Annotated in this window: 203 protein-coding genes, 2 tRNA genes and 1 pseudogene (2 of these 206 only partly in view); 103 read left to right on the top strand and 103 right to left on the bottom strand. The window is 63.4% G+C overall.

Annotation, left to right across the window (positions count from 1 at the left end):
- The 3 genes in view from KVF90_RS01840 to KVF90_RS01830 are tightly spaced (each overlapping or abutting the next) and all read right to left on the bottom strand, a layout consistent with a single transcriptional unit that may run on beyond the window.
- Positions 1 to 60 carry the 5' end (the start) of an HK97 family phage prohead protease gene (locus KVF90_RS01840; RefSeq protein ID WP_264393152.1) on the bottom strand. 351 nt of this gene lie to the left of the window's left edge, so 60 of the gene's 411 nt are visible here — the first part of the coding sequence; the start codon lies at positions 58 to 60; the stop codon falls past the left edge of the window.
- Positions 57 to 362 (bottom strand): DUF6127 family protein, encoded by a 306-nt coding sequence (locus tag KVF90_RS01835; RefSeq protein WP_264393151.1) that lies wholly within the window; start codon positions 360 to 362, stop codon positions 57 to 59. The genes KVF90_RS01840 and KVF90_RS01835 overlap by 4 nt, the downstream gene beginning before the upstream one ends.
- Positions 359 to 1,516: a phage portal protein gene (locus tag KVF90_RS01830; protein ID WP_264393150.1), complete on the bottom strand. Its 1,158-nt coding sequence runs from the start codon at positions 1,514 to 1,516 to the stop codon at positions 359 to 361. Before KVF90_RS01830 ends, KVF90_RS01835 begins: the two co-directional genes overlap by 4 nt.
- 73 nt (positions 1,517 to 1,589) lie before the next feature.
- Between KVF90_RS01830 and KVF90_RS01825 the strand changes: the two genes are divergently transcribed.
- Entirely contained in the window at positions 1,590 to 2,111 is a 522-nt protein-coding gene (locus tag KVF90_RS01825; protein WP_264393149.1) for a DUF3617 family protein, read from the top strand.
- A gap of 12 nt (positions 2,112 to 2,123) precedes the next feature.
- On the opposite strand, the gene KVF90_RS01820 is transcribed toward KVF90_RS01825, so the two are convergent.
- The 6 genes from KVF90_RS01820 to KVF90_RS01795 all read right to left on the bottom strand — a co-directional run bounded on the left by KVF90_RS01820 (position 2,124) and on the right by KVF90_RS01795 (position 7,603).
- Positions 2,124 to 3,464 (bottom strand): DNA-packaging protein, encoded by a 1,341-nt coding sequence (locus KVF90_RS01820; protein WP_264393148.1) that lies wholly within the window; start codon positions 3,462 to 3,464, stop codon positions 2,124 to 2,126.
- Positions 3,461 to 3,916 carry a hypothetical protein gene (locus tag KVF90_RS01815; protein ID WP_264393147.1) on the bottom strand — a complete coding sequence of 152 codons (456 nt, stop codon included), beginning with the start codon at positions 3,914 to 3,916 and terminating at the stop codon, positions 3,461 to 3,463. Before KVF90_RS01815 ends, KVF90_RS01820 begins: the two co-directional genes overlap by 4 nt.
- A gap of 185 nt (positions 3,917 to 4,101) precedes the next feature.
- Positions 4,102 to 5,565: a hypothetical protein gene (locus KVF90_RS01810; RefSeq protein WP_264393146.1), complete on the bottom strand. Its 1,464-nt coding sequence runs from the start codon at positions 5,563 to 5,565 to the stop codon at positions 4,102 to 4,104.
- Positions 5,566 to 5,643: 78 nt separating this feature from the next.
- Positions 5,644 to 6,870, bottom strand: a complete 1,227-nt coding sequence (gene spt, locus KVF90_RS01805; RefSeq protein ID WP_264393145.1) for a serine palmitoyltransferase — start codon at positions 6,868 to 6,870, stop codon at positions 5,644 to 5,646.
- 14 nt (positions 6,871 to 6,884) lie between these two features.
- Entirely contained in the window at positions 6,885 to 7,127 is a 243-nt protein-coding gene (locus KVF90_RS01800) for an acyl carrier protein (protein ID WP_264393144.1), read from the bottom strand.
- Between the two features lie 113 nt (positions 7,128 to 7,240).
- Complete coding sequence (locus KVF90_RS01795) at positions 7,241 to 7,603, bottom strand: response regulator (RefSeq protein ID WP_264393143.1); 363 nt, start codon at positions 7,601 to 7,603, stop codon at positions 7,241 to 7,243.
- Between the two features lie 54 nt (positions 7,604 to 7,657).
- Here KVF90_RS01795 and KVF90_RS01790 point away from each other — a divergent pair, with 54 nt between their 5' ends.
- From KVF90_RS01790 to KVF90_RS01770, 5 genes are read left to right on the top strand one after another with little or no spacing between them, the layout of a single operon-like run.
- The gene (locus KVF90_RS01790; protein ID WP_264394615.1) at positions 7,658 to 7,933 is read left to right on the top strand and encodes a DUF3572 domain-containing protein; all 276 of its coding nucleotides are present in this window, start codon (positions 7,658 to 7,660) and stop codon (positions 7,931 to 7,933) included.
- Entirely contained in the window at positions 7,930 to 8,550 is a 621-nt protein-coding gene (locus tag KVF90_RS01785) for an HAD family hydrolase (protein WP_264393142.1), read from the top strand. Before KVF90_RS01790 ends, KVF90_RS01785 begins: the two co-directional genes overlap by 4 nt.
- 2 nt (positions 8,551 to 8,552) lie before the next feature.
- The gene (locus KVF90_RS01780) at positions 8,553 to 9,008 is read left to right on the top strand and encodes a RidA family protein (protein WP_264393141.1); all 456 of its coding nucleotides are present in this window, start codon (positions 8,553 to 8,555) and stop codon (positions 9,006 to 9,008) included.
- A complete protein-coding gene (locus tag KVF90_RS01775) occupies positions 9,005 to 9,733 on the top strand; it encodes a glycerophosphodiester phosphodiesterase family protein (RefSeq protein ID WP_264393140.1) in 729 nt (242 codons plus the stop codon). The genes KVF90_RS01780 and KVF90_RS01775 overlap by 4 nt, the downstream gene beginning before the upstream one ends.
- Positions 9,730 to 10,881 (top strand): GNAT family N-acetyltransferase, encoded by a 1,152-nt coding sequence (locus tag KVF90_RS01770; RefSeq protein WP_413676999.1) that lies wholly within the window; start codon positions 9,730 to 9,732, stop codon positions 10,879 to 10,881. Before KVF90_RS01775 ends, KVF90_RS01770 begins: the two co-directional genes overlap by 4 nt.
- Here the strand turns inward: KVF90_RS01770 and KVF90_RS01765 are convergent.
- Positions 10,878 to 11,198 (bottom strand): hypothetical protein, encoded by a 321-nt coding sequence (locus tag KVF90_RS01765; protein WP_264393139.1) that lies wholly within the window; start codon positions 11,196 to 11,198, stop codon positions 10,878 to 10,880. The genes KVF90_RS01770 and KVF90_RS01765 overlap by 4 nt on opposite strands.
- A 275-nt stretch (positions 11,199 to 11,473) precedes the next feature.
- On the opposite strand from KVF90_RS01765, the gene dksA reads away from it, so the two are divergent.
- The 6 genes from dksA to kynU all read left to right on the top strand — a co-directional run bounded on the left by dksA (position 11,474) and on the right by kynU (position 16,514).
- Positions 11,474 to 11,932, top strand: coding sequence for an RNA polymerase-binding protein DksA (gene dksA, locus KVF90_RS01760; RefSeq protein ID WP_264393138.1), 459 nt, complete (start codon positions 11,474 to 11,476; stop codon positions 11,930 to 11,932).
- 186 nt (positions 11,933 to 12,118) lie between these two features.
- Positions 12,119 to 12,496: a PilZ domain-containing protein gene (locus KVF90_RS01755; RefSeq protein WP_264393137.1), complete on the top strand. Its 378-nt coding sequence runs from the start codon at positions 12,119 to 12,121 to the stop codon at positions 12,494 to 12,496.
- A gap of 79 nt (positions 12,497 to 12,575) precedes the next feature.
- Positions 12,576 to 14,039: an ABC transporter substrate-binding protein gene (locus KVF90_RS01750; protein WP_264393136.1), complete on the top strand. Its 1,464-nt coding sequence runs from the start codon at positions 12,576 to 12,578 to the stop codon at positions 14,037 to 14,039.
- Positions 14,040 to 14,056: 17 nt separating this feature from the next.
- The gene (locus KVF90_RS01745) at positions 14,057 to 14,467 is read left to right on the top strand and encodes a DUF4112 domain-containing protein (protein WP_264393135.1); all 411 of its coding nucleotides are present in this window, start codon (positions 14,057 to 14,059) and stop codon (positions 14,465 to 14,467) included.
- A gap of 35 nt (positions 14,468 to 14,502) precedes the next feature.
- A complete protein-coding gene (locus tag KVF90_RS01740; protein WP_264393134.1) occupies positions 14,503 to 15,294 on the top strand; it encodes a tryptophan 2,3-dioxygenase in 792 nt (263 codons plus the stop codon).
- On the top strand, positions 15,291 to 16,514 hold the full coding sequence (gene kynU / locus KVF90_RS01735) for a kynureninase (RefSeq protein ID WP_264393133.1): 1,224 nt from the start codon (positions 15,291 to 15,293) through the stop codon (positions 16,512 to 16,514). The genes KVF90_RS01740 and kynU overlap by 4 nt, the downstream gene beginning before the upstream one ends.
- A gap of 7 nt (positions 16,515 to 16,521) precedes the next feature.
- Here kynU and KVF90_RS01730 read toward each other — a convergent pair whose 3' ends face one another.
- The 12 genes from KVF90_RS01730 to KVF90_RS01675 all read right to left on the bottom strand — a co-directional run bounded on the left by KVF90_RS01730 (position 16,522) and on the right by KVF90_RS01675 (position 28,576).
- A complete protein-coding gene (locus tag KVF90_RS01730; RefSeq protein ID WP_264393132.1) occupies positions 16,522 to 17,424 on the bottom strand; it encodes an SDR family oxidoreductase in 903 nt (300 codons plus the stop codon).
- Positions 17,425 to 17,437: 13 nt separating this feature from the next.
- Complete coding sequence (locus KVF90_RS01725; protein ID WP_264393131.1) at positions 17,438 to 18,646, bottom strand: acyl-CoA dehydrogenase family protein; 1,209 nt, start codon at positions 18,644 to 18,646, stop codon at positions 17,438 to 17,440.
- Positions 18,647 to 18,672: 26 nt separating this feature from the next.
- Positions 18,673 to 19,428: a ThuA domain-containing protein gene (locus KVF90_RS01720; protein WP_264393130.1), complete on the bottom strand. Its 756-nt coding sequence runs from the start codon at positions 19,426 to 19,428 to the stop codon at positions 18,673 to 18,675.
- A 1-nt stretch (position 19,429) separates the two neighbouring features.
- Positions 19,430 to 20,200, bottom strand: coding sequence for an SDR family NAD(P)-dependent oxidoreductase (locus KVF90_RS01715; RefSeq protein ID WP_264393129.1), 771 nt, complete (start codon positions 20,198 to 20,200; stop codon positions 19,430 to 19,432).
- Positions 20,197 to 21,363 (bottom strand): thiolase family protein, encoded by a 1,167-nt coding sequence (locus tag KVF90_RS01710; RefSeq protein WP_264393128.1) that lies wholly within the window; start codon positions 21,361 to 21,363, stop codon positions 20,197 to 20,199. Before KVF90_RS01710 ends, KVF90_RS01715 begins: the two co-directional genes overlap by 4 nt.
- The gene (locus tag KVF90_RS01705; RefSeq protein ID WP_264393127.1) at positions 21,360 to 21,785 is read right to left on the bottom strand and encodes an OB-fold domain-containing protein; all 426 of its coding nucleotides are present in this window, start codon (positions 21,783 to 21,785) and stop codon (positions 21,360 to 21,362) included. Before KVF90_RS01705 ends, KVF90_RS01710 begins: the two co-directional genes overlap by 4 nt.
- Positions 21,786 to 21,824: 39 nt before the next feature.
- On the bottom strand, positions 21,825 to 22,907 hold the full coding sequence (locus tag KVF90_RS01700; RefSeq protein WP_264393126.1) for an acyl-CoA dehydrogenase family protein: 1,083 nt from the start codon (positions 22,905 to 22,907) through the stop codon (positions 21,825 to 21,827).
- A gap of 6 nt (positions 22,908 to 22,913) precedes the next feature.
- On the bottom strand, positions 22,914 to 24,155 hold the full coding sequence (locus KVF90_RS01695; protein ID WP_264393125.1) for a cytochrome P450: 1,242 nt from the start codon (positions 24,153 to 24,155) through the stop codon (positions 22,914 to 22,916).
- A gap of 99 nt (positions 24,156 to 24,254) precedes the next feature.
- Positions 24,255 to 24,632 carry a limonene-1,2-epoxide hydrolase family protein gene (locus KVF90_RS01690; RefSeq protein WP_264393124.1) on the bottom strand — a complete coding sequence of 126 codons (378 nt, stop codon included), beginning with the start codon at positions 24,630 to 24,632 and terminating at the stop codon, positions 24,255 to 24,257.
- Complete coding sequence (locus KVF90_RS01685) at positions 24,629 to 25,396, bottom strand: ThuA domain-containing protein (protein WP_264393123.1); 768 nt, start codon at positions 25,394 to 25,396, stop codon at positions 24,629 to 24,631. The genes KVF90_RS01690 and KVF90_RS01685 overlap by 4 nt, the downstream gene beginning before the upstream one ends.
- Positions 25,397 to 25,400: 4 nt before the next feature.
- The gene (locus KVF90_RS01680) at positions 25,401 to 26,411 is read right to left on the bottom strand and encodes an NADP-dependent oxidoreductase (protein WP_264393122.1); all 1,011 of its coding nucleotides are present in this window, start codon (positions 26,409 to 26,411) and stop codon (positions 25,401 to 25,403) included.
- 26 nt (positions 26,412 to 26,437) lie between these two features.
- Positions 26,438 to 28,576 (bottom strand): molybdopterin-dependent oxidoreductase, encoded by a 2,139-nt coding sequence (locus KVF90_RS01675; protein WP_264393121.1) that lies wholly within the window; start codon positions 28,574 to 28,576, stop codon positions 26,438 to 26,440.
- A 120-nt stretch (positions 28,577 to 28,696) separates the two neighbouring features.
- Between KVF90_RS01675 and KVF90_RS01670 the strand changes: the two genes are divergently transcribed.
- Positions 28,697 to 29,701, top strand: coding sequence for an NADP-dependent oxidoreductase (locus tag KVF90_RS01670; protein ID WP_264393120.1), 1,005 nt, complete (start codon positions 28,697 to 28,699; stop codon positions 29,699 to 29,701).
- 4 nt (positions 29,702 to 29,705) lie between these two features.
- On the opposite strand, the gene KVF90_RS01665 is transcribed toward KVF90_RS01670, so the two are convergent.
- Genes KVF90_RS01665 through KVF90_RS01655 form a run of 3 tightly spaced genes read right to left on the bottom strand, consistent with a single transcriptional unit; the run spans position 29,706 to position 30,974 of the window.
- Entirely contained in the window at positions 29,706 to 30,224 is a 519-nt protein-coding gene (locus KVF90_RS01665) for a molybdenum cofactor guanylyltransferase (protein WP_264393119.1), read from the bottom strand.
- Positions 30,217 to 30,558 carry a putative quinol monooxygenase gene (locus tag KVF90_RS01660; RefSeq protein WP_264393118.1) on the bottom strand — a complete coding sequence of 114 codons (342 nt, stop codon included), beginning with the start codon at positions 30,556 to 30,558 and terminating at the stop codon, positions 30,217 to 30,219. The genes KVF90_RS01665 and KVF90_RS01660 overlap by 8 nt, the downstream gene beginning before the upstream one ends.
- A 5-nt stretch (positions 30,559 to 30,563) precedes the next feature.
- On the bottom strand, positions 30,564 to 30,974 hold the full coding sequence (locus KVF90_RS01655; RefSeq protein ID WP_264393117.1) for a nuclear transport factor 2 family protein: 411 nt from the start codon (positions 30,972 to 30,974) through the stop codon (positions 30,564 to 30,566).
- Positions 30,975 to 31,095: 121 nt separating this feature from the next.
- On the opposite strand from KVF90_RS01655, the gene KVF90_RS01650 reads away from it, so the two are divergent.
- Positions 31,096 to 31,908, top strand: a complete 813-nt coding sequence (locus KVF90_RS01650; protein ID WP_264393116.1) for an SDR family NAD(P)-dependent oxidoreductase — start codon at positions 31,096 to 31,098, stop codon at positions 31,906 to 31,908.
- Positions 31,909 to 32,033: 125 nt separating this feature from the next.
- Here KVF90_RS01650 and KVF90_RS01645 read toward each other — a convergent pair whose 3' ends face one another.
- Positions 32,034 to 32,810, bottom strand: a complete 777-nt coding sequence (locus tag KVF90_RS01645) for an SDR family NAD(P)-dependent oxidoreductase (RefSeq protein WP_264393115.1) — start codon at positions 32,808 to 32,810, stop codon at positions 32,034 to 32,036.
- Between the two features lie 221 nt (positions 32,811 to 33,031).
- Between KVF90_RS01645 and KVF90_RS01640 the strand changes: the two genes are divergently transcribed.
- Entirely contained in the window at positions 33,032 to 34,651 is a 1,620-nt protein-coding gene (locus KVF90_RS01640) for an FAD-dependent oxidoreductase (RefSeq protein WP_264393114.1), read from the top strand.
- A gap of 132 nt (positions 34,652 to 34,783) precedes the next feature.
- Here KVF90_RS01640 and KVF90_RS01635 read toward each other — a convergent pair whose 3' ends face one another.
- Genes KVF90_RS01635 through KVF90_RS01625 form a run of 3 tightly spaced genes read right to left on the bottom strand, consistent with a single transcriptional unit; the run spans position 34,784 to position 37,969 of the window.
- Entirely contained in the window at positions 34,784 to 36,115 is a 1,332-nt protein-coding gene (locus KVF90_RS01635; protein ID WP_264393113.1) for an aromatic ring-hydroxylating oxygenase subunit alpha, read from the bottom strand.
- A gap of 1 nt (position 36,116) precedes the next feature.
- Positions 36,117 to 37,382 carry a cytochrome P450 gene (locus tag KVF90_RS01630; protein WP_264393112.1) on the bottom strand — a complete coding sequence of 422 codons (1,266 nt, stop codon included), beginning with the start codon at positions 37,380 to 37,382 and terminating at the stop codon, positions 36,117 to 36,119.
- The gene (locus tag KVF90_RS01625) at positions 37,382 to 37,969 is read right to left on the bottom strand and encodes a carboxymuconolactone decarboxylase family protein (RefSeq protein ID WP_264393111.1); all 588 of its coding nucleotides are present in this window, start codon (positions 37,967 to 37,969) and stop codon (positions 37,382 to 37,384) included. The genes KVF90_RS01630 and KVF90_RS01625 overlap by 1 nt, the downstream gene beginning before the upstream one ends.
- Before the next feature lie 137 nt (positions 37,970 to 38,106).
- On the opposite strand from KVF90_RS01625, the gene KVF90_RS01620 reads away from it, so the two are divergent.
- From KVF90_RS01620 to KVF90_RS01610, 3 genes are read left to right on the top strand one after another with little or no spacing between them, the layout of a single operon-like run.
- Positions 38,107 to 39,408, top strand: a complete 1,302-nt coding sequence (locus KVF90_RS01620) for a cytochrome P450 (protein WP_264393110.1) — start codon at positions 38,107 to 38,109, stop codon at positions 39,406 to 39,408.
- 14 nt (positions 39,409 to 39,422) lie between these two features.
- The gene (locus KVF90_RS01615) at positions 39,423 to 39,824 is read left to right on the top strand and encodes a putative quinol monooxygenase (RefSeq protein WP_264393109.1); all 402 of its coding nucleotides are present in this window, start codon (positions 39,423 to 39,425) and stop codon (positions 39,822 to 39,824) included.
- Positions 39,821 to 40,339, top strand: a complete 519-nt coding sequence (locus KVF90_RS01610) for a nuclear transport factor 2 family protein (RefSeq protein ID WP_264393108.1) — start codon at positions 39,821 to 39,823, stop codon at positions 40,337 to 40,339. The genes KVF90_RS01615 and KVF90_RS01610 overlap by 4 nt, the downstream gene beginning before the upstream one ends.
- A 123-nt stretch (positions 40,340 to 40,462) precedes the next feature.
- Here the strand turns inward: KVF90_RS01610 and KVF90_RS01605 are convergent, their stop codons facing one another.
- Positions 40,463 to 40,813, bottom strand: a complete 351-nt coding sequence (locus KVF90_RS01605) for a nuclear transport factor 2 family protein (RefSeq protein ID WP_264393107.1) — start codon at positions 40,811 to 40,813, stop codon at positions 40,463 to 40,465.
- A 120-nt stretch (positions 40,814 to 40,933) separates the two neighbouring features.
- Here KVF90_RS01605 and KVF90_RS01600 point away from each other — a divergent pair, with 120 nt between their 5' ends.
- Together KVF90_RS01600 and KVF90_RS01595 are read left to right on the top strand one after the other, a co-directional pair.
- Positions 40,934 to 41,467 carry a carboxymuconolactone decarboxylase family protein gene (locus KVF90_RS01600; RefSeq protein ID WP_264393106.1) on the top strand — a complete coding sequence of 178 codons (534 nt, stop codon included), beginning with the start codon at positions 40,934 to 40,936 and terminating at the stop codon, positions 41,465 to 41,467.
- A complete protein-coding gene (locus KVF90_RS01595; protein WP_264393105.1) occupies positions 41,464 to 41,832 on the top strand; it encodes a hypothetical protein in 369 nt (122 codons plus the stop codon). The genes KVF90_RS01600 and KVF90_RS01595 overlap by 4 nt, the downstream gene beginning before the upstream one ends.
- Here the strand turns inward: KVF90_RS01595 and KVF90_RS01590 are convergent.
- Positions 41,829 to 42,353, bottom strand: coding sequence for a VOC family protein (locus KVF90_RS01590; RefSeq protein WP_264393104.1), 525 nt, complete (start codon positions 42,351 to 42,353; stop codon positions 41,829 to 41,831). The two genes, KVF90_RS01595 and KVF90_RS01590, sit on opposite strands and share 4 nt — an antisense overlap.
- The gene (locus tag KVF90_RS01585) at positions 42,350 to 43,942 is read right to left on the bottom strand and encodes a fatty acid--CoA ligase (RefSeq protein WP_264393103.1); all 1,593 of its coding nucleotides are present in this window, start codon (positions 43,940 to 43,942) and stop codon (positions 42,350 to 42,352) included. The genes KVF90_RS01590 and KVF90_RS01585 overlap by 4 nt, the downstream gene beginning before the upstream one ends.
- Before the next feature lie 84 nt (positions 43,943 to 44,026).
- On the opposite strand from KVF90_RS01585, the gene KVF90_RS01580 reads away from it, so the two are divergent.
- Positions 44,027 to 44,431: a PaaI family thioesterase gene (locus tag KVF90_RS01580; RefSeq protein ID WP_264393102.1), complete on the top strand. Its 405-nt coding sequence runs from the start codon at positions 44,027 to 44,029 to the stop codon at positions 44,429 to 44,431.
- Between the two features lie 123 nt (positions 44,432 to 44,554).
- Here KVF90_RS01580 and KVF90_RS01575 read toward each other — a convergent pair whose 3' ends face one another.
- Together KVF90_RS01575 and KVF90_RS01570 are read right to left on the bottom strand one after the other, a co-directional pair.
- Complete coding sequence (locus KVF90_RS01575) at positions 44,555 to 45,106, bottom strand: nuclear transport factor 2 family protein (protein WP_264393101.1); 552 nt, start codon at positions 45,104 to 45,106, stop codon at positions 44,555 to 44,557.
- A complete protein-coding gene (locus KVF90_RS01570; protein ID WP_264393100.1) occupies positions 45,103 to 46,104 on the bottom strand; it encodes an NADP-dependent oxidoreductase in 1,002 nt (333 codons plus the stop codon). Before KVF90_RS01570 ends, KVF90_RS01575 begins: the two co-directional genes overlap by 4 nt.
- Before the next feature lie 145 nt (positions 46,105 to 46,249).
- Here KVF90_RS01570 and KVF90_RS01565 point away from each other — a divergent pair, with 145 nt between their 5' ends.
- Positions 46,250 to 47,197: an SDR family oxidoreductase gene (locus tag KVF90_RS01565; protein WP_264393099.1), complete on the top strand. Its 948-nt coding sequence runs from the start codon at positions 46,250 to 46,252 to the stop codon at positions 47,195 to 47,197.
- A gap of 4 nt (positions 47,198 to 47,201) precedes the next feature.
- Positions 47,202 to 47,666 carry a nuclear transport factor 2 family protein gene (locus KVF90_RS01560; protein ID WP_264393098.1) on the top strand — a complete coding sequence of 155 codons (465 nt, stop codon included), beginning with the start codon at positions 47,202 to 47,204 and terminating at the stop codon, positions 47,664 to 47,666.
- 123 nt (positions 47,667 to 47,789) lie between these two features.
- Here KVF90_RS01560 and KVF90_RS01555 read toward each other — a convergent pair whose 3' ends face one another.
- The 3 genes from KVF90_RS01555 to KVF90_RS01545 form a co-directional block, all read right to left on the bottom strand.
- The gene (locus KVF90_RS01555) at positions 47,790 to 49,019 is read right to left on the bottom strand and encodes an aromatic ring-hydroxylating oxygenase subunit alpha (protein ID WP_264393097.1); all 1,230 of its coding nucleotides are present in this window, start codon (positions 49,017 to 49,019) and stop codon (positions 47,790 to 47,792) included.
- A 164-nt stretch (positions 49,020 to 49,183) separates the two neighbouring features.
- Positions 49,184 to 51,721, bottom strand: coding sequence for a TonB-dependent receptor (locus tag KVF90_RS01550; protein ID WP_264393096.1), 2,538 nt, complete (start codon positions 51,719 to 51,721; stop codon positions 49,184 to 49,186).
- Between the two features lie 212 nt (positions 51,722 to 51,933).
- Positions 51,934 to 53,247: an aromatic ring-hydroxylating oxygenase subunit alpha gene (locus KVF90_RS01545; protein ID WP_264393095.1), complete on the bottom strand. Its 1,314-nt coding sequence runs from the start codon at positions 53,245 to 53,247 to the stop codon at positions 51,934 to 51,936.
- Positions 53,248 to 53,393: 146 nt separating this feature from the next.
- Between KVF90_RS01545 and KVF90_RS01540 the strand changes: the two genes are divergently transcribed.
- Positions 53,394 to 54,173 carry an SDR family NAD(P)-dependent oxidoreductase gene (locus KVF90_RS01540; RefSeq protein ID WP_264393094.1) on the top strand — a complete coding sequence of 260 codons (780 nt, stop codon included), beginning with the start codon at positions 53,394 to 53,396 and terminating at the stop codon, positions 54,171 to 54,173.
- Positions 54,145 to 55,455 carry an MFS transporter gene (locus KVF90_RS01535; RefSeq protein ID WP_264393093.1) on the top strand — a complete coding sequence of 437 codons (1,311 nt, stop codon included), beginning with the start codon at positions 54,145 to 54,147 and terminating at the stop codon, positions 55,453 to 55,455. The genes KVF90_RS01540 and KVF90_RS01535 overlap by 29 nt, the downstream gene beginning before the upstream one ends.
- A 9-nt stretch (positions 55,456 to 55,464) precedes the next feature.
- Here the strand turns inward: KVF90_RS01535 and KVF90_RS01530 are convergent, their stop codons facing one another.
- Together KVF90_RS01530 and KVF90_RS01525 are read right to left on the bottom strand one after the other, a co-directional pair.
- The gene (locus KVF90_RS01530; protein WP_264393092.1) at positions 55,465 to 56,244 is read right to left on the bottom strand and encodes an SDR family NAD(P)-dependent oxidoreductase; all 780 of its coding nucleotides are present in this window, start codon (positions 56,242 to 56,244) and stop codon (positions 55,465 to 55,467) included.
- On the bottom strand, positions 56,244 to 56,891 hold the full coding sequence (locus tag KVF90_RS01525; protein WP_264393091.1) for a glutathione S-transferase family protein: 648 nt from the start codon (positions 56,889 to 56,891) through the stop codon (positions 56,244 to 56,246). The genes KVF90_RS01530 and KVF90_RS01525 overlap by 1 nt, the downstream gene beginning before the upstream one ends.
- A 129-nt stretch (positions 56,892 to 57,020) precedes the next feature.
- Between KVF90_RS01525 and KVF90_RS01520 the strand changes: the two genes are divergently transcribed.
- Both KVF90_RS01520 and KVF90_RS01515 read left to right on the top strand, forming a co-directional pair.
- The gene (locus tag KVF90_RS01520; RefSeq protein ID WP_264393090.1) at positions 57,021 to 57,554 is read left to right on the top strand and encodes a PH domain-containing protein; all 534 of its coding nucleotides are present in this window, start codon (positions 57,021 to 57,023) and stop codon (positions 57,552 to 57,554) included.
- Positions 57,551 to 59,119 (top strand): PH domain-containing protein, encoded by a 1,569-nt coding sequence (locus tag KVF90_RS01515; protein WP_264393089.1) that lies wholly within the window; start codon positions 57,551 to 57,553, stop codon positions 59,117 to 59,119. The genes KVF90_RS01520 and KVF90_RS01515 overlap by 4 nt, the downstream gene beginning before the upstream one ends.
- Here KVF90_RS01515 and KVF90_RS01510 read toward each other — a convergent pair.
- On the bottom strand, positions 59,065 to 59,382 hold the full coding sequence (locus KVF90_RS01510) for a GNAT family N-acetyltransferase (RefSeq protein ID WP_264393088.1): 318 nt from the start codon (positions 59,380 to 59,382) through the stop codon (positions 59,065 to 59,067). The two genes, KVF90_RS01515 and KVF90_RS01510, sit on opposite strands and share 55 nt — an antisense overlap.
- 53 nt (positions 59,383 to 59,435) lie before the next feature.
- Between KVF90_RS01510 and KVF90_RS01505 the strand changes: the two genes are divergently transcribed.
- Together KVF90_RS01505 and KVF90_RS01500 are read left to right on the top strand one after the other, a co-directional pair.
- Complete coding sequence (locus tag KVF90_RS01505; RefSeq protein ID WP_264393087.1) at positions 59,436 to 60,455, top strand: threonine aldolase family protein; 1,020 nt, start codon at positions 59,436 to 59,438, stop codon at positions 60,453 to 60,455.
- Positions 60,452 to 61,363, top strand: coding sequence for a DMT family transporter (locus tag KVF90_RS01500; RefSeq protein WP_264393086.1), 912 nt, complete (start codon positions 60,452 to 60,454; stop codon positions 61,361 to 61,363). Before KVF90_RS01505 ends, KVF90_RS01500 begins: the two co-directional genes overlap by 4 nt.
- On the opposite strand, the gene KVF90_RS01495 is transcribed toward KVF90_RS01500, so the two are convergent.
- Positions 61,346 to 62,140, bottom strand: a complete 795-nt coding sequence (locus tag KVF90_RS01495) for an SDR family NAD(P)-dependent oxidoreductase (protein ID WP_264393085.1) — start codon at positions 62,138 to 62,140, stop codon at positions 61,346 to 61,348. The genes KVF90_RS01500 and KVF90_RS01495 overlap by 18 nt on opposite strands.
- A 152-nt stretch (positions 62,141 to 62,292) precedes the next feature.
- Between KVF90_RS01495 and pepN the strand changes: the two genes are divergently transcribed.
- The 12 genes from pepN (at position 62,293) to KVF90_RS01435 (ending at position 75,548) form a co-directional block, all read left to right on the top strand.
- Positions 62,293 to 64,953: an aminopeptidase N gene (pepN, locus tag KVF90_RS01490; RefSeq protein WP_264393084.1), complete on the top strand. Its 2,661-nt coding sequence runs from the start codon at positions 62,293 to 62,295 to the stop codon at positions 64,951 to 64,953.
- A 2-nt stretch (positions 64,954 to 64,955) separates the two neighbouring features.
- Positions 64,956 to 65,708: a peptidoglycan editing factor PgeF gene (gene pgeF, locus KVF90_RS01485; protein WP_264393083.1), complete on the top strand. Its 753-nt coding sequence runs from the start codon at positions 64,956 to 64,958 to the stop codon at positions 65,706 to 65,708.
- Positions 65,709 to 65,937: 229 nt separating this feature from the next.
- On the top strand, positions 65,938 to 66,501 hold the full coding sequence (gene petA, locus KVF90_RS01480; RefSeq protein ID WP_264393082.1) for a ubiquinol-cytochrome c reductase iron-sulfur subunit: 564 nt from the start codon (positions 65,938 to 65,940) through the stop codon (positions 66,499 to 66,501).
- Positions 66,502 to 66,567: 66 nt separating this feature from the next.
- Positions 66,568 to 67,944, top strand: coding sequence for a cytochrome b (locus tag KVF90_RS01475; RefSeq protein ID WP_264393081.1), 1,377 nt, complete (start codon positions 66,568 to 66,570; stop codon positions 67,942 to 67,944).
- A gap of 55 nt (positions 67,945 to 67,999) precedes the next feature.
- Complete coding sequence (locus tag KVF90_RS01470; protein WP_264393080.1) at positions 68,000 to 68,857, top strand: cytochrome c1; 858 nt, start codon at positions 68,000 to 68,002, stop codon at positions 68,855 to 68,857.
- Positions 68,858 to 68,950: 93 nt separating this feature from the next.
- Positions 68,951 to 69,502: an adenine phosphoribosyltransferase gene (locus KVF90_RS01465; protein ID WP_264393079.1), complete on the top strand. Its 552-nt coding sequence runs from the start codon at positions 68,951 to 68,953 to the stop codon at positions 69,500 to 69,502.
- Positions 69,503 to 69,643: 141 nt separating this feature from the next.
- Positions 69,644 to 72,478, top strand: coding sequence for a monovalent cation/H+ antiporter subunit A (locus tag KVF90_RS01460; RefSeq protein WP_264393078.1), 2,835 nt, complete (start codon positions 69,644 to 69,646; stop codon positions 72,476 to 72,478).
- Complete coding sequence (locus KVF90_RS01455; protein ID WP_264394611.1) at positions 72,478 to 72,867, top strand: Na+/H+ antiporter subunit C; 390 nt, start codon at positions 72,478 to 72,480, stop codon at positions 72,865 to 72,867. Before KVF90_RS01460 ends, KVF90_RS01455 begins: the two co-directional genes overlap by 1 nt.
- On the top strand, positions 72,864 to 74,381 hold the full coding sequence (locus KVF90_RS01450; RefSeq protein WP_264393077.1) for a monovalent cation/H+ antiporter subunit D: 1,518 nt from the start codon (positions 72,864 to 72,866) through the stop codon (positions 74,379 to 74,381). The genes KVF90_RS01455 and KVF90_RS01450 overlap by 4 nt, the downstream gene beginning before the upstream one ends.
- Complete coding sequence (locus KVF90_RS01445) at positions 74,378 to 74,863, top strand: Na+/H+ antiporter subunit E (RefSeq protein ID WP_264393076.1); 486 nt, start codon at positions 74,378 to 74,380, stop codon at positions 74,861 to 74,863. Before KVF90_RS01450 ends, KVF90_RS01445 begins: the two co-directional genes overlap by 4 nt.
- Positions 74,860 to 75,129: a K+/H+ antiporter subunit F gene (locus tag KVF90_RS01440; RefSeq protein ID WP_264393075.1), complete on the top strand. Its 270-nt coding sequence runs from the start codon at positions 74,860 to 74,862 to the stop codon at positions 75,127 to 75,129. Before KVF90_RS01445 ends, KVF90_RS01440 begins: the two co-directional genes overlap by 4 nt.
- Positions 75,126 to 75,548 (top strand): Na+/H+ antiporter subunit G, encoded by a 423-nt coding sequence (locus tag KVF90_RS01435; protein WP_264393074.1) that lies wholly within the window; start codon positions 75,126 to 75,128, stop codon positions 75,546 to 75,548. Before KVF90_RS01440 ends, KVF90_RS01435 begins: the two co-directional genes overlap by 4 nt.
- Before the next feature lie 24 nt (positions 75,549 to 75,572).
- Here the strand turns inward: KVF90_RS01435 and KVF90_RS01430 are convergent, their stop codons facing one another.
- The 8 genes from KVF90_RS01430 to KVF90_RS01395 form a co-directional block, all read right to left on the bottom strand.
- Positions 75,573 to 76,601, bottom strand: a complete 1,029-nt coding sequence (locus tag KVF90_RS01430; protein ID WP_264393073.1) for a fatty acid desaturase — start codon at positions 76,599 to 76,601, stop codon at positions 75,573 to 75,575.
- A gap of 268 nt (positions 76,602 to 76,869) precedes the next feature.
- Complete coding sequence (locus KVF90_RS01425) at positions 76,870 to 77,925, bottom strand: BLUF domain-containing protein (protein WP_264393072.1); 1,056 nt, start codon at positions 77,923 to 77,925, stop codon at positions 76,870 to 76,872.
- 273 nt (positions 77,926 to 78,198) lie between these two features.
- On the bottom strand, positions 78,199 to 79,980 hold the full coding sequence (gene glgX, locus KVF90_RS01420; RefSeq protein WP_264393071.1) for a glycogen debranching protein GlgX: 1,782 nt from the start codon (positions 79,978 to 79,980) through the stop codon (positions 78,199 to 78,201).
- On the bottom strand, positions 79,977 to 81,608 hold the full coding sequence (locus KVF90_RS01415; protein WP_264393070.1) for an alpha-D-glucose phosphate-specific phosphoglucomutase: 1,632 nt from the start codon (positions 81,606 to 81,608) through the stop codon (positions 79,977 to 79,979). The genes glgX and KVF90_RS01415 overlap by 4 nt, the downstream gene beginning before the upstream one ends.
- A complete protein-coding gene (gene glgA, locus KVF90_RS01410) occupies positions 81,605 to 83,062 on the bottom strand; it encodes a glycogen synthase GlgA (protein ID WP_264393069.1) in 1,458 nt (485 codons plus the stop codon). The genes KVF90_RS01415 and glgA overlap by 4 nt, the downstream gene beginning before the upstream one ends.
- Positions 83,059 to 84,324, bottom strand: coding sequence for a glucose-1-phosphate adenylyltransferase (gene glgC / locus KVF90_RS01405; protein ID WP_264393068.1), 1,266 nt, complete (start codon positions 84,322 to 84,324; stop codon positions 83,059 to 83,061). The genes glgA and glgC overlap by 4 nt, the downstream gene beginning before the upstream one ends.
- A 37-nt stretch (positions 84,325 to 84,361) precedes the next feature.
- Entirely contained in the window at positions 84,362 to 86,524 is a 2,163-nt protein-coding gene (gene glgB / locus KVF90_RS01400) for a 1,4-alpha-glucan branching protein GlgB (RefSeq protein WP_264393067.1), read from the bottom strand.
- Positions 86,521 to 88,935 (bottom strand): glycogen/starch/alpha-glucan phosphorylase, encoded by a 2,415-nt coding sequence (locus KVF90_RS01395; RefSeq protein ID WP_264393066.1) that lies wholly within the window; start codon positions 88,933 to 88,935, stop codon positions 86,521 to 86,523. The genes glgB and KVF90_RS01395 overlap by 4 nt, the downstream gene beginning before the upstream one ends.
- A 229-nt stretch (positions 88,936 to 89,164) precedes the next feature.
- On the opposite strand from KVF90_RS01395, the gene malQ reads away from it, so the two are divergent.
- The 18 genes from malQ to KVF90_RS01300 all read left to right on the top strand — a co-directional run bounded on the left by malQ (position 89,165) and on the right by KVF90_RS01300 (position 117,931).
- Complete coding sequence (malQ, locus tag KVF90_RS01390) at positions 89,165 to 91,159, top strand: 4-alpha-glucanotransferase (protein ID WP_264393065.1); 1,995 nt, start codon at positions 89,165 to 89,167, stop codon at positions 91,157 to 91,159.
- Positions 91,160 to 91,492: 333 nt separating this feature from the next.
- Entirely contained in the window at positions 91,493 to 91,795 is a 303-nt protein-coding gene (locus KVF90_RS01385) for an STAS domain-containing protein (protein WP_264393064.1), read from the top strand.
- Positions 91,792 to 92,157 (top strand): response regulator, encoded by a 366-nt coding sequence (locus KVF90_RS01380; RefSeq protein ID WP_264393063.1) that lies wholly within the window; start codon positions 91,792 to 91,794, stop codon positions 92,155 to 92,157. The genes KVF90_RS01385 and KVF90_RS01380 overlap by 4 nt, the downstream gene beginning before the upstream one ends.
- Positions 92,154 to 94,190, top strand: coding sequence for a chemotaxis protein CheA (locus tag KVF90_RS01375; protein ID WP_264393062.1), 2,037 nt, complete (start codon positions 92,154 to 92,156; stop codon positions 94,188 to 94,190). The genes KVF90_RS01380 and KVF90_RS01375 overlap by 4 nt, the downstream gene beginning before the upstream one ends.
- Positions 94,191 to 94,194: 4 nt before the next feature.
- On the top strand, positions 94,195 to 94,722 hold the full coding sequence (locus KVF90_RS01370) for a chemotaxis protein CheW (protein ID WP_264393061.1): 528 nt from the start codon (positions 94,195 to 94,197) through the stop codon (positions 94,720 to 94,722).
- 44 nt (positions 94,723 to 94,766) lie between these two features.
- Positions 94,767 to 97,088 carry a methyl-accepting chemotaxis protein gene (locus tag KVF90_RS01360; protein ID WP_413676998.1) on the top strand — a complete coding sequence of 774 codons (2,322 nt, stop codon included), beginning with the start codon at positions 94,767 to 94,769 and terminating at the stop codon, positions 97,086 to 97,088.
- Entirely contained in the window at positions 97,085 to 97,573 is a 489-nt protein-coding gene (locus KVF90_RS01355; RefSeq protein ID WP_264393060.1) for a chemotaxis protein CheW, read from the top strand. Before KVF90_RS01360 ends, KVF90_RS01355 begins: the two co-directional genes overlap by 4 nt.
- Positions 97,574 to 97,636: 63 nt before the next feature.
- A complete protein-coding gene (locus KVF90_RS01350; RefSeq protein WP_264393059.1) occupies positions 97,637 to 99,595 on the top strand; it encodes a methyl-accepting chemotaxis protein in 1,959 nt (652 codons plus the stop codon).
- A gap of 5 nt (positions 99,596 to 99,600) precedes the next feature.
- Positions 99,601 to 100,455 carry a CheR family methyltransferase gene (locus tag KVF90_RS01345; RefSeq protein ID WP_413677037.1) on the top strand — a complete coding sequence of 285 codons (855 nt, stop codon included), beginning with the start codon at positions 99,601 to 99,603 and terminating at the stop codon, positions 100,453 to 100,455.
- A 12-nt stretch (positions 100,456 to 100,467) separates the two neighbouring features.
- Positions 100,468 to 101,541 (top strand): protein-glutamate methylesterase/protein-glutamine glutaminase, encoded by a 1,074-nt coding sequence (locus KVF90_RS01340; protein ID WP_264394607.1) that lies wholly within the window; start codon positions 100,468 to 100,470, stop codon positions 101,539 to 101,541.
- A gap of 3 nt (positions 101,542 to 101,544) precedes the next feature.
- A complete protein-coding gene (locus KVF90_RS01335) occupies positions 101,545 to 103,275 on the top strand; it encodes a hypothetical protein (protein WP_264393057.1) in 1,731 nt (576 codons plus the stop codon).
- A gap of 305 nt (positions 103,276 to 103,580) precedes the next feature.
- Positions 103,581 to 104,660 carry an AraC family transcriptional regulator gene (locus tag KVF90_RS01330; protein WP_264393056.1) on the top strand — a complete coding sequence of 360 codons (1,080 nt, stop codon included), beginning with the start codon at positions 103,581 to 103,583 and terminating at the stop codon, positions 104,658 to 104,660.
- A 132-nt stretch (positions 104,661 to 104,792) separates the two neighbouring features.
- Positions 104,793 to 113,477 carry an autotransporter-associated beta strand repeat-containing protein gene (locus tag KVF90_RS01325; protein ID WP_264393055.1) on the top strand — a complete coding sequence of 2,895 codons (8,685 nt, stop codon included), beginning with the start codon at positions 104,793 to 104,795 and terminating at the stop codon, positions 113,475 to 113,477.
- A gap of 418 nt (positions 113,478 to 113,895) precedes the next feature.
- Positions 113,896 to 115,053, top strand: a complete 1,158-nt coding sequence (locus tag KVF90_RS01320; protein ID WP_264393054.1) for a hypothetical protein — start codon at positions 113,896 to 113,898, stop codon at positions 115,051 to 115,053.
- Between the two features lie 113 nt (positions 115,054 to 115,166).
- Positions 115,167 to 115,736 carry a hypothetical protein gene (locus tag KVF90_RS01315; protein ID WP_264393053.1) on the top strand — a complete coding sequence of 190 codons (570 nt, stop codon included), beginning with the start codon at positions 115,167 to 115,169 and terminating at the stop codon, positions 115,734 to 115,736.
- A complete protein-coding gene (locus tag KVF90_RS01310; protein WP_264393052.1) occupies positions 115,736 to 116,443 on the top strand; it encodes a hypothetical protein in 708 nt (235 codons plus the stop codon). Before KVF90_RS01315 ends, KVF90_RS01310 begins: the two co-directional genes overlap by 1 nt.
- A 13-nt stretch (positions 116,444 to 116,456) precedes the next feature.
- The gene (locus tag KVF90_RS01305) at positions 116,457 to 116,969 is read left to right on the top strand and encodes a tetratricopeptide repeat protein (RefSeq protein WP_264393051.1); all 513 of its coding nucleotides are present in this window, start codon (positions 116,457 to 116,459) and stop codon (positions 116,967 to 116,969) included.
- Complete coding sequence (locus KVF90_RS01300; RefSeq protein ID WP_264393050.1) at positions 116,966 to 117,931, top strand: FecR family protein; 966 nt, start codon at positions 116,966 to 116,968, stop codon at positions 117,929 to 117,931. The genes KVF90_RS01305 and KVF90_RS01300 overlap by 4 nt, the downstream gene beginning before the upstream one ends.
- Positions 117,932 to 117,934: 3 nt before the next feature.
- Here the strand turns inward: KVF90_RS01300 and KVF90_RS01295 are convergent, their stop codons facing one another.
- Positions 117,935 to 120,124 carry a CHASE2 domain-containing protein gene (locus tag KVF90_RS01295; protein ID WP_264393049.1) on the bottom strand — a complete coding sequence of 730 codons (2,190 nt, stop codon included), beginning with the start codon at positions 120,122 to 120,124 and terminating at the stop codon, positions 117,935 to 117,937.
- A 182-nt stretch (positions 120,125 to 120,306) separates the two neighbouring features.
- Positions 120,307 to 120,429, bottom strand: a complete 123-nt coding sequence (locus KVF90_RS01290) for a hypothetical protein (RefSeq protein WP_264393048.1) — start codon at positions 120,427 to 120,429, stop codon at positions 120,307 to 120,309.
- A 521-nt stretch (positions 120,430 to 120,950) separates the two neighbouring features.
- Between KVF90_RS01290 and KVF90_RS01285 the strand changes: the two genes are divergently transcribed.
- Together KVF90_RS01285 and KVF90_RS01280 are read left to right on the top strand one after the other, a co-directional pair.
- Complete coding sequence (locus tag KVF90_RS01285) at positions 120,951 to 122,096, top strand: DNA cytosine methyltransferase (RefSeq protein WP_264393047.1); 1,146 nt, start codon at positions 120,951 to 120,953, stop codon at positions 122,094 to 122,096.
- Positions 122,097 to 122,119: 23 nt separating this feature from the next.
- Complete coding sequence (locus KVF90_RS01280; RefSeq protein ID WP_264393046.1) at positions 122,120 to 124,177, top strand: ATP-binding protein; 2,058 nt, start codon at positions 122,120 to 122,122, stop codon at positions 124,175 to 124,177.
- 111 nt (positions 124,178 to 124,288) lie between these two features.
- Here the strand turns inward: KVF90_RS01280 and KVF90_RS01275 are convergent, their stop codons facing one another.
- Together KVF90_RS01275 and KVF90_RS01270 are read right to left on the bottom strand one after the other, a co-directional pair.
- A complete protein-coding gene (locus tag KVF90_RS01275; protein WP_319641043.1) occupies positions 124,289 to 124,552 on the bottom strand; it encodes a helix-turn-helix domain-containing protein in 264 nt (87 codons plus the stop codon).
- Positions 124,553 to 125,104: 552 nt separating this feature from the next.
- Entirely contained in the window at positions 125,105 to 125,983 is an 879-nt protein-coding gene (locus KVF90_RS01270; RefSeq protein WP_264393045.1) for a hypothetical protein, read from the bottom strand.
- 51 nt (positions 125,984 to 126,034) lie between these two features.
- Between KVF90_RS01270 and KVF90_RS01265 the strand changes: the two genes are divergently transcribed.
- Entirely contained in the window at positions 126,035 to 126,574 is a 540-nt protein-coding gene (locus KVF90_RS01265; protein WP_264393044.1) for a hypothetical protein, read from the top strand.
- Between the two features lie 35 nt (positions 126,575 to 126,609).
- Here the strand turns inward: KVF90_RS01265 and KVF90_RS01260 are convergent, their stop codons facing one another.
- From KVF90_RS01260 to panC, 4 genes are all read right to left on the bottom strand, one after another.
- Positions 126,610 to 127,551, bottom strand: coding sequence for a HEPN domain-containing protein (locus tag KVF90_RS01260; protein WP_264394602.1), 942 nt, complete (start codon positions 127,549 to 127,551; stop codon positions 126,610 to 126,612).
- Positions 127,552 to 127,663: 112 nt separating this feature from the next.
- Entirely contained in the window at positions 127,664 to 128,899 is a 1,236-nt protein-coding gene (locus tag KVF90_RS01255; protein WP_264393043.1) for a tyrosine-type recombinase/integrase, read from the bottom strand.
- A gap of 200 nt (positions 128,900 to 129,099) precedes the next feature.
- Positions 129,100 to 129,173: transfer RNA gene (locus KVF90_RS01250), tRNA-Gly, on the bottom strand.
- A gap of 79 nt (positions 129,174 to 129,252) precedes the next feature.
- A complete protein-coding gene (panC, locus tag KVF90_RS01245) occupies positions 129,253 to 130,119 on the bottom strand; it encodes a pantoate--beta-alanine ligase (RefSeq protein ID WP_264393042.1) in 867 nt (288 codons plus the stop codon).
- Between the two features lie 85 nt (positions 130,120 to 130,204).
- Here panC and KVF90_RS01240 point away from each other — a divergent pair, with 85 nt between their 5' ends.
- From KVF90_RS01240 to KVF90_RS01210, 7 genes are all read left to right on the top strand, one after another.
- Positions 130,205 to 131,065 carry a division plane positioning ATPase MipZ gene (locus KVF90_RS01240; protein WP_264393041.1) on the top strand — a complete coding sequence of 287 codons (861 nt, stop codon included), beginning with the start codon at positions 130,205 to 130,207 and terminating at the stop codon, positions 131,063 to 131,065.
- Positions 131,062 to 131,364: a J domain-containing protein gene (locus KVF90_RS01235; protein WP_264393040.1), complete on the top strand. Its 303-nt coding sequence runs from the start codon at positions 131,062 to 131,064 to the stop codon at positions 131,362 to 131,364. The genes KVF90_RS01240 and KVF90_RS01235 overlap by 4 nt, the downstream gene beginning before the upstream one ends.
- A 165-nt stretch (positions 131,365 to 131,529) precedes the next feature.
- Positions 131,530 to 132,945, top strand: a complete 1,416-nt coding sequence (pgmG, locus tag KVF90_RS01230; protein ID WP_264393039.1) for a phosphoglucomutase/phosphomannomutase PgmG — start codon at positions 131,530 to 131,532, stop codon at positions 132,943 to 132,945.
- 47 nt (positions 132,946 to 132,992) lie between these two features.
- The gene (locus tag KVF90_RS01225; RefSeq protein ID WP_319641042.1) at positions 132,993 to 134,708 is read left to right on the top strand and encodes an Hsp70 family protein; all 1,716 of its coding nucleotides are present in this window, start codon (positions 132,993 to 132,995) and stop codon (positions 134,706 to 134,708) included.
- Positions 134,705 to 136,336 (top strand): hypothetical protein, encoded by a 1,632-nt coding sequence (locus KVF90_RS01220; RefSeq protein ID WP_264393038.1) that lies wholly within the window; start codon positions 134,705 to 134,707, stop codon positions 136,334 to 136,336. The genes KVF90_RS01225 and KVF90_RS01220 overlap by 4 nt, the downstream gene beginning before the upstream one ends.
- An 83-nt stretch (positions 136,337 to 136,419) precedes the next feature.
- Entirely contained in the window at positions 136,420 to 137,244 is an 825-nt protein-coding gene (locus tag KVF90_RS01215) for a DUF2059 domain-containing protein (RefSeq protein WP_264393037.1), read from the top strand.
- 38 nt (positions 137,245 to 137,282) lie between these two features.
- Positions 137,283 to 139,760 (top strand): ligase-associated DNA damage response DEXH box helicase, encoded by a 2,478-nt coding sequence (locus KVF90_RS01210; protein ID WP_264393036.1) that lies wholly within the window; start codon positions 137,283 to 137,285, stop codon positions 139,758 to 139,760.
- 25 nt (positions 139,761 to 139,785) lie between these two features.
- Here the strand turns inward: KVF90_RS01210 and KVF90_RS01205 are convergent, their stop codons facing one another.
- The 5 genes from KVF90_RS01205 to KVF90_RS01185 form a co-directional block, all read right to left on the bottom strand.
- On the bottom strand, positions 139,786 to 140,211 hold the full coding sequence (locus KVF90_RS01205; RefSeq protein WP_264393035.1) for an ExbD/TolR family protein: 426 nt from the start codon (positions 140,209 to 140,211) through the stop codon (positions 139,786 to 139,788).
- 283 nt (positions 140,212 to 140,494) lie between these two features.
- Positions 140,495 to 140,926, bottom strand: a complete 432-nt coding sequence (locus KVF90_RS01200; protein ID WP_264393034.1) for an ExbD/TolR family protein — start codon at positions 140,924 to 140,926, stop codon at positions 140,495 to 140,497.
- Positions 140,927 to 140,956: 30 nt separating this feature from the next.
- The gene (locus tag KVF90_RS01195; RefSeq protein WP_264393033.1) at positions 140,957 to 141,487 is read right to left on the bottom strand and encodes an ExbD/TolR family protein; all 531 of its coding nucleotides are present in this window, start codon (positions 141,485 to 141,487) and stop codon (positions 140,957 to 140,959) included.
- Positions 141,488 to 141,615: 128 nt separating this feature from the next.
- On the bottom strand, positions 141,616 to 142,395 hold the full coding sequence (locus KVF90_RS01190; RefSeq protein WP_264393032.1) for a MotA/TolQ/ExbB proton channel family protein: 780 nt from the start codon (positions 142,393 to 142,395) through the stop codon (positions 141,616 to 141,618).
- A gap of 78 nt (positions 142,396 to 142,473) precedes the next feature.
- Positions 142,474 to 143,157, bottom strand: a complete 684-nt coding sequence (locus KVF90_RS01185; RefSeq protein ID WP_264393031.1) for an energy transducer TonB — start codon at positions 143,155 to 143,157, stop codon at positions 142,474 to 142,476.
- A gap of 885 nt (positions 143,158 to 144,042) precedes the next feature.
- On the opposite strand from KVF90_RS01185, the gene KVF90_RS01180 reads away from it, so the two are divergent.
- Positions 144,043 to 144,417: a hypothetical protein gene (locus KVF90_RS01180; protein ID WP_264393030.1), complete on the top strand. Its 375-nt coding sequence runs from the start codon at positions 144,043 to 144,045 to the stop codon at positions 144,415 to 144,417.
- A gap of 72 nt (positions 144,418 to 144,489) precedes the next feature.
- The gene (locus KVF90_RS01175) at positions 144,490 to 145,827 is read left to right on the top strand and encodes a homoserine dehydrogenase (RefSeq protein ID WP_264393029.1); all 1,338 of its coding nucleotides are present in this window, start codon (positions 144,490 to 144,492) and stop codon (positions 145,825 to 145,827) included.
- A 3-nt stretch (positions 145,828 to 145,830) separates the two neighbouring features.
- Here the strand turns inward: KVF90_RS01175 and KVF90_RS01170 are convergent, their stop codons facing one another.
- Together KVF90_RS01170 and KVF90_RS01165 are read right to left on the bottom strand one after the other, a co-directional pair.
- On the bottom strand, positions 145,831 to 146,475 hold the full coding sequence (locus KVF90_RS01170; RefSeq protein WP_264393028.1) for a hypothetical protein: 645 nt from the start codon (positions 146,473 to 146,475) through the stop codon (positions 145,831 to 145,833).
- Positions 146,476 to 146,486: 11 nt separating this feature from the next.
- Complete coding sequence (locus tag KVF90_RS01165) at positions 146,487 to 147,167, bottom strand: hypothetical protein (protein ID WP_264393027.1); 681 nt, start codon at positions 147,165 to 147,167, stop codon at positions 146,487 to 146,489.
- A gap of 56 nt (positions 147,168 to 147,223) precedes the next feature.
- On the opposite strand from KVF90_RS01165, the gene glpX reads away from it, so the two are divergent.
- The 3 genes from glpX (at position 147,224) to KVF90_RS01150 (ending at position 150,452) form a co-directional block, all read left to right on the top strand.
- Positions 147,224 to 148,240, top strand: coding sequence for a class II fructose-bisphosphatase (glpX, locus tag KVF90_RS01160; protein WP_264393026.1), 1,017 nt, complete (start codon positions 147,224 to 147,226; stop codon positions 148,238 to 148,240).
- 268 nt (positions 148,241 to 148,508) lie between these two features.
- Positions 148,509 to 149,588: a DUF5694 domain-containing protein gene (locus KVF90_RS01155; RefSeq protein ID WP_264394598.1), complete on the top strand. Its 1,080-nt coding sequence runs from the start codon at positions 148,509 to 148,511 to the stop codon at positions 149,586 to 149,588.
- A gap of 282 nt (positions 149,589 to 149,870) precedes the next feature.
- Positions 149,871 to 150,452, top strand: coding sequence for a DUF4189 domain-containing protein (locus KVF90_RS01150; protein ID WP_264393025.1), 582 nt, complete (start codon positions 149,871 to 149,873; stop codon positions 150,450 to 150,452).
- A gap of 307 nt (positions 150,453 to 150,759) precedes the next feature.
- Here the strand turns inward: KVF90_RS01150 and groL are convergent, their stop codons facing one another.
- Entirely contained in the window at positions 150,760 to 152,391 is a 1,632-nt protein-coding gene (gene groL, locus KVF90_RS01145) for a chaperonin GroEL (protein WP_264393024.1), read from the bottom strand.
- Between the two features lie 56 nt (positions 152,392 to 152,447).
- Entirely contained in the window at positions 152,448 to 152,735 is a 288-nt protein-coding gene (gene groES / locus KVF90_RS01140) for a co-chaperone GroES (RefSeq protein WP_264393023.1), read from the bottom strand.
- 207 nt (positions 152,736 to 152,942) lie between these two features.
- Here groES and KVF90_RS01135 point away from each other — a divergent pair, with 207 nt between their 5' ends.
- On the top strand, positions 152,943 to 153,797 hold the full coding sequence (locus KVF90_RS01135) for a mechanosensitive ion channel family protein (protein WP_264393022.1): 855 nt from the start codon (positions 152,943 to 152,945) through the stop codon (positions 153,795 to 153,797).
- Here the strand turns inward: KVF90_RS01135 and KVF90_RS01130 are convergent.
- Positions 153,794 to 155,191 carry an MATE family efflux transporter gene (locus tag KVF90_RS01130; RefSeq protein ID WP_264393021.1) on the bottom strand — a complete coding sequence of 466 codons (1,398 nt, stop codon included), beginning with the start codon at positions 155,189 to 155,191 and terminating at the stop codon, positions 153,794 to 153,796. The two genes, KVF90_RS01135 and KVF90_RS01130, sit on opposite strands and share 4 nt — an antisense overlap.
- A gap of 238 nt (positions 155,192 to 155,429) precedes the next feature.
- On the opposite strand from KVF90_RS01130, the gene KVF90_RS01125 reads away from it, so the two are divergent.
- Positions 155,430 to 156,830 (top strand): hypothetical protein, encoded by a 1,401-nt coding sequence (locus KVF90_RS01125; RefSeq protein WP_264393020.1) that lies wholly within the window; start codon positions 155,430 to 155,432, stop codon positions 156,828 to 156,830.
- 3 nt (positions 156,831 to 156,833) lie between these two features.
- Here KVF90_RS01125 and csgH read toward each other — a convergent pair whose 3' ends face one another.
- The 10 genes from csgH to rplJ all read right to left on the bottom strand — a co-directional run bounded on the left by csgH (position 156,834) and on the right by rplJ (position 166,121).
- Positions 156,834 to 157,193, bottom strand: a complete 360-nt coding sequence (gene csgH / locus KVF90_RS01120) for a curli-like amyloid fiber formation chaperone CsgH (protein WP_264393019.1) — start codon at positions 157,191 to 157,193, stop codon at positions 156,834 to 156,836.
- Positions 157,190 to 157,963, bottom strand: coding sequence for a hypothetical protein (locus tag KVF90_RS01115; protein ID WP_264393018.1), 774 nt, complete (start codon positions 157,961 to 157,963; stop codon positions 157,190 to 157,192). The genes csgH and KVF90_RS01115 overlap by 4 nt, the downstream gene beginning before the upstream one ends.
- 7 nt (positions 157,964 to 157,970) lie before the next feature.
- Complete coding sequence (locus KVF90_RS01110) at positions 157,971 to 158,621, bottom strand: hypothetical protein (RefSeq protein ID WP_264393016.1); 651 nt, start codon at positions 158,619 to 158,621, stop codon at positions 157,971 to 157,973.
- Between the two features lie 73 nt (positions 158,622 to 158,694).
- A complete protein-coding gene (locus tag KVF90_RS01105) occupies positions 158,695 to 160,227 on the bottom strand; it encodes a beta strand repeat-containing protein (RefSeq protein WP_264393015.1) in 1,533 nt (510 codons plus the stop codon).
- Between the two features lie 83 nt (positions 160,228 to 160,310).
- Positions 160,311 to 162,332 carry a beta strand repeat-containing protein gene (locus tag KVF90_RS01100; protein ID WP_264393013.1) on the bottom strand — a complete coding sequence of 674 codons (2,022 nt, stop codon included), beginning with the start codon at positions 162,330 to 162,332 and terminating at the stop codon, positions 160,311 to 160,313.
- A gap of 413 nt (positions 162,333 to 162,745) precedes the next feature.
- A complete protein-coding gene (locus tag KVF90_RS01095; protein ID WP_264393012.1) occupies positions 162,746 to 163,720 on the bottom strand; it encodes a CsgG/HfaB family protein in 975 nt (324 codons plus the stop codon).
- 8 nt (positions 163,721 to 163,728) lie between these two features.
- Positions 163,729 to 164,148, bottom strand: a complete 420-nt coding sequence (locus KVF90_RS01090; RefSeq protein WP_264393011.1) for a curli assembly protein CsgF — start codon at positions 164,146 to 164,148, stop codon at positions 163,729 to 163,731.
- A 347-nt stretch (positions 164,149 to 164,495) separates the two neighbouring features.
- On the bottom strand, positions 164,496 to 165,011 hold the full coding sequence (locus KVF90_RS01085; protein ID WP_264393010.1) for a hypothetical protein: 516 nt from the start codon (positions 165,009 to 165,011) through the stop codon (positions 164,496 to 164,498).
- Positions 165,012 to 165,168: 157 nt separating this feature from the next.
- Positions 165,169 to 165,540: a 50S ribosomal protein L7/L12 gene (gene rplL, locus KVF90_RS01080; protein WP_264393009.1), complete on the bottom strand. Its 372-nt coding sequence runs from the start codon at positions 165,538 to 165,540 to the stop codon at positions 165,169 to 165,171.
- Between the two features lie 68 nt (positions 165,541 to 165,608).
- Complete coding sequence (gene rplJ / locus KVF90_RS01075; protein ID WP_264393008.1) at positions 165,609 to 166,121, bottom strand: 50S ribosomal protein L10; 513 nt, start codon at positions 166,119 to 166,121, stop codon at positions 165,609 to 165,611.
- 409 nt (positions 166,122 to 166,530) lie between these two features.
- On the opposite strand from rplJ, the gene KVF90_RS01070 reads away from it, so the two are divergent.
- Positions 166,531 to 166,938, top strand: a complete 408-nt coding sequence (locus tag KVF90_RS01070; RefSeq protein WP_264393007.1) for a phosphate-starvation-inducible protein PsiE — start codon at positions 166,531 to 166,533, stop codon at positions 166,936 to 166,938.
- A 43-nt stretch (positions 166,939 to 166,981) separates the two neighbouring features.
- Here KVF90_RS01070 and KVF90_RS01065 read toward each other — a convergent pair whose 3' ends face one another.
- From KVF90_RS01065 to KVF90_RS01055, 3 genes are read right to left on the bottom strand one after another with little or no spacing between them, the layout of a single operon-like run.
- Complete coding sequence (locus KVF90_RS01065) at positions 166,982 to 167,218, bottom strand: helix-turn-helix domain-containing protein (RefSeq protein ID WP_264393006.1); 237 nt, start codon at positions 167,216 to 167,218, stop codon at positions 166,982 to 166,984.
- The gene (locus KVF90_RS01060) at positions 167,218 to 167,754 is read right to left on the bottom strand and encodes a DUF2975 domain-containing protein (protein ID WP_264393005.1); all 537 of its coding nucleotides are present in this window, start codon (positions 167,752 to 167,754) and stop codon (positions 167,218 to 167,220) included. Before KVF90_RS01060 ends, KVF90_RS01065 begins: the two co-directional genes overlap by 1 nt.
- Positions 167,755 to 167,777: 23 nt before the next feature.
- On the bottom strand, positions 167,778 to 167,915 hold the full coding sequence (locus KVF90_RS01055) for a hypothetical protein (RefSeq protein ID WP_264393004.1): 138 nt from the start codon (positions 167,913 to 167,915) through the stop codon (positions 167,778 to 167,780).
- Between the two features lie 421 nt (positions 167,916 to 168,336).
- On the opposite strand from KVF90_RS01055, the gene rpoB reads away from it, so the two are divergent.
- The 4 genes from rpoB (at position 168,337) to gltX (ending at position 178,993) form a co-directional block, all read left to right on the top strand.
- A complete protein-coding gene (rpoB, locus tag KVF90_RS01050) occupies positions 168,337 to 172,533 on the top strand; it encodes a DNA-directed RNA polymerase subunit beta (protein ID WP_264393003.1) in 4,197 nt (1,398 codons plus the stop codon).
- Positions 172,534 to 172,680: 147 nt separating this feature from the next.
- Complete coding sequence (gene rpoC, locus KVF90_RS01045) at positions 172,681 to 176,982, top strand: DNA-directed RNA polymerase subunit beta' (RefSeq protein ID WP_264393002.1); 4,302 nt, start codon at positions 172,681 to 172,683, stop codon at positions 176,980 to 176,982.
- 172 nt (positions 176,983 to 177,154) lie between these two features.
- Positions 177,155 to 177,595, top strand: coding sequence for a DNA-directed RNA polymerase subunit beta' (locus KVF90_RS01040; protein WP_264393001.1), 441 nt, complete (start codon positions 177,155 to 177,157; stop codon positions 177,593 to 177,595).
- 39 nt (positions 177,596 to 177,634) lie between these two features.
- Positions 177,635 to 178,993, top strand: a complete 1,359-nt coding sequence (gltX, locus tag KVF90_RS01035) for a glutamate--tRNA ligase (protein WP_264393000.1) — start codon at positions 177,635 to 177,637, stop codon at positions 178,991 to 178,993.
- An 81-nt stretch (positions 178,994 to 179,074) separates the two neighbouring features.
- Here the strand turns inward: gltX and KVF90_RS01030 are convergent, their stop codons facing one another.
- On the bottom strand, positions 179,075 to 180,706 hold the full coding sequence (locus KVF90_RS01030; RefSeq protein ID WP_264392999.1) for an NAD(P)/FAD-dependent oxidoreductase: 1,632 nt from the start codon (positions 180,704 to 180,706) through the stop codon (positions 179,075 to 179,077).
- A 9-nt stretch (positions 180,707 to 180,715) separates the two neighbouring features.
- Complete coding sequence (locus KVF90_RS01025) at positions 180,716 to 180,952, bottom strand: hypothetical protein (protein ID WP_264392998.1); 237 nt, start codon at positions 180,950 to 180,952, stop codon at positions 180,716 to 180,718.
- A 75-nt stretch (positions 180,953 to 181,027) separates the two neighbouring features.
- On the opposite strand from KVF90_RS01025, the gene KVF90_RS01020 reads away from it, so the two are divergent.
- Both KVF90_RS01020 and KVF90_RS01015 read left to right on the top strand, forming a co-directional pair.
- Positions 181,028 to 181,114 (top strand) — tRNA-Leu (locus KVF90_RS01020).
- 218 nt (positions 181,115 to 181,332) lie between these two features.
- On the top strand, positions 181,333 to 182,556 hold the full coding sequence (locus KVF90_RS01015; RefSeq protein ID WP_264392996.1) for a tyrosine-type recombinase/integrase: 1,224 nt from the start codon (positions 181,333 to 181,335) through the stop codon (positions 182,554 to 182,556).
- Here the strand turns inward: KVF90_RS01015 and KVF90_RS01010 are convergent.
- On the bottom strand, positions 182,553 to 182,798 hold the full coding sequence (locus KVF90_RS01010) for a helix-turn-helix transcriptional regulator (protein WP_264392995.1): 246 nt from the start codon (positions 182,796 to 182,798) through the stop codon (positions 182,553 to 182,555). The genes KVF90_RS01015 and KVF90_RS01010 overlap by 4 nt on opposite strands.
- A gap of 438 nt (positions 182,799 to 183,236) precedes the next feature.
- Between KVF90_RS01010 and KVF90_RS01005 the strand changes: the two genes are divergently transcribed.
- Together KVF90_RS01005 and KVF90_RS01000 are read left to right on the top strand one after the other, a co-directional pair.
- On the top strand, positions 183,237 to 184,121 hold the full coding sequence (locus KVF90_RS01005) for an ArdC family protein (protein WP_264392994.1): 885 nt from the start codon (positions 183,237 to 183,239) through the stop codon (positions 184,119 to 184,121).
- Between the two features lie 119 nt (positions 184,122 to 184,240).
- Positions 184,241 to 186,343, top strand: coding sequence for a DUF262 domain-containing protein (locus KVF90_RS01000; protein WP_264392993.1), 2,103 nt, complete (start codon positions 184,241 to 184,243; stop codon positions 186,341 to 186,343).
- Positions 186,344 to 186,488: 145 nt separating this feature from the next.
- On the opposite strand, the gene KVF90_RS00995 is transcribed toward KVF90_RS01000, so the two are convergent.
- From KVF90_RS00995 to hsdR, 4 genes are read right to left on the bottom strand one after another with little or no spacing between them, the layout of a single operon-like run.
- Complete coding sequence (locus tag KVF90_RS00995; RefSeq protein ID WP_264392992.1) at positions 186,489 to 188,336, bottom strand: AAA family ATPase; 1,848 nt, start codon at positions 188,334 to 188,336, stop codon at positions 186,489 to 186,491.
- Complete coding sequence (locus tag KVF90_RS00990; protein WP_264392991.1) at positions 188,336 to 189,988, bottom strand: restriction endonuclease subunit S; 1,653 nt, start codon at positions 189,986 to 189,988, stop codon at positions 188,336 to 188,338. Before KVF90_RS00990 ends, KVF90_RS00995 begins: the two co-directional genes overlap by 1 nt.
- Positions 189,985 to 191,457, bottom strand: coding sequence for a type I restriction-modification system subunit M (locus KVF90_RS00985; protein WP_264392990.1), 1,473 nt, complete (start codon positions 191,455 to 191,457; stop codon positions 189,985 to 189,987). The genes KVF90_RS00990 and KVF90_RS00985 overlap by 4 nt, the downstream gene beginning before the upstream one ends.
- 10 nt (positions 191,458 to 191,467) lie before the next feature.
- Complete coding sequence (hsdR, locus tag KVF90_RS00980) at positions 191,468 to 193,831, bottom strand: EcoAI/FtnUII family type I restriction enzme subunit R (protein ID WP_264392989.1); 2,364 nt, start codon at positions 193,829 to 193,831, stop codon at positions 191,468 to 191,470.
- A gap of 610 nt (positions 193,832 to 194,441) precedes the next feature.
- On the opposite strand from hsdR, the gene KVF90_RS00975 reads away from it, so the two are divergent.
- Genes KVF90_RS00975 through KVF90_RS00965 form a run of 3 tightly spaced genes read left to right on the top strand, consistent with a single transcriptional unit; the run spans position 194,442 to position 195,419 of the window.
- Positions 194,442 to 194,630, top strand: coding sequence for a hypothetical protein (locus KVF90_RS00975; RefSeq protein ID WP_264392988.1), 189 nt, complete (start codon positions 194,442 to 194,444; stop codon positions 194,628 to 194,630).
- A complete protein-coding gene (locus tag KVF90_RS00970) occupies positions 194,627 to 195,010 on the top strand; it encodes a DUF3768 domain-containing protein (RefSeq protein ID WP_264392987.1) in 384 nt (127 codons plus the stop codon). Before KVF90_RS00975 ends, KVF90_RS00970 begins: the two co-directional genes overlap by 4 nt.
- 1 nt (position 195,011) lies before the next feature.
- Positions 195,012 to 195,419 (top strand): hypothetical protein, encoded by a 408-nt coding sequence (locus tag KVF90_RS00965; protein ID WP_264392986.1) that lies wholly within the window; start codon positions 195,012 to 195,014, stop codon positions 195,417 to 195,419.
- 48 nt (positions 195,420 to 195,467) lie between these two features.
- Here the strand turns inward: KVF90_RS00965 and KVF90_RS00960 are convergent, their stop codons facing one another.
- Positions 195,468 to 196,298, bottom strand: coding sequence for an HNH endonuclease (locus KVF90_RS00960; RefSeq protein WP_264392985.1), 831 nt, complete (start codon positions 196,296 to 196,298; stop codon positions 195,468 to 195,470).
- 237 nt (positions 196,299 to 196,535) lie between these two features.
- Between KVF90_RS00960 and KVF90_RS00955 the strand changes: the two genes are divergently transcribed.
- Both KVF90_RS00955 and KVF90_RS00950 read left to right on the top strand, forming a co-directional pair.
- Complete coding sequence (locus KVF90_RS00955) at positions 196,536 to 196,778, top strand: hypothetical protein (protein WP_264392984.1); 243 nt, start codon at positions 196,536 to 196,538, stop codon at positions 196,776 to 196,778.
- A 314-nt stretch (positions 196,779 to 197,092) separates the two neighbouring features.
- Positions 197,093 to 197,659, top strand: coding sequence for a thermonuclease family protein (locus KVF90_RS00950; RefSeq protein ID WP_264392983.1), 567 nt, complete (start codon positions 197,093 to 197,095; stop codon positions 197,657 to 197,659).
- 460 nt (positions 197,660 to 198,119) lie between these two features.
- Here the strand turns inward: KVF90_RS00950 and KVF90_RS00945 are convergent, their stop codons facing one another.
- On the bottom strand, positions 198,120 to 198,764 hold the full coding sequence (locus KVF90_RS00945; protein WP_264392982.1) for a TetR/AcrR family transcriptional regulator: 645 nt from the start codon (positions 198,762 to 198,764) through the stop codon (positions 198,120 to 198,122).
- 324 nt (positions 198,765 to 199,088) lie between these two features.
- Between KVF90_RS00945 and KVF90_RS00935 the strand changes: the two genes are divergently transcribed.
- Together KVF90_RS00935 and KVF90_RS00930 are read left to right on the top strand one after the other, a co-directional pair.
- Complete coding sequence (locus tag KVF90_RS00935) at positions 199,089 to 208,577, top strand: autotransporter-associated beta strand repeat-containing protein (protein WP_319641041.1); 9,489 nt, start codon at positions 199,089 to 199,091, stop codon at positions 208,575 to 208,577.
- Between the two features lie 854 nt (positions 208,578 to 209,431).
- Positions 209,432 to 210,721, top strand: coding sequence for an Hsp70 family protein (locus tag KVF90_RS00930; protein WP_264394595.1), 1,290 nt, complete (start codon positions 209,432 to 209,434; stop codon positions 210,719 to 210,721).
- Positions 210,722 to 210,855: 134 nt separating this feature from the next.
- Here the strand turns inward: KVF90_RS00930 and KVF90_RS00925 are convergent, their stop codons facing one another.
- Positions 210,856 to 211,194, bottom strand: a complete 339-nt coding sequence (locus KVF90_RS00925; protein ID WP_264392981.1) for a hypothetical protein — start codon at positions 211,192 to 211,194, stop codon at positions 210,856 to 210,858.
- Between the two features lie 118 nt (positions 211,195 to 211,312).
- Here KVF90_RS00925 and KVF90_RS00920 point away from each other — a divergent pair.
- Positions 211,313 to 211,489: pseudogene (locus KVF90_RS00920) on the top strand (recombinase family protein); the annotation flags it as partial.
- A 350-nt stretch (positions 211,490 to 211,839) separates the two neighbouring features.
- Here KVF90_RS00920 and KVF90_RS00915 read toward each other — a convergent pair.
- Together KVF90_RS00915 and KVF90_RS00910 are read right to left on the bottom strand one after the other, a co-directional pair.
- Entirely contained in the window at positions 211,840 to 213,111 is a 1,272-nt protein-coding gene (locus tag KVF90_RS00915; protein ID WP_264392980.1) for a type II toxin-antitoxin system HipA family toxin, read from the bottom strand.
- Complete coding sequence (locus KVF90_RS00910) at positions 213,108 to 213,365, bottom strand: helix-turn-helix transcriptional regulator (RefSeq protein WP_264392979.1); 258 nt, start codon at positions 213,363 to 213,365, stop codon at positions 213,108 to 213,110. The genes KVF90_RS00915 and KVF90_RS00910 overlap by 4 nt, the downstream gene beginning before the upstream one ends.
- A 263-nt stretch (positions 213,366 to 213,628) precedes the next feature.
- On the opposite strand from KVF90_RS00910, the gene KVF90_RS00905 reads away from it, so the two are divergent.
- On the top strand, positions 213,629 to 214,420 hold the full coding sequence (locus KVF90_RS00905) for a thermonuclease family protein (RefSeq protein ID WP_264392978.1): 792 nt from the start codon (positions 213,629 to 213,631) through the stop codon (positions 214,418 to 214,420).
- 42 nt (positions 214,421 to 214,462) lie between these two features.
- Here KVF90_RS00905 and KVF90_RS00900 read toward each other — a convergent pair whose 3' ends face one another.
- From KVF90_RS00900 to KVF90_RS00890, 3 genes are read right to left on the bottom strand one after another with little or no spacing between them, the layout of a single operon-like run.
- Positions 214,463 to 215,404 (bottom strand): HEPN domain-containing protein, encoded by a 942-nt coding sequence (locus tag KVF90_RS00900; RefSeq protein ID WP_264392977.1) that lies wholly within the window; start codon positions 215,402 to 215,404, stop codon positions 214,463 to 214,465.
- A gap of 46 nt (positions 215,405 to 215,450) precedes the next feature.
- Positions 215,451 to 215,672: a conjugal transfer protein TraD gene (locus KVF90_RS00895; protein WP_264392976.1), complete on the bottom strand. Its 222-nt coding sequence runs from the start codon at positions 215,670 to 215,672 to the stop codon at positions 215,451 to 215,453.
- A 22-nt stretch (positions 215,673 to 215,694) separates the two neighbouring features.
- Positions 215,695 to 216,000 (bottom strand): conjugal transfer protein TraD, encoded by a 306-nt coding sequence (locus KVF90_RS00890; RefSeq protein WP_264394593.1) that lies wholly within the window; start codon positions 215,998 to 216,000, stop codon positions 215,695 to 215,697.
- Positions 216,001 to 216,172: 172 nt separating this feature from the next.
- Here KVF90_RS00890 and traA point away from each other — a divergent pair, with 172 nt between their 5' ends.
- From traA to KVF90_RS00870, 4 genes are all read left to right on the top strand, one after another.
- Positions 216,173 to 219,067 carry a Ti-type conjugative transfer relaxase TraA gene (traA, locus tag KVF90_RS00885; RefSeq protein ID WP_264392975.1) on the top strand — a complete coding sequence of 965 codons (2,895 nt, stop codon included), beginning with the start codon at positions 216,173 to 216,175 and terminating at the stop codon, positions 219,065 to 219,067.
- 10 nt (positions 219,068 to 219,077) lie between these two features.
- Positions 219,078 to 219,821, top strand: a complete 744-nt coding sequence (locus KVF90_RS00880) for a DUF6118 family protein (protein WP_264392974.1) — start codon at positions 219,078 to 219,080, stop codon at positions 219,819 to 219,821.
- Between the two features lie 154 nt (positions 219,822 to 219,975).
- A complete protein-coding gene (locus KVF90_RS00875) occupies positions 219,976 to 220,257 on the top strand; it encodes a type II toxin-antitoxin system RelE/ParE family toxin (RefSeq protein WP_264392973.1) in 282 nt (93 codons plus the stop codon).
- Positions 220,257 to 220,562, top strand: a complete 306-nt coding sequence (locus KVF90_RS00870) for a HigA family addiction module antitoxin (protein WP_264392972.1) — start codon at positions 220,257 to 220,259, stop codon at positions 220,560 to 220,562. The genes KVF90_RS00875 and KVF90_RS00870 overlap by 1 nt, the downstream gene beginning before the upstream one ends.
- Before the next feature lie 143 nt (positions 220,563 to 220,705).
- On the opposite strand, the gene KVF90_RS00865 is transcribed toward KVF90_RS00870, so the two are convergent.
- From KVF90_RS00865 to KVF90_RS00855, 3 genes are read right to left on the bottom strand one after another with little or no spacing between them, the layout of a single operon-like run.
- A complete protein-coding gene (locus tag KVF90_RS00865) occupies positions 220,706 to 222,088 on the bottom strand; it encodes an exonuclease domain-containing protein (protein WP_264392971.1) in 1,383 nt (460 codons plus the stop codon).
- Between the two features lie 15 nt (positions 222,089 to 222,103).
- Positions 222,104 to 222,628 (bottom strand): ImmA/IrrE family metallo-endopeptidase, encoded by a 525-nt coding sequence (locus KVF90_RS00860; RefSeq protein WP_264392970.1) that lies wholly within the window; start codon positions 222,626 to 222,628, stop codon positions 222,104 to 222,106.
- Positions 222,625 to 222,978 carry a helix-turn-helix transcriptional regulator gene (locus tag KVF90_RS00855; RefSeq protein ID WP_264392969.1) on the bottom strand — a complete coding sequence of 118 codons (354 nt, stop codon included), beginning with the start codon at positions 222,976 to 222,978 and terminating at the stop codon, positions 222,625 to 222,627. The genes KVF90_RS00860 and KVF90_RS00855 overlap by 4 nt, the downstream gene beginning before the upstream one ends.
- A 160-nt stretch (positions 222,979 to 223,138) precedes the next feature.
- Between KVF90_RS00855 and KVF90_RS00850 the strand changes: the two genes are divergently transcribed.
- From KVF90_RS00850 to KVF90_RS00840, 3 genes are read left to right on the top strand one after another with little or no spacing between them, the layout of a single operon-like run.
- Positions 223,139 to 223,399: a hypothetical protein gene (locus tag KVF90_RS00850; protein ID WP_264392968.1), complete on the top strand. Its 261-nt coding sequence runs from the start codon at positions 223,139 to 223,141 to the stop codon at positions 223,397 to 223,399.
- 16 nt (positions 223,400 to 223,415) lie between these two features.
- Complete coding sequence (locus KVF90_RS00845; protein WP_264392967.1) at positions 223,416 to 223,604, top strand: hypothetical protein; 189 nt, start codon at positions 223,416 to 223,418, stop codon at positions 223,602 to 223,604.
- A gap of 23 nt (positions 223,605 to 223,627) precedes the next feature.
- Complete coding sequence (locus tag KVF90_RS00840; RefSeq protein WP_264392966.1) at positions 223,628 to 223,897, top strand: DUF3892 domain-containing protein; 270 nt, start codon at positions 223,628 to 223,630, stop codon at positions 223,895 to 223,897.
- A 65-nt stretch (positions 223,898 to 223,962) separates the two neighbouring features.
- On the opposite strand, the gene KVF90_RS17405 is transcribed toward KVF90_RS00840, so the two are convergent.
- Entirely contained in the window at positions 223,963 to 224,358 is a 396-nt protein-coding gene (locus tag KVF90_RS17405; RefSeq protein WP_413676997.1) for a PIN domain-containing protein, read from the bottom strand.
- A 510-nt stretch (positions 224,359 to 224,868) separates the two neighbouring features.
- On the opposite strand from KVF90_RS17405, the gene KVF90_RS00835 reads away from it, so the two are divergent.
- Positions 224,869 to 225,618: a phosphodiester glycosidase family protein gene (locus KVF90_RS00835; RefSeq protein ID WP_264392965.1), complete on the top strand. Its 750-nt coding sequence runs from the start codon at positions 224,869 to 224,871 to the stop codon at positions 225,616 to 225,618.
- The gene (locus KVF90_RS00830) at positions 225,611 to 226,195 is read left to right on the top strand and encodes a hypothetical protein (RefSeq protein WP_264392964.1); all 585 of its coding nucleotides are present in this window, start codon (positions 225,611 to 225,613) and stop codon (positions 226,193 to 226,195) included. Before KVF90_RS00835 ends, KVF90_RS00830 begins: the two co-directional genes overlap by 8 nt.
- A gap of 108 nt (positions 226,196 to 226,303) precedes the next feature.
- Here the strand turns inward: KVF90_RS00830 and KVF90_RS00825 are convergent, their stop codons facing one another.
- From KVF90_RS00825 to KVF90_RS00810, 4 genes are all read right to left on the bottom strand, one after another.
- A complete protein-coding gene (locus tag KVF90_RS00825; protein WP_264392962.1) occupies positions 226,304 to 227,779 on the bottom strand; it encodes a hypothetical protein in 1,476 nt (491 codons plus the stop codon).
- An 825-nt stretch (positions 227,780 to 228,604) separates the two neighbouring features.
- Positions 228,605 to 228,763 (bottom strand): hypothetical protein, encoded by a 159-nt coding sequence (locus KVF90_RS00820; protein ID WP_264392961.1) that lies wholly within the window; start codon positions 228,761 to 228,763, stop codon positions 228,605 to 228,607.
- Positions 228,764 to 228,916: 153 nt separating this feature from the next.
- Entirely contained in the window at positions 228,917 to 230,077 is a 1,161-nt protein-coding gene (locus tag KVF90_RS00815) for a VWA domain-containing protein (protein ID WP_264392960.1), read from the bottom strand.
- Positions 230,074 to 230,686: the 3' end of a DUF5682 family protein gene (locus KVF90_RS00810; RefSeq protein WP_264392959.1), read on the bottom strand. The gene runs 1,679 nt beyond the window's last position; the window shows 613 of its 2,292 coding nt (coding positions 1,680-2,292); its start codon lies off the right edge, out of view; it ends in the stop codon at positions 230,074 to 230,076. The genes KVF90_RS00815 and KVF90_RS00810 overlap by 4 nt, the downstream gene beginning before the upstream one ends.

The following is a 230,686-nucleotide window of genomic DNA, read 5'->3' as shown; positions in this document are numbered from 1 at the left end:
GGCAATGTCGAACAGCGCGGCATAGCCGGCAAAGCGGGTGGCTGAGGCGGAACGCGTCACAGCCGGTCCCACGCGCCGAACCGCACCGCGATGCCGATGAGCAGCAGCGCCAGCGCGCCGCGGATCAGCCATTCGATGAAGGCCTTCCACGCGCTCGTCTTCGCGTCACGCCACGCCCGCAGCAGTTCGCGCAGTTCGACCAGATCGCTCTCAGCCCCTGAATCGCCAAGCCCGAGCCTTTCGAGCACGCGATCGGCGGCCAGCGCGCTCGCCTCCTCGACAATCGCGCGCAAGGACACCAGTTCGGCCCCCTCGTCGCGCGCTTGGGCCATCAGGCTGGCGAGAATGTCTTCGCGGCTCATGGGGCAGTCTCCTCGGGGCTCAGGCCCAGCATCTGGCGCTTTTCAGCGCGGCTCAGGAAATCGGCGTCGGAGACCTGCGACCACAGCCGCTCGCGGTCTTCGGACAGGGCGGGCACGCGGTCGAGATCGATCCCCAACGTCGTGTCAGGGAACCACGGGGCGAGCCCTTCGCGGAGCGCTGCGAACAATTTCTCGGCAAGCGGCAGAAGGGTGAGCCGCCACAATGCGCGGCTCGCCTCGCGGTAATTGGCGTAGGTATTGTCGCCCGGCAGGCCGAGCAGCATTGGCGGGACGCCAAACGCCATCGCGATGTCCCGCGCCGCCGCGCTCTTGAGTGTCGCGAAGTCCATGTCGGCAGGGGTGAGCGCCATGCTCTGCCACTTCAGACCCCCGTCGAGCAGCATCGGACGCCCCGCATTGGCCGCGCCGGAGAAAGCGATGTCGAGCTCGCGCTTCAGCCGTTCGAACTGCTCATGCGCCAGCGTTGCCCCGTCGCCGGTTTCGTAAACCAGCGCGCCCGAGGGCCGCGCCGCATTCTCGAGCAGCGCGCGGTTCCAGTGGGTGGCGGCATTGTGGATCAGCACCGCCTGCCACGCCGCTTCGAGCGCGCCCGCCCCGCGATGGTCGTCGAGCGGATGCATCGCACGGATCGCGATCACTTCCGGCCAGCCGTTCTCGTCCTCGACCGGCAGCCGCGTGACGTTTCCGGCGACGCCATAATCATAGCCGCAGGGCCAGCCATTGCCGTCGAGCACCACCCGCACCCTGTCAGGCCGCAGCGCGAACAGCTCGACCGGCGTGCCGCTCGCATCCTTGAGGATCTGCACATAGCCATTGCCGTGCAGCAGCAGGTTGGCGGCGAGGGTCTCGATCAGCGATTGCCCCGCGCTGGTCGCCGTCACCAGCGCCGCAAGCCGCGGATCGGAGCAAGTGAGCGGAGCCTGGCCGATCCCCTCGGCCAGCAATCGCACCGATCGCTGGGCGATGGGATTGGCGAGGAAGCCTTCGGTGATGCCGCGGGTGTAGGTGTAGTGGGACGTGGCAGGGCCGGTCTCGAAAGCCGGCAGCCACCCCTGCATGGCGCCATGCGCAAGCGGCACACGGGTGCGCTCCCCGCCCTTGAAGGCGGAGAGGAAATTGTCGAGGAAGGCCATTGGATTTCCTTTGTTTGTCTGGACGGGCCGAGCGGGTGCGCTTATTTCTGCGGCAACCTGCGCGGGAGGCTCCATGCATCGCGGATTCGTTTGTCTGGCGCTGATCGCCGGTGTTGCCGCCCCGGCCCTTGCCGAGGGTTACGACAAGCTCGACCTGTTCCGGGCGATTGGCCTTGCTGAGGGCGAGTGGGCTACGGTTCTCACAGTCGAGAATATGGTCGTCACCCCAACCCCCGACATGGCGGACGATGCCGACATGGCCGAGGCCATCGCAGGGGCCAAAGCCGTGCAGGGCAGTGTGTTCAACACCACCGACTGCCTCGGCAACGGCCTCTCGGCCAACGGCGATCTTGTCCTGCCGGGTGTGAGCATTGCGGCCGAATGCACGATCACCGAACGCACCGTTTCGGGCGACAATTTCGCGATCACGGCGAAGTGCGGCAAAGCGTCCGATTTCACTGTGACGTTCAAAGGATCGAAGACCGGCACCGGTATCGACGGCACAGCCGATATGCACATGGCCAGCGCCAGAATGACCACGGCGATCACCACCCGCATCAAAAGCACGTGGGTCAAGGCCTGCACCGTCCGCTAGGCATCGGCACCATCACAGCGCCGTGATGCTTGGCCGCATCTGCCTGCCCAGCATCAACTCGCTCAACGCCCAAACCAGCGCATCCGCGCGGTCGGGGCTCCGTCCCGGCCCGGCGTAGCTGCCGCCCACCAGCAGCCCGCACAGCTGGTCCTCCAGCCGTGCGAACACCCCGACATGACGCACCCGGCCAGCGGCGTAGAGCGCGGCGACCGGCTCGGCGCGGGCGATCTTGCCGCGGCTGGCGTGCACCAGCTTGATCGGTAGCGCCTGATCGGCGGCGCGCAGCACGCTGGCGACCATGTCTCCGCCCTGGTTGGCTTCGGCGACCACGCGGTCGGCGTTCCATTCGCGGGCAGCGTCGGCCACGCGCCGTGCCCATGCGCCGGGCGATGCGCCAGAGGTCGAGCAATCCGCCAGCACTCTCGCGATCCCGTCCTGCCCCAGCGCGGCGACGATGATCCCGCATTCGTCACCATTGGCGCTGGCAGGCGGATCGACCGCCACCACCACCCGCGCTGCATCCGGCGCTGTGCCACTTTCTCGCGCCTGCTCGAGCAGCGAGCGGGTCCAGAGCGCGCCCTCGATATCCTCGAGCAGCTCGCCATCAATCTCCTGCCGCGCCAATTGCGTGCCGCCGAACTCGCTGGCGATCGCCTCGATGAAGCCTATCGCGAGGTGTTCCGTGTTGTCGCCTGTCCTGCCGCGACTGATGACGACTTCCCCCGTGGTAGCGGCCTGCTTCACCAGCCGCTGCACCAGCGGCATGGCGCGCGGGGTGGTGGTGACGGCGATGCGCGTATCACTGCCTAACCGGAGGCCAAGCAACAGATTGTCCCAGCAGCGCATGGCGCGATCATGTGATAGTGGCCACTTGCCGATCTCGTCACACCAGGCGTGGCTGTGTTGGGGGCCGCGCAGGCCTTCCGGCTCGGCAGCGGAGAAAAGCTGTGCCTGCGCACCGCTGCGGAAGCGGACGCGGTGCAGCGAAGGCTCGAAGACCGGTCTGTGTTCCGGCTGGCAGATCGCCATCAGCCCGCTTTCGCCCTCGACCATCACCGCGCGGGCTTCTGCCAGCGAGGACGACACCAGCGCGATACGCGCATCGGGGTTGGTGTCGGCGATCATATGCACCCATTCCGCACCCGACCGGGTCTTGCCGAACCCGCGTCCGGCCATGATCATCCATACCCGCCAGTTGCCCGGCGGAGGCAGTTGTTCAGGGCGGGCGCGGTATGCCCACAGGTAATTGAAGCCGTTCCTTTCGGTCTGGTTGAGCTTGTTGCTGAGTTCGCGTTGGACCTTGGGGCCGTCCTCGTTCTTTTCGTCGATCATCCACCTGAAGGGCTCGCTCATCCTGGGGAGCCTTTGCGGGCCTTTTCCCGTTCCAGGCGCCGCCGGATTTCCTCGATTTTGCGGTCGATCGAGGCACGCACTTCGGCGGCGCTGACGTCGCGGGTCTGGCTTTGGCCGCGCGCGGCGCTGTCCCGGTGGGCGGAGAGGAGGCGGATGGCATTGGCGAAGTCGAACTTGTCGCCGTCAGCAGTCTTGAAATCGCCTTCCCGCAGCCGGCGGATGACCTCCATTTCGAGGTGGAGATAGCCGTCGGTGAGCGCTGCCTGCCAGGCCCGGGCGAAATCGGGCTCGGCGCGGCGGGTGCGATAGGCGCGGGCAAGGTTGATCCCCGCGGCTTCGGCAGCACGCGTGACATTGGAGCTGGTCGCCAGCGTATCGAGGAAGCGCGTGCGCCAATGCCGGCCGGGTGCGGCAGTGTCACGACGGGATCGGGCAGGCGTGGCTCTGGCCATAGGCACCACTCTGTTGGCGAACGACAAACGGGCGGCACTCCGATGGGGAGGGCCGCCCGCTGGCGAATCGCTATTTTTCGACTATGCCTATCTCTAACCAGAAAGCGTCACGATGTCAAGAAAAATAACCAGAATGGTTATCAGGTGACCGCGCGGTGCGCCCACCGCCGGCCGCCGCCATCCGGTCAGGTGGGGCGCTGCGACACCCGGAAGATCTCGCCGTCGCGGTCGAGGATGAAGAAGTGATCGGTGCCGTTGCCGAGCGCGAACCCAACCGGCCCGTCTATCCGCCCGGCATCCGGCACAAAGTCTTCGGTCTTGGTCTCGAACACATTGGTCGTGTGACGGAAGCCGTCATTCAGGCGAAGCTGGTGAACGGAGAAGATCGTGCCGTTGATATCGGCGAAGATATAGGTGTCGCCCAATGCGGGCAGGAAGCGGTAATCGTTGAGCACGCCTGCGACGATCCCTTCGCCCTGCCGGTTCCCGGTGCCGAAGGGATAGACCAGAGTCGGCCCGTTGACCGCCGCAGGCGGATTGGCGCGGGTTTCCTGCGAGCCTTCGTAGAACGGCCAGCCGAAATCGAGTGGGCGCCAGTTGGGCTGGAAAATCGTCATCTCGTGCTCGCGACTTCCGCCGCGGTCCGAGAGGAAAATGCTGGCATTGCCGTAGGAAAAGCCGCCCGGGCGGCGGATGCCATCGCCGACGGTCTGCGGTCGGAAGTTGATGCGATCCGACGGCGGGACGCTCGCTCCGGCGAAGGGGTCGATGAAGGGAAGCTCGATCAGCTTGCCGTAGGGTTTCGATGCGTCCTGCGCATCACTCTCAGCCGGAGAGCCGACTGCGATAAAAATGCTGCCGGTACGGATCATCGACACGGTGGTCGGCGCGCTCCAGGCTCCACCCAGCGTGACAAAGCCGGTAACGCTCCGCTTGGGGTTGAAAGCCTGCACCGTCAGACCATCGGCGGCGCTGTGCGTGACCAGATAGATCCCCTCCTGGTAAACGCTTCCTTCAAAACCGTAGCTGACCGCCAGCACTTCACCGGGACGCCGGTTGTCGCGCACGAAAGTGTCTTCGCTGAGAGCGCCAGTGGCGCCGTTATAGCGCAGCACGCGCCCGCCTTTTTCAGCGATCAGCAGCGTGTCTTCGCCCGACACTCTGGCAATGCTGACCGGATCGACCATCCCGGTTGCCACGCGGGTAACCTGCACGCCTTCGACATCGTTGGTGACGCGGACGCGCAGCGCGAGGTCGGTGGTCTCGCCCCCCGCGGTGGCACGCAAGGTCACTTCGTAGACATTGTCGAGATTGGCGTCGATTGGCAGGTCGTAATTGGGCGCCTGATTGAACCGCAGCCCGCCGTTGCTGTCGAGCACCAGTTTGTCGGCGTCGGGTCCGCTGGACAGCGAGAAGGTGATCGGGTCACCCTGCGGATCGGTGGCTGTCGCCGTGTAGAAGACGGTCGCGATGTTCTCGACAATGCTTGGCGCGGCGGATGAGGTGAAGCTGGGACGCGTCGGCGCGCCCGCCGATGGTGGGCCCGACCCGCCACTGCTGCCCCCTCCGCCGCACCCCGACAGAGCCAGCACGGCAAGGCTAGCGGACGCGGTCAGAGCAATCCGTTTCGCGGATGAAAAGAATACCATCGGATGCGACCCCTTGAAAAAACAGGGGCATGCTATCGGCAGGACAGCAAAAGGCAATCGCCTTTCGCGTCGCCTTGCTCAGATAATCCCGATTGCCTTACCCGCCCGCTCGAACATGCCGAGGATGGTCTGCACCTGCTCCGCGGTATGCTCTGCACAAAGCGAGCAGCGCAGCAGGGTCATGCCCGCAGGCGTCGCCGGAGGCCGCGCGAGGTTGACGTAGAGGCCTTCCTTCAACAGCGCCTCCCACATCATCGCACCCTTTTCGAGATCGGGCATGATCACCGCGATGATCGCGCTCTGCGGGGTTTCGGTGCCGAGCTTGAAGCCCAGATCGCGCAGGCCCTTGTGGAGGGTCCGGCTGTTCTCCCACAGATGCGCGCGCTTGTTGCCGCCATGCATCAGCTTGCGGATCGAGGTGGCCGAGCTAGCCATCACCGCAGGCGGCAGCGCGGCGGTGAAGACATAAGGGCGGCACACCAGCCGCAGCACTTCGAACTTCGGGTGGTTCGACACGCAGAAGCCGCCGACGGTGCCGACGCTCTTGGAGAAGGTGCCGATGATGAAATCGACCTGATCCAGCACGCCCTGTTCTTCGGCGACGCCGCGGCCGTGTTCGCCGATGAAGCCCATCGAATGCGCCTCGTCGACCAGCACCATCGCGCCGTTTTCCTTGGAGACGCGCACCATTTCCTTGAGCGGGGCGACGTCGCCCATCATCGAATAGACGCCTTCGAGCACCACAAGCTTGCCCGCGCCTTCGGGAATACGCTTGAGGCGCTTCTCCAGGGCTTCGACGTCGTTGTGCCTGAACGGCACGATCTCGGCGTTGCCCATCGCGCAGCCATCATAGATCGAGGCGTGGCTGTCGATGTCGAGGATGACGTAATCACCCTTGCCCGCCAGCGTCGAGATGATCCCGAGATTGGCCTGATACCCGGTCGAGAAGACCATCGCGTGGTCCATATCGTAGAATTCGCGCAGCGCGGTTTCGACGTCGCGGTGATCGCGGAAGGTGCCGTTGAGCACGCGGCTGCCGGTGGTGCCGGCGCCGAAGTCTTCCATCGCCTGCTTGCCCGCCGCGATCACGTCCGGATCGAAGGTCATGCCCATGTAATTATAGGTGCCGAGCAGGATCGTGTCGCGCCCGTTGCAAATCGCGCGGGTGGGCGAGAGCACTTCCTCCATCACGAGGTTGAACGGGTCCTCCACGCCAGCAGCGAGCAGCGCTTCGCGGGTCTGGATAATCGGATCGAACTTGGCGAGCAGGTCAACCGGCTCGGAGGCGGTAAGGGTCTCGGTCATGGAAGTCGCCATTATCAGCTATCCTGCAGCTTGTGGACTGCCGCGACGAGCTGGCCCCAGTTTTCGATCTCTGCCTGCTGGTTCATCGAGATGATCACATCGAATTCGTCTTCGATCTCGGCGACGAAATCCATCACGGTCAGGCTGTCGAATTCGAGATCGCCGGCAAAGGTGGTCGAATCCTCGATCGCGACGCCCTTCTTGTTGAAGGGTTCGATGAGGGTGCGGATGGAGGCGTCAACGTCTGCGGGGGTCATGGCGCGGAGTGCTTTCGTCTGGTCGGGCGGGCTGTCGCCCTGAGTTACGCCTGCAAAGCGGCGGATGATGCAGCTTGTCAAGTTTTCGGCGCGCCGCAAGGGGGCGCGGCGGCCTAGACGAGCGCGTTGACCGCCGACATGAAAGGCCCGATCGAGACGGGCTTCGACAGATAGCCTTCTGCCCCTGCCGCCCTGATGCGTTCCTCGTCACCCTTGGCGGCGAAAGCAGTTACCGCCAGCACGGGGATGCCCGCGAGCCTGCGATCGCGCTTGGCGGCTTCGATCAGGTCGACGCCGGAAATCCCGCCCAGCTGGATATCCATGATGATGAGATCGGGCGACACCAGCCGCGCCGTATCAAGCACCTTGTCGCCATCGGCCACCGGCTCGACATCGAAACCATTGGCCCTAAGCACATCGCAGAACAATTTCCTGTTGAGGTCATTGTCCTCGACAACCATGATCCGCTTTGTCACTGCTTGCCCCGCATTCGCCCTGCTTACGACTAACCTCGCCCGAAGGACAGGACAATCCCGCTTCGCCCACCTTCCGAACCCGCAAACCCGCAAACGCTCGCGCTGGCGGCGCTCGGCTGGGTGCTGGAATGCGAAGATCGCGCCGCGCGCTACCTTGAATTGACCGGTCTCGATCCCGATTCTCTGCGTGCCGGACTGGGCGATCCCATGATCCTTGCCTCGGCGCTCGAATTCCTCGCCAATCACGAAACAGACCTGATCCGCGCGGCAGAAGCACTTGCCGTCACCCCGGAGGAACTGGTCGCCGCCAAGGACGCTTTGCTTTCATGACCCGCCCCCTGATCATCTCCGATTGCGACGAAGTGCTGCTGCACATGGTCGCGCCCTTCAAGGACTGGCTGGAAGCTAGCCAGGGCGTGAGCTTCCATCTGGAAGGCCATAACTTCGCCGAAGCCCTGCGCTGGCAGGAAAGCGGGGACCTGCTCGCACCTGCCGATATCTGGAAGATGCTGGGCCGCTTCTTCGATAACGAGATGGACAGCCAGAAGCCCATCGCGGGCGCGGTGGAGGGGATCAACACCCTCGCGGAAAAGGCCGATGTGGTGATCCTCACCAACCTCGTCGATGGCCACCGCGACGCGCGTGCCGAGCAGCTTGCCAAGGTCGGCATCAATGCCCGCGTCTTCACCAATCAGGGTCCGAAAGGCCCGGCGCTGAAGGCGATCATCGACGAATATGCCCCGACCCGCGCGCTGTTCATCGATGATCTCGCCCAGCACCACGCCTCGGTCGCCGAAATCACCCCGCACGTCACGCGGCTACACCTGTGCGGCGAGCCAATGATCGCCCACGCCATTGATTGCGCCCATAAATCAGGCCACGCCGAAGCCCGGATCGACCGCTGGGATGAAGCCCTGCCGTGGCTGCTGGAACGACTGGAGAATTGAGAATGACCTACACCGCAAAACTCGCCGAACTCGGCATCACTCTGCCCAAGGCCGCGGCCCCGGTCGCCAGCTATGTCCCGGTGGTGGTGCATGGCGGCATGGCCTATGTTTCGGGCCAGCTCCCGTTCGTCGATGGCGTTGTGGTGACAGGCCGGCTCGGCGATGATGTCGACGTTGAAGCCGGGAAGGCCGCCGCGCGTGCCTGCGGGCTGATGATCGTGGCCCAGCTTCAGGCCGCAGGCCTGCTCGATTCTGTCGAGCGGGTGGTGAAGCTTGGCGCGTTCATCAACTGCACGGCGGAATTCACGCAGCAGCCCGAAGTTGCCAATGGTGCGTCGGACCTGATGGAGCAGATCTTCGGCGGCGCAGGGCAACACGCCCGCGCTGCGGTCGGTGTGCCTGCGCTTCCGCGCGGTGCCGCGGTCGAGGTTGATGCGGTTGTCGCGCTGAAGGCATGACTCCACGCCGGGCTCCCGACTGGTTGACGCAGTGGGAGTATGCCCACCGCGGATTGCACCACGATGGCGTGCCTGAAAACTCGCTGGCAGCAGCCGAAGGCGCCATTGCGGCAGGCATGGGGATCGAATGCGATATCCAGATGAGCGCCGATGGCGTGCCGATGGTGTTTCACGACTGGGATCTGCCCCGCCTGACCGGCACGGCAGGTCTGGCCGCGATGGTCAGTGCCGACGCGTTTGAAGCGCTGAACCTGCTCGGCACGGATCAACATCCGGTGCGGCTGGGCCGTTTCCTTGAGGCAATCGCGGGCCGCGTGCCGCTGCTGATCGAGATCAAGTCGATGCCGGGGTATGATGTGGCGCGCTCGTGCCGTCAGGTCTCGCTTTTGCTGGCGGATTACGCGGGCCACTTTGCCGTAATGAGTTTCGATCCGCGTGTTGCGGCATGGTTTGCCGCCGAAGCGCCGCACATGACGCGCGGGCTGGTGGGCACTGACAGTTTGCAGAACGGCTTTGAAGGCGTCTGGCGCGACCCGTCAGTGCTCGCTGAAGCACAGCCCGAGTTCCTCGCCGTCGACGTGCGCGATCTGACGCGGCCCGAGGCGGGGGCGTGGCGCGCCGGTGGCAAGCCGCTGCTGACCTGGACCGTCCGCTCGCCCGAGACCCGCGCCACCGGCCTTGCCCATGCCGATGCGCTGATTGCCGAAGGGGCAGGGCTGGCGTGAGCGATCGCCCCGAAAATTCCGGCGAGCTGACCGTTCGCATTGCCTCTTCGGTCGGCGCTTTCGACCGCGAGGAATGGAACGCGCTGGGCGGGTGCGATAACCCCTTCGTATCGCACGAGTTCCTGACCGCAATGGAGGACTCTGGCAGCGTTGGCCCCGGCACCGGCTGGGAACCGGCACCGATCGCCATCACCGACGAGGCGGGCACGCTGCTCGCCGCAATGCCGTCCTACGCCAAGGGGCACAGCCAAGGCGAATATGTCTTCGATCACGCCTGGGCCGATGCATGGCACCGCGCGGGCGGGCGATATTACCCCAAGCTCCAGATTGCGGCGCCTTTCACTCCCGCAACCGGCCCGCGCCTGCTGCTCAGCGATCCGGCGCTTGCCCCGCACCTGCTGAAGGGCGCGGAAGCGGTGTGCCTTCAGAACAAAATGTCCTCGGCCCACGCGACCTTTATCGATCCCGAGCAATTGCCGGTGTTCGAAGAAGGCGGATGGATGCCGCGCGCCGATATCCAGTTCCACTGGTTCAACCGCGGCTATGCGAGCTTCGACGATTTCCTTGGCCAGCTGTCATCGCGCAAGCGCAAGGATCTGCGCAAGGAACGCAGCAGCGCGGTGGAAGGCCTCACCATCCGGCACTTCACCGGCGGCGAGATTACCGAGGCGCATTGGGACGCCTTCTGGATTTTCTATCAGGACACCGGCGCGCGAAAATGGGGGCAGCCCTATCTGACGCGCGAGGCCTTCAGCCTGCTCGGGCAAAGGATGGGGGATCGGATCGTGCTGATCCTCGCCTATGACGGAGATGTGCCGATTGCCGGAGCGTTGAACTTCGTTGGCAGCGACGCGCTCTACGGGCGCTACTGGGGCTGCACGCGCGAGGTGCGCTTCCTGCATTTCGAGCTGTGCTACTATCAGGCCATCGACATCGCGATCGCGCGCGGGCTTTCGCGTGTCGAGGCGGGCGCGCAAGGCGGGCACAAGCTGGCCCGCGGTTACGAACCGGTGCAGACATGGTCAGCGCACTGGATCGCCGATCCCGGGTTTCGCGCAGCCGTCGCCGACTTTCTCGAACGCGAGCGCGAAGGGGTGGCGAGCGACCAGATGTATCTCGGCAGCCGCACGCCGTTCAAGAAGGCTTAGGCCGCGCGCAGGCGACCTTCGGCCAGCCACTGGCGCGCGCGGCGCTGGGCTTCGGCGATTTCACGGGCGGTCATTTCTTCCGAAATGTCGGCGCGGCAATAGGCGGCTTCCTCATGGCCGCGGGCGGCGGCGAGGTTGAACCACTTGTGCGCTTCAATGAGATCGCAGGTCGCGCCGTTGCTACCCGTCGAGAAAGCGACGCCCAGATCGAAGCAGGCCCCCGCTTGACCCCGTCCAGCCGCCGCCAGCCATCCCCCAAGCAGGCCTTCGCCCGATGTTTCCCGTGAAACATTCGCTCCGATTGCGATGATTGCCATGTTGAACTTCCTCAGTCACCTGGCCACCCCCCAAGGCGACCTTCCGTAATGAGAGAAGTGCGGCGTTTATGGTCAAAAATTGGTTAACGCCGTTTGGACTTTATGCGCCGGCCTCTTTTGCCCCGCCTCCTTACCAAAGCCGCTTGTGCGCCTACGGGGCCTTGCCTATAGGGCCCGCATTGCTTCAGCTTGCTGGGACCAAGTGAGCCAATGAAAAAATTCAAGGCGTCAGGACGCGATGGTCTTCCCAGCAGCTCACGGGATGAGAGAGCTTGATGCCAACCACCGCGTCTGACGATATCGATATCCTCGAAAAGGCCAAACGCCTGCTCGCTCCGGACTATGTGCCGAGCGAGGACGAGGAGTACATGAACGAACGCCAGCAGGCCTATTTCCGGATGCTGCTGATCGAATGGAAGCGCTCGATCCATTCCGCCGCGGGGCAGACGCTGCAATCATTGCAGGATGGCCCGATCCGTGAGGCAGATCTGACCGATCGTGCCTCAAGCGAAACCGACTGGGGCATCGAACTGCGCACCCGCGACCGCCAGCGCAAGCTCGTTTCCAAGATCGATTCTGCGCTGCGCCGGATCGATTCAGGAGAATATGGCTATTGCGAGGTCACCGGCGATCCGATCGGCCTGCGCCGCCTGATCGCGCGGCCGGTCGCGACCATGACGGTCGAAGCGCAAGAAGCGCACGAGCGGCGCGAAAAGGTCTCTCGCGACGATTAAGCGTAAACGGGCGGCCCGCGTGCTGTGCCGCCTTGGGACGCCAGAGAACAAGACCCACGCCCTCGGGCGTCATTTTACCTCGCGTTAACTGCAAATGCTTCAATAGCGGTATTGCGAGAGGGGCCTGTCACGCATCATCAGGGCAGCCGGCTCGATCAAAGTTCCGCTGAGGAGGCGTTCTGCACGATGACAGGAGTAGAGACACGCAGCGTTGCGCGCGACAGCCTGTTTTTGCTGGCTGACATTCGTGTCGAACAAAGCGCCGAACTGCACAGCGTGCGGGTGCGCAACCTTTCCGATGGCGGAATGATGGGCGAAGGCCACATGCGCATCCAACGCGGGCACCGCGTTTCGGTTGAACTGCGCAACATCGGTGCCGTCGGCGGAACAGTCGCCTGGGTGCAGGACAACCGCTTCGGCGTTGCTTTCGACGAAGAGGTCGATTCCCAGAAAGCGCGCAGACCCTTGCAAACTGCCGAAGATCCGGCGGCTGCGATCGTCAAGCCTTCCTGGGCGCACCGCGCACCTCCCCCGCCTGAACCGAGCCAGCTTCGCAAGATCTGACCCGATTATCCGGGCACTGTCCCCACGCTACATTTCCTGCAAGCTGACCGGCGCATCGCAACCTGCTAGGCAGGGCGCAATGCGATTCTGGTTGCCTCTGTTTGCTGCCCTCGTGCTCTCGTCCTGCGGCCCTTCGGGCGGCGGCGGCCCGGTCGAGGTCGCGATCATCGGAGCGCCTGACAGCCTCTACCAGCAAGGCGTGCGCCTTGCGCTGCCTGCGCAGCACGTCCGCGGCGCGACCTTTGAAGGTCTGGTCACGCTCGATCAGGCGGGGCAGGTGGTGCCCGCCATCGCCGAGCGCTGGATCGTCACCGAAGATGGCCTGAGCTACATCTTCCGCTTGCGCGACAGCACCTGGCCGGGTGGTGAGGAGATCACGGCGACAGAAGTCCGCGATCAGTTGCGCGGGGCGATTGCCCGGGTGCGCGGCACATCGCTCGGGCTTGATCTGGGCAAGGTGCGCGATATCCGGGCGATGACGGGGCGGGTGATCGAGGTCCGTCTGACCTCCCCGATGTCGGATTTTCTTCGCCTGCTCGCCCAGCCCGAACTCGGCTTCTCCAGGAACGGCAGCGGTGCCGGTCCAATGGTGATGTCGCGCAGCGAGGCGGATGCAAGCGCACGGCTGTCGGCTTTGCCACCAGAATCGCGCGGCCTGCCTGCGCGTGAGGACTGGGAGGATGTTGCCCGGCCGGTCGCCGTCAGGGCGCTCTCTGCCAAGAATGCCGTCGCAGCGTTCTCGCGCGGGGATGTCGATCTGGTGCTGGGCGGCAGCATCGTCGATTTTCCGCAGGCCGAGGCCGGGCCACTTTCGCGCGGGACGATCCAGGTTGATCCGGCGCTCGGCCTGTTGGGGCTGACCGTAAAGCGCGAAACGGGCCTGTTGGCCGATCCGGCCCGCCGTGAAGCGCTTTCGATGGCGATAGATCGCGCCGCGCTGATCCAGAGCTTCGGACTGAGCGGCTGGCGCGAAAGCAGCTGGATCGTGCCGCCCGATATGTTCGCTGCTGCGCCCCACGAAGAAGACCGCTGGAACGGTGCCTCGATCGAGGACCGGCGCAGGGTCGCAGCCGGAAGAGTGCGTGCCTGGGCCGGGCCGGGCAGGGATCCGGTGGTGCGAGTGGCCCTGCCGCGCGGAACGGGCAGCGACCTTCTTTTCAAGCAGCTGGTGCAGGCGTGGGGCGCTATCGGGGTATCGGTCAAACGCGCAGCGCCGGGGGAGGCCGCCGATATCGAGTTGCGGGACACACTGGCGCGCTACACGTCGCCGCGCTGGTACCTGAACCAGTTCAATTGCAGCCTCGGAGCCGGACTGTGCGCGCCCCGCGCCGATGCGCTGGTGCGCGAGACATTGGGCGAGCGTGATCCGGCGCGCCGCGAGCAGCTGCTCGTCGAAGCCCATGCTGCGCTGGTCGAACGCGAGGTCTATATTCCGCTGGGCGCGCCGGTGCGCTGGTCGCTGGTGCGTGGTTCGCTGCGCAACTATCTGCCCAATGCCTGGGGGATGCACCCCTTGTTCCCGCTTTCGCAGCCCACCACATAGGTCGCATGGAGACGCCCATGCCCCGCCGCCCTGAAACCATGACCTTTGCTCTGCCGACCGGAACCGACGCCGCTTCGGTGCGCGCTCGTGTGACGGCGATAGAAAAGGTGCTGGAGCGCAGTTTCACGATCCCCGGTATCAATATGCCCGTCGGTCTTGATGCCATCGTCGGCCTCGTGCCGGTGCTGGGTGAAATCGTGACCACGGCGATGGGCGCTTATGTCATCTGGGAAGCCCGCAATCTTGGCATGCCCAAGTGGAAGTTGGCGCGAATGGGTGCCAATGTCTTGTTCGACACCGCGATCGGCGCCATTCCGGTGGTGGGTGACGCGGCTGACCTAGTGTTCCGCTCGAACAGCAAGAATCTCAGGATCATCCTGAAGCACATCGACAAGCACCATCCCGAAGCGCGGGTGATCGAGGGCTAGTTTCCTTGTGGCAGCCCCCGCGCTAAAGCGCTGCCATGAGCGCTGATGTTACCTACGCGAGCTATCTCGATCTTGACCGCATCCTTGCCGCGCAGCACCCGGCATCGCAGGCGCATGACGAGCTGTTGTTCATCATTGTCCATCAGGCGAGCGAGCTATGGCTCAAGCTGTGCCTGCATGAACTGACGGCGGCCCGCGAATGCATCGAGGCCGACGATTTGCGCCCGGCCTTCAAGATGCTCGCCCGGGTGGCGCGGGCGCAGCAACAACTGATCCAGAGCTGGGACGTGCTTTCCACGATGACCCCGCATGATTACTCGGCCATCCGGCCGCATCTGGGCGCGTCGAGCGGTTTCCAGTCAGCCCAGTACCGCATGATGGAGTTCATGCTCGGCGGCCGCGACGGAAAGCATGTGCGGCTTCACAAATCCAACGCCGACTGGGCCGGGCGGCTGGAAGCGGAATGCGCGCGGGCAAGCCTGTATGATGCGGCGATCCGGCTGCTGGCACGCCGCGGCCTAGCGATCGATGCAGCTGCGCTGGAGCGTGATCCGGCGAGCGCTTACGCCGCCAACGCCAGTGTCGAGGAAGCATGGGCAGCGATCTACCGCGACCCGCAGAGCCACTGGGATCTGTATGAACTCGCCGAAAAGCTGGTCGATCTTGAATACCACTTCCAGCGCTGGCGGTTCGGTCACCTCAAGACGGTGGAGCGGATCATCGGGTTCAAGCGCGGCACTGGCGGCACCCCCGGCGTGCCCTATCTCGAAGGGGTGCTGAAGCAGGCTTTCTTCCCCGAACTGTTGAGCGTGAGAACAGCAATATGACTCCCGAAAGCCGTGCTGCCGAATTCGATGCAGCCGATCCGCTGGCGGGGTATCGCGACCGGTTCACGCTGCCCGAGGGTGTGATCTACCTCGACGGCAATTCACTGGGCGCGCTGCCCAAGGCGACTCCTGCGGCGATGGCACAGGTGGTGGAGCAGGAGTGGGGCGAGGGGCTGATCCGTTCGTGGAACAGCGCCGGTTGGTTCGAGGCGGCAGGAAGGGTCGGCGCGAAGATCGCACCGCTTGTCGGGGCCGCGCCGCACGAGGTCATCGCCTGCGATTCGACCAGCGTAAACCTTTTCAAGCTGATCGCCGCCGCGCTTGCGATGCGGCCGGGCCGGAAGGTGGTGCTGTCCGAGCCGGGCAATTTCCCCACTGATATCTATATGATTGCCGGGCTCGAAGCGCAGGGCCTCGCCGAGCGACGGTTGGCACAGCGGGATAGGCTCGCGGCGGCGCTGGACGGGGATGTGGCGCTGCTGATGCTCACCCATGTCCATTACAAAGCCGGGGCGCTGCACGACATGGCGGCGCTCACTCGCGCTGCGCATGAAGCGGGCGCATTGGTCCTGTGGGACCTGTCGCATTCGACCGGAGCGCTCCCCGTTGAACTGAACGCGGTGGGCGCGGATTTCGCGGTGGGCTGCGGGTACAAGTATCTGTGTGGCGGACCGGGGGCTCCTGCCTTTGCCTTCGTTGCAGAGCGGCACCATGCTGACCTTGCCCAGCCATTGACCGGCTGGTTCGGACACGCTGCGCCTTTCGCTTTCTCCGATGATTACACCGGTGCTCACGGTATCGACCGGCTCCAGTGTGGCACCCCGCCGGTGCTCGGGCTGGCGGCGCTGGAGGTGGGGGTCGATCTGATTGCGGAGATCGGTGTTGACCGGCTTTACGCCAAGTCGCAGGCGCTTTCGGAATTCTTCCTCGAATGTCTGATGGCGCATGGCGTCGATCTGGAACTGGTCAGCCCGCCCAAAAGCACCGAGCGAGGCAGCCAGCTCTCGTTCCGTCACCCTGAAGCCTATGCCATCTGCCAGGCGCTGATCGCGCGCGGGGTGATCGGCGATTTCCGTGCGCCAGATGTGCTGCGGCTGGGCTTTGCGCCCGCTTACCTGAGCTTTGCCGACATCGCTGACGCTGCGCGCCATCTCGCCGATGTGCTGGCGAGTGGAGAGTGGGAGCGGGAAGAATTTCAGGAACGTGCGGCGGTGACCTGAAGGCTTCTCAGCCCACGGTTCTTTCTGATTTATCCTTTTCGTTCGTGCCCTTGATCATCGCGCGCATCTGATCCCATTCGGCATCGCCGAGCGCGCTGAGCATCGGGTAGAACGTCCCGCCATTGGCCTGGAAGCCCGCGCCGTCGATCGCGATGGTCTGGCCGTTCACGTACTCCGCCCCCGGCCCCATCAGGAACACCGCGAGGTTGGCCAGCTCGTGCATCTCGCCCGCGCGGCCCATAGGGTTCAGCGAATTGCCCGAATTGCCGCCCGCGCCACCCGGATGCAGCCGCGCGCTCATGCCCTTGGTGGGGAAGAGGCCGGGAGCGATGGCGTTGAAGCGCAGGCCATAGCGGCCCCATTCGGTGGCAAGGCTCTGGGTCATGGCGTTGATCGCAGTCTTGCTCATGGCAGACGGCACAACGAAGGCGCTGCCAGACCACACCCAGGTGGTCAGGATCGACAGGAAGCTGGCCTTCTTCTTCTCGGCGATCAACCGCTTGCCGATGTCGAGCGTTACGTAGAAGGTGCCGCGCATCACGATGTCGGCGATGGCGTTGAAGCCGTTGACCGAAAGATCCTCGGTGCGGCTGACGAAGTTGCCGGCGGCGTTGTTGACCACGCCCGTCAGCGCGCCGCCGTCAGCCCAGATCGCATCGACCATAGCGTGGATCGCGTCCGCATCGCGGATGTCGCAGGCCATGCCGACGATTTTGCCGCCATGGAGCGCGGTGAGCTCCGCGGCCGTTTCATCCAGCTTGTTCTGCCGCCGACCGCAGATGTAGACGGTGGCGCCGAGCTTCAGGAAGGCCTCGGCCATCTCGCGCCCGAGCCCCGTGCCGCCACCGGTGACAAGGATCCGCTCGCCCGTCATCAGGCCTTCGCGGAACATCAGCTTCGAAACGTCCATTCTTGCAGTCCTCTCAGAGACCGAGAACGGTCTTGGCGATGATGTTCTTCTGCACCTCGTCCGATCCGCCGAAGATCGTCGCGGCGCGATTGTTGAGGTAGCGGCCCATCGCGGTCTGGGCATATTCGCTTCCCACCGGCTCAGGCGCTTCGTTGCCATAAAGCGGGCGTTCGAGCGGCAATTGCAACGCATCCGGTCCGAGCAGTTCGAGCCGCAGCACATCAACTTGCTGACCGAGGTTCGATCCCAGAAGCTTCACCAGCGAGGTCTGCGGGCCAGGTGCGCGGCCCTTGGCGAGTTCGGCAAGGATGCGCAGTTCGGTCACCTCCAGCGCTTCGGCCTCCAGCCGCACGCGGGCGAGCTTGTCGCGGAAGCGCGCGTCATGCGCGATCGCGCCGTTGACGCCCGAAGGCTGGGTCTGGGCAAGGGCTTCGAGCCGTCCGATCGATTGCAGCAGGCGCGGGGCGTAGCACGATCCGCCGCGCTCGTTCTCGAGCAAGAACTTGGCGATGGTCCAGCCCTGGCCTTCTTCGCCGATGCGGTTTTCCGCGGGCGTGCGGGCGTCGGTGAAGAACACCGCGTTGACCTCGTGATCGCCCGACATCGAATAGATCGGCGTCACTTCCACGCCCGGTTGACCCATCGGGACCAGCAGGAAGCTGATCCCGGCCTGCTTCTTTACGGTCGCATCGGTGCGCACTAGCGCGAAGATCCAGTCGGCGTGGTGGGCGTGAGTGGTCCAGATCTTGGAGCCGTTGATGACGTATTCGTCGCCGTCCAGGCGGGCGCTGGTCTTGAGGCTGGCAAGGTCGGAGCCCGAACCCGGCTCCGAATAGCCCTGGCACCAATAATCGTCGCCCGACAGGATGCGCGGCAGGAAGCGCGCCTTCTGTCCGGGCGTGCCGAATGCGCAGATCACAGGCCCGACGAGGCGCAAGCCGAGGATCGCGAGCGCGGGCGCACCGGCCAGCGCGCATTCCTTTTCGAAGATGAACTTCTGCGTCGGTGACCAGCCGGTCCCGCCGTCAGCCTCGGGCCAGTGCGGTGCGACCCAGCCTTGCCGGTAGAGAATGCGGTGCCATTCCATGCCGATATCGGGCTCGACGAACACGCCGGGCGTTCGGCGCGCGCCATCACGCAGGCGTTCGGGCAGGTTGTCCTTGAGGAAAGCGCGCACTTCTTCGCGGAAGGCGATGTCCTCGGGGGAGAAGTCCATATCCATTGCAGTCGATCCCGTACGTAATTCAGTCAGGCCCCGTCTCGCATGGCCCAGCGGATCGTGCGCCGCAGGAGGTCATAATAGACGTCGTAATTCCAGGCGCACATTTCCTTGTGCGGGTAGAAATCGGCCATGCCCGGAAGGTCGTAGTGCCCGCGACAATGGCCCAATGCATTGTATACGATCTGACCCGCGCCGATATCCCTCGTATAAACGATAGGTACGGTGGTCTTGCCCCACTGGCTTTGGGTGAAGCCGGTTGCCTCGCCTTCGAAGGTGGTCTGCATCAGCGTGTCGATAGGTGCGGTGGTTTTCGACAGGTAAAGCTCGTCCACCACCTCGAAATCCTCGATGCCTTTCGTAAGCTCGTGGTCCTTGTTGACGACCTCGACCGGGAACTTGCCGATCGGCGGGTGGGCAACGAATTGCGTACCGAGCATCTCCATCACGTCGGGGCGATCATCGGGCGCATCGACGAGGCCGTCGGCGGTGAAGACGAGGATCGAGTTGGTGCCGTGGAGTGCCATCCACTTGCCGCCCTTCTCCATCCACGCCTTCAACTGGGCGGCTTGCTCGGGCGTCGGCATCAGATCGCAGGTGTAGGTGATGAGGAAGCGGCACTGATCAAGCCGCTCAAGTCCCGAATAATCCGCTGCCACCGTGGTGCGGATGTGAGGATGCTCGGCCAGCAGCTTGAGAATTTCGAGCCGGGGGTAGTCGATATCGTGATACTTGCCCGCGGCAATGAAGTGCGCGTCGATGCGGGTGGCGGGTTGTTCTGGCATGTCAGCTCCTGATGCTGCCGCCGCCATCGACGGTCAAATCGCAGCCTGTGGTAAAGCTTGCGTCGTCGCTGGCGAGGAACACCACCGCGCGGGCGACTTCCTCGGGCTCGCCGATGCGGTTCATCGGGTGGGTGGCGGCGAAATTGGTCTCGATGTTCTCGGGCGTGTCGGCACCGGAGAACTTGTAGCGGTTGTACATCGGCGTGCGGATTGCGCCGGGGTGGACCATGTTGGCGCGGATCGGCAGTCCCCGCTCGGCAAGATCGAGCGCGACCGATTGCGTGAGGCCGCGAAGGCCGGTCTTTGAAGCGCTGTAGGCGGCGACGAAGGCCGCCGGGCGCAGCGCGATCATCGAGCCGATATTGACGATGGCGCAAGGCTCACCGCTCGCTTCCATCGCCGGGATCGCCGCCCGCATGCCGTAGAACGGGCCGTGCAGGTTGATGTCGATGGTGCGCTGCCACACGTCCAGCGCCCCATCGGGGACGTTGCCGGGCTCCGAGATGCCGGCGATGTTGCACAGCACGGTCAGCTTACCGAAGCGCGAAAGCGTCGCGGCAACGGCGGCCTCCCATTGCGAAAGCTGGCGCACATCGAGCAGCGTCGCGGCGGCCCGCTCGCCCAGTTCGGCGGCCAGTGCTTGCGCCTTGTCCAGCTGCACATCGCCGAGCATCACGCTGCCGCCTTCGGCCACGATCAGGCGTGCAACCGCAGCCCCGATCCCTTCAGCGCCGCCCGAGACGAGGGCGACCTTGCCCCGCATCCGGCTCATTCGCGTTCCAGAATCGCGACAGCCGAGAGGCCCGGTGCGCCGTAGACGTGGGAATAGCCGAAGCGGGGGCCCTTGCCGTTCTTCTCCGGCACCTGCCGTTCGCCGCCGCGCTGGCGCAGCTGCTGGACGTTTTCATAGACTTGCCGCAGACCCGAAGCCCCGATCGGTTCCCCGCAGGCAAGGCAGCCGCCATCGGTGTTGACCGGCAGCTTCCCGCCGCGGATCTCGGTCCAGCCATTGGCGAGCCATTCTTCCTGATCGCCATCCTTGCAGAATCCGTTTTCGGCCATGTGCATGATTTCCGCGCCGCTCTCGGTATCCTGAAGCTGAGCGACGCCGATATCCTCGGGGCCGACGCCTGCTTTCTCGAACGCACCCTTGCTGGCGAGCACCGTGGGCTTGCCGCCCTCCTCAATGCTGACGCCGGCCTGGAACACCTCGAAGGAGTTGGGCGGACGTGTTTTCACCGAGACCGCGCGGATCTTGACCCCGTCCGCGCCCAGCTGGCGCATCTTGCTTTCCGAGGCGAGGATCAACGCCACCGCGCCCTCGGCAGGCGAGCAGAACATGTATTTGGTCAGCGGGTCATTGATCATCGGCGCGTTGAGGATTGTTTCCAGATCAACCGGGCTGCGCCGCCAGGCGTGCGGGGTCAGGGTGCCGTTGCGAAACGCCTTCTCGGCCACCCGGCCCAGAGTCGTCCGGCTGATCCCGTGGAGCTGCATGTAACGCTGGATCTTCAAGGCGAAGAACTGCGTTGTCAGCATCATCCCGGTCTGGCCATACCATTCGGGCAGGCCATAATCGGAGGGCTTGGCATTGAACGCGCCCCTCGGGTGCTTGTCGAAGCCGACTGCCAGCGCAAGGTCGTACATCCCGCTCGCGATGGCCTGCTGCGAGGCGGCGAGCGCGCTGCCACCGGTGGCGCAGCCATTGGCGACATTGGTGAAGGGAAGGCTGGTCAGCCCCAGCTCGTTGACCATGATGTCGGCATTGCCTGCCGCAGCCGAGCCGCCATAGGCGCATTCGATGTCAGGCCAATCGAGCCCCGCGTCGGAAAGCGCCTCGCGCACGGCGTAGACGCCCTGTTCGCGGCCTGATCGGCTGTCGGTGCGGCCAAACGGGTGGATCCCGGCGCCGATGATATAGACATTCTCGCTCATGCGGCCTGACTTTCTGCTGCTGCGAGGGGACGGAAGGCGAAGGTGTCGTGCGTCATGTTGAAGGGCACGATGCAGAATTCGAGGTCCATGCCGAGGTGAAGGTCTTCCAGCCGCGCATCGACGATGCGGCTTTCGACGATCACTTCGCCGGGCAGCTCGACATAGCCGAGCAGGAACGGCTGGAAATCGGGCGGGCCTTCGCCGGGGCCACTTCCGGGGCCTTGATAAGGTTCCTTGGGCAGGAAACCTTGCGAGGTCCACGACCACAGCTTGCCACGACGCGACAGCTTGTATGGCTCCACGCCTTGCGCCGCATCGCCAACCGGCATGGGGAACACAATCTCGCCCGAAGGCAGCTTGCCGCCCATCAGATGCGGCTGCGCGCCGTCACTCCACAGATTCGGGTCGATCTTCTCGCCCATGTTCCAGTCCCCTCCTGTCCGCCTTTTCAAGCGGCCCAATCATGCCGCCAGGGCATATTCCGCCAGCACGGTATCGACGTCGCCGAACAGACGGGCGAGCACCAGCACGCGCTTCAAGGCGTGGCCGATGGCGAGTTCGTCGGTGATCCCCATGCCGCCATGCATTTGCACTGCTTCACGGGCGATGGCGTCGACATTCTCGCCGATGAAGGCCTTGGCCCCGGCGGCGGCGCGCTGCCATTTGGCGGCGTCCGCGCGGTCGGTCAGCGCGGCGCGATAAAGCATCGAACGCGCTTGCTCCTCCTTGGCGTAGCAATCGACGAGCCGGTGCTGCAGTGCCTGAAAGCTGCCGATCGCGACGCCGAACTGCTCGCGCTCCTTCACGTAGGTCAGCGTGTCGTCGAGCAGGCGCTGGCCGAGGCCGACCATCTCGGCGGCAGCATAAAGCCGCATGTCCGCAGCGACGGCGGCGAGGCCTGCCATGTCGAGGGACAGCTTCGCGCTCGCAGGTGCGCGGGTCAGCTTGATCTCGCCCGCAATGCTGCCGTCGGCAAGGCGATAGGCGCGCACTTCCAGACCGGGCGCGTCGCGCGGCACGAGGAAGCAGGCTGTCTCGCCGCCCAGATCGGCAGTGACGATGAACAGATCGGCCATCAGCGCGCCCATCACCATCGTCTTCTCGCCGGAGAGCACAAAGCCATCTCCGCCAGTCTCCGCCTTCATGCCCTTGGCCTTGAGGCTGTAGCGCTGGCCGCGCTCGGTCCATGCAAGGGTCGCGATGGTGGTGCCCGACAAAACGCCTTCCAGCGTCTCGGTGGCTCCGCCGCGCTCCAGAAGCAGCGCGGGCAGGATGCCATGTTCCAGCAATGGATCGGGCGCATTGGCCTTGCCAATCGCTTCAGCGACCAAGGACAGATCAACCGCAGAGCCGCCCATGCCGCCCGCCTCTTCGCCCGCCGCGAGCGCAATCAGGCCCATCTCGGCAAGGCTCTGCCAGCGTGCCCGGTCATAGCCGGTCGGCGAAAGCCGCAGCTTGCGGCGCGCCTCGACATCGACCGGCGCGGCAAAGCGCTCGACCGATGTGACGAACATCTGCTGTTCTTCGGAAAGGTCGAAATTCATGTCGGCTCAGGCTTTCCGCGTGAAGGTGATCGGCAGGTGCGTCACGCCGCGCAGCAGGATGTTGGGCATGATGCGGATCGCGCTCTCGTCAGGAACCGCGAAGTTATCGAGACGCTCCAGAAGCTCGTCGAAGGCGACGACCATCTCCTTGCGGGACAGCATGTTGCCCACACACATATGCGGGCCCTTGCCGAAGCTGAGATGCGTGCGGGCGTTGGTGCGATCGATGTCGAACTTGTCGGGATCAGGGAACTTCTTCGGATCGCGGTTGGCCGCGGCATAGCGCAGCTGCACGACTGCGCCCGCCGGGATCGCCATTCCGCCCAGTTCGGTGTCCGCCTTGACGATGCGCCACATCCCTGCCGTCGGCGTTTCGTAACGCAGCGCTTCTTCCACCAGATTGCCGAGCAGCTTGGGATCGCGCCCGCCAGCCGCAGCCTTGGCCTTGGCCATCTGATCGGGATTGCGGATGAGTTGAAGCAACCCGCCCGCCAGCGTCGAAGTGGTGGTCTCGTTGCCCGCGACCATGAACTGCTGCATCAGCGACATGATTTCGGGATCGATGAGCGGAGTCTCGCCCTCGACCCGCGCTTCGACGAGGTCGGTCAGAAGATCGTTCCCGCCATTGGCGCGGCGGTCGTCGATCAGGCCTTTGATGTAGTGCTGGAATTCGACAAGGCTACGCGCACATTCGAGCTTGCGCTCGTGATCGACCATCTGGCTGAAGCGGTCGACCGCCGCGTCAGACCAGCGCTTCACCCGCGCCGGATCGTCATCCAGCCCGATCTGCCCGGCGATCATCGCCACCGGCAGCGGCACGCCGAATTCCTCGACGAACTCGCACTCCCCGCGATCCGCAAACGCCTCGATCAACTCGATTGATTTGGTGCGCATGTCCGCTTCAATTGCGTTCACGCGCGGGGCCGAGAAGGCGAGGTTCACGAGCTTGCGGTTGCGGGTGTGAACCGGGTGGTCGGCGGTCAACAGCGTGGGCAGGTCAGGCCAGCCTTCGGAAAGGATCGCCTGGATATCCTCGTCCGCCTCGCGCCCCATGAGCGCGGTAAAGTCGTTGGAGAACACCTCCGGATTGGCCGCCGCTTCGCTGCACAGGTCGTAAGAATAGACGACCCAGGTGTTCATGCCTTCCAGATGCTCGATCGCGATCCCGGCATCGTGGATAGCGCGGTAGTAATCGAACGGATCGATCAGCGTTTCAGGCGCAAAGACATTGCCTTCGGGCTTGTTCATGTCAGGCGGCTCCAGACCCTGGGGAAATCATGGTGCAAGCCTAACCAAACCCGCGCCCCTGTTGCGATGCACGTTTGTGTTAGGGTTGCTGCGCCTGCATCATCCGCCCGCGAATTCGCGCTGGAATTCAAGCATATCGAAATAGTCACGCCATGCGATGATGCGACCGTCTGCGCCCAGTTCGAACGTGCCCATGACACGGATCGCAGCGCGGCGGCCATCCTTGAAGATGAAGCCATCGGTGCGTTCGGTCAGCACGGTGTCGCCGTTCACCGCGATGGCGTGGGTCTGCCAGTCGCACGACGCGATGTTGGCGAGGAAGCCTTCGACCATCGCGCGCATTTCCGTCGTGCCGCGAACCGGTTCCATGGGGATGTTGTGATAGACGATATCGTCGGCGCACAGGGCGAGCATCGCGTCGATGTCGCAGGCGTTCCAATGGCCGATGAAAGCCTCGACGGTTTGCTGGGGTGTCATGCGGTTCCTCCTGAGGTGTAGTCGAGCGCCTGCCGCAGCATCCGTCGCACGTGGGGGTTGGCGTAGGTCGCCGGGCCATCGCCGCATTGCAGATAGACGAGCGGGGCGGGGCATCTGTGGCTCTCCCACGCGATGCAGTTGCTGCCGGGCGGGTGGTTCCAGCCTTCGCGGCTGAACATCGCGCCCGCCACCGCGTTGGCAGCGGAATAGAAATTGTCAGCCGTGAAGGCGAAGCCCTCGGCGCGCATCAGGGGGGCAAAAGCGCTTTCGTCGACCGGGCAGAGGTAAAGCTCGTCGCTGACCGGGAAGCTGTCCGGCAACCCGCGGGTAACCGGATGATCGGCGACAATCCGCGCCTCATAAGCAACATCGTGGCGATAGCCGGAGTCGGGCCCATGCGCGCCGGGTTGGTAGTGGAACTGCCCGCCAAGCCATGCATGCCATTCCGGCCAATCGGCCCACCCGGCCAGTGCGTGGTGCATCGCTACCGCACCCCTGCCACTGGCAAACCGCGCTGCGATGGCCTCGCGGAAAGCGGGCGAAGGCGGGCGTGTTGTCACCGTGCCATCGGCGAAAGTGTAGCCCGCCATGTCGTAGAACAGCAGTGCGTCCGACGCCGCGATCGCTCCCGCCGCATCAGCCTCGCCGCCCTCGGGATGGACGAGATGCGTCAGCTCCCAATCGTCCAGTCCGGCCAGCAATTCGGCGAAGGGGGCTTCCTCGTAAGGATGCCCCCCGGACAGCACGAGCAGCGAACGTGTCACGGTGTCAGGCGATCTTGAGGATCATCTTGCCGTCATTGGTGCCGGCGAACAGCCGCATGAAGCTGTCGAAGGCGTGCTCCAGCCCTTCGTCGACATGCTCGTCGATGGTGAGTTTGCCTTGCGCGGCCCAGACGCCCATTTGCTGCGCGCCCTCGCCGAAGCGGGGGACGTAGTCGGCGACCAGCAGCCCGCGGATGTGGGCACGCTTGACGATCAGCTGCCACAGGTTGCGGATGCCGCGCGGCTCGGTGTTGTATTCGCTGATCAGGCCGCATAGCCCGACGCGGGAGTGCAGGTTGAGGTTCATCAAACCGGCATCGAGGATGATCCCGCCGACATTCTCGAAGATCACGTCGACCCCGTCAGGGCAGGCTTCGGCGATGGCAGCGGTGAGCGCGGCCTCATCCTTGCCGCGATAGTCGATGGCGGCGTCAAAGCCGTATTTCTCGATCAGGCGCGCGCATTTGGCCGGGCCGCCGGCAATGCCGACCGCGCGGCAGCCGTGGATCTTGGCGAGTTGGCCGACGAGGCTGCCGACGGCCCCGGCCGCACCGGTGACCAGCACGGTTTCGCCCGCCTTTGGCTCGCAAACCTCGAGGAACCCGAAATAGGCGGTCATCCCCACCGCACCGAAAATCGACAGGTAGTTGGTGACGCTTGGCACCAGTGACGGGTCAATCGGCTGGGTGAATCCGCCGACCGCACTAACCGAGTAATCCTCCAGCGCGTTCAGCCCCATCACCCATTGCCCGGGCGCAAAGCCTTCCGCGCGGCTTTCCTCGACCACGCCGATAATGCTGGCGCGCACCGGATCGCCGAGCGGGATCGGCGGCATGTAATTGCCCTCGGCATCCATCCACCCGCGCATCGCCGGATCGAGCGAGGCGTAGTGGTTGCGGATCAGGAACTGGCCCTCCTCCAGCGCAGGGGTGGGTTCGCTGACCAGTTCGAAATCGTCCTGAACAGGCGTCCCATCGGGGCGGCGTTGCAGCAGAAAGCGGCGGTTGGTGGGCATAATATTCCTTGGATTGAGAGGGGGGATCAGGCCGGTTCCAGCTTCACCGGAATGGCGCTTTGCAGGGATTGGCCGGTGATCGGGTCGTAATCGACCACCTCGCTGACCAGCCGGTTGGTCGAGGATCCGCGTTCCCGCACATCCTCCTTGGTCGCGTCGGCATCCCCGTAAGCATGCGCCATCGACACGATCCCGCGCCGCACCTTGTCGCTCGCTTTCACGACGCCGTGGATGGTGGCGTGGGGTGAAGTGATCGCGACCAACCCGCCTTCCTCAAGGCCGAGCGCGGCGATATCATCGGGGTGGATATAGGCGGGGTTGGTGGTGGTCTTGGCCTGCAACTTCTTGAGCGGGTGGCCGATCGAATTGAACCGCGTCTTCGAGCGCCGCGAAATGAGGCGGAAGTCGAAGCCCTCGCGCGCTGTCCGGTTCTCGGCGTATTTCAGGATTTCGGATGGCATGGCCCCGACTGCCAGATCGAAGCGGTGGAACTCGTTCTCGTCGACCGGTCCCACGGTCGGGTGCTGTTCGGGATAGAACACCGCCGCACCGCCATTGGCGCGGCAATCCTCGCGCACCTGGCTGGGCGTAACGAGGCAGCCGGTCACTGCCAGATCGAGGAACTCCTGCTTGGTCGGCTTGCGGTCCATCGGCAGCGGGCCGCCATTGAGCATCATCTGGATGCCAAGGTGGTGCGCGAGCGTCCAGAACATCTCGTACTCGTCGATCACGTCGCCCGGCGCCTCGACCACCGCTTCGGTGTAGCGCGCGTAAGGCTCCTCGTGCCACCATTCCGAAAGGCTGGTGATGTCCTCCCGCTCAAGGCATTGCGAAGGCGCGAGCACCACGTCGGCGCGGCGCGCGCTGGCGCTCATCCACGGATCAATCTGCACGAACAGTTCAAGATCGTCGAGCGCGCGGGCCATCTTGACCTGATCGGGGAAGCCGACAACCGGGTTGCCGCCGACCGATATCAGCGCACGAACCTGGCCTTCGCCGGGGGTAAGGATTTCGTCCGCCAGCACGTTGCAAGGCATCTCCCACCCAAGGTGGCCGAGCCCGCGGAAGCGCGATTTCGGCATTCCTTCCGCGCCGAACATCGGCACCGGCGGGCCGACCTGTGCGCGGCGGGCGGTCTGGTAGGGGCTGAACACGCCGGGGATCGCGGCCTTCTCGCCTTCCTGCTTGAAGCGCGCACAGATCGTGTTGAGGCATACCACAAGATATTCGGTCAGCGTCCCGTTGCCCGCCATTTCGGGGCCGGTGCCGGTGACGGCGCAGCCCTTCGAGCCGGTCGCGAACATCCGCGCGGCGGCGACAAGCTGGTCCTTGTCGAGGCCCGCGCGTTCCGCCGCCACCTCGGGCGTGAAGGCTTTCACTGCCTCGGCCAGCTCGTCGAACCCGTCGACATGGGCGGCGACGAAATTGCGATCATACAACCCCTCGGCGATGATCACGTTGAGCATGCCCGCCAGCATAGCCGGATCTTCGCCGGGCTTTACCGGCAGATAGATGTCGGCCAGCCGCGCCACATCGCTCTCGCGCGGGTCTGCCACGATCAGCTTCAGCCCTTGCGCCTTCTGGTCGCGGATGCGGCGCGAGGGGCTGAAGGGCGGAACTCCGCCAACCGGCGAATAGTGTGAGACGATCGGGTTGTTGCCGATGAACATGGCAACGTCGCTTTCGCTGAACGTGTTCGGCCCCGCCAACCACTTGCCGTAGCGGGCGGTGGTGAACACCTTCGCCGGCTGATCAAGCGTCACCGAGGTGTAGAAATTGCGGCTGCCGACAGCCTGCGCAAAGCTCACCGAGGCAGACATGGCAGCGCTGTTCTGGAAGCCCCCCGAACCCATGAACACCGCGACCGAGTGCGGGCCATGCTGGTCGATAATCCGGCGCAATTCGCTTGCGACATGGGCCAAAGCCTCGGGCATCGGGGTTTCGACAAATTCGCCCGCTTCATTGCGGACTAGGCTATGATGCAGGCGGTTTGCCGAATTGTGCGAATCCGGCAGTTCGCGTCCCTTCATGCAGGTATAACCGCCATAGGCCGGATCGTCGGGATCGCCGCGGACCTCGATCACTTTCCCGTCCTCGACATCGACTTCCATCGCGCAATTGGCGTGGCAGAAGCGGCAGAAGGTCTTGTGAGTCTGAATGCCCATCGTGGCTCTCCCTTTGCGTAGCAAACTACCACAGGGGCCGAACCACTCGACTGACACTTTTGTCCGTGGAGGGCTGCGCGCCGCAGCCGCAATAGGGCAGGCAAATAAAGGAGAGACCCGATGCCCACCACCACCCGCCAATGGCTCCTGAATGGACACCCGCGGGGTCGCGGGATCGAGATCGACAGCGACTTCAAGCTTGCCACAACCGAACTGGCCGACCCCGGCCCCGGCGAGATGCTGCTCAAGACGCACTATCTCGGCTTCGATCCGGCGCAGAAGGGCTGGATGGAGAACATCGCCGACTATGTCGCCCCGATGGCGATCGGTGATGTCATGCGCGGCAGCGGGATTGCAGAAGTCGTGGCCTCTAACGGTGGGCGTTATGCTGTCGGCGACATGGTTTTCGGCACCACCGGCTGGGCCGAGTATCTGGTCACCGATGGCAAGGAATTGACCAAGGTCGAAACCGATCTGTCGCCCACCGCCGTGCTTTCGGTGCTGGGGACCACCGGGCTGACTGCCTATTGCGGGCTGTTCAAGGTCGGCAAGCCGGTTGCGGGTGACACCGTGCTGGTTTCGGGTGCAGCGGGCGCGACGGGGAGCATTGTCGGCCAGCTCGCCAAGATCGCCGGATGCCGCGTCGTCGGCATCGCAGGCGGACAGGACAAGTGCGATTGGCTGGTGCGCGAAGCGGGCTATGACGCCGCCATCGATTACAAGGCGGACAATGTGAAGGCGCAGATCAAGGAGCACTGCCCGCGCGGTGTGGACGTGATCTACGACAATGTCGGCGGCAAGATCCTCAATGATATGCTAGCCTGCATTGCCACCAATGCCCGCGTAGTGATCTGCGGCGGGATCAGCCGTTACGAGACAGGCTCGCTTCCGGCCGGGCCGGAGAACTACTTCAACCTCGTCTTCCGGCGCGGCACGATGGCAGGCTTCATCGTGCTCGATTGGGCCAGCGAGTTTCCCGTTATCCGCAAGCGGCTGGAGGGCTTCGTCAAGGATGGCAGTCTGAAATATCAGGAAGATATCCAGCACGGCTTCGAGAACGCGCCGACCACCTTGCAGCGGCTGTTCAGCGGGCAGAACCGCGGCAAGCAATTGCTGAAGCTGTGACGCCTCAGGCCGGGGGCAGGTCCTCCGGCCGGTTGACGTTCATCAGCGGCGCTTGAAGCTCGATCTGCCGCGCGCCGATGTGGTCGGCGAAGCGGTAGAGTGATCTTCCTCCGCCGCTGAGAAACGCTTCGAGAGCAGAGGCTTTGGCGACAGGCCAGAGCCCGACGACCGGCTGACTTTCCACGATGGCCGCACTTTCTCCCGCCAGTATCGCGGCGAGATCGTGCGGCAAATCAGGCACATCGACTCCGGCGGAGAGCACGTGGGTGAAGTTCCCGTCCGCAGCATGCCGCAGCGCCGCGGCGAGCCCGCCGAGCGGGCCGAGACCCGCCTCCGGCCAGTCGGGGATGCAGGTGAACCCCGCCTCCTCGCGCCCGCACACCACCACGCTTTCGCACTGTACGCAAAGTGCCGCAGCGACCCGGTCGATCAGCCGCTCGCCTTCATACATCGCCTGCGCCTTGTCGCTGCCGAACCGCCGTGCCTGACCGCCGGCAAGGATCGCCCCGAGCAGGTTAGTCAAACGCCTCGGTCGCATTGCCTTCGGCGTTGTAGACCGGGCCTTCGGCATCGACGCGGTACTTGGCGCTGACGGCGCCGGTAATCCCGAACTGGCCGATGTGATCGCGCATCCCTGTGTAGGCAGGATCCTTGAAGTGCGCCGCGAGCGCCTCCTCGCTTTCCCACTCCTCGAAGACGTTGACCCGCGCGGGGTTCATCGAACAGGCGCTCCAGTCGTAGTGGATGCAGCCCTTTTCCGCGAGCGCGGCCTCGATGTGCGGGCGGGCGCTACGCAGGGCCTCTTCACGCTGGGCGGGGTCGAGGTCGATCTGTGCGGAAATCAGGATTTTTGCCATTGGTATCAGCCCTCCACGCCGAATTCGGCGACGATCTTGAATGTGCGCGAAGTGAACAGCCAGCGCCCGTCGATCTTCGCCAGCGTGTCTTCGTAAAGCCCGCCAACATGGCGCGCCTTGCCGTCCTTGGGCTTGAGGATTTCCTGCGTCTGGACGCGGGATTTCGCTGTGTTTCCGGTGACTTCGATCATGCACGGCACGCAGTGGAAGCTGACTGCCTCCAGCCCGCCCATCGCGCCGTTCCAGAAGGCCACGATCGCCTCCTTGCCCTTGGTCTTGTGCCCCATCAGGTCCCAGTCGGCATCGTCCGCCCAGACTGTCGCCCAGGTGTCGGCATCGATCCGCACCACGCCATCGGCATAGGTGCCGTTCAATTCGGTGATCGCCACGCGATCCTCCAGAGGCCCTGTAAACATCGCTCGCTCTCCCTTTGTTGGGACCGGCTATCGGCCCCGAGGGGCGCAAGCGACAATGCCCACTTTTGGGAAGGGTGAGGGTGGGCCGCGCCGTGTTACTCGCTTGAGGGAGAGGAGACACATGATGGGACAGTTAGAGGGCAAGACAGCGGTCGTGCTGGGCGCAGCGTCGGAGGGGAACATGGGACAGACCATCGCCCGCCTGTTCGCCAAGGAGGGTGCCAAAGTGATGGTTGCGGGCCGCAAGGAAGGCCCGCTGGCGGCATTAGCCTCTGAAATCGGAGGAGAATATGCCCTGTGCGACATTTCCTCCAAGCCCGAGGTCAACGCCATGGCCGACAAGGCGGCGGCTACTTTCGGGCGGGTCGACATCGCGATCAACACCACCGGCTGGGGCCTGCTCGCCAGCATGGAAGAAATCACCGACGAACAGCTCGACCAGATCGTTGATCTCCAGTTCAAGGGCGTGCACCATTTTCTTCAGGCTTTCGTGAGGGTTATGAGCGCGCAAGCCCCTACTGGCGGTTCGCTGATCAGCCTGTCTTCGGCGACCACCAAGGCGATCATCACCAACCACGCCGCCTATATCGGCACCAAGCGCGGTTCTGAGGCGCTGATCGAGTGTGTTGCCAATGATTACGGGCACTTGGGGATCAAGGCCAACACCGTCTCCCCTGCCTTCACCGACAGCCCGATGACGCACGAGAGCTTCCAGGTGCCGGGCCTGACCGACGCATTTCTGCCGCGTTATCCGATGGGTAGGCTCAATACGGTGGACGATGTCGCCCATGCCTGCCTGTGGCTCAGCACCGATCAGGCCTATGTCACGGGGGCGAATATCCAACCCAACGGCGGCCTCGCGATGCGTGGCAATCCGCAGGCCGGTGATGTCGCGGCGGCGATTGGCGCGGCGATGGCAAAGTTGCAGGCGTGAATCGGCGAGGCGGCATTGTTTCACGTGAAACAGTGCCGCCTGCCGCAGCCTGAAAGGGGTCTAACCGGGGTCTAGAGGGGGTCTAGCCGGGGTCTGGCGCCCAATGGCACCGGTCTGGAGGCGGCCTAGTACTGCGCCGTCCCGCCATCGACGCTGATCTGCTGGCCGGTGATCCCTGCCCCTGCCGCGCTGGCGAGCAACACGGCAACCGCCGCCACTTCCTCGACCGTGTTCGGCCGCTTGATCGCCGAATCCGCCGCGAACATGGCGATCATCTCGTCCAGCTCCATGCCCATCGCTTTCGCAGTGGCGGGGCCGTTGTTCTTGATGATGTCGGTGATGACGATCCCGGGGCAAATCGCGTTGACCGTAACGCCCTGAACGCCGACTTCGCGGGCGAGGCTTTTGGTCATGCCGTTCACCGCGTGCTTGGCGGCGCTGTAAGCTGTCAGCACCGCCTTGCCGTGCTTGCCCTCCATCGAGGAGATGTTGATCACGCGCCCGTCACCCTTGCCCAGCATCACCGGCAGCGCGCGGCGGGTGGCCCAGAAGGTCGAATAGACGTTCCACTTCATCGCCTCGTCAAAGGCGTGGTCGGAGAGGTTCACCAAAGGCTGCAAATCGCCCGCGCCGCCCGCATTGTTCACGAGGATGTCGAGCGTGCCGAAATGGGCGATGACCTTGTCGACGAAGCCTTCGAGGTCGGACTGCTCCATCACGTCGCCCGCGATGAAGATAGCGCGGTCACCGGCTCCCAGTTCCTCCAGCACCTTCGCGCCCTTGTCCGCGTTCCGCGCGAACAGTGCGACGCTTGCGCCCTCGGCCAGGAACGCCTCGGCGATGCCGCGCCCCATGCCCGCCGTGCCCCCGGTGATCGCGGCGATTTTTCCTGCCAGTTTCATTGTGGTTCCTCTCTGTCTCGTCATTGCGAGCGTAGCGAAGCAATCCATCGACCAACCGTGCAATCGCGATGGGCGGGTCATGGATTGCCGGGTGTTTCTGCGAAACAGCTTCGCTTCCGCCTTCGGCTCCTCGCAATGACGAGTAGGGGAGGGGGAAGCCAAACGCACCTTGCCAAAATGACGGGTTGCCGGAAGCCGCGCGCAGGGCGTCTAACCGCCGCATGAAAGAAGTCGACGTCATCATTCTCGGAACGGGCGCGGCTGGCATGACCGCCGCGCTTGCGGCACACGAAGCGGGCGCGTCGGTCGCTCTGGTCGAGCGGTGGGATCGTATCGGCGGCACCTCGGCGATTTCGGGCGGGGTGATCTGGGTGGCGGACAACCCCCGGATGCGCGCCGCCGGAATGGCCGACAGCCGCGCAGATGCGCTCGCCTATTTCCGCAGCCTCGATCACGGCGATCTGGTGGACGAGACGCTGGAGGCCTTTGTCGACAAGGGGCCGGAGGCGCTCGCGTTTCTGGAGGGGATCGAGGCGCTGAAAGTAGCGGTGCTGCCCGGCTATCCCGACTATTATCTCGACCGCCCGGGCGCGAAGCCCGAAGGCAGCCGCGCGCTCGATCATGATCTGTTCGGCTTGGGCGATCTCGGCGAGTGGGCGGCAAAAATCTACGCCATCGAAGAGCCCAAGCCGCTGATGCTGCGCGAAACGCCGCTGGGCGGGGCGACTGCCATGCCGCCAATGGAGGTGCTGGGCCAGCGCATGGCGGCGCGGCAATGCGGCTTCGGTCAGGCGATGGTGGCGCGGCTGCTCAAGGCCTGCATCGAGCGCGGGATCGAGCCGATCCTCGGCGTGGAGACAAAGCAGCTGGTGCGCGACGGCGACCGGATCACCGGGATCGAAGGCGAGAAGGACGGCCAGCCCTTCGCCATGACCGCAAGGCGCGGCGTCATCATCACCACCGGCGGTTTCGAGTGGGACACCGAATTGCGCCAGACTTTCCTGCGCGGCCCTGTCACCGCCCCCGCCAGCCCGCCCACCGGCACCGGCGGCGGGTTGAAGCTGGCGATGGCGGCAGGCGCGAAGCTCGGCAACATGACCAGCGCGTGGTGGGCGCCGACCTTGGTGACGCCGGACGCACCGTGGGCCAGCGGCGAACAACGCGCGCAGATCATCCTGATCGAACGCACCGTGCCGCACGGGATCATGGTCAACCGGCGAGCGCAGCGCTTCTGCAACGAGGCGGCGAATTACTCGGCGCTGGGCGGGGTGTTCCACCAGTTCGATCCGGCGAGTTATGATTACCGCAACCTGCCTGCCTATCTGATTTTCGACGCGCAATATGCCGCGCGCTATCCCCTCGGCACCCGCCAGCCGGGTCAGCCGATCCCCGATTGGGTGATGCGGGCCGACACGCTGGAGGGACTGGCGGAGCAGATCGGGATTGATGCGGCGGCGCTGACCGAAACCGTCGCGCGGTTCAACGTCCATGCCGACGAAGGGCACGACCCCGATTTCGGGCGCGGCACCAGCGCCTATGACCACTTCTACGGCGACCGATCGCGGGAAGGCACAGCGGTGACGCTCGGCGCGATCCGCGAAGCGCCGTTCTATGCAGTGGAGATCGCTTCGGGCCTGCTCGGCACCAATGGCGGGCCGCGCACCGATGGACAGGCGCGCATATTGGGGCATGACGGGGAGCCGATCCCCGGCTTGTTGGGCGCGGGCAATGCCATCGCCTGTCCGACCGGCGGGATTTATGCCGGCGCGGGGGGGACTTTGGGTCCGGCGTTGACGTTTGGGTATATCGCGGGGCGCACGGCGGCTCTGGCGAATGCTTAGTTCGTCATTGCGAGCGTAGCGAAGCAATCCATGAACGGATGTTAGCGGCCTTTACGTCAGTCGCGCTTGCGTCGGACCTTCGTCCATGGATTGCTTCGTCGCCTGCGGCTCCTCGCAATGACGAGGTGGTGGTTAGTCCCCCACCCAGCGGTCGATCGTATCGTGGAAGAACCGCACCCGCGCCTCCTGCCCCGCCAGGTGCCCGCCCTTGTAGCCGCGTGAGCGCAGGCCCTTCTGCTGTTCGCTCCAGATGCTCACATCCTGATCGATGCCCGGCCCGCAGGAGAGTTCGCCCACCACGCCGCGCTGGTGCGGGACGGGGACGGTGCGGTCGACCTCCTGCCCCATCGAATAGGCATAGTAACGGTCCACGCCCTCGGGGAACCAGGTGAAGTACCACATGTCGAAATAGCACCGCTCGGGATCGGTCGGGTGCGGATCGGCGCGCAGCCAGATGCAGCCATCGGGCTTCAGGCTGAAGCTGATGTTGGGAAAAATCGTGTAGTGGAAGTGATCGGTCAGCTGCGCATCGTGGAAGTGGCTGAAATCATATCCCTTCTCTGCCCCGAGCGCGCGTTTGGCCTGCTGGAGCGCCTCGCGGGTGCGCAGCGGATCATCGCGGAAGTCCTCCGGGTCGAGGCCCCAATAGGTCAGTTCTTTCGCCATCATTTCGAGCACCGTGTCGGTGTGCCCGCGCAGGCTCCGCGCTGGCCGTGATCCGGGCATGAACATCCGCGCATGGCCCTGCGGCGCGTAGAGATCGAACTGGCAGTCCTTGTAGCTCTGCTCCATCACGAAGCGGGTTTGCGGGTGGACGAAGGGCAGGTGATAGCTCTCGTTGAAATTGTCCTGCACGCACTTCCAGTTCCAGTCGCCCTCCAGCGTGACCCAATGGGTGCGGTGCATCTGCTCCATCCGGTAACCCGCGATCTGGTCGGCGACCGGGCCGAGGTGATCGGCGAGCGAGGTCGCCTGCGGATCGAGATTGACCCAGACGAAGCTGGCGAAGAACTCGCAGCGGACCTCTTCGAGCCGCACCTTCCCGCAAGGTGTGCCTTGCGGGAAATCCTCGGGGCAGGGGACGAAATTCAGATCGCCCTCGGGTGTGAAACGCCAGCCGTGATAGGAACAAGCGATCCGCTTGGAATGGCCTTCCTCCTCCATGACGAGGCGTTTGCCGCGGTGCGGGCAGACATTGTAGAAGGCGCGCACCACGCCGTCCTCGCCGCGAGTCACGAGGATGCTTTCGCGCCCGATGTCGTAGGTGAAGAAGTCGCCCGGCTTGGCGACTTGCGCCGCGAGCCCGCCGATCAGCCAGGACTTGGTCCAGATGCCGTCCCACTCGCGGTCCATGAACTCGCGCGACCAGTAGCGGCTGCCCTCGATCGGCCTGTCCGACAGCGCCGGCATGGGCTGCGGGGTAACGTCGATCCGGTTCGGCACCGGCTTCAGGAGCGTTGCCATGTCAGCGCCTCTTCACCTCGAACTCGATGTGGAGCTGCTTCAGCGATCGCAGCAGGAAGTGCGGATGGTAGGTGAAGTCGTTCTTGCCTTCCGCGAAGCCCATGTCCTCGAACCGGTCGACCACCGCCTGAAAGCCCCAGGTCAGCTCGCGCCTTGCCAGCGGGGCGCCGAGGCAGTGGTGCGTGCCCGACCCGAAGGCCATATGCGCGCCCGCCTTGGGGCGCTCCAGATCGAGCTTTTCCGGGCATTCGAAGAAGCGCTCGTCACGGTTGGCCGCGCCGTAGCGGACATTGACGACCGATCCGGCGGGTATCGTCACGCCGTCCAGCTCGACGTCCTTGTGGGTGAAGCGCATCAGGCTCTGCACCGGGCTTTCCAGCCGCAACACCTCCTCGACGAAGTTGCGCATGTACTTGTCGGGATCGGCCTTCAGCTTGTGCCACACGTCCTTGTTCTCGATCAGCAGCTTCATTCCCGCCGCGAGCGCATTGGTGGTGGTCTCGCTGCCGCCGACGAAGGTATCCGCCATCATCTCGGCGTGGAGTTCCTCGTTATTGAGGGGGCGGCCCCAGCCTTCGATCACGGTGTTGACCAGCACCGAAATCAGCGAGCCATCGGGATGCTCGCGCAGGCGCTCGAAGATCGGCTGGAAGTAATGCTGCGCCTCGATCTCGCGGTCGACCATCTCCAGATGCTTGTCCTCGGGCAGCATCAGCGAGATGCGGTGGAAGAAGGCATCGGTCCAGCCCTTGATCCGCCACATATCCTCGCGCTTGGCGCCCATCTGCTCGCCGATGATGAACAGCGGCAGCGGCACGCAGAACTGGCGCACCCAGTCGCAATGGCCGTCATCCACGAAGGCGTCGATCAGCTCGTAGGCAAGCGTTTCGACGCGCGGGTCGATGTCCTTGATACGGGAGGGCTTGAACGCCTCGTTGAACATCGCACGCATCTGCTTGTGGTTCGGATCGTCGCGCCCGGCGAGGGTGGGGGCGGGGAGCCAGCCCTTTTCGCGGAAGCGTTCGGCAACCTTGCGCCCGCGTTCGGCATCGGTCGGGCTGGCGCGCAGCAATTCGTTGCTGGCGGTCGAGGGGAAGCGCGCCGGGTCCATCAGCACTTCGCGCACATGGTCATAGCGGCTGACGACATAGATCTGCGTGCCGGGAATGTTGTAGACCGGAGCCTCGTCGCGCAGCTGCTTGTAAGCATCATAGGGGCATTGCTGGAGCGCGGGATCGAACAGGTTGATCTGGGGTTGCGAGTTCATCACCGTACCTCGATCTTTTCCACGCCCCACGGCGCGATTTTCTCGGCGGTCTTGAATGCCTCGGGCAGTTCCTCGACCATGTGCCACGTCGCAGCCAGCCTGCCGAAGCCGACGAAGAAGGCGACCGTCATCCCGAGTTCGACAATCTGCGCCTCGCTGAAATGGGCGCGCAGGTCGGCATAGACCGCATCGTCGATCGCCAGATGATCGGTCGCCATCAGCTCGCCGTAACGGATCGCGACCTTTTCTGCCGCCGAGAGGTTCTCGGCCTCCTGCGGGCGCTCCAAGGAGCACACCAGCCCCTCGGTCACGCCGTCGGCCACGGCATCGGAATAGCGTATCGCCATGCAGCTACGGCACTGGTTGAAGAAGGCGACACGCAGCCGCACCAGTTCGACCAGTCGGTCGGGCAGGGTGCGATTCCGCTTCAAGGCTCCGCCAAAGCCCATCAGGCCCAGCGCCTGTTCGGGGCAATGCGCGAAGTAACGGGTGAGGCCCTGTTCCAGATCGGTCAGGTTGTCCGGTTGGATCGCGGCGACAAGGCGCGCGTCCCACTGGTCCGGCGCCAGCTTCTCGATACGGCTCACGGTTCTCTCTCCCCAAAGACGTTGGCGTCGGCACTGGCAAATTAGCCCGTTTCCGTAAGGTCGACGCTGCGGGACAACCCCGGCAACAGCAATTGGCGGATTCGCTAAGCGGACCGCCCCGCATGGGGAGAGGCGGATTGCAGGCGCAGCCACCGCGCAGCTTGGCCGATGTCGACCTGTTCGCCCCCGGCGCGCAGGAGCACTGGTATGATGCCTATGCGATCCTCCACGCCGAAGCTCCGGTGCAGCGGCTCGCGGGCGAGGGGTTGACCCCCGGCACCGACGCCTTCGTTCTCACCAAATACGACGACATTTCCCGCGTGGTGAAGGATTGGGACCGCTTCCCGCCGACGCTGTCGCTGCTGGTCGCGCATATCCAGCAATCGGGTGAAATGCCCACGCACATTCCCGATCTCGACGCGATGATCGCATCCATCGTGACGCTGCGCCCCGATCCCGAATTGTGGCGCGCGCACAGGAAAGAACTGACCGATCCATGGGTCGGGCCGGGCTGCACGCGCCACGCCGCGATGATCGCTGCCCACGTCGATGATCTGATCGCCGGCATGCTGGCCAAGGCCCGCGCGGGCGAGGTGGTGGACTTCGTCGCCGACTTCGCCCGGCCCCTGCCGCAGCGGGTGATGGCAAGCGTGCTGGGCTTTCCGATGGAGGACATTCCCCGGCTGGAGCAATGGGGCAATGCTCAGGTCATGTCCTATGTGATCGGGACGACGCACAAGAACATCCTCACCCCGGAACAGACGGCCGAGAAGTTCCGGCTGCTGGCGGGGATGAAGGAATATGTCGCGGAGAAAACCCGCGTAAAGCGCGCGGCCCCGCAGGACGACATGATCAGCTTCCTCACGCAGGTCGAGTATGCCGCGCTGGGCCGCAAGCTGACCGACGACGAGATCAATGGCGTGGTCTACGCAATGGTGATCGGCGGGCTGGAGACGACCCAATATGCCGTCGCCGAACAGGCGCAATTGCTGTGCGAGCGGCCGGGCATGTTCGCCACGCTGCGCGGCGACCGCGGGGCGATCCGCACCTTCATCGAAGAAGGCATGCGGCTGCGCTCACCCACACAGGGGCTGTCGACCCGCATCTGTGCCGCCGACGAGGTGTTTCAGGGCGTGAACGTGCCCGCCGGATCGATGCTCCACCTGCGCTGGGCGGCAGCCAATATCGATGCTGACGAGTTCGAGGATCCGCTGGACCTGAACCTCAACCGCAAGGCCGCCACCCGCCATCTCGCCTTCAGCCAGGGGCCGCGTTCCTGTCCGGGATCGAACATCTCGCGGCTGGAACAGATGATCGCGTGGGATCGCCTCGCCGATGCCTTCGCCGACATGGCCTACGCGCCCGGCAATGACTTCCGCCATCAGGGCGGGATCATGCTCGGCATTCACCGGCTGCTTTTGAACCTCACACCCGCCTGAAGGGAGACAGACCCATGGCCACACTGCTCGCGCACATCAAAATCCAGCCCGGCAAGGAAGCCAAGTGGGAGGGGATCATGCACGACATGGTCCACCACACCTTCGGCACCGAGGAAGGTGTGATCCGCTACGAATACTGGAAGGGGCAGGAGCCGCTGAGCTATTACTGCCTGCTCAGCTTCAAGGACAAATGGGCCTTCTATCACCACCAGATGTCCGACCATCACGAAGGCCACGATTTCGCTGACGTGCTGGCGGGGATCACGCTGGAATATATCGATCCGGTCGAGGGCGCGGGCGGAGGACTGCCGCACACGGCTGATCCGGCGCTGCCCGATGATGCGAGCGAGGCGATGCGGACTGCGCAGGAACGCTTCCCCTTGTCGATCCCCGCATGGTGGGGTGCGCGAGCATGAGCCTTGAAGAACAGGTGCAGCAACTGCTGGACAAGCAGGCTATCGCCGAGGTGCTGCAACGCTATTCGCGCACCCTCGATTGGCTGGATGACGAGGGGCAAGCGGGCTGTTTCTGGCCCGATGCGCATATCGACTACGGCTTTTTCACCGGGCGCGCTGATGACTTTGTTCCGGTGGTCATGGCCATCGAGCGATCCAGCCAGCGGCGCTGGCATTTCCTCTCCGCCCCGGCGATTGCCTTTACCGCGCCCGATCAGGCGCAGGTCGAATGCTATGGTATGGCGACCGGCATTCGCGAGGCTGAGGATGGCAGCTGGTCAGGCGGATTGTATGGCGGCCGCTATCTCGACGCGTTTGCCAAGCGCGATGGCGAGTGGCGCATCGCCAGCCGCAAATACATCATGGACTGGAAGACCCCGCTGGACGATCAGCCCGGCAACGAACCCAACCCCGATTTCCCGCTGCCGGTGTTGCAGATCATCGCCAGCGGGCATCCGGATTACCGGGTGATGTGATCCACCGCTTTTGATCCTCGTCATTGCGAGGAGCCGCAGGCGACGAAGCAATCCATCGCCTGACTTTTCAGCAAGCGCTCGGTCCATGGATTGCCGCGGCCTTCGGCCTCGCAATGACGAAACTTACTCCGCCGGGTCCAGATAATCGCGGTAATAGGTCATTTTCCCGCCTTCGATCTTGTAGATGCCGACGCCTCCGCGCGGGGCGTGGCCTTCCATGTGCATCGTCCAGCGCGCCCACACGGCGTGATCGTCGCCGCAGATTTCATCGACGGTGAAGTGCACTTTGCGCTCCCCCATCTCCGCGACCATCGTGGTCATGAAGCCCATGATCGCATCGCGCCCGCGATATTGCCCCCAGATCGGGTCTTCGAGAAAGGCGTCCTCGGCGAACAGATCGACCAGCTTGGTGTAGTCCCCATCGTCCTGGATGCGCCAGAAATCCTCGATCACGCGCTGTGCTTCGCCGGGCATGTGCTCTCTCCTGATGTGTCGCACGGCTTTTGCCATGGCTGCGCGCAAGCCTGCCCCTGCGAAAATGGCGAGGGTAACCTTACGGCACCCGCTGTTATCTTGCTCCCCAAGGAGAGAGCCATGTCGACCACCCCCCGCGTATCATCGGCCATTGCCGGAGAGCCTGCGCATTTCGGTTCTGTGCTGGCGCATCAGCCCGCAATCGCCGAGAGCTTCTTCGCGCTCTACGGGCGGTTCTGGGGTTCGGACGTGCTGGCGGCGCGGATCAAGGAGGTCGCGCGGATGCGCAACGCGCGCGTCACCGAATGCGGGTTCTGCCGCAACGTCCGTTTCGACAAGGCGGTGGCGCAGGGGCTGGGCGAGGAGGTGCTGGACGACATCACCGATGGCTACGAGACCTCGGCCAAGCTGACCGATACCGAAAAGGCGGTGCTGAAGTTCACCGATGCACTGATCCATGATCCCGAATTGCTGAACGGCGATGCGCGGGTTGCGCTTCAGCGGCACCTCACCCCGGCGCAGATCGCCGAACTGGGGCTGGGGGTGACGCTGTTCCTCGCGCTGGCCAAGGCGCTGATCACGATGGGGCTGGAGCCGGAGGTGATGGACCGCACCGTGCTGCCCACGCCCGCCGTGCTGGAGGCCGCCGAATGAGCGCCGTCTGCGCCGCGCTGGCGGGCGATCCGGTGCTGGCGGCGCACTATGCCGATTTCCGCGCCAAGGCCGAAGGCGCGCTTGACCCCGCGCTGGTCGCGCTGGTGCGTCAGGCGGTGGCGGCGGTGCACGGGATCGACGCCGCGCCCGTTGACGAGAGCGCCCTCGACGAGGGCACGAAGCTGTGCCTGGCCTATGCGCGGCGGATGCCGTTCGAGCACACGGCGATCACCGACGCCGAGGCGGCGGCGGTCGTCACGCATCTCGGCGAGCCGGGGTTTGTCGCTTTTTCGGTGGTGACCGCGCTGGCCGATGCCGAATGCCGCGCGGCACTGGTGGGGCTACCGGAGTTGGCGGCGGGCTAACCCAGCTCGCGCAATAAATCGCGCCCGTCCCAGCCTTTCGCGGCGTCAGCGACAAAATCGTAGAACCCGGTCAACTGCCCGGTCGGTTCGTACAATTCCAGCATATGCCCAAGACTCGCGCGGGTATCGACGAAGGCGAACGCTGTGCCGCCCGTCGTCACCGAAAGCTGCGCCAGCGGCGCGCCCTCGACCGCGAAGCGCGCAATCGCGGCGTCCAGATCATCGACGAACAGCGCTGCGTGATGCAGCCCTTCCTTGCCCGAACCCCGCGGGAACATGTCATGCAGCGCGCTATCGTCAGGGTTATGCTGCACCACCAGCTCCACCATCACGCTGCCCCATTGGCCATAGGCGCTGGAATGGTCGAAGCGCCGCTCCACCCCGCGATGCTGCGAGGAGGCGAGCGCGACATGGCGCAGCACGAAGAACGGGCCAGAACCGAACTGCCGGTGATGCGCCGCTGCCGCGGCCTCAAGATCATTGACCTTGTAAGCCAGCTGGCGGATCGGCAATCCGGTCAATTGACCGCGCGGTCCTTGCCCACCCAGTAGGGTGCGCGCAGTTCCCGCCGCAAGATCTTGCCGCTGGGATTGCGGGGCAGGGCGGGGATGAAATCGACCGACTTGGGGCACTTGTAGCCCGCGATCAGCGTCCGCGCGTGGGCGATCAACTCGGCTTCGGTCAGCTCCTCGCCCGCCTTCACCACCACACAGGCCTTCACCGCCTCGCCCCACTTGGCGTCTGGCACGCCGATCACCGCCACGTCCGCGACCTTGGGGTGCGAATAGAGCGCGTTCTCGACCTCGGCGGGGTAGACGTTCTCGCCGCCCGAGATGATCATGTCCTTCACCCGGTCGTGGATATACAGGTACCCGTCCTCGTCTAGGTATCCCGCGTCACCGGTGCGCAGCCAGCCTTCGGCATCGATGGTGGAGGCGGTGGCATCGGGATTGTTCCAGTACCCGCGCATGTTCTTGGATGACCGCGTGGCGATCTCGCCCACTTCGCCGGTGGGGACGGGGTTGCCCGCTTCATCGACCACCTTGATCTCGACCCCCGCCAGCGCCTTGCCGACGGACCGCATCCGGGGCGATCCTTCGGGCACGTGATCTTCGGGATCGAGCGCGACGATCGTGCCGCTGGTCTCGGTCATGCCGTACATCTGCACGAATCCGCAGCCCAGCACCCGCATCGCCTCGCGCATCAGTTCGAGCGGGATGGGGGAGGCGCCATAGGTGACGTATTTCAACCGGCTGAAATCGACCTCGTTCACGCGCGGGTGATTGAGCAGGATCTGGATCGCGGCGGGCACGAGGAAGATCTTCGAGATGTTGAAATTGGCGATCAGATCGAGCGCCTTGGTCGGATCATATTCGGGCAGGACAATGGCGTTCGTCCCCGCGACCAGCGTGCCGATGCCGGTGCCAGTGCCGCTGATGTGGAAGCACGGCATGGCGAGCAGCGTTACATCGCCCGGGATCGGCTCCTGCCAGCCGCGCATGTCCTCGCCGCTGGCGGTCGCATCGCGGCTGGACAGGATCGAGCCATGGGTGATGACTGCGCCCTTGGGCTTGCCGGTGGTGCCGGAGGTGTAAAGCTGGAGCGCGTCGTCTTCCGCCCGTACCCGGTGGGTCGGGGGCTTGGCCGGAAAGCCATCGCGCCAGATGCGGTAATCGGTGCCGGCAAACTCGGGCGCGTCGATGCCGATCACCTGTTCGACATGCGGACAATCGGCGCGGATCACTGCCAGCACCTCGGCAAAACCCTCGCCGACGAACACCACGCGGGCCTGCGAGTTATCGAGCACATAGGCGATCTCGGGCGCGGCGAGGCGCCAGTTCACCGGGGTCATCACCGCGCCCATCCGGTTCGCGCCAAGGAAGGCTTCGAAATAGAGCGGGTGGTTCTTGCCGAGGAAGGCCACGCGCTCGCCCGGCTTTACGCCCAGCGCGGTAAGGCCGTTCGCCACGCGGTCAGCGCCCTCGTCGATCTCGGCGAAGCTCAGTTCCTCGTGACCATAGGTGAAGGCGATAATGTCGCCCTGCGTCCGCGCGTGCTCGCGCACGACGTCGCAGAAGGACTCCGCTGCCAGTGCTGTGTTTTCTCCCATGGGCGAGGGATACCCCTTGGCGAGAGCCATGTCATTGGCACAATTCATAGCGGCGTCAGGCGGTGGGGGCGGTAGGGTGGAGGGATGGATATTCCCTCGGATTTTGAGCCTGCCAGCTTCACCCCCGGCTTCCTCGATCACGGCGGGCCCTATTACCTCGGGCCGGCTGCGGGCGGCGTGCGCGTGGTGGGTCTGCTGATTTTGGCACACCATATCAATTACCAGGACGCTGCCCACGGCGGGGTCATCTCGACCTTCGCCGATGTGGCGCTGAGCCATGCGGTTTATGATGCCGAGCGCCCCCGGCTCGCGCCGTCTACCGTGACGCTGACGGTCAATTATCTGAGCGGCGCGCGGTTGGGTGACTGGCTGGAGGCGCGGGTGCGGATCGACCGGCTGGGCGGGCGCACCGCCTATACCTCAGGCGGTATCTGGCGCGGCGAGGAGCAAGTGGCGACGATGAGCGGGGTGTTTGCGATCCGGCGCTGATATCTCTCTACTGCCGTCATGCTGAACTTGTTTCAGCATCCATTTCTCCGCAGGCGAGGCTGGTGCGGGCGGAGAGATGGACCCTGAAACAAGTTCAGGGTGACGAAGAATTTGGATGTGCCCCTAACCCAGCCACCCCTGCACAGCAGCGGTCGAGGGATCGCGTTCATCGTGGTATCCCGCCGCGCCTTCAGCCGTGTTGCTGAGGTCAACGCCCTCCACCACCCGGAACTCGCGCCAGTCGTATAGTCCGGTGCGCTGCGCGATGCGCCACTCCGCTCCGTTTGCGCCGCTGCGCTTTTCGAAACGGTCGACATAACGGCCCGCGACGATCCCCGAATAGATCATCCCCTTGTCCGGAAAGGCCGCCGTCATCGGATAGCCCGGCGGAATGGTGTGCATCGCGGTCATGTAGGTTTCGGTGTGGCAGACCGTCTCGCCATCAAATCCGAAGATCGTCTGGCCGAGCTGGTGCTGGGTCGCAAGGCACGGGTCGATGATCGCGCGGGCCTGTTCCACGAAGCCGCGCCAGTCGCCTTCGACCAGGCCGAACTTGAAGGTCGCATCGGGGTGGAACAGGCGCTCCATCATCCCCCAGCGCCGCCGGTCGATCGCATGGGCATAGGCGGCGAGAATGTCGCGGATGGCTTCGCGGTCTTCGAGGCGTATGGTCACGGTTCCAGCTCCACGATCACCTTGCCGATATTGCCGCCGGTGAACAGCCTGGCATAGGCGGTGAGGGTATTCTCGAGGCCCTGTGTCACATCATAGGGCATGACCAGATCGCCGCTTTCCGTCCATTCGCGCAACCGGCGGGTGAGGGCGGGGCCTTCATGCATGAAATCGGGCGAGAAGAATCCCTCGATCCGCAGCCGCCGCATCAGCACCTGATCGAACTCGCGCGGGGCGGTGCGGGTGCCGGCGGTGTAGTCCGCCAGCAATCCGCACACCGCGATCCGGCCATAGTGGTTCATGCGGGTGAGCACAGAATCGAGCAGCGGCCCGCCGACATTGTCGAAATAGACATCGAAGCCTGCTGCTTGGTCCAGCTGCGCCGCGACATCGCCGGACTTGTAATCGACCGCCCCGGCGATCCCGAGTTCGTCTGTCAGGTAAGCACATTTCGCCGCGCCGCCCGCGATCCCCCACGCTTCGCAGCCGAGCAGCTTGGCGATCTGCACCGCCAGAATACCCGTCGCCCCTGCGGCGGCGGACACCAGCACCCGCTCGCCCGGCTTGGCCGCGCCGGTCTGCTCAATGCCCCACAGCGCGGTCCACCCGTTCATCCCGAGCGGGCCGAACCATGCGCGCCGGTCAGCCACCGTCGGATCGAGCAGGATCGCGCCCGACATTATCGCATCGACCGTGCTGATATCGGCCCACTGGCCGAACGCGCGCACCAGATCGCCTTCGCTGAAACCTTCCGCGCGGCTCTCGATCACCTCGCCCAGCACCAGTCCCGTCATCGGCCCGCCCACCGGCAGCGGCGGCTGGTAACCGTCCTCGCGGTCCGACAGCCACATCCGTGTGCCCGCATCCATCGACAGGTGCGTGTTGCGGATGCGGATCGAACCTTCAGCCAGCGGCGCGAAGGCCTCCTCCGCCATTTCCAGCGCGGCGGCGAAATCGGTCCCTTCAGGGCGGCGCGCGATGCGCCAGAAGCGGTTGTCCATGCCATCTTGTTGGTCCCTCGCGCCGCTACGGCAACCCCGCCTTTTCGCTAGTGCCCCGAAGGCCGCCGCTATCACTTTGGCGCGGTGCGCGGGGGGTGGGGGCTTCCTAGTCTTTCCGCCACAAGAGGAAGAGGGAGAGACACCAATGGCACTTATCACAGTGATCGGCGCGAGCGGGCGGCAAGGCCTTGCGCAGATACGTCAGGCGCTGGCTGCAGGCTATGATGTGCGCGCGATCTCGCGCCGCCCCGATGCGCTGGAGGGCGCGCCGGTAGAGGGGATCGAGAAGGTCGAAGTGCGGCCGATGGACCTGTACGATACCAGCACCTTCGCCGCCGCGCTCGAAGGCTCGGACTACATCTTCTACACCCACCCGCTGCAAGCCCGCGCCGATCGCGCCTATCTGGTCGGTGAGGTCGGCAAGGTTGCCGCGCATCTGAACGTGAAGCGCGTGGTGTGGAACACTTCGAGCTGGATTCCCGACAAGCCCGGCGATGCCTTCACCTATGCCGGCAACACGGCCGGGATCAACGCCCTGTGGCGCAGCGGCGCGCCGGGGACGGTGTTCGGCAGCGTGCTGTTCATGGACAACCTGCTGACCAACTGGGCGCGGCCCTTCATCGTCAATGAAGGGCGCTATGTGTACCCGCACAACCCGGCGCTGGAGGCGAACTGGATCAGCCTTGATGACGTCGCGCGGTTCATGCTCGCCAGTCTCGAACGTCCCGACATGGAAGGCGCGTGGCTGAACATCGGCGGGCCGGAGCGGATGGTCGGCAAGCAGGTGACGCAGTGCCTTTCCGAAGCGCTGGGCAAGGAGATCAAGTACGATCCCTGCACCCCGGCCGAATTCGGGCGCTATCTGGTCGAAGCGGCCGGCGACGGCATGCCCGCCGAGGCGCGCGAAGAGTTCGCCAAGGGGATCGAAGCATTCTACGAATACAACAACAACGCCCCCACCCGGCCCTTCGCGGTCGACATGGACCACGTCTACGAACGCTTCCCCGAGCTTGACGGCAAGCTTGAGACGATGGGCGAATGGACCAAGAAGCAGGAATGGGGCGAAAGCAATTATCGCCCGGCATTCGGGTAAGACCATGAGCGAGCTTCGTGCGGCCAATATCGCGGTCGCCACGCGGTTCTACGAGGCACTGGCGGCGGGCGATTTCGATGCGCTCGCCGCCCTGCATTCGGACGATATCATCTTCAATCTGGTCGGCACCACCCCGGTCTCGGGCCGGTGGGAAGGCAAAGCGGTGTGCTTCGGCCCGATCGTGGCGGACGGCGTGATCGGCAAGCTGGTGGCCGAAACCATCCGCTTCTCGCGCGAATGGCGGATCATGTGCGCGGACGAGGATCGCGTTGTCGGGCTGATGCGTGGCGGCGGGATGGCCACCAACGGCCACGAATATCTCCAGACCTACTGCCAGATCATGACGATCCGGGACGGCCTGATCGTGGAGCTGCACGAATTCTTCGACACCGCGCTGGTCGAACTGGCGCTCAACGACAACCCGACATCAAAAGGGCCGAGCGTTCCGGCCCGGCCCTTCGCGTTTTGAGGCCCATCGCTGAAAGACGCTGCCCGGTCGTATAAGCGACCGCAAGGCCGACCGGCCGACCGCAGCGGGCGCAGCTTTGCTGCGCGTCTAGCGAGGAGGAAGGCGCGGAGGCGCCTTCCCAGCCTATTCAGCTGCCTGGCGGTGCTCGGCTGCGAAGATGTCGACCAGATCATCGTCGCTGGCCGCGACCAGTCGCTCCACCCAGCCGTGGAAGACCTGTCCGCCCTTTTCGTTTCGGCCGAACAAGACCTCTTTCATCAAGCCCGAAGCCAGCGCCTGCTGCTGGCGCTTGCCCGTGGCGTAATCCTCGTCGCGCACCACGATTTCCAGGAAGTTGAACTGGTCGTGCGCGGCCTGGACCTGCTCCGGCGTCTCGGGCTGGTTTTCCATGACGTAGAACTGGGTCGTGTAGCTCTCGCCCACCGCCGCGCCGGGGAATAGCTGGCTGATCATCGCCCCGCGTTGCCCGCCGCCGTAGAAGCTGGCGATCGAGATGTGCGGGAAGATCGTCCACACGCCCTGCACCAGCACTTCCTGCGGCAGTTCGTCATCGCTCATCTTGGCGAGGTCCATCTGCCCGTCATCATCGCCCTGCACCTTGATCGCGAATTGCGAAGGGGTGGACAGGCGCTGGTGCGGGCCGAAAGCAAAGTAGTTCGCCCGATTATAGAAGTCCGCGCCAAAAGTGTCCTTGTGGAGCACCGGCAGGTGGTAGAAATCGAGATAGCCGTCGTACGCCGTCTTCCAGTTCGGCCCCGGCAGCGTGCGCTGTGCAAACAGGGTCCACCCTTCGAACTCGAACGCCTTGAGCAGATCGTCATAGCCGCACAGGTAATCGGGGATCGACAGCCTCGACTGCGGGTCGAGCGTCACCCAGATCAGCCCGGCATTTTCGTAGACCGGGAATTTGGTCAGGCAATGCTGGCTCTTGTCGATCGATCCGAAATCCTTCGCATCGGCCACCCCGATCAGGTCGCCGGTCGCCTTGAAGGTCCAGCCGTGATAGCCGCAGGTGAAGCGGCTGGCATTGCCGCAGCCCGCCGCGAGCGGATTGCCGCGGTGGGTGCACATGTTTAGGAAGGCGCCCATGCTGCCGTCCTTCTGACGCGATAGCAGCAGCGGCACGCCGCAGATGTCCATTGCCTTGAAGTCGCCGGGATTGGGAAGCTCGCACGAGGGCGCGACCAACAGCGGCAGGCGGCGGAAGATCTGCTTCTTTTCCAGCTCGAACAGGGCCTGGTCGGTATAGGCGCTGGCCGGAACGCGCACGACGTCGTCGGCATATTCCATTGTATCGGCAGCGCCGTGGGCGACCAGATTGCGGGTCATTGCGACCAGAGTTTCGCGTGACATGGTGTTCCTCTCCCGGACCCATCGATCCCTGGCCGGCAGCATCCCCCCTCGCGGCCATTGCGGCAATGCTCACTTTTGGCAGAGAGGCCCCCAATGCATAAGGGCCAAAGCAAAGGGGCGGGCCATCGCTGGCCCGCCCCTCGCATTCCCCCCGCTTGGCCGTATCAGAAGCGGAAGCTGACTTCCGCAAACACCTGACGCCCGCGGTTCTGGGTCATCACGAAATCGTCGCCACCCGGGGGCAGGAACGGACGCCCGCCGGTGGTGATGGTGAAGATCTCGTCGGTGAGGTTCTGCGCGATCAGCGACAGCTTCCAGTTACCATCCGGGTGACCGATGGCGATGTTGGTATCCAGCGTCCAGAAGCTCGGCTGGACATAGTCGTTCAGTGCAGCTTCGTCGGTGATGTAGCCATCATTGTAGGCCGCGTTGCCCGACAGGAACAATTCGAGGCTGTCGCTGAGCGGAACGGTCCAGTCGACGGCGATGTTGCCTGCCCATTCGGGGGCCTGGCTGCCGCGGCGACCATTGAGGTCGACGGTGCCGCCCGCACCGCCGGGCTGCAGGAAGGGCGCGGTGTATTGGGCATCGAGGTAGGACAGGTTGGCGCTCAGGCGCAGGCCGTCCACCGGAGTGCGCCAGTTGGCTTCAAGATCGACGCCCTTGGTGGTCAGCTCGCCAGCGTTGCTGGTGATGAACTGCACAGTCGAGGCGTTGAAGTTCTGCACTTGCAGATCCTTGAACACATACTGGTAGGCGGTCGCGTTCAGAGTGAAGGTGCGATCAGCCCACTGCGACTTGATCCCGATTTCACCGCCGATCGCCTCTTCCGACTGGAAGATCAGCGAGCTGAAGTTGCCGCTCGCCGCAGCCGCGCTGAGGCTGTTGGAAGGCAGTGCCGAGTTGTCGATCCCGCCCGACTTGAAGCCGGTCTTGAACGAAGCGAAGACGTTGATGTCGTCGGTCGCCTTGTACCGCAGGGTCGCTTCGGGCGAGAAGTTGTCGTCGTTGAACTCGATCGGGCCCGAGAAGAACCCGCTCTGCAGGAACGCGGGGCTCGGCAAGAACGTGCCGGGATTGGCCGCGTCAGGAACGTAGGCGAGCAGGTTGTGGACGTAGGGCACCGAGATCGTCTGGATCTTGCTTTCATCAGTCCAGCGGAGACCGCCCGACAGTTCCAGCTTTTCGGTCAGATCGATCATCACGCTGCCGAAGAACGAAAGCGCCTCGGTCTTGGTGAGGTGGGTCTTGTCCCAGTCGTAGGTAAATCCGGTGCCCACGGCGGTTCCACCCGGATTGCGGGGCGATCTGGGCGAAATCCGCAAGGTCGGATCGGCACCGGCGAAGGAGATGTTCACCCCCTGCTGCGCGGTGTCGAAGGTGAAGGTGCGGTCTTCGTAGAACGCGCCGAGCATGAAGTTGATCGGCCCGTCGAAGTCCGAAGCAAGGCGCAGTTCCTGGCTGTACTGTTCCAGCTTGTTGATCGGGTCCGAACAGCCCGCACCGCCGGGGATGAAGGTGCCGTTCGGGCCGGGGAAGCGACCGCCGTAGGAATAGCAGTCGAAGTCGATCGCATCCATGTTGAGGATGCCCGAAACCGAGGTCAGGGACAGCGAGTCTGACAGGTCGAGTTCGAACTGCAGACGGCTGAACCAGATTTCGGTCTCGCCGAAGGGCACGCCATTGCGGCCCGCGGCGGGCGAATTGCCCGGCACGCCCGGTGCCAGCTGCGGCGCGGCATCCATCAGGAAGTAGCGCTGGTCGCTGGTGTTGCAATCGTAACCCGCTGGGATCTGCAAACCGCCCTGAAGCAGGAAGATCGAGTCCGCCCGGCCATTGGCGCCGCAGTTGATTTCAGCCGTGCCGATGGCGCCGTCGTTCTCGTTCTTGGTGTACTGGAACTTGAGGTTGGCGCGGAACCGGTCGGACGGGTTCCAGTCGAGGGTCAGGCGGCCGATGAAATCGGTCAGCCCGCGTTCCTGATTGACCGCCGGGGTGCCCGGCTGAAGCAGCTGGAATTCGTCGATGTCGTTGAACTGCGCGGCAAGGCGGATGCCCAGCGTGTCGCTGATCGGACCGGAAATGTAGCCGCTGAGGAGGTAGCCCTTCTCTTCGAATTCGTAGCTGCCCCGCATCCCGACTTCCCAGGTGGAGGTGGGGTTGGCCGACCGCAGCGAGAGCACGCCGGCGGTTGCCGACTTGCCGAAGAACAGCGATTGCGGGCCGCGCAGCACGTCGACCTGCTCGACATCGAAGAAGCCGGCCTGCACCATGCGCATGGTCGAGACGACGACACCGTCATATTCGAAGGCCACGGCGGAATCGAAGGCTGCCGAGATGTTCGACGAGCCGACACCGCGAAGCGAAAGCTGGCCGCCCGAACCCGAACCGCCGACCTGCACGTTGAGGGTCGGCACGCGGCTGGTGAAATCGGCCACCTGGTCGATGCTGTACCGCTGAAGGGTCTCGCCGCCGATCGCGGTGACCGTGACCGGCACTTCCTGAAGGGTTTCATTCTGGCGGCGGGCCTGCACGACGATCACCTGGGTGTCGTCAACCTCGTCCGCTTCGGCTGCCGCGTCCTGTGCGAAAGCGGCGCTCGGGATAGCGGCAATGCCGCTCAGTGCGGCGCCGCACAGCAAGGCGCGCCGCAGCCCGCCAGCGTATGCGCCAGATGCAACTCGGGCACGAAGTGTAGTCATGGCTCTCTCTCCCCATCGGGCCGCGGCTCTCCCGCGTACCCTGTTCTTCCCCAACCCTCAGCGTGTCTCCTCACGCCTTGCGGCCAATGCCTTCAGGTAGGCTTGCAGGTGTATGGGCCTGCGCAAAGCGCACCATCAGCAAAAGCGATAGTGAGCCCGCCAAACTGCGACAAAAACGCCACAGCGCTCCCCGAAATGCTGATTCCGTAGCGTCATTCGGCTGCCTCGCGCGCCTGCGCTGCCTCGCGCTGCATCTGGCTGTCACGCGGATCATTGGGCCACACCCACTCCGGCCCGATCACCTGTTCGACCCTGAGATCGGCCGGCACATTGTCCAGCCCGATCATCCGGTCGAGGCTCTGGTGGAACGAATAGATCCGCGCCTCCTGATAGGACAGCGGCACCGACCGGAAGGCCGATCCCTGCATCGACTGCTGGATCGCCTCGCCGAACTGGGTGTCTTCAAGGATGATCGGGCTCATCTGCCGCCCGTTCGGCTGGCTGGCGTCTGGCACCGTCCAAAGGTCGGGCGCGGGCGCATCGCCCCAGTCGAGCGCCATTGTCACCAGTTCGAGCCGTGTGGTTCCGAGCGATGTCGGCCAGAACACCAGCGGCGGGACGAAGTAGTTGCTGAGCGGCGAGACCCAGTTGGGGAACAGCGTGTAGCTCTGCGTGCAAGTCCTGCCGAGCTCGCCCACCGTCTCGATCTGCTGCCAGCCAGCCGGGCTATCGATGGCGCGCACATGCTCGCGGTCGGTCGTGCGCGGCGGCGGGGCGAGCATCCGCGCGTGGCCATTCGGGTACATGGTGTTGAGATTGCGCGCCGGATCGACCAGCGGGGCGACCGTGTTGGGGTGGATGAAGGGCACATGGTAGACCTCCATGTTGGCCTCCATCGCGACCTTCCAGTTGCACTGGAGATCGAAGGAGTGCCGCGCGGCGAGCCTGATGCGGTCGAAAGCGAACTCCTCCCACTCGCGCGCCAGCGGGCCGAGCCAGTCGATCAGCGGCATCGCCTCCATGTCGAAGTTGACATAGATGATCTTGCCGAACAACTCGCACCTGACGGGAAGCAGGCCCCGGCAGCTCATGTCGAAATCGGCCGGAAAGTCGCGCCGCTCGGGCACGCCCACCAGGCTCCCGTCAGTCTTGTAGGTCCAGTTGTGGTAGCCGCACATCAGGCGTGACGACTTGCCGCGATCCTCGGTGACGACCGGCGCGCCGCGGTGGCGGCAGGTGTTGTGGAAGGCGCGCACCACGCCGTCCATGCCGTGCACGATCACGATCGGATCGCCAGCATTGTGCCAGCGCATGTAGCAGCCGGGCTCGGGAATTTCGTCGAGGTGTCCTGCGAACAGCCACGACTTGCGGAACACATGGCTCTGTTCCAGCGCGAAGTATTCCGCCGAGGTGTAGCGCCCGGCGGGCATGTCAGGCAGGCGCGGGAAGCCTTCAGGCGGCGCGGTGCGCTTACCTTCCCACTCCATCAGCGCCTTGAGCCGCTCGACCTCGCTTGGCTCCATCATCTCGCCTCTCCCTCGGGGCGCGAGAATACATTGGCTGTGTTCCGTAGCGTCCTCGCGCTTTCGACAGTGGCTTGCCTTGGCCCCTCCGATAGGCTGGCCCCGATAAACACGCCCCATAATCACGAGGGCTTTTGGGAGAGAGCAGCATGGCAGGACGGGTAGCGGGCAAGGTTGCGCTCGTGACAGGCGGGGCAATGGGGCTGGGCAAGGCCGATTGCGAGGTGCTGGCACGCGAAGGGGCCACAGTGATCGTCACCGACCGCGATGCCGAACTCGCTCACCATGTCGCAGCCAGCATCGGCGGCGATGCCATGGCGCTCGATGTGACCAACGAGGACCAGTGGGCCGAGGTGATCCGCGCCGTGAAGGAACGCCACGGCGGGCTCGATATTCTCGTCAACAATGCCGGCAACGTCATCTTCGAGAGCATCGAGGATTGCTCCACCGCACATTTCCGCCTGCATCTGGATATCCACGTGATGGGCACCTTCTTCGGCTGCAAGCACGCGCTGCCGCTGATGAAGAACCGCGACAAAGTGGTCGGCGGGGGCGGATCGTCGATCATCAACATGGCCTCGACCGCGGCGCTGATGGGCTATGGCAACATCCCGGCCTATGCCGCGTCGAAGGCGGCGATTGCGGGGATGACCCGCAGCCTTGCCGTCGATTTCCAGGACAAGGGTTACGGGGTCCGCGTCAACGCGCTCGCACCTGGCGGGATCGAGACACCGATGGTGATGGGCATTTCCGGACGCGGCGGCACCACGCCGATGGACATTCCCGAAGGCCCGCTGGCGTCCGATGCGCTCGGCCACCCCAAGGATGTGGCGGGCTGCGTGCTGTTCCTCGCCTCGGACGAAGCGCGGTTTCTCAATGGCCTGACGATCCCGGTGGACAATGGCCTCTACGCCAGACCGCACCACTGACGGCGTAACCGACAAGCCGGGCGCATACCGCTGGTACGTGCTTGGACTGCTGACGCTGACGAGCGCGTTCAGCGTCGCTGACCGGCTGGTGTTCGGCATTCTGGTGCAGGACATCAAGGCCGAGTTCCAGCTTTCGGACTTCGAGCTTGGCTTGCTGGGCGGGCTGGCGTTCAGCCTTGTCTATGTGCTCGCGGGCTTCCCCGCGGCGCGGCTCGCCGACCGGTCGACCCGCAAGAATATCGTGGCCAGCGCAATCGCCTTCTGGAGCCTGATGACCGCCGCCTGCGGGTTGGCGACGGGGTTCTGGACGCTGTTCCTCGCCCGCACCGGCGTTGGCGTGGGCGAAGGCTGTTCCGGCCCCTCGTCCCAAAGCGTCGTTGCCGATTACTTCTCCCGCGCCGAACTCGCCAAGGCGATGGGCTATCTCACCATCGGGGCGAGCATGGGGACAGCGGGCGGGCTGATCATCGGCGGACAGCTGGCCGAAATGTTCAACTGGCGCTGGGCGTTTGTGCTGATGGGCCTGCCGGGGCTGCTGTTGGGCGGAGTGATCTATCTCACCGTGCGAGAGCCTGTGCGCGGGCGCTATGCGCCTGCGGGGACCGACATGGCGCAGCTGCCATTGGGGCAGACGATCCGCAGCCTGCTGACCAACCGCGTGTTCATGGGTCTGGCGCTGGGCTGGGCGGTGCAGATCATGATCGGTTATGGCCTCGCCTTCTGGATGGCGGCGGTGATGCTGCGCCAGTTCCCGATCTCGACCGGCGATGTCGGGCTGTATCTCGGCTTCACCTTCTTTCTGGGCGGAATACCGGGGCCGATCCTTGGCGGCTATCTTACCCATTGGCTGACGCTGCGTGACGAACGCTGGCGGGCGTGGTTGCCGGGTATGGTGAGCCTAGGCTGCGTGGCACCGCTGGCACTCAGTCTGACATCAAGCGGGTTCTTCGCCTTCCTCGGCTGGTTCGGCCTCGCCTATGCGATTTATGTCGCCAGCCAGGCGGGCATCCTGTCGGGAATTCAGGCGGCGGTCGAACCGGCGAGCCGTGGCTTTGCGGTGGCGATCGCGCTGTTCTTCAACAACCTGATCGGCCAGACGCTCGGCCTCGGGGTGATCGGTGCGGTGAGCGACCAGCTCGGCCCGACACAGGGCGACAGCGCGCTGGCAGTGGCGGTGTTCGGCGTGTGCCTTGCCGCAGGGATCGCCAGCCTCGCGATCTTCGTCTGGACCGCGGCGCAGATGGGGCCGAGCGGGTATCTGGAGAAGATGCGGGGCGGCTAGAACCCCGGCCTAAAAACCGGGATGGATCGCCATCGCCGCGCCATCGACCAGCATCTCCGCGCCGGTCATGAACGGGCATTCGTCGCTGGCGAGGAAGGCAATCGCCGCCGCTGTCTCGGACGGATCGGCAAGGCGGTTCAGCGGTGAGGTCTTCGCCACCGCCGCGATCAGGCCGGGGGTCTGCACCTCTGCGGCGGCGAGTATCCCGGTCATCGTCGCGCCCGGGATCACGGTATTGCAGCGGATGGCGAGGCCATGTTGCGCGCACCATGTCGCCACCGATTTCGACAGCACGCGCACCGCGCCCTTGCTCGCCGAATAGCCGACATCTGTGGGCAGCGGAGCAATCGCGGTGGTCGAGGCGATGTTGACGATCGCGCCTTTCGCGCCGCCGGGGTTTGCCCGCATCGCCGCAATCGCCGCGCGGCAGCCCGCCATCGTGCCGGTCAGGTTCACGGCCAGCACCGTGTCCCACGCGGCGAACATCGCCTCGTCATCCAGATCGCCGATGCCCGCGCCCGAGACCATCCCGGCATTGTTGACCAGTATGTCGAGCCGCCCGAAGGCCTCGACCGCGCGGGCGACGATCTGCGGCCACAGGGCGCGGTCTGACACATCCTGCACCGCGAACAACGCGCCTGCCTCGGCGCAAAGGGCCGCGCCGCGCGCCGCGTCAAGATCGGTGCCGAGCACCTGCGCTCCGTCGGAAACCAAGCGCCGCACGGTTGCCGCACCGATCCCGCTTGCGCAGCCGGTGACGATCGCGACCTTGCCCTTGAGGTCAGGCATTACTCCGCCTGCGTCCAGATCGCGGCGCAGGGGCGCTGGTTATGTGTCGCCACGAAGCGGGCGAGGTTGTCCGTCCCCTCGGGCAGCTTCCACCCCACCGTGAAACCGAAATTGGCGAAGGCGAAGATCAGCAGATCGGCAAAGGTGAAGCGGCCCAGCGCGATGTGGTTGCTGCTGCCGAGGTAGCCATCGAACATCCGCCACTTTGCGTCCGACATCGCTGAGAGCTCGGCGCCAGCTTCGGGAGAGACCACCGCCATGCGCGGTTCGAACATCGGGCGGCCCAGACCTGCGCGGAAGCCCATGGTCATCGGCACGACCACCTCCTGATCGAACAGCCGCGCCCATTTGCGCACTGTCGCCCTCTCGACCGGGGTCTCGCCGAACAGGTTGGGGGTGGGGTGCAGTTCCTCGATATATTCGCAGATCGGCCAGCTTTCGGTGAGGCAGGTGCCGTCATCCAGTTCCAGCGTCGGCGTGGTGCCCTGCGGGTTCTTCGCCACATAGCCCGCATCCTGCCGGTTCTGGCCGGTGATGATGTCGTAATGCACGCGGGTGAAATCGCGCCCTTCCTCAAGGCCCTTTTCAACCATGAACATCCGCACAAGACGCGGATTGGGGCCGAGGCTGGAATGGAGCGTGGTCATGTGTCTCTCCCGATAAGGTTTTGCAGGAGGTTCTAAGGGCACGAGGCCAAGCCGTCGCCCTCATAAATGCACTAGGGGGCAGGCGCGAAATCGCTTGCGGGGGATGCTGTGTTGCGCAAGTAAGGCACCATGAATCACACCCCTGCGCCCGCACCCGCCGGTTACCCGCTCGACGATGCCTTGCACGACGATGGGGGCGAGCTGACAAAGCTTCATCGCAACTATGCCCACGCCATGCGGGTGCGCGCGACGCTGACATCGATCCCGTTTCTGATCGGCGCGCTGGTGCTAGAAACCGCATTTCGCGGTCAGGGCCTGTTCCCGAGCGGGATCATTGCCGGCCCCGTGCTGCTGATCGCGCTGGCGCTGATCATCCGCGTCCCTTCGACCCGCTATAACGCGCGCGGTTACCAGATCAGCGCTGACCGGCTGCGGGTGGTGCGCGGGCTGATGTTCCGTTCCGACACCGTGGTGCCGTTCGGGCGGGTGCAGCATATCGACGTGCATCAGGGCCCGCTCGACCGGTTCTTCGGGATCGCCACGCTGACCTTGCACACTGCGGGCAACCACAATGCCAGCGTGTCCCTGCCCGGTCTCGGCGAGCCACTGGCGCGCGAGATGCGCGAGGATATCCGCGCGCATATCCGGCGCGAGACGCTATGACCGAACCGCAACGCACCGCGCCGGTCAGTGTTGTTCTCGGCGCGCTTGGCAGCCTGCGCAGCGCCATCGTCCCCGCTATCGCCATCGCCTTTTCGGGGATCGGCGGCGACGGGCGGTTCCTGATCGCCATCGGGGTCGGCGTGGTGGCGGCCGCGATCGGAATCGCCTCCAGCTATATCGGCTGGAGACGTCTGACCTACACCATCGGCGAACAGGACATTCGCGTTGAAAGCGGCATCTTCAGCCGTGATGCGCGCTCGGTGCCCTATGAACGCATTCAGGATGTCAGCCTGGAGGCCAAACCCCTGCCGCGCCTGTTCGGGCTGGTCTCGGTCAAGTTTGAAACAGGGGCGGGCGGGGCGGATGACCTTGCGCTCGAATACCTTACCTCTGCCGAGGGCGAGCGCCTGCGCCAGCTGGTGCGCGAGCGGCGCGAGGAAGAGGCCGCTGCCAGCGCCGATCCTTCCGCGCCCGCGGCCTCTCCCGGCGTAGAGGAGGGTGAGGTGCTCTACGCCCTCACGCCCGGGCGGCTCGTCACCTTTGGCCTGTTCGAATTCTCGCTCGCGGTGTTCGCGGTGCTCGGCGGTCTGCTGCAATATGTCGACAACGTCACCGATATAGATGTCTGGAATGTCGACCTGTGGCGCAGCTGGCTGGAGGAGCAGGGCAGCGTCGTCGCCGGACTTGGCCCCTATGTGCAGGCGGCAGGCGCTCTGGCAGGACTGATCGGGCTGGTGGTGGTCGGCTCTGCCACCGGCGTGGTGCGCACGGGTTTGCGCGACTGGGGCTTCAGCCTGACCCGCTCGGCACGCGGCTTCCGGCGGCAACGCGGATTGCTGACCCGCACCGATGTGGTGATGCCCGCGCACCGCGTGCAGGGGTTGGTGATCGGCACCGGCCTGGTGCGCTACCGCTTCGGCTGGCATTCGCTGAGCTTTGTCAGCCTCGCGCAGGATGCCGAGGGAGAGAGCCACGTGGTCGCTCCCTTCGCCAAGATGGAGGAGATCGCGCCGATCGTCAGCGCGGCGGGCTTCCGCCTGCCGGGCGAAGACACCGCATGGCGCCGCGCCAGCAAGCGCCAGCGCACCGACAAGACGCTGCTTGATGCGGCGATCTTCGTGATCCCGACCATCGCGACAGCGATCTTTGCGCCGTCCGGCCTGTTCCTGATCCCGCTCGGCCTCGCGGTGCTGGGAGTGGCGGCCAACCTTTATGCGTGGGAGTTCCGCCGCCATGCCATCGACGGCACGCAGGTCTATGCCAGCCACGGCTTCCTCTCGCCCACCCAGACGATTGCGACGCGGCTGAAGCTCCACTCGGTCGAGATTGCGCAGGGGCCGTTGGCGCGCTGGCGCGGCTATGCGACGGTGCATCTCGGGCTGGCAGGCGGCAGTTTCGCGATGCAGGGCGTCCCGCTGGCCGAGGCGCGCAGTCTTCGCGCCAGCGTGCTCGAAACCATCGCCGCGACCGATTATTCGCGGCTTGATGCCCCGCTGGAAGACAGCGCGGATCAGGCCTTCAGTGCGGCCCAGCCCGGGTTCTCGGAGAACTTGCGCGCGACGTAGGAGCAATCGGGGCGGATCAGGAAGCCCTGCCGCTGCGCATCCTCCACCAGCCGCTCGACCAGTGCGCCCGCCACTCCGCGCCCGCCGATGGCGCGCGGGACGATGGTGTGGGCAGCGATGCGGACTTCCTTGCCGTCACGCACCGCGCCGGGCTCCCATTCGAGATAGCCTTCCTCCGCCTCGCCCTGGAGCATGGCGACATAGCGCCCGCCTTGTCCGGCCACGTGGTGGGTGATTGTCAGCTTTACGCTTTCATCGCTCACTGGTGTGTACTCCCGCTTGTCACGCCCGAATGTCCAGCTAAGGGCGTGAGCTGATGACCCTGTCCAAGCCTTTCCTGTCCGACAACGCCGCCGCCGTCCACCCCAAGCTGTGGGATGCGATGCGCCGCGCCGACCAACCGGACAACCCGTACGACGGAGACGCGCTTTCTGCCGAGCTGGACGCGCGCTTCACCGCGCTGTTCGGCCGTGATTGTGCGGCGCTGTGGGTGGCAACAGGGACGGCGGCGAACTGCCTCGCGCTCGCCACGATGTGCGCGCCCCACGGTGGGGTTGTGTGCCACCGCGAGGCGCATATCGAGGTCGACGAGGGCGGCGCGCCCGGGTTCTTCCTGCACGGCGCCAAGCTGATGCTGGCAGAGGGCGAGGGCGCGAAGCTGACCCCGGCCGATATCGCCGCGCTGATTGATCCGATCCGCAACGATGTGCACCAGGTGCAGCCGCACGCCATCGCGATCACGCAGGCGAGCGAATATGGCCGCACCTACTCGCCGTCCGAATTGGCGGACCTGGGCGCGTTTGCGAAGGAACGCCGCCTCGGCCTGCATATGGACGGCGCGCGCTTTGCCAATGCGGCGGCGTTTCTGGGCGGCTCGCCCGAAGCAGCGGCGCGGGCGGCGAGCGGCCCGGTCGACAGCCTTGCCTTCGGCTTCATCAAGAATGGCGGGATGGGGGCGGAAGCCGTGGTGCTGTTCGATCCCGAAGCCGCGATGCAGGTCCGCTATCGCCGCAAGCGTGCCGGACACCTGCAATGCAAGGGCCGCTACCTCGCCGCGCAGATCCTCGCGATGCTCGACGACGGTCTGTGGCTCGCCAATGCCGCGCACGCCAACGCGGCAGCGCAGGAGGTCGCCGCGGGTTGCGCTGACCGCCTGCTCCACCCGGTCGAGGCGAACGAGCTGTTCGTGCATCTGACCGAGGCTGAACGGGCCGCGCTGCGGGCGCAGGATTTTGCCTTCTATGATTGGGGGCCGGAGTCGGCCCGCTTCGTCACCGCGTGGAACACCCGTTCGGAGGATGCGGTCGCGCTCGGCAAGGCCATCGCCGCATTATGAGCAACGCCGCCGTGCCCGCGATGCTCAGCCCGCGCGTGCTGATCCCCTTCATGCTGACGGGGACGATCTGGGGTTCGACCTGGTTCGTCATCACCGGCCAGATCGCCGATGTGCCTGCGGCTTGGGGTGTGTTCTACCGCTTCATGCTGGCGACCCCGGCGCTGTTCGTGCTGGCACTGGCGATGGGCAACCGGCTGAAGCTGAACCGCGCGGAGCATATGCTGGCGCTGGGCGTCGGCATCGCGCAATTCAGCGGCAACTTCCTGTTCGTCTATCATGCGGAGAGCCACATCACCTCCGGCATCGTCGCGGTGATGTTTGCGCTGCTGATGGTGCCCAATGCGATCTTCGCCAAGGTGTTCATCGGCGAGAAGGTGCAGGGCGGCTTCGTCGGTGGCAGCCTTGTGGCGATTGCGGGCGTGGCAATGCTGCTGGTGCATGAATGGAACGCGGCACCGCTCGGCGGTAACGTCGGCCTCGGCATCGTGCTGGCGATTGGCGGGATGCTGGCCGCCTCGATTGCCAATGTGGTGCAGGCCAACCCCACCGGGCGCGGGGTGCCGATGGTGAGCCTGCTGGCCTGGGCGATGCTTTACGGCACGACCTTCGACCTCGGCTATGCACTGCTGACAGCAGGCCCGCCGCAAATTCCGACCGCTTGGGAGTTCTGGGCCGGGACGGCCTATCTGGCGATCATCGGCTCGGTGGTGACCTTCCCGCTGCACTACAATCTGGTGCGCGAAATCGGTGCGGGGCGCACGGCCTATAACGGGATCGTCACGGTGTGCGTGGCGATGCTGCTGTCGACCCTGTTCGAAGGGTTCAAGTGGGACGCGCTGTCGGCAGGCGGCATGGCGCTGGCGCTGATCGGCATGGGCTTGGCCCTTCGGTCAAAGCAGCGCCGCTAAACCTTCCACATAGGTCGGATAGGCGGGCTCCCACCCCAGCACCCGCTTGGCTTTGCCGTTCGCGACGCGGCGGTTCTCCATATAGAAGCCGCGCGCCATGTCCGAGAGGTTGGCCTCTTCGAGCGACTCCAGCGGCGGCAGCGGCAGGCCGAGCAGGCGGCAGGCGTGCTCCGTCACCTCGTTGCCGCTGCACGGGAGATCGTCGCCGAGGTTGTAGGCTCCTGCGGGCGCATCCTGCGTCAGCGCGGCGACGACCCCGCTGGCGATATCGTCGACATGGACGCGGCTGAACACCTGATCCGGCAAGTCGATCCGGCGGGCCTTGCCCTCCTTCACGCGGTCCAACGCACTGCGCCCCGGCCCGTAGATCCCGGGCAGGCGGAATACCCGCGCGCCCATGGTGAGCCACGCCAGATCCGCCTCGGCGCGGGCATTGCGGCGGCCTTCGCCGGATTGCGCGATGGTGGGCGTCGCCTCATCCACCCACGCCCCGGCGCGGTCGCCATAGACGCCGGTGGAGGAGAGGTAGAACAGGGCCTTGCCGTGTATCGCATCGCCATAGGCTTCGAGCACCGGATCGCCGCCTGACGCGCGGTCGGGCGGGACGGAGGAGAGGATATGCGTTGCTTCCCCAACGGCCGCCAGCACCGCGTCGCGGTTGGCAAAGGCGATGTCGCCCGCGCTCCCCGTTGCCGCGACCTGCCACCCGTGCGTGTGCATGGCGACGGCGATTCGGGTCGCGGTGTAGCCGAGGCCGAAGATCAGGAGGTTCGCCATAGCCCCTTCCTGCCGTTCGCCTCGAGCGAAGTCGAGAGTCCATTGGTCTAAGGTGTCTCGACTTCACGGCTTCGCCGTGAAGTTTACCCTGAGCGGCAATTTTTTCAAATTGCCTGTCGAAGGGCTCGACACGAACGGGTAGAGAGCGGGGCATGGACATTGCAACGACCCCCACCACACCCGACGGCAACCCTGAAATCGCGGATGCGGCCCCCACCCCGCACGAGCCGCCTGTGATCCGGCGCGAGGATTACCGGCCCTACCCCTGGCTGGTGCCGACGACCCACCTCGATTTCCGGCTCGGGCTGACGGAGACCACTGTCACCGCCACCCTTCATGTTGAGCGCAATCCGGCCGCCGACGCCTCGCCCGAACTGCGGCTCGATGGCGACAGTCTGACCGCGCAGAGCGTGACCGTAGATGGCATCGCGGCCGAGTGGCGGATGGATGGCCCCGATCTTGTCGTCATGCTTTCTGGCAGCAAGCACACGGTCGAAGTCGTCACCACTATCGACCCAAGCGCCAACACCCAGCTGATGGGCCTCTATGCCTCGAACGGGATGCTCTGCACCCAGTGCGAATCGGAAGGCTTCCGCCGCATCACCTTCTTCCCCGACCGGCCTGACGTGCTGTCGACCTATGGCGTGCGGATGGAGGGCGACAAGGCCGCTTTCCCGATCCTGCTGTGCAACGGCAACCGTACCGCCACGGGCGAGAACGCGGATGGCACCCACTGGGCCGAGTGGCACGACCCGTGGCCCAAACCGTCCTACCTGTTCGCTCTGGTCGCGGGCGATCTGGTGGCGAATTCCAAGCCCTTCACCACCCGCTCGGGCCGCGCTGTCGAATGCAACGTCTGGGTGCGTGCGGAGGACATCGAACGCACCGATCACGCTCTGGAATCGCTCCACCGCTCGATGGAATGGGACGAACAGGTGTTCGGCCGCGAATACGACCTTGATCTCTACAACATCGTCGCCGTGTCCGACTTCAACATGGGGGCGATGGAGAACAAGGGGCTCAACGTCTTCAACACGAAATACGTGCTGGCCGATCCCGACACCGCGACCGACGCTGATTTCGACGCGGTCGAAGGCGTGATCGCGCACGAGTATTTCCACAACTGGTCGGGCAACCGCATCACCTGCCGCGACTGGTTCCAGCTCTCGCTGAAGGAAGGCTTCACCGTGCTGCGTGATCAGCTATTCTCGCAGGATATGCGGGGCGAGGCGGTCAAGCGGATCGAGGATGTGCGCATCCTGCGCGCCGCGCAGTTCCCCGAGGATGCGGGGCCGCTTGCCCACCCGATCCGGCCTGACAGCTACCGCGAGATCAGCAACTTCTACACCGCGACCGTTTATAACAAGGGCGCCGAAGTGATCCGCATGATGCGCAGCATGGTGGGCGCCGAACGGTTCCGCGCGGGCACCGACCTTTATTTCGACCGGCACGACGGCGAGGCGGCGACCTGCGAGGATTTCATCACAGCGATCGAGGACGGGGCGGGGATCGACCTCACGCAGTTCCGGCGCTGGTATTCGCAGGCTGGCACGCCGCGCGTTGCGGTGTCGCAGGTGGTGAATGGCAATACCCTCACCCTGACGCTGAAGCAGACCGTGCCGGCCACCCCCGGCCAGCCCGACAAGCTGCCGATGCCGATTCCGCTCAAGCTGGCGGTGCATGCGCGCAGCGGCACGCTCGGCGCGGAGCAGCTGGTGGTTCTGGAGGATGACGAACAGAGCTTCGACCTGCCGCTCGCAGGGGCCGATCCGGTGGTCTCGATCAACCGTGGCTACACCGCTCCGGTGGTGATCGAGCGTGATCTGGCGCGCGAGGACCTCGTGTTTCTCGCCGCGCATGACGATGATCCCTTCGCCCGTTCGGAGGCGTTGCAGGAACTGGCCGTCACGCATCTTGTCGGCACGGCCAGCGGGTCTTTGTCGGCGGAAGAGCAGGCCGCGGGCGAAGCGGCGATCATCGGTGCGTTCCGCTCCAGCCTCGCCGACAACGCGCTAGAGGATGCGATGCGCGGCGAGCTGATGGTGCTGCCATCGGAAACTTACCTTTTCGAGGTGATGGCCACGGGCGAACGCAAGGCTGATCCGGGTGCGATCCACACAGCGCGCGAAGGCTTGAAGGCGGCCATCGGCACGGCGCTCTCGGCCGAGTTGCAGGCGCTCCATGCCCGCGCTTCGGCGGTGATGCTGGACGATCCGGCGGGCCGCGGCGCGCGCAAGGTCAAGACCATCGCGCTCGGCCTGATCGCCGCATCCGATCCGGCCCGTGCGGCAGAGCTGGCAGCGTGGCAATATGACGTGGCGGACAATATGACCGACCGGCAGGGCGCGCTGATGGTGCTGTGCGGCCTCGATCACCCCGCGCGTCCCGAAAAGCTGGCGGCGTTCTATGACCGCTACCGGGGCAATGCGCTGGTCATCGACAAGTGGTTCACGCTTCAGGCGCTGTCACTCCACCCCGATGTGATCGCCCATGTCCGCGCGCTGGCCGAGCATCCCGATTTCACGGTGAAGAACCCCAACCGCGTGCGGTCCTTGCATATGGCCTTCGCCGGCAATCCCAAGGGCTTCCACAAAGCTGATGGCGAGGGCTACCGGATGGTCGCCGACGTGATCCTTGCGCTTGATCCGATCAACCCGCAGACGGCGGCGCGGTTCGTCCCGGCGCTCGGGCGCTGGCGGCGGATCGAGCCGGGGCGGGCGGCGCTGATGAAGGCCGAGCTTGAGCGCATCCTGGCGGCCGGCAACCTCTCGCGCGATACTTTCGAACAGGTCAGCCGCAGTCTGGAGGGCTGAGGGTGACAGCCTTCCAGATCGAGGATTCGCCGCTGCTGGCAGGTATCCCGCACGGCTTCTTCGGCAGTGCCGGGGGCGTGCACCAGTTCGGCTTCGGCGGTCCGGGTGATGCGGCAGAGGTCCGGTCGTTGAGGGCGGCGGCGGCCGAGGCAATCCTGCCCGGCGGCCAGCTTGCCGCGCCGCATCAGGTGCATTCGCCCGATGTGGTGACCGTCAGCGATGCATGGGATGATGCGGCCGAGGGTCGCCCGGTCGCCGATGCGGTGGTGACGGCGACTCCGGGCATCGTACTGGGAATTGTCACCGCCGATTGCGGTCCGATCCTGTTTGCCGACGCGCAAGCGGGCATCATCGGGGCGGCCCATGCCGGATGGCGCGGGGCGGTGGACGGCGTGCTCGAGAACACGATTGCCGCCATGGAGGCACTGGGCGCGCGGCGCGGGCACATCGCGGCTGTCCTCGGGCCAACCATTGCGCAAGCCAGCTACGAGGTCGATCCGGCCTTCCGCACGCAGTTCGCCGCCGGAGCCGAGCGCTTTTTCGCCCCCGCGCCGGAGCGTGAGGGCGTCGCCCGATGGCATTTCGACTTGCCCGGCTTCATCATGGGTCAGCTCGCCGCGTCGGGGCTTAGCAAAATTGCGGATACGGGCCGGGATACATTCTCCCATGTCGCGCGTTACCATTCCCACAGGCGCTCCACGCAGGCGCGCGAGGCGAATTATGGGCGTCAGATCAGTATGATCGCGCTGCCCTGACACCGGCTTGCACGTGAGCGAATGCGCCTTGCTTAAAACACGGTTGGAATCTCCAAGGATTGCCGTTAATTGCCGCCGCGAGTTTCTGCCATGGTGCGCCGACAAGCGCTCCTCTGGTCCGAAACAGGGATCAATCGACGGATTTGATACGGGGCATCGTCCCCGCACTGGAACAGCACGCCGCGCAGGCTTTCAACCCGGCGCGGCAAAACGAGCAGGGTAAGACGAAATGGCTACTGACACGGCCGCTACCAACCAACTCAGCACCGAGGACGGCGTGCGCCGCCGCGACTGGATCCATATCGCCGCGCTCAGCACGGCGGGCGTGGGCGGGGCTTCGCTCCTGTTCCCGCTGGTCAGCCAGATGGCACCTTCGGAAGACGTTCTGGCCGCCAGCACGACCGAAATCGATGTCGGCGCGATCCAGCCCGGCCAGAGCATCAAGGCAACCTTCCGCAAGCAGCCGCTCTTCGTGAAGCGCCTCACGCCTGAGGAAATCGCCCGTGCCAAGGCCGACGACGCCACCGACATGCGCGATCCGGCAACCCTTTCGACCCGCACCAAGACCGGCCATGAAGACGTGCTCGTCACCATGGGCGTGTGCACCCACCTCGGCTGCGTGCCGCTGGGCGCCGCCGAGGGCGAGAACAAGGGCGAGTTCGGCGGATATTTCTGCCCCTGCCATGGTTCGCACTACGACGTGGCCGGACGCATCCGGAAGGGCCCCGCCCCCAAGAACCTTCTCGTGCCCGAATACGAGTTCACTTCCGACACGGTCATCCGCGTCGGGTGATCCCGCGTATCTGCACCAAGACTATAACCGACTGACCTTCAACTTCGATCAAGCCGAGAGAACGCCATGAGTTTCGCCTGGGCCAAGCAGTACGAACCGAAAACCGCTCTTACCAAGTGGATCGACGAGAAACTTCCGTTTCCGCGTCTGGTCTACAACGCGGTAGGGGCCGGCTATCCGGTTCCGCGCAACCTCAACTACATGTGGAACTTCGGCGTGCTCGCCGGCTTCTGCCTGATGCTGCAGATTGTCACCGGCGTCGTGCTGGCGATGCATTATGCTGCCAACCAGACTGTCGCCTTCGGGACGGTCGAGCACATCATGCGCAACGTCAATTACGGCTGGATGCTGCGTTACGCCCACGCCAACGGCGCGAGCTTCTTCTTCATCGTGATTTACCTGCACATTTTCCGCGGGTTCTTCTATTCGTCCTACAAGGCCCCGCGCGAGATGATCTGGCTGCTGGGCGTGGTGATCTTCCTGCTCATGATGGCGACCGCCTTCATGGGCTACGTCCTGCCGTGGGGCCAGATGAGCTTCTGGGGCGCACAGGTCATCACCGGTCTGTTCACCGCGATCCCGTTCGTGGGTGAGCCGCTGCAAGTGTGGCTGCTGGGCGGCTTCGCGCCGGACAACGCCGCGCTGAACCGCTTCTTCTCGCTGCACTTCCTGCTGCCCTTCGTGATCGCGGGTGTTGTCATCCTGCACATCTGGGCGCTGCACATCCCGGGCTCGTCGAACCCGACCGGCGTGGAAGTGAAGCAGGAATCGGACACCGTGCCGTTCCACCCCTACTACACCGCCAAGGACGGCTTCGGCCTTGGCGTGTTCCTGATCGCCTTCACCCTGATGGTGTTCTTCCTGCCCAACGCGCTTGGCCACCCGGACAACTACATCGAGGCGAACCCGCTCTCGACCCCGGCGCTGATCGTTCCGGAATGGTATTTCTATCCGTTCTACGCGATCCTGCGTGCCTTCACCGGTGACCTCACCATTCCCTTCACCGGCATCGTTTTGGTCCCGGCCAAGCTGCTCGGCGTGATCGGGATGTTCGGTGCGATCCTGGTGTGGTTCTTCCTGCCCTGGCTCGACAAGAGCCCGGTGCGCTCGGGTCACTACCGTCCGCTGTTCCGCAAGTTCTTCTGGTTCGGCCTGATCCCGACCATGGCGGCGCTGTTCTACCTGGGTGGTGCACACGCGGAAGAGCCGTACATCATGCTCAGCCAGATCTTCACGGCTTACTACTTCATGCACTTCCTGGTGATCCTGCCGATCATCAGCCAGATTGAAGTGCCCAAGCCCCTGCCCTTCTCGATCACCGAAGCGGTGGTCGGCGGGGACAAGCCCGGCGGCACGTCGGGTGGCGGGAAGATCGATCCTGAAACCGTTGTCGAGGGTCTGCCCGGCACCGCTACCGATGGTTCGCTGCAGCCCGCCGAGTAATCGGCAGGCCGCAGTCCTCACGCAATCTGAACCGATAACGAGAAAGAGTTCGGACATGTCTATTCGTCTCGGCGGCATCCTTGCAGGCCTCGCCATCACTCTGGTGCTGGTTCTGTGGTCGTTCCTGCCCGGTGCCTATAACTACGCCTTCGGCCCTCCGGCCGAAAAGCAGCCGTCCTACGCCTTCTACGAGCATGGCGAAGGCCCCGAAGGCGGCTTCTCGTTCGACGGTGCCTTCGGCAAGTGGGACATGGCCCAGCTGCAGCGCGGCTATCAGGTCTACAAGGAGGTCTGCTCGGCCTGCCACAGCCTGAAGTTCGTGGCCTTCCGCAACCTGCAGGAACTCGGCTACACCGAGGCCGAGGTTGACGCCGAAGCAGCAAGCTGGACCGTCCCCGGAATCGATCCGGCGACTGGCGAAGTCACCACCCGTCCGGGTGAGCCGACCGACTACTTCCCGATGCCGTTCCCCAACGCCATCGCGGCGGCGGCTGCCAACAATAACGCCATCCCGCCAGATCTCTCGCTGATGACCAAGGCGCGCCATGACGGTTCGAACTACGTCTACAGCCTGTTGACCGGTTACGGCGAAGCCGATCCGGCGAAGGCGGCGAAGGTCGGCTTCGAAACGCCCGATGGCCTCTATTTCAACAAGCACTTCCCCAACGTGAACATCGCAATGGCTGCGCCGCTCGCGGTGGATGGTCAGGTGACCTATGCTGATGGCACCAATGCCACGATCCCGCAGATGGCGAAGGATGTGGCTGCGTTCCTGACCTGGACTGCCGAGCCTTCGCTGATCGAACGCAAGCAGACCGGTTGGTTCGTCCTTGGCTTCCTGCTGTTCGCCACGATGCTGGCCTTCCTGTCGTACAAGCAGATCTGGGCCGGGCTGAAGCCGAAGAAGGGCTAAGCCTTTCTTCCCACGAATTGCGGACGCGCCCCGTCATCCCTTGCGGATGGCGGGGCGCTCTGCTTTGAAGCGTGCGAAAGGGGCCATTCCGATATGACCGCGCAGCATCTCTCTCCCGAAGAGCTCAAGGCGCTTGTGCGCACCGTGCCGGACTTTCCGCATCCGGGCATCCAGTTCCGCGATATCACCACGCTGATCGGACACCATCAGGGGATGGCGGCGAGCGTCCACCACCTCGCCGGGTTGGCGGATGCGGCGGGAGCCCACAAGATCGCGGGCATGGAAGCGCGCGGGTTCATCTTCGGCGCGGCGGTCGCGGTGCAGCTCGGCGTCGGTTTCGTGCCGGTGCGCAAGCCGGGCAAGCTGCCGATCAAGACCATCGGCATCGACTACGCGCTCGAATACGGCACCGACCGGCTTGAAATGGACCCCGATGCGATCGAGGCCGGACAGAAGGTGGTGATCGTCGATGACCTGATCGCCACCGGCGGCACCGCGCTGGCTTCGGCGGAACTGCTGCGCAAAGCCGGGGCCGTGATCGAGCACGCCTTGTTCGTCATCGACCTGCCAGACCTTGGCGGTGCCGAACGGCTCCGGGCTGCGGGCATCACGGTCAGCGCGCTGATGGATTTCGAGGGCGACTGACGCCCTGAATGACACTTTTCCGGGCAGGCGACTGACCGGTTTCGGTTGTGTACGCCAAGACCCCTCGTCTATGCCTGACGGTGGCGCAAACCCGCGCCACACCACACAATTGCGCGTGAGGAAGGACGACCGGGGCCGCCGATGCCGACAGGCTTGACGCTTCTGACGCTGATCGCGCTTCCCTTTATAGCCGCGCTTGCCATCGCGCTGCTGCACCATGCCTCGCGCGCGGTTCACTCGGCGATCGCGGGCGCGGCAAGCGCGGGCGGATTGGCGCTTCTGGCAGGCCTTGCTCCCGCCGTGATTGCGGGATCGGTGCCGTCGGCACAATGGGCGTGGGTGCCAGCGCTGGGGCTCGATCTGACGCTGATGGTCGATCCGCTCGGGCTGATGTTTGCCGGACTGATCCTCGGCATCGGGCTGCTAGTGATCATCTTTGCCCATTTCTACCTTTACAAGGGTGAGGCCACCGGCCGGTTCTTTGCCAGCCTGATGCTGTTCCAGGGCGCGATGCTGGGCATCGTGATCGCGGGCAATGTGCTGCTGCTGCTGGTGTTCTGGGAGATGACGAGCCTCGCGTCCTTCCTCCTCATCGGCTTCTGGCAGCACAAGGCCGAAGCGCGGCAGGGCGCGCGCATGGCGCTGGCGGTGACGGGGGGCGGGGGGCTCGCACTGATCGGCGGGATGGTGCTGCTCGGCATGGTGGCGGGCAGCTTCGATCTTGCGACGATTTTGACGCGGGGTGACGTGGTGCGCGGATCGCCGCTGTACCCTGCGATCCTCGGTCTGGCGCTGATTGGTTGCTTCACCAAGTCGGCGCAGTTCCCGTTCCACTTCTGGCTTCCCCACGCGATGGCCGCGCCGACTCCGGTGAGCGCCTATCTTCACTCGGCGACGATGGTGAAGGCGGGGGTGTTCCTGCTTGCCCGGTTGTGGCCGGTGCTGGCAGGCACGGAAGTCTATACGCTGATCGTGACCAGTGTTGGCCTGATTACAATGATCTTCGGCGCAGGCGTCGCGCTGTTCCGGCATGATCTGAAGAGCATCCTCGCCTATTCGACGATATCGCAGCTCGGCATGCTCGTAATGCTGCTCGGCTTTTCGCTGGAGGCCGCGGCGCTCGCGGCGGTGCTGCACATTCTCAACCACGCAGCCTTCAAGGCCGCCCTGTTCATGAGCGCCGGGATCGTCGAGCACGAAACCGGCACGCGCGACATTCGCAGGCTGGGCGGGTTGGCTAAGGCGATGCCGGTCACAGCACTGATCGCCACGCTCGCCGCAGCCTCGATGGCGGGCCTGCCGCCGCTGGGCGGGTTCATCTCCAAGGAGGCGATGCTTTACGAGACGCCCAAGCTCGTGCTGTTCGGTCTGCCTTGGCTGCTTCCCGCGCTGGCAACCCTGGGTGCGACCCTTTCGGTCGCCTATTCGCTGCGGCTCGCTGCGCACCTGTTCTTCGGCAAGCCGCGCGAGGCTGAACCCTTTGCCCGCGCGCATGATCCGGGCGCAGGGATGTGGGTGGCGCCCGCCGTGCTGACGGCGTTGGCGGTGTTGCTGGGCCTGATCCCCATGACCCTCGCCGCGCCGCTGGTGGGCGCGGTGACGGGTGCTGTCACCGGCGCGCCTGTGCCTGAGTTCGATCTTGCCTTGTGGCACGGCATCAACCTCGCACTGATCCTCAGCCTCGCCGCCGTCGCGGGCGGGGTGCTGCTGCTGTGGCAGCACAAGCCGCTGCTCGCCGCATGGGAGCGCGCGCGCCTGCCCGATGCCAAACGCATGTTCGAAAGCGCCTTCGCCTTTGCAGACGCGTGGGTGAGGAAGGCGATCGTCGCCACGCACACCCCCTCCCTCCAGACCATGCTGCTGGCGAGTTTCACGGTGATCGTCCTGCTGGTGGTCGAGGGCGCTTTGACCGGGGGCGGAATGCTCACCGGCTCACGCCCCGGATTGCCTGCCCCTGCGCCGGCGATTGTCGCATGGGCGCTGCTCATCGCGGCGACCGTGGCCGTCGTGAACGATTCCCGGAACCGCCTGCGCGTGCTGATCTACATCAGCGTGATCGGCCTTGTCGTCAGTCTTACCTTTGTGGTGTTCTCCGCGCCCGATCTGGCGCTGACCCAGATCTCGGTCGAGGTGGTGACGATCCTGCTGCTTCTGCTCGCGCTCAACCTGCTGCCCAAGCGGCCGCCGCTGCTCTCCTCGGCCCCGCTCAAGTGGCGCGACGGGGCGCTGGCGATTACCGGCGGCCTGCTGATCGGGGGAATCGCCTGGGCGATGCTGACCCGCGACCCGGGGCCGAGCATCGCGGCCTATCACCTCGCTAATGCCAAGCCGGGCGGCGGCGGGACGAACGTGGTCAACGTCATCCTTGTCGATTTCCGCGCTTTCGACACGCTGGGCGAGATTATCGTCCTCGGCATCGCCGGGCTGGGCATCTTCGCGCTGCTCGATACTGCGGCGACGGGCAAGGCGGGGGAGCGGCTGAGAGCATGGCGGGCCGACATGCCGCATTCGCCGGAGCGGCACCCGATGATGCTGGTCGCCGCCAGCCGCATCATCCTGCCGCTGACGCTCAGCGTGGGGATTTACCTGTTCCTGCGCGGCCATAACCAGCCGGGCGGCGGCTTCATTGCAGCGCTGGTGGTGGCGATTGCCTTCCTCGTCCAATACCTCGCTGCCGGGTTCGACTGGTCCGACGCGCGCCGCCGCTTTGGCGAGCATCAGATGATCGCAGCGGGCGTGCTGGTCGCGATGGTAACGGGCCTTGGCGCGACGGTGTTCGGCGCCAACTTCCTGACATCGTGGTTCGATTATTTCAGCCTGCCGCTGATCGGCAAGTTCGAATTGGCGAGCGCGATGGCGTTTGATGCCGGGGTGTTCCTGACAGTCTTCGGCGCGGTGATGCTTGCGCTGGCGCAATTGAGCCACATCGCCCAGCGCGCTGGCCGCGCTGCCGAAGCAGACGGCGGGGGCGCATGATGAGCTACGAATTCCTTGTGGCAAGCGCGATCGGCGTGCTGGTGGCGGGTGGGATATTCCTCGCCCTGCGCGCCCGCACCTTCCAGGTGGTCCTCGGCCTCACGCTCATTTCCTATGCGGTGAACCTGTTCCTGTTTGCGAGCGGGAGACTGGTCATCGGCCGCCCGCCGATCTGGGACGCTGTGAAGGGCGGGGCAATCAGCGAATACACCGATCCCCTGCCGCAGGCGCTGGTGCTGACCGCGATCGTCATCACCTTCGGGATGACCGCATTTGTGGTGATCCTTGCCCTGCGCAGCTTTATCGAGACCGGCAGCGATCATGTCGATGGCGATAATGTGCCGTGCGACGCGCAGGACGGCGTGACGGAGAAGGACGCGCAGCCGTGACCTTCGCCGATCATCTCCCGATCCTGCCTGTGGTCATCCCGGCGCTTGCCGCGCCGCTGGCGCTGCTGGTGATGCGGCGGCGGCGCGAGCTGGGCATCGTGATTTCGCTCCTGTCGTGCCTTGCGATGCTCGCCTGCGCGATTGCACTGATGGTGCGCGTGTCGGGTGGGGAGATCCTTGCCTACGCGGTCGGAGAATGGCCCGCGCCCTTCGGGATCGTGCTGGTCGCTGACAGGCTGGCGGCGATGATGCTGGTGCTCGCATCGGTGCTGGCGCTGGTAGCGCTGCTGCATACGGTGGTGACCGGCGCGGACCGGAAAGGCTGGCATTTCCATGCCCTGTTCCAGTTCCAGCTGATGGGTCTCAACGGCGCTTTCCTGACCGGCGACCTGTTCAACCTGTTCGTCTTTTTCGAGGTGCTGCTGATCGCGTCCTACGGGCTGATGCTGCACGGGCAGGGCCCTGAGCGGCTTAAGGCCGGGGTGCAATATGTGGTGGTGAACCTCGTCGGCTCATCGGTATTCCTGATCGCGCTGGGGATGCTTTACGCGCTGACCGGTACGCTCAACATGGCCGACATGGGATTGAGGGTGGCTGCGGTTGCCCCCGAGGATCAGGGCCTGCTGCGGATCGCCGCGCTGCTGCTGGTCAGCGTGTTTGCGCTGAAGGCGGCAGTGGCGCCGCTGCACCTGTGGCTGCCGCGCACCTATGCCGTCTCGACCCCCGCGGTCGCTGCGCTGTTCGCGATCATGACCAAGGTGGGCGTCTATTCCCTGATCCGGGTGGTGCCGCAGGTGTTTGGCGAGGGCGCAGGCGCGGCGGCGTGGGTGCCTGCCCCATGGCTGCTGCCTGCCGCGATAGCGAGTGCCATCGTCGGCTTTGCGGGCGTGTTTGTGGCGAGGAGCTTGTCCGAACAGGCCGCATTTGCGGTGATCGGTTCGACCGGCACATTGCTGTTAGCGGTCGCGGGATGGAGCGCCGACAGCCTTGGCGCGGGGCTTTATTACCTCGTCCATTCGACACTGGCCGCAGCAGCGCTGTTTCTTGTCGCCGATGTTGTTGCGCGGCGACGCGGCGCGGATGGAGACCTGGCCAGCCCCAGCCCGGTCTTTGCAGCGCGCAGCGGCATCGCGCTGATGTTCATGGCTGCCGCCATCGCGGCAACCGGCCTGCCGCCATTGTCCGGCTTTATCGGCAAGCTGCTGATCCTCAAATCGGTGGCGGCCCTGCCGGACTGGGGCTGGGCGTGGGGCGTGATCCTCGGGACGACCTTCATCGGGGTGGTCGGCTTCGCACGGGTCGGGAGCGCGGTGTTCTGGAAGACAGCGGAAGGCGAGATGCCCGCCGCGCCTGCTTCCCGCGCCGATCTGGCCGCGCCGCTCATCGCGCTGGCTTTGCTCGGAGTGCTTTCGGTCGGGGCCGGCTGGGCAAGCGCCTATGCTCATGCTGCCGCCGAGCAGGTCCTCGATCCCGCGCAGAGCGCCGCAGCCGTGTTGACGGAGCCCGCGTCATGAGCCGCCTGCTGCCCCATCCCGGTCTTACCGTTCTGCTGGTCGTGTTATGGGTCGTGATGGTCAATGACCTGACCTTCGGCGCACTGTTTCTCGGGCTGGTGGTCGGCGTGCTGGTGCCGGTTCTGACCGCGCCGTGGTGGCCCGGGCGGCCCCGTGTGCGGTTCCTGCCAGCCTTCATCTACGTCGGATTGGTCGTCCGGGACATCGTGGTCGCCAATTTCCAGGTTGCCGCGATCATCCTGTTCAAGCCCACCCGCGACCTGCGCCCTGCGTGGCTGACGATCCCGCTTGAACTGACCTCACCCGAGGCGATCACGGTGTTTGCCGGGACGATCAGCCTCACCCCCGGCACGGTCTCGGTCGATGTTTCGGCTTGCGGGAAATATCTGCTCGTCCATGCGCTCCACGCGCCGGATCCGGCTGGTGAGGTCGCGAAGGCCAAGGTGCGATACGAAGCGCGGCTGAAGGAGATCTTCGCATGATCGCATATGCGCTCGCCTTCGGCTTTGCCGCGTTCGGCCTGGCGCTGGCGATGAACCTGTGGCGGCTGTTCAAGGGGCCGGGTGTCGCCGACCGCATCCTCGCGCTCGATACGATGGTCATCAACGTGATCGGATTGATCGTGCTCACCGGCATCGCCGAGGGCAGCGGCACGTCCTTTGAAGCGGCGCTGCTGCTGGCGATGGTCGGCTTTGTCGGGACGGTCGCCTATGCCAAGTTCCTGCTGCGCGGGGACATCATCGAATGAGCGCGGCTGTGCCTTTTGCCGAGGTGATGGTGAGCGCGCTGATCCTGCTTGGCGGCGGTTTTGCGCTGGTGGGCAGTTGGGGGCTGGTGCGCCTGCCTTCGCTGATGGAGCGGCTCCACGGCCCCACCAAGGCGACGACGCTGGGGCTGGGAGCGGTGCTGCTTGGTTCCGTATTGTGGTTCCAGCTAGTCGAGGGGGTGTGGACCACCCACGAGCTGCTGGTTTCGCTGTTCCTGTTCATGACCGCGCCGATCAGCGCCAACATGATTGCCAAGGTGCACCTGCACCGGCTGCGGCAGGGCGAGGCGAGCGAGGCGCCCGGTCCCGCAGATCAACCTGCCCCTCCGCCGGGCGGCGCCGACTGGGCTACGCATGAGGCCCCGCATGATGGAACGCCCGGAGACTTCGCGGGCGATTAGGGCGCGTTACCGTACCCCGGCGCTTCAGCTCGTCGCAGCATCCCGGAACGTCACAAGCTTGCGCTTTTCCTCATCCCACAAGGTGAGCATCAGCGGACGGAGCGTCTGCGACATGGTGAAGCGGTTCAGTCCGCGCAGTTCGGGAAAGGCCTTGAGCACTTCGGGCAAGCGATAGAACGGGATCCGGCTCATCAAATGGTGCACGTGGTGGATACCGATATTCCCGGTGAACCAGCGCAGCGGCTGCGGCAGATCGAGATGGGAGCTGCCATGCAAGGCAGCCTCGTGGAACGACCAGTCTTTCCGCGAATCCCAGTGCGCGTCTTCGAACTGGTGCTGGATGTAGAACAGCCAGACGCCTGTGGACGCCGCGATCAGCAGCGCCGGAATGATGGCCAGAACGGTCGCGGTCAGCCCGAACGCCCAGACAAGACCGCCAAGGATCGCCGCAGTGACAAGGTTGGTCGCCAAAGCGCTGACCCAGTATTGCGATCCTGCCCGCATCAACCCGATCGGCAGGCGGTGGCGCAGCAGGAACAGGTAGGCGGGGCCAATCCCGAACAGCACCACCGGATGACGGTAAACACGATACCAGAACCGTTGCATCGGGCTGCGCGACTGGAACTCGCGAACCGTCAGAGTGTCGACATCGCCATATCCGCGAGCATCAAGGTTGCCGGTGTTGGCATGGTGGAGCGTGTGCGACCGGCGCCAGCAATCATAGGGCGTGAAGGTCAGGACGCCCAGCGCTCTGCCGGTCCAGTCATTGCCTGCCCGCTTGGCAAAGAACGCGCTGTGGCCACAATCGTGCTGAATGATGAAGGCTCTCAGCAGCAGCAAGCCCGCGACCGGAGAGAGCACCAGCGCGATGTAATAGCCCGCGTCGATGGCGATCAGCATCACCAGGATGGCAGCGGCAAAAGGCACCAGCGTTGCCGCCAGTTCCCAGACGCTCCGCCCGGTGCTCGGGATCGAAAAGGGCTTGAGGGCGGCCATCAGGTGGCGCGGATCCGGTGCGGCTTCTTGCGCAGCGGAATTGTGATCGAACGTCATATTCTTATTCAAGACAGCAAATTCCAGGTTCATGTGCTGGCGTCTGCGTCAGACCGCTGTCCCGTGCGGTTCACACAAACGGAGGCAATTTTCCGTTCAATTGCACAAGGAATGACAAGCATCCTGTGCTGCGCATTGGTGATCCCCGATGAGACCCGTGCGGGCCTCCGCGGCTTCATCCATGGACACCTCTTTGCACGCAAGCGTTAAATTCGTGCGTCATACGAATTGTCGGGTTCGCCTCGGTCTGGCGGACGGAGCGCTCCGCCTAGCGTCTGCGCGCGCGGCTTTGCTTGACGAGCTCAGCCATGCGGATGCTTGCGCCTGCCGCAGTCATGCGCGCGTGGTCAGCGCCGACGGACAGGGCCGTTTCCGCCGCCTCGGCGAACAGGCGCCCGCCCACCGAAATCACGGTCGGCTGATCGGGCACGGCAAGCCGGGTGTGACCGATCGTCGCGCGCAGCCTGTCGAGCGCGTGGTGACGGGGCATGGCGTCCGACAAGCCGATATCGACGGCATCGGGGTGCTGGGCGCTCAGCTGATTGGCCAGCGCTTCGTCACTGCCGGGGAACGCCATTTCTACCAGCCACCCGGCATCGGTAAACTGGTCCGCCAGTAGCGAGGTGCCCAGCATGTGCTGTTCGCCCGGCGCGGTCGCCAGCAGGATGCTGTAACGGTTGTTGCCGATGGACTGTCCGCTGGCTTCGTAGCGCACGGCATGGCCTGCCAGTTGCAGCATGCTCAGCCCGATGGTCAGATCGAGCTCGCTGCAATCATCGGCAAACCAGGCGTCACCCATTGCCCGCGCCGTCGGCTCGATCAGCAAGGTGATGATGGCGCTGCTGGTCCAGCCTTGCTCCGCCAACGATGCGATGAAGGCGTTGATGCCGATATCATCGGCATTCAGCGCCATATCGACGAGCTTGTCGATGTGGCCTGCGACAGCAACCGGTGCCGGCCGGTCGGGCATGCGCTGCGGTTGCGCCGGATCGAGCCGGCTGTGCAGCAGAAGATCCCAATCCGAAAACAGCCGCGCGGGGGCGATATGTTCGCTCAGAACCTCGATATGGTCGTGACGGCTGTCCTGCTTGATCGAGGTCCAGAGCGCGCCCAGCTTGTCTGGCGGCCCTTCAAGCGTCTGCAGGAATGAACCGGTTTCATAGAGCAGCATTCCGGTGATGCTCATGTTCCGGTTGCGCATTCGGGCCTTGCCCACCAGCGCGCGCAGATCGTGATTGCTGGGGGCGGCCGTGGCGACGCTTTTATACGTCAGACAGCCGATCCATTCGGTATCGTCTGCTTCGCTGCCGGAACTCTGCAACATCACTCATCCCCTCGTCTGCGACCGGGGATCACGAGTTGGACAGGACGAGCCAGCGCACGACCAGTAGAACCAGGCAGACGATCCCCATCCACCACCATATTATCGCTGGCGACACTGCGGCTGTAACGGCCTCGCCTGCACCCGTGACGATTGTCCTTTTCGGGGTGAGTCGGATCATCTGCCAAGCGGAGCACACCGTCAAGTGACAAGCATGCAAGCAAGATACTTGGTATCGTCAGGTACCTAACCGAAAAACCGCCATGCCTGGGCGCGTCAACCGCCCGTCGAAACCTCGCGCGTGTTGCGGCTCACCCGGAACGGGGGGCGGTCCAAGTCCGACGGAAAAACGTGACGGAACCCATCGGTCGCCTGATCCTCCCATTGCCTATCGGTCAGGGGCGTGCCGGCGAGCGATAACCACTGCCCGCCTTCCGGAAAGCGCGCAAAAGTTGCAAGCCGTTCGGCGCGCCGGGTGGCCAGCTCGGCGACATGGGCTTCGAGCGCCACGTCACGCCGTTCCCAGTCGACCGGCATGTGCTGGCAATAGGCGTTGTTGTTGCCTCCTTGAGTCCGGCCGAATTCATCCCCCGCGGTCAACATGATCGTGCCTGTCGATGCGAACAGCGTGCCGAGCAAGGCGCGCAGATCGGCCGCGCGGCGGGCAAGGATATCGGGGTGGTCGGTCGGACCCTCCACCCCGCAATTCCACGAATGGTTCTCGCCATGCCCGTCGCGATTATCCTCGCCATTGGCATGGTTGTGGCGCTGTTCGTAGGCGACCGTATCGGCGAGCGTGAAGCCATCATGCGCGGCAAGGAAATTGACGCTACGGCAGTCATCACCGAACAGGTCGGACGATCCGGCAAGGCGCATGGCCAGCTCCCCCACGGTGGCATCGCCGCGCCAGAAGCGGCGGACATCGTCGCGGTAACGGTCGTTCCATTCGAGCCAGTTCGCAGGGAAGCGTCCCAGCTGGTAGCCGCCCGGACCAATGTCCCATGGCTCGGCGATCATCACCCGGTCAGCAAGGCAAGGCTCTGCCGCAAGCTCGGCGAAGATCGGCGCCTGCGGGTCGAACCCTGGCCCGCGTGCGATGACCGGGGCGAGATCGAAGCGGAACCCGTCGATCCCGCAATGCTCCACGAAATGCATCAGGGTGTCGATCATCAGGCGGCGCACGGCAGGCTTGGCGAACTCGAGCGTGTTGCCGCAGCCCGTATCATTGATCAGCGCACCGTCAGGCGCGCGGGCATAGGCGGCCGGATCAAGCCCGCGCAGGCTGAGCGTGCCGCCGAGGACATCGCTCTCGCCCGAATGGTTGAACACCAGATCGAGGATCACGCCGATCCCCGCCGTGTGGAGCGCTGCCACTGCCGCCCGCAGTTCGGCGACCCCGCCGGGGCACAGACCGGGATCGAGCGCCATCATCGCCACGGGATTGTAACCCCAGTGGTTGGCGAGGCCGAGCGGGGGCAGGTGGCGCTCGTCGACCCACGCGACGACCGGCATCAGTTCGACCGCGCTGACGTGGAGCTTTTTCAAGTGCGCAATCACCGCCGGATGGGCGAGGGCGGCGATCGTGCCGCGCTGGCCTTCCGGCACATCGGGGTGGAGCGCGGTGAACCCCGCGACGTTCAATTCGTAGATCAGCCCGCCGCGCTGGAAGCGGGGCGGATGGCGCGGCACCTGTGGCAGCGGCCCGGGCACTATGGCGCGCGGGACGATGTCGGCAGTGTCCTCGCCAAAGGTGGCAAGGCGCGGGTGCTGGAGGAAGCGGCGGTCAAGTTCCAGCGCATAGGGATCAACCAGCAGCTTGGCCGGGTCGAACCACAGGTTGCTGGCGGGATCATAGGCTCCGTGGGCGCGGTAGCCGTAGCGGGTGCCGGTCAGATCGCCGGGCAATTCCGCCGTCCATTCTTCACCTTGCCGGGTCATGGCATGTCGGGTTTCAACCCCGCCATCGAACAGACACAGCTCGACCGCATCGGCCAGCGGCGCGCGCACGGCAAAGCGGGTCGCGCCGCCCGCCACATGCGCGCCCAACGTCTGCGTCACGTCACCACATCGGGCGCGCCCCGGCCCGTATGCATCGCGATTCCGGCGATGGCTTCAGCCGCCGCGACCAGATCGGCGAGCATCGCGGGCGTTTCCTCACCCAGCCTTCCGCCGGGCGTTTCATACCGCTCAAGATAGACCCGCAGCGTCGCGCCTTCGGTTCCCGTGCCTGAAAGCCGGAACACGATCCGCGAACCGCAGGCGAACATCACCCGCACGCCCTGATTGCGGCTTTCCGAACCATCGACCGGATCGACATAGGCGAACTGGTCGGCGGCGCTGACGGTCAGCGGGCCGAAGCTGCGCCCCGGCAGGCCCGCAAGCGCGCTTTCCAACGCTACCATCAACGCGTTTGCCTTGGCGGTATCGATCGCCTCGTAATCGTGGCGGGCATAGTAATTGCGCCCGAACCGCGCCCAGTGCTCGGTGGCGAGTCGCATCACCGGCTTGCCCGTCACGGCGAGGATGTTGAGCCACAACAGCACGGCCCACAGCCCGTCCTTCTCGCGCACATGATCGCTGCCGGTGCCGGCGCTTTCCTCGCCGCAGATCGTGGCCATTCCGGCATCGAGAAGCGTGCCGAAGAACTTCCACCCCGTCGGCGTTTCCCAGGCCGGAATACCCAGCGCCTGTGCCACCTTGTCCGCCGCCGTGCTGGTCGGCATGGATCGGGCAATGCCCTTCAGCCCGCCCGCATAGGCAGGGGCCAAATGCGCGTTCGCCGCCAGCATCGCCAGCGAATCCGAGGGGGTGATGAAGACCCCCTTGCCGATGATGAGGTTGCGGTCCCCGTCGCCGTCAGAGGCTGCACCCAGCGCGGGAGCTTCTGGCGACATCATCAGATCGTAGAGCACCCGCGCGTGGACCAGATTGGGGTCGGGGTGATGTCCGCCGAAATCTTCCAGCGGCTGGCCGTTGTGCACGGTACCGGCAGGAAAGCCGAGGCGGCGTTCCAATATCTCGGTCGCATAGGGCCCGGTCACGGCGTGCATTGCGTCGAAGGCCATCGACAGCCCATTGCGCACCGCCGCGCGGATGGCGCCGAAATCGAACAGGTCCTCCATCAGATCAGCATAGTCGGCGACGGGGTCGATCACTTCGACCACCATATCGCCGATCTGGCTGACGCCGATGCGGTCCAGATCGATCTCCGCGTCGCCCTCCACGATCAGCCAGCGGTCGATGGTCTGCGTGCGGGCATAGATCGCCTCGGTCACCGCTTCGGGTGCGGGGCCGCCATTGGCGATGTTGTACTTGATGCCGAAATCTTCCTCCGGTCCGCCGGGATTGTGGCTCGCTGAAAGGATCAGCCCGCCGCTTGCGCCATATTTGCGGATCACGTGACTGGCGGCAGGGGTGGAGAGGATGCCGCCTTGCCCCACCAGCACGCGGGCATAGCCGTTTGCTGCCGCCATGCGGGCCGCCTGGGCAATCACCGCGCGGTTGTGGAAGCGACCGTCTCCGCCGATCACCAATGTCGAGCCTGCGGGCCGCTCGGCCACGTCAAACACGCTCTGGATGAAATTCTCGGCGTAGTTCGGCTGCTGGAACACCCGCACCTTCTTGCGCAGGCCCGAAGTGCCGGGTTTCTGTCCCTCGAACGGCGTGGTGGCGACGGTCGTGATCATCCCTGTTCCTCAATCAGCTGGCGGTAGAGTGCCGCATAGGCAGCGCCGCTTGCGCCCCACGAGAAGTCCGCCTGCATCCCGTTCTTCTGGAGCCGCTTCCATGTCGCAGGTTGGGCATACAGCTCCACAGCACGGCTGATCGCCATCGCCAGCGCGTTGTGGCTGACGGCGTTCATCTGGATGCCGGTTGCCACCTCCGCAGCCAGCGCAGCCGGATTTGCGTCGATTACCGTGTCGGCGAGCCCTCCGGTGCGCGAAACGATGGGCACGCAGCCGTAAGCCAGCCCGTAAAGCTGCGTCAGGCCGCAGGGTTCGAAGCGGCTGGGGATCAGGATCGCATCGCCTCCGCCTTGCAAGCGGTGCGATGCGGCCTCGTCATAGCCCAGCCGGACCCCGACACGCCCGGGATGGCGCGCCGCGGCGGCAAGGAAGCGTTGTTCGATCTCTGCATCGCCTGCGCCGAGCAGCGCCAGCCGTCCACCGATCCCGACAAGGTGATCGAGCACCTCGGCGAGCACATCCATGCCCTTCTGCCAGGTCAGGCGGCTGACGACGACAAACAGCGGGCCATCATCACGGTCGAGGCCGAATGCCTGCTCCACCGCGCGCTTGTTCTTCGCCCGCGCCGCCAGCTTGCCGGCGGTGTAGGTGGCGGCGAGATGCGGATCGCTGGCCGGGTTCCACTCTGCCGTGTCGATGCCGTTGAGAATGCCGTGGACGCGGTTCGATCGCGCTTGCACCAGCCCTTCCAGCCCCATGCCGAACTCGATGCTGCGGACTTCGCCCGCATAGGTCGGGCTGACGGTGGTGATGGCATCGGCGAGTTGCATGCCCGCTTTCAGGAAACCCACCCCGCCGTAGCTTTCGACCCCGTCGACCGTCCAAGCGGTGGGCGGCAGGCCCAGCTGCGGGAAGACCTCGGCGGGATAGTATCCCTGAAAGGCCATGTTGTGGATGGTGATGATGCTCGGCACATCGCGCCCGCCCTCCAGCGGGGCGAGGCGCAGATAGGCGGGCACCAGGCCTGTCTGCCAGTCGTGGGCGTGGACCAGATCGAAGACGCGGCCCTTCACCGCGCCGCCCGCAATATCGGCGGCGGCGCGGGCGAAAGCGGCAAAGCGGCGCCAGTTGTCGTCCCAGTCGCGGCCCGAGCCATCGGAATATGGCCCTCCCTCGCGGGCGAACAGTGCGGGTGCATCGAGCACGAGGAGGGGGTGATCGCCGATCGTGCCCGACAGCAGTCGCGCCGGTGCGCCGAGCAGTCCGTCCCACTTGTGAATCGCCTTGCCCTTGCCCAGCTTAGCCAGCACCGCCGGATAGCCGGGGATGAAGGTGGTCACCTCCACGCCCTGCGCTGCCAGAGCCCCCGGCAGAGCGCCTGCCACATCGGCAAGCCCGCCGGTCTTGACCAGCGGCACCGCCTCCGATGCGACCGACAGGACCTTCACCGTCATAGTTTCAAGCGCGCCATCATGTCGCGGGTGACGAGCACCACGCCTTTCTCCGACACGCGGAAGCGCTGCGCATCCAGCACCGGGTCCTCGCCAATCACCATGCCTTCGGGAATGCGCACGCCGGAATCGATGATCACCTTGCTGAGCTTCGCGCCGCGACCGATGTTGCAATAGGGCAGGATCACCGCCTCGCTGACGTTCGAATAGCTGCCGATCTTGACCCCGGTGAACAGCAGGCTGCGGCGCACTTCGCTGCCCGAGATGATGCAATCCCCCGACACCAGCGATGACACCGCAAAGCCACGCCGCCCGTCCTCGTCATGGACGAACTTGGCCGGGGCCGCGACCACCGCATCGGTCCAGATCGGCCAGTCGCGGTCATAGAGGTTGAGTTTGGGCACCGTGTCCGTGAGGTCGAGATTGGCTTCGAAATAGGCATCCAGCGTGCCGACATCGCGCCAGTATTCCTCGATCTCTTCCGCTGCGCGGATGCAGCTGCTGGTGAAGCGGTGGGCGACTGCTTTGCCGTGCTTGACGATGTAAGGGATGATGTCCCCGCCGAAATCGCGGCTGGACGCCGGATCGTCGGCATCGCGCAGCAATTGTTCGAACAGGAAATCGGTGTTGAAGACGTAGATGCCCATCGAGGCGAGCGCCATGCCCTCGTCCCCCGGAATGCCCGGCGGGTCTTTGGGCTTCTCGACGAAGGCTGTGATGTTGTCGGCCCCGTCCACCTGCATCACGCCGAACCCGGTCGCTTCCATGCGCGGCACCACCAGGCAGCCAATCGTGACATCCGCGCCCGAATTGACGTGCTGTTGCAGCATCAATTCGTAGTCCATCTTGTAGATGTGGTCGCCGGCGAGGATCACCATGTATTTGGGCGCGTGGGCGGCGATGATGTCGATGTTCTGGAACACCGCGTCCGCCGTGCCTTCGTACCACTGGTTTTCCGACACACGCTGGCTGGCTGGGAGAATGTCGAAACTTTCGTTGCGTTCCGGACGCATGAAGTTCCAGCCGCGCTGCATGTGGCGGATCAGCGAGTGCGCCTTGTACTGCGTCGCCACGCCGATACGCCGGATGCCGGAGTTGATCGCGTTCGACAGCGCGAAATCGATGATGCGCGATTTGCCGCCGAAATAGACCGCAGGCTTGGCGCGGCGGTCGGTCAGTTCCATCAGCCTGCTGCCGCGTCCGCCAGCCAGCACATAGGCCATGGCATCACGTGCCAGCGGCCGCCCCGAAGTCCTCTCGATCATCCCAGTCTCTCCCCGTGGATTTGGCTTTTGCGCCTTCTTATCCTGTGAATTGCAGCATTATCGTGGCGAGCGGCGGCAGGACGATATGCGCCGCGCCGTCCTTTGCGATGACGCTGCCCAGATTACCCTGTCCGCTGCCGCCGTAGATTTGCGCGTCGCTGTTGAGCACTTCAGCCCATGTCCCATCATGCGGTAGCGGCACGCGGTATGCGGTGTGGAGCGCGGGCGTCATGTTGGCGATCACCGCGACGGGAGCCTCGCCCGGTGCCATGCGCAGCCATGCGAAGACCGAATTCTCCGCATCGTCCGCAATCAGCCAGCTGAACCCCTCGCCCTCGCAATCGCGCGCATGGAGCGCGGGGGTGCTGCGGTAAAGGCGGTTCAGGTCGCGGATCAGGTCGGCCACGCCGCGATGCGCGGGCGCGTCCATCAGCTCCCAGTCGAGCGCCCGCTCTTCGCTCCACTCGCGGCGCTGGGCGAATTCCTGCCCCATGAACAACAGCTTCTTGCCGGGATAGCCCCACATGATCGCATAGTAGGCGCGCAGATTGGCGAATTGCTGCCAGTCATCGCCGCTCATCTTGCCGAGGATCGTGCCCTTGCCGTGCACCACCTCGTCGTGGCTCAGTGGCAGGACGAAATTCTCGGAGAAGGCATAAACGAGGCCGAAGGTGATCTCGTCATGGTGGTAGCGGCGGTGGATCGGATCACGCGCCATGTATTGCAGCGTGTCGTGCATGAAGCCCATGTTCCACTTGAACCCGAAGCCGAGCGCAGTGCGCGGCCCTTCATCGAAAGCGGGCTGGGACACGCCCGGCCACGACGTCGATTCTTCGGCAATCGTCATCACGCCTGCGTGGGAGCCATACAGCGCGCGGTTGGTGGCGCGCATGAATTCGACCGCTTCCCAGTTCTCGCGCCCGCCCTCGGCATTGGGGATCCATTCGTCCGCTTTGCGGGAGTAATCCCGGTAAAGCATCGAGGCGACCGCATCCACGCGCAGCCCGTCGACATGGTACTGTTCGGCCCAGAACAGCGCATTGTTGACGAGGAAGGAGCGCACTTCCTTGCGCCCGAAATTGTAGATCGCGGTGTTCCAGTCGGGATGGAAACCGAGCCGCGGGTCTTCGTGTTCGTAGAGCGCGGTTCCGTCGAAGCGGGCGAGGCCGTGTTCGTCGACGGGGAAGTGCGCAGGCACCCAGTCGATCAACACGCCCACGCCCGCGCGGTGTGCGCCATCGACGAAGCGCGCGAAGCCCTCGACATCGCCAAACCGGGCCGAAGGGGCATAAAGCCCGGTGGTCTGGTAGCCCCAGCTCGGGTCATAGGGGTGTTCGGAGACCGGCAGGAATTCGATATGGGTGAAGCCCATTTCGGTCACGTAAGGGATCAGCCGCGCGGCCATTTCGTCCCAGCTCAGGAACCAGCCATTGTCGTCGCGCTGCCATGATCCGGGGTGGACTTCGTAAATCGCAATCGCCTCGCGGCGGGGATCGACGCTGGCCCAATGCTTGCGGTGGGCAGCGTCGCCCCATTCGCGCTTGCCGGGACGGGCCACGATCGAGGCGGTCTTGGGGCGCAGCTCGCTGGCGAAGGCGAAGGGATCGGCCTTTAGCGGCAGCACCGTGCCGTCCGCGCCGGTGATGCGGTATTTGTAGGCGGTGCCTTCCCCGATGTCGGGGACGAAGATCTCCCATACGCCAATGTCGGCCCGGCGGCGCAACATGTGCGCGGCGCCGTTCCAGCCGTTGAAATCGCCGACTAGATTCACGCTGAGGGCATTGGGTGCCCAGACCGCGAAGTGGACGCCAGCCGCGCCCTCATGCTCGATCACATGCGCGCCCAGCTTGTCGAACAGGCGGAAATGCGTGCCCTCGGCGATCAGGAAATCGTCCATGGGCCCAAGCACCGGGCCGAAGCTGTAAGGATCGGTCACCCACCATTCGGCACCGGCAGAGCGGCAGCGATAGCGGATCGGCTTGGGCTTTCCGCGCAGAATGCCTTCGAACAGCGGGCCATCCACCCGCGTCATCCGGCCCAACCGCCCACCTTTCAGCGAGAAGGCTTCGGCCTCTTCCGCGCCGTGCAGGATCGCGCGGGCAAAGGTGCCTTCCGGCCCGTCATGCGGCCCCAGCAGCGCAAACGGATCGGTATGCGTTCCGTCAATCAGCGCTGCGATGGCCTCGGGCGGTGGCTTCACAGCACGCCCCAGATCTCGCGCGCATATTCGCCGATGGTGCGGTCGGACGAGAACCAGCCGACATTGGCGATGTTCATGATCGCCGACTTGCGCCACGCCGTGCGGTCGCACCAGCGCCGGTCAACCTCGCGCTGGGCGGCGGCATAGGCATCGAAATCGGCGGCCACCATGAACCAGTCGGAGTTGTAGAGCGCGTCCATCAACCCCTTGTAACGGTCTGGTTCGTCCGGGCTGAACACGCCGCTGGCGATCGAGTGGACGGCCTGCGCCAACTCGCGCGATCCTGCGATCACTTCACGCGGAGCATAGCCATCGGCGCGCTTGGCCGCGACTTCTTCGGCGGTAAGACCGAAGATCACGATATTCTCGCGCCCGACCCGCTCCATGATCTCGATGTTGGCCCCGTCGAGCGTCCCGATGGTCAGCGCGCCGTTGAAGGCGAACTTCATGTTGCCGGTGCCCGAAGCCTCCATCCCCGCAGTGGAGATTTGCTCCGACAGGTCAGCTGCCGGGATGATCCGTTCGGCCAGACTGACGTTATAGTTCGGAACGAACACGACCTTCAGCACCTCGCCCACCGAAGGATCGCTATTGATCCGCCGGGCGATATCATTGGCGAGTTTGATGATCAGTTTGGCGTTGTGATAGGTCGGCGCCGCCTTGCCGCCGAAGATCTTCACCCGCGGCACCCAGTCGCGTTCGGGATGGCTGCGGATCTGGTCATACAGCGCCACTGTCTCGATCAGATTGAGCAGCTGGCGCTTGTATTCATGGATGCGCTTGATCTGCACATCGAAGAGCGCATCGGGATCGAGGCGGATGCCGGTCAACTCGCGCAAGGTGTTCGACAGATCGACCTTGTTGGCGCGCTTGATCTCGTCCACCCGCTCGCCAAAGGCAGCGTCGCCAGCGAATTTCGAAAGGCTGGCAAGCTGTTCGGCATCGGCCATGAAGCCATCGCCGATGCCTTCACGGATCAGCCCGGTCAGACGCGGGTTTGACTGGTGCAGCCAGCGCCGCGGGGTGACGCCGTTGGTCTTGTTGTTGATCCGCTCGGGGTAAAGCTTGTGCAGGTCGGCGAACACCGTCTGCTTCATCAGATCGGTGTGCAGCGCAGCCACGCCATTGACCGAATGCGCGCCAACGAAAGCGAGGTTCGCCATTCGCACGCGCCGCTCGCCATGTTCGTCGATCAGCGAGATCGCAGCGATGGCGGCATCATCCAGCCCCGCCTTGCGCGCCTCGCGCAGCACCGTGGCATTGATGGCATAGATGATCTGCATATGGCGCGGCAGCATCCGTTCGAAGAGCGGCAGCGGCCAGCTTTCCAGCGCTTCGGGCAGCAGGGTGTGGTTGGTATAGCCGATGGTACGCCGCGTGATGCCCCATGCCTCTTCGAAGGCGAGGTGCTGTTCATCCATCAGCAGCCGCATCAGCTCTGCCACCGCGACCGAGGGGTGGGTGTCGTTGAGCTGGATCGCCGCCTTGTCCGGCAGGGTGCGGATGTCGCCATGATACTGGATATGGCGCCGCACGATGTCCTGGATCGATGCGGAAGAGAAGAAGAACTCCTGCCGCAGCCGCAATTCCTGACCGGCGGGGGTGGAGTCAGCCGGGTAGAGCACCCGCACCAGACTATCGGCCCGCACCTGCGCGGCAAGCGCCCCGGCGTGGTCGCCCGCGTTGAAGGCGGCAAGCTGGATCGGGTCCACCGCAGTCGCGCTCCACAACCGCAGCGTGTTGACCCGCGCGCCGCGCCACCCGACGACCGGGGTATCGAAGGCCGTCGCTTCGATCTTCTCTCCCGGGTTCCAGCGGATCACTCCGCCATCGCTGGACACCTCGCCGCCGAAGCCGATGATGTAGGCACTCTCGCGCCGCTCGAACTCCCAGGGGTTGCCGTGGGCGAGCCATGTCTCGGGCAGCTCGACCTGCCAGCCTTCGTCGATGCGCTGGCGGAACATGCCGTTGATGTAGCGGATGCCGTAGCCAAAGGCAGGGATGTCGAGACTGGCGAGGCTCTCCATGAAGCACGCCGCGAGCCGCCCGAGCCCGCCATTGCCGAGCGCGGCGTCGGGTTCGAGCTCTTCGAGCCGGGCCAAGTCCAGCCCGTGCTCGCTGAGCGCCTGCTCCATCGCGCGGGTGCAGCCAAGGTTCGACAGGGCATCGCGCAGCAGCCGCCCGATCAGGAATTCAAGGCTGAGGTAATAGACCCGCTTGCCCCCCACCTCATGCGTGCGCGAGGTCGAAGCGAACCAGTTGTCGATGATGTCATCGCGCAGCGCGAGCACCGCGGCATTGTACCAGTCATGCGGCTTGGCGGCCCGTTCGGTCTTGCCGACGCGGTTCCGCAGGGCCCCGACGATGCGGGCCTCAAGATCGGTTGTCTTGCCATTCTGGCTATTCGTCACGCGGCTCACACTCCTTGTTGAAGCGCCGTCTTACAGGGGGCTGACCGGCCTTAAGTGCGGCTTGACCCCTGTTAGCTGACCCCCAGCCTCGGGTTACACACTAATCAGGTGCAACGCTGCGCAGCAATCGCAGAAGTGACCCGACAATCGTATTCAGCGCCGGAAAAGGCATCGATGGCTTGCCAGATGGCGCAGGTGGCCCGATGCGAGGGCGCTCAAGGAGGCGGCGATGGACCAACTGCACGTGCTGGCACAGGCCTGCGACCTTGCGCGCGAATGGACCGATGTCGAAGGTCGTTGCCAGCAGGTGAGCGATGCCGCGCTGGTCGCGGTGCTGCAAGCGCTCGGCCACGATGCCGGGAGCGAGCTCCAGATTGCACGCAGCCTCGCAGAGATCACGGCCCGGCGCGAGCGGCTTGCCGCGATGCTGGTCGCCGATGCGGGGGGCAGTACCGACCTGCCGTTTCCCGCCCACAGCGCCGAAGCGACAGGGGAGGACGGCATCACCCGCCCGCTGGCCATCGAAGGCCGCCGCCTGATCGTCCCCGCAGAGCCGGGCTATTACGATCTCGTCATTGATCGCCAGACAGTCAGGCTCGCCGTCGCACCCCTGAAATGCCCGCTACCCGCTTCTGAAAGGCGGCGCCCTTGGGGCGTGTCGGTGCAGATCCCGGCTTTGCGGGGCGAGCGGCCTTCGCCTTTCGGCACCTTCGGCGAATTGGCCGAGGCAGCGCGGCACTTCGGCCATGCGGGAACCGATGCGCTTGCGATCAACCCGGTGTATGCGCTGTTTCCCGGGCATGGGGAGGGCTACAGCCCCTATTCCCCCTCCAGCCGCCTGTTTCTCAACGGCGCGCTGGGCGATCCGGCGCTGGTGGGCTTGCCGCCGCTAACCGAAGGCGGCGAGGCCGGGGAGTTTATTGACTGGGCAAGCGCGCTGCCGCGCCGCCTTGCAGCCTTGCGTGCGGTGTTTGCCGCCCTCGATCCGCAACGCCGCGCTGCCGTTGCCGCAGCCAGCCCGGCGGACAACGCGATGCTCCATCGCCACGCCCTGTTCGATGCGCTCGATTGCCACTTCCGGCCGCACGGCGCGCATGGCTGGCGCGATTGGCCTGCTGCCTTCCACGATCCCATGGGGCAAGCGGCAGCCCGTTTCGCCGCCGAGAATCCGGACGAAATCGCCTTCCACCTCTTCGTGCAATGGCTCGCGCGCAAAGGGCTCGCTGCTGCCCAGTCAGCGGCCAAAGACGCGGGCATGGCTATCGGCTTGATCGGCGATCTGGCCGTGGGGGTCGATCCTGCGGGCAGTGATGCCTGGTCGCTGCGCCATGCCATGCTGGACGGCCTTACCATTGGTGCGCCGCCCGATCCGCTGGGGCCACAAGGACAGAACTGGTCGATCACCGGCTTCTCGCCCGATGGTCTGCGGGAATCCGGGTACGCACCGTGGATTGCAATGATCCGCGCCAGCCTTGGCGCGGGCGGGGGCCTGCGGATTGATCACGCGTTCGGCCTCGCGCGGCTGTGGGTGATCCCCGAGGGCGGGCGCACGCAGGACGGGGCTTACCTTTCCTATCCCTTCGAAGACCTGATCCGCCTCGCCACACTGGAGGCGCACCGGGCGGGGGCGCTTGTCATTGCCGAGGATCTCGGCACCGCGCCGCATGGCTTTACGCACGCCGTGACCCAGCGGCAGATGCTGGGGATGCGGGTTCTGTGGTTTGAACGCGCCGCCGATCACGGCTTCATCGGCGCGCAGGATTACGAACCGCTCAGCGCGGCCATGAGCGGGACGCATGACACCGTAACCGTCGCCGGCTGGTGGCGGGGCCGCGATCTCGACTGGGCGGAGCGGCTTGATCGCTTGCCCCAAGGTGTCGACCGCGCAGAGGCCGAGGCGATACGCGAATGGGACCGCGGCTTGTTGTGGTCGACCTTGGACCACGCAAGCCCGCGCCCTGCGCCCGATGATCCCGCACCCGTTGTCGATGCGGCGATTACTCACATCGCGCGCGCGCCATCCTGCCTTGCGCTGGTTTCGCTCGAGGACATGCTTGGCATCGACGAGCAACCGAACCTTCCGGGCACCGTCGACACCCATCCCAACTGGCGGCGCCGCCTCGCGGCTCCGATCGCGGGTCTGTTCGAAGACGAAGACTTGCAGCGGCGATGTGCGATACTCGGGCAGACAAGGCGCCAGAATGCTTCTGAAGAGTATCGCTGACAATTCTGAATGGTTGGTCTTGAAAACCCGATGAAGGACGCTCCCGCTCCTCGTACCGAGGCGATGAGACCGCATCGCTATGCACGCGCCGATAAGCTTAGAGCCGAGGGCTCAGTCATGCCTTTTGGGCGGGGATCGGTCCGCTCGCACAAGCTGTCGTGCAGTGCATTCGGGCGCACTCCGGGGCTTGGAGACACTGCGTAAGCTAGATGCGCCGAACGTCCCTATTTTCACGCTAATGAATGTCAGCGTGGTCTCCGCTAGCCGCTCTGGCACGATAAGTCATATCTCCGATTGTAGACCACTCCCCGACGCCGAGATCGGGAAAGACAGATGGCTTTGGCAATCAGCAATACCGCCAACATACGAGTGATCGAAAACCTACGCACCGCGATGCTGGAGGAATTCCAGATCCATGAGGATCTCGAACTCGACATATCGCAGCTGGCAGATGCGGACGTAAGTTTCCTCCAGCTCGTGGTTGCGGCACGCAAGCTGGCTGTTGCCGAGGGCAAGCGGTTCCGGCTCGTGGCCCCAGCCGGTCCTGTCTTCGTTTCCCTGCTCGAGCGCGCCGGGTTTCTGGCCAAGGGGAACGCTGACGCCTCCCATTTCTGGCTTGAGGGAGGCGTCCAGTGACATCCATCCTCACGGTCGATGATTCCGCCAGCATTCGGATGGCCATCCGGATCGCCCTGTCTGGCGCCGGCCATGACGTGGCCGAAGCCGCCGATGGCGCCGAGGGCCTCGCCAAGGCGCGCGATGCCAAGTTCAATCTGATCATCACCGATCTCAACATGCCCAATATGAACGGGCTCGAGATGATCCGCGAGATCCGCAAGTTGCCGATCCAGGCGGGAACGCCGATCATCTTCCTGACCACCGAATCCGATGATGCCATGAAGCAGGAAGCCAAGTCCGCCGGCGCGACCGGCTGGCTGGTGAAGCCCTTCGTGGCAGACCACCTGCTGAAGGTTACCCGCAAGGTTCTGGGATCATGAGCGCGCACGATCCGGTCGAGTCCTTCCGGATCGAGGCCGGAGAGCTGCTCGACATGACCGAGCAGGCGCTGCTCGATCTGACGCATCGGCTCGATAGCCGCGATCTGATCGACACGGTCTTTCGTGGCATGCACACGCTGAAGGGCTCGGGCGCGATGTTCGGCTTCGACGCGCTGGCGGCGTTCACCCACCACTGCGAGAGCGCCTTCGACAGGGTCCGCAAGGGTCAGGTCCCGGCAACGGAAGAGCTTGTCGCGGTGACGCTTTCCGCGATGGATCACATGCGGGCGCTGGTCGATTGCGCGGGCGACGATCACAGCGCCGAGAGCGCAATCATCCTTGAACGCTTGCAGGCCGCCATCGGCACAGACGCCGACGCCGTGCAGGAGGCCTCGGCAGGACCTTCTTCACAGGCGAGCGGAAGCGACCCAGGCGAGGAAACGACCCCCGGTGCGCCGTGGCATATCCACTTCCGGCTTCCGGTCGAGGCGATGGCCAACGGCACCAATCCGCTCATCCTTCTCGACGAGTTGCGCGATCTCGGGGCCACCCGGGTGGCGGCGATCACCGGTGCTGTCCCAGCCCTCGACGCGCTCGATCCAATGCAGTGCCATATCGCCTGGGACGTCGACCTGCCCGCCACGGTCACGCGTGAGGCCATCGAAGACGTCTTCATCTTCGTCATGGACGACATGGAACTGGTCATCGAACGTGCGGCACAAGCGGCCCCAGCGGACAGCGACGAGGCTGCATTGCCGATCACCGTGGATCCCGACACCGCTCTTCCCCCGCAAGTTTCGCAAGGCTCGGCCGAACCCGAAAGGAACCGCCCGGCCAAACCGGCAGGTGAAAGCGTGCGCGTTCCTGCGGAACGGCTCGACGTGTTGATGGACCGTGTCGGGGAACTCGTCATCGTCCAAAGCCGCCTTGCGCAGCTCGCCTGCGGCGGGGTTTCCGGAGCAGCGGGCGAACTCGCGCTGCGCTCGATCTCGGAAGAAGTCGAACGCCTCGCGAACGAACTGCGCGACACCATGATGGTGCTCCGCATGGTGCCGATCGCCACGCTGTTCGGGCGGTTCCGCCGCCTCGTCCACGATCTTGCGCGCGAAACCGGCAAGACCATCGACTTGGTGACAGACGGCGAGAGCACCGAAATCGACAAGACTGTCTCCGAAAGGCTCGCCGACCCGATCGTGCACCTGATCCGCAACGCCTGCGACCACGGCCTCGAAACCGAGGAGGAGCGCCTTGCATCGGGGAAGTCGGCCGCGGGACAGATCCGCCTCTCCGCGCGGCAGACCGGGGGCGAGGTCCTCATCACGATCGAAGATAACGGACGCGGCATAAGCCGGGACCGCGTGCGCGCCAAGGCCGAAGCCACCGGGCTGATCCAGCCGGGCCAGCTGATGCCGGATAGCGAGCTGCTCCAGCTGATCTTCGAGCCGGGCTTCTCGACAGCCGCGCAGGTCACCAACCTGTCCGGCCGCGGTGTCGGCATGGATGTCGTGAAGCGCACCATCGAAGGCCTGCGCGGACAAATCGAGATGACCAGCGAACCCGGCAAGGGTTCGACCATCACCCTGCGCATACCGCTCACGCTCGCCATCATCGACGGCCTGCTGGTTCGCGTTGGCGGCGGCAATTACGTCATCCCGCTGTCGGCGGTCGAGGAATGCCTCGAACTTAGCCTTGAAGAGGACATCCGTTCGCGCGGGCGGAGCATGATCCAGCTGCGCGAGAGGCTCGTGCCGTTCCTGAGGCTGCGCGAGCTGTTCGACACCGGCACGCGGCCCGACGCGTTTCAGAAAATCGTCGTCATCGCCACCGGCGGCGAACGGGTTGGCTTGGTGGTGGATCAGATCATCGGCAGCCACCAGACGGTGATCAAATCCATGTCGAGCCTCCACCGCTCGATACCGAGCTTTTCGGGCGCAACCATCCTGGGTGACGGCGGCGTGGCGCTGATCCTCGATGTCGTCCAGCTGGTTGCGCTGGGCCAAAACCGGGAGGAGCGGCTTCGTGCCGCCGGGTAACGCCATGCAGAATAGCAACACAACCGAGTGGGACGAAAACGGCCAGCTCGAAGTCCTTACCTTCGACATCGGCGAGGAACGGCTCGCGATCGAGGCCATAAACATCCGCGAGATCCTCGATCTGCTGCCCGAGACACGTGTGCCGGGCGCGCCCGAAATCGTCTCGAGCGTCGTCAATTTTCGCGGCAAGATCATCCCGATTGCCGACCTCAGAGTCATCTTCGGCATCAGTTATGGCACGGCGGAGGAATCCGGATCCGATGCCGAGGGCACCTGTGCGGCCAACGCCGCCGTGGACCATCGCATTGTCGTCATCGAAACCGAACTCGACAGTGAGCTGATCCAGATCGGCTTGCGTGCCGACAAGGTCCACGAAGTCGCCACGCTCGACAAGCGCGACAGCAGTGAACCGCCGGTTCTGGGGATGCGCTGGAAGCGCGAATTCGTACGCGAACTCGTGCGGCAGCCCGAAAGCGTGATCGTGCTTCCCGACCTCCAGGAGATCTTCCGATCACTGGCCGGCGCCGCATGACGCCCGCCCCGTCTTCCATGCTCAATCTGAAGGGATAAGACCCGATGCCGTTCCAAATGTTTTCGCGGGTATCCGAAGATCAGGTTCTTACCGAGATCGCGCGTCTCGAAGCTGCGATTGCATCCACGGGTGATCATTCGCTACGCCTTGATACGGGCGCATGCAACGCTCCGACTCGCGCGGTGATTGAGGCTTTCAACCGCCTGCTCGAGACTGCCGCGCGCCCGGTGGAAGAGCTCGCCGGACAAATCGGCGCAATGGCGGCCGAGCATGACCGTGGCGATATCGATGTCGTGATCCCGGCAGACCAGTTCTCCGGCCGCTACAAGGAGATCGCCCACGGCATCAACGACCTCGTGACCGCGCATATCACGACGAAGAAGAAAGCGATGGCCTGCGTGGCTGAGTTCAGCCGCGGCACTTTCTCGGCGCCGCTGGAGCAATTCCCCGGCAAGAAAGCGTTTCTCAACGACACGATCGAGACCCTTCGCGGCAGCCTTTCCGGGCTGATTGCTGAGATGAACAACATGTCCGCCGAACATGATCGCGGCGATATTGACGTGGTCGTCGATGCCGACAAGTTCCCCGGAGAGTTCGGCGTGATGGCACGCGGGATCAACGACATGGTCGCTGGTCATATCGCCGTGAAGAAGAAGGCGATGGCCTGCGTGAAGGGCTTAGCCGAAGGCAACTTCGAGGCGCCTCTCGAACAGTTCCCCGGCAAGAAGGCCTTCATCAACGACACGGTCGAAACGCTACGCAACAACCTTACCGGACTGATCGGCGAACTGAACGCCATGTCGGCCGAGCACGATCGCGGCGACATTGACGCCATGGTCGATGACACCCGGTTCCGTGGCGACTTCGGAGTCATGGCGCGCGGCATCAACCAGATGGTTGCGGGCCATATAGATGTGAAAAAGAAGGCGATGGCCTGCGTCAAGGCGTTCGGCGAAGGAGACTTTAATGCTCCTCTCGAACAGTTCCCCGGCAAAAAGGCCTTCATCAACGAAACGATCGACACCCTGCGTGCCAATCTTCGGGCGATCACGGCGGAAATCAACCGGCTGATCGACGCATCGACCGCCGGCGAGCTTGGCACGCGGGGCGACGCCAAACGCTTCGTCGGTGACTTCGCGATGCTGATTTCGGGCATCAACGGGATGCTGGATGCCACGATAAAGCCGATCGACGAAGGCAACCGTGTGCTCCGCCTTGTCAGCCGTGGCAACTTCAACGAGCGCGTGGAGCTCGATTGCGGCGGCGACCATCAGCGCATGCGCGATGCCATCAACGAGCTGGTGGACAACCTGCGCACCAGCGCCAGTGTGGCTGACCGGATTGCCGAAGGCGATCTGACCGTGCGCCACACAGCGCTTTCGGAAGACGACCAGCTCGGCACCGCGCTCGCGAGCATGATCGAACGCCTTGGGGCGGTGGTCGGCAGCACGTCTGTCGCCGCCGAGAACGTCTCGACCGGAAGCAGGCAGCTTGCCGCAAGTTCCGAACAGGTCGCGCAGGGCGCGACTGAACAGGCTGCTTCGGCCGAAGAGGCCTCCGCGTCGATGGAGCAGATGGCAGCTAACATCAAACAGACCGCCGACAACGCCGCCCAGACGGAGAAGATCGCGCGCCAGTCCTCCAAGGATGCCGAGCTGTCGGGGCAGGCGGTGGAGCAAGCTGTCAGTGCCATGCGGACGATCGCCGACAAGATCGGCATCGTTCAGGAGATCGCTCGCCAGACAGATCTGCTCGCGCTCAACGCGGCGGTCGAGGCGGCTCGCGCCGGCGAACACGGTAAGGGCTTTGCCGTCGTGGCATCCGAAGTGCGCAAGCTTGCCGAACGCAGCCAGACAGCGGCCGCGGAAATCAGTGCCGTTTCCTCCAACACCGTGAAGGTCGCGACCGACGCAGGAGAAATGCTCGCCAAGCTGGTGCCCGACATCCGCCGCACGGCCGAACTGGTCACCGAAATCAGCGCCGCGTGTCGTGAACAGGATATCGGGGCCTCGCAGATCAACGAAGCGATCCAACAGCTTGACAAGGTGACGCAGCAGAACGCGAGCGCTTCGGACCAGATTTCCTCGACGTCAGAAGAGCTCGCTTCGCAAGCCGATGAATTGCGGCAGGCGATTTCGTTCTTCACCTTTGACCCCGGCCATGGCTCCGGCAGCCGGACGGTCAGCGCCGCGCCGGGCAAGTCGAAGCCGGTGACCCGCAGCGCGCCCGCCGCCCGTCGTGCCGCCGCCGCTGCGCCTAATCGCAATTCAGTGGCCGACCAGCAGGAACGCGTTGCCGGTTTCGCGCTCAACCTCACCGACGGCGGGGCCGACCCCGACGACGCCGAATTCGGACGCGCGGCATGAATCGCCCGGATGATCTCCAAGTCGTCGAGTTCGGCCTCGGAAGCGAAGTCTTCGCTGTGCCCGTCAAGCTCGTCCGCGAGATACTCGACTATGCGCCGCCTGCGCACGTGCCCAATGGTCCGGACCATTTCGTCGGGCTGACCGATGTGCGCGGCCAGGGTGTTCCAACGCTGGACCTGCGGCGGCGTCTGGGTCTGGAGGCGATCGAACCAACCCTCGCCACGCGTATCCTGATCCTTGACATTGCTCTGCCCGACCGCGCGCTGACGCTCGGTGTCGTGATCGACCGTGTGCTCAGCGTCAGCAGCTACGACGCGGCGCAGATCGAACAGGCACCCGACATCGGAGTGCGCTGGAAATCCCAATACATCACCGGCGTCGTCAGGCGCGAAACCGGTTTTGCCGTGATCATCGACGCTGCCCGCATCTTCACCTCGCAAGACGCGGCCATGACCGGCGATGAGTCGCAATTGATCGACGCCTGAAACAACCGGTCGGAACTGACGCACTGAAAGTGGCAGCCCGCCAAGACAACGAAAGAGGAATCAATGCCACTCAACCCCTTTGCCGCTGTTTCGACAGCCGTGGTTCTCGATGAAATCGCCCGGGTTGAAGCGGCGATGACCAGCGGGAACTGCGCCGAACGCCTCGTCACCCACACCGGCAATGCCGCGACCCGCGCGGTGACAGAGGCCGTCAATCGGCTGCTCGACAAGGCCTCTCAACCGTCATTCGATCTGTCGAAAGCCATCAGGCACATGGCGGACGAGCATCAGCGCGGCGATATCGATGTCAAGATCCAGACAGTCGACCTGCCCGGCCATTACTCGGACATCGCGCGGGACATCAACGATCTCGTGGACGCGCACATCTCGGTCAAGAAAATGGCAATGGCCTGCGTCAAGGAAATAGGCGAGGGCAACTTCAAGGCGCCGCTCGAACAGTTGCCGGGCAAGAAAGCTTTCATCAACGAAATCATCGAGACCCTTCGCGGCAATCTTTCCGGTCTGATTGCACAGATGAACCACATGTCTGCCGAACACGACCGTGGCGACATCGACGTCGCCCTCGATGACACGGCGTTCTCCGGTGATTTCGCTGCCGTCGCACGCGGCATCAACAACATGGTCGCCGGCCACATCGCCGTGAAGAAGAAGGCCATGGCCTGCGTCAAGGAATTCGGCCAAGGCAACTTCGACGCGCCGCTCGAACAGTTTCCCGGCAAGAAGGCCTTCATAAACGAGACGATCGAAACGCTGCGCCGTAATCTTCGCGCAATAACCTCCGAAATACAGGGTCTGATCCTTGCCTCCACGGAGGGTCGCCTAAGTGAGCGCGGCGACGACAAGCGTTTCGTGGGCGATTTTTCTGAACTTATTGTCGGCATCAATGGCATGCTCGATGCCACGCTCCAGCCGATCGAGGAAGGCAACCGCATCCTCGCCAAGCTGGGTGCAGGCGATCTGAGCGAGCGGGTCGAGATCGAATGCCGGGGCGATCACAAGCACATGCGCGATGCCATCAACGCCACCGTCGACAACTTGCGCGCGTTTGCCAGCAACGTCAGCCAGGCAGCAACCGAAGTGGCCGAGGGCAGCACTCAGATGGCGGCCAGCTCGCAGCAGCTCTCCGAAGGGGCCACCGAACAGGCCGCCTCTGCCGAGGAAGCCTCGGCATCGATGGAGCAGATGGCCGCCAACATCAAACAGAACGCCGATAACGCCGCGCAGACAGAGAAGATCGCCCGGCAATCTTCCAAGGATGCAGAATCGTCAGGCACTGCGGTTGAAAAGGCTGTCGGCGCTATGCGGACGATCGCGGAGAAAATCAGCATCGTCCAGGAAATCGCGCGTCAGACCGATCTTCTGGCGCTCAACGCCGCCGTCGAGGCAGCCCGCGCGGGCGAACACGGCAAGGGTTTCGCCGTCGTCGCATCCGAGGTCCGCAAACTGGCCGAACGCAGCCAAAGCGCTGCGGCAGAAATCGTCTCCGTCTCCTCCGACACGGTGAAAGCCGCAGCCGAGGCCGGGGAAATGCTCGCCAAACTGGTCCCCGACATCCGCCGCACTGCGGAGCTTGTGACCGAAATCAGCGCCGCCTGCCGAGAACAGGATATCGGGGCCTCGCAGATCAACGAGGCGATCCAGCAGCTCGACAAGGTCACGCAACAGAACGCGAGCGCGTCAGACCAGATCTCCGCAACATCGGAAACGCTAGCCTCGCGAGCGGAGGAGCTTCAGCAGTCGATGGCCTTCTTCCAGCTCGATACCGCCGCCCCATCTATCATGGGGACGCGAAGTGCCGCAGCACCGCGTAAGGCTGCCACTTCCAAGCCGGCTCCGCGCACTGCGGCACCCAACCGGGCTGCGCGCGCGCCTGCTCCAGCGCAGGTTACGGCCGCGACGAATTCGGTGGCGCACCAGCAGGAGCGAGCATCCGGCTTTGCGCTCGACCTGACGAGCGGCGGCCTTGACGCCGATGACGGCCAGTTCGGCCGCGCGGCATGAACGACATGACCCACGCCGCCTTCGATCTGGCGCCTGATACGGACCAGATCGGCGCAAGGCAGTTCAAGGCGCTGGCGGCGCTGATCCATGCCAAGGCAGGCATCAACCTCAAGGCCAGCAAGCAGACCATGCTTGAAGGGCGGTTGCGCCGACGCGCGCGTGCCTCCGGGTTTGCGACCATCGGGGAGTATTGCGATTTCGTCCTTAGCCCGGGCGTGGCTCCGAACGAGATCGAAAATCTCATAAACGCCGTCACGACGAACAAGACCGATTTCTTCCGCGAGCCGCTCCATTTCGATGTGCTGCTCGAGACGGTGCTGCCGGAATTCGCCGAGAATCGCCAACGCCTGGTCCGTTGCTGGAGCGCGGCATGTTCGACCGGTGCCGAGCCCTATACTCTCGCCATGCTGCTCGACGAGTTTGCCGGACAGAACCGCGGAATGGATTACCAGGTTATCGCTACCGATCTCGATACCGAGGTTCTCTCGACCGCTATCAAGGGAATCTACCCTCGGGAATTGGTTGACCCAGTGCCCGATCATTTGCGTCGACGTTACGTGCTGACGGCCAAGAAACCAGGCCGCAACGAGGTTCGGATCGTGCCTGAACTGCGGCGGAAGGTCGCCTTCGGCAGGCTCAACCTGATGGATGCGCGCTATCCGCTGGACGAACTCATGGACATCATCTTCTGCCGAAATGTCCTGATCTATTTCGACAAGGCCACGCAGGAAGCCGTAATCAACCGCCTGTGCGAGCGGCTGCGTCCGGGCGGCTATCTTTTCCTTGGCCATTCCGAATCCATCACCGGCTTCGCCGACTGTCTCACGCAGGTGGCAGGCACCGTGTTCAGGAGAATCTAGGTGCCTATAGGGATCAAGAAGGTCCGTGTCCTCATTGTCGATGACAGCGCAAGCGTTCGTCAGACGATGAAGGCTATCCTAGAAGAAGATGGTGACATCGAAGTCATCGGCACGGCCGCCGATCCTTTTGCCGCAGCGCGGATCATCCAGTCGCAGGTGCCCGATGTCATTACGCTCGATGTCGAGATGCCCCGGATGGACGGCATCACCTTCCTGCGCAAGGTGATGAGCCAATGCCCGCTTCCTGTGGTAATGTGCTCATCCCTGACCGAGGAGGGCTCAGATACGCTGATGCAGGCGCTCGAAGCGGGCGCCGTCGACATCATTCTCAAGCCGCGGATCGGCGTGGCAGATCACCTCAACGAAGCGCGCGCAGCGATCCGGCAGGTGGTCAAGGGCGCTGCGCGCGCACGCGTTCAGGCACGACAGCCCGGCACGCCGCGTTTGGAGCCGCAGGCCAAGCTTACCGCCGACGCGGTTCTGCCGCCGCCCAGCGGCAAGGCCATGAGCCGCACGACGGAGATGGTCGTGTGCATCGGGGCCTCGACCGGCGGAACCGAAGCGCTGCGCGAAGTGCTCGAGGCGCTGCCTGCCAATTCCCCCGGCATCGTGGTGGTGCAGCACATGCCGGAACGCTTCACCCGCGCCTTCGCCGCCCGCCTCGACTCACTTTGCGAGGTGAGCGTGAAGGAAGCGGAAGACGGAGACACCGTGATGCGCGGGCATGTCCTCATCGCGCCGGGAGGAAAACACACCATGCTCGAGCGGCAGGGGGCGCGCTACCTCGTCTCGGTGCGTGATGGACCGCTGGTCTCGCGCCATCGCCCCTCCGTCGACGTTCTGTTCCGCTCGGCCGCGCGATGTGCCGGTTCAAACGCAGTCGGAGTGATCATGACCGGCATGGGCGACGACGGCGCTCGCGGTCTGCTCGAGATGCACGAGGGCGGTGCGCGCACCTTTGCGCAGGATGAGGCAACCTCGATCGTGTTCGGGATGCCCAAGGAGGCGATCGCGCGTGGTGCGGCCGACAAGGTCTGTCCCCTTGGTTCCATCGCCAGGGAGATCCTCCAGGCCACGGCACGCTGAGCCATGCTGGCGGTCAAAACAGATGAGCCGCTCGATCGGCAGGACTATTCGTCCATGGCCACGACACTGCGTGCTCAACTTGGCGAGATCGTCGGCGTACTCACGGCCCGTTTCGACACCGCGAGTCTGGCACTCGGCGATGCGGTAACCACCATCGATCAGATCGTGAATGCGCTCCAGGAAATTGCGAGCGTTTTCGATACGGGCGAGGCGGCTGCCGCAGTGAGCAATCTGATGGAGGCCGCCGACAATCTGCAAACGGTGCCCGCGCAAGCCGGTGTTCGCGCTCAGGCTGTTGCCGAGATCCGTAGCAGCAGCATCAGTCTGCGCTCCTGCGCCGGCGATATCCTGCGCTGTATTCAGGTTCTCGACGTTTACGGCATGAACGTGAAGATCAACGCGTGCGGCGCTGCGGAGTTCATGGACTTCGCCGACCGGATGCGCGAGAAACTCTTTGCGGCAAGCGGCGAGGTACGGAGCCTCGACAAGACGCTCGAACGGCTGGAAAGCAGCCTGCGCGAGATGATCCGCAACGATGAATTGCTCGTCGAGGAATGTGCCAAGGTCGTGCCGCAGGTCCCGGACCGGCTGATGCAAGATGCTCAAGCACTCAGGCAGCATCAGGCAGGTCTGGTCAGACTTGCGCAGGCAACAAACGATGTGGCGAAGGCAACCCGGACCGAACTTGGTTTGGCAATAAGCGCCATTCAGATCGGGGACCGCGTTCGCCAGCGGCTCGAGCACGTAATGTTCGGCTGCCAGCTCGCCGAAAATGTCTCCGCCGGGGGCGATGATGACATGCTTCGTGTCGATGAATTGCAAAGGCACCTTCTGCCTCTTCTGGGTGCACTGACGCGCGCTGCCGCTGCCGAGTTCGCTGACGATGCAGAGGCCCTTGTCGTCTCGCTGCACCGGCTCAAGGAAACCTCCGCACACCTGACTGCCCTACAAGGCCCCGGTTGCGACGAAGAGGGGCACGGTTTTCTCGACCTGCTAAAGTGCGGGATTGCCGAGGCGAATGGCATAATCGACCAGTTGAGCCAGGCCGAGCGCCAGGGCGCCGCCACGCGCGAACAGATATTGGCGACGGTCAATGATGTTGCCGCACAGATGGCAGCCATAACCGAATTGCGATTGGAAGTTCGCAACATGGCCATCAATATCGGCCTGAGATGCCGAAACGTCGGCGAAACCGGCAAGCCGATCGCGGTCGTAGCGAATGAGATCAGAAGTTATTCTGATCGGCTCGATCTGATCGTGTCTTCTATTTCGAGGGCAGAGACAGCCTTGATCGAAAGCTCCTCCCGGATGGGCGGGCAAGGGGCTAAGGGAACTACATCGCTCGGCCAACTGTCCGACTTCGTGGATGTCATCGGCGAATGTGGTCGTCGAACAACCTCCTCGCTTGCCTTCGTTGACGCAAACGCGGGCAATGTTCAGTCAGCGTTGAACCGGGCCATCACAGATCTGGAACCACTGATTGGCGATACAGGCAATCTCGCAAACACGATCTCGATCTTTGATGCATGTGATCTCGATTTAGCGCCCGCGGAAGCGGATCCGAACGCGAAGTTGAGCGAGATTTATGGCTCGCTGTTTGCCGCATATACCATGAATGCCGAGCGGGACCTTCACAACAGGATCCTTGGAGAGCTTGGCCTCGATACACTCAGAACAGAGGTGGACTCTCCTTGTGATGTAGATGAAGATGATTTCGACGACGGCTTGTTCTAGTCCCACCAATATGTCGTCTCGGGGCGCAAAATCGACCTGACGCAATGCACGCTCGCAGTCGTGGGGTTATTCGACAAAGCGGAGCCTTTCTCGCCGGATCACCGCTGAAGGCCCAGAACTTCTTTGTCAGCGCGACGGCTACGCTGCCTGCGAAGTTTGTGCGGACTGTCGACACGGGGTCTTTCTGCAGGACCCGCCCGCCGCGTCCTTTCACAAAACCTCCGAACTGCCGTCGCTAGCAGGGAGTTGCGTTGCATCCGATCCGGATTAATCTACGCAGAAGCAATCGTGCACTGGGGGTGCGAATGGGGGAACTGTGGAATGCGGCCAAGGGGGCCGGGCTGTGGTCCTGGTCACCGGCCGACTGGGCCTGGTCGCCCGAGACGGTGCGCTGGTCGCTCGATCTCGGCATGCCCAAGTCGCCCGTCTATTTCGATGTCTCCACCGATGCCATGCCCCCGCAGGTACGATACGAGATGTGGCGCACCCTGCTCTATTACAGCTTCGAGGGCGATCCCCTGTCGGCGCAATCCGCGCGCGATTTCAGCGCGCGCACCCAGTGCCTGATCACCGATCCGGTTCAATTGCTGCGCTACCGCAGCTGTGCGGTGAGCGGCCGCGGCGTCCCTGCAGACCTGGCCAACGACCGAGAGACCTACACTATCGGCGTGGTGCTCGAGGGCGCGCGCACCTACGAGCAGGAGGACAGCGCGGCGCCGGTCGTCAGCCGGGCGAGCGACTTTTTCGTCTTCGACAACCGCTGGCATTCGCGCGTCGCGTGGAGCGATCACCGGGCGGTGCAGGTGTCGGTCCCGCGTGCGGAACTTGAGCAGCGCATCGGCGAGCGCATCCCCGATCCTGCGACAATGGTGCGGCTGCTCGGTGAATCGCACATGGGCGAGGTGCTCAAGCACCAGATGCTGCTTTCGGCCAAGCACATGGCGGCGGCCAACGAGGTGGAGCGCGACTTCATGCTCGGCCAGCTGATGCAGCTTGCGCTGTTCTCCTGCGAGACCGTCACCGCCGGGACAGCCGCGCGCGCCGCGCCGCGCCGTGACCTGTTCGGCGCGGCGGTTGCGCTGATCGAGCAGAACATCGGGCGGCCGGGCCTCGATGCCCGGATGATTCAGACGCATCTCGGCTGCTCGCGCGCGACGCTATACCGCGCCTTTGCCGAGGCCGGGACGAGCGTTTCCAACGCCATCGCCCAGTTGCGCATCAAGCGAGCCAAGGCGGTCCTCGCCACCTCGCCCGATCTGCCCGTCGGCGTCGTGGCGGCGCGCTGCGGATGGTACGACAGCGCCTCCTTCGCGCGGGCCTTCCGCCGCCACGAGGGGCTCAGCCCCAGCGAGTTCCGTGAGGAGCTGCGCACCAGCCGTGCATGAGACGATCTGCCAAATGTCGTGAGACGCAGGGCCTCTCGCCGCGCCCGAACCTCGTATAAGTAGCTGCCCCATGAAAATCGGCCTGGAGCGCAGGCGGGCCGGTCACGTCGTGATCTTCAGGGGAACTTTTCCATGACCACCGTCGCCGCAACCCGCCGCAGCGCCAAGCTGCTCGCCACCACCGCGCTCGTCCCGGCGCTGATGGTGATGGCCGCCGCGCCCGCGGCGGCGCAGAGCTGGGATGGGGGGGCGGGCACCCAGAACTGGTCCGACGCCGCGAACTGGAACCCTGATGGAGTCCCCATCGATAACCGGTCTGTCAGCCTCGACCAGACGGACCGGGTGGAGCTCACGACCGATTCCGCCAACCTGAACTTTCTCACGATCCAGGATCGCGCGTCTCTGGTGGCCAGGGCGCAATTGACGGCGATCAGGACCACGCTGCTGGACAGCGCGCAACTGATCATCGCACTCAATGGCAGGCTGAACGGTGATGTCGAGGTGCGAGGTCGCGACGCGGTTCTTTCCAACAACACGACTATCAACGGCAACGTGCTGTTCGCCCCGGTCGCCTCTGGCAATGCGAGGTTCTTCAACTACGGGGTCGTCACGGGCACGACGACGATCAACGGCGGGACCGTCGAGATAAGCTTCAATTCCAATTTCTCCGACACCGCTGCCTTCACGGTCAACGGGGGTCTGGTGAACGTGGTCCGCTCCGACACAATCGGGTCGTTGTCGGGCCGGGGCGGGACGATCAGCTTCGGGAACGGGACACGGTTGACCGTCAATCAATCGGTCGACGGCTCCTTCTCGGGTGCTCTCACCGGCAGCGGCAGTTTCAACACCACCTACTTCGCCAAATCGGGAACAGCCACGCTGACCCTTGCGGGCGCCAACACCACGACCGGCGGGCGTCGTCTGGACGTCCTCGAGGGCACGCTGCAGCTGCAAGGCGGGAATGCCGTCGGTGACCAGAATATCCTCAACATCGGCGAGGGCACTGTCAGGCTGCTCAACAGCGAGACGATCGGCGCTCTGGTTGGCGGCGACCTCGGAACGCTGGAGATGAACGGCCAGACACTTCTGGTCGGCGGGGTGGGCGCGCCCTTCACCGCGAACAGTTCCGTCAAGCTGCGCGGGGCGGGCGTCTTCCGCCTGGCTGCACCCGAATTGACTCTCCAATTGGACGGGGACCATGAATTCACCGGCACCTATCGGGTGTCCAATGGCGCGCTGCGCCTCGGCGGAACGGGAGACCCGGCCGCGTACCTGGAGGTCGATGGCGGAACGCTCGAATTGCTTGCGGACCGCGAGGCCGCCAGCGTCATCCTCGCCGGAGGGTCGATCACCGGCCCCGGCACTTTGACGACGTATTCGGACATCGACGCCCGCTCCGGCAACATTTCGGCCGCTCTGGCAGGTTCCGTCGGCCTCCAAAAGACGACAAGCGGCACCGTGACCCTGAGCGGTGCGAACACCTATACCGGTGAAACCCGCATCAGCGCCGGCACGCTTCAGATCGGGGATGGCGGGACGACCGGCACGCTCGGCACCGGCAATATCGTCAACAACGCCGCGCTGGTGTTCAACCGCTCGGACGACGTGACGGTTGGCGGCATCATCAGCGGCTCGGGTTCGCTGACCAAGAAGGGGGCGGGGACGCTGTCCCTTTCCGGAGCCAACACCTACGGCGGCAGGACGACGATCGAGCAAGGCGCGTTGCGGGTCGCGGGCGCATCGGCGCTCGGCTCGCCTGCGGGCAGCATCGTGGTGCTCGACGGGGGGATGCTGGCGTTCGACGTCGGGGTCGGGTCAGTGCCTGCCACTTTCGGCAATGCCATTACCCTCAACGGCACCGGGGTAGGCGGCCGCGGGGCGCTGTGGAGCCTCAGCGGCGCGACCACCCTGACGGGCGATATCACGCTGGGCTCTGCGGCAACGATCTCGACCGACGAATTTGTCTCGGTGACCGGCGGCATCAACAACGCCGGGCACCTGCTGACAAAGATGGGCGCCGGCCTGCTCCAGACCAGCGGCACCCTGTCCGGGTCCGGCGGGCTGACCCTGAACGAAGGCACAATCATCCTCGAAGGCGCCAACACCTATACCGGAACCACCACCATCAACAGCGGCAACCTTGTCGCTTCGGGAGGGTCCGCCATCTCTGACCTGGGTGCGGTGGAGATGACGGGCGGGCTTTTCGGGCTGAACAATGACGAGACCATCGGCGCGCTCGCAGGAACCGGGGGGAGGGTACAAAACAACGGCAGCGGCACGATTACCCTGACGGTGGGCGGCAATGGCCAATCGACGACGTTCGGGGGCCAGCTGGTGCAAAACCTCGACTTCAGGGGCGCCATCGCACTCACCAAAGTAGGCACCGGCACGCTGACGCTGACCGGTGCCAACACGACCAGAGGTACCTTGCGCGTCGAGGGCGGAATGCTGGCACTGGGGACAAATGGCACGCTGTCCGGCTCGTCTGCCGTGGAGATCGCGGGGGGCACCCTTTCCCTCGGCAGCTTCACCAACACCGCCGCCAGCGTCACCCTCACCTCGGGCAGCATCACCGGGGCGGGTACGCTCAACGTCAATGGCAACTACACGCAGTCGGGCGGAACGCTGGAAGCCGGCGCCACCGTGAATGTGGGTGTGACCGGAAGAATCCTTCTAAGCGGCGGAACGGTTGCAGGTACGTTGAGAGGTAACCGGACCTTCTCGGGCCCGCACCTGGTATCCGGAGGCAGCGTGCTGATCACTGGGTTCCTGGATCTGGGCGAGAGCCTCAATATCGGAGGTTTGGCCGAGGGTACGTCGCTCCGTGTCGAGAGTGGGGGACGGGTCAACACCATTACTGCCATCATCGCCCCGGACGCACTCACGACCGGCAGTGTCACGATCACGGGCCAAGGTAGCCGATGGAACTCTACTTTGCTGTTTGCAGGCGGGCTTGGCTCGGCTTCGCTGACGATCGCGGACGGGGGCGTGGTCACGACTAGCTTGCAGGGCTCGGTCGATTCGAGGTCGGGTCCCGGTAGCGTCGGCACTGTCACGGGTGGGGGCAGTCGCTGGGAGATGTCCGGGCTCGGCGTGGGCATCTCGGGCAAGGGCACGTTGACGATCGCGGATGGCGGCGTGGTCGCGACCGGCTTCGGCTCGGTCGGTGCCAACAGCGGCGCGTCCGGAGCGGTGGTGGTGAGGGGCGTCGGGAGTCGCCTCGAAGCGCCGAGGTTCCTGATCGTCGGTGATCGGGGCGAAGGCGCGCTGAAGCTTGCCGAAGGAGGTGTCGCGGCCACTCCGACATTGACCATCGGGCGATTCGAGTCCGGTACCGGCACGCTGATCTTTGGCGCGGCCGAAGGCAGCCCGGCGGCAGGCGCGGGCACGCTCGAAGCTTCGAGCATCATTTTTGGCGCGGGCACCGGCACGATCGTCTTCAACCACACCGCAAGCAACTTCGAGCTGGCCGCAAACATCTCGGGGAATGGCACGCTGCGCCAAATTGCAGGCAGCACCACCCTGTCCGGCGACAGCAGCAGCTTCACCGGCACCACCACGCTCCTCGGCGGCCGGCTGGAGGTGAACGGCACGCTCGGCGGCGGGATCAACGTCAACGGCGGGACGCTCGGCGGCACAGGCAGGCTCACCGGCCCGGTGACGATCAACGAGGGCGGCATCCTCGCCGCTGGGCAGAGCCCCGGCACGATGACCGTCGCTGCCCTGACGCTCAACGCGGGTTCGACGACCATCTTCGAACTCGGCGAGGCGGGGGTCGCGGGCGGTGTTAACAATGATCTCGTGCGGGTGACCGGTCCCCTGACCTTGAACGGCGGCTCCATCGACATCGTGCGCGGGGCGGGCTTCTCGACCGGGCAGTACACGCTGTTCGAATACGGCTCGCTCGCAGGCGCGCTCGGCAGCATGACGCTGAACCCGCTCGGTGGCGGCTATTTCGGCAACCTTGCGCTGGGGACGGATACGGTGTTGCTCAACGTCGCGGGCGCCGGCGACCTCGTCCACTGGAACGGCTCGACCACCGTCCCGACCGGTGCGATCGTCGGCGGGTCGGGCACCTGGAGCCTTGCCGGCGTCAACTTCACCAATGCCGCCGGTACGGTCAGCGGGCCGTGGGCGGGCAACGGCAACCTCGCGGTGTTCGGAGGGGCGAGCGGCGGTACGGTGACGATCGCGGCGGGCGAGACTGTTGCGCCGGTCGGCCTCGACTTCGTGACCGACGGCTACACCATCGTCGGCGGCGACGCGGCATCGCGGCTCGAGCTGGCCGGCCCGACCGGAATCAGCACCGCTAGCGGCGTCGGTGCGACCATCTCCGCGATCATTTCGGGTGGCGGCTCGCTGACCAAGACCGGGGCCGGCACGCTGACCCTCTCGGGCGACAACACCTATACCGGCCTCACCTCGGTGCTCGGCGGGACTTTAATCAACAGCGGCACGATCCTGGGCGGCGTGAACAATGCCGCGCGCGTCACCTCGACCGGCACGATCACCGGCACGCTGGTGAACCAGCTCACCGGCACGGTGCTGCTCGAAGGAGCCATGAACGGCAATATCGACAACACTGGTCTGATCACGCTGACCGGCATCACCACCGGTATCACCAACCTCAACCAGGGCATCTTGGACGGCACCTTCGACATGGCCGGTTTCAACACCGCGATCGGCAGCCTTTCGGGCGGCGGTTCGGTGCGGCTCGGTTCGGGCACGCTGACGATTGGCACGGGGAGCGGCTCGACCGGCTTCTTCGGCGAGATTTCGGGCAGCGGCGGCGTGACCAAGGTTGGTGACGGCACGCAGGTCTTCTCCGGCGCGCAGACCTACACCGGTCTCACCCAGATTGACGGCGGCTTCCAGGTCGTATTCGACGGCAGCCTCGCCGGTTCGGTGCTCAATAATGCGGGCTTCTCGCTCGGTGGGCTCACGGGCAGCCGCCTGTTCGGCGATCTGACCAACACCGGCACCGGCTTCGCCGAAATCTTCGGCCAGGTCGATGGCGCCGTCCAGAACGACGGTCGTCTCACGAGCCTCGGCCGGACCACCTACCTGTCGCGCATCACGCAAGGGGCAGGCGGCAGCTTCGAACTCAACGGGTTCGATTCGACCATCGGCAGCCTTGCCGGTGGCGGCACAGTGCTGCTCGGTTCGGCGATGCTGACCACGGGCACGGACAACACCGACTCCACCTTCGGGGGCGTCATCAGCGGCAGCGGCGCGCTGACCAAGGTCGGAACGGGGGTCTCCACCCTTTCGGGCCTCAACACCTACACCGGCCTGACCACGATCAGCGCCGGCACTCTGAGCGTCGCCTCGACTGGCGGTATCGTGGGTGCGGTGCAGAACAACGCAACCTTCAACAATGACGGCTCGGTCGGCGGCATACTGATGAACAACGCCGGGGCGAGTGCGACCAATAGTGGCACGATCACCGGGCGGGTCATCAACAACGGCACCTTCACCTCGACCGGAACGCTGAATGGCGGCCTGTTGAACAGCGGCACGTCGCAGCTGGGCGGCGCGGTGAACGGCGACATCGACAACTCGGGCACGATCACGCTGACCGGCATCAGTACCGGGATCAACACCGTCGCGCAGACCGGCACCGGGGTGTTCAACCTCGCCGGGTTCAACACCACGATCGGTACGCTGTCCGGGCTTGGCGCGGTGAACCTCGGTTCGGCGACGCTGACGACCGGCGGCAGCAACACCTTGACCAATTTCGGCGGCGTGATTTCGGGCGGCGGCGGTCTGACCAAGGTCGGCACGGGGCTGATCAACCTGACCGGCGTCAACACTTACACTGGCCTCACCACGGTGAGCGCAGGGTCGATCGGCCTTGATGTCGGTGCGATGATTGCCGGTCCGGTGCTCAATAACGCGACCTTCATCAACGCTGGTACCGTCGGCGGCCTGGTGACCAACAACGGCTCCTTGACTTCGGCCGGCACCATCAATGGCGGGCTGATCAACAATGCGGGTGCGACCGCTGAGCTGGCTGGAACTGTCAACGGCGGTGTCAGCAACTCGGGTGCGATCACGCTTTTCGGCAACCTGGCCGCCAGCGGGGCGTTCAACCAGACCGCGACGGGCAGCTTCAACCTTGCCGGCTTTGCCGCCTCGCTCGGCAGCCTTGCCGGGTCGGGCACGGTTTCGCTCGGCTCGGGCCAGCTGACGGTGGGCGGTCTCAATACCTCGACCAACTTCTCGGGCGTGATCTCTGGCAGCGGCCCGCTGATCAAGCTCGGCACCGGCACCTTCACCCTGACGGGCGTCAACACCTATACCGGCACGACCTTTGTCGACGCAGGCACGCTGGTGCTGGCGGCGGGCGGCGAGCTGGAGGGCTCTGTCCGCAACGCAGCGACGTTCAACAATGCCGGGACCGTGCGCGGTGTCCTTGCCAACGTCGCAACCGGGACGGCGACCAACAGCGGCACGATCGGGGGCGGGGTCAACAATGCCGGCACCTTCACCTCGACCGGCACGATCAACACCGGGCTTGAGAACTCGGGCATTGCGCAGATTAGCGGCGCGCTGAACGGCTTCGTGACGAACAGCGGCACGATCACGCTGACGGGCTCCACCACCGGGATCACCATCTTCGACCAGTCGGCGGCGGGCACCTTCAACCTTGCCGGGTTCAACACCACGCTGGGTGCGCTCACCGGTGCGGGCAGCGTCAACCTCGGTAGCGCGCGCCTTACCACCGGCGGCCTCAACCTGAACACGCTGCTCAGCGGCGTGATCGGCGGCACAGGCAGCCTCGAGAAGGTTGGCACCGGACGGTTCACCCTGACCGGCGCCAACAGCTACAGCGGCGGCACCACCATCACCGGCGGCGCGCTGCAGCTCGGCGATGGCGGGACCACCGGCTCGATCGTCGGCCCGATCGTCAACAACAGCATGCTGATCGTCAACCGCTCGGATGCCAACACGCTGGCGGGCAACATCTCGGGCACGGGCATGTTCGCGCAGGTCGGCACCGGGATCACCACGCTGACCGGGACCAACACTTATGCGGGCGGCACGCTGATCACCGCCGGGCGCCTGGTGGGCAATGCCATGTCGCTGCAGGGACCAATCCAGACCGACGCACCCGGCGTGCTCGAGTTCGCGCAAGCGACCGCGGGCACCTATGCTGGTTCGCTCCTCGGCACGGGCCGCTTCGACAAGACCGGGGCGGGGCTGCTCACCCTCACCGGCAACAGCAGCACTTACACCGGCGGCACCTTCGTGATCGGCGGAGAGCTGCGGGTCAACGGTGACTACCGTAGCTCGGTGGTTACGGTCCAAACCGGCACGACCCTGTCGGGCACCGGCATCATCGGCGGGCTCGTCGCCCAGAGCGGCAGCACCATCGCGCCGGGCACCAGCCCGGGCACGCTGACCGTCAACGGCAATGTCAGCCTCGCGGCGGGCAGCACGGTGCAGTACGGGATCGCCGCAACGGCACCTTGGGACCGGATCCTCGCCACCGGCACGGCCTCGCTGAACGGCACCGCTGCCTTCACCAACCTCAGCGGAGCAAATGCCTACGCCTTTGGCAGCACCTACCTGCTGCTGCAGGCCGATGGCGGGCGCACCGGCACCTTTGCGAACACCACCGGCTTTGCCGGGTTCGGGAACATCTACCGGCCCGAACTGGTCTACACCGGCACGCAGGTGTCGCTGCGGTTCGCGCCGAACCTTCTGGCCAACATCGTCGGCAACACGGCGCTGACCGCCAACCAGCGTTCGGTGGTGAACCGCATCGATGGCGCGGTGGCCGCGGGTTACAACCCGCAACCGCTGTTCAACATCTACGCCCTGCCGACCGCGCAGCTGCCGGGTGCCTTCGACCAGCTCTCGGGCGAGGTCTATGCGACCGCGGCCGGCGTCGGGATCGAGCAGGAGCGTCTGCTGCGTGAAGCGGTGCTGGGCCGTGCTGCCTCGGCGGCGATGGCGGCACGCACGACGCCCGGTGCGGGTTCGGGCGTGGGCGCCTGGGGCCAGCTGTTCGGCGGTTGGGGCGATGGCGATAGCGACGGCAATGCCGCCGCCTTCGACACCGACCGTATGGGCTTCGTCACCGGCCTTGATTACGGCAAGGCGAACGAGAACGGCAGCTGGCGCGCGGGTGTGTTCGGGATGCAGATCCAGAGCGATGTCACCATCGACGCACGCGGATCGGCGAGCGAGGTCGAGCAGTCGGGTGCTGGTGCTTACGCATCGCTCACCACCGGCGGGTTCGGCGTGACGCTGGGCGGTTATCTGACCGAGGTTGATCTGCGGGCCTTCCGCAACATCAACCTGCCCGGCTTTGCCGAGACCAATGTCGGCGTGACCGAGGGCAAGGGCCGTCAGGCCTTTGCCGAGCTGTCCTACACGATCGAGGCCGGCAAGGCGCTGATCCGTCCCTTCGTGGCCGGGTCGATCGGCACCTTCAAGCTGGATGGTCTGCGCGAGACAGGCGGCGCTGCGGCGCTTGATGTCGCCCGCCAGAGCTACTCGACCGGCACGGTGACCGGCGGGATCGACGGATCGGTCAAGGTCGGCAAGGTCCTGCGTCTGGGCGGTTCGCTCGGTGCGCGTGCCCAGCTGGGTGACCGCGATCCGCAGGCCCTGATCGCGCTGGCCGCTGCTCCGCAGCAGGCCTTCGCGATCGACGCCGCGCAGCTCGACGAAGTGGCCTTCGCCGGACGCTTCGATGCGGTGCTGGAACTTGAAGAGAATCTCATGATCTCGGTCGGCTACACCGGCCTGATCGGCTCCACCCAGACCGACCACGGCGCGCGCGCAACGGTACAAGTGCGGTTCTGAGGACAAGACAGCGACGCGGCGTTCCAAAAGTGGTCGCCGCGTCGATCCCGCTAGAAGATAGCCTTGCCGACCGTTCGGTCCGAAGTGACCGTCGGCGCCTTCTGTCAAGACCAGACATTCGAAGTGGCGATCGTGAACGACTGGGTCTGGTCGCTAGCTGACACTGCCCCGCTCAGTCCGTGAAACGGAAGTAGTCAACGTCCGTTTCGCCAAGCCCGACATTTCTAGGACGCGGTCCCGTAGCCGTCGTCACGCAATGGCCCCTCGCGGCGCGCCAGTCCTCTCTATAGTTCGGTGCCTGCTTTGTGTTATCAACGAGCGGGCTCTGGGAGGGAGAATCGTTATGCGACGCACTTGGTCGGCTCTTGTCATCTTTGGCGGGGCGGGTTGCGCCGCGGCGCTTCTATCAGCCACCGCCATGTCGCAGCCCGCCGCGTCCGGCCCGGTGCGTTATGCCATGGACGCTGCGACCATGAGCGGCATGGGGGCAATGGCCGGCGGAGGCGGGCTCGGCGCGATGATGGGCATGATGCGCGGTGGTGCGCCCGAGCCGGTGCGGCAGCTGACCCTTCGCCACAGTGCGGGCATCACCGCACCCAAACCGCAGGCCGATCACTTCATGCCCAAGGGCGCAGGGCTTGGCGCATCCGTGCGGCTGCTCCCCCCGCCCCGCGGCGAGACCGGGGGCGAAGCGGGCTTCGAGCGGCCGAGCGGACGCTTGCTGCTGTATTGGGGCTGCGGCGCGCGCGCACCCAAAGGCCAGCCGGTTGTGATCGACTTTGCCAAACTCGCTGCGGGCCAAATGCCGCCCGGCTTGTTCATGAGCGGCGCGGACCTGTCCGACGACTGGCAGGCCATCATGGCCAACAGTCCCACCTACACGACCTGGCCCAACGGCAAGGACAGGAAGGCTGTGCCCGCAAGCGGCTCGCTGATCGGCGCGCACCGGATTGCCGCGAATTATTCAAAGGAGATAAACTTCACGCTTGGTGACGACTTCATGCCTCCGTTGCAGGCCAGCACCAGCAGCATAGCGGGAGGCGCCAGCCAACTCGCGTGGGGCGGGATCGACAAGGCAACCGGCTATTACGCCTGGGCGATCGGCGCCAAGGACGGGGGACGAGGCGGCGCGCCGACCGAGATGGTGTGGTGGGCTTCGTCGAAGCAGCAGGCCTTTGGCGGCCCCTTGTGGGACTGGATCTCGCCAGCCGGGGTGCGAAAGTTGATCGCGGCCGGAACGGTGATGCCGCCCGAGCAGCGGGACTGCACCATTCCCGCCGAAGTGATCAAAGCCAGCGGCGAGGGGATGATGGTCAATCTCCAAGCCTATGGTCCGCAGGCCGATTTCGCCTATCCGCCGCGTCCGGCGGATGCCCGCAAGCCGTGGAATCCGGAATGGGTCGCGCGCGTGCGGTTTCGCTCTTCAACCATGCTGATCCCGGGAATGGAAGGCATGGCTGGAGGCATGGACCGGACGGAACCCGGTGCGAGCGGGACCACGGACACAAAGCCGCGGAAGCCCAAGTGCAAAGGCCTGAAGGGCTTGGCAGAGCGCGCCGCGGGCCTATGCGAATAGTGGGGTAAGGGCCAGCGCGTGGCCGTCCCCACGTGACCCTTCCCGCCTGCGTATATTTGACCTTGCACAGTGCGAGGCCTAATGTCGGCGACGTTCGAGGGTGGGGGGATGCCATGCCGGTCTTCAAAGGTGCAAGGACAGCGCTCGCCATCGGTGCCTTGGCTTGCGCCCTCACGTCTATGCCTGCGCAGGCGCAGCTCGGCAGTCTCATCAACGGTGGCAAGCGCGGCGCGGACAAGGCGGATGCCTGCGGCAAGGGCAAAAAGGGCGACAAGGGCCGCGGCGTTCTGGGCGGCATGCTGGGCGGCGCCGTCGACGAATTGACCCGCTCCGCTGGGCTCCGATCCTATGTCCCCATTCCCGAATTCTCCGATCAGCTTACCGAAAGCATCGCCTGTCGGCTCGATCCCGAGGAGCAAAAGCAGGCCGCAGAGGCAACGCTCAGCATCACCCGCACCGACGGGGATGACACCCTGCCCGAAGTCGGAGCAAGCTCGTCCTGGAGTTCGAACACCCGCAACGATGTGAGCGGCAGTTCGACCGTGACCGGGCGTCAGGCGTCCGGTAGCAATCTCGACTGCATCACCGTGACCGATATCGTCATTATCGACGGCGAGGAAGCCCGCGCCGAAAAGCGCATGTGCCGGGCGCCGGGGTCGGCTCGCTACTCCATCGTGGCCTGATGCGCGGTGCACGCATCCTGATCGGTTTGATGGCATGGCTTATGCTGGCCGGCGCGACGAAGATGGATCCGGACAATCCTACCTGTCCGGCGGAACCCGATTTCGGGCCGAGAACCGCCATGACGCTGACCCCTGCCGATCGCGATGGCAAGCGCGTCCTGCTGGCTGAAGGTGCGATCGATTCGACCTTGCCTGCCAGGCTCAAGGCAGCGATCGAGGCGGATGATCGGATCGAGGAGATCTGGCTGCGCTCGCGCGGCGGCAATGCCCGCGCAGGGAACGAAGCGGGCAAGGTCATCCGGTCCTACCGCGGGATGTTGACACGGGTGCCGCGCGGTTGGGCGTGCTTTTCGGCCTGCAATTTCGTGTTCATGGGCGGCGACCGCCGGGCGGTTGATGAGGGCGGCGTGTTCATGGTCCACATGTTCACGCATACCAATGATCGTGCGCTGATTGACGAGGTCGTGATCGAAGGCAGCACGGCAACCACCGAACTCATCGCCAGTATCGAGCAATCCTCGGCCATGCTGGCAAGCGAAGACAATGATTTTCTGATCCGCATGGGCGTCAGCCGGAAGCTCCTGACGGACATCATCTACAAGCAGCAAGCCGTGAAAAGCGAAGGCGATCCGAGTACCCGATATTGCCTCAATCAGAACGAGGCGCGCGAATACAACGTCGTGCCGATCGAAGTGCCAACCCCCTGACGGGGGCCGATGCGTGATCCCGGGAGCGCATGGCGGCTATCACCATAATCGTTGGGATTTCCGCAGCGTTAATCCGGGCCTTCAATCCATGCTTGCTTGCAATCAAAGAACCGGCTGTGGCATGCCTAACTTGAAAGCGGTGACAGCAATGATTGTTTCGTCGTTCCGAGCCATACCTTTTGCTTTTCTGATTTTGGTCAGCACCCCGGCGTTTTCGCAGACGCTTCAGCAGCTTGATGCGCTTTCGGACGAGACCGTCGACGAACAGACCGGGATCGCTTTGGCTCTCAAACAGACCGAGCGGGGCGAACTGCTTGAGGCATTGGCGACAATCGAGCGTGTCCTGACCCTGTTTCCTGGATCGGCGGAGGCGCGCTTCAATCATGCCATGTTGTTGTGCAGGATCGGTGATCCACAGGGTGCTCTGATCGAGTTCGACAGGCTGAAGGACAAGGACTATCCACCCCAACAGGTGAAACAGGCCATCGCGAACTGCCGGATCGCTGCCGGGGAACGCCAGTCATGATAACTGCGCGTTTGCCCTTTCTGTCAATTGCCGGCGCCAGCCTTGTCGCGATCAGCGCGCTTGCCAGTCCGGCCGCAGCGCAGCAGCGTGTGGAGGTCGGCAATGCTGCCAGCGTAGCCGGCGATGTCACGCTCGCAAACAGCCAGACGAGGAAGCCGGTCAATGTCCAGCGGCGCCAGCGCATTGCCTGGGGCGACCTGATCGAGACCGGTCGCAACGCGCAGATGCAGATCCTGCTGCTGGATCGGTCAAACTTCGGCATCGGGCAGAGATCGCGTATCCGGATCGACCGGTTCGTCTATGATCCGAACAAGGAAAGGTCGGTTGTCGCGACCCTGATCAAGGGTGCCTTGCGCTTTTTCTCTGGAGAGGAGAGCGGCAGGCGCAGCGGCGAGATCTCCACGCCATCCGGTCGGATCGGCATTCGAGGAACTGCGGTCGACATGATCGTGGGCGAGGGCGCGCGCGACATCGCCGAGAAGGAGCCAGCGGTCGGCAATGTTCGCGGCAACAAGAACGAGGCGACGCTGGTGGTGTTGCGCGGGCCGGGGAGCATGGCCCAGCCCGGCCTCGCGCCCGGGCGTGTCGAAGTGAGCGGCGCAGATGTCACGGTGGTCCTCGATCAGCCCGGCCTCGCAGCCTATATTCCGCGCCAGGGTGCTGCCCCGATCGGGCCGTTCCGAATTGGCGACAGGGGGCTTGCACGGCTGCAGGACGAACTCGCCCCGCGATGGGCGCGCAGTTTCAAAGGCGGCATCCCGACTGAAGCGATCGCGGGCGCAGCCGCAGCCGCGGTGATCGGCGGCATCCTGCTCGGCAACCGCGGGCGGGACGAGCCGGACCAGAATAACGGGCAGGCGGGTAACCCCAACCAGACGGCCACCACCAATCAGGGAAGCAATCAGCCCGATCCGGTGTGCCGCGACGCCGCAGGGCGACAGATACCCTGCCGGCCGCGTTGAACGCTACTTGGCGGTTGCCTGATAGGTGCCGTCCCAATCCTTGTCGGGCGGGTTGACGGAGAGACTGGCAATCCGATCGGCAAAAAGGGCGCCAAGGCTGGCGATCCCGAAGCGGGCGAAGTGCGGTTTCGCCCCTTCCAGAGCGGCCAGTGCCTGCGGCCACGTCTGCGCGCGATAGGCTTCCAGCATCGCCGCGTGCGAGGCGGCCATGGCGGCAAAGCTTGCTTCGGCACGCAATCGTTCGTCACCCAGTAGCGCGTAAATCGCCATCGGCGCATCACGGCCAACGACGCGGACACGGTCGAGTTCGATAACCGCAAAGTCAGGCAAGCGAAGGGCGAGCGCTTCACCCATAATCACAGGCACCCCGTAGAGCTTGGTGAGACCCTCAAGTCGGGAGGCGACGTTCACCGTATCGCCGATCAGGGTGTAGGACAGCCGTTCACGCGACCCCATGTTGCCGACGCAGCACAATCCGGCATTGAGGCCGATCCCGATCTCGACTTCGCCCGGCCAAGGGACCTCGTCCTGCTGCGCCATGGCAGCATTAAGCGCACGGGTCTCGTCGATCATAGCCAAAGCTGCCCGCGCCGCATGGACGGGATGGTCAGGGTCATCCAGCGGCGCATTCCAGAACGCGAGGATGGCATCGCCGATATACTTGTCGAGCGTTGCCTTGTGAGCGAACAGGATGGCGCTCATCGGCGTCAAAAACGCGATCAGAAATTCGATGACCTCGCGCGGAGAATAGCGTTCGGAGATGCGGCTGAAGCCACGGATGTCACACATCATCACGCTCATGTCGCGCTCCTCACCGCCAAGCTCGAGCTTGCCCGGATCGGCGGCAATCTGGCGCACGAGTTCGGGTGAGAGGTAGCGGTCGAAGGCGGCATGGATGAAGCGGCGCTGGTGCTCCTCGCGGTAGAAGGCCGCAACGGTTTGCACCGCGTAGACCGCAAGGATTGCCAGAACCGGTAGCACCGGATCGAGCAGGTATCCTGCGCGGGTGAAGGCAAGCCAGCTGCTGAAGCCGCTTGCCACAATCAGGCCGAGCGCAGCCAGCGCCCCCAGCGCAGCGCCAAGACGCGGCAGCAAAAGCGCAAGGCCTGCACCCGCCAGTACCGCCAACAGGCCTTCGAGCGCGCCCGCCCAATCCGGCCGCTCAAGATAATGGCCAGCCAGAATCTGCTCGGCGGCGGCGGCATGGACATTGACGCCGGCGACGCTTTGGCTGAGCGGTGTCGCAACCAGATCTTGCAAGCCTTCTGCGCTGCCACCCACGAACACGATCTTGCCCGCCACGGCCGCCTTCAGCGCCGCATCGGAGATGTCACCGCCGATGATGCGCCATGCGGGCAGGGTTTCGGTCCGAGGGGTCGCAGCATAGTGCACCCACATCTCGCCCGCATCGGTGAGCGGAATTTCGGCAGGCCCGACCCGGATCGAAACGGCCGCGCCCGGGCTGGCCAGCGTCTCGCCGGTGCCGTCGCTGGCCAGAAGATTGGGCGAACCAGCACCCAGTGCCATCCGCACCGCCTCCAGAGCCAATCCGGGGAGGGGTTTGCCTCCCTGTATTGCGGTCAGCGGCACACGGCGCACAATCCCGTCATCGTCCCCCTGCAGGGTAACGAAGCCGGTGCCCGCCGCGGCTTGCTCGATCAAGGGGAGCGGTCGCAGTGCGCCAGCATAGGTCGCCACATCGCGTTCGGGCAGGGTCCCGGCGATGGTAAAGCTCGCGCGTGCCTCGACATCGCTCCCGCCTTCGCCCGGTCCGAGGAAAAAGTAGCCGGCCACCACGGGCACCTTGTCGAAACTTTCGACGAACAGACGGTCGTGGCTCGGTAGCGTGAGCAGAGTCGGTGCAAGCGGGCTTTGGGGGTACCGCGCGGCAACGGCTTCGGGTGACGTTCGGTCGGCTTCCGAGAACACGATATCATAGGCGACCACCTTCGCGCCGGCCTCGCCCAGGCGCCGTGTCAGCGTTGCAAGTTCGGTGCGGGGCCAGGGCCATTGGCCGGAACGCCGGATCGATTCCTCATCAATATCGACCACCGCGACACGCGAAACGGGCTGCCCTTGCCATGGCGCAATGCGTTGAAAGGTATCGAACGCGATGGCCTCGGCGCGCTGGAGCGGCATCGGGTTGCCAGCCGCCACAAGCATCACAACCGCGAGCGCCGCAAAACCCGCCAAGGAAGGCCCTATCCGTCCAGCCCAACTCTGCAAGCGCTCCACGCGATCTCCCCCGATACGCTCGTGCATCCGCTTAAGCCGCCTGCGGGAAAATCGCAATTTTCCGCCTCGGCCAAACCGGCCCGAGGGTAGATGCCGATCGCCAGCTGCTTCTTTTTGTCGTCAATGCGATGTTTAACCTGTCACCGCTTGCCGCCGGAAGGCTCCACCAGCAGGAACAGGCCGAGCGTATCGCCAACCTCGTAGGGCTTCTCGCGCAATGTGGCCCCCAAGGGCCCCGGATGCAGCGGGAAGACTAGGGACATTCTCGGACGACCGAGGGTCTAAATCCCTCGGGTTTCCAAGGATTTTATGGACTTTCTGGGGCTATTTGGGAAGGGAGGGCTGGAGCGGGTAGCGGGAATGGAATTGGCGGACTTTAAGTATCTGAAATCAGATATTTAAATTGCCGGTTTTAGATTTGGCCCCCAACAATATCCCGGGAACAAGTTGATGCAATTGGACTTCACTGGACGCGGAATCGTGGTCCGATAATGGACGGATCGACGCAGCAATAACACCGATCGGCGGTGCTAGGCACCCACCTCAATTCGAATGTGTTGTTCGTCGCATTCGAAAATGGAATCACAGGGATCATTAGACGATGGTCAGACAGCAAAATGTAGGCTCGCGACCTGGAGAGACGGTTAGCGCATTTGGCGTGGCGGACCTGCGGATATCGACTCTCATAAATTTGGTCGATTTGGCTGAATAGCATAGAGACCCTCGGGTGAAGAGGGTTGACGCGATGAATTTTGAGTCAAGGCTAGTGTTCGAAAAGGTCTCCGTGGCCTCCTCGACCCACGTGCCACCCGTTCAACCCAAGCCAAATTTTATCGATCTGTTCTGCGGGGGCGGCTTGGTTCGCCTCGGCCTCGATAATCGTTGGTCGTGTAGCCTTGCGGTCGATTGGGATGGGACAAAAGAAGAAGCTTACAAATGCCTCTGGGGTGAAGAAGCGTTCGAGCGGGCTGATGTAAGCGAAATTTCGGAAGAGCGGATCACTGATGGAACCAGCCTAGTCTGGGCATCGTTCCCGTGCCAAGATCTCTCCCTTGCAGGCAACAGAAGCGGCTTGTCGGGGTCTCGGTCTGGTTATTTTTGGTCGGTTATTGAACTTATAGCAAAGGCGAAAAATAGAGGCCACCGTCCGCAAGTCCTCGCATTTGAGAACGTGCCAGGGTTTGTTTCTCAAAATGGCGGGCAGGATTTTGTTTCGGCTATTCGAGCGGTGACGGGGCTTGGGTATGCATGCACAGCCATTGTCGTGGATGCGAAACACTTCGTGCCCCAATCTCGCCCACGCGTGTTTATCTTGGCAGTCCACCACGATGCCCTTAGGCACGCGGCTATCGCAGACGTGCAGCCGAACTGGCTCTATCCCAAGTACCTTACGCGCACAATCTATGAGACCAGACTAAACGATTCGCCTGATTGGTTTTGGCTCGCAGCGGGCCCTCAGGTTGCCCGCAACGTTACCTTGACCAGCATTATGGATTGGCAGGTAGATCAGAGCGCTTGGGACGATATGACTCAGACGCAAGCATTGCTCAAACTTCTATCTCCACTACATCAATCAAAGCTAGAAGCTGTTATATCTAAAGGTGAGCGACAGGTATTTGGTATCTATAGGCGCATGCGACCAACAAAAGATGGTAACAACGTCCAACGTGCTGAGATCAGCTTCAATGACCACGCCGGTTGCTTGAGAGCGCCAACAGGAGGGTCAAGTCGACAAAAATTCTTGTTCGTAGATGGAAAAAAAATCCGATCAAGACTGCCCCTACCACATGAACTATGTCGCATTATGGGTGTAAAAGAGAAAAATTTCTCTGAATTGACGTATAATCAAATCTATCGTGTTTTTGGCGAAGGGGTTTCGCCTCCAGTAGTCAGCTTCATCGATGAAATTTTCTTCAGCAAAGTAGTTTAATTTTTTCAATTGATGGAAACATTATGTCAAATCCGACGCTCGACTTCGACCATAATATAATCGAGCATCTTGGCATTAAGCTTTACCAAAATCGTCCTGTCAATGTGTTGGCAGAATTGGTTTCGAACAGCTGGGATGCGGGTGCGCTGAATACGTGGATCGATGTCTCTTCTGACCAGAATCTGATTTGCGTATCCGATGACGGCTCGGGCATGAGTCTGAACGATATTGCCTCTCGATACCTTATCATAGGCTTGCAGAAGCGAGAGGAACCGACGGACCTTGCTGGCCGGGAAAGAAAGCCCATGGGTCGGAAAGGTATAGGTAAGCTCGCTCCGTTCGGCATAGCACGTACAGTTGAAGTGGTCAGCCTCAAGGATGGTCTCGCAAATTGGTTCACCCTAGATTTGGATGAAATCATCGAGGCACAGCCTCAAAAAAGATATGAGCCAAAATTCCGATGCAAGAATGATGCAATCTCTGAAATTGATCTAGGCGATTTCGAGTATGCAGACTCGGTAACAAAGTTCCTTCATCGTGTTAAGGATCGAGGCACAGGCACACTAATTATTCTGAGTAGGCTCACATCTAATCGAGTCCCAACTCCCGAATACGTGTTAGAACGGATGGCAGCCCGATTTACGACGATTTTAGCGCGCGATGACTTTACCGTTTGGGTGAACGAAGACGAAATTGAATATGAGACGGCAATGCCAGAGTTTGAGCTTCGTATACCGAGCGATGGCTTCGAAGAAGTGGAAATCGGCGGGCGAAAGGTGAAAGCGTGGGCTGGTTTTTTCAAGAAAGCTGAAACAGCGACAGACGAAGCAGGTGTTGGTGTCTATGCTCATGGAAAGATAGCACAAGACCGCCCTTTCTTTTTCTACTCCAAAGGAAAAGAAGTATTCCAGAGATATCTTTATGCAGTGGTGGAAGCTGACTGGATTGACGAGCTCGAGGATGATGTGATCTCGACTGACCGCACAAGCGTAAACTGGGAACACGATCAACTCGAAGAAATGGCAGAGTGGGGCCGGAAAAAAGTAAATTCATGGCTCTCACAGTATGACGCATTCCGAAAATCGCTTCACAAGAGCGAGACGTCAAAGGCAGCTAGGGCGCTTCGTGAAGAAAGGAAGATTTACAACTTTTCACAGACCGAAAATGAGGAGATCGACACTCTAGTCGCGAAGGCAACTGCGGAATTGCCAAAGTCACAGATTGAAGCCTCTCGGGAAGGATTGTTGGAAGCGGTTACCAAAGCTTGGGCAAACGAACCAACTCGGATTCTCGTTAAGCAACTATGGGACACATTGAGCGAAGGGGGAAACCCGAGCAAAACTTTCGAAGCGATTCTCACTGGTTTGCATAAGAATTCGGTTCCCGAGTCAATGGGCTTGGCGATAACCTTCGCACAGAGAGCTTATGCAGTCACTGTTCTGGCGAAGCTTGTAAACGAACGGTCAGAGCAGAACTTACAGGACCTGATTGAAGAATTTCCATGGATCATTGATCCGTCCGGTGCTTTGGTGACTGCGGACAGGCATCTCAAGACTACAATTAACAATCTCGCTGATAAATTTGATGGAGATCGCTACGAGCCCCTTGCGATGATCAAAGAGATACCGGAGTCTTCTAGGGCTGATTTTGTCTTTCTATCAGACGCCGGCGATAAAAACATTAAAGTGATTGAGCTTAAGGCACCGGGCGGCGATACTCTACAGAAACGGAATGAGCGGCAACTCGTTGCATATCTGGACCATATATCTCAGCACTACCCTAGTGCTCAAATCTCAGGAGTGTTGGTTGGCAACGTTGGCCCAAGCCCAGGCTACCGAGCAGACGATCAGAGAGTTACAGTACAAGGCTGGGATTCTGTGCTCACAGAGTGTCGTGTAGTTTACGTTGAATTACTGGCGTCGATGCTAATTCGTTCAGATGTAACGCCCTCAGATGACAGATTTGCGCTCATACAGAAATTTGCGGGGGACGACGTGTGGGAGCTTTTGCATCGGATTGCAGAAAAAGATCCTGCCCTTAGGGAAGTGATGAAAAAATTCGAGTACCTGACGTCCACCTAAATTCTATTAGTGCTGACTGATTTCACATTTCTAATGTTATTGGAATTTCTTGATTCCTTCATTTCGATTTTTTCGAAGCAAAGATGATGGCTTGGAGATCCGGATGAATGGTCATCCGGGATGCTGATCGGATGAGATGGTGGCCTGGCTTCGCCGCTTCGCGACGAGCGCTTTGAGACTTTCGGTAAGCACGAGAGTTGAGCATCCCAGCTTGACGATTTCGATCTCCCCATCCGCAATGAGAACGTAGAGCGTGCTGCGACTGATGCCGATGTAGCGGCAAGCGTCGGGCACACGCATGGTGATCGGCTCAATGTCATGCGCGCTATCGCCTGAGGCACCAGCGTCGGCCTGTAGTTCCGTCCGGAATGCCATCCGGGACCCTCGGTGAACCCCATGTGACTGCTGCCTGCCTGCATGTGTAGCGGATCGGTTTGGATATGCGGCCATCGGACTGGTCCTTTGCATCTTTCGGGTGATGACGGACCAGCCCTCGGAGCTTGGAGGGGGGACGAAGACGAGCCCGCCATCGCCGCGATTATCGGGCACGAGAGCCAGCAAGGTCGAGATGACGTTCGTACGCTGGAGCAACCAAAGCTACGCCGCGCTCCGGATAGCGAAGGATCCCGCATCAGATCGGACGCACACACATGGGATTGGGCGGGGCTGGATTCGTCTGATCGCAGCCTCAAATTGACCAGATTGGCTCGAATATCAGACAGCCGTCTCAGTGATCATTGATTTCTCAGGATTTCTCGGAACTACCGGCGGCTGGGGTGATGTGAATGCCGTCGCATAAAGTGCAGCAAAACCAACCACCTGCACCCAAGCCGACGGCGGTGCTTTTATCTTGCAGTCTTATTTGCCATCGCAATCCGGACGCCTGCGGACTTTCCGTTCTGATGGTACATGGGCGGCATTTGCTGCTCAGCGGTCGCCGACCTCGTTCCAGAACGCGGCCTGTCGCTGTGCCTCTAGCCGTTCCAGCGGCACGTCGATCAAATCGAATTTGAGATTGTACATTGGAAGCTGCCAGTGGTTGTAGAAAAGCCGCGCATGATGCTCGGTGGCGCGGTCCGTAACCAGCCCTTCCGAGTCCAGGTGAGCGCTGAGTTGTTTGGTCAGCTCGCGCGCTTCGACCGGTCCTTCTTCCTTTACGAAGTCGACGCTGCCCCAGATATCACTGGTAGCTTGAAGGCCTGCACGAGTTAGCACCCCCAGAGCATCAAGCGCTTCAACGATGTCCAATGCGACGGGCCGCAGGGTGATTGTCGAAATGGTCCAGCGATTGGGATCATTCCATTGCGGTATGCTGTCTTCGTGGACCTCGATGTCGGCATACATCGTGCTCTCGCGCCGATAGAGCGACCAATTGGGAACGATGTATTCGCTTATGCCGCCATCGAGAAAGTGGCCTTGCCGCTCGTTGTCGACATACTCCTGAAGCTGAGCGGTGTTGGTTGGCCGCCATGACTGGGCGCCCGCATAGATCATGCGCGAGAGGTGGTCGTAGAGTGTCTTCTTCACGATCCGACCGATGCGCTTGCTGACCTCGGGCACAGGGCATCGTACCAGATCGATGAGGATAAGGGCCTTCGCTGATTCTTCCTCGGCAAAGCCAGCGAGCACTGCTGCCTCACGGGGACTGTCCGCCAACGCCTCCGCCGCTCGCCAAAATCCCTGCGCACTTTGAAGTATGATTGGCAGGCCTTCGGCTATGAAGTCGAGGCGATCCGAGTGGCTCATGTTGCATAGGGCGCGTGCCTGTCTGCCACCAAAGCTGATCTTGGTCTTTTTTTCGCTCATGCGCCGATCCTACTACTATTCCCTCACGCGAACCCGTGCAATTAGCATTGCATGAGCAAGAAACCGTATGATGATCGAGAAGATCTGGAGAAGCTTCGATCTCAATGGAAGAAGATCGATGGCATTATTGAGCGCCAGAAGGAGTGGTCGGCAGCGATCGTTAGGGCCGCGACGGCGGCCGAGATCGCTGCGAACATAGCGATCCGAAAGCGTTTCGAAATCGAAAGTGAGTTCTCGCCGGAATTCATAGATTCCCTGCTGATCTGGGCCAACGGCATCGAGGGGAAGTTTAATCGCTTGATCATTCCGGCGGAGCGAGACGAGGCGCAGAGGAAGGCCCTTCGCAGCCTGAAGAAGCGAGCCGAGCGACTGAACAAGAAACGCAATGCTATTGTGCACCGGGGCGCGTTTGCAACCGAGCGTGAAATGCGTGAATTTGTCGACCTTGCTCGCGAAATCGTGGGCGCGCTTGTGACGCCGTGGGAGCCGACCTTTAAGCTGGGCGGACAGAAACTCACGAAAGGGAAACCGACTAAGTCAGCGAAACCGGTACGGTCTACGAAGGCAAAGCCGGGCAAGGGGAAAAGCTAAGGCTACTAGTCGAACAGCCAACTCCGGGACTCGGTTCACCGAACCTTATCAGGCTTCGCCCTCGCTTCTGACTTAAGCTTCTCGATGCGCTCCGAGCAGACTTCGTGCACCACACGACCGAGTTCCTCGACCTGAGCGCCGAGCCATTCGAGTTCCTCTTTGGTCACGCGGTAGTGCTTGGAGTACCGAGCCTTGACGTAGGCGTCCTTGAGCTTCTCGAACCGCGCGCGATCCCGCTTCGTCTCACGCGGCCAGACATAGGTCAGACGAGGATCGATCCGCTCGGCCTGGGTGCGGAGGAAGCCGAGATTGTGGACGTGGGGTGTGTAGAAGGTGCAGACCAGAAGGACGCAGTGGTAAAGCCGTTCTGTCGCCTGATGCATATCGAACGCGGCGTCCTTTAGGTGCCCTTGCGAGATATAGTATTGAGCGCCACCGTAGCGTTTCTGCGCTGATGGAAACCACTCTTCGAAGTACTCCTTCGCCATGTTCAGAGCCTGCGACGGCGTCTTCGGCTTGGGCGTGTGGAGCTCGGTGTCGTCAGACTGATAGACCGCGATCCCTTCGGCCTTCACGTCCATGAAGAAGTAGCGCCCGTGGGCGAGACCGTCGTTCACCTCCTGCAGGGTGTGGACGATGAAGTTGACCGGCGTGCGCAGCGTGCCCGTAAGGCCATACTCGCGGATCAGCCGCTCATCGAGCTTGGCCCAGTACTTGACCCGGTCCGTGAGCCGCTTGTCGCTGACGATAATCAGCAAATCGAAGTCCGACCGGTAGCCCTTGGCGGTGTGCGGCTCATCGACCCAGGTGCCGCGCGCATAGCTGCCATAGAGGATCACCTTGAGGATGCGCCCGGCCTTCTTCCACTCGTGCTTGGCGAGCGCGAAGGCGTCGTCGAACTCCTCGAAGATCAGCTGCACCACGCGCTCAAGCTCGCGCTGTTTTTGCGGGGGCAGATGGTCGAGGTCGGTGCGCATCAACGGATACTAGCAAGCGGTTGAACGGCTTGCACCTGCCCTGTGCACAGGCGCGCCGGGACGGCGCACACCAAAGCGCTGAGGAGCGGCGCGCCGGGGTGCTGACCGTCGCTCATCGTCTGGCCCCTCGGCGGATCGGGACCACCTCGCCGCCGCCGTCGCGCAGTTGGACAAGATAGTCGCTCCACCATTGCATCATCTCGACGCGTTCATCCCAGTGCGCGCCGCGATGATAGGCCGCGCGCACCTTGTCCGCATCGCCATGCGCCAGCGCGCGCTCGATCGCATCGGGATGCCACTTGCCACACTCGTTGAGCAGGGTGGAGGCCATCGCCCTGAATCCGTGCGCCGTCATCTCGTGGGTGGAGTACCCAAGACGGCGAAGCGCAGCATTGATGGTGTTGTCGCTCATGGGGCGCTTGCGGGTCCGGATCGACGGGAACACATATCCCTTGGGTCCAGTCAGAGCATAGGTCTCCTCAAGGATCGCAATCGACTGCCGCGACAGCGGCACCCGGTGGTCCTTGCGCATCTTGGTCTTGTCAGCCGGGATGGTCCACAGAGCCCCGTCAAGGTCGAACTCTTGCCATTCGGCATGGCGCAATTCGCCGGGACGAACGAACACATGCGGAGCCAGCTGCAGCGCAAGCCTCGTAATCGGCTGGCCGTCATATTCATCGATGGCACGCATGAGCGGCCCGACCCGCTCGGGATCGATGATCGCGCCATAGTGCGTGACCGTCGGCGTAATCAGTGCACCGCGCAGATCGCGCGTGGGATCTGAGCGCACCCGCGCTGTCGCCACTGCATAGCGGAACACTGCGCCTGCCAGCTGCATCGTCCGGCGCGAGCTCTCGTATTTGCCCTGCCGCTCGATGCGCCGCACCGCCTCCAGAACGTCTATGGGCTCAATGTCGGTGATGGGCAGCTTGCCGATCGAGCCCGACAGCAGCGACAACAGATATTCGCAGCGCCTCGACGTCGCAGGCGACCAAGCCTTTGCCCCATCGCGTTTACGCTTCTCGCAGTACTCCCGCGCGATCTCCGAGAACGTGTTGTTCGCTTCAAGCTGAGCGCGAAGCTTCGCCTTCTGCTTTTCCCGTCCCGGATCAAGCCCATGAGCCAGCTGCTCTCTCGCCTCACGCGTCCGGTTACGCGCATCGGCCAGGCCGATCTCGGGGTACTTGCCCAGCGCGACCTTCTTTTCGCGCCCGTGAATGCGGTATTTGAGTCGCCAGAGCTTGGTTCCGGTGGGCTGCACCAGCAGGAACAGTCCCAGCGCATCGCCCATCTTGTACGGCTTCTCGCGCGGTTTTGCGTTGCGGATCGCGACGTCGGTAAGCGGCATGATCAAGCCTCCTTTGTCCATCGTGGCCCCATGGTTGGGGGCCAGGCCTAAAAGCCGCCCTCGATTCTTCGATCATTTGGCCCCCACAGACGTTGGATGCGGGTGGAAATGCGAAGATTTGGGTGGACGGCGATGTGCGGAAAACCCTCGGAAATCCAAGGGCTTTATAGACAAAATCGGACGTTTGGGGAAGGGGGTGATGGAGCGGGTAGCGGGAATCGAACCCGCATAGCCAGCTTGGAAGGCTGGAGCTTTACCACTAAGCTATACCCGCGTGGTGCCGTAAGCCGCCCATGCCACCGAAGGCGCGGGTGCGTCAATATCGGTTGAGGCCTTGCCGTGATGTCGGTCTGCTACTTGAGCGCGCTCCCAACTGGCAGATTGTCGATCAGACGGGTGCCACCGATCCGGGCGGCCACCAACAGGCGCGCGGGGTGTTCGCCCAGCGTGGCGAGCGGGGCGAGGCTGTTGGCATCGGCCAGCTCGGCATAATCGATGCTTGCAAACCCTGCGCCGAGCACCTGCGCCTGCAACCGCGCGAGCGTGTCTGCCACCGGCGCGCCGCCTTTGATCGCATGCACGGCGGCCTGCATCGCGCGTGGTAGAGCTGCGGCGGCAGCGCGCTGTTCGGGCGTCAGGTATCGGTTGCGGCTGCTCAACGCCAATCCGTCCGCCTCGCGCACGGTCGGCACGCCGATGATGTTGTCCACATGGGGGCGGGTCAGATCGAGATCGCGCGCCATCGCCCGGATCACGGCAAGCTGCTGGAAATCCTTCTCGCCGAAGAACGCCATGTCGGGCGCGACCTGGTTGAAGAGCTTGCACACCACCGTTGCCACGCCGTCGAAATGGCCGGGGCGCGCCGCACTGCACAGGCCTTCGCTCACTCCGGCAACGCTGATATTGGTGGCGAAGCCCTGCGGATACATCGCCTCGACCGTGGGCGCCCACAGCAGCGCGCAGCCCTCTGCCTCAAGCATCGCGGCATCCTCGGCCAATTGGCGGGGGTAGGCGTACAGATCCTCGTTCACGCCGAATTGCTTCGGGTTCACGAAGATCGAGGCGACCACATGATCAGCGGCCGCGCGTGCGCGGCGCACCAGGGTAAGGTGCCCTTCGTGCAGCGCGCCCATCGTCGGCACCAGCGCTATTGTCGCGCCATCGCTGCGCAACTGTGCCAAAGCGGTTCTCAACATTTGCAGCGTTTTGACCGTTTGCACCGCGGGGCCTCCAAGGATAAACGCAAAGCCACGCCCTAGCGGCGCTTACTGTCCCATTTCAAGCCGCTCCTCCGAGAGACCCGTGATGCCCTCCGCCCCCGCTTCCGAACCCGTGACGGCACCCCGCGCCTTGCGCAAGGGGCAGGCGCACCGGATCGTGTTCGCCAACGAGAAGGGCGGCACCGGCAAGTCGACCACGGCGGTGCATACTGCGGTGGCCTTGTCCTATCTCGGCGCGCGGGTGGCTTCGATCGATCTCGATCCGCGTCAGCGCACCATGCACCGCTATATCGAGAACCGGCTCGGCACGCTCGAAAAGCGCGGGCTGACCTTGCCGACGCCCGATTGCGAGGTGTTTCGGGGTGAGAACACCGGCGATCTGATCGCAATGATCCGCAGGCTCGAGGCGAGCTGCGATTTCCTGATCATCGACAATCCCGGGCGTGACGATCCGTTTGCCCGCATTGCGGTGGAACATGCCGACACGCTGGTCACACCGATGAACGACAGTTTTGTCGATTTCGACCTCATCGGGCAGGTCGATTCCGAGACCTTCAAGGTCAAGAAGCTGTCCTTCTTCGCCGAGCTGATCTGGGAGGCGCGGATGAAGCGCAGCCGCATGACGATCGAACAGCAGCGTCCGGAAATGGATTGGATCGTGGTGCGCAACCGCACCGGCCATGTCGAAGCGAAGAACCAGGCGCGTCTGCACAAGGCGCTCAATGAGATGTCTAAGCGGGTCGGCTTCCGGGTGACGCAGGGTCTCAGCGAACGGGTGATCTACCGCGAGCTGTTCCCCTCGGGCCTGACGCTGCTCGACAAGGGGCATCTCGGCGAACTCGGCACCAGTCACTTGGTCGCCCGGCAGGAGCTGCGAGCACTGGTCAAGGCGCTGAGCCTGCCGGAGTTCAACCGCGAACAGGGCGAGCTGGAGCTGGCCTCATGATGCGTGCACTGATCCTTATCGCGGTGGTCTGCGTCTTTTGCCGCTGGGCATTCGGCAAGTGGCCGTGGGACTTCCTGCGGTCGGCGCCGACCCGCAGTCAGGCTGTGTTCCGGGCGCGCAAGCTGCTCGGTGTGGAGGCGGGTGCGGGGCGTGACGAAATCGTTGCGGCGCACCGCCGACTGACAACACTGGTGCATCCCGACAAGGGCGGCACCACCGCGGCGATGCAGGAAGCGAATGCGGCGCGCGATCTGCTGCTCGACGATCTGCCTTTGCCGGGCGAGGGGGCTGACGTCTGAGATTGCGCGAAATGGCATCGCCGCATTGACACAATCGGGCGCCAAGGGCCTTGATCAATGTGCGGCCTGCGGGAATGAAACGGCGGCGCCAATCGTTAAACCAGACAGACCTTCGCCAGTTTTCCGTTTCCCCACCGGCCGGGCCGACAAGGACCTAATTCGATCATGCAACACCACTTCCACCCCACCGTGCTGCGCGAATACGACATTCGCGGGATCATCGGCGAGACGCTCGGCGCGGAGGATGCGCGCGCGATCGGGCGGGCTTTCGGCACGCTGCTGCGCGAGGCGGGGGGGCAAACCGTGGCGGTGGGTTACGACGGGCGGGTAAGTTCGCCCATGCTCGAACATGCACTCGTCGAAGGGGTTACCGCGAGCGGGTGCGATGTCGTGCGGATCGGCATGAGCGCGACCCCGATGCTCTATTACGCGGAAGCTTCAGCCGAACAGGTTGATGGCGGCATTCAGATAACTGGCAGCCACAATCCCCCCAATTACAATGGCTTCAAGATGGTATTTCTGGGGCGGCCCTTCTTCGGCGCCGATATCCAGAAGCTCGGGAAACTGGCAGCAGACGGTGCCTTCGCCAGCGGAGCGGGTCAGGTCACCACGCGCGACATCATGGGCGAGTATGTCGAGCGCCTGCTCGAAGGCCTGACCGGTATCGATCCCGCGAAGCTCGAAGGTCTGCGCGTCGGCTGGGATGCCGGCAATGGCGCCGCCGGGCCCGCGCTCGAGGCGCTGGCTGCCCGGTTGCCCGGGGAACACCATCTGCTGTTTACCGAAGTTGACGGACATTTTCCCAATCACCATCCAGATCCGACTGTGGAAGCCAATCTGGCCGATCTGCGCGCGCTCGTCGCCGACAAGCAGCTCGATTTCGGAGTGGCTTTCGATGGCGATGGCGACCGGATTGGCGCGATCGACGGCACCGGCCGGGTTATCTGGGGCGATCAGCTGCTGATGATCTACGCCGAGGATCTGCTCAAGAACCGCCCGGGTTCCACGATTATCGCCGATGTGAAGGCCAGCCGTGCGCTGTTCGACCGGGTGGCCGAGCTGGGCGGGAAGCCCCTGATGTGGAAAACCGGCCATTCACTAATCAAGTCCAAAATGAAGGAAACCGGCGCGCCGCTGGCAGGCGAGATGAGCGGGCACGTGTTCTTTGCCGACGAGTATTACGGGTTCGACGATGCGCTTTACGCAGGGGTCCGGCTGCTTGCGGCCGCAGCGCGGCTTGGCAAATCGGTGACCGAGCTGCGCGGGGCGATCCCGCCGATGCTCAACACGCCGGAACTGCGTTTCCAGGTCGACGAGAGCCGCAAGTTCGCCGCGATGGAGGAAATCGCCGGACGGCTCACCACGGCGCCCGGCCCGGACGTCGAAAGCGTCAACGCGACCGATGGCGTCAGGGTCAACACCGCTGACGGCTGGTGGCTGCTGCGCGCCTCGAACACGCAGGACGTGCTGGTGGCCCGTGCCGAAAGCGAAACGCCCGAAGGTCTGGAGCGGCTGCTCGCCCAGATCGACGCACAGCTTGCTTTGTCGGGGCTGGAACGCGGTGAGAGTGTCGCGCACTAGCCGCCGGGACCACTGCAATTCCAATTGCCTGAGGCGCGACCCGCGCTATGACGGCTTCAATGCTTGTCGGGATTGATCTTGGCACCACCAACAGCGCCGTGGCGCTTTGGCAGGACGGTGCGCCGCAGCTTGTGCCCAATGCCTTGGGCAAGGAGCTGACCCCTTCCGCTGTCAGCCTCGCCAAAGGCGGGCAGAGCTGGGTGGGGCAAGCCGCGCTTGACCGGATGGCGACCCATCCGGCGGACACGGCTACCAGCTTCAAACGGATGATGGGGACGGCGAGCACCGTCACCTTGGCAGGCACCACGCTGACGCCCGAGGACCTATCGGCGATGGTCCTGCGCAGTCTTGCCGATGATGTCGAGGCGGCGACGGGCGAACGGCCCACCGCGGCGGTCATCACGGTTCCAGCCTATTTCAACGAGCGCCAGCGCCGCGCCACCCGTCGCGCAGGAGAGATTGCGGGGCTTGAGGTCAAGCGCCTCATCAACGAACCGACCGCCGCCGCACTCGCTTTCGGGCTGACCGACCGGGGCGACCGCGAGCCCTTCCTCGTCTTCGATCTGGGCGGCGGCACGTTCGACGTCTCGATTGTCGAGATGTTCGAAGGCATTGTCGAGGTGCGCGCCTCGGCCGGCGACAACCGCTTGGGCGGCGATGATTTCGACGATGTGCTGGTCAAGCTGGTCGAACCGATGCTGCCCGCCGGCGCGCTCGACACCCTTCCCGCGGACCGCCGCCGCGCGCTGCTGACGCTTGCGGCGGAACGCACCCGCCGCGCGCTTTCCAGCGCCGAGGAGGCCGATTTCACCGTGGTTGCGGATGATACGGCACTGACCGCGCGCGTCACGACCGAGGCTTTCGAGGAAGCCGCTGCCGCTCTCGTCAAACGCCTGCGCGATCCGGTGATCCGGGCGCTGCGCGATTGCCATATCGACGTGAAGAGCCTGTCGGACATCGTGCTGGTCGGCGGGGCGACGCGAATGCCGGTGGTGCGCAAGGCGCTCACCCGGATGTTCGGGCGCTTCCCCAACGCCACCGTTCACCCCGATCACGCCGTCGCGCTGGGGGCTGCGATCCAGGCGGGGCTGCTGTCGGGCGGGGACGGGCTCGAGGAGATCCGCATCACCGACGTCGCGCCCTTCACGCTGGGCGTCAACACCGCGACCCGCGACCAGCACGGGCGGTATCATGATGACATTTTCGCGCCGATCATCGAGCGCAACACCCCCGTGCCGGTCAGCCGGATGGAGGGGTTCCGCACCCTTGCCGACAACCAGCGGCAAGTGGTCTTCGCGATCTATCAGGGCGAAGCGCGCGACGTGAAAAAGAACGTCAAGCTGGGCGAGCTGACCGTGCCCGTGCCGCCGCGCCCGGCAGGCGAGATCGGGGTGGATGTGCGGTTCACCTATGACACCAGCGGGCTGCTCGAAGTCGATGTTGCGGTGCCCGAGACCGGATTGACGCGCAATCTGGTGATTGTCGACGAGGAAGACCGGCGCACCCAGAAGGATATCGAGGGCCGCCGCAAGCTGCTCGAAAAGCTGAAGGTCCATCCGCGCGACGAGGCCGAGAATGTTGCCATGCTGGCGCGAGCTGAGCGGGCCTATGAGGGCTTCACCGGCCATGTCCGCGACTTCATCGGGCAAGCGCTGACCGAGTTTCAGGGCGCGCTCGACAAGCAGGACCCGCGCATCATCGCCGACGCGCGCGAAGGGCTGGGGCGGTTGCTCGACGAGGTCGACGCCCACTCCCCGCTATGAGCCGCCGCTTCCCCTGGAACCGCCTCGGGATCGACGAGACCAGCGATACCGGGGCGATCCGCAAGGCCTATGCCGACGCGTTGCGCGCGACCAATGTCGATGAGGACATCGCCGGCTATGCCGAGCTGCGCCGCGCACGCGATCAGGCGCTGTGGCTGGCGGCACAGAGCCAACGCGGCGAGGCTGAGGAGGATGATCTCGGCCTCGGCGACTGGGACGACGACGCGGACGATTGGGACGATGATGATGGCGCATGGGACATTGCGCCGGGCATCCAGCGCCCAGTTCCGGCTCCGTCCACACCCACACCCGCACCCTCATCCGCACCCACACCTGCTCCCACATCCGAACTGAGCGAGGCTCAGGTTCGCGCGCAGGCCGCGTGGAACCGGCTGCTAGACGTGCTCTACCCTGATGGTGATCCGAGCGACGAGGCGGTCACCCACGCCGAGCTGGACGATGGTCTCGCCGCGTTGCACACGCTGATCGCGCGGGCCGAGGAAGCCGATCTTGAAGAGCATGACGCGCTCGACAGCGGGCTCGCCGATCTCTTCGCGCGCACCTGGCCGCGCTCGGCGCCGTTTGTTGAACCCGCCAATGCCGCCTTCCACTGGATCGACGAGGCCGGCGCGCTGGACGAACGCGCGGCGCTGCGCTTCCTCAATGATCGCCTCAAGGGGATGCGCTTCCACGAGAAGGTGCAGCAGCCCGGCCATCCGCTGCACAAGGCGTGGGTGGAACTTTCCCGGCCGGGGAAGGCGGGGGTGCTGGACCGGCTGCGGGTCAAGCGGCTTGAGGTCGACAAGCTTTTGACCGGCATCCGCCAGCGCTATCCCGAACTGGAAAGCCATCTCGATTCCGAACGGGTCGCCTCGTGGGACAAGCAGGGCTCGCTTGAGGGCAATCCGGGTGGGCTCGTGCCGCGGATCGTGCGCGGTATCGTTGTTGCGTTTTGCGTGATCATGGTGCTCGGCTTCGTGGCCGACGCGCTGGAATGGAAGGACCGAAATTCCGCTCCGCCGGTTATCGAGGCCGCGCCAAGCGCCGAGGAGATCGACGCGCAGATCGCCGAGGTCTTCGGCGAGGGTGTGGGCATCACACAAGTTCGCGCCGCCGATCCAGCCTTCGCCGATCAGCTGGACCCGCTGGTGGCCTTCCCCGCGCAGGCCAAGGGCGCGCTGCTGGCCTATGTCCGGATGAAGGCGATTGCCTCGGCCACATCTGCCGATGAGGCCAATCTTGCCGTGCGCGCCGATCTCAAGAGCCTGTGGATGACCGCCGCCCGCCGCCAATCGGATGCCGTGTGCCGCGAGGTGATGACGGCGAAGTTCCTCGGCATTGATCTCGACCTGACCGGCAAGGAACGGGACCGGGAGCGGGCATTGCTGCGGCAATTGCTCGACGCAAAGCTGCTGGGCCAGAGGGTCGAGAGCGGGGAGTTCCGGTACAGCATTCCCGGCTGGCTGGTCGAGGATGTGATCAAGCGCAGCGGGCTGCCCGAAAAGCGGATGGTCGCTGCACTGACCGATCCCGAAAGCGCCGACCGCTGCACCGCCGAGGCATCGCTGATCGAGGCCGCGCGCGCATCATCGCGGCCGGTGCCCAAGGATGTGATGAAGGGGCTCTGACCCCTTTGACCTCCTTGCGAATGGGGCTGGCAAGCCCGACGACGAGCGGGCATCATCGCGTGATGTTCAGGGGAGACTCGCATATGAAATTCAGAATTCTGCTGGCTGCTTCGGCGCTTTCGCTGCTCGCCGTTCCGGCTGCTGTCGCCGCGCAGGACAGCCCTCCGCCAGTGGAAGCCGTCTCGCCCGAAGGCGAGGAAATGGATCAGACGATGGCGATGCTGGGCAGCATGTTCCCGGCCGAGCCGCTCACCGAAGAACAGCAGGCCCGCCTGCCGCAGGCGCAGCGGGTGATCAATCGCATGATCCCCGAAGGAACGCTGGGCGAAATGATGGGCAGCATGTTCGACAAGATCATGGGCCCGATCATGGCCGCGACCGAATCTCCGGCGAATAGCGTGGTCCAAAAGGGTATTGGCATCAGCCCTGGCGATCTCGATCTTTCCGAAGAGCAGATCGCCGAACTCGCCGCGCTGTTCGATCCCGCCTATGCCGAACGGCACCAGCGCGAAATGGCACTGATGCCGGGGTTGATGCGCGACATGATGACCGTCATGGAACCCACCATGCGCAAGGCCATGTCCGAGCTTTACGCGATCAATTTCAACCAGACCGAGCTCGACGATATCGAGGCGTTCTTCATGACCGAAACCGGCGCCGCCTATGCCCGCAAGAGTTACGCCATGTCGAGCGATCCGCGCATCATCGGGGCGACCATGGAGTCCCTCCCGCAGCTGATGGGCGCCTTTGGCAGCATGGAGCAGAAGATGGCAGCGGCCGGTGCAGACCTGCCCGCCAAGCGCGGCTTCGATGCGCTGTCCAAGGCGGAACAGGCGCGCGTCGTTGCGCTAACTGGCATGAGCGCTGCCCAGATCAGGGAAATGCTGCCCGAGCCCGTTTCGGAGTAACCCGCGCGAGGCTTGCCGGGGCGGGGGTTAGCGCCCACATGGCTGACGTGACCCCTGCCGATCCTGCCAGCGCAGCGCTCCCGCCCGAAATCGCCGCGTGGTTCGATGCACGCGGGTGGCGGGTGCGGCGGCACCAGTGGGAGATGCTGGAGAAGGCGCGTGCAGGCGATCATGCGCTGCTCGTGGCGGACACCGGCGCGGGCAAGACGCTCGCGGGCTTCCTGCCGACCCTGTGCGACTTTGCGAGTGATACGCCGCCGCCCGAAGGCCTGCACACGCTCTACATATCGCCGCTGAAGGCGCTGGCGCAGGACGTGAAGCGCAACCTGCTGACCCCGATCGAGGAGGTCGGCCTGCCAATCCGGGTCGAGACCCGCAGCGGCGACACCCCGTCCGATCGCAAGAAACGCCAGCGAGAACGCCCGCCGCATATCCTGCTGACCACGCCCGAAAGCCTCTCGCTGCTGCTCTCCTATCCCGAGAGCGCCGATCTGTTCGCGGGGCTGAAACGCATCGTCATCGACGAGGTCCACGCCTTCGCCACCGACAAGCGCGGCGATCTGCTGGCGCTGAGCCTCGCGCGGCTCCACGCTTTGGCACCGCAGGCGCAGCGGGTTGCCCTTTCCGCCACGCTGGCAAACCCCCGCGACTTTCAGGAATGGCTCGCCCCGCAAACCGGCGAGAGCGGCGAAATCGCTGCAGCCGCGCTGGTGCTGGGCGAGGAGGGGGCCGATCCCGAGGTCGAGATCCTGCTCCCCATCGAAGAACGTATCCCCTGGGGCGGGCACGCGGGGCGCTGGGCCGTCCCGCAGCTTTACGAGGCGATCAAGGCCAACCGCACCACGCTGGTCTTCACCAACACACGCTTCCTCGCCGAGTTTATCTTCCAGTGCTTGTGGGAGGAAAACGAGGATCACCTGCCTATCGGTATCCACCACGGCAGCCTTTCCACCGAAGCGCGCCGCAAGGTCGAAGAGGCGATGGCGCGGGGGGAATTGCGCGCATTGGTCTGCACCGCCAGCCTCGATCTGGGGATCGACTGGGGTGATATCGATCTCGTCGTGCAGATGGGCGCGCCCAAGGGTTCGTCGCGGCTGCTCCAGCGGATCGGGCGGGCCGGGCACCGGCTCGACACGCCAAGCCGCGCGGTTCTGGTGCCGGGCAATCGCTTCGAATTCCTCGAAGCCACTGCCGCAAAACAGGCGGTCGACGAGGGCCAGCGCGATGGCGAGGCCTTCCGCCCCGGTAGCCTTGATGTGCTCGCCCAGCACGTGATGGCCTGCGCCTGCGCTGCACCGTTCCACGAGGCCGCGCTGCTGGCCGAGGTGCGCAGCAGCCTTGCCTATAGCTGGGTCGATGCGGAAACCTTTGCGCGGGTGCTGGGGTTCGTCTCGAACGGGGGCTACGCGCTCAAGGCCTATGACCGCTTCCAGCGGATCGTGCGCGGCAAGGACGGCGTGTGGCGGCTGGCCCACCCCAATCAGGCGCAGCGCCACCGGATGAATGCCGGGATCATCGTCGATTCCGAGATGCTCACCGTGCGCTTCAAAAACGGTCGCAGCCTCGGCAAGGTCGAGGAGCGTTTCGCCGCGCAGCTCTCCCCCGGAGACACCTTCTTCTTTGCGGGCATGAGCCTTGAGGTCGAAGGCGTGAAGGACATGGACGTCGTGGTGCGCGCCGCCAAGAAGAGCGCCACCATCCCCTCCTATGGCGGGCTGCGCCTGCCGCTGACCACCCACCTCTCCACCCGCGTGCAGGCGCTGCTTGCCGACCGGGCCGGCTGGGGGCGCTTCCCCGATGATGTGCGCGAATGGCTGGAGATGCAGGACTACCGCTCGCGGCTTCCTGCGCCCGGCGAGCTGCTGGTCGAAAGCTTCCCCCACGGGGGCAAGCACTACACCGCCTATTACACCTTTGAGGGCTGGAACGCGAACCAGTCGTTGGGGATGCTGATCACCCGCCGGATGGAGGATCGCGGGCTATTGCCGGGCGGGTTCGTGGCGAACGACTATTGCCTTGCGGTGTGGGGACTGAAGCCCGTGGAGAACCCCGCGCCACTCTTGTCTCCCGATATTCTGACGGGGGAGTTCGTCGAGTGGGTGACCGAAAGCCACCTGCTACGCCGCGCGTTCCGCGAAGTGGCGGTGATCTCGGGCCTCGTCGAACGCCAGCACCCGGGGCAGAAGAAGACCGGCAAGCAGGTGACCTTCTCGACCGACCTGATCTACGATGTGCTGAGGAAGTACGAGCCCGATCATGTGCTGATCGAGGCCGCCTGGGCCGATGCCCGGGCGCGGATGACCGATGTGGGCCGCCTCGCCGACCTGCTGGAGCGGTCCCAGCGCGAGCTGGTCCATGTCACCCTCGACCGCGTGTCGCCGCTCGCGGTGCCGGTCATGACGATGATCGGGCGCGAGGCCGTGCCGCAGGGTGCGGTGGATGACGAACTGCTGCTCGAAGCTGAGGGGCTGATCGCCGCGGCGATGCGACCGGATGTGCCGCTGGAGGGGGATTAGCGTCCCCCTCCAGCGGGCCCGGCTGTCAGAAGTTCCGGTGCTTCTCGTTGCCGATGAAGGTGAAGCTTTCCGCGCCCTCCTCGCGGATCAGGGCGATGGTGCGGGCGGCGGTGTCGTAGCTGGCGAGTGCGTCGGGTTCGAAGCGCAGCACCGGGGATACCTTGAGCGCGCTTGCAGCGGAGACTTGCGCGCGCAGTTCCTCGGCCGAAACCGGCACGCCGTTCCATGACAGGCGGTCATTCGCGTCGATGGTGATCGCATTGCTCTCGAGCACGGGAAGCCGCGCGGTATCGGCGGGGAGGTCGACCGGGGTGACATTGGTGGGCATGGGTATCGCGAGGATCAGCATGATCAGCAGCACCAGCAGCACGTCGATGAAGGGGGTCACGTTCATCTCGGCAATCGGCAGGCGGCGGGCGTAGAGATTGGGGCGGGTCACGGTGTGCGGCATGGTCGATCTCCCTGCTCAGGGCGGCCCCAACCGGACGAGCCCGGGACGGCGGCCGCGCTGATGCGGCAAGAATATCGCAAAAAGAGCAGGTTGCCTAACGCGTACCGGTACGGGGATCGCAACCCTTTGCCAGCGCCGCCCGATGTTCATGAAATGTTTCACGTGAAACATTGGCAGTGAGGGAAAGCCTACCCCTGCCAAGCAAAAGGGGCGCCGCGAAACCTCGCAGCGCCCCCTCTAAGCCACCCCTGGAGGCACCCTAGGGCACCCCTGGCGGGCCTTATTACTTCGCGAAGTCGCGGTATTTGTCGTTACCGACGAAGCCGAACTTGGTCACGCCCGATGCCTTGATGTCCCTCAACACCTTGACCGACAGGTCGTAGCTGGCGAGGGCCTCGGGCTCGTACTGGAGCTCGGGTTCCACCGCCATCGTGGTGGTCTGGCGCAGCGTTTCGACCAGCTGACCTTCGCTGATGGCCGTGCCGTTCCACAGGATCTGATCATCCGGGGTCAGAACAAGCTTGTTCTTGACCGGATCGATCGGAGGCGGCGTGTCATTCGGTTGCGGCTGCGGCAGATCGATATCGACCGAGTGCGTGGCCACGGGAATGGTAATGATGAACATGATCAGCAGAACGAGCAAAACGTCGATCAGCGGCGTCATGTTCATTTCCATCATCGGTTCGCCGTCAAGCTTTCCTCCGGACATACCCATTGTGTATTCTCCTTAGATTGGCCTGGACGATCAGATGCCGGGTGCGACCGGGTTCGAGATGAACCCGACAATCGGATAACCCGCCAGCTGCACGCGGAAGATAGCGCCAGCGACGCACTTCCACGGGGCCTCAACGTCGCCGCGGATGTGGACCTGCGGGATCAGTTCGGGATCGGCCATCAGCGCCTCGGGACCGCCTGCGCGCTTCACGATCGCATCAAGCCGCTTGAACGCCTGGTCCTGAAGTTCCTGCGAATCGACAGGGGTGATGTTGTTGAAGTAGATCCGGCACTCGCCGTTCCGCGATGCGCCCGTAAAGCCGGGATCACCCGCGCTACGGCCAGCATCGTCGGTGGTGCTGACGGTGAGCAGCAGGTTTTCCACCTTGTCCTTCGATTCCAGCGATTCGAACACCGGAATCTCCAGCTTCTCGATCGTCTGGATCGCGACCGGAACCGCGATGAGGAAGATGATCAGGAGCACCAGCATCACGTCCACCAGCGGCGTGGTGTTGATGTCGGACATGGGGGTTTCTGCCCCGCCTCCCGTAGAAATCGCCATTGTGAATTCCTAGCCTGTCAAAACATTGACTTGAAATGCCTGCCCCGTCCGGGCGCCGCAAATGCGGCTTGCCGTCCGGCGGCGGGAGCGACCCGAAGGTCGATCCCGCCGGCTTGCGGCAATGACGATCAGGACTTGGTGATCGTGGTCGGGCTGGCGGCGGGCTTTGCAGCCGGCTTGGCGGCCGGGGCTGCACCCTGAACCGCCGGCTTCACCGCACCGTTCGAGTTCATGTAGGCGAGCAGGTCGGTCGAGAAGGTGCTGAGCATGGCGCCGATCTTGCGGTTGCGCGACTGCAGCCAGTTGAACGCGAACACCGCAGGCACAGCGACGAGCAGACCGATGGCGGTCATGATCAGCGCTTCACCGACCGGGCCGGCGACCTTGTCGATCGAGGCGTTACCGGCGATGCCGATGTTGATCAGCGCGCGGTAGATCCCGATCACGGTGCCGAGCAGACCGACGAACGGCGCGGTCGCGCCGACGGTGGCGAGGAACGACAGACCGCCCGAGAGTACGGCGTTGATCGAATCTTCCGAACGCTGCAGCGAACCATGCATGTAATCATGCGATTCGAGGCTGTCGGTCATCTTGCCGTGGTCTTCCTGCGCCTTCACGGCGTCGTCGGCCAGCTGGCGCCACGGGCTGTCCTTGTCCAGCTTGGTCGCGCCTTCCTTGAGGCTCGACGTGCGCCAGAACTGGGTCTGCACGTTCTTGTACTGCTTCATCACCTTGTTCTGTTCGAACATCTTGGTGAACATGATGTAGAACGAACCGACAGACATGATGATCATGATGGCGAGGATCGACCAGGCAACCGGGCCGCCTTCCTTCATGGCTTCGACGAAGCCGAACTTGTTTTCGGGCGCGGCTTCACCAGCGGCGGCAGCGAGAAGGTAAAGGTTCATTGCGAAAGTCCTTTTGAAAGAATTGTCATAAGGGCCGGCGGGCCAGAAGTCCCTTGAGCCGCCAGCCCGATTGATCCGTCAGTTCAGCTTGTAGGTAATGCGGGTTGACCAGCTCGCGCTGATCGGATTGCCGTCCGCATCCAATGCGGGGTCGAACCGGCCGTAGCGTTCGAGATCCTTGCAGGCGGCACCATCAAGGATGTCCGATCCGCTCGAACCCGTGACCGAGCAACCTGTTGCACGACCATCAGCCGTAACGGTGACGCGAACGCCCACGGTACCTTCGATTTCTTCCTGCGCTGCACGACGCGGGTAATTTTCCTGAATGCGGGCAGCCCAGCTACGCTGGTTCTTGGGCTGCACGCCGCGTGCCTTCGACACCCGCGGAGGGGTCGGCGGACCCGGAGGTGCGGTCGGGCTCGTGGTCGGCCGCGTGTCCGTACGGGTCGGCGGCGGAATGTCCTGACGCGTCTCCACCGGCGGCGGATTGGGCGCGATGTTGAGCTGTTGCGGCGGAGTAACCGGCGGCGGCGGCGATGTCGGCTCCGGCATATCTTCCGGCGGCGGCGGCGGCTCTTCCTCGGGTGGCGGCGGCTCTTCCTCTACGTTAACGGTCGTCACACGTTCGACCATTTCCTTCACGGCGTCGACGGCAAGGAACAGGACCATACCCGTACCCACGAGGCCGACGATCGACAGCGCGATAATCAGCGACACAAGCTTGGGCCCGGTCAAACCTTGTTGTTGGCTAGCGTAGGACATCCAGCGCTTTCTCTCCAAATACTAGCCGATCATACGATCGGCACACTCCCCACCCCTCGGCCATAGCGGCCGGCGAGCGGATCCCGGTAATTTCGGTCCTCCCACGCCGGGAATGAAAACGCGGGCGTGCGGCTGGCGCTGCGCCCGAATTTTTCCCGGCTGGCACGCTCTGCTCATGGATGACCAGAACGCAACCTGAATTGTTCCCGCGGCAATGTCCCCAATCCCGCGCGATCAATCACTCGGGCTTTAACCGGCAACCCCAAGCCGATCAAACGCTTTTGCGGTTCAGGGCGGATTCACTGCGAGCCATGTGCAATAGCCCCTGCTAAAGTGCGCTGGCAAAGCCGCTCGCCAGGGCGCCGGTCAGGCCATAAGTTAAAGGTGAATTAATGCCGTTTTTCAAGACTCTGAAGGTGGCGCTGGTGGCGCTTTGCGGGCTCCCGCTGGGGGTTGCTGCGGCGCAGGCACAGACACAAGTCGCAGCTGTGCAAGACGCATCATCTGTGCCGACCTATGCCGATCTCGCGACACTTTCTGACGCGGCGGCACTGGTTCTGAAGGTGCAGATTCGCCAACAAACCGCTCTCAAGCCCGACCGCGCGCCCGGTGTCGCGCCGGGATTCGCGCGGCTGTATATCCAGGCGCAGACCACCGCGCTGATCGCCGGGCGGAGCAGCGTCGGCGGGACGCTGGCCTATCTGGTGGACGTGCCGCTAGACCCCAAGGGGAAGGTGCCCAAGCTGAAAAAGCGGGAGTTTCTGCTGTTTGCGAAGCCTGTGGCGGGCCGCGCGGGTGAGGTGCAGCTGGTCGCACCGGGAGCGCAGCTGGCTTACACGCCGGCACTCGAAGCGCGGCTGCGCCCGATCCTGACCGAGCTTTACAGTGGCGAGGGCGCCCCCCCCGCGCATCACCGGGATCAGCGATGCGCTGGCGGTGCAGGGCACCTTGACCGGCGAATCAGAGACGCAGATCTTTCTGGCCACCGAAAATCGCTCGCCGGTCTCGATAACCGTGCTGCGCCGCCCGGGCCAGCGGCCGCAATGGGGCGTGTCCTGGGGCGAGATCATCGATTCGGCGGCGCGCCCGCCCGCGCCCGAAACGCTGCGCTGGTATCGCCTCGCCTGTTCGCTTCCCGCGCAGTTGCCCAGCAATGCCAACCTCGCCCGCGATCCGGCCGAGCGGCGGCTGGCGGCGGGGGACTATGCCTATGTGCGCGAGGCGCTGGGGCCGTGCGCGCGGCGGATCACCACGGGCTGATGTCGCGCATCCGCGCTTGACCGCGCGGCTTGCACGGTTAAGCGCCGGGTCCCGTCACCGATGGAGGGCCGCTTGACTGATACCGCCACACCGCAACCCTTGACCATTGCCCCCCTACGTATTGCCATCGCCGGGCTCGGCACCGTTGGCGTGGGCGTGATCCGGCTGCTCGACACCAATGCCAAGCTGATCGCGGCGCGCGCCGGTCGCGCCATCGAGGTGGTCGCCGTGAGCGCGCGCGACCGCGGCAAGGATCGCGGCGTCGATATTGCCCGCTTCGCGTGGGAAGACGACATGACCGCGCTCGCCCGCCGCGATGATGTGGATGTGGTGGTGGAACTGGTCGGCGGATCGGACGGCCCGGCGCTGGCGCTGTCGCGTGCAGCTTTTGGTGCGGGCAAGGGCCTCGTCACCGCCAACAAGGCGATGATCGCGCATCACGGGCTGGAATTGGCCGAACTGGCCGAGGCTGCGGGCGCGGCATTGAAATTCGAAGCGGCGGTGGGCGGCGGCATCCCGGTTATCAAGGGTCTGCGCGAAGGCACCTCGGCCAACGCGCTCACCAAGGTTTACGGCATCCTCAACGGCACCTGCAATTACATCCTGTCCGAGATGGAGGCGACCGGCGCCGATTTCGCCGACGTGCTGGCCGAGGCGCAAAGGCTGGGCTTTGCCGAGGCTGATCCCGCCTTCGATATCGAGGGTGTGGACGCGGCGCACAAGCTGGCGATCCTTGCCGCCATCGGCTTTGGCACGCGGGTCGATTTCGCGGGCGTGCGGGTCAGCGGCATCACCCAGGTGCGCGCTGCCGACATCGCGCAGGCCGATGCGCTGGGCTTTGTGATCCGCCTGATCGGCGAGGCCGATGTCGAGGAGACACCGCAGGGCCAGCGCCTGCTCCAGCGCGTGCGCCCCTGCCTTGTCGCCAAGGGCCACCCGCTCAGCGCCGTCGACGGCCCGACCAATGCGGTCGTGGCCGAGGGCAATTTCTCCGGCCGCCTGCTGTTTCAGGGTCCCGGCGCGGGCGACGGGCCAACGGCGAGCGCGGTCGCTGCCGACCTGATCGACATTGCGCGCGATGAAGTGGGCGCGCCCTTCTCGATCCCGAGCAGCCAGCTTGCCGCGCTGCCTCCCGCCGAACCCGGCCACCGTACCGAGCGCACCTATATCCGCTTCATGGTCAAGGACCGTCCCGGCGTGCTCGCCGAACTCACCGCCGCTTTGCGTGACGGGGACGTCTCGATCGAGAGCCTCATCCAGCAGGGCCGCTCGCAAAGCGGGGGCGAGGTGATGGTGGCGATGGTGACGCATGAAGGGCCAGAGCGCTGCGTGGCCAAGGCGCTGGCGCTGCTCGAAGGATCGGACAGCCTCTCGGGCGAGCCGCTGGTGCTGCCGATCCTGCCGCTTTAAGCGCTATTCCTCTGGCACAGGCTTTTCAGGCAAGCCCAGCTCCGCTTCGACCCGCCGGCGGTCCTCGTCCGAAAGCGGCGCATCGTCTGTCTCGATCGGCGGCAGGCCTTGTGCCACCCGCTCGGCGTCCGAACCCTCGGGCGGCGGCGGGATAGCTTCGACATCGACGATCAGCGCAGGGTCCTTGGGGCAGGGCGGGATGAAGCACAACCCGCTCACTGTGGGTGGGCCGCGGAAGATGCCCGCCCCGGCAACATCGGGCGGCGGCAGCGTGCCTGCGTTCTGCGTCCGCTCGGCATAGTCCTTCAGCCACGCCTCGCGGCTGCCGCTGTAGAGCTGCGAGGTATCAGCCGGAAGCTCGCGGCACACCACGATCTCGCCCTGCACCACCCCGCGTTCGGTCTGGTCGGCACACTCCTTGAGCTCGGCCGCATTGGCCGCTTCGGAGGTTTGCGGGGCGGCGAGAATGTCGATCTGCTGGGGCGGTTCGCTGCCCGGTGCATCGGGGCCGAGGTCGATCGGCACACGTTGGGGTGCAGGCTGTTCAGTGGTGGCAGGCGGAAGGCGGGGCGGCAGGCGCGAGGCTGACGGCATCGGCTGTGCACCTGACGCCAGCAGCAGTGCGGCCGCGAGAAGATTGGCGATCACCGCGCGGTTCTCTACCCGCCCTTCTTCTTCGGGCGCGGCGGCACGGTGGTCTTGATCCCTGCTGCCTCGCGCCGGGCCTTTTCCTGTTCCTCGGACAATTCGCCGTCCTGACCCAGCGGCGGCAGACCCTGCGCAATGCGGTCCGCATCTGAGCCCGAGGGCGCCTTGGGCAGAGCGGCGACATCGATCATCAGGGCTGGCGGCGGCACCCCGCCAAAGCCGATGCCCTTGCCGTTATCGGGAATGCCAAACATCTCCGGCGCGCGCGGGGCGCCCTTCAGCGCGGTTTCCTCGGCATAGCGCTTCTGGCTTTCGGCACGGCTGCCGGTCAGCCCGGTGCCATCGCTCCCCACCTCGCGGCACACCACGATCTCGCCGCTGATCGTGCCTGCATCGGAATCATCGCGGCATTCCTGAAGCTGCGCCTGATTGACCTCGCCGCGCGGCACGGTGACCAGCACATTGATCCGCTGCGGCGGCGCGGTGACCGGTGCCGGGGCAGGCGTAGCGGCAGGATCGGCAGCGGGCGAAGGCGATGCTGTCGCTGCGGTGTCATCCTGTGCGGCCAGAGGCGCAAAACAGACAGGCGCCAAACCCAGCGTCAACGCAGACAGGGCGTGACGAAAACAGGGCAGGGCAGGCGTGGCATTGCTCGACAAACCCGTCTCCATCCGCTTAAGCGCCGGGGGCATTCCAAAGGTGGCTGCAACCCTTGCGGCCACCAGACCAACAGAGGGCTGAATTTCACATGAACTCCTCGACCGATACCCAGCTCGCCACGAGCGCACAAGGCATTGACGAAAACGCCATCCAGCGCGTGCTCGTGCTCGAAATGGTGCGCGTCACCGAGGCGGCGGCGGTGGCTGCGGCGCAGCTGATCGGGCGCGGCGACGAGAAGGCGGCGGACGCGGCGGCCGTGGAAGCCATGCGCCGGGCCTTCGACAACCTCTACATGGACGGCACCGTGGTAATCGGCGAGGGCGAGCGTGACGAAGCCCCGATGCTGTTCATCGGCGAAAAGGTCGGCATGGGCAAAGGGCCCAAGATCGACATCGCGCTCGATCCGCTGGAAGGCACCACCATCACCGCCAAGGCCGGGCCCAATGCGCTCGCCGTGCTGGCGGCGGCGGAAGAAGGCTGCCTGCTCAATGCGCCTGACGTTTATATGGACAAGCTGGCGGTCGGCCCGGGCTACCCCGAAGGCATCATCGACCTTGCCAAGAGCGCGACCGAGAATGTCTGCGCGGTCGCCAATGCCAAGGGCGTGAAGCCGTCAGAGATCAATGTCTGCGTACTTGATCGTCCGCGCCATGCCGAACTGATTGCAGAGCTGCGCGCACTGGGCTGCGGCGTGGTGCTGATCGGTGACGGCGACGTCGCCGGCGTGATCGCGGTGACCGACGAGGAAACCACCATCGACATGTATATGGGCCAGGGCGGCGCACCGGAAGGCGTGCTCGCGGCCGCGGCGCTGCGCTGCGTCGGCGGGCAGTTCAACGGCCGTCTGGTGTTCCGCAACGACGACGAAAAGGCCCGCGCCCGCAAGTGGGGCATCGAGGACCTGAACCGCATCTACAAGCTGGAAGACCTCGCCAAGGGCGACTGCATCTTTGCGGCCACGGGCGTCACCGACGGTTCGCTGCTGCGCGGCGTAAAGCGCCGCCGCAAGCCCACGGGCGAAGTGATCCTGACCACCGAAAGCGTGGTGATGCGGGCATCGAGCGGGACAGTACGCTGGATCAGGGGTGAACACCGGATCGCGTGAGGGCGAAGGACAGCTTTCGCGCGTTTCGAGCCGCTAACTGCCGTTCGGCTATCGACTCCCAGCCGGAATCTTCCGGGAAGCCAAATGCGGTCCGGCACAAGCTATCGCATCAGTCATCATCAGATGCCTCGGCAAACCATTGGCACTGGATGAACTAGTGTCAACGGTGCCGTTGACCGGATAGTGATGACAGTTGTAATCGTAGATCTTGTCATTCCTACCGCGGGAAGGGTGAGGCGAGATGTCAGGATATTCGATTTCAGCCTTGATGGCTCTGCTCGCAAGTTTGGTTGCAGCGCCAATGGCTGCGGCGCAGGACCCAGTGGCTTCTTTCGATCCGCGCACGTACCAGCAAGTCCATATTGGCGAAGCAACGCAAATCTTGGTTCTGGGCACACCGCACCTCAGCGGCACACCCGATGGCTGGGACCCGGCGGTGCTGGAACCGCTGCTTGATCGCTTGGCTGGCTTCAAGCCCGATGCGATCGCGATCGAGGCGCTAACCGGGGTCGGCATCCACGCAATGTGGGCATATCGGGAAGCCTACCCGGACGTGGCAACAACCTATGGTGCCAGGGCTATGGCGCTGGCCGGTATATCGCGCTCGACCTTGGCGATGGACATGCCCCAGGCCGAAGCCGAAATGCGCCGCACCTTGGCTACCTGGCCGGCCGCGCCCACGCCCGAACAGCGGCGGCGACTTGCAGCGTTGTTCGTTGCCGCTGGGGACCCGAACTCGGCGCTGGTGCAATGGTGGCGACTGGCACCGGCAGATCGCATTGCGGATGCAAGCATTTCACCGCTTCTGGCGCGTGAGCTTGATGCCTTCGCTGCCCGCCGCAATGAAAATCATCTGATTGCCGCCCGTTTGGCCGTGCGCCTGGGCCTGGATCGTGTGAACCCCACCGACGATCAAAGTGACGAGTCGGACCCGGCAATGGCCAAGCCGATGGAGGCCTTCATGGCCGAGCCGTGGCTTACTGATCTGCTGGTCGAACCGCGCTTCAAGGCTTTGGTCGAGGCATCCGGCAAGCTCACGACACCTAACGAAACCTTGGCGACATATCGCATGCTCAACAGCGGGGCCGCAGGCCGGATCGATGCCGACGGGCAGTGGCTCAACATGCTGAACCGCCCCAGCCCCGATCAGGTTGGCCGCCGCCGTGTGGCGCTGTGGGAGGTGCGCAATCTTCGCATGGTCGCAAACATCCGTGAAGTTGCTGCCCGCCACCCCGGCGGGCGTGTTCTGGTAATTGTAGGCTCGGCACACAAGCCATGGTTTGACGCCTATCTTGGCATGATGGCCGACGTGCAGGTAGTGGATGCGGCAGAATTGCTGGCGAGATAGTTCAATCCGGAAGCCGCCATTCCGAATTTCCCCGACCACCATTCACGTCAGATCGGTCATCCTGAGTCCCAAAGCTGAGGGGCAGTTATTCCGTCCTTCCGGGCTTGACCCGTGGTCCCGCTGTCGCGGGGTTCACGGCGTTATGTGCCGTTTCCCCTGAATTGCCGGAATGCGCATAATGCGTACCGGTTCGTGGTGGCATATTGACAACAAGAGGCATCGCCGTCGTTCTGCATGGCATTGAAATCGCTTGCCCCTTCATCGCCATGTACGGAGTTTCCGATGCCCGAACTGATAGCCAACCAAATGTTGTCGCGCCGGACTTTGGCACGGGTAGCGGGTGTCCTCTCGATCGCAGCAGGGTCACTTGCCCCGGCCAGCGCCCAGATGACCGACGCTGAGGTCTATGAGCATGTCATCAAGCCACAGGAAGAAGGGCGGGCTGCGACAGTGGCTGACATCCTCGCACGTCCGTCGAACTGGGGTCCGGGAGAGATCCGCAGCAACAGCAACTATGGCTCGATTGCATGGTATGCAAAGAGCGACGGTGATTATGGCTATATCGTCGCGCGCGGATATATTTCACCAACATCTGCGCAGGTCCAAATGGAGATCGAGTGCGATAGCCGCGGCGTGTCCTGCCAGGCCAACCGGGTGATCTCAAACCAGTGGCTGGCGATTGGAAAGCGAACCGACAAACTTCATTACACGACTGCAGGCGGCCAAAGCCGGGAAGAAGCGGAAGCGCTCGTCCTCCAGCAATGCCAACAGGATGGCGGCACCTGTGTTATCCAGGACGTTTTCGACATTATGCCGCACAAGCGTGGGATGACGTATTTGCGCCCCAAGGTTAAGCAGCGCTGATCCGGAGTTGCGGGAAATCAGGCTAGGGTCTTCCTTGGGATAGGACAGAAATTCCGGGGACTTGATAATCACGCGTCGCTGGTTTCAGGCCCGTTCCGCAGCATCGCGCGCCCGGCGGCGTCTGCCGACCGCCTTGCCAGAAAAGCGACCGCGCACCAAAAAACCCCGGCGGATCGCTCCGCCGGGGTTTTCCTGTGCTGGTGCCTGGGCCGCCTCGGGCAAAGCCCGAGTCGTCAGTCGGAGCTGCGCTCCGCTGGCCGGATCGGCGCGAGCACCGGCCAGCATGGCTGGCCGGGCCGCTATCCGATCAGAAGCCCATGCCGCCCATGTCGGGCATCGGGGGCGAAGCCGGCTTGTCTTCCGGACGCTCGACGATGGCCGCTTCGGTGGTGATCAGCAGGCCGGCGACCGAAGCTGCATCCTGCAGCGCGGTGCGGACGACCTTGGTCGGGTCGATCACGCCGGCCTTGACCAGGTTCTCGTAAACGTCGGTCGAAGCGTTGAAGCCCTGCGTTTCGTCATTCTCGCGCAGCAGGTTGCCTGCAACGACCGCACCATCATGGCCGGCGTTCTGGGCGATCTGCTTGATCGGGGCGGTGATCGCCTTGCGGATGATGTCGATGCCGCGGGTCTGGTCTTCGTTCGCGCCCTTCAGGCCTTCGAGAGCCTTGGTGGCGTAAAGCAGAGCCGTGCCGCCGCCGGGGACGATGCCTTCTTCAACCGCAGCGCGGGTCGCGTGGAGAGCGTCGTCGACGCGGTCCTTGCGTTCCTTCACTTCGACTTCGGTCGCACCGCCAACCTTGATCACGGCCACGCCGCCAGCAAGCTTGGCGAGACGCTCTTGCAGCTTCTCGCGGTCGTAATCGCTGGAGGTGTTGTCGATCTGGGTGCGGATCTCGGCAACGCGGGCCTTGATGTCTTCGGCATCACCGGCGCCATCGACGATGGTGGTGTTGTCCTTGTCGATCGAGACCTTCTTGGCCTGGCCGAGCATACCGACGGTGACGTTCTCGAGCTTGATGCCGAGGTCTTCGCTGATCATCTCGCCCTTGGTGAGGATCGCGATGTCCTGCAGCATCGCCTTGCGACGATCGCCGAAGCCCGGAGCCTTCACAGCCGCGACCTTGAGGCCGCCGCGCAGCTTGTTGACCACGAGAGTCGCCAGTGCTTCGCCTTCGATGTCCTCAGCGATGATGAGCAGCGGACGGCCCGCCTGCACCACGGCTTCGAGGATCGGCAGCATCGCCTGCAGGTTCGACAGCTTCTTTTCGTGGATCAGGATGTAGGGGTTATCCAGTTCCACGGTCATCTTGTCGGGGTTGGTGATGAAGTAGGGCGACAGGTAACCACGGTCGAACTGCATACCTTCGACGACATCGAGTTCGAACTCGAGGCCCTTGGCTTCCTCGACGGTGATCACGCCTTCCTTGCCGACCTTTTCCATGGCTTCGGCGATCTTCTCGCCGACTTCACGGTCGCCATTGGCCGAGATGATCCCGACCTGCGCGATTTCCGAGCTGTCCGAGACGTCCTTGGAACGGCTCTTGAGGTTCTCGACAACCGCGATCACGGCCTGATCGATCCCGCGCTTGAGATCCATCGGGTTCATGCCGGCGGCAACCGACTTCATGCCTTCGGTGACGATCGCCTGGGCGAGCACGGTGGCGGTGGTGGTGCCGTCACCGGCGCTGTCGTTCGCCTTGCTGGCGACTTCGCGCAGCATCTGGGCGCCCATGTTCTCGAACTTGTCCTTGAGTTCGATTTCCTTGGCGACGGTGACGCCGTCCTTGGTGATGCGGGGCGCACCGAAGCTCTTGTCGATGACGACGTTGCGGCCCTTGGGGCCCAACGTCACCTTGACGGCGTTGGCGAGGATATCGACGCCGCGCAGAATGCCTTCGCGGGCTTCGCGGCCGAACTTGACGTCCTTGGCTGCCATGATTGTTTCTCCTGAGATTGGGTTGGTATTGGAAGGAAGCGGAAGGGATCAGGCGATCAGCCCATGATCCCCATGATGTCGCTTTCCTTCATGATCAGCAGGTCTTCGCCGTTGATCTTGACTTCGGTGCCCGACCACTTGCCGAACAGCACGCGATCGCCAACCTTGACGTCGAGCGGGATACGATCGCCGTCTTCGTCACGGTTGCCTTCGCCGACGGCGACAACTTCGCCTTCGCTGGGCTTTTCCTGGGCGCTATCGGGGATGATGATGCCGCCAGCGGTCTTCTGGTCGGCTTCGATGCGACGGACCACAACGCGGTCGTGCAGCGGACGAAATGCCATGGTTATGACCTTTCCTTGATGGGGTGAGTTTGCTTGGCACTCTCCCTCTGAGAGTGCCAACGAACCGGCATTTGGTCGTGGGGACTGAATGAATCAACCCCTGCACACGCAAAAATTTCGCAGCCGATGCGTTTCCGGGTGCGGGGTGGTCAGCGCAAGCAGGCTCGGTTATCCAGCCTCCCGCCCTTCAAGGAGCCTTTTGCGACGATGACTGCCCCCAAGCTGCCCGCCCGCCTCGCGGCCCTTAATGACGAGATCAACGTAACGGCCGAAGCGTGGGTCTGGCTGAAAACCAATCTCGCCTATCTGACCGGCGCGGTGGCCGTGCTGGTCATCGGCGTGATCCTTGCCCGGCTGCTGTCGCGCTGGGCGGACCGCGCGCTGACCGGCAACAGCCGGATCGAGCCCACAGTCGCAAAGTTCCTCAGCAACATCATCAAATATGCCTTGTGGTCGATCGTCGCGATCACGGTGCTGACGCAGTTCGGGGTGCAGACGACAAGCATCATCGCGGCGCTCGGCGGCCTCGCGCTGGCAGTGGGCCTCGCGCTGCAAGGCACGCTCAGCAATGTCGCGGCAGGCGTGATGATCCTGATCCAGCGCCCCTTCCGCGTGGGCGAGTACATCACCGCAGGCACAGTCGCAGGATCGGTGCAGGCCATCGGCCTGTTCACGACCGAGATCCTCCAGCTCGACGGGCTCTACGTCATGGTTCCCAATAACGAGTTGTGGAACAAGGCGGTGGTTAACCATTCGCGGATGCCGACCCGCCGGTTCGAACTGGTGGTGCCGATCAATTACGAGGACGATTTGCGGGCGGCGCGTGCGGCGATGCTCGAACTGGCGAACTCCGATCCGCGCGTGCTGGCTGATCCAGCGCCGGTCGCCTTTGTGGCGGCGCTGGCCGACAACTCGGTGCGTGTCGGCCTCAGGGTGTGGTGCATGACCGGCGATTATCTCGCGCTGTCATGGGCCTTGAACGAGGGTGTGAAGCTGAAGTTCGATGAACTCGGTTTGACGATCCCGACCGGCGTCGCACCGGCACCGGCCGCCGCGCGCTAGGCGGCGTCTTCGTAGCGCGTCAGGCCCAGCGCATCGCGCCGCGCCCAGCGCCACAGCAGCCCTGCCGCCGCGAAGAACAGCCCGGTGGCAAGCCCGATCCACACCCCTGTCCCTTCGAGCGGGGTGTAGAAGCCGAGCCAGATCGCTATGCCGAAGCCCGGCACCCAGTAGCTGAAGATCGCGATCCACATCGGCACGCGGGTATCCTGCAATCCGCGCAGCGCGCCCGCACCCACCGCCTGCACCCCGTCAGCCAACTGGAAGATCGCGGCGAGCACAAGGTATTGCAGCGCAAAGGCCACCAGCGCGGCGTTGGCGGGTGCATCGGGATCGACATAGACCCACAGCATCGCCTCTGGCACCAGCACCATCGCCAGCGCGGTCGTGCTCATGAAGCCGGTGCCGATCACCAGCGCGACCCAGCCCGCGCGCCCCGCCGCCACGCGGTCGCCCGCGCCATGGTGGAAGCCGACGCGAATGGTCGCCGCCTGCGCGGTGCCGAACGGGATCTGGAACGCGAGCGCGGCGATGTTCAGCGCCAGCGTGTGCGCGGCCAGTTCGGTCTCGCCGATGCGGCCCATCAGCAGCGCCGCGCCGCTGAACAGACCGGCCTCTGCCAGCACGGTCAGCGCAATCGGCGTCCCGATCACCATGATCTGCTTCAGACGCGACCATTCCGGCCGCCACCAGCGCCCGAAGATACGATAACGCCGCAAGGTGCGGTCATGGCCAATGACGAACACATAGGCCGCGAGCATCGCCAACGCGGTGATGACGCTCGACAGCGCCGAGCCTGTCAGGCCGAGCGCGGGCATCCCGAGATTGCCGAACACCAGCGCCCAGTTGCCCAGAAGGTTGGTGCCCAGCGCCAGCAGGGTGATCGCGGTCGCATAGCCCGGCTTGCCCAGCGCGGCGACGAAGATGCGGAACACGCCCGCCAGCACCATCGGGATCATCGCAAAGGCAATGATTGCGAGGAAATCGCCCGCCAGTGCGGCAATCTCGGGCTCCTGCCCGCTCGCCAGCAGTAGCGCCTCTCCGCCGAACGCGATGGCCATGCCGACCAGCCCGAACAGCACCGCCACCCACATGCCCATCCGCACCGTGCGGCGGATATCGCGCACAGAATTGAGCCGCCGCCCGCGCTCGGCCGAGATCAGCGGGGCGCAGGCACCGACCAGCCCGGTCATAGCCCAGACGGTCAGACCGAAGATCGCGATGCCGAGGCTCGATGCGGCCAGCGGCTTGTCGCCGAGCCGGGCAATGAAGATCACATCGACCGCGTGGATCAGCATCTGCAACAGGTTCGTCGCCGCAAGCGGCACGGCCAAGGCCAGCGTCGCGCGCAGTTCCTGCCCCCAGCTGGGCGTGTCGAGTGTGCTTGTGTGTTGCATGATCGGTGCTTGGGTCGCCTTGAGGCCCGCGGTCAGGCGAGCCGGTCCGGATAGGGGCAGGGATGATTCGGGGGAAGGGCAAAAGCCCGCTTGTCACATCACTTTGCCGCAATGGGGGAGGAGGTGGCGCTCCATTCAGAGGAACATTGACTGAACATCGTCCCGAAATGGCGCAATTTGGGCGAATCCGCTTTGTCGAATCGCCCGCGCGCCGCATAATTCGCGGCTTGGGGGCATAGTGACACAGGGCCGAGGTTTTTCTGACGACGCTGGCGGAGGCCGCACCGTGGATGGTGCGGGCGATGCCGTGCGCCGTAGGGGGCCGGGCCGCCGGTTGCTGACCCGTATCCTGCCCGGCGGGGTGATGGTCATGGCCGCGCTGGCCTTGCCCGAATTCTCGGTCGGCGCGGGTGATCTGGGCGGGGGCGAAGGGCTGTCTGACCCGCCCGAACCTGCCGCAAGGCGGGGCCAAGCGGGGGTTAACCGCGGGTCAGAGACGGCCAAGCCGGGGCTGGCGGGTGTCCGCTACGCGCCGATTCTCGATCTCGGTACCGATCCCGTTCGCGCGGTTACCGATCCCGTTCGCGCGGTTGCTGCTGTGCCTCTGGCTGTCCTGGCGGAACCATCGCTGTCGGCTGCATCACGTCCGCTACCCGAAGTTGCGCCTGCTGTGCCGGTACCCCAGTCACGCGCTGTGCCGCCGGGTCTGGCGGAGGCGGCCGTGCAGGCTCCCCCCTTGCCCGCCGAGCCTGTTGCGGCTGTTGCCGCGCCGGTGACGCCGTCTGTCGCCACGCAATCGGCGTGGCTGCCAGAGTCGGCACAGGAAGCTTCGTTACCCGAACCTGCTGCTGACAACTCCGCCTTCGCGATCCTCCTGCCCGATGAGCAGCCGGCCCTACGCGCCCCCGCCGGGACGTTGGCCGAGCCGGTGCCTGAAGCCGCTCCGGCATCCGTGCCTGTCCCGGAGGCGGCGGCGCGGGTCGTCTCCGTCGCTGCGCCGGTTGTGCCGGTGCAACCCGCCATGCTGGGAGCAATCGAGCAGGTCGGCCCGGCACGGATTGCCGCTTCTGCAGCTCCGGCTGCGCGCCCTGTCCAGACTGCTCCCGCGCCGCAAATCGCGCCTGCACCGATCGTTGCCAAGGCGCCTGTCGCTGCACCCGCCGCCCGCGCGCCGGTCAGCGCCGCCCCGTCGCCGCCTGCCGCTGTCGTCGTGCCCAAGCCCGCGCCCGCGCTGGCCGCGCCCGTTTCGGCCAGCCCGTCGCCGATCGCCGATCTCGCGTCCAAGTCGCAGCTTGTCACCCGCGTCGATGGCCGGACGGCAGGCGCGCTCGATTTCCAGCAGACCGCCGCCGGGCTCAAGGTGCGGCTGGGATCGGTGGTGGAGGTTCTGGCCGACCGTTACGACGACGCGCAGCTCGCCCGCATCCGCACTTCGGCGGCGGGGAATGCCTATGTCTCGCTTGCCGAGTTGCAGGCGCAGGGCATCCCGATCAGTTATGATCCGGTCTATGACGAGTTCAATATCGGCCGCACCGATACCCGGCCCAAGGCCGCGCGCAAGGTCCACATGGACCAGATCAGCGCGCCCGAACGCGGGCTTGGCGCAACCGGCATGGCACAGGTGCCGCGCCCGCGCTGAAGCCTAACCGGCGGTGCAATTCCCGCGGGTGATTTCGTAGGGCGCGCCGCCCTCGTCCTCGGCCACCAGCTTCACGCACCAGTTCTCGCCCGCGGGCGTGCGCATGGTCGAAAGCACCGCCTGCGTGCCGGCGGCCAGCGTGGTCGAGCCGCGATGGCGCGAGGTCGATTGCCCCGTCACTTCGAGCGCATAGCTTACCCCCTGCGCGTGTGGCGACAGGCCGGTGAGCCGGACTTCGAGCATTCCGTCACGGCTTTCGACATCAAGGGTGAGGGCGTGCGGCGCGTCAGTCATCACAGGCTCCACGGTGGCATGGGAAAGGAGCATGAGCGCAAGCGCGCCTGCGGGAAGGGCAGTGGTCATGGCGCGCGGCCTCCAAGCTGGTTGATCAGCGCATTGACGAGCGCCTGCGTTTCTTCGCCGAGGCCCTGGGTTTCAGGTTCGGCATTGCCTTGGGGATTGGCGGGCGCGGTGGCAGCCGATCCCAAAGCGATCGAGGCGATCGCCTGATTGCTGAAATCGCCGCTCGACGCGCTGCCGCGTGCCAGCCGTTCTATCACCTGATCGATGCTCGGCAGGGCGCTGTTTTCAAAATCGCCGCGCAGCAGGCTTTCTTCGGCGCTGAGGGGGCGGTCGGTGCGCGCGGCGAACTCGCCCGAGCGGGTTTCCAGCCGGTTCTGGCACAGCGCCAGAACCGCTGCAACGGCAGGCGGATTGTCGCAGATGTCGCTCCCCGTGATCGCCTGCAGCAGCACGAGCCGCTCGGCTGGCGAAAGCTGGGCGAGGGTCGCGTCAAGATCGGCGCTGGAAAGCTGCGCCATGCCCGGCCCGCCTTGCCCGCGTGCGGAAATCTGGCTGGTGGGCGCGCTGCCCTCTCCGCGCGAGATCTGGTCGCCGGTGGTTTGCATCAGGCTGGCGCGGGGCGGCTGCGGTGGGACCGGTCGTCCGGTCTCGTCGAGATAGGCGCGGCCCGGCCCGGATGCGGCAGGCGCACCGGGCTGCGTGATCTGGGTGGCTTCAGTGCGGCTGGCTGGCGAGGCCGTTTCGTCCTGCCGGGCCATCGCACCGTTCGCCATCAGCCCCGCCGCAGTCACAGCGGACGCCATCAGGGCAAGGCGGGGCAACCGGATCATCGCGGCCCTATCCGCCCGGCGGGGGCGCGAATTGCGCGCCGGTGTTGCTTTGCGTGACCTGAAGATTGCCGCCGCCGGTCTGGGTGATCTGGAGATCGGCGAGGCCGTCTCCGATCTGGCTCCATTCGAGGTGATTGCCACTGTCGAGCTGGGTGGCGGACATGGTGTTGGCGTCGCCAAGCTGTTCAAGCTCTGCCGAATTGTCGCTGCCGTTCTGGGCAAGGATCAGGCGATTGCCATTGCCGCGTTGCGCAATGGCGGCACTGGTCTGTTCGGCGGCCGAGATTTCGCTCTGCATGACCAGCGCAGAGTTGCCGTTGCCTTCCTGAAGCAGGGCAAGATCGGTCGAACCGTCGCCATCCTGCTGTGCATCGACAAGGTTGCCGTCACCATCCTGCGCGATCTGTGCGCGGTGCGGTGCCGCACCCTTCTGGGCAAGGTCGATCTGGTTGGCTTCGCCATCCTGCACGATCTGCGCGAGGCTATCGGAATTCTGCTGGACGATTTCGGTGCGGCTGCCGTCGCCGATCTGCGTTACGAACACGCCGCGCTCGGGGCCGTTCGGTACTGTTTGCGCGGCCCCCGGCGTGCCGAGCGCGCCCAGCACAGCCGCGCCCGTCATGAGGCACAAGGCAGGGATGAGGGCGCGTGAGGACATGGGTTTTCCCGGTAGTCGATTATGGACCTCCGGGCGAGACCAAAGTCCCGCCCGGAGCGCCTGAGTGGTCTCGTTACGAGCCCTGGGTGACCGTCACCGAGCCGTTGGTGCCGGCCTGGATGATGTTCGACACGTTGCCATTGTCGGTCTGCGTCACGGTCGCCGTGTTGGTCGCTCCGCTCTGCAGGATATCGGACACGTTGCCGGCACCGGTCTGCGAGACGCCGGCGGTGTTGCCGTTGCCCGATTGCAGCACGGTGGCTTCGTTGAGCGAGCCTTCCTGGAACACATCCGATCCGTTGTCGTCGCCCGACTGGTTCACGCTGGCGGTGTTGGTGCCACCGATGACGTTACCGATCTGCTGGATCGTGCTGTTGTTGTTCTCACCCGACTGGTCGACGGTGGCATCGCCATCGAAGACGTTCTGGGTCACGTCCGACATGTTGTTCGCGCCGGTCTGGGTGATCTGCGCCAGATTGTTGGTCGGGGTCAGCACCAAGGCACCCGTCTGGGTGACCTTCGAGGTCGATCCGTCGGAACCGACCAGCTGGTCGACATAGACTTCGTCAAAGCGGCCCGACTGGAAGATGTCGGATTCCACGTTGCTGCCCGACTGGAGCACGGTTGCCTGCGAGCTCGATCCCCAGGCCTGCTCGATTTCCGACAGGTTGTCGTTGCCCGACTGGGTGACAGTCAGGGTGTTGGTCGAGAAGGTCTGGCTGGCGATGCTGATGTTGTCATTGCCGGTCTGCAGGATCGTGGCGGTCGCAGCCTTGTTCAGCTGGGTCAGATCGGACGAGTTGTTGTCGCCGGTCTGGGTCACCTGGCCGGTGATGTTGTTGTCCGGGTTGCTGTTGCCCGGAGCCATATCGGCCTGCGTGATGGTCGAGGTGTTGTCCGTGCCGCTCTGGTAGACAGAAGCGAGGAACGAGTTCGAATTGTCGACCGTGAACGACTGCGAGATGGTGGATTCGTTCGGGCCGGTCTGCGTGGCGTAGGCAAACTGGTTCACAGCCTGCTGCGCATTGGCGGTCTGCGTGATCGTCGAGGTCGCGCCGTCGGTCTGGTTGACGATCGCGTTGAGGTTGCCCGCACCGGTGCCGGCTGCGCTCTGGGTCACGGTCGAGATGCTCTCATCACCGTTCTGGGTCACGCTCGCGAACAGGTTGTAGCTGCCCGTGAGGTTGGACTGGCCGATGGTCGAGGCGTTGGCATTGCCCTGCTGGTTGACGACCGCTTCCGGGTCTTCCGGAACGGCGCCGGTGCTGCCGAGGGTGGCGGTATCGGTCTGTTCGATGTCCGAGGTGTTTTCGTCACCGATCTGGGTCACGTCGGCAAAGCCGCCGAGCGTGTCCTGATCGGTCGTGGCGGTGTTGCCCGAACCGGTCTGGTCGATGATCGAGACACCGGCAGTGCCGGCCTGGGTCACTGTGGCGGTATTGGTGGTGCCGTCCTGATCGACATCCGAATTGTTGCTGCCGGTCTGGGTCACGGTGGCGCCGTTGCCGGTGCCGATCTGATCCACGGTGGAAACACTCTGGGCGAGGGCGGGGGTCGCGATGGCCAAGGCCACAAGCGATACGCCGCTGATGATGATGTTCTTCATGATTGACTGTCCTTTGATTTGTGATGCGTGACCGCGGGGGCGTGGAAGGCGGCGGCGCTTGCCGCGCCTTCCACACGCCGGGGTCACATGCCCTGGCTGACGATCGCGCTGTTGCCCGTGCCGTTCTGGTTGACGTCCGACGCGTTGCCGGTCGCCGCCTGCGTGACGGTTGCGGTGTTCGAAGTGCCGAGCTGGACGATGGTTGAATCGTTCAGCAGGCCATCCTGTTCGAGCGTCGCCGTGTTGAGATCGCCGTTCTGGGTGATGCTGGACACGCCATCATCGCCGTTTTGGGTCACATCGGCGTTGTTGCCGTCGCTGGCAGCCGCGGTGATGATCGTGAAGCTGCCGCTGATGCCCTGATTGATGACCGAGCGGTTGCCGTCGCCTTCCTGCAGCAGGGTGGCGGTCTGGTTCTCGCCGACCTGGGTGATCCCGGCAAGGCCGCCCGGGGCGCCCGAGATGTTGCCTTCACCGATCTGGTTGATCTGCGCGACCTGGTTGCGGCCGTACTGGTCGACGCGCGAGGTATTGTCGACGCCGTCCTGGGTCACCGAAGCGCTCTGATTCTCGTTGAGCAGGGGCAGGGTGAAGATGCCGACCCGGATGCTCGCCGAGTTCTGATCGACTTCCGAGCGGTTGCTCGTGCCGTTCTGGTTCACCGTCACGTCCGAGAAGTTCGCCACACCGCGCACGTCGGAGAAGTTGGTCATCCCGGTCTGGGTCACATCGACATCGGCTTCACCGGCAAGCTGCGCGATCACCGACTGGTTGGCATTACCGTCCTGGAACACAGTTGCATTGGTGTTGAGAGAGGTCTGGTTGATCGTGCTGGAGTTGTTCAACCCGCCCTGGAACACATCAATGGTCGAGTTAAGCCCGGTGCCGATCACCAGAGAATTGTTCGTGGTGCCGTTCTGGAAAACGTCGACCTCCGATCCAATCCCGTTCTGACGGACGTTGGAATCATTGCCCGTGCCGATCTGCCGCACGAAAAGGTCCGACCCGGCGCCGGTTTCGTTGGCGGTCGAGACGTTGTTGAAGTCGTTCTGTTCAACATAGGCTACGGCACCGATGCCCGACTGGGTGAGGGTCGAGGAGTTGCCCGTTCCGTTCTGGAGGATTTCGGTTTCCGACCCGGCTCCGCTTTGGGTCACGAATGAGGTGTTACCGATCGGCGAGTTGTTGCCGACCGGAATACCGGGGAAATTGTTCTGGGTCACCAGGGTGGAGGAATCCAGTCCGGACTGCGTGACGGTCGAGCGGTTGCCCGTGCCATTCTGCTGGATCGTGGTGTCGGCCAGCGAAGCCGACTGCGTGACCGTCGACTGGTTATCATCGCCGTTCTGCGTGACATCGGTCACCGAGCTGAAGCCGGTCTGGCCGATCACCGAGATATTGCCTTCGCCGGTTTGGTCGACAAACGCATCCGCCGAAATGCCACCCTGAGTGACCGTCGAAGTGTTGCCGGTGCCATCCTGGATGATGTTGGTCAGCGAGGCTGTGCCGGTCTGGGTAACGGTCGAAACGTTGCCCTGACCGTTCTGGTCGATGGTCGCCAGAGCATCATCGCCGCTCTGGGTGACGAAGGAATCGTTCCCGTCGATCGCGCCGTCATCATTGTTCTGGCTGACGAGGATGGTGGAGCTGTCGCCCGTCTGGCCGACCGTGCTGGCGTTGGCATTGCCGGTCTGGGTGACGGTGGCGGAAGAAGCGAGCGCGTTCTGGGTCACGCCCGAAACGTTGTCGGTGCCGTCCTGGTCGACGGTCACGTCGCTGTCATCACCATCCTGGGTGACGTTGCTGGTGTTGCCTTCGCCCGTCTGGCCCACGGTGGCTTCGTTGCCGCTGGCGGTTACCGACTGGAGGATGGTGGAGGCGTTGGTGCCGCCCGCAACGCTCGACTGGGTGACGGTGGCAGTGTTGTCGCTGCCGTCCTGATCGATGTCCGAGGTGTTGGTGCCGGTGCCCGACTGGCCCACGACGGCGGTTTCGCCGCTGCCGGTCTGCTCGACGTCGGAGGTGTTGGGGACAGCCTGTGCCATCGCAGCGCCGGCCAGCGAAATCGCGAGCATCGAAACACCGGTTTTGATCATTCTCTTCATTGCATTGTTCCTTCTGGATTTACGAAGATGTGCGACGTTATCCGGCCCCGCAGACGTTCATGCGTCGCGGGTGCCGGGATGGGGTTGGCAAGGCTTGAGGCAGGGTGGGAGGCTGGGCTGGCGCACACGCAGGTCACCGGTCCGGCCATGTCGGCCGGTTGGATGCTTGTCAGGTGATACGCAGTTAACCGCTCGGTATTCATTATTGCATCCGCCTTGGTGATAGGCGATACCGAGCATCGACCACGGCGCGCATAGACGCCGGGTCAATCAGGTGATCGCTTACCTTTTCCTCGCGCGCATCGGAGTTGCCGCTCCTTTGCGTGCTTTATTTTGTGCGGCCCTTGGCGCTTTTTGCGCCTTTCAGTTGACCCCGCCGGACTGCCGCGTCCTTCGGGGAATAGCTTCCGGCGTTACGAACCGTCCCGCCGTTCATTCTCCTTTTCGCCATCGACGACTGTCAGCGCCGTCAGCGAGCCAGCGCGCTTGATCGCCTTCTGGATATCGCTGGCGTCGTAAACGCCGTCACGCTCTGCGCGGTAGGCCGAGAGCAGCGGCACGGCGGCCGACATGTCCTCGAACCGCCACAGATCCAGCTCCACACCCTCGAGCACGAGGCCGTAGACAGCCTTTTCGATCGCCTGTTGCAGGGCGACCTGATCGGGCTCGTTGGAGGTGATCCCGGCCTCGGCTTCGAGCAGCTCGCGGAACGCCACGAACTTGAACGCGCTCGCGCCGATCGCCTGGCTGGCGATGGTCTTGGACGAAGTCACGTTGGCGAGCACTTCGCCGGTGCGTACCGAGACAGCGCGCAGGTAGACGGTCACCGTGTCCTGCCGGTATTCGGTGCGGGCACCAATCCCAAGGAAGGCCGCGCCAGCGCCGCCGGTGACGGTGTTGGTGTCGTATCCGACAATCCCGCCTTCCAGCAGCACGCCCGCAAACAGCAGCGCAGGCAGGGCATTGGGATCGATTTCCTGTTCGCCCAGATAGCGCTTGCGCATCTCGCCGATGATCTGGCGTTCGCGCAGCAGGTTATCCAGCCGCTCGCGTTCCACCACGGTAAACCATCCGCGGTTCCCCGCGTCCTGCAGCGCCTTGACCAGCATCGAGCTTGCGCCCTGCGTGACCGCGCGCGACAGGGTTTGCCCCTGTTCGCTCGGCTTGAACTGACCGGTCTGGTCGGTGAAGCCATAGACCGCAATCGCCACCGGCCGCTGCGGCGCAGGCAGCTGGTTGAGCAGGTTCTGGGTCTGGGTCTTCTTCGGGAAATAGGCGAGGCTGGTGGTGGTCGCCATCGAATTGCGCCCGTCCTGCGGCATGCTCATGCAGCCGGCAAGCGACAGCGCGGTGAGCGACGTCAGGGCAAGAGTGAGAAGTCTGCGCATCGTCCGGCTCAGTTCACGTCAATGAACAGCGGCACGACGATGCGGGTTTCCTCGCCCGTGGTGTCGTCGCGGATGATCAGCGTCACTTCCTCGAGCGAGCGGAAGAATTCAATCGTCTGCCCGCCGAAGCTGATGGTGCCGGATTCCTGCGGATTGTCGCCGAAGATCGCATCGACGATCTGCGAAGACAGCGCCGAGAGCAGGCGCGATTGCAGCTGTCTGGAGAAGATATCGGCCTGCGAGTTGCGGTTTGCCGCACTCGGATCGCGGAAATCATTGTTCGCGTTGGCGACGCCGAGCACGTGGTTCGAATTGAACGGGTTGCCGCCGAAAGTCGGGCTGATGGGCTCGTAAACCACATCCTGAGCCGCAAGCGGCGTACCGCACAGCACAGCGCAGCCCACAAGGCATGCCTTCAGATACGACATTATTTCCCCCCAAACTCAACCAGGAACCGGCTAACGGGGGATGCCCCCATTCAGCTCGGCAAAGTCATGCGACTCGGCGACCCGGTAATGAGATGTTAGGTAGTATTAACACGGTGTAAAGTAACTTAACCATGTTACATCGTCCGGCTGGCTTGACCGTCCGGTTCCTAAACGATTGCAAAGGATGCAATCGGGCCGTGGTTTTTGAGGGACGGCGAGCGCGGCCGGCGCTGGGTCAGTGCCGGTTTGCAATAAATGCAGCCTGTTTCGCGCCTTATCCAACGCCAAAAAAAGAGCGACGCCATCGCTGGCGCCACCCTTTATGTTTCATGAGATATGTCGCCGGGTTAGTTGGACGGCGCCGTCTGGTCGACGCCGGCAAGGGTATTGCCGATTGTTTTGGCGACGTCGGCCCGAACCTTTTCGTTGTGCTCCTCGACCGTCATCAGCTCCTTGCCATCCTTGTCGAGCAGCATTGCCGCGTTGCCCGAGCCAGCCGGTGCGAGGCGCACCATCAGCGGGCGCGGGAAGAGTGTGTTGCTGGCCCCGTTTCCGCCATCGACGACACCGCCGATAATCCCGCCTGCGATAATGTTGCCGAAGGTCGACCCGGCCAGACGCGACTGGAGGAGGACGTAAACCGGCTCGAATCCGGGCTTGCTGATATCGACCCGCGTGTCGGAACCGCGCCTGAGTTCGACGGTGCAGGGCGAAGTGCACTTGAGACCGTTCAGGAACACCACGTCGGCTCCGGTCGGATCGGTGTCGGTGGCGTAATCGACATTGGTGCCGTTGATAACGGTCGCGCAGCCGCTCAGTGATGCGCCCGCCAGCATGGCGAGAGCGATAAGCTTGAACTTCATGTAGTGACGTCCCCCTGTTTCGTGATCCCCTTGTCGGGATCACCACGTCAGTTAGCGCCACCCGATTTCAGGTAAACAAAAAAAGAGCGACGCCATTGCTGGCGCCGCCCTTCCATCTGCGGACGCTTCAAGACGCCCGCAAAACTTGCAAGAAAGATTACTTGAGCTCGACGGTGCCGCCGGCTTCTTCGATCTTCTTCTTGATGTCTTCGGCTTCAGCCTTGTTCACGCCTTCCTTGACGGCCTTGGGCGCGCCTTCGACGAGAGCCTTGGCTTCAGTCAGACCGAGGCCGGTGATGGCACGGACTTCCTTGATGACCTGGATCTTCTTCCCGCCGTCGCCGGTCAGGATGACGTCGAATTCGGTCTGCTCTTCGACAGCTTCGGCAGCAGCGGCCGGGCCAGCGGCAACCGCGACAGCAGCAGCGGCGCTAACGCCCCATGCTTCTTCGAGGGCCTTGGCGAGATCGGCTGCTTCGAGCACGGTCAGCTTCGAAAGTTCTTCAACAAGCTTGGCAATATCGGCCATGATGGTTCACTCCAAATTGTGGCGGGGCAAATGCGCCCCAGATTGTTTCGTCTGACGAAAAACGTCTCTTAAGCTGCCTTGTCCGCGTAAGCGGCGAACACACGGGCGACCTTCGCGGCGGGTGCGGTAACGACCTGGGCGATCTTCGTCGCAGGTGCGTTGACCAGACCGATGAGCTTGGCGCGCAGCTCGTCGAGGCTCGGCATCGAGGCAAGCGCCCGGATCCCTGCTTCGTCGAGAACGACCGAACCCATCGAACCGCCGACGATTTCGAGCTTGTCATTCGTCTTGGCGAATTCGACAGCGGCCTTGGCAGCCGCGACCGGGTCAGTCGACCAGGCCAGCCCGACCGGACCGGTGAGCATGTCACCAAGTCCGACATAGTCGGTGTTTTCGAGGGCGAGATTGGCGAGACGGTTCTTCGCAACCTTGTAGGTGGCGCCAGCATCGCGCATCTTCAGACGCAGGGCAGTGGACTGAGCCACCGTCATGCCGAGGTTGCGGGTGACGACCACCACGGAAACCTCGTTGAAGACCGCATTGAGCTGGGCAACCGCGTCGGCTTTCTGCGAACGATCCATGCCATACTCCTTCACTAATGGCCGTGCGGGCGGGTGCCCGAACGACCGGCTACGTTTGTCCGCGCACAGGGCCGCCAGGGCTCCGAACACGGGCGAGTCCGTCGAAAGGGAAGGAGGGTGTGCGCCGGCATCATGGCAGGCACGCAAGCAAGCAGCCGGGGCTGCCTGCGAAATCTCGTTTCCCCGTCTAGGCTGGAAATTAAGAAGGCCTGATTGCCTTCACCAACTGTCTCGGACGGATGACCGGATCAGCCAAAGGCTTGGCCGGTCGGCGGGCGCATTAGCCATGCGTGGCGACGAGTCAAGCCAATTGTCCCGTCACTGGCCCCCCTCGGCCGCGGCGATCGTCGCTGCCTTCAAGTGCCAAATCCTTGGTAAAGCACCGACCTTTGCCTTATAGCTGCGCCCGATGAACAAGCCCCAGCCCGACGACGCCCGGCCCGAACCGGTTTTGCAGGACAGCCCTGCGGGCAAACTGTTCAAGCTGATCGAACAAGGCCTGCTGATGCTCGCCGCGATCATGACGCTGGTGGCTGCGGGGGTGGAGGTCTGGTCGGTCTACCAGCGCGGTTCAATCGTGCTGGCCGATATCCTGCTGATGTTCCTCTATACCGAGGTGATCGCGATGATCGCGGTGTTCTACACCGGCAAGGGCTCGTCGTTCGTCTTTCCGATCTTCATCGCCATCACCGCGATTGCACGGCTGATCGTGCTGCAAGGCAAGGACATGGACGCAGAAAACGTCGTTTACGAGGCGGGGGCGATCCTGCTGCTGGCCTTTGCCGCGCTGGTGATGGGCCGCGTCCGTTCTGACTGAATATGGCGAGCGGGCCGGGGCGAACCCCGACCCGTCCGGCCATTCATTCCGCTTCGTAAGCGAGCAGATCGCCCGGCTGGCACTCCAACTCGCGGCAGATCGCGGCGAGGGTGGAGAAACGGATCGCCTTGGCCTTGCCGGTCTTGAGGATCGACAGGTTGGCGAGGGTGAGGCCGACACGCTCGGCCAGTTCGGTCAGCGTCATGCGGCGGGCGTAGAGCAGGTCGTCGAGCTTCACCATGATGCGGGTTCCTTCGAGGTCATCGTTGATGGGGGGCATCACACGGTTCCTTCCAGGTCTTCGCGCATCGCGGCGCCATGGCGGAACACGCGGGCGAGGATGAACAGGGTCAGCATCAGCAGCAGACCGCCCGCGCCCAGATCAATGTTCACATCGGCGTCGATGCTGTCGAGCGGGTCGAACTGCTCCAGCCAGGCCGCCTGCAAGGCGATCAGAAGCGCGGTGATATAGGCGCCCAAGACGGTCCAGCCCATCCGATTGAGGAGGTCAGCATTCGCCGGACGGAAGGGATCGCCCGCATCGACCGATGCGATGATCGACCACAGATCGCGCAGGAACTGGAAGGCGTGCCAGAACAGCCCGATGAGCATGGCGATCACCAGTGCAACCATCCAGTAAGCGTATTGGGGCGCACCGGCCGAAGCCAGCTTGGCGAGCAGGTCGCTGCGTTCAACGGTGAAGATAGCGCCAAGCCCGATCGTCAGCATCACCATCACGAAGATGCTCAGGGCGATCAGCAATGCGACGACAACTTTGGCCGCGGTTAGGAGCGGGTCAGTGCTGCGGAATTTCATGGCTTAATCCTTCAGGTTCGTGGTCAGGCGATGGCGGGCAGCGCAAGCACCGTCGGCGTTTCGGCCTGCGCGCTGGGGACCGACACGATTGCGCTGATCGAACCGAGCGAAAGGGCCAGCGCGGCGCAGGCGGCGAGGGTGGTGTTGAGGAAGCGGGTCATATCGTTCTCCTATGTGAGGCGTATCGTAATTCGATAAGTGCTCTCTAATCCGATTCGCTGCATATCGTCAATCAATAATATTGAAAAACGATATAGCCCGCGTCGATTTTCGGCAAAGCCGCCTTTTGTGACGATCCGCGCCCGCCGGAGCGTTGACAGGGCGGGGGTGCAATCCTACATGCGCCCCTCACGCCAGCTTCGAGCAAGACCGATTCAAACGCGGGGATCGGTCCCGAAATGGAAGCGGCGGAAAGCCAATCTCGCGATGCAAACATAATGCTGCTGCAAACGCCCTCCTGACAGGGGGTATGGCAATGCGGCGTTTTTGCGTCGGAACTGGCACTTTCTCTGCGGCGACCGACAGCGATTTTTCCCGTCCGCGCGGCTCTCCCGCGCGGCCTATCAAGAGGCCCAATCTTCCATGGCAACCAAGGCGAAGCCGCCCGTGACCCGCAGCCGCAAGGCGCAAGGGACCGCCAAGAAGCGCATCCGCAAGATCTTCGGTGACATTCACGAAGTCGTGCAGATGCCGAACCTCATCGAGGTTCAGCGCGAAAGCTACGAACAGTTCCTGCGGTCCGACAAGGCCACCGGCTATGTCTCGGGCCTCGAAAAGACCCTGCGCTCGGTCTTCCCGATCCGCGATTTCGCCGGCTCTGCCGAGCTTGATTTCGTGCATTACGAACTCGAAGAGCCCAAGTACGACACAACCGAGTGCCGTCAGCGCGGCATCACCTATGCTGCCCCGATGAAGGTGACCCTGCGTCTCATCGTTTTCGAGGTCGACAGCGAAACCGAAACCCGCTCCGTGCTCGATATCAAGGAGCAGGACGTCTACATGGGCGACATGCCCTTGATGACGGACAACGGCACCTTCATCATCAACGGCACCGAGCGTGTGATCGTCAGCCAGATGCACCGTTCGCCGGGCGTGCTGTTCGACCATGACCGCGGCAAGACCCACTCTTCGGGCAAGCTGCTGTTTGCCGCCCGCGTGATCCCGTATCGCGGCTCGTGGCTCGATTTCGAGTTCGACGCCAAGGACATCGTCAACGTCCGCATCGACCGCAAGCGCAAGCTGCCGGTCACCGCGCTGCTCTATTCGCTCGGCCTCGATGCCGAGGATATCCTCCACCACTTCTACAACACCGTGGTGTGGGAGCGCGCCAAGGATGGCTGGAAGATCCCGTTCGTGGCCGAGCAATGGCGCGGCGCCAAGCCGACCTTCGCGCTGATCGACGCGGCCACCGGCGAGGAAGTCTTCGCTGCCGGCACCAAGATCAGCCCGCGCGCCGCCAACAAGGCCGCAAAGGATGGCCTCGCCAACCTGCTGCTGCCGGTTGAAGAAGTCGTCAGCCGCTATGCCGCCGCCGACATGATCGACGAAAGCACCGGCCGCATCTACATTGAAGCCGGTGATGAAGTGACGCTCGAGCATGTCGAGGCCTTCGACAAGGCTGGCATCGACACCCTCACGCTGCTCGACATCGACGAGATCAACACTGGTCCGTGGATCCGCAACACGCTCAAGGCCGACAAGGCCGAGAACCGCGACGAGGGTCTGGAAGCGATCTACAAGGTCATGCGTCCGGGCGAACCGCCGACGAAGGAAACCGCCGAAGCGCTGTTCGAAGGCCTGTTCTTCGATGCCGAACGCTATGACCTGTCGGCCGTGGGCCGCGTGAAGCTCAACATGCGTCTCGGCCTCGAGTGCGAAGACACCGTCACCACGCTGCGCAAGGAAGATATCCTCGCGGTGGTGAAGGAGCTTGTCGGCCTCAAGGACGGCAAGGGCGAAGTCGACGACATCGACAACCTCGGCAACCGCCGCGTGCGTTCGGTGGGCGAGCTGCTGGAAAACCAGTACCGCGTCGGCCTGCTGCGCATGGAGCGCGCCGTGAAGGAGCGCATGAGCTCGGTCGACGTATCGACCGTGATGCCGAACGACCTCATCAACGCCAAGCCCGCCGTGGCCGCAGTGCGTGAGTTCTTCGGTTCCTCGCAGCTCTCGCAGTTCATGGACCAGACCAATCCGCTCTCGGAAGTCACCCACAAGCGCCGCGTTTCGGCCTTGGGCCCGGGCGGTCTCACCCGTGAGCGCGCAGGCTTCGAAGTCCGCGACGTTCACCCGACCCACTATGGCCGCATCTGCCCGATTGAAACGCCGGAAGGCCCGAACATCGGTCTGATCAACTCGCTGGCGTCGTTCAGCCGCGTCAACAAGTATGGCTTCATCGAAACGCCGTACCGCAAGGTGATCGACGGCAAGGTGACGGCGGACGTGATCTACCTTTCCGCGATGGAAGAGCAGAAGCACACCGTTGCGCAGGCTTCGGCTGAACTGAACGAGGACGGCTCCTTCGTCGAGGAACTGGTCTCGGCCCGTCACAACGGCGACAACCTGATGGCGATGCGCGAGCACGTCACGCTGATGGATGTCAGCCCCAAGCAGCTCGTCTCGGTCGCGGCATCGCTCATTCCGTTCCTGGAAAACGATGACGCCAACCGCGCGCTGATGGGCTCGAACATGCAGCGTCAGGCCGTGCCGCTCGTCAAGGCGGAAGCGCCGTGGGTCGGCACCGGCATGGAAGAAACCGTGGCGCGCGATTCCGGCGCGGCGATCGCTGCCAAGCGCGGCGGGATCGTTGACCAGGTCGACGCCACCCGCATCGTGATCCGTGCGATCGGCGATGTCGAACCCGGCCAGTCGGGCGTCGACATCTACACGCTGCAGAAGTTCCAGCGTTCGAACCAGAACACCTGCATCAACCAGCGTCCGCTGGTGAAGGTGGGTGACGTGATCGAACAGGGCGACATCATCGCCGATGGTCCCTCGACCGATCTGGGCGAGCTGGCGCTGGGCAAGAACAGCCTCGTCGCCTTCATGCCCTGGAACGGCTACAACTACGAAGACTCGATCCTGATCAGCGAACGCATCGTGAAGGACGACGTCTTCACCTCGATCCACATCGAGGAGTTCGAAGTCATGGCCCGCGACACCAAGCTCGGGCCAGAGGACATCACCCGCGACATCCCCAACGTCGGCGAGGAAGCCCTGCGCAACCTCGACGAAGCAGGCATCGTCTACATCGGTGCAGAAGTGCACCCGGGTGACATCCTTGTCGGCAAGATCACGCCCAAGGGCGAATCTCCGATGACGCCGGAAGAAAAGCTGCTGCGCGCGATCTTCGGCGAAAAGGCGAGCGATGTGCGTGACACCTCGCTGCGTCTGCCGCCGGGCGTTGCGGGCACCATCGTCGAGGTCCGGGTGTTCAACCGCCACGGTATCGAGATCGACGACCGTACCCGTGCGATCCAGAACGAGGAAATCGAACGCCTCCGCAAGGATGCGGCCGATGAACGCAACATCCTCAACCGTGCGACCTACAACCGCCTGCGCGACATGCTGATCGGCCAGACCGCATCGGCTGCTCCCAAGGGCGCGAAGAAGGGCGTCGAAATCACTGCCGAGATGCTCGATGAGCTCGAGCGCTTCGAATGGTTCAAGTTCGCGGTCGCGGATGATGGCCGTCAGGCGCAGATCGAAGCGGTGAAGACGCAGTACGACGAAGCCGTCGCGGTGATCGATGCCAAGTTCCATGACCGCAAGGAAAAGCTGGAACGCGGCGACGAACTCGCTCCGGGCGTGCTCAAGATGGTCAAGGTCTTCGTCGCGGTGAAGCGCAAGCTGCAGCCGGGCGACAAGATGGCCGGCCGCCACGGGAACAAGGGTGTAATCAGCCGCATTCTGCCGGCCGAAGACATGCCGTTCCTCGAAGACGGTACGCCGGTCGACCTCGTGCTCAACCCGCTGGGCGTGCCTTCGCGCATGAACGTCGGGCAGATCTTCGAAACCCACCTGGGCTTCGCAGCCCGCGCGCTGGGTCACGAGATCAAGGCGAAGCTGGACGAATGGCGCGCTGCCAATCCGAATGCGGCGTCCGATTACGCCGGTGTGGCTCCGCCCGCCGCTGTGGTCGATCGTCTCAAGGACATCTACGGCGAGCAGTATTTCGAGGACATCGACAGCCGTACCACGGCCGATATCGTCGAACTGGCGGGCAACCTTGCGGCTGGTGTGCCGATGGGGACCCCGGTGTTCGACGGCGCGCGCGAACCGGACGTGTCGGAAATGCTGATCAAGGCAGGGATCGACTCTTCGGGTCAGTCCACGCTGTATGACGGCCGCACCGGCGAGGCGTTCGACCGCAAGGTCACCGTGGGCATCATCTACATGCTCAAGCTGCACCACTTGGTCGACGACAAGATCCACGCACGTTCGATCGGGCCGTACAGCCTCGTCACCCAGCAGCCGCTGGGCGGTAAGGCGCAGTTCGGCGGCCAGCGCTTCGGCGAAATGGAGGTCTGGGCGCTCCAGGCCTACGGCGCCGCCTATACCTTGCAGGAAATGCTGACGGTGAAGTCCGACGACGTGGTCGGCCGCACCAAGGTCTACGAAGCGATCGTCAAGGGTGACGACACCTTCGAGGCCGGCATTCCCGAGAGCTTCAACGTGCTCGTCAAGGAAATGCGCTCGCTGGGTCTGAACGTCGAACTGAAGTCGATCCTCGACGAGGACGAAGACCAGACCGACTACAGCGCGATTGCAGCGGAGTGATCTTGATGAAGGAATATCGAGGCCTGAGCCTTGGGGTGAGGATGTCAGTTTTTGGCGCCATCCTCCTCACTCCGGTTCTAGCCTTCGTGATCCTTATCGAACTCCTGGCCAAAGACCTTTGATCTTCACCCCTAGAGGGACTGAAACATGAACGACCTGACCAAATTCACCAACCAGCTGGCGAAGCCCGAAACCTTCGACCAGATCCAGATCGGCATCGCCAGCCCCGAGCGCATCCGCTCGTGGTCCTATGGCGAGATCAAGAAGCCGGAAACCATCAACTACCGTACGTTCAAGCCCGAGCGTGACGGCCTGTTCTGCGCGCGCATCTTCGGTCCCGTGAAGGACTACGAATGCCTGTGCGGCAAGTACAAGCGCATGAAGTACAAGGGCGTCGTCTGCGAAAAGTGCGGCGTCGAAGTGACCGTGACCAAGGTGCGCCGCGAGCGCATGGGCCACATCGAACTGGCCGCGCCGGTTGCGCACATCTGGTTCCTGAAGTCGCTGCCGTCGCGCATCGGTCTGCTGCTCGACATGCAGCTCAAGCAGCTTGAGCGCGTGCTCTACTTCGAAAGCTACATCGTCACCGAACCCGGTCTGACCCCGCTGGAGAAGTTCCAGCTGATGACCGAAGACGAACTGCTCGAAGCGCAGGACGAGTATGGCGAAGACGCCTTCACCGCCGATATCGGCGCGGAAGCCGTGCGCACCATGCTGATGCAGCTCGACCTCGAGAACGAGCGTGACGTGCTGATGGAAGAGCTGGCGACCACCAAGTCGACGCTCAAGCCCAAGAAGATCATCAAGCGTCTGAAGGTCGTCGAAAGCTTCATCGATTCGGGCAACCGTCCCGAGTGGATGATCCTCGAAGTGATCCCTGTGATCCCGCCCGAACTGCGCCCGCTGGTGCCGCTCGACGGTGGCCGCTTCGCGACGTCGGATCTCAACGATCTCTATCGCCGCGTGATCAACCGTAACAACCGCTTGAAGCGTCTGATCGAACTGCGCGCGCCGGACATCATCGTCCGCAACGAAAAGCGCATGTTGCAGGAAGCCGTTGACGCGCTCTTCGACAACGGCCGCCGTGGCCGCGTCATCACCGGCGCCAACAAGCGTCCGCTGAAGTCGCTTTCCGACATGCTCAAGGGCAAGCAGGGCCGCTTCCGTCAGAACCTGCTCGGCAAGCGCGTCGACTATTCGGGCCGTTCGGTGATCGTGACCGGTCCCGAACTCAAGCTGCACCAGTGCGGCCTGCCCAAGAAGATGGCGCTCGAGCTGTTCAAGCCGTTCATCTACGCGCGTCTGGATGCCAAGGGTCTGTCGATGACCCTGAAGCAGGCCAAGAAGTGGGTCGAAAAGGAGCGCAAGGAAGTCTGGGACATCCTCGACGAGGTGATCCGCGAACACCCGGTGCTGCTGAACCGCGCACCGACGCTGCACCGTCTGGGCATCCAGGCATTCGAGCCCGTGCTGATCGAAGGCAAGGCGATCCAGCTGCACCCGCTGGTCTGCTCGGCCTTCAACGCCGACTTCGACGGTGACCAGATGGCGGTCCACGTGCCGCTTTCGCTGGAAGCCCAGCTCGAAGCGCGCGTGCTGATGATGTCGACCAACAACATCCTCTCTCCCGCCAACGGCAAGCCGATCATCGTGCCTTCGCAGGACATGGTTCTGGGGATCTACTACCTCTCTATGGAGCGGCAGGAGAAGCACCCCGAGTACATCGAAGAGGCTGATGGCACCAAGATCGAGAAGCTGCCGCGCTTCTCGGACATGGCCGAAGTGCACCAGGCGCTCGAAGTGAAAGCTGTCACGCTCCACACCCGCATCATGGCCCGCGTTCCGCAGGCCGATGAAAGCGGCAAGGTGACGATGCAGCGCTTCGTGACCACGCCGGGCCGCATGCTGATCGGCGAATGCCTGCCGAAGAACCACAAGGTTCCCTTCGACATCATCAACCGCCTGCTCACCAAGCGTGAGATCGGCGACGTGATCGATCAGGTCTATCGTCACACCGGCCAGAAGGACACGGTGCTGTTCGCTGACGCGATCATGGCGCTGGGCTTCCGTCACGCGTTCAAGGCGGGGATCAGCTTCGGCAAGGATGACATGATCATCCCCGATTCCAAGGTGAAGCTGGTCGACGAGACCAAGGATCTGGTGGCTGGTTACGAACAGCAGTACCAGGACGGTCTCATCACCCAGCAGGAAAAGTACAACAAGGTGATCGACGCCTGGTCGAAGTGCGGTGACATGGTCGCCGACGCGATGATGGCCGAGATTAAGGCGCAGCCGATCGATGGCGAGACGGGCAAGGAAGCCCAGATCAACTCGATCTATATGATGAGCCACTCCGGTGCGCGTGGTAGCCCGGCGCAGATGAAGCAGCTCGCGGGGATGCGCGGGCTGATGGCCAAGCCATCGGGCGAGATCATCGAGACCCCGATCATCTCGAACTTCAAGGAAGGTCTGACCGTTCTTGAATACTTCAACTCGACCCACGGTGCCCGTAAGGGCCTCGCGGACACCGCGCTGAAGACCGCGAACTCGGGTTACCTGACCCGTCGTCTCGTCGACGTGTCGCAGGATTGCGTCATCGTTGAGGAAGATTGCGGCACCGAGAACTACCTCGAAATGCGCGCGATCGTTCAGGGCGGTAGTGTCATCGCCTCGCTCGGCGAGCGTATCCTCGGTCGTACGACCATGGAGGATATCGTCAACGCCACCAGCGGCGAGGTCATCGTGCCCAAGCTGACGCTGCTCGACGAAGCGATGGTCAAGGCCATCGAAGCGGCCGAAGTGCAGTCGGCGAAAATTCGCAGTCCGCTGGTCTGCGAAGCCGAAATGGGCGTGTGTGCGACCTGTTACGGACGCGATCTGGCACGCGGGACTCCGGTGAACATCGGTGAGGCTGTCGGCGTTATCGCGGCGCAGTCGATCGGTGAGCCCGGCACCCAGCTGACGATGCGGACCTTCCACATCGGCGGCGCGGCGCAGCTCAACGAAACCTCGCACCTCGAGGCGATTTCGGAAGGCCGCGTCGAGTACCGCGAGATGCAGACCATCTCCGACAAGATGGGCCGCATCCTCAGCCTGTCGCGCAGCGGCGAAATCGCCGTGATCGACGCCGAAGGGCGCGAGCGCGAAATGCACAAGGTGCCTTACGGGACGGTGATCAAGTTCAAGGACGGTGATCACGTCAAGATCGGCGATCGTCTGGCAGAGTGGGATCCGTTCACCCTGCCGATCATCACCGAACAGTCGGGTGTGGTGCGGTATGTCGATCTGGCCGAGGGCATCACGCTCGAAGAACAGATGGATGATGCCACCGGCATTGCGCAGCGCGTGGTGACCGAGAACCGTGCAACGGGCCGCAAGAAGAAGGAAGACCTTCGTCCGCGGCTCACCCTGCTGGCGGAAGGCAGCGGCGAAACCGAAGCGGCGCGCTACATGCTCGCTCCGGGCACGACGCTGTCGGTCGAGGATGGCCAGACGGTCGAAGCGGGCGACATTCTCGCCCGTGCCAGCCGCGAAGCCGCCAAGACCCGCGACATCACCGGCGGTCTGCCGCGCGTGGCCGAACTGTTCGAGGCGCGTATGCCCAAGGACGTCTCGGTTATCGCCAAGATCTCTGGCCGGATCGAATTCGTCCGCGAATACAAGGCGAAGCGCAAGATCGCGATCATTCCCGAGGAAGGGGATCCGGTGGAATACCTGATCGCCAAGACCAAGGTGATCGACGTGCAGGAAGGCGATTACGTGAAGAAGGGTGATACCCTTGTTTCCGGCTCGCCCAACCCGCACGACATCCTCGAGGTCATGGGCGTCGAAGCGCTGGCCGAGTATCTCGTCGACGAGATCCAGGAAGTCTATCGCTTGCAGGGCGTGAAGATCAACGACAAGCACATCGAGGTGATCGTTCGCCAGATGCTGCAGAAGGTCGAGATCACCGAAGGCGGGGACACCACCCTGCTGCCGGGCGAGCAGGTCGATCTGGCCGAGATGCTCGAGATCAACGGCAAGCTGGCCAAGGGCAAGCAGCCCGCGGAAGGCAAGCCGGTGCTGCTCGGCATCACCAAGGCGTCGCTGCAGACCCGCAGCTTCATCTCGGCGGCTTCGTTCCAGGAAACCACCCGCGTGCTGACGCAGGCGGCGGTTGAAGGGAAGAAGGACACCCTGATCGGTCTGAAGGAAAACGTGATCGTCGGCCGTCTCATCCCCGCCGGTACCGGCGCGGGCATGAACCGTCTGCGCGTCACCGCCAACAGCCGCGATGCGGCCCTGAAGGCAGCGTGGAAGAAGCAGCAGGACGCACTTGTTGCGACCGGCCAGCGCGAAGTCGAACCGGCCGCTGATGCGATCGGTTCGGAAGAGAAGATGAAGGCTGCAATGGCCGCAATGGCGGCTGCGGCCCCCGCGGCTGACATCGAGGACGACGGCGAGGAATAAGCTCCTCTCCGCCACTCACGGCAAGACATCGCCCCGCCGGAGCCACCATGCTCCGGCGGGGCTTTTCTTATGGGGCGGAGATTGTGGAACTACGACGCTAATCGTTATTGCAAATCATTCGCAAATAAATATGATGGCGATCCGTCACCACCATCTGCCTTCGCGAGGTTTCATGTCCCGGCACCACACACCCTCCGCCGCCGCCCAGAGCATCATCGCCGACCTCGCCGCACCGCGCCGCATCGAGCGGCTCGGGCCGATCGCCGGACGCTTCATCCATGCGCTACGGCTGATCGCGCTGCACGAGCGGATGGGGCGCGATCCAGTGCCCGAACTGGCGGTGCGCCTTGGCAGCGTGGAGGTCGCCGCAAAAGCGTTGCTCCTCGCCCACGCGGTCTCTGCCAGCTGGCCCGAGAACATCCACGTTTCGCGTTTCTGTTGCCGTCTCCTCAGCCATGACGAGATCACGATCGGTGCCTTCATCGATGCCGCGTCGGATGCCGACCGCATGGGCTTTGAAGCCGCGCTGTCCGGGCTGATCCGTGCTGACCGGATGCACCGGTTGTGGGAAGGCGCGCTGGCGCTGACCGCGGCGGAACTGCGCGGCTTGTGAGCGCTTGCGGGCGGCGGCGGCGCGCTCTACCGCACGCGCATGACCACCACGCGTTTCGCCCCTTCGCCCACCGGCCGGCTTCATGTCGGCAATATCCGCACCGCGCTCCACAACTGGATGCTGGCGCGGCAGGCGGGTGGCACGTTCATTCTCCGGATCGACGACACCGATGCCGAGCGGAGCCGTGAGCACTATGTCGACGCGATCCGCGCGGATCTGACGTGGCTCGGCCTGACATGGGACCGCGAGGAGCGTCAGTCCGCACGGCTTGACCGCTACCAGGCGGCCTTCGGTGCGTTGCAGGCAGCAGGCCGGATCTACCCCTGCTACGAGAGCGCGCAGGAACTCGATGTCAAACGCAAGATCCAGCTCTCGCGCGGGCTACCGCCCACCTACGACCGTGCCGCATTGAAGCTGACGGCAGAAAAGCGCACAGCCAAGGAAGCCGAAGGCATAGCGCCGCACTGGCGTTTCCTGCTCGACCATGCCGAGCCTATCGTTTGGGAGGACGGCATCCGCGGCACCCAGAAATTCGACGCGGCGCAGCTCTCCGATCCCGTGATCCGCCGGGCTGATGGCTCCTGGCTCTATATGATGCCGAGCGCCGTCGATGACATCGATATGGGCGTGACGCAGGTGCTGCGCGGCGAGGATCATGTCTCGAACACAGCCGTTCAAATTCAGATCTTTACCGCACTTTTTGCTGCAGCATTTGCTGCGCCGGAAAGTGCAGCAAAAATGCTTCCCGCCTTTGCGCATGAAGCACTTCTCGTGGGGCGCGAGGGCAAGCTGTCGAAGCGCCTTGGCTCGCTGGGCTGTGATGCCTTCCGCGAACGCGGGATCGAGCCCGAGGCGATCATTGCGCATCTCGCGCGGCTCGGCACCTCGCAGCCGGTGGAGCCGATTGCCGACCGCAGCATTCTGGTGGCGAGCTTTGACCTTGCCACCTTCGGCCGCGCTCCGGCCAAGTTCGATGATGAGGATCTGGAACGGCTCAATGCCGGGATCGTCCACCAATTGCCGTTCGAGGCGGTCGCAAACCGCTTGCCCGAGGGGATGGACGCTTCAGGCTGGCATGCGGTCCGGCCCAATCTCGCCCATCTCGGCGAGGCGGCGGACTGGTGGCGGCTGGTCACAGGACCGATCCAGCAGCCGGAGTTCTCGGACGAGGACAAGGCGTTCCTTGCCGATGCCGAGCGTGCTCTGGAATGGGGCGACAATCCGTGGGGGGCGCTCACCGGCGCGCTCAAGGATGCGACGGGGCGCAAGGGACGCGCGCTGTTCCTGCCGCTGCGTCAGGCGCTCACCGGCATGGACCACGGACCCGATATGGGGGAGTTGCTCCCCCTGATCGGCGAAGCAGAAGCACGCGCCAGACTGACCCGCGCGGCCGCCTGACCCCCCGCAGTGGTCGGCAGCTAATGGGCGGCGAGCAGTTGGAAGGCGCTCACAGTCCCGCAGTGGATTACTGCCGAACGATCACGCGTCCAAGGCGGCGCCGAGGCTTAACGCCACTGCCTCGGCAATCTTGATCCCGTCCACCGCTGCCGACAGAATCCCTCCGGCATAACCGGCACCTTCTCCGGCAGGAAACAGCCCCTTCGTGTTGAGGCTTTGTAAATCCTTGCCGCGTGTGAAACGGATCGGCGACGACGTGCGGGTTTCGACACCGGTCATCAACACGTCGGGGTGATCATACCCCGGGATTTGCCGACCGAAGACAGGCAGCGCCTCACGCATCGCCGTTACAGCATAGTCGGGCAGGCATTGCGCCAAATCGGTCAGATGCACGCCCGGCTTGTACGACGGCACCACCGCACCAAGCGTTTCGGAGGGGCGTCCGGCGAGGAAGTCACCCAGTCGTTGGGCCGGGGCTTTATAGCTTGATCCGCCGGCAACATAGGCCCGCGATTCCCAGTGGCGTTGCAGCGCGATCCCGGCGAGCGGATCGCCGGGGAAATCGCGCACCGGATCAATCGCGACGACCAGGCCGGAGTTTGCGTTGCGCTCGTTGCGGGAATACTGGCTCATACCATTGGTGGCGACGCGCCCTTCCTCGGATGTCGCCGCGACCACGGTGCCGCCGGGGCACATGCAGAAACTGTAGACCGTCCGGTCATTCTTGCAGTGGTGCGAGATGTGATACTCGGCCGCGCCGAGGATGCGGTTACCAGCTTCGATGCCGAACCGCGACTTGTCGATCCATGATTGCGGGTGTTCGATCCTGACACCGATCGAGAACGGCTTCGCCTCGACATGGACGCCCGCGGCGTGGAGCATCGCAAACGTGTCACGCGCGCTGTGACCGATGGCGAGCACGACATGGTCAGCTTCCAGATATTCACCCGTACTCAGATGGACTCCGCGAACGCGGCGGTCGCCTTTGGCGTCGGTCGTGATATCGATGCCGTCGACCCTGTTCGAGAAGCGGTATTCGCCGCCGAGCGCCTCGATACTCTTGCGCATGCTTTCGACCATCGTCACGAGCCGGAAGGTGCCGATATGCGGGTGCGCCTCGGTGAGGATCTCGGACGGTGCTCCCGCTTTCACGAACTCGGTCAGAACCTTGCGGTCGCGATTGAGCGGGTCCTTGATCCGGCTGTAGAGCTTGCCATCGGAAAAGGTGCCCGCGCCGCCCTCACCGAACTGGGCGTTGGATTCGGGGTTGAGAACCCCCTGCCGCCACAGGCCCCAAGTGTCTTTGGTCCGCTCGCGAACCACTTTCCCGCGGTCGAGGATGATCGGGCGAAAACCCATCTGGGCGAGGATCAGGCCGGCAAACAGGCCGCAAGGCCCCGCGCCGATGACGACGGGCCGCTTGGCCGTGCCGCCTTCGGGCGCTGTGGCCACCAGATGGTAGCGCGGGTCCGGGGCAGGCTGGACACCGCGATCCTTGCGAAAGCGCTGGAGCACCGCCGCCTCGTTCTTCACATTCACGTCGACCGAATAGACCAGCTGGATGTTCGTCTTGTCGCGCGCGTCATGGCCGCGGCGCGCGACGACAAAGCGGACCAGATCGCGCGGGGTGATCCTCAGCCGCTTGCAGATGGCAGCGGGCAAGGCCTCGTCCGGATGATGGAGCGGCAGGGTCAGTTCGGTGATGCGCAACATGGCGCGGCATTAGAGAGTGATGGCGCGGAATGCTATTCGCTCGTGACTGGTCCCGGAACGGAGCCAAATTTGGGTATCCGCAATGCTGAAAGTTTGCGCTGCGGCGGCCCATGATAGGATCAAGCGGGTGTAGCCGGCCGAGATCATGAGGTTCTCCTCCAGCTCCCCCACCGCATCGAAGCGTCCGGCGAAGGACTGCTGCGGAGAAGCGGCCAGCGCGATCTTAGGGGATGGTGAGGTTTGCATTGACAGCACCCCTCACCCCCCGCTAGAGGCGCGCCCCTACCCAGCCTCCCGGCAGCGATGACCGGCAGGCACCGTGCCCAGATGGCGGAATTGGTAGACGCACCGTCTTCAGGTGGCGGCGCTCGCAAGGGCGTGGAGGTTCGAGTCCTCTTCTGGGCACCATTTCTCAATCCCATGACATCCCGAAAGGGTCGACAAAACGGCGGAAATCTGCCATTTTTGACCCTCACCAATCCCGGATTGTGCCAGCCGATTTCAGGCAATCCGGGGCCATGAAGTGCCACGCCAGGGTCGATATGGCCCCGCTAAAAATCGCAGTGGCCCCATGACCCCGTTGCCCCTCGCTGGTCCCTTCCGGGACCTGCTGAGGAGAATCGAAAATGGCGCTCACAGATCTGAAAATCCGCAGCCTCCGCCCGTCGGAGAAGATCACCCGGCACACCGACGATCGTGGCCTGTACGTTGAGGTGCATCCAAGCGGATCGAAGCTGTGGCGCTACAAATACCGATACGCTGGCAAGCAAAAGCGGCTCGCGCTCGGCCGCTATCCCGATGTCGGCCTTGCAGAAGCCCGCGCGAGGCGTGACGAGGCCCGCAAGAAGGTTGAAGCTGGCATTGATCCGCTGCTGGAGCGCAAGCGCGAGAAGCTCGTCGCTCGCTTCAGTGCTGCGAACACCTTTGGCGACATTGCCAAGGAGTACATCGACAAGCGCGTGGCCGAAGGTCAATCGGATGCGACGACCCAGAAAGCCAATTGGTTGCTGGAGCAGCTCAAGCCGCTCTGGACCTTCCCGGTCACCGACATCAAGCCCGTCGACCTTCTGGCCGCGCTCAAGCGCGTCGAGGCGCAGGGCAAGTATGAGACGGCGCGACGCTGTCGTTCCTTTGCTGGCCGCGTGTTCCGCTACGCCGTGGCAACTGGGCGAGGCGAGAGCGACCCGAGCGCGATCCTACGAGGGGCGCTGGTGGTCCCGAAGACAAAGCACCACGCCGCGATCCTCGATCCCAAGCAGCTGGGCGAGTTGCTGCGCGCGATGGACAGCTACAGCGGACACAAGATTTCCCGGCTCGCGATGCAGGTCTCGCCCCATGTCATGACGCGTCCAGGTGAACTACGCATGGCTGTCTGGTCGGAGTTCGACCTCGATAACGCGGTTTGGAAGATTCCGGCAGAGCGCATGAAGATGCGCCGCCCCCACGAGGTTCCGCTGTCCCGCCAAGTCCTCGCCTACCTGCACGAGCTGTTCGAGCTAACCGGACCTGACGGTTACGTCTTTCCCGCGTTCCACACCTGGCGGCGCCCACTCAGTGAGAACACCATCAATCAGTGCTTCCGGCGGATGGGCTACGCAGTCGGGGAAGTTACCGCGCATGGCTTGCGAACCACCGCCTCAACCCTCCTCAACGAAAGCGGCAAGTGGTCGCCCGATGCGATCGAGAGATCGCTCGCCCATGCCGACACTAACGCCATTCGTGGCACCTACAATCGTGGCCGTTATTGGGATGAGCGTGTCGCGATGCACCAGTGGTGGAGCGACTATCTCGACGAATTGCGGGCGGATGTCTCGGATGAACCCGTCAGGAAAGCCAGGGTACGGGCCTAGCGTGAGCCTTCCACGGCGTTTTGTGTCTGCGCGCCTTGGGCGGCAATCTCCTCTCGATAGCCGACCGGGTCAGCGATCCAGCGATTGATGGCGGATTCGCGCCAGCCAGCGCCGTGCACGCTGATCCTGACCTGGCTCGGAAACGTGCCCTCGGCGATCTTGCGATAGACCGTCGAGCGGGAGAGACCCGTTCGGTCGAGAACTGTTTTTAGGCGGATGATCCTGTCGGTTGCGTTCGACATGAGACTGGCTCCTATCGGTTGGCCGTGAGTGGCACCCAATGACCAAAGTCAACGAAACCAGCGGCCGTCACGCAACCGCAAACTCTTCGTCTGCGGCTACGGCGTAGTAACGGCGGCAATCGACAGGCAGGCGCCAACGCCGCCTTGCCAGATTCGGAAGCCAAGGTCGGCCTCGACACCGCCGCTGGAGCTTGTTTCAGGCGGGCGCATCGATGAAGCGGAAATACGCGATGGCACCGCCATGGCATCTCTCGACCTGCTGTTGGAATGAACTGCTCCTGTGTGACGGCCCGTGCCGGGCGGGATCAACAGCCTGCCCGCTCAATTCGGGCTCACGCCCTCCCGTTTTGGCTGTTCCGCGCTTCGCGCTGACCCGCCCGGCCGATCCGGCCCGCCCCTTCATCCGCGTTCCCAACGACAGGACGAAGGATTACTCCCATGGCCCATACCGTAACCGCCAGCATCTACGACACCATCACCAACCAGATCATCGCCGCGCTGGAGCGCGGCACCGCCGACTACACTCTTCCCTGGCACCGCAGTAGCGCCCCGCTGACGCGGCCGATCAATGCGGTCACCCGCAAGGCCTATCGCGGGGTCAATGTCCTCGCCCTCTGGGCCAGCGCCGAGGCACAGGACTTCGGCCACGGTCTCTGGGCGACCTATCGCCAGTGGCAGTCACTCGGCGCGCAGGTCCGCAAGGGCGAGAAGGCCTCGCCGATCGTGTTCTACAAGGTGCTGGACAAGGCCGAAGGCAGCGAAGACGAGGCGCGCGAGAACGTGGGCAGGATCTTCGCGCAGGGCTCGCATGTATTCAACATCGCGCAGGTCGAGGGCTATGCTTTGCCCGAGGTACCGGAAGCCGAGGCCTTTGATCCTGTCCCCGATGTCGAGGCCTTCATCGCTGCCACGGGTGCCGCCATCCGCATCCAGGGCGACAGCGCCCACTACACGCCCTCCACCGACACGATCACCATGCCCGACCGCGAGCGGTTCTTCGCCACAAACACCGCCAGCGCGGTGCAGAACTGGTGTGCCATTCTGCTCCATGAGCTCGTGCACTGGACCGGGGCCGATCACCGTCTCGCTCGCACTTTCGGCAAGCGCTTCGGCGACGAGGCCTATGCGATGGAAGAGTTGGTCGCGGAGCTTGGCTCAGCCTTCCTGTGCGGTGATCTGGGCCTGTCGGTCACCCCGCGTCCTGATCATGCCTGCTACCTCGCCAGCTGGCTGAAGGTGCTCAAGGGCGACAACCGAGCGATTTTCACTGCCGCCAGTGCGGCGGCGAAGGCGGCGGAGTGGTTGGGGGAAGCAGAAGGGTGAGCCTGCCGAACGAAAATTTCGCTGATGTTCTAAATGGTTTAGCTCGGGCTTGTGCTTGACCCGCTGCAACCGGTCAGCAATGTTGTCGCACGATAGGTGGCAAGGGGACTGGGGCAGCTGTGAAACCATTTACTCGTTCAATCATCGACCTTTTCGATGGCGAGAAGCGCTACCTCATCCCGCTGTATCAGCGGCAGTATGCCTGGAACGTAGAACCGCAGCTCCGACTCCTTTGGGGTGACATTGGACGTGCGTATGATCGGGTGGTTACTGATCGTGCATCATTGGTGCCCCACTTCATGGGGGCAATGGTCATTTCCCAACTGAAAACATTCGGGAAAGAGGTCCAGGCTTACGAGGTGATCGATGGCCAGCAGCGCCTGACCACGTTTCAGCTTCTTCTCGCCGCACTTCGGGACGTCGCAGCAGCGAACGGATCGCGTTATGCTGCCCACCTGCAGAGGTATCTCCTCAACGATGGGATCATGGAGAAACCGCATATTGAGCGGTTCAAGATCTGGCCGTCGCGAATGGACCGTCGTGCATTCGCTTGCGTTGTAGATGCGAAGGTTGATCTGGACGAGATCGCGCAGCCGATTCCCGGCGAGGATGGAAATGCGCGGAAGGCTGCGATAGCTTACGAGTGGTTCCGTTCACAGATCAACGCCCATGTTGGCACCGGCGAAAACTACGACGAATTCAAACTGGAGAAGCTTTTCGAAGCCATGAAAGACGGGCTTGCCGTTGTATCCATCGAACTTGAGGGCGGCGACGATCCCCAGACCATTTTCGAGACGCTCAATAGCCGAGGCGTCGATCTGACGCCCGGTGATCTCATGCGCAATTTCATCTTCCAAAGAGCGAAAGGGCTGGGCCAGGATTCCGAAGCCTCTCTCGCCGTAGACAAGCTTTATGAGAAGCACTGGCTTCCGCTAGACGGGCCCCTCTGGAGCCAGGGCGTTAATCGCGGCCGACAAGGTGCCGCCAAGCTCGATTGGATGCTGACAGATCACCTGTCGATGAAGAAGGCTGATATCGTCTCGAAAGAGAATTTGTTCGACAACTACAGGCGCTGGATCATCGAAACGCAGCCGTTCGCCTCCGTCGAGGAAGAACTTGAGTCGATCACCGCATCGGCGGCGGTGGAACACAAGATTTTCGAGCAGAACAAGGCTGATCCGATTGGAAAATTTGGCCTTGTTGCTGAGGCCTTTGACGTCAGCACGGCTTTCCCGCTTGTCGTCTACCTTGCGTCCGAAGCAGACGTTGGCGAAAAGCTCTCAGAGGCCTTGGCCATGTTGGAAAGTTACATCCTGCGGCGTGACATCGCCGGGCTGTCTACCAAGAACTATAACCGCTTCTTCGTTGGCACGATCGACAGGCTCCGCGAGAGCGAGGGGTGCAAGGTTGAAGCGCTCGCGCGCTGGCTGTCCACTCGTCCGAACGAAACCGACCGTTGGCCGAACGACAACGAGTTTCGCCAAGGTTGGCTTGGCCGTGACCAGTACAAAAATGCCAGACAGCCGCGCTTGCGGTACGTTTTCGAACGTCTTGAGCAGGCCAAACGAACCACTCTCAGTGAAGACATCGAAATCAGGTCTGCGCTGACAATCGAGCACATCATGCCTCAGCGCTGGCGGGAAAATTGGCCCGTTCCCGGCTTCGAGCATGTTGCGGATGGGGACTTCGACACTGATCAGCTCGTGGCCGAGGTAGAGCGCGACGGCTGCATCAACAAGCTCGGTAACCTGACGCTGATCACACAGCCGCTGAACTCATCGGTTTCGAATGGCCCGTTCGCCACAAAGATGCCGCAGATCAAAGCCTTCACGAGCCTCGCCTTGAACCGTGACCTCAACGGGTTCGATTATTGGGACGAGGAATGCGTTAAGCTGCGAGGGGCTGCGCTGTTCGAGATTGCCCGAAAGGTGTGGGCGCCGCCGCAGCAGATCGACACCGCTTTTCCTGACCTTGGCCGACTGGGAGAAAACGGGAACCTCCCACGTGAAGGAACCATTTGCCGGTTCAGTTACGGCGGCAATACCTATCGGGGAGTTGTTAAAGTCAGGAAACTGGAAGTCGACGGCATTGACGGGGCATTCAATTCATTCTCAGGTGCGTCAGTTGCCGTGACGCAAACTAGCCGAAACGGGTGGAACGATTGGGAGTTGCAAAGCAAGGACGGTTGGGTGCTCGCTGATCTGTGGCGGTCTCAGACGTAGTGACCATCCCTCTCGAAAGTTAGAGTCGGTAAGCGGGCGCCGACTATTGCACGCGCCCTTACAAGGCCGCCTGTCCAACAAGCCTCGAAATTCCGCCTCGCGCATCAGATATTCCCTTGGATGGTAGCCCAAGAACGCTCCCCTGCTACGCAGCCTCGATCTTGCTGGTTATGAAGTCAAAAATAGGGCGGAATGGTTCGAAGTACTGAACGTCAAGGTTCGGAACGAACTCCTTTGCAAACCGTGTCTTGTTTCCGATAAACCTGATGCATTCATAGGGTTCTGCGGGATCCAGTTCAAAGTGCTGACCAATCCCGAACGCGTCGTAAAACATCAGTTCCATGTCGAGTTTGGATTTGTGGGCAAAATTTTCGTCCGTTCCAGCACGCAGAACCTGATTCCGAATGGATAATGCCGGATAAACTGGAAGCAGTATCGCGAACCAATCACCAACTGCCCGCTTGCGAACAAGGCACTTCGAAGGGTCAACTTCAATCAGCTCGCCGAGGTTCTTCCATTCATTGTAGGCGGTATCGAAATCAAAGAGGCCAAATATCTTTCGCGCTGAGTGTTGAGCAAAAAAATCCTGCTCCTGAAGCATTTTCCTTAGATAAGCGCAGCCGAAGGCTGACTCGATGGCGAACCTTCGCTGCACGCCGGGGAAGAGGCGCTCCCAGGCCGTCGTCAATACGAGCGTGTCGGAAACGCCCTCCGTAAAAAGAATTGGCCCGTCCGTGTTCAGCAGGATGTGCTCGATGCTTAATGAGGCCTCAATTTCCGAAAACGTGATCAGCCCTGCTGAGAGCGAACGGACGATGTTGGACTTGTCCGGTTGCTCGATAGTCACGACGCCAGCGCCAGAGGAAAACAGCCGGATGCGATTGTCACACTTCGCAGCCACGGTAGACGCACTATGGCTGCTAAGCAGGATGTGGTTCGTGCTTGCCGCTTCAGCCGAGATTGCGGTGACCTGATCGAGGAAATCGAATTGCCACTCGGGATGCAGGAAGGCATCCGGTTCATCCAGCAGGGTTAGACAGTTGCGGCGTTTGAATATCTCGGAGACAGCAAAGACATACACCGACTGAAATTGGCCATCGCTGAAATGGTTCAGCTCGGAAACCTCCAGACTCTCTAGCGTGATGGCGATGCCTATATCATCCAGCATCCCGACGATGCGCAAGGCGTCGAAAGAACGGAACAGCATCTCGCTGGCATCTTCGCCCATACCTTCGCGAAGGGCATCAAGATTGCAGTCGAGGACATATTTGTCCGCTTCGCGATCATAGATCGACCCCGGAGTGAATTCGCCTTCAATGCATCCCAAGAGCTGGTCGAGAAAGCCGCGGACCGGCCCTTGCGCGCCCCAGAAGCGCTGCGCCTCCTCGAAAGGGTCATGGTCACCGGCGGCTGCGAAATGTGGTCGTTTGAGCGCGATGCGAACCGTGCGGCGATTCCCTAGAATACCCAGCTTTGCGCACAGGTACTGGCGCGCGAGGTTCGCTTCGGGCAGCAAGAGAAGAACAACTATAAGCAGCTTCTTGCAGGCTGGGCCGATGCCTACGAAACGCGGGGTCATTGTCGCAGCGGCGCGGCGCAATTGGCCACGGTATCGCTCTTCGTAGCGACCAACCAGCGCGGTTACATTGTCGTTCTGGCCCGAGTAATAGACCAGAACATTGTCCGGTAGCGGCGTGGCGCCAAGGGTGCGGCGGCCAGCATCGTCGTTGATGTTCAGCTGGCCCTCGCGCCATACGATGCTGGTTTCGGCGCCGGCAATTTCGAAGCGGACAGCGTAATCGAAGCCCGGCCCCTCTGCATCGGGGTCGAAGGCAAAGATGTGGTCGAAAATCTCGATCAGCGCTTCGAGGAAGTTGGATTTGCCCGATCCGTTCTTCCCCACGAAGATGTCGATGAAGCCGTCGCCATCGAAACCAATCGTAAAATCACGCAGGTTCTTGTACTGGCTGATCCATACCGAGCGCAGCCGCATCAGGCGGCGGCCCGTTCGACGATGGCGTCGGCCAAGTGGCGGCGGGTTTCGGCGGCGTCAGCAAGCCGCGCCTTCAAAACATCGCACAGCGCCATGAGTTCATCGACCTTGGCGACGATGCGGTGTTGTTCGGCGAGGGGCGGGATGGGGATTGCCAGCGCGCGAATTTGTGACTGGGAAACGTTCTTCATTGAGCTGCTCGTGCCGCCTGCGACGCGGGCATAGTAGGCTCTCGCGAACGGCGATGCATGGACGAGGTTGACGTATTCCGAGTCAATCTTGTCGTTGAACCGAAAGCGGATGATTTTGTCGCTCATCATCAGTTTTCTGGGCGCGTTGAGCGGGACCACAACCGATCTAGCAACGAGCTCTGCCGTGTTAGCCCTTGATATGAGGAAATCGCCGGGTGCAACTTCGATTTCTGGTCGAGGTTCAAGAGACGGCGGGAGCTCCTTGTTCTCTTCAGGCTGGAACCGTCCCCATGTCACGGCACTGACCTTTAGAACGCCCCAATTGTCGTCAGAACGAGGTGTTTCGATACACTTGGGGCTCCAGCCTGCCGCCGCTTCCTTCACATACTTGCCCAAGGGTTCCACTGGCCAGTTAGCCACATCCTGCTGCAACAGCTTACCGCGCACCGCGAGGTCGAGGATGGTTTGCTTGAGGGCGTCGATGCTGGTTTCGGTGGTGAAAAGCGTGTCGAAATGGCTTTCCAGCCGCGCCCAGTTGGCGGCGAGTTCTGCCGCGTCGACGCTGCTCACCAGCGTGGCGAGGAGGGCTTCCACCAGCGTCTGATGCGCGGCCATCGCGTCCGCGCTCTCCCGCTCCAGCGCATCGCACAGCGCCATGAGCTTATCGACCTTGGCGACGATCCGGCTTTGCTCTGCGAGGGGAGGAAGCGGTACAAGTTGATTAGAAGCGAGTTGAGCAGTCCATTCGATTTGATTGGTCGAACCGGCTGCAATGGCTTCAATTTGGCCATAAACATTGTCCGACGCGAGCCATGCTTGAAGGTATCGTGCATTAACCCATGGAGAGCGAACCAGGGTGACATGGGAGTCGCAGACGAGCCCATCAGGCACATCGTCGAGGGCGATTACGCGGCCAATCGTGCCGGTGCCCGTCGAGTTCCACAGTAGATCTCCTGACTTCAGGAAGCGGTAGCTCTCATAGTTGCTCAGTGAGGCTTGACTGATCTCCTTGGCGACGGTCAGGTCGAGACCGCTCCACTGAACGCAGCGTTGGGACACCACATATACACCGCTGCCGTCACTGTATTTGGGTGATTTACCTCGTTGAATGTATGCAGCGATGTCGCCCAGTCGGGACCAGGCCCAGCCCCCCGGCAGGGCAAACGGCACTTGATCGATTGCGTCAGGCGATACCCGAGCCTTCGGAAGGCCCTGGTGCTTAGTGTATTTCGGCTTGGACGTCCTGATGTTGGCTAATTGATCCAACGCAGGTTCATCGCCGACCTCTTGCGGCACCAGCTTCCCGCGCACCGCCAGATCGAGGATTAGTGCCCGGAAGCGCTCGATCCCGTAGAGACTGATCCGCTTGTTGCCGCCGCCGCGACCGGCCCCGCTCTTCCGCTCGATCGCGCCAGTCCAGATATCGAGATTATCGGCAACAAGTGCCGCAATGTCGCTCACGCCTTGCCCCCCAGTGCGTCGGCCAGAATGCTCTTCAACTGGTCGCGGATCGACTGGATAGCTTTCTTCTGACAAGCGAAGTCTTTCAGCAACTTTTCCGGATCAAGGCTTCTGGCCTCGGGTGTGTGGGGGTTTTTGAGGTCAAGGTTGTAGCCGCGCGCCGCGACATGGGCGGCGCTGACCTTCCAGGCCCGCTCGGTCTCCCTGCGGGCGCGGAAGCCATCGGATTCCTCACCCCACCAGGCCTGCTCTGCCGCGAACTCTTCAAACCGCATCGGCTTGGTCTTATTGTAGCTGGTTACCCCTTCCGGATAGGGGTGCTCGTAGAACCAGACGTTTTTCGTGGGCGTACCCTTGGTGAAGAACAGGATGTTGGTCTTGATCCCAGTATAGGGCGCGAATACGCCATTGGGTAGGCGCACGATGGTGTGCAGGTTGCACTCCTCAATCAGGCTCTGCTTCAGGATGGACTTTACCCCTTCGCCGAATAGGAAGCCATCGGGCAGAACCACGGCAGCGCGGCCGCCGGTTTTCAGCATCCGAATGATCAGCGCCATGAACAGGTCAGCTGTTTCCCGCGTCCGCAAGCGGGCGGGGAAATTGTTCTCGATCCCGTCTTCCTCCATCCCGCCGAAAGGCGGGTTAGTGGCGATCACGGGCACCCGGTCTTTTTCGGTATAGTCGTTATAGGCGCGGGCGAGCGTGTTGCCGTGGCGAATGCCGCTGGGTGTATCGATGCCGTGCAGGATCATGTTGGTGATGCACAACATGTGTGGCAGCGATTTTTTCTCAACGCCCCGGATGGATGCGCGCAACACCTCTTCATCCGAAGTGGATTGCACCGCCTTGCGCTTATGCTCGATGGCGCATGTCAGGAATCCGCCGGTGCCGCATGCGGGATCTAATACGACTTCGTTCAGCGTAGGGTTGAGGCGGCTGATGATAAACTGGGTGACGGCGCGCGGTGTGTAAAATTCACCCGCATTTCCGGCGCTTTGCAGATCCTTTAGCACCTGTTCGTAGATTGCGCCGAAGGTGTGGCGATCTTCGCTATTGTTGAAATCGATCTCGTTGATCTTGTTGATCACCTGCCGCAGCAGGGTGCCCGATTTCATGTAATTGTAGGTATCCTCGAACACGTCGCGGATCACCTGTGCGCGCTTGGCCACATCGCCTTGAGCGGGTAGATCGCCCTTCAACTTGGCAAAGAGTTGCAGGTTGACGAAATCGAGCAGCTTTTCGCCGGTATCGCCTTCCTTGTCCGCCGCCCAATTCCGCCAACGCAGATGCTCTGGCAGCGGCGACTGGAAATCATCGTCGATCAGTTCCAGCTCTGCTTCACGATCATCAAGGATCTTGAGGAAGAACATCCAGACCAGCTGGCTAATCCGCTGGGCGTCGCCATCGACGCCGACATCCTTGCGCATGATGTCCTGGATGGATTTGATGACACCGGAAACGTTGCTCATTTGCTCAAACTCATTCGTTGCCTGCCAGCTCGTAGATCTCGTCTTCGAGCTCCCTCAGCGCGGCCTCATAGGCAGCTTTCCCGCCGAACGCACCCTTGATGATCTCCATCGGCGTGCCGAGCTGGCTAAACGGTTGGAGGCGGAGAACCTTGGCGTCTTCAATGGTTTCGACACCATCGTCAGCGTATTTCTCTAGCAGCGCCTCGAGCACGGCGCGGGCCTTTTCGCCGTACTTCGCAAAGTAGCCACGCTTCTTGACCTTCTCGGCCCGTTCCCGCCGGGTCAGCGGCGGAGCGCCGAAGGCGACGTGCACCAGCAGATCGAAATCCCCGAAATCCTTGCCGACGACCTCGGCCAGATTTTCAAGAATCACCCCGCGCTGTTCCAGCTCGTCGATGATGGCCTGTTTGCGTTCACTGGCATTCCAGTGCCAGATGAACTCATCGAGCGAGCGGTATTCGGCAGCGATCTGCTTGCGGGCGTAATCGCGGTAGGATTCAGTCACCAGCTTGCCGTCGCTGCCAATGTACTCGACCCGCTCGTTCATGACGCGGGCGGTCACACCGCTGACTACGAATTTACAGGTACCGGTGGTTTCGTCGTCATCATCGCCGTCGTCATCGCCACCCTCGCCGATGTCCTGATCATCGTCGTCCGGACCCGGTTCATTCGGATCGTCGTCCCCGGTGAGAATAACGATGGGCGGACCGTCAAAGGCATCGTCGCGGAAAAGCTCGGTTGCCTTCTTGAAGTCCATGATCGTGAAGAAGAACTTGTTGTTGTCCTCATCGATACGGGTGCCGCGCCCGATGATCTGCTTGAACATGGTCATCGAGTTTATGGTGCGATCGATAACGATGAGCTTGCAGGTCTTGGCATCGACCCCAGTCGTCAGCAGCTGCGATGTGGTGGCAATGACGGGGTACTGCTCTTCCGGGTCGATAAACCGGTCGAGCTCAGCCTTGCCCTCGACGCTGTCCCCGGTGATCCGCATGACATATTTGCTGTTGTCCTTGGCCAGCTTGCCCGCCGCATTGACAATGGCCTTCCGCATCCGCTCGGCGTGGTCGATGTCTTCGCAGAAGATGATGGTCTTCGACATCGGATCGGTAGCCCGCAGGAACTTCATGACCCTTTCGGCCACCAGCTTGGTGCGCTGGTTGAGCACTAGGGTACGGTCCATGTCCTTCTGGTTGTATTCGCGGTCTTCCAACGGCGCGCCAAGATCATCGACCATGCCGGGCGGGGGCGTCCAACCCTGGACATCGCGGTCGATATCGATCCGGATAACCTTGTAGGGTGCTAGGAAGCCGTCCTCGATGCCCTGCTTCAGGGTGTAGGTGTAAACCGGATCGCCGAAATAGGTGATATTCGAGACGTATTCCGTCTCCTTTGGCGTTGCGGTCATGCCGACCTGCACGGCGTTGCCAAAGTATTCGAGAATCTCTCGCCACGCCGAATCCTCGGCCGCGCTGCCCCGGTGGCACTCGTCGATGACGATGAGATCGAAGAAATCCGGCGAGACCGTTTTGAAGATCTTGTCGGCCTCATCCGTTCCTGTGATGGCCTGATACAAACCGAGATGGATTTCGTAGGCTGGATCGATCTTGCGGTTCTTGATCTTCGTCATCGCCGTGCCGAACGGCTTGAAATCGTTGACGAGCGTCTGATCGACCAGAATGTTGCGATCAGCCAGAAACAGAATGCGTTTCGCCGTTCCTGCCTTCCACAATCGCCAGATTATCTGGAACGTGGTGTAGGTCTTCCCGGTCCCGGTCGCCATGACGAGCAGAACCCGCTTTTGCCCTTTTGCTACAGCTTCAACAGTGCGGTTAATCGCATCCAACTGATAGTATCGCGGTTCTTTGCCCGACGCATCCAAATGATAAGGCTGCTGGACTAGGGCCTCACCTTCATCGGCAATGTTGTGAAATCGCCGATACCGTTCCCATAGGACGTCTGGGTGAGGAAATGCTTCCATGCCAAATTCGGTTTCGGCAGGCTCCGACTCTGGGGCAGCGCGATTGTGCTCGGCGAAGCCGTCGCCGTTCGAACTAAAGGCGCTCGGTACGTCAATAATCTCAGCATAGCCCATCGCTTGCTGAAGCCCGCTGCTGATCGTGTGCTTGTTGTCCTTCGCTTCCACGACAGCCAGCGGCAAGCCCGGCTTGAGCGAAAGAACGTAGTCCGCGAACTTGCGTTTCTTCTTGTTCCGGGATGACAGATTTCCGCGCACGACAACCGGGCCGGGAGCGAGTGTCACTTCCCGGCGTATCTGCTGCATCTGGTCCCAACCCGCCTGCTTGATTGCAGGGGTGATGAACAGATCGCAGATATCAATCTCGCTGCATTTCTTCTTCTCTGCCTCGTCCAACCAGCTTGGCCCCGCTATTTGTCAGCTATTCCAACAGTCTCGAAGGATAGACAAACCTGCACACACCCTACCAAAAGGTATTCACAAGTCACCATGCTTTCGTGAGCCGATAATGTTCGAGGCCGCTACCCTCACGGGCGGCCTGCTCTATCCGCTGGCGCGGACCGGGCCTGTAGTCCCGGCCCATCCGGGTGACGATCAGGAGCGGGTGCAAGCGGAGCGGGAGTTTCTGGAGGACGCGCTCTGTCCCGCATGGCCTGTGGCCATGCTCCTGAGGGCGCGGCGTTCCTGAGCTGACCCGCAGGCGCGCTCACCTCTCTCATTGCCGGACGCCCGCTGGCCCACTTGGCCCGCGCGCAGGGCGTTCGGCGGCTTCGCGCCGTGCAAGGGCGCCGTTCTTGTGCGGATCGCTGCTGCGATCCTTGAGGGGAACGCCAAGGGCTTTGCCCTCTCGTTCCCAAACCCCAATCGACACCCCCGTGTGGCGGGCTGTGCCCGCTGGCCCGCGCCAGGGCATCGATTGGGGGTTTCCCTCCCCCTCCCATCCTCGCCGGAAGGCAGAGCCGCATGCCGCGTGACGGATGCGGCTATGCCGGATGGAGAATGGACCATGGGTGACCCGATCTTGAATTACCGCGCGTGCGGGGCCGAGTGCCGGGAGGACTGGTTGCGCATGCTGGCGCATGACAATGGCTTGCCGCTGGTGGCGGTGCAGCGGCTGGCCGATGAGCTGGGCGAGCGCGAGGATTTTGGCGAGCTAGTGCGCCTGTGCGAATGCGGCGGGAGCCTTGCGTCATGAGCGGCGCGGTGCTGACGCGGGCCGAGCGGATTGCGCTGCTGAATGATCTGGCGCGCCGTGCCATGGGGATTGCCTGCGTGGTGGTGGCGACCGAGGGTATTCGGGCCTTGCCCGAGGCCGATCAGTCACGGCTGCGGGAGCTGGTCGAGACCTTCGATGCCTTCACGCCCGACAATGATCCCTATGGCGAGCGCGACTTCGGGGCGATCTATCAGGGGGTGGACGGGGTCTGGTCGACTTCGCGGCCTGTTGATGTTGCGGTCACCGTGTTCTGGAAGATCGATGCCTACGACCGCGAGTTGCGGTTCGGCAGCGAAGACCCCGCCGATCCCGCCATGACCCGGCGGGTGCTGACCATCATGTTGGCGAGCGAGTATTGATATGGCTGCCCGCTCCCACACGGTGGAACCCTCGCGCCTTGCTTTCGGTGCGTGGTGCCACGCCACCGACAGGCATATTGGCGAAGGCGATATTCGGGCCAGCTACAGCGCCGACCGCATCGGCATGGGTCAGCCCATCCGCAAGCCATTCCGATACGCCGGAGACTTATGGGTCTGTGTTGGCACCGGTCCTGCGGGCGCCGAGGCCTACCGGCTTGTGCACCCGTCGCTCTATGGCGGCATTGCGCGCACCTATGCCGAGCGCTGCCGGGATGGCGATCGCGCGCGCAGTGATCAGGCGGGATTTTATGATGGCATTACGGTGCGCCATGCCGGGCGGGAACTTGTGATGGTCGGTCCGGCCATCATCTTCGTCGCAGGCGAGGAGGCGCAGCTGACCCTGTTCTGATGTGGTCGGTGGATTGGGGTCTGCTGGCCAAGCGCGCCGCCTGACACGTCAGGCGGCGCGGTGATCCACAAAGCAGTGTTCATTGTGCCAGTCGAGAAATGCCGGCTCTGGATCGAACCTTGCCGCCGGGCGCAGTGTCGCCTTCTCGAATTGCTGGAAATAGTCGCGGGTCTCACGGCTGGGGCTTTCGTGCAACTGGCGCGAGACATGAATGCGGCGGGCGCGGTCTACCGTGATCAGCCCGCGATCGAAGGCGCGGTCGAGCGTGGCGGATAGCAGCAAGCCATTTGCGGGATTATGGCGGTTCTGGCTGTCCTTGCCCCACGGCTTGATATGGCTGGCGGTCAGCAGGCGCGGGTCAGCAATGCCGGTGATGCAGCAGGCCTCTTCGTAATTGGCGAGCACTGCACGACGGAAGAAGTCCTGGCCGACCCGTTGGTTCACGACCGCCTGGGTGGTGGACTCGCCTTGCCAGGGCTCGAATTTGAACTCGCTGCGCTTTTCGTGGAGGAGCTGGCTTGTCGGCGGAATTGATTGCGCGGCGGCGACCTGGCGGTCGACCTGGCTGAACCACAGCTCTTCAGCTCGCGCCACCAGACCCGACCAGTCTTGTCCGAACTCGGCATAGGTCGCGCGGTCGAGCTTTGATGCACCGTCGAGACCCTTGCGCCCGCTCTCGGTGATCTTGGGATCGAGGCTGGCGAAGTTGCACAGCTTCATCGCCACCGAGCTGTTCGACCGGTCAATGGCGGCGGCCAGCGTCTGGATCTCCGGATTGCCCGAGTGCAACTTCCCGAACGGCAGCTGGAAATAGAGGTAGAGCGCGAGCACCGTCTCCTCTTTGCTCCAGCGTTTTCGCTCGGTGCCTTCCATTGCCATGACAAGGGTTTGGGGCAGAGCGCGGCGGTGTGCAAGCGGGGGATTCAGAGGCGGTCTTGGTGTTCCGCGGTGTGGCGGCTTCGTTCTGAGCACCCGCACTGGCCGCGCGCGGGCGCGGGTCAATGTCCGGCCCGCACCGGTTCCTTGCAGTCACCCGTGTAGGACATGATCCCGCGCCCTTTGCCGCGCGGCCTTCCTGTTTGGTGCAACGAGCCACCAACACGAAAGGAACATTCCATGGCCCGCACAACCCAAGCATCCGCCCCAGCCGCCGCGCCCGAGCCCAAGGCTCCGGATTTCATCGCCTGGCATGTCAGCAATCGCGGCGACAAAGCCTTCTGGACCAAGGTCGGAGCCGCCTGGTTCCACCGCGACCACAAGGGCCTGTCGCTCCAGCTGGAGGTCGTACCGATCAATAGCCGGATCGTCCTGCGCACGCCGCTCGACGACGAGGCCAAGGAGGTACAGCCGGGCGCTTAGCGCCCGGCCTTGCCGTTTGCGGAGACCACCAACCTCATCCGATCGACGAGGCCGCTGTTGTCCGAAACTTGTATACATATTTCGGACATCAAGGATTGTGCATTCGACCGCCTGATCAACGGTTCGGACGGTGGCTGACTGCAGCTTGGTCGCCTCATTCTATGCGATTTCGGACATAAAGAGGGCTCACGTCAGGCCTCACAGCTTCTTAACGTACTGATGCGACAACACAATCTCCTATCCCGAACGATACCATGCCGAGATCAAATCTATCCTCCTGCCTTGCCGCGCTCATCGCGCTGAGCATTCCATCGATGGCTGCTGCCCAGGTCATCGAAGGGATCGCCGAAGTCATTGATGGTGACTCCTTGCGTGTCGCCGGAACCGAGGTCCGTCTGTTCGGTGTCGACGCGCCGGAGCTCTCGCAACCGTGTTACAGCAACGGATCCGAGGTCGCATGCGGAACAATGGCCAAGGATGTGCTTGCCGGTCAGATCGGAAACTCAGTTCTGACCTGTCAGCCGCGCGATGCGGACACCTATGGCCGGATCGTGGCAACCTGCCAGATATCCGGCGTGGATATTGGCGCATCACTTGTGGAAGCGGGCTGGGCCACGGCGTTCCGGCGATATGGCAATGACTACGTTGTCGCTGAGCTGCGCGCGCGCGCCGGACGCGCCGGCATCTGGCAATGGGACTTCCAGATGCCCGAAGATTACCGGGCAACGCAACAGGCCGCACTCGAACCGCGCGCCGCTCGCCTTGCGCCGCCGCGCGTCCCCGGCGAAATGAAGGCAATGGCCAGTGCCTCATTAAGGGCAACCACTCCTGGCGCGGTGATTGGATCTATCACTTGCCGGGCATGCCCTATTACGACGTGACCCGCGCGGAGGCCTATTTCCGCACAGAGGCCGAGGGGCAGGGGAAATCGTCGTAGAGGAGCGTTGCCTGCCGATGGGTCTGTATACCCAGATTTGGGACTTTCCTGCCAGTTGGATTTGCGTGCTTGAATGACCGTTTCCGCCAATTCCGGTCAGTCGGTTTCGGCCCGAGTTCTGCCAAAAGTCGAAATTCTGAAAGCGACCCCAAGTCAGACACTCGGTGGCGACCTGCGACTTCCTGAAAGCAGCTACGTGTTCATGGGCCACGGAGCCGCTGAAAATGGGACTTGGACGAACCCGCTCCGCGGCAGGGGTGTTTGCGGTGAGGATGCGCCGTCAGTTCGGGGCCTTGGGCGTGGCGGAGGTGACGCACCTCAGGATCGGAGACATCGACAGCGAGCGCATGATCATCTGTGTCGAGCAGGGCAGCCGGCACATTGTGTCGGGTTGGAGGCCTTGCTTACTGGCGTGGACCATACCGCGCCATGAATGTGGCGATAGCTTCATCGATCACGGTTTTGGTCGATGGGATGTCGCGCGGTTCGTCAGCCGCCATGACCTTGGGCCAGACGATGAACTCCTGCACCAGCGCCACGAATTGCCAGGCGGCAATATCGGGATTTTCGCAGTGCAGGCGCCCTTCCTTGTGGAGCTGGCCGAAATGCGCGGCGAGCGCTTTCATGCGCGGCTGCTTGCCGGAACGGTAGGCGGCGGGCCCGATCCACGGGTGGTGGCGGGATTCGGCGACCACCAGCCGCTGGAACTGGATCTGCTGCGTGTCATCCTGAAAGGCGGCAATCGAGTTGGCAATGGCGCGCAGGTGCTGTTCGACCGGAGCGTCATAAGGCACCTGCTCCATCGCTGCGCCCTTGCCCCAGTTGGTCCAGTGATCGGCGATCATCGCCCGGAACACAGCGTCCTTGGTCTTGAAGCGGTTGAACACGGTCTGGCGCGCAACCCCTGCGATGCGGGCGATATCGTCAACGCTGACAGCTTCGTATCCGCGTTCGAGAAACAACGAGCGCGCGGCGGCGACGATGGCCTGTTCCGATCGGGTCGAGACGGCGGCGCCTTTGGGACGGGCTGGGGGCGGTTCGCTTGCCATGAGGAATGCGGGTCTTTGCCGGGTTGGAATGCGGGCCAGCGGGGGTGTGGCCTGCGCAGAAAACGTGCGGCCCGCCGTAGCACGCCGCTTGGCGCCTTGTAGCGGAATCGCGGGCGCATTGCAAAATCCTCATCAGCGCTGCGACGGCGGCAGGATGAGCGGTGCTGGCGAGCCTTGCGGCGATTTCGCGGATTGCCTTAACGCGCCGATGTCATTAGACTACGCAGTATAACTATGACCGATCCGGCGTTCTTCGAGGGCGCACAGTTTCGGCGGGGCCGCCTGCTACGCGAGACGATATCACTTCACTCAGGGGAAATCCATATGTCCAGCCACACCATCCGCGCATCAGCGCCTGCCCCTTCGCGCGCCCGCAGCACGGCCACGGCGAATCGCCTGCTCAGTTCCACAGCGCTTTTCTCGGCGATCAGCGCTGTGGCCGCAGCCGGCGTGCTGGTCGCTCCGGGCGCGGCATTTGCGCAGTCGACCGGCGGTGACGGCGGCAGCGGGGGCGGCGCGGGCGGTGCAAGCAGCCTCGCAGCCGGTGGCACGGGAACGGCGGGCGGCGATGGCGTAGCTGCCGGTTCGGGCGGCGGCGGTGGTGGTGCCGGCAACGCCGGCGCTGCTGGCGGCGCGGGGCAAGGCGCAGGTGGCGGCGCGGGCGGAGCAGGCGGCTCGGGTATCGTCTTCCGTGGAGGGAATGGCGGAAACGCAACCACTAACAACAGTGGCGGCGGCGGCGGCGGCGGCGCCTTGTCAAGCATCTCGTTTACGTCGGGAAATGTCGTTTTCGATGGTGGATTCACTGCCTTCGCTGGCGGCTTGGGCGGAGCGGGCCTCGGTTCGGGTTCAGGCGGCGGCGGCGGGGCTGGCGGCACCAATGGACGGGTGAGCGAGGCGGTCGGCGCGATTTTCACGAACCGGGGGTTGCGGATCGGCGGGGCCGGCGGGGCTGGCGGGGCCGGCGGCGCGACCGGGAACGGCGGGAACGGCGGTGATGGCGGCGCTGGGATATACTTTGATGTGGTCGGCACGGTCGTCCTCACCGCCGACGGCGAGTGGCGCGGCGGCGCGGGCGGCAATGGCGGCACCGGGGTTGTTGCAGGTAATGGCGGTGACGGCGGGGATGGGATGATCCTGCTGCGCGGGACGCTCAATAACGCCGGCACTCTGCAAGGCGGCGCTGGCGGCACCGGCACGACCCCCGGAATGGGCGGCATCGGCCTGATCGGCACCAACGTGAGGATCAACAACACCGGCATGATTGCGGGCGGGCTCAGCGGCGATGGCGTGACGCGCGCGCTGGCGATGCGCCTTTCGGGCACCAACACCATCACCAATATCGGCACGCTAACCGGCGGGGTCGAGATCGCCTCGGGCACGACGACCTTCGCTATCGCCAGCGATCAGACGCTGGGCAATGTAGTTTCCGGAGCAGGTATTCTGGCCAAGGCTGGCACCGGCACGCTGACGCTGAGCGGGACGAATACCTATTCGGGCGGCACCAACATTGCGGGCGGGACGATTCTGGTCGGCTCGAATGCTGCGCTCGGTTCTGGACTGGTCACGTTCACCGCGAACGGCGCCAAGCTGATCGGTGATTTTGACGGTAGTCTGAGCCGGAGAGCCATTTTCAATGCGAATGTGAGCGGCACGATCGCAGCGGCCACCGGGCGCACGCTGACTTTTACCGACCTCAGGACTCAGACTCTCGCCACCGTAAATCTTGGCTCGGCAACCGAAGCGGGGACGATCGTATTGGCGTTGACCGATGCCACGATTTCTTCCTCATCCGTCCTCTCGGTCAATGGCGGCACGGTGCGGGTGGGCAACGCGAATGGCGCCAATGTTCTCAGCTTCTTCGCGAACCCCAATTTCGGTGTGCAATCTCAAGGCGGGATCAATGTTGCAGCGGGCGGCACGCTCGACGTGAACGGTTTCGGCGTGGAACTGTCGCGCTTGTCGGGAACGGGCACCATCCTGAATTCGGGTAGTCTGACGACGCTGATCCTGTCCATGCCGCAAGCGTTCAACGGCACCATCGATACCGGCGCAAACGGCTTCATTCTAACGGGATCGCTGACCGGGATCGCAGGCCTCACCAAGACGGGCGCGGGCACGCTTAATCTGGCTGCGGTGCTCGACGGGAGCGCCTACACCGGCACCACCACCATTCAGCAAGGCACGCTGCAGGTGAACGCCAGTGGTGCGCTGGGCACAGGCGAAATCCGGTTCACGGGCGGCGCGCTGCGCGGCGGTGCCGATGCGACGCTCGACAATGATCTGACGATCACTAGCAACACCAATGCGCTGATCTCGGCCGCCTCCGGCACGACGCTAACCTTGACCGGCAACGAGTTCTCCGACTTGAGCGACGGAATCACCCGCTTTGGAACGACCACCGACACCGGCACAGTGGTGTTGGCGTTCGGGCAGGGTGCACCTTTCTCCGCGGTCACTGTAGGTAATGGCAGAGCGGTCAGCATCGATGGCGGAACCCTCCGCATCGGCAATGCCGCGTCTGTCGCTTATCTCCGTAACGTCGGATCATTCGGCATCGGCGGCGCCGTCAATGTTGATGGCACGCTTGATCTCAATGGCATTTCTACCAGGCTCAACCAGTTGACCGGCAGCGGCACGATCACCGGCGGCGGCGGGGCGGCTACGCTAACAACCCGGAACCTGCTGGCCAACACCATCTTTGGAGGCGTGATCCAGAACGGTGCGGGCACGCTCGGCCTCACACATGATGGCGGCACGCTGACGCTGTCGGGGGCGAACACCTATTCGGGCCTGACCACGGTATCGGCAGGCACGCTCAGAGCAGCCAGCGCGACCGCGTTCGGCACCGCCGCCGCCGGCACCACCGTCGACGACGGCGCGACGGTCGAGATCGAGGGCACGCTCGCCGTCCAAGAAGCGTTCAGCATCGCGGGCAATGGGGTGGGCAATGGCGGAGCGATCCGCATCATTTCCGGCGCGTCGTCGGTGCGCGGACCGATCACGCTGACGGCGGATGCACGGATCAATTCGGATTCGAGCGGCGACAACTTCGGCTTCCCCACCTTCCTCACCGGGGGGATCACTGGCGCCAACCGGAACCTCGCGATCGGCGGCACGGGCATCCTGTCTATCACGAGCGCGATCAATCTCGGCACCGGCACGCTGACCAAGGATGGTATCGGCCAGATTGCCATCACCGGCAGCAACACCTTCGGTGCGGTCATGATCAATGGCGGCGTGCTGCAGCTGGGCGGCGGTTCGGCGATCAGTGACAGTGCCGTCGTAACCATCAATGCAGGTGACCTGCTGGTGGAGAGGTCGGAAACCATCGGGGGGCTAGCAGGCGCTTCCGGTGCTCAGGTGTTCATCGTTCCTGGCCGGACCCTGACGGTGGGATCGAACGATATTTCGAGCACCTTTGCAGGCCGTATCTTCGATGGAGGCGCGCTGACCAAGATCGGGCTCGGCGCGCTGACGCTAACGGGCAACAACACCTACACCGGCACGACCACGATCAGCGCGGGCGCCTTGCAGATCGGCGACGGCGGGACCACCGGCACGCTCGGGACGGGAGGTGTTACAAACAACACCAGCCTGATCTTCAACCGCTCGAATGACTTGACGGTCGGCAACGTAATCGGCGGCAGCGGCAGCCTGACCAAGCTGGGTGCGGGCAATCTGACGCTTTTGGGCGCGAACAATTATACCGGCGTGACGCTCGTCGACGCTGGGACGTTGACGATCACTAATGCCGCTGCGCTGGGTGGTACCGAAGGCGGGACGATCATATCCGACGGCGCCAGCCTCGTTGTTGGTCCGGCAAGTTATCCGGGTCGCTTCAACGAACAGATCACGATCAGCGGAGCCGGCGTAGGCGGTTCTGGCGCGCTTCGTGGGTCAGTTGCTTTCGTTTCGTTTGGCAGCGTCACACTTGCGGCAGATGCAGTGATAGCCGGAGCCAGAAATGGCAGAATGAACTTCTTCAATATTAGTGGGCAGGACACGAATCTGACGCTGTCCGGCGAAGGCCGCATAAGTTTCCGGGACAGTCTTCAGCTTGGCACTGGCGCTCTCATTATCAATTTCAGAGGTGCCGTCGATCTTGGCGGTACTGGCAACGGCAACTGGAGCGGCCGAACGATTATCGAGAGAGGTAGCTTAGACCTTCTCGGTGGGAATGCCTTGCCGGATGAAAGCCGCATCACGGTCAACGGTTTCGGGCGGCTCTTTGTTGAGGAGGAAACGATTGGCAGCCTTGAGGGCAACGGGGAGGTGATCTTAGTCGATAATGACGTGCTCGTCGACGCGACTCTGACCGTAGGCGATGCATCCAATACGACATTTTCGGGCACCATTTACGAATTCCAGACGATTGGGTCCCTGACCAAGCAAGGTTCCGGCACCCTGACACTGACCGGCACCAACACCTACACCGGCACCACCACGATCAATGGCGGTACGTTGCAGATCGGCGCTGGCGAAACGACGGGCACGCTCGGCACGGGTGATGTGACGATCGGCGCGAACGGCACACTGAGTTTCAATCGCGCAAACACCTACTCCGTCGAGAACGTGATCAACGGCACCGGCAACCTGGTGCAGGCCGGGACCGGCACCACGATCCTCAACAACAAAAATACCTTCGCCGGCACGACGACCGTCACGGGAGGCACGTTGCTGGTGAATGGCAGGCTTGGGGGCACGATCAATGTCAGCGGCGGCGGCACCCTGGGCGGCACGGGCACGATAAGGGCTGCAGTCACAATCGAAGACGGCGGCATTTTGGCACCGGGCCAGAGCCCCGGGGTTATAACGTTCGACTCGCTGACGCTCAACGCCGGCTCGATCACGCGTCTGGAGCTTAGCGAACTCGACGGGGTCAACGACTTTATCCAGATGACCGGCGCTCTGACGCTTAACGGCGGTGCAATCGATGTGGTGCGCGGCGCGGGCTTCGGCACCGGGCAGTACACCCTGATGTCGTTCGGATCACTGGCCGGCGCGCTTGGCAACATGACGCTTAATCCGTTGGGCGGGGGCTTCATCGGCAACCTGGCAGTCAACGGCAACACGATCGTCTTGAATGCCGCCGACAACAGCGATCTGGTGTGGTGGAACGGTTCGGGCGTCACCCCGACTGGCGCGGTCGTCGGCGGCGATGGCACTTGGGGCCTGACCAGCAACAACTTCACGAATGCGGCTGGCACCGTCAGCGGGCCGTGGGCGGGCAACGGCAGCCTTGCGGTGTTCGGCGGCACGGCGGGGACCGTGACCATTGCTGGGGGCGAGGCGGTGGCGCCTTCGGGGCTTTCATTCCTGACCAATGGCTACGTGATCGCAGGCGGCGATGCGGCCTCGCGCCTCGCGCTGAGCGGGCCGGTCGGCATCAGCACCGCGAGCGGCGTGGGCGCGACCATCTCGGCCGTGATCTCGGGGGACGGTTCGCTGACCAAGACCGGCGCTGGCACCCTTACGCTGTCCGCGGCCAATACCTACACCGGCACGACTTTCGTCAATGCGGGGACACTGTCCGTGGCGGCCGGCGGCGTGCTTGCGGGCGAGGTGCGCAACTCGGCGACATTTACCAATTCAGGCACGATCAACGGCAGCACCCTCAACTTCGGCGGCTTTACCTCGACCGGGAGTGTGAATGGCGTCCTGAACAACCAGTCCGGCGGCACAGTCCTGTTGGCGGGTGTGGTGAACGCTGATTTCATCAACCTCGGCACCGCGACGCTGACTGCTCCCGGCACGCGGATTGGTTCGCTGAGTCAGGGCACGACCGGCGCGCTCAATCTCGCCGGATTTGGCACCACGATCGATCGCTTGGTGGGCGTGGGTACGATTTCGCTGGGATCGGGCAGGCTGACGGTCGGCGGCACGTCCAGCGCGGGCGACTTCTCGGGCGTCATCTCCGGGAGCGGCGGGCTGACCAAGGTCGGTACCGGCACATTGACGCTCTCGGGGGCCAACACTTACACCGGCACAACTTTTGTCAATGCCGGGACGCTAGCCCTGGCAGCCAGCGGCGTCCTTTCAGGCGAGGTGCGCAATTCGGCGACCGTCATAAATGCAGGCACGGTCAATGCCTTCGTGGTTAGTTCGGGCGCGATTACCAATTCCGGGAATTGGCTTGGTGCATTCGCGATCCAGAATGGAGGTACGATCACCAACAGCGGCCTGTGGAGGATTCCCGCTGGCGACATTCCCAGTGCACTTGCCATATCGCGGATCATTAGCGGGGTGTTCGAAAACACCGGGACGGTAAATGGGTTGGGTATCCAGGCTGAGTCCGCGAGCGCAACGCTGATAAACCGCGCGGGCGGCAACATTTCGCTAAGCGACGGGCAAATCATCAACGCTATCGTGGGCGGACGGGTCACTAATGAGGGGGCGGTTCTAGGCAACGGCTTGGTCGATCGGGGCGCACAGATCGTTAATGCGGCAGGCGCAAGCTGGACCGGTAACATTAGTATCGGGGTGGCAGGTAGTTTGACCAACGCGGGGACGGTTACCGGCAATATCGTCAATTCAGAGAGCTTCGCGTCCACCGGGACTGTCAACGGTCTTTTGGTGAACAATGTCGGCGCGACAGCCGGTTTGGCAGGCGCAATGAACGGCTCTGTCATTAATTCCGGCACGGTCATTTTGAACGGTGCGACCACCGGCATCCAGGGTTTCACCCAGAACCCAACTGGATTGTTCAACCTCGGCGGGTTCGACACGAGCATCGGCAGCCTGATCGGATCTGGTTCAGTTCAGCTCGGAGCGGGAAGGCTGACGGTCGGCGCGGACAATGCCTCCACGGGCTTCCGCGGCGTGATCAGCGGCAGCGGCGGGTTGACCAAGCTCGGCACGGGCTTGCTAAGCCTATTGGGCAGCAACACCTATACCGGAGCGACCATCATCAACGCCGGCACGCTGATTGCGGCGAGCGATACTGCGCTCGGCAGTGCGGCGGGCGGCACCACGGTGAGCATGGGCGCGACGCTGGGCCTTCAGGGCGGCGTGACCATCACCGGCGAGGCGCTGAGCCTTGCGGGAGCGGGCGTCGGCGGGCTGGGCGGCTTGCGCAATGTTGCGAGTAACAACAGCTTTACCGGCCCGATCACGCTGGCCGGTGCGAGCACGATTGCCAGCGATGCGGGGCTGCTCACGCTCGGGAACATTGACCTGGCAGCAAACACCGCGACCATCACCGGCGCAGGCGACACGCGTGTGAACGGGATGATCTCGGGGATCGGCTCGCTGTCCAAGAACGGCACCGGTACGCTGACGCTGGCCGGGGTCAACACCCACACCGGCACTATTCTCGTCAACGCAGGCACATTGCGGCTTCTGGCGGGCGCCGAAATCGTGGGCAACCTTGGCAACAGGGCGGTCTTCGACAATGCCGGGGTGACGCGCGGCCTGTTCTTCAACGGCGCGACCGGAACCGCCACCAACAGCGGGACGCTCGCGCTCGGGGTGCGCAACGACGGCGCCCTGACCTCGAGCGGGACGATCAGCCAAGGGCTCACCAACAACGGCGCCGCGCAGGTGCGCGGCACGCTGGCGGGCGACGTGGCCAACACCGGCATCTTCACCCTGACCGGCACCACCACCGCCATCGGCGTCTTCGATCAGACGAGCGCCGGCACCTTCGACCTGGCCGGGTTCGACACGGCAGTCGGCGCGCTCAGCGGAGCGGGCAGCATCACGCTCGGCGGCGCGCGGCTGAGCGTGGGCGGGCTCAACGCCAATGCGATCTTCGGCGGAGTGATCGCCGGCTCGGGCAGCCTCGAGAAGGTCGGCACCGGGGTGCAGTCCCTGACCGGGACCAACACCTACACCGGCGGCACCACCATCACCGGCGGTGCGCTGGTGCTCGGCAACGCGGGCACTTCCGGCTCGATCGTGGGTCCGGTGCGCAACAACGGCATGCTCCTGATCAACCGCTCGGACGCGGTGACGTTTGCGGGCGTGGTCAGCGGTACCGGCCAGTTCGTCCAGCTCGGCACCGGCAACACCACGCTGACCGGGGCCAACACCTACACCGGCGGCACGTTCGTCAGCGGCGGTCGGTTGGTGGGGACCACCACTTCGCTTCAGGGCCCTATCCAGATCGACGCAGGCACGGCGCTCGAGTTCGCACAGGTGGCCGCGGGCACCTATGCCGGGTCCTTGCAGGGCGCAGGTCGCTTCGACAAGACCGGCGCGGGGCTGCTCACCCTCAGCGGCAACAGCGGCGCCTTCACCGGCGGCACCTTCGTGGCTGGCGGCGAACTGAGAGTGAACGGCAGCCTCGCGCGCTCGGTGGTGACCGTCCAGAACGGCACGACCCTGTCGGGCACGGGGGCGATCGGCGGATTGGTGGCGCAGAGCGGCAGCACGATCGCGCCGGGAACCAGCCCGGGCACGCTCAACGTCAACGGCAACGTCACGCTTCAGGCGGGCAGCACGGTACAGTTTGAAGTCAGCGCCACGGGCCCCTCCGACCTGATCCTTGCGTCCGGCACGGCGGCGCTTGGCGGTACGGCCGCGCTCACCAACCTCGGCGGCACTTATGCCTTCAACAGCGAGATCGTGCTGCTGCATGCGAATGGCGGGCGCAGCGGGACCTTCAGTGGCTCCACTGGCACGGCCGGGTTCGGGATCCTTTACCGGCCCGAACTGGTCTACACCGGCACGCAAGTCCGTTTGCGCTTTGCGCCCAACACCCTCGCCAACATCGTCGGCAACACGGCGCTTACCGCCAACCAGCGTTCGGTGCTGACCGGCATCGATGGCGCGGTGGCAGCGGGCTACAACCCGCAGCCGCTGTTCAACATCTATGCCCTGCCGACGGCGCAGCTGCCGGGTGCCTTCAACCAGCTCTCGGGCGAGGTCTATGCGACCGCGGCCGGCGTCGGGATCGAGCAGGAGCGGCTCATCAAGGAAGCCGTGCTCGGGCGGATCGGCACGGTGGCGGCAGCGGCGCGCGCCGATGCGGCTTCGGGCAAGGGCGCGGGCGCGTGGGGCCAGCTGTTCGGCGGCTGGGGCGACGGCAACAGCAATGGCAACGCCGCCAGCTTCGAGGCTGACCGCACCGGGTTCATAACCGGCATCGATGTTGGCGGGGCGAACGACAGTGCCAGTTGGCGCCTCGGCGCGTTCGGGATGCGCGTGCAGAGCGATGTGAGCATCGCCGCGCGCGTGTCGCGGGCCGAGGTCCGGCAGGCAGGCGGCGGCGTTTATGGCGCCTTCAACAGCGGCGGGTTCGGCGCGGCGCTGGGCGGCACGTTGACCAGCGTCGATCTCACCGCGTTCCGCGACATCGCCCTGCCGGGCTTTGCCGAGACCAACGCCGGCCGGACCGAGGGCAAAGCCCGCCAGGCCTTTGCCGAGCTGTCCTGGACTTTCGGTTCAGGGGGCAGCACCCTGCGGCCTTTCGTCAACGGGACGGTCGGCAGCTTCAGGCTCGACGCTCTGACCGAGACAGGCGGCGCAGCGGTGCTGGCGATGCGCCAGCAGCGCTACAACACCGCCACGGTGACCGGCGGGATCGACGGCGCGGTGACAGTCGGCAAGAGTCTCAAGATCGCCGGCACGCTCGCCGGCCGCCGCCAGCTCGGCGACCGCGATCCGCAGGCCCAGCTAGCGCTGGCCGCAGCCCCGGCGCAGGCCTTCGCAGTAACGGGCGCACAACTCGACAAGCTTGCGCTCGCCGCCCGCTTCGAAGCGACGCTGGAACTCGAGGAGAACCTCGCCATCTCGCTCGGCTACACCGGGCTGATCGGCAACACCGTCACCGACCACGGTGCCAGAGCCACCATCCAAGTGCGGTTCTGATAGGGATCCGCGATCAGGGAGAGCGCCTTAGCGTCATCAAGGGCGCTCTCCCTTAGCAACCATTTCGCTTGGCTATTCACGAAAGAAGTCGACGAAGAGCAACTCTCCGGCGTTGCATGTGCCCTTGTTTGCTTTCTGCGGGCATCAAAACTCTATCAGGAGCGGCTTCAGCAATCTTGGCAATAGGTCTGCATTCCAGCCTTTTTTGGTCGAATCTTTGTATTCTACAATCTTTGCACTGTTTCAGGCGGTGGCCGCGCAATTCGCGGCATGAAAAGAGGCAAATGCCCAGACATGACCTTTCTACGTGCTGTCATCCCCCAAATGTCACTGACAGGGCGACAAATTCTTCATTCGTCCTGTGCTAGCCCGTCCAAGCCCGGGGGCTAGCGCGGCCTCTACCTAAAAAAGGTAGATGCGCGATCCGGACAGCGGGACAACGGCTCTTGGCGAAACCAGACTCCATTTGGTAAAAAGTGAACCACCTGCTCTGGTCGGCAGGAGACACATTTCTCGGCAAGGTTCAACGGCAGCTTTCTCGTTCTCTCACCCGAAAAGCAGTCAGTCAGTAAACCACCCAGCTTCAGCCATGAGGCTGGCTAATGCGCGATCCAGAAAGCTGCATGGCGGCTTTCGGCGGAAGCAGACATTGCCGTTAATGCTCGGGGACGACGGGGTCTGGGTCGACAGCTGCCTCTCAGAAATGTGCTCTCAAGCTATAGGTTCAGTGCATATGACCCGCCTGCGTAAAGCTGCAGGGGTCGCTAGCGACCTTGTCGCCCCTAGTGACGCGTGCAATAGGCGCCGCCCTTCTGGTTCATCCTGAATATGAAAGGCCCGGCCCCGTGTCTGGTATTGCGCCGACCGCCCTCGGCCTCGACTTTGGTACCACAAACACCGTGGCTGCGCTCAGCGGCGGCGGGGAAGAGTCGCAATTGATTTCCTTTGACGGAGAGGAGGCGACCGGCGAGATTTTCCGGTCGGCGCTGTGCTTCTGGGAAGAAGGCAGCGGGCCGAACGGCATTGCCAGCGAAGCCGGTCCATGGGCGATCGCTGAATTTCTACAATCGCCACTCGACAGCCGCTTTGTCCAGTCGTTCAAGACTGTTGCCGCAAGTGCGATCTTCGAGCGCGCGCAGATCTTTGGGCGGGCGTTCCGGTTCGAAGATCTCGGGCAGTTGTTTCTGCAAAAGCTCCGCGATCACGCCGGCGGCCAGCTATCCAGGCTGCCGCCGCTCATCGTGGTCGGCCGACCTGTCGAATATGCCGGTCCGCGTCCTGATCCAGTCCTGGCGCGTCAACGCTACGATCTGATGTTTGAGCAATGGGGTTCGGAGCTCCATTATGTCTACGAACCACTGGGCGCAGCTTTCAGCTTTGCCTCACGGCTTGATCGTCCGACGACCTTGCTCGTCGCTGATTTCGGGGGCGGCACTACCGACTTCTCGGTTGTTCGCGTGGCGGAACCTGGCAGCTGCCGCCGCTGCCAGCCTTTGGCTTCATCAGGTGTTGGCATCGCAGGCGATCGCTTCGACAAGAGGATTGTCGATCATCTCGTCCTACCGCTGCTCGGCAAGCGCGGGATGTATCGGAGCTTCGACAAGATTCTGGAGATACCCGGCGGCTATTTCAGCGACTTTGCCGACTGGTCCCGGCTTGCAATGATGCGCAACAAGCGAACGCTGGAGGAGCTTCGCAAATTGCAGCGCAACGCGGTCGATCCGGCTCCGATTGGACGCATGATCGCCCTCATTGAACATGAGCAGGGCTTCCCGCTTTACGAAGCTGTCGGACGAACGAAGCGGGCGCTATCAGCCAGTGATGAAGCGCAGTTCGCATTTGCTGGCGGCGGCGTTGAGATCAATGCGATCGTCAGTCGGCGAGAGTTCGAGCAATGGATCGCCGAAGATTTGCGGCGGATCGAAGCAGCAATGGATGCCGCACTGATGAAAGCCGAACTGGAGCCTGCCGCCATTGATCGGGTTTTCCTGACCGGCGGCTCGTCACTCATCCCGGCAATCCGGGCTCTGTTTGAACGGCGGTTCAGGCCTGAGCAAATCGCCACCGGCGGGGAGCTTACGTCCATTGCTCATGGCCTTGCGCTGATTGGTAACGATGCCAATCCTGCCGAATGGAGCGTGTGATGATTTGGCGCGCCTGCGAGCTGCCAAATCCTGCTCGTCACGTGCACGCCTGAAGTGAACAGTCTGCATATGGCTCACGCGCCGCCAATGTGAGCGAGCAACAAGCGGCATCAACGCGGAAAAGTCCAATCTGATCAGCGAGGCTTCTTGGAGATGGTGGCGGTGAAATCCGGGGCTTTGTTGGCTACCCAGTCGACGAATTTGCGGACGGCCGGGTAGGCCAGCAGACTTTCGACATCCGTCCCATGGCGCTGCAGTTCAGAATTGGTGAAGTTGGCGATCAGCGTCTGCTGGCAAATGGAGTGCATGGGCACAACATCGCGCCCACCCCGGCTCTTGGGCACGGGGTGGTGCCACACAATGGTCTTGCCGGTAGGCCGACCACACAGCCAGCACGGCGCCGCCGAAGCTTCAGTCTCCTCCTTTTCCGGAAGTTCGCGATACTGTTCTCGTTTGGAATGTTTGCGGGCCATGTGTCTGCCTGACTGCCTAAAACTTTACCGTCTGTCTGTTAGCCGGAACGATCAGCTTTACCACACCCGCGTGTCCGTCCGGTTGAGACCAAGGGCTCAAATGGCCGAAAACGTATCAATGATCGGATACACCCGCGTATCGAAAGCCGATGGCAGGCAGGTCCATGACCTGCAGCGCGATGCGCTCATTGCCGCAGGCGTTGATCCCAAGCGGATCTATCAGGACAGCATCTCGGGTGCCCGGGATTGCAGACCGGGGCTGAATGCGTGCCTCGCCGTTTTGGCACCCGGGGAGCTTCGGGCCGATGCCAAGCGCGTGCTGGAGTTGAAGGGGAAGGGAGAACCATCATAAGAGGGGAGTGGTTCACTGGATCATTTGCCAATCTGAGCCCCCGATCCGTGCTCCGGATGTAATGACAGGCGCCAGTCTTTCCGACTGGTCCGTCCCACCGCCATCAGCGCCGCGACAAACTTGCATCCGTCAAATTGCCCAATTTCCAATAGACGCTCACCTGCTGCAAAAATCGATGCAGCGGGTATGGAATGACCTGCGAAGGGGCTGGCGCTTCACCAACTCCAACCTCGACCAGCTTGGCCTCATCAAGATTGTCTATCCCGGCATACGGATGCTGGCAGAGGATCAGGCTACGTGCTCGGGTGCCCATCGCGAGCGTATGCTGCCCTCATCGCGACCGCCTCTGCCACTGGTGCGATGGCATTCTGGTCGTCGAGACCGCGCACGAACACTCCTTTTGCGATCTCCCTGCTCAGGGCTACCGCGATCTGGAACAGTCTTCGCTTCACGAAAGGAGCGGGCAGCCCCGCATCCTCAGCAAATCGTTCCAGATTGTCCTTCCCGAGTTCCTCTATCGTGGCCGCCCGGCCAAATCGCATCGCCAGACTGGGCGACAGCTCTTTCCACATATGGGTGGCCACATGATCGTAGAGCGGTGCAAGAACGACCTCACCCGTCTGCAGGCGCAGCAAGCTGTAGTTCTTGGCGTGGGCATCGGCATTTCCGACAATGAGATTGAAAATGGCCGCATCGGCGAGCTTCAGCACTTCGCGTGCCGGGCGCGTCGCAGCGCTCCGCAGGAGCGCAAAACTGTCGAGGAATGTCGGACCGCCTTCGGCTGCGTATTTCCTGTTCGAAGGCACCGCCAGTGCCTGCGCGAAGTCCTCCTGATGCAGGCGCTGCGTCCTGCCTCCGACCGATACGCGGTCGTATCTTTCGACGAGAAGCAGCGGCCTGCCGTCTACCTCCCGCCATTCGGCTCTGGCTGTATCGAGACCTACCGCGCTGGCCAGAGCAAGACAGAAGGCTTCATTCGCTGCAAGGCCGGCAAATCGCTCCGGCTCCGGCTTGATGAGGTGTGTCGAAGGTTCACCCGGGCGCGGGACCGCGATCCGGCCATTTGCTGTCAGGACCACCGGGAGCTTGCTTTGTGCACCGGCCAGACTCAGCCGTGGCCCGCCTTCACCGGCAAGCATGGGCGCCGCCGGGAGGCGGTCGAGCAGGGCCGCCAGCTCCCCCTCATCGAGCGGCTCGGCATCACCATTGGTTTCGTCCTGGAGGGGCTCCTCGCCCGCAGGCAGGAACGAAAGTGCTCCCGCCACATCGCCGCCAAGAGCCTGAAGCAGGCGGAATGGATTGTCCGGCGACACGCCGAGCGCGCGCGCTATCGCCGTCCGCTGGCTCTCTTCAGGCAGGAGGCCTCCGAAGACTGCCTTGCATACGTGATCGTCAAAGGCTTCGCCTCGCTTGGGCAGGGCCTGCGAAAGTGGGGGTGCGCTGTCATCCGCCAGCCATTCAGCCGAATAGGCGAAATGCATTGCGCCGCCCTTGTCGATAGCAAGCTCGCCTGCCTGGCGCCGGTCCCACCAGACCCTGAGAGTATCGAGGATCGGCGGCGTCATTCGCCTGAACTCCTGACAGATGCCGGTGGTTGCGGAACAATGGCATCGCCGGCAGGGCCGAGGATTTGCAAATCGCATCCGAGGGCAGCGAGGACATCGAGAACCTTGCCCATCTGCACGGTGGGCTTGCCCCGCTCCAGCTCGACCAGAAACCGCAGGCCCACGCCGCTCGCTGCCGCGAGCTCGTCCTGCCGCAGGCCGAGCGCCTTGCGCTCGTCGCGAATGATGGCGCCAATGGTGGTGACAGTGAGCACGTGAACACGTCCTTTCCCGATCGGGAAAGATACGCGCGGATTAGCTCAAAAGCAAGTCAAATTTCCCGAACGGGATATTTTGCCATCCGACCCGACGAGATTCCGGAAAATTTCCCGAACGGGACATAAGGGCATGTGCCAGTGACGCCTCCCCGCGCATCATGCGACATGTGAAGAAAAGCAGGATTCCTTTGCACGTCACAAGAACGTGCAAAGCGACGGGGCGGATCCTTTGCATATCGAAAGTTTACGGATTGGCCGGAATGTTAAGCCTCACTTGGCAAAATCGCGAGATCGTAAACCGGCCCGCCATAAGGCCGCGCTGCATCGTTACCCGGAAATCCGCAATGCCGAGAACACACATTCGCTACATCCTCGCCGCGCTTGCAGCGCTGGGTGCACCGTCCTTTGCCGCAGCGCAGGTTATTGAAGGCCCTGCCGAAGTCATTGATGGCGACTCCTTGCGTGTCGCTGGAACCGAGGTTCGCCTGTTCGGCGTCGATGCCCCGGAATTCTCGCAAGCTTGTTACAGCAATGGCTCGGAGGTCGCGTGCGGTGCGATGGCGAAGGACGTACTTGCTGGACTGATCGGAAACTCAGTTCTGGCCTGTCAGCCGCGCGATACGGACACCTATGGCCGGATCGTGGCAACCTGCCAGATATCCGGCGTGGATATCGGCGAAGCACTCGTGGAAGCGGGCTGGGCCACAGCGTTTCGGCGATATGGCGATGACTATGTTGCCGCCGAGATGCGCGCGCGCGCTGCACGTGCCGGCATCTGGCAATGGGACTTCCAGATGCCGGAAGATTACCGGGCGAGCCAGCAGGCCGACCCGCAGCCGCGAACGGCGCAAGCCTCGTTGCGACCTGCGGGGCGCGCACACCGCTACGAAGGCAATGGCCAGTGCCTGATCAAGGGCAATCATTCCCGGCGCGGTGAGTGGATCTATCACTTGCCGGGCATGCCCTACTACGACGTGACCCGCGCGGAGGCCTATTTCTGCACAGAGGCTGAGGCCCAGGCTGCAGGATATCGCCGGGCGATTGTTCGATAAGGCGAAATTTGGGGCTGGCGAGTTTAGCCCTGCGAGGTTCGATCAACGAACCTTGTCAGGCTTCGCCTTCGCCTCAGCCTTGAGCTTCTCGATCCGCTCTGAACAGACCTCGTGCACGACGCGACCGAGTTCCTCGACCTGTGCGCCGAGCCATTCGAGCTCTTCCTTGGTCACGCGATAGTGCTTCGAGTAGCGGGCCTTGACGTAGGCGTCCTTGAGCTTCTCGAACCGTGCGCGATCCTTCTTTAGCTCGCGCGGCCAGACATAGGTGAGGCGAGGATCAATCCGCTCAGCCTGGGTGCGCAGGAACGCGAGATTATGAACATGAGGGGTGTAGAAGGTCATCACTAGTAGCACGCAGTGATAGAGGCCTTCGGTGGCCTGATGGTATTCGAATGCCGCGTGCTTGTTCATGCCCTCATTAACGGCATACCTTGCAAGCTTCGCTCGACCTTGGGCCGCCGTCATCCATTCTACAAAGTACTCCTGCGCCATCGCGAGCGCCTGTGTCGGCGTCTTGGGCTTGGGCGTGTGCAGCTCCGTGTCATCACACTGGTAGACCGCGATCCCCTCGGCTTTCACGTCCATGAAGAAGTAGCGACCATGCGCGAGCCCGTCGTTCACCTCCTGCAAGGTGTGGACGATGAAGTTGACCGGCGTGCGCAGGGTGCCGGTGAGACCGTACTCGCGCATCAGCCGCTCATCGAGCTTGGCCCAGTACTTCACCCGGTCAGTGAGCCGCTTGTCGCTGACGATGATCAGGAGATCGAAGTCGGACTGGTAACCCTTGGCGGTGTGGGGCTCATCAACCCAGGTGCCGCGCGCATAGCTCCCGTAGAGGATCACCTTGAGGATGCGTCCGGCCTTCTTCCATTCGTGTTTGGCGAGCGCGAAGGCGTCGTCGAACTCCTCGAAGATCAGCTGCACCACGCGCTCCAGCTCGCGCTGCTTTTGCGGGGGCAGATGATCAAGGTCGGTGCGCATGGTCAGATGAGTGTAGCAAAGCCGGAGTCGGCTCGCACCTTTGTTCTTACTCTGTTTGTTCAAAGGCGCGTTTGCCGCGGCGTCGCCACAGCGCCAATGCCTGCTCGCGTTCCTCGCCCTGCAATTTGGCAGCAATGGCGAGGAACGCGCCCAGCAGCACAGGGAGATCATCATCGGTGAGTTCGATCAGCCCGGCCTTCTGGACCAGCCCACCGAGTTCGATCAGCTGTTTGGTGCGTGTCCGTCGCTTGATCTGCCAGTCGCGCATGTCGGTGCGGGCCTTGCGGGCCTCAAGCCGGTGCCGCGTTGCTGTCAGGCGTGCGAGTGCTGTCCGGCTGGCCTTGAGCTCCTTTGCCAGCGTTACTGCTCTTGCCTTGAAAGAACGCAGCGCCGCGTTTGCGCCAGCTCTCCTTCTTGGCGGGATCCGTGGTCTCGGCGATGACCAGCAGTGCACCGGCCAGGGTCTCGGCGTCGATGATGTCGGCACCGGTGGCGATTACCAGCTCGCCGAGCTGCAGCACACGGCGTTCCTTGAGCTGCTTGGTCTTCTCGGCGAGCGCCTTGAGCTCGGCATCGATGTCTCTTGGTTTGCGCATCATGGTTCTCCGTTTCGGGGTGATGCGCTGATTGTAGATCGTGAACGCCCTCAGGGCTTTAGGGTCGTCGGGACCGATTGAGACCGGGTAGTCCCGAACAGGATTTTATCATGTGAGGGCGCGCTTATACGTCGTGCCGACGTGGCTTGTGCGGTGTAACTGGATTGCCGCTATGGCAATCTACCATCTCTCCGTGAAGGTCATCAGCCGCTCGGCCGGGCGCAGCGCTGTGGCGGCGGCTGCCTATCGCTGCGCCGGCCGGCTACATGACGAGCGGATCGATCGCGACCACGACTTCACCAACAAGGGCGGTGTGGTTCATTCGGAGGTGCTGCTACCCGAAGGGGCGCCCGAGCATCTGTCGGACCGCGAGCAATTGTGGAACGCGGTCGAGGCATCCGAGAAACGCAAGGACGCGCAGCTGTCGCGCGAGGTCGAGTTTGCGATCCCCAGAGAGCTGAATCAGGAACAGGGCATCGCCCTCGCCCGTGATTTTGTCGAACGTGAGTTCGTCGATCGGGGCATGATTGCCGATCTCAATGTGCACTGGGACATCGGGGCCGATGGCCTGGCCAAGCCGCACGCGCATGTCATGCTGACGATGCGCGAGGTTAATGCTGATGGCTTCGGTGCAAAGGTGCGCGACTGGAACCGCACCGAACTGGTCGAGCACTGGCGCGAGCGTTGGGCAGAGCACGTCAACCAGCGGCTGGCGGAGCTCGATATTGATGCGCGCATCGATCACCGCAGTCTGGAAGCGCAGGGCATTGGCTTGGAGCCACAGGACAAGATCGGCCCTGCCGCCTCGCGGATGGAGGGGCGCGGGCTTGAGGCGGAACGCATCGAGGAACACCGCGCGATTGCCGAGCGCAATGGCGCACGGATCATTGCCGATCCGACCATCGCGCTCGATGCGATCACGCACCAGCAGGCCACCTTCACAACCCGCGATCTTGCGCGCTTTGTTCACCGTCACAGCGACGGCAAGGATCAGTTCGATGCGGTGATGAGTGCGGTGCGCAACGCGCCCGACTTGGTCGCGTTAGGCAAGGACGGACGCGGCGAGGAGCGGTTCACCTCGCGCCAGATGATCGACACCGAGCAGCGCTTGCAGCGTGCGTCGGAGCTGATGGCTGAGCGCAGGCAGCATGCGGTCAATGAGCGTGGCCGCGACATGGCGCTCGTACGTGGCGCAGAGCGGGGTTTGGTCCTCACCGGCGAGCAGCGCGCCGCGTTCGAGCATGTGACCGGCGAGCGCGGCCTCAGCGTGGTGGTCGGCTATGCCGGGACTGGCAAGAGCGCGATGCTCGGAGTTGCACACGAGGCCTGGGAGAGCGCGGGCTACAATGTGCGCGGCGCGGCGCTGTCGGGCATTGCAGCTGAAGGGCTGGAGAACGGTTCAGGCATTGCCTCGCGGACGATCGCCAGCTTGGAACATCAGTGGAGCGAAGGCCGCGAATTGCTCACTTCGCGTGATGTGCTGGTGATCGACGAGGCCGGCATGGTCGGCACGCGCCAGATGGAGCGCGTGCTTGCCCATGCCGCCGGTGCTGGCGCAAAGGTCGTGCTGGTCGGCGATCCCCAGCAGCTCCAGGCGATCGAAGCGGGCGCGGCGTTCCGCGCCATTCACGAGCGCCACGGCGGGGTCGAGATCACCGAGGTGCGGCGGCAGCGCGAGGACTGGCAGCGCGATGCGACCCGGCAGCTTGCCACGGGGCGCACGGGACTTGCGATCGCCGCATATGACGAGCGAGGAATGGTGCATGCCGCCGACACGCGCGATGCGGCGCGCGGCGAACTGATCGAGCGTTGGGACCGCGAGCGGCAGGCTAGCCTCAGCGATAAGCAGATCATCCTCACGCACACCAATGATGAGGTGCGCGCACTCAATGAAGCGGCGCGAGAGCGGCTGCGCGATGCGGCCGAGCTTGGGGATGATGTGGCCATCAGTACTGAGCGCGGCCAGCGGCAGTTTGCCAGCGGTGACCGCATCATGTTCCTGCGCAATGACCGCGAGCTTGGGGTCAAGAACGGCACGCTCGGCACGGTTGAACATGTGACGCCGCAGCGCATGACCGTACGGGTCGATGACGGGCGCAGCCTTGCTTTCGACCTCAAGGACTATTCGCATGTCGATCACGGTTACGCTGCCACGATCCACAAGGCGCAGGGCATGACCGTGGACCGGGCGCATGTGCTGGCGTCGCCGGGCATGGATAGTCACGGGGCCTATGTGGCGATGTCGCGCCACCGTGACAGCGTTGCGCTGCATTACGGTCAGGATGACTTTGCTGATCAGGGGAAACTGGTCCGCACGCTCAGCCGCGAGCGCGGCAAGGACATGGCCTCTGATTACGCGCACACCGATGCGGCGCAGACCTTCGCCGAACGGCGCGGGATCACGTTCCGCGAACGCGTCGCCGAGGTCGTTCGCAAGGTGCCCGAGAAGGCACGTTCGATCTTCGCCAATTTCCGCCCACCGACGCGCCAGCCTTCCGCGGCAGTGAACAACGAGATCGGAGCGCCCGATCAAAGGCGCGCCGTCGAACGTTATGCGCGCGCCGCCGTCGACATTGCCGAGATGCGTCAGCGAGGCTTGCCTGTGCTTCCGCACCAGTGCGACGCCCTGGAGAAGGCAGGGCGAGCACTCGACGTGATCCGTCCGGATGCTGCAGCCGATCTTTCCAGCGCTTTGAAACGTCAGCCTGAACTGATGCGCGAGGCTGCCGCTGGCCGAACACAAACCGCAATCCGCGAAATGCAGCTCGAAGCTGAAATCCGTACCGATCCTGCCCAGCGCGCCAACCGCTTCGTCAGTGACTGGCAGCGCCTTAGCAGGGCGCGCGATGCGCTTCTGCGTGAGGGCAATGGAGCCGACGCTAGCAACGTCTCCCGCCAGATGGCCGGCATGGCGAAGAGCCTCGAACGCGATCCGCAAATGGAATCGCTGCTGCGGGGTCGCAGCCGCGAGCTTGGGATCAGCATGGATCCGGGTTGCAATCTGACCCGCGACCTTACCGCCTCACTGACCATGAAACGCAGCCGCACTCTCGGCATGGAAATTTAGGAGAAGCACAATGACGAATACCGAACATGACCATATCGAAATTGCGATTGAACCCAAGGCCGCTCCTCAGCCAACGGACGCAGATATTGATCCGGCTGCTGCCGCATTCACACGCCTCGAAGAAGAAATGGCGCTGATGCGCCGAGCCGTTCAGCAACTCGCCGCTGAGCGTGCTGACATCGTTATTCCTGATTACGATCCTACACTGAAAGAGATGGCAAAACAGCTTGGCGCAGTCGGCGGATACCTGAAGGCCATGACAGCGCATCCGGCGATGCAGCTGACCCCGGAAACCGTCGCCGATCGTATTGCTGTCGCGGCGCAATCGGCACGTCGCGCAGACCAGGATCAGATTGTTCAGAGCCGGACCGAATTGCAATATGCGACACGGGAGCTTCGCGCCATCACGAACACGGTGCGCACATCCGCCGATCAGCGCGCAATCGTGTTGCGGACGGCAATCGCAGGCGCGCTGGCGGGGGCCTTGATATGGTCGTTTATGCCAGGTACTATTGCCCGTGCCTTACCCGACAGCTGGCAGTTGCCGGAGCGCATGGCGGCCAGAATGGTCGATGCGCCTACTGTGGCGGAGGCAGGAGTCCGGCTGATCCGGTCGCAAGACCCGGTAGGCTGGAAGGCGATGCAGTTTGGCGCTCAAATTGAGACGCAGAACCGCGAGGCGTTGTCAGCATGCAAGACGAAAGCCGAAAAGACGGGCGCTCCGGTTCGCTGCTCTGTCATGGTCGGCAACTGATCAGACCGACCATGGTAGCCATTAGATCGCATCGTTGATAGTGGGGCCAAGTGCCCGAGGTCGTCGTAAATCAGGCAGCGGTTACATCACCGGGTGTAACCCGACGCATTACATTCGCATTGACTCTAGGTGTAACGCGTGGCATTACACCCTTATGGAGATTGGCAGTATCAGGCACAAGGCTCTCCGCAAGTTCGCAGAGTCTGGGAAGCCGAAAGGCCTGATGGAAGCCGACCGCCTGATGCGGATGCTCGCGTATATAGCTGCGGCTGAAGGCGTAGAGGAACTGGCTGTGCCACCGAACTTTGGCTTCCATGCCCTGACCGGAGATCGCGAAGGGCACTACGCTATGACGGTCACCAAAAACTGGCGGCTGACATTTACATTGATCGACGACACCACGGTCGCCGACCTCGATCTGGAGGACTATCACTGATGGCTATCACGCTGCATGAGAGCTTTGCGATCCACCCAGGGCCATGGCTGCTTGAGGAGATTGTGAAGCCGTATGGGATGACGGTATCGAGCGCGGCTGAGCATCTCAAGGTGACCCGTCCCGCACTAAGTCGGGTCTTGAATGGCCGGGCTGCGCTTACGCCTGGCATGGCAATTCGGTTTGAGAAGGCGTTCGGTATATCGGCGGCTACCATGCTTCGCATGCAGTCGGCACACGACTTGGCTCAAGCGAAACATGAAGCTGCGTTAATCAACGTCACCCGGGTTCCAGAGCCAGCAATCTGAGCTAAGCGAAATCGCGAGAATACCACGCCGGCGCATTGCCACTCACAGTCCGAAATTCATTGTTGGACCGCCGTTGCTCCCCGCGCGATCAGTTGGCTCATCAGACCTTTACAAGAACTGAGTGTGAGCAACCGCTTCGTGTTTCAAAGATATGCGATTTGCAAATGCGCCTTGTATCGCTGCAGCATTTCAATCTGCTCGCCCGCAGCGGTCATTAGCTTCTCATCGCATTCGGCAATGGCCTTTGCCACGGTCCCCCATTTGCACTCGCCCGCAAAGTGCACGCGGCCACGGATATGCGCCTGAACGGTTTGGCGAAGCTCACCCGGCAAGTGGCTTGGATCCTCGACATAGATTAGGCGGGCGGCCAGAAAAGAAAGGCGCTCATCAGCGAACTGCGGAATCAGCTGGTGACGTGCCGCCCAAGGCGTTGCATGGAATCTTTCCATCAGGGCTTCATCGGCAGGCGTCGGGAAGCCGCTGTAGATTTGCTCCTCGACATGCTCGGAGGCCGGATAGACAATCTTTGATTGCTCATAGATCCCGACTAGGCGAGCGACGAGTTCGTCGTCGGCAACCACACTTTCGGCCCGGTCAATGAGCTGTGCTTCCGTCAGGTTACTCAAACACCATGCAGGCGCCTCATCTAGGTTTCGTAGCGATGGCGCTGCGTTGCTCTTGACCTTCCGAAGGGGCTTGGGCTGGCTAGAAAAACATTTCAGGAGAGAGGCGTCAGACAACGAGCGGAATATGCTGGGGTCATGGCTTAGATCGTAGCACAGGTGTTTCGTTGGCTGCTCAGCATCTGCCCCGATTCTAATGATTGGGTAATGCTTCTGACCACCAAAACTATAGAATTCAGTCAATAAGACGGGCTCGCCCTCCATCAGGAAAGCATCGGTAGCGGCCTTCTGTGAAAATCGGACGAAGTTGGACCATTCAGAGTCGGCATGATCTGCCGCGATTCGGCAAAGGTGGATGACGGCCTCGACATCAGCCATGGCATCATGGGCGTTACTATGATCAAAGCCATTTGCAGGAGCCAATTGGTCGAGCTTGAAGACGGGTTTTCCGTTTGGCTTTACCGGAACAGTTAGACAATCCGGTTCGAACTGCGAAATGGCCTTCACAAGCATCATGGCGTCCGCACGGCCGTTGCCTTGACGCTGCGTCAGGTATGGATTGTGCAAGGTCTGGTATTGCGCCTGGCGCAGCAGTTCCTCATCAAATGCCATGCTGTTGTAGCCAACGAATATCGCTGGAGACCATTCCTGAAGCTTTTCTCGAATGGCCCGAACCATGTTATAGTGTGTTGGCAGGTTTGGATTGGTAGCTTGTTCGATCGTTACGCCCGTAACGAGCATCGCCCCTGGAGCCATGACAATGTGGGGAAGCAAGCGACAGCGTATCTCAAATCGATCAAGTTCATTCAAATTCTCGTCCGTCTTGATGGCAGCGAACTGAAGAATCTGATCGAAGAATCTATCTGTTCCGGTGGTTTCGGTGTCGTAAAAAACAAAACCCACCGGGGACTCCTTCGCTTACGTGAATGCCATAAGCCGATACTGTAGCGCAGATAAACTAACCTTGAATTTCCTTGCAATGGCTTGAAGTGATTCTGTGTCGTCAAGATCGACCGAGCTGACGTCGAGCATTTTCTCCAAGATCGATTCTGGCATCAGGAGTTCAGAAGCGAATGCATTGGCTTGGATTTCCATGCGGTCGGTGCCCTGCGAGGCCAAATCATCACGCATCAGGATCATGGCGAACCCTTTATCCACGTGCACAGTTCCGGTGATCGCTTCGCGGTGCATCACATGGTGGCCGAGCTCGTGCGCCATTGTAAAGCGTTGGCGGTTCGGATGGTGAAGGGCATTCACTCCAATGATTGCAACACCATCCTTGATGAGCGCCATGCCTGACAGCTCTTTGTCGAGCGGCGAGAATTGAACCTTGATATTACGACGCTTTATGATCCTCTCGACGGGGACCGGGGCATTCTCCACCCCAAATTCAGCGAGGACTGCCTTTGCATATTCGCGAGCAGTTTGCTTGAATGAAGTCACGGCGACACGCTCGCAGATCGGTCGCCAAGCGCTTGGCTAAGAAGACGTTCGATTTCTGATTTTTGTGTATCGGAAACAGGGTCGCCGGACACCTCAAGCACCATTGCAGTTTCGCCCAAAGCTTTTGGCAAATTTGCCGGGATGAGATCCGTGATCGCCTTCAGCTCAAGCGCCTGCATCAATCCGTAGACATGATGAAGCAACACTCGCTGGCGCCCCGCCTCCATATTGGCAACTGACTCTCGCGAAACACCTATTTTCTTGGCGACTTGTGCCTGGGTCAGTTTGAGGCGCTTCCGCCGAACCAGCATCGCTTCGCCAAGCGCGTCATAGATTGCGCGTTCATCCATTCCTTCGCCTTAGTCGCTCAACACCGAGAGTGTCAACATCACAAACATTAGTTTGCTTAGCAAACATACAGCATGTTTGCATTGACGTCATTTTGGATCCTTGGCATATAGCGATTCGTGCCAAGGGATTTCACCGAGGCCCCCGTAGAAAGGAGCTGCCATGCAGATCGAAGGTGCTGTAATTAAGGAACAAGGCCAGACCTTCGCGGTCGTGGTGGTGAAGCGTCATATCACAGAGAGTCAGCATGAGGCGGAGAGAGCGACGCGAAGCTTCGGTCGCTATTTCCCTGGCATGCCGATTGTCCTGATGTCGCAAGACTCGCGGGGGCGCCCCACCTATTTTGGCCGCCGCGACATCGCCAACTTCCTAGCCCGGATGCCGATCAGTGCGATCCCGTGGAAGCGTTACTCATTCAGCTAAGGTCACAGGAGTTTTCATGGCCAAGAATACCGGAAACAACTTTCGCCGCGGCGCAGTCACCGGCCGCACCCAGTTCCAGCGCCCTGATGGCAACTACCAGAAGCGCAACGAACGCACCGGCGAGTTTATGAGCGTCAAGAATGGTGGGACGCCGTTCAAAGGTGTCGCCAAAGAACCCGATGGCCGTGACGGCCCAAATTCCTAAAAATCAGAAAGGTACCCTCTCAAATGGCTGACGTTCAAGTCACCTGCATTAACAAGCAGCCCCGCGACAACACCCACGAAGGCATCACCCACCTAGGCGGTTCAGGCTGGCGCTGGACGCGCAAGCAAGTCATCGACTCCATCGAAGCCAAGACCAATACCTTTTACACGAAGGTTGCGGGCAATCGCGGCAACATCGGCGTCGTCAATGGACCGAACGGCAAGTATCTCCGGACCTATGCTGACGGCAAGTGGAACGACAATCTCCTGTCGTTGCCCGAATGCACTGGTTGAGCGCCTCGAAGTGAAATTCACGTCTTCGAGGTTGCCGATCTTGGCGAGCGCAGCGAGCGGTTAGGTCAGCATACCACGATGTCGAGGTAGTTCGGATCGGCGCCTGCGATCTGCCTTATTATGCCGTCGCGCGTTACAAGCGATAGCTTGCTAACGCGCGCGGTCGCCATAAGGAAGCAATCTCCTGGGTCTTTGTGGCCGGTTGTGACAACAACCTGTGCTGCCTCGCAAGAAATCCGTTGCTTGATTGGGATGATCTTGGCCTCAGTCACCGATATCGCTTCGCGGAACCATCGTGCCACTGGTTGCTCGCCCAAATGTGGGCGGCCTGCCACACGACCCTTCTGAGTCGCGACTGATAACTCCCAGCAAGTGGTTGGCGAGACATGTAACGTGCCAGCTTGCTGATTTTCGCCGATCGCAACCAACGCCTCTTCAGGAAGGTTGGCCTCCCCGCTCACAAGCTAGAATAAGGCGTGCGTGTCGAGTAAAATGCCCGCCAAAATTAGCACTTTGCAGAAGTGCGGTTCGCACCTTTGCCGTGGATCGACTCCCCGGCAGAGCGACTGCCGCCCTTTAACGACCACTTACCGCTTGAAGCTGGGCCGGAGATTGGTTTCGTAAGATCAACGTTCTTGCTGATTTTCATTTTCCCTTTGAGGGCACCCAGACCTTTGACAGTCACCAGCCGACCCGATTTTGAGTCTCGGATCGTAGTCGTCGTCGACTTTGGCGGGGTCTTGCTCATCTCACAAGGTTAGCCGCCTAGTCGAGCTCGCACCAGCCTTCATTGAAAGAAGTCGAGCTAAAGGAATGTGGGCAAGACCATTATCTGAGGAAAGAAACTTTGGGGCGGGCTGCAAGTCTTTGCGGCGCATTGAGCTTCGTCCAGGCGAGACTGCCACAGCGGAGCCAAATATGTGGCAGTCTAACCTGCCCTGAGTTATTGTCGTGTCCGAAGGGGCCCGAACATGGCTAGTCAAGACCTTCGATCCATTCTGTTATTCATCGCGGCAATGCTGACGCTCACAGGAGTGCGAGCAGAGTCGGTGTCGACTTCCCAACCAGCAGTGCCGAAGATTTCCGCGAGGGAGGTGCGTGATATCGGTTACGTGTGGGTGGACGTGCCGCACAACTTCCGCCTTAAAATACGCGTGCCTCGACCATTCAACGTCCAAGACGCGGACACGAACGTGCAGTGCGCCGGGATCGCGATGACCGGCGGCTATTCGTTGAAGAGCCGGGCGGCCCCAGAAGGCCTGATCGTCATCGACGGTCGACAGGTCAGCCCCCATACTACACGCATGGATGGCGGTGTCTTAGACATCCGCGGATCGCAGGCCAGCCTCGTTCGCCGGAGCGCCGTCCAACCTGCGTCGCCCTTGACGAGCCAGATCTACTCGCAGCCAATTCTGATCTTCGATGGCAAGATCGATGGGACATTCAAGAAGGGCAAGGCGAACCGGATAGCGCTCGGCAAGTATGTCGATGGGCAGATTTTCATGGTGATGGCATTCAACGGCAGCCGAGGAGGTATGTCCGCTGTAACCCTTCGTCAGTTCGCAGTTGATGTCGGAGCGCTCACGCCGCGCAAGGTCGACTGGTTACTCGCTTTCGATGGCGGCCCCTCGGCATTCATAAAGGTTGCGGGTCAGCGTTCGGTGTCTGCCACGAATGGAAAGATAGTTTCATACCTCTGCGCGGAGCCTGAAAATGACTGAACCAACGGCATCATCTCATGTCCCTGACACGAAACTTCTGAGCTCTTGGACAGCTCGTCTTTCAGCCGCCCTTTCAAGCGACATCGGGAAAACCATTGCCGTCGGCGTCATAACCGCCATCGGTGGATACCTGGCGGCCGCTCTGATCTCGCCAGACCAGCTCTACCGATGGCTCTACATCGACCCGATCGATCGATACGTCGGAACTTGGCGAGGTCCAGTCGCGGGTCGCTACGCCGAACTTACGATCTTGAAGGAAGACCGTGACGGGGCCGGGCGGACCGTTGGCATAGAAGGGGTTCTGGTGTTTCCCGCGACGGGCTTGAAGCTGCCGATCGTCGGATCAGCCGACAGCGTCATAACCCTAGAAGCGGAATTGGATCCGACCCAGACCCTCGTCATTACGTTGGAGCGGTCTCAAAGCCCAATTCGTTCAAATGATGAGCGGGTCGTTAAGCTGTTTCCGCGCGCCGGGTCGTCAGGTGTTGCTGTGTGCCCCGTTATCAAGAGCCCCTTGGATGTACTGAACGCACCTCCCTGTAAGCCGATCCTAGGGGAGACCAGCCTCACCTTCTAGGTCGAGCCGCATCGCTATGTCTCCGCCGCGAAGTGCGCAGTGATGGAGCCGAGACTAAGCTAGTTCGTATATGCCGGTTTCATGTTGAACCGCTGACGGCGGTTCCACTCACTTTGGTCCTACCTGGCCTGCCGCATCCGCTGGTGCCGAAACTGGCGGCAGGGCCCGGGTCCGCATCCCGGCGCATTGCATGGCCAAGTCGCCCGGGTCAGCCACCTTCCTAACGAAATAATCGCCAGTGAACAGCGGCTGGTCAGTGATACCGCTCGTGAGGCGAAGTCCCGATTTGCCGATCGCGGGCTCGTCCTTGCCTAGCATCTTCGATCCCATACGCGTCAGCCAAATCACGAAGTTGCGGGCCTGTTCATAAGTCGCGAAGTCGATCGGCAGGTTGTTCTCGAAAGGTCCGGATGCGTGAAGAGCGATGGTGGGCTCAGCTTTGGCGTAGACGCGCCAGGCCGGTTTCCGAGCCTCGTCAGCAGGGACGATATCGACGACCATCGGTTCCGTTGACGCTCGCGCATATGTGACTGTCTGCTGACCTTCGACGTAGCTTCGTCCATTTCGGGGCCGACGCGTCTGGTAGTGCAGAGTGACCAAGGCCTGTAGCGCACATCTGGGCGGCGCCTCGTTCTGGGCAAGCTCCAAGGTGACATCCGCGGGCTCGCCGAGAGTGCCATCCGGCTTTGCAAGGTCCTGTTTCAAGACGCGGAGGGACGTCTCCATGCCGACGCCGGTCCATTTTGACGGGTCGAGCTTGAGCGTCAGTGCGATCAACGTGTTGCCCGCGACATCCAGATTGCGTTCGCTCTCGCGGAAGATCCTGAGCTCGCCGGGAACGATGTCCGCGCTCAGCTTTAGGTATTGCTGATTAATCGATGCGGTCGTGGTGTAGGTGTTGCTCAGTGACCCGCCAATTCCGGCGGTCGACCCGGCAACGTCCGTTAGGACCTTGGAGATCGGCGATCCTGCCGTGGTCGTTGCAGTCGTCTCTGATCCGGTTTTTCCGAGCGAGGCGTTTGCAGAAGCCGTGGTCGCGTTCGTAATCTGCGCGATGTTCAGCAACTGGTTGTCGGTCGCAAGGACGGTGTAGCCATCGAACGAGAAGTTGAGCGGCCGCACGTCGATCCATGTCCAAACCAGCCGTTCGCCCGGAACAGCATCCCAACCCTTTGTGACGTTCGCGACGAGCGTGCGCTTATATGTGCCCTCCACTGTTAGCACGTCCTCCGTTGCCTCGCTCTTCGGCTTCGGCGTCTTGAGCAGCGCGTCACGTATGGCCGCAGGATCCGCGCCGGCTGCCGTCATCGCCTTTATCAAGGCCGCCTGACCTCGATCGGAGAGATCTCGCAGAGTGGCATCGGGCGTGTTCGGTGACGGGGTGGCGAAGCTGTAGACCGAGACGGCGGGGGTGCGCCAACTCCCAAATGAGGAGTCGGTTGGTGCCGTCGGCGTTCCACTGAAGATTGGCGCCTCCCGATTGCTCCAGCGGTAAGTCTCGGGGCGAGCGCAACCGCCGAGCAGCGCAACCGCAGTTGCTGCCGATGCTGCAATCAGGCCGTGCCTTTTCAGACCACTGTGCATCGTGTCACCTCATAAGGAGCGCCATACTTGCAGTCGTTGATCGTGCCGACGTTCACCGGGTTTCCGAGGCGTGACCGGAGCATGCTCAGGTCGGTCCCACGGTCGAGGCAGGGGTCGTCTGGAAACCATCGGATATATTTGCTCTGTGCGTTCCAGTCGCCCCTTAGAACGAGAACGGTGTCGCCCCTACTTAGTCGCCTACTCAATTGCCGACCTCCCCCCGAATTTAATCTCATCGTCTCACCAATTCGATGTAGAAGCAATACTTTACTTGCAGGTTGGTCCGCTGCGTCTCGTGCGGGCGACCGCTTTTGGCAGAACTCAGGACTTATCGAATCAGGTGCGCACGGCCAGGACTAGGTCGATGAGCGTCGCAGAATGTTCAATCTTCAGGCCGACAGACCTTATTCAGGTGGCCGTCGTGGTGCTGGAGAATGATCATGGAAAAGCCTGAAACTGAAACGGCTGCCACCAGGCGCTAGGTCTGTAGCGCAGGAATGTATTGTGGCGCGATGCTACCCGAACATAGGCAATGCGGCCACTTGGATCTGGGCGGCGGCCTTTGGCTAAAGTCAGGACGGTCCAGCATCAAGCTCACGCTCCAGCTGGACCCACTGCAAGCAGTACCTGCCAGATCGCCGCCGAAGCACAATCCAAGGGGTCGTGCCATTCGGGTCGAAGCCTTAGCATTCAGACATGCAACTTAGCCCTTTCATCACCACCGGCTCAAATGAAACGGAACCGAATGGGTTGCAGTAAGACGAATCGGAACCTAAAGAAATCATGTGGCTCGAATAGATAAGAGAACACGAACCACTAAAATCCTCATTTGGTGATGCCAGCACTTGTGCCACCGATAAAAACCAAATCTACATTGAAAAATAATAACAATTTATTACTTGTTATTATTGTTTTCTCTTCTGGCACCAAAACTCCTGCGGGAGTGGCATCAAAAATCTTGAAAAAACCGCAGAATTCTGCCATTCTTGCTTGGATTTTGATGCCGCGTGTTTCGCGCTGTTTCAGGCCGTGCCCCCACAATCAGGGGCATGGAGCGGGGCTTATGCCGAGCGGGGTAAAGCTGGGAGTCCGACCGGTGCGTGCTGACGCTTAAAGCCTCTGCCGCGAAAACTGACATCAGGCCGGCCGGATTAGGTTTATCCCTTGCCGGCTGGCCCATGCGGCGGTGTCCTGCCGCGAAAGGGCAGTAGCCATCAGATCGGGGAACTGGTCGGGCGTACAAGCAAACACGGGGCAGCCGAGCGCAGCTAAGGCCTGGGCATGGGCCTGATCATAGGCGGGCCGCCCGTCATCAGACAGCGCCAGCAGCGCAATGAGATTGACGCCGCTGCTGACGAGCGCCGCTGCCCGCGCCAGCATCTGCTGGGCATTCCCGCCTTCGTAGAGGTCGCTGACCAGCACCAGATGCGTTTTGGCCGGTTGACCGATCAGCCCCTCGCAATAGGCCAGCGCCGCATTGATATCGGTCCCGCCGCCCAGCTGCACGCCGAACAGCACTTCGACTGGATCAGCAAGTTGATCAGACAGGTCGATGATCGTGGTATCGAAGCACACCAGCTTGGTGTCGAGCACTGGTAGCGAGGCCATCACCGCGGAGAAGATCGAGGCGTAGACCACCGAACTCGCCATCGAACCCGATTGGTCGACGCACATGATCACATGGTCGAGATCGGCCTTGGCCTTGCTCTTGCGCGCGTGGCCGACCAGCACTTCGGGGATCACAGTCTGATAGTCTTCCTGCCAGTGCTGCAGGTTGGCGCGGATCGTGCGCGGCCAGTCGATATCGGCATGACGCGGGCGGCGGGTTCGCTGGTTGCGGTTGATCGCGCCCCGAATGGTCTCGGTGGTTTTGTGCGCGAGGCGCTTCATCAGTTCGCCGACCACCTGCGCCACCACCATCCGCGCGGTCGCGCGGGACTTCTCGGGCATCGCCCCGCGCAGGGTGATGAGATCGGCGACGAGGTGGACATCGGCCTCGAGCGTTTCGAGGAACTCGGGTTCGAGCAGCATCGCCTTCAAGTTGAGCCGTTCGAAGGCGTCACGCTGGATCACCTGGACCACCGGCGAGGGGAAGAATTCGCGAATATCGCCGAGCCAGCGCGCCACCCGCGGGGCTGAGGCACCGAGCCCGCCTTTGCGTCGTCCGGGCTCGCCCGTGGACGCGTATAGCGCGGTGAGCGCGCGGTCGATCCGGTTATCGGTCTCGCTGAGGTCAGCGTCGTCATTGCCGCCCATGGCAAGCCGCCAGCGGCGCAGACGCTCGGGTGTGTCGGTCATGGCGTGATCCCCATGATGGTGCGCAGCAGCGGCAGCGCTTCGGCGATGAAGGCGGGCGAAGCATCGTTGTCCTGCGCGCCGGGGCCGCTGGCTGCGGCGACTGTGCCGCTGCCGATGATCCCGATGATGCGTTGGCGCCCTGTCTCGGCAAAGCCGCTGAACCCGCGCCGAAGCATCGGCAGCAACTCGATGAAGCTCTCGGAATCGAGCTCGGCCAGCCACGTGTCGAGCGCGGCGAGCAGGGGGCGATCTTGGATCAGCACCTCCGCGCCGCCCGCCAGAAAGCTTTCGACGAACGCACCCGCCGCCGCCGGAGGTGCGGGCGGGGTAAGCGCCCGGGAAAAACCGGCCGCGATGCGCTCGACCTCCCACACTTGCCCGTCGTGCAGCAATCGCAGCGCGAGGCCTGCGACCGCCGGCGCGCTGCGATCATGCTGGACGATGGCGGCCAGCTCACGGTGCCACATTTCGGTGAGATGCGCCTCGTCATGGAGTGCCAACGCGCGGTCGTAGCCCGCCATCGCCCGGCGCATGGCCTCGGCCGCAGCGGGTTCGATATCCACCGCCGCGGCCTGCGCCCCCGCATTGATCTCCGCCGCCAATGCCGAG

It is taken from the genome of Porphyrobacter sp. ULC335 (genome assembly GCF_025917005.1).
GTDB lineage: Bacteria > Pseudomonadota > Alphaproteobacteria > Sphingomonadales > Sphingomonadaceae > Erythrobacter.
Note: the sequence above shows the minus strand (reverse complement) of the source record. Positions and strands in the feature narration are given on the sequence as shown.

Coding starts and splice junctions, on each gene's coding strand:
- KVF90_RS01835 (WP_264393151.1), bottom strand. CDS start 362: ATGAGCCGCGAAGACATTCTCGCCAGCCTGATGGCCCAAGCGCGCGAC.
- KVF90_RS01830 (WP_264393150.1), bottom strand. CDS start 1,516: ATGGCCTTCCTCGACAATTTCCTCTCCGCCTTCAAGGGCGGGGAGCGC.
- KVF90_RS01825 (WP_264393149.1), top strand. CDS start 1,590: ATGCATCGCGGATTCGTTTGTCTGGCGCTGATCGCCGGTGTTGCCGCC.
- KVF90_RS01820 (WP_264393148.1), bottom strand. CDS start 3,464: ATGAGCGAGCCCTTCAGGTGGATGATCGACGAAAAGAACGAGGACGGC.
- KVF90_RS01815 (WP_264393147.1), bottom strand. CDS start 3,916: ATGGCCAGAGCCACGCCTGCCCGATCCCGTCGTGACACTGCCGCACCC.
- KVF90_RS01810 (WP_264393146.1), bottom strand. CDS start 5,565: ATGGTATTCTTTTCATCCGCGAAACGGATTGCTCTGACCGCGTCCGCT.
- spt (WP_264393145.1), bottom strand. CDS start 6,870: ATGACCGAGACCCTTACCGCCTCCGAGCCGGTTGACCTGCTCGCCAAG.
- KVF90_RS01800 (WP_264393144.1), bottom strand. CDS start 7,127: ATGACCCCCGCAGACGTTGACGCCTCCATCCGCACCCTCATCGAACCC.
- KVF90_RS01785 (WP_264393142.1), top strand. CDS start 7,930: ATGACCCGCCCCCTGATCATCTCCGATTGCGACGAAGTGCTGCTGCAC.
- KVF90_RS01780 (WP_264393141.1), top strand. CDS start 8,553: ATGACCTACACCGCAAAACTCGCCGAACTCGGCATCACTCTGCCCAAG.
- KVF90_RS01775 (WP_264393140.1), top strand. CDS start 9,005: ATGACTCCACGCCGGGCTCCCGACTGGTTGACGCAGTGGGAGTATGCC.
- KVF90_RS01765 (WP_264393139.1), bottom strand. CDS start 11,198: ATGGCAATCATCGCAATCGGAGCGAATGTTTCACGGGAAACATCGGGC.
- dksA (WP_264393138.1), top strand. CDS start 11,474: ATGCCAACCACCGCGTCTGACGATATCGATATCCTCGAAAAGGCCAAA.
- KVF90_RS01755 (WP_264393137.1), top strand. CDS start 12,119: ATGACAGGAGTAGAGACACGCAGCGTTGCGCGCGACAGCCTGTTTTTG.
- KVF90_RS01750 (WP_264393136.1), top strand. CDS start 12,576: ATGCGATTCTGGTTGCCTCTGTTTGCTGCCCTCGTGCTCTCGTCCTGC.
- KVF90_RS01745 (WP_264393135.1), top strand. CDS start 14,057: ATGCCCCGCCGCCCTGAAACCATGACCTTTGCTCTGCCGACCGGAACC.
- KVF90_RS01740 (WP_264393134.1), top strand. CDS start 14,503: ATGAGCGCTGATGTTACCTACGCGAGCTATCTCGATCTTGACCGCATC.
- kynU (WP_264393133.1), top strand. CDS start 15,291: ATGACTCCCGAAAGCCGTGCTGCCGAATTCGATGCAGCCGATCCGCTG.
- KVF90_RS01730 (WP_264393132.1), bottom strand. CDS start 17,424: ATGGACGTTTCGAAGCTGATGTTCCGCGAAGGCCTGATGACGGGCGAG.
- KVF90_RS01725 (WP_264393131.1), bottom strand. CDS start 18,646: ATGGATATGGACTTCTCCCCCGAGGACATCGCCTTCCGCGAAGAAGTG.
- KVF90_RS01720 (WP_264393130.1), bottom strand. CDS start 19,428: ATGCCAGAACAACCCGCCACCCGCATCGACGCGCACTTCATTGCCGCG.
- KVF90_RS01715 (WP_264393129.1), bottom strand. CDS start 20,200: ATGAGCCGGATGCGGGGCAAGGTCGCCCTCGTCTCGGGCGGCGCTGAA.
- KVF90_RS01710 (WP_264393128.1), bottom strand. CDS start 21,363: ATGAGCGAGAATGTCTATATCATCGGCGCCGGGATCCACCCGTTTGGC.
- KVF90_RS01705 (WP_264393127.1), bottom strand. CDS start 21,785: ATGGGCGAGAAGATCGACCCGAATCTGTGGAGTGACGGCGCGCAGCCG.
- KVF90_RS01700 (WP_264393126.1), bottom strand. CDS start 22,907: ATGAATTTCGACCTTTCCGAAGAACAGCAGATGTTCGTCACATCGGTC.
- KVF90_RS01695 (WP_264393125.1), bottom strand. CDS start 24,155: ATGAACAAGCCCGAAGGCAATGTCTTTGCGCCTGAAACGCTGATCGAT.
- KVF90_RS01690 (WP_264393124.1), bottom strand. CDS start 24,632: ATGACACCCCAGCAAACCGTCGAGGCTTTCATCGGCCATTGGAACGCC.
- KVF90_RS01680 (WP_264393122.1), bottom strand. CDS start 26,411: ATGCCCACCAACCGCCGCTTTCTGCTGCAACGCCGCCCCGATGGGACG.
- KVF90_RS01675 (WP_264393121.1), bottom strand. CDS start 28,576: ATGGGCATTCAGACTCACAAGACCTTCTGCCGCTTCTGCCACGCCAAT.
- KVF90_RS01670 (WP_264393120.1), top strand. CDS start 28,697: ATGCCCACCACCACCCGCCAATGGCTCCTGAATGGACACCCGCGGGGT.
- KVF90_RS01660 (WP_264393118.1), bottom strand. CDS start 30,558: ATGGCAAAAATCCTGATTTCCGCACAGATCGACCTCGACCCCGCCCAG.
- KVF90_RS01655 (WP_264393117.1), bottom strand. CDS start 30,974: ATGTTTACAGGGCCTCTGGAGGATCGCGTGGCGATCACCGAATTGAAC.
- KVF90_RS01650 (WP_264393116.1), top strand. CDS start 31,096: ATGATGGGACAGTTAGAGGGCAAGACAGCGGTCGTGCTGGGCGCAGCG.
- KVF90_RS01645 (WP_264393115.1), bottom strand. CDS start 32,810: ATGAAACTGGCAGGAAAAATCGCCGCGATCACCGGGGGCACGGCGGGC.
- KVF90_RS01640 (WP_264393114.1), top strand. CDS start 33,032: ATGAAAGAAGTCGACGTCATCATTCTCGGAACGGGCGCGGCTGGCATG.
- KVF90_RS01635 (WP_264393113.1), bottom strand. CDS start 36,115: ATGGCAACGCTCCTGAAGCCGGTGCCGAACCGGATCGACGTTACCCCG.
- KVF90_RS01630 (WP_264393112.1), bottom strand. CDS start 37,382: ATGAACTCGCAACCCCAGATCAACCTGTTCGATCCCGCGCTCCAGCAA.
- KVF90_RS01615 (WP_264393109.1), top strand. CDS start 39,423: ATGGCCACACTGCTCGCGCACATCAAAATCCAGCCCGGCAAGGAAGCC.
- KVF90_RS01610 (WP_264393108.1), top strand. CDS start 39,821: ATGAGCCTTGAAGAACAGGTGCAGCAACTGCTGGACAAGCAGGCTATC.
- KVF90_RS01605 (WP_264393107.1), bottom strand. CDS start 40,813: ATGCCCGGCGAAGCACAGCGCGTGATCGAGGATTTCTGGCGCATCCAG.
- KVF90_RS01600 (WP_264393106.1), top strand. CDS start 40,934: ATGTCGACCACCCCCCGCGTATCATCGGCCATTGCCGGAGAGCCTGCG.
- KVF90_RS01595 (WP_264393105.1), top strand. CDS start 41,464: ATGAGCGCCGTCTGCGCCGCGCTGGCGGGCGATCCGGTGCTGGCGGCG.
- KVF90_RS01585 (WP_264393103.1), bottom strand. CDS start 43,942: ATGGGAGAAAACACAGCACTGGCAGCGGAGTCCTTCTGCGACGTCGTG.
- KVF90_RS01580 (WP_264393102.1), top strand. CDS start 44,027: ATGGATATTCCCTCGGATTTTGAGCCTGCCAGCTTCACCCCCGGCTTC.
- KVF90_RS01570 (WP_264393100.1), bottom strand. CDS start 46,104: ATGGACAACCGCTTCTGGCGCATCGCGCGCCGCCCTGAAGGGACCGAT.
- KVF90_RS01565 (WP_264393099.1), top strand. CDS start 46,250: ATGGCACTTATCACAGTGATCGGCGCGAGCGGGCGGCAAGGCCTTGCG.
- KVF90_RS01560 (WP_264393098.1), top strand. CDS start 47,202: ATGAGCGAGCTTCGTGCGGCCAATATCGCGGTCGCCACGCGGTTCTAC.
- KVF90_RS01555 (WP_264393097.1), bottom strand. CDS start 49,019: ATGTCACGCGAAACTCTGGTCGCAATGACCCGCAATCTGGTCGCCCAC.
- KVF90_RS01550 (WP_264393096.1), bottom strand. CDS start 51,721: ATGACTACACTTCGTGCCCGAGTTGCATCTGGCGCATACGCTGGCGGG.
- KVF90_RS01545 (WP_264393095.1), bottom strand. CDS start 53,247: ATGATGGAGCCAAGCGAGGTCGAGCGGCTCAAGGCGCTGATGGAGTGG.
- KVF90_RS01540 (WP_264393094.1), top strand. CDS start 53,394: ATGGCAGGACGGGTAGCGGGCAAGGTTGCGCTCGTGACAGGCGGGGCA.
- KVF90_RS01535 (WP_264393093.1), top strand. CDS start 54,145: ATGGCCTCTACGCCAGACCGCACCACTGACGGCGTAACCGACAAGCCG.
- KVF90_RS01530 (WP_264393092.1), bottom strand. CDS start 56,244: ATGCCTGACCTCAAGGGCAAGGTCGCGATCGTCACCGGCTGCGCAAGC.
- KVF90_RS01525 (WP_264393091.1), bottom strand. CDS start 56,891: ATGACCACGCTCCATTCCAGCCTCGGCCCCAATCCGCGTCTTGTGCGG.
- KVF90_RS01520 (WP_264393090.1), top strand. CDS start 57,021: ATGAATCACACCCCTGCGCCCGCACCCGCCGGTTACCCGCTCGACGAT.
- KVF90_RS01515 (WP_264393089.1), top strand. CDS start 57,551: ATGACCGAACCGCAACGCACCGCGCCGGTCAGTGTTGTTCTCGGCGCG.
- KVF90_RS01505 (WP_264393087.1), top strand. CDS start 59,436: ATGACCCTGTCCAAGCCTTTCCTGTCCGACAACGCCGCCGCCGTCCAC.
- KVF90_RS01500 (WP_264393086.1), top strand. CDS start 60,452: ATGAGCAACGCCGCCGTGCCCGCGATGCTCAGCCCGCGCGTGCTGATC.
- KVF90_RS01495 (WP_264393085.1), bottom strand. CDS start 62,140: ATGGCGAACCTCCTGATCTTCGGCCTCGGCTACACCGCGACCCGAATC.
- pepN (WP_264393084.1), top strand. CDS start 62,293: ATGGACATTGCAACGACCCCCACCACACCCGACGGCAACCCTGAAATC.
- petA (WP_264393082.1), top strand. CDS start 65,938: ATGGCTACTGACACGGCCGCTACCAACCAACTCAGCACCGAGGACGGC.
- KVF90_RS01475 (WP_264393081.1), top strand. CDS start 66,568: ATGAGTTTCGCCTGGGCCAAGCAGTACGAACCGAAAACCGCTCTTACC.
- KVF90_RS01470 (WP_264393080.1), top strand. CDS start 68,000: ATGTCTATTCGTCTCGGCGGCATCCTTGCAGGCCTCGCCATCACTCTG.
- KVF90_RS01465 (WP_264393079.1), top strand. CDS start 68,951: ATGACCGCGCAGCATCTCTCTCCCGAAGAGCTCAAGGCGCTTGTGCGC.
- KVF90_RS01460 (WP_264393078.1), top strand. CDS start 69,644: ATGCCGACAGGCTTGACGCTTCTGACGCTGATCGCGCTTCCCTTTATA.
- KVF90_RS01455 (WP_264394611.1), top strand. CDS start 72,478: ATGAGCTACGAATTCCTTGTGGCAAGCGCGATCGGCGTGCTGGTGGCG.
- KVF90_RS01445 (WP_264393076.1), top strand. CDS start 74,378: ATGAGCCGCCTGCTGCCCCATCCCGGTCTTACCGTTCTGCTGGTCGTG.
- KVF90_RS01440 (WP_264393075.1), top strand. CDS start 74,860: ATGATCGCATATGCGCTCGCCTTCGGCTTTGCCGCGTTCGGCCTGGCG.
- KVF90_RS01435 (WP_264393074.1), top strand. CDS start 75,126: ATGAGCGCGGCTGTGCCTTTTGCCGAGGTGATGGTGAGCGCGCTGATC.
- KVF90_RS01430 (WP_264393073.1), bottom strand. CDS start 76,601: ATGACGTTCGATCACAATTCCGCTGCGCAAGAAGCCGCACCGGATCCG.
- KVF90_RS01425 (WP_264393072.1), bottom strand. CDS start 77,925: ATGTTGCAGAGTTCCGGCAGCGAAGCAGACGATACCGAATGGATCGGC.
- KVF90_RS01415 (WP_264393070.1), bottom strand. CDS start 81,608: ATGATCACGACCGTCGCCACCACGCCGTTCGAGGGACAGAAACCCGGC.
- glgA (WP_264393069.1), bottom strand. CDS start 83,062: ATGACGGTGAAGGTCCTGTCGGTCGCATCGGAGGCGGTGCCGCTGGTC.
- glgC (WP_264393068.1), bottom strand. CDS start 84,324: ATGATCGAGAGGACTTCGGGGCGGCCGCTGGCACGTGATGCCATGGCC.
- malQ (WP_264393065.1), top strand. CDS start 89,165: ATGGACCAACTGCACGTGCTGGCACAGGCCTGCGACCTTGCGCGCGAA.
- KVF90_RS01385 (WP_264393064.1), top strand. CDS start 91,493: ATGGCTTTGGCAATCAGCAATACCGCCAACATACGAGTGATCGAAAAC.
- KVF90_RS01375 (WP_264393062.1), top strand. CDS start 92,154: ATGAGCGCGCACGATCCGGTCGAGTCCTTCCGGATCGAGGCCGGAGAG.
- KVF90_RS01370 (WP_264393061.1), top strand. CDS start 94,195: ATGCAGAATAGCAACACAACCGAGTGGGACGAAAACGGCCAGCTCGAA.
- KVF90_RS01360 (WP_413676998.1), top strand. CDS start 94,767: ATGCCGTTCCAAATGTTTTCGCGGGTATCCGAAGATCAGGTTCTTACC.
- KVF90_RS01355 (WP_264393060.1), top strand. CDS start 97,085: ATGAATCGCCCGGATGATCTCCAAGTCGTCGAGTTCGGCCTCGGAAGC.
- KVF90_RS01350 (WP_264393059.1), top strand. CDS start 97,637: ATGCCACTCAACCCCTTTGCCGCTGTTTCGACAGCCGTGGTTCTCGAT.
- KVF90_RS01345 (WP_413677037.1), top strand. CDS start 99,601: ATGACCCACGCCGCCTTCGATCTGGCGCCTGATACGGACCAGATCGGC.
- KVF90_RS01335 (WP_264393057.1), top strand. CDS start 101,545: ATGCTGGCGGTCAAAACAGATGAGCCGCTCGATCGGCAGGACTATTCG.
- KVF90_RS01330 (WP_264393056.1), top strand. CDS start 103,581: ATGGGGGAACTGTGGAATGCGGCCAAGGGGGCCGGGCTGTGGTCCTGG.
- KVF90_RS01325 (WP_264393055.1), top strand. CDS start 104,793: ATGACCACCGTCGCCGCAACCCGCCGCAGCGCCAAGCTGCTCGCCACC.
- KVF90_RS01320 (WP_264393054.1), top strand. CDS start 113,896: ATGTCGCAGCCCGCCGCGTCCGGCCCGGTGCGTTATGCCATGGACGCT.
- KVF90_RS01315 (WP_264393053.1), top strand. CDS start 115,167: ATGCCGGTCTTCAAAGGTGCAAGGACAGCGCTCGCCATCGGTGCCTTG.
- KVF90_RS01310 (WP_264393052.1), top strand. CDS start 115,736: ATGCGCGGTGCACGCATCCTGATCGGTTTGATGGCATGGCTTATGCTG.
- KVF90_RS01300 (WP_264393050.1), top strand. CDS start 116,966: ATGATAACTGCGCGTTTGCCCTTTCTGTCAATTGCCGGCGCCAGCCTT.
- KVF90_RS01290 (WP_264393048.1), bottom strand. CDS start 120,429: ATGTCCCTAGTCTTCCCGCTGCATCCGGGGCCCTTGGGGGCCACATTG.
- KVF90_RS01280 (WP_264393046.1), top strand. CDS start 122,120: ATGTCAAATCCGACGCTCGACTTCGACCATAATATAATCGAGCATCTT.
- KVF90_RS01275 (WP_319641043.1), bottom strand. CDS start 124,552: ATGGCATTCCGGACGGAACTACAGGCCGACGCTGGTGCCTCAGGCGAT.
- KVF90_RS01270 (WP_264393045.1), bottom strand. CDS start 125,983: ATGAGCGAAAAAAAGACCAAGATCAGCTTTGGTGGCAGACAGGCACGC.
- KVF90_RS01265 (WP_264393044.1), top strand. CDS start 126,035: ATGAGCAAGAAACCGTATGATGATCGAGAAGATCTGGAGAAGCTTCGA.
- KVF90_RS01260 (WP_264394602.1), bottom strand. CDS start 127,551: ATGCGCACCGACCTCGACCATCTGCCCCCGCAAAAACAGCGCGAGCTT.
- KVF90_RS01255 (WP_264393043.1), bottom strand. CDS start 128,899: ATGCCGCTTACCGACGTCGCGATCCGCAACGCAAAACCGCGCGAGAAG.
- KVF90_RS01240 (WP_264393041.1), top strand. CDS start 130,205: ATGCCCTCCGCCCCCGCTTCCGAACCCGTGACGGCACCCCGCGCCTTG.
- KVF90_RS01235 (WP_264393040.1), top strand. CDS start 131,062: ATGATGCGTGCACTGATCCTTATCGCGGTGGTCTGCGTCTTTTGCCGC.
- pgmG (WP_264393039.1), top strand. CDS start 131,530: ATGCAACACCACTTCCACCCCACCGTGCTGCGCGAATACGACATTCGC.
- KVF90_RS01225 (WP_319641042.1), top strand. CDS start 132,993: ATGACGGCTTCAATGCTTGTCGGGATTGATCTTGGCACCACCAACAGC.
- KVF90_RS01220 (WP_264393038.1), top strand. CDS start 134,705: ATGAGCCGCCGCTTCCCCTGGAACCGCCTCGGGATCGACGAGACCAGC.
- KVF90_RS01215 (WP_264393037.1), top strand. CDS start 136,420: ATGAAATTCAGAATTCTGCTGGCTGCTTCGGCGCTTTCGCTGCTCGCC.
- KVF90_RS01210 (WP_264393036.1), top strand. CDS start 137,283: ATGGCTGACGTGACCCCTGCCGATCCTGCCAGCGCAGCGCTCCCGCCC.
- KVF90_RS01205 (WP_264393035.1), bottom strand. CDS start 140,211: ATGCCGCACACCGTGACCCGCCCCAATCTCTACGCCCGCCGCCTGCCG.
- KVF90_RS01200 (WP_264393034.1), bottom strand. CDS start 140,926: ATGGGTATGTCCGGAGGAAAGCTTGACGGCGAACCGATGATGGAAATG.
- KVF90_RS01195 (WP_264393033.1), bottom strand. CDS start 141,487: ATGGCGATTTCTACGGGAGGCGGGGCAGAAACCCCCATGTCCGACATC.
- KVF90_RS01190 (WP_264393032.1), bottom strand. CDS start 142,395: ATGAACCTTTACCTTCTCGCTGCCGCCGCTGGTGAAGCCGCGCCCGAA.
- KVF90_RS01185 (WP_264393031.1), bottom strand. CDS start 143,157: ATGTCCTACGCTAGCCAACAACAAGGTTTGACCGGGCCCAAGCTTGTG.
- KVF90_RS01165 (WP_264393027.1), bottom strand. CDS start 147,167: ATGCCCCCGGCGCTTAAGCGGATGGAGACGGGTTTGTCGAGCAATGCC.
- glpX (WP_264393026.1), top strand. CDS start 147,224: ATGAACTCCTCGACCGATACCCAGCTCGCCACGAGCGCACAAGGCATT.
- KVF90_RS01155 (WP_264394598.1), top strand. CDS start 148,509: ATGGCTCTGCTCGCAAGTTTGGTTGCAGCGCCAATGGCTGCGGCGCAG.
- KVF90_RS01150 (WP_264393025.1), top strand. CDS start 149,871: ATGCCCGAACTGATAGCCAACCAAATGTTGTCGCGCCGGACTTTGGCA.
- groL (WP_264393024.1), bottom strand. CDS start 152,391: ATGGCAGCCAAGGACGTCAAGTTCGGCCGCGAAGCCCGCGAAGGCATT.
- groES (WP_264393023.1), bottom strand. CDS start 152,735: ATGGCATTTCGTCCGCTGCACGACCGCGTTGTGGTCCGTCGCATCGAA.
- KVF90_RS01135 (WP_264393022.1), top strand. CDS start 152,943: ATGACTGCCCCCAAGCTGCCCGCCCGCCTCGCGGCCCTTAATGACGAG.
- KVF90_RS01130 (WP_264393021.1), bottom strand. CDS start 155,191: ATGCAACACACAAGCACACTCGACACGCCCAGCTGGGGGCAGGAACTG.
- csgH (WP_264393019.1), bottom strand. CDS start 157,193: ATGACCACTGCCCTTCCCGCAGGCGCGCTTGCGCTCATGCTCCTTTCC.
- KVF90_RS01115 (WP_264393018.1), bottom strand. CDS start 157,963: ATGATCCGGTTGCCCCGCCTTGCCCTGATGGCGTCCGCTGTGACTGCG.
- KVF90_RS01110 (WP_264393016.1), bottom strand. CDS start 158,621: ATGTCCTCACGCGCCCTCATCCCTGCCTTGTGCCTCATGACGGGCGCG.
- KVF90_RS01105 (WP_264393015.1), bottom strand. CDS start 160,227: ATGAAGAACATCATCATCAGCGGCGTATCGCTTGTGGCCTTGGCCATC.
- KVF90_RS01100 (WP_264393013.1), bottom strand. CDS start 162,332: ATGAAGAGAATGATCAAAACCGGTGTTTCGATGCTCGCGATTTCGCTG.
- KVF90_RS01095 (WP_264393012.1), bottom strand. CDS start 163,720: ATGCGCAGACTTCTCACTCTTGCCCTGACGTCGCTCACCGCGCTGTCG.
- KVF90_RS01090 (WP_264393011.1), bottom strand. CDS start 164,148: ATGTCGTATCTGAAGGCATGCCTTGTGGGCTGCGCTGTGCTGTGCGGT.
- KVF90_RS01085 (WP_264393010.1), bottom strand. CDS start 165,011: ATGAAGTTCAAGCTTATCGCTCTCGCCATGCTGGCGGGCGCATCACTG.
- rplL (WP_264393009.1), bottom strand. CDS start 165,540: ATGGCCGATATTGCCAAGCTTGTTGAAGAACTTTCGAAGCTGACCGTG.
- rplJ (WP_264393008.1), bottom strand. CDS start 166,121: ATGGATCGTTCGCAGAAAGCCGACGCGGTTGCCCAGCTCAATGCGGTC.
- KVF90_RS01070 (WP_264393007.1), top strand. CDS start 166,531: ATGAACAAGCCCCAGCCCGACGACGCCCGGCCCGAACCGGTTTTGCAG.
- KVF90_RS01065 (WP_264393006.1), bottom strand. CDS start 167,218: ATGCCCCCCATCAACGATGACCTCGAAGGAACCCGCATCATGGTGAAG.
- KVF90_RS01060 (WP_264393005.1), bottom strand. CDS start 167,754: ATGAAATTCCGCAGCACTGACCCGCTCCTAACCGCGGCCAAAGTTGTC.
- KVF90_RS01055 (WP_264393004.1), bottom strand. CDS start 167,915: ATGACCCGCTTCCTCAACACCACCCTCGCCGCCTGCGCCGCGCTGGCC.
- rpoB (WP_264393003.1), top strand. CDS start 168,337: ATGGCAACCAAGGCGAAGCCGCCCGTGACCCGCAGCCGCAAGGCGCAA.
- rpoC (WP_264393002.1), top strand. CDS start 172,681: ATGAACGACCTGACCAAATTCACCAACCAGCTGGCGAAGCCCGAAACC.
- KVF90_RS01040 (WP_264393001.1), top strand. CDS start 177,155: ATGTCCCGGCACCACACACCCTCCGCCGCCGCCCAGAGCATCATCGCC.
- gltX (WP_264393000.1), top strand. CDS start 177,635: ATGACCACCACGCGTTTCGCCCCTTCGCCCACCGGCCGGCTTCATGTC.
- KVF90_RS01030 (WP_264392999.1), bottom strand. CDS start 180,706: ATGTTGCGCATCACCGAACTGACCCTGCCGCTCCATCATCCGGACGAG.
- KVF90_RS01025 (WP_264392998.1), bottom strand. CDS start 180,952: ATGCAAACCTCACCATCCCCTAAGATCGCGCTGGCCGCTTCTCCGCAG.
- KVF90_RS01015 (WP_264392996.1), top strand. CDS start 181,333: ATGGCGCTCACAGATCTGAAAATCCGCAGCCTCCGCCCGTCGGAGAAG.
- KVF90_RS01010 (WP_264392995.1), bottom strand. CDS start 182,798: ATGTCGAACGCAACCGACAGGATCATCCGCCTAAAAACAGTTCTCGAC.
- KVF90_RS01005 (WP_264392994.1), top strand. CDS start 183,237: ATGGCCCATACCGTAACCGCCAGCATCTACGACACCATCACCAACCAG.
- KVF90_RS00995 (WP_264392992.1), bottom strand. CDS start 188,336: ATGCGGCTGCGCTCGGTATGGATCAGCCAGTACAAGAACCTGCGTGAT.
- KVF90_RS00985 (WP_264392990.1), bottom strand. CDS start 191,457: ATGAGCAACGTTTCCGGTGTCATCAAATCCATCCAGGACATCATGCGC.
- KVF90_RS00975 (WP_264392988.1), top strand. CDS start 194,442: ATGGGTGACCCGATCTTGAATTACCGCGCGTGCGGGGCCGAGTGCCGG.
- KVF90_RS00970 (WP_264392987.1), top strand. CDS start 194,627: ATGAGCGGCGCGGTGCTGACGCGGGCCGAGCGGATTGCGCTGCTGAAT.
- KVF90_RS00965 (WP_264392986.1), top strand. CDS start 195,012: ATGGCTGCCCGCTCCCACACGGTGGAACCCTCGCGCCTTGCTTTCGGT.
- KVF90_RS00960 (WP_264392985.1), bottom strand. CDS start 196,298: ATGGCAATGGAAGGCACCGAGCGAAAACGCTGGAGCAAAGAGGAGACG.
- KVF90_RS00955 (WP_264392984.1), top strand. CDS start 196,536: ATGGCCCGCACAACCCAAGCATCCGCCCCAGCCGCCGCGCCCGAGCCC.
- KVF90_RS00950 (WP_264392983.1), top strand. CDS start 197,093: ATGGCTGCTGCCCAGGTCATCGAAGGGATCGCCGAAGTCATTGATGGT.
- KVF90_RS00945 (WP_264392982.1), bottom strand. CDS start 198,764: ATGGCAAGCGAACCGCCCCCAGCCCGTCCCAAAGGCGCCGCCGTCTCG.
- KVF90_RS00935 (WP_319641041.1), top strand. CDS start 199,089: ATGTCCAGCCACACCATCCGCGCATCAGCGCCTGCCCCTTCGCGCGCC.
- KVF90_RS00925 (WP_264392981.1), bottom strand. CDS start 211,194: ATGGCCCGCAAACATTCCAAACGAGAACAGTATCGCGAACTTCCGGAA.
- KVF90_RS00915 (WP_264392980.1), bottom strand. CDS start 213,111: ATGACGCCGCCGATCCTCGATACTCTCAGGGTCTGGTGGGACCGGCGC.
- KVF90_RS00905 (WP_264392978.1), top strand. CDS start 213,629: ATGTTAAGCCTCACTTGGCAAAATCGCGAGATCGTAAACCGGCCCGCC.
- KVF90_RS00900 (WP_264392977.1), bottom strand. CDS start 215,404: ATGCGCACCGACCTTGATCATCTGCCCCCGCAAAAGCAGCGCGAGCTG.
- KVF90_RS00895 (WP_264392976.1), bottom strand. CDS start 215,672: ATGCGCGACTGGCAGATCAAGCGACGGACACGCACCAAACAGCTGATC.
- KVF90_RS00890 (WP_264394593.1), bottom strand. CDS start 216,000: ATGCGCAAACCAAGAGACATCGATGCCGAGCTCAAGGCGCTCGCCGAG.
- traA (WP_264392975.1), top strand. CDS start 216,173: ATGGCAATCTACCATCTCTCCGTGAAGGTCATCAGCCGCTCGGCCGGG.
- KVF90_RS00880 (WP_264392974.1), top strand. CDS start 219,078: ATGACGAATACCGAACATGACCATATCGAAATTGCGATTGAACCCAAG.
- KVF90_RS00875 (WP_264392973.1), top strand. CDS start 219,976: ATGGAGATTGGCAGTATCAGGCACAAGGCTCTCCGCAAGTTCGCAGAG.
- KVF90_RS00870 (WP_264392972.1), top strand. CDS start 220,257: ATGGCTATCACGCTGCATGAGAGCTTTGCGATCCACCCAGGGCCATGG.
- KVF90_RS00855 (WP_264392969.1), bottom strand. CDS start 222,978: ATGGATGAACGCGCAATCTATGACGCGCTTGGCGAAGCGATGCTGGTT.
- KVF90_RS00850 (WP_264392968.1), top strand. CDS start 223,139: ATGCAGATCGAAGGTGCTGTAATTAAGGAACAAGGCCAGACCTTCGCG.
- KVF90_RS00845 (WP_264392967.1), top strand. CDS start 223,416: ATGGCCAAGAATACCGGAAACAACTTTCGCCGCGGCGCAGTCACCGGC.
- KVF90_RS00840 (WP_264392966.1), top strand. CDS start 223,628: ATGGCTGACGTTCAAGTCACCTGCATTAACAAGCAGCCCCGCGACAAC.
- KVF90_RS00835 (WP_264392965.1), top strand. CDS start 224,869: ATGGCTAGTCAAGACCTTCGATCCATTCTGTTATTCATCGCGGCAATG.
- KVF90_RS00830 (WP_264392964.1), top strand. CDS start 225,611: ATGACTGAACCAACGGCATCATCTCATGTCCCTGACACGAAACTTCTG.
- KVF90_RS00825 (WP_264392962.1), bottom strand. CDS start 227,779: ATGCACAGTGGTCTGAAAAGGCACGGCCTGATTGCAGCATCGGCAGCA.
- KVF90_RS00820 (WP_264392961.1), bottom strand. CDS start 228,763: ATGGCAGAATTCTGCGGTTTTTTCAAGATTTTTGATGCCACTCCCGCA.
- KVF90_RS00815 (WP_264392960.1), bottom strand. CDS start 230,077: ATGACCGACACACCCGAGCGTCTGCGCCGCTGGCGGCTTGCCATGGGC.